The organism is Pseudomonas sp. E141, assembly GCF_052659885.1.
The window spans coordinates 2459317-2690002 of sequence record NZ_CP084024.1 but is presented as its reverse complement, the minus strand read 5'-3'; the positions used below and the strand labels follow the sequence as shown (position 1 = coordinate 2690002).

The following is a 230686-nucleotide window of genomic DNA, read 5'->3' as shown; positions in this document are numbered from 1 at the left end:
TCTACGTGCGCGGTCAGGTTGGCACTGATTTCAACGGCCAGTTGGTAGGCCTGGGCGATCCGCGTGCCCAGGCTGAACAGGCCATGCGCAACGTCAAGCAATTGCTGGAAGAGGCCGGCAGCGACCTGAGCCACATCGTCAAGACCACCACTTACCTGATCGACCCGCGCTATCGCGAGCCGGTGTACCAGGAGGTGGGCAAATGGCTCAAAGGGGTGTTTCCGATTTCCACCGGGCTGGTGGTCAGCGCCCTCGGCCAGCCGCAATGGCTAATGGAAATCGACGTGATCGCAGTGATCCCCGAATAAGGAGAGTGGAGCATGACTTTTTCCATTGTCGGGCGCTGCGCCGAGACGGGCCAGTTGGGCATCGCCATCAGTTCCTCGAGCATTGCCGTCGGCGCCCGTTGCCCCTGGTTGCGGGCTGGTGTCGGCGCGGTGTCGAGCCAGAACATCACGCTGCCGGCCCTGGGTCCGCAGATCCTCGACGAACTGGCCGGCGGCCTGGCCGCCCAAGAGGCTGTCGACCGCGCCCTGGCGCGCAATGGCTACAGCCAGTACCGCCAGGTGGCGGTGGTGGATGCCCACGGGCGCACGGCGATTTTCAGCGGCAGTCACGCCTTGGGCACCCATCGCGCGCTGGCCGGTGAGCAATGTGTGGCGGCCGGCAATCTGCTGGCCAGTATGGACGTGATCGACGCCATGGTTGCCGCATTCGAACACAGCGAAGGTTGCCTTGCCGCGCGCCTGCTGAGCGCGTTGCAGGCCGGGCAGAGCGCAGGTGGTGAAGCCGGAGCGGTGCATTCTGCGGCGCTGTCGGTGGTGGATGAACTCACCTGGCCGATCGTCGATTTGCGTGTCGACTGGGCCGAGGAAAACCCCATTGGTGAGCTGGAAAAACTGTGGCTGGCCTATCAACCGCAACTGCAGGACTACCTGACCCGCGCCCTCGATCCGACCCTGGCCCCCAGCTACGGAGTGCCGGGTGATGAGTGAGCTGCGCAGCCGCGCACTGCTCGCCAGCCTCGTGGGCTTTGCCACGGTCAGTCGCGAGTCGAACCTGGCGCTGATCGAGTTCGTGCGTGGCTACCTCCACGATCTGGGCGTGAGTTGCGAACTGATCTACAACCCCGAGCGGACCAAGGCCAACCTGTTGGCGAGCATCGGCCCAGCGGTGCCCGGTGGAGTCGTGCTGTCCGGTCATACCGATGTAGTGCCGGTGGACGGACAGCACTGGACGGTCGATCCGTTTTGCCTGAGCGAGGTCGGCGGCAAGCTGTACGGCCGGGGCACCGCCGACATGAAAGGCTATTTGGCTTCAGTGCTGGCGGCGGTGCCGATGTTCCTCGCCAGCCCGCTTCGCCGGCCCGTGCATCTGGCGTTCTCCTATGACGAAGAGGTCGGTTGCCTGGGCGTGCGCAGTCTGCTGCAAGTGCTGGCGCAACGCATTCCCCAGCCTGCGTTGTGCCTGATCGGCGAGCCCACCCAACTCCAACCGGTGTTGGGCCACAAGGGCAAGTTGGCGATGCGTTGCCATGTCAAAGGGGCGGCCTGTCATTCGGCCTATGCGCCCTACGGGGTGAACGCCATCGAGCAGGCAGTGCGCCTGATCGGTCGGTTGGGGGAGATCGGCGCGAATCTGGCCGAACCTTCACAGCACGATGCGCGCTTCGATCCGGCGTACTCCACGGTGCAGGTGGGCGTGATCCAGGGCGGTACCGCGTTGAACATCGTCCCGGCCGATTGCCGCTTCGATTTCGAAGTGCGCGCCTTGCCGGATTTCGCCCCAGAAGTCGTCGTCGAGCAATTGCGCGATTACGCCGAGCAGGCGTTGCTGCCGGCGATGCGGGCCGTGCAGGGCGACACCGCGATCCGGTTTGAACCACTGTCCGCCTACCCGGGCCTGGCAACCCGACCTGACAGCGCCGCTGCGCGTCTGGTGGCCGAGCTGTGCGGCAGTGATGCCTTCAGCACCGTGGCATTCGGCACCGAAGGCGGCCTGTTTGATCAGGCCGGAATCCCGGCGGTGGTCTGCGGCCCCGGCAGCATGGATCAGGGGCACAAAGCCGATGAATACGTGAGCGTTGAACAGATGGCGGCCTGCGACCGATTGATGGATCGCCTGGCGAGCCATCTCAGCGAACCCAACGACTTCTGAGACAAGGAATTTGCGGTGAACGATTTCAATGTTTGGAAAACCCGGGCCGCGCAACTGCGCCTGAAGGATAACGCCCTGATTGACGGCCTGCCTCGTGAGGCTGGCACTCTGGGCCGGATGATCATGGCCCCGGCGCTGGTAGCCAGCCATGCCGACATCAACGAACTGGTCGACAAGACCCGTATTGCTGTAGATCGCACCGCCCGCGCTTACGGTCGCCTCTGAGTCCCGTCGCCGGCTCGTGCGGGCGAGCCGGCCTTTCGAGGAACCGCTTCATGTCCAGATCCTTGCGTTGCAATATCGCGTGTGCCCTGGTGCTGCTGAGTAGCAGCGTCCTGGCCGCGCCACAGAGCCTCACCGTGATCTCCTTTGGTGGCGCCACCAAGCAGGCCCAGGACAAGGCCTACTTCCAACCCTTCAACGCCAGCGGTGCAGGAAGCATTGTCGCCGGCGAATACAATGGCGAGTTATCGAAGATCAAGGCCATGGTCGCGGCCGGCCACACCAGTTGGGATGTGGTCGAAGTCGAAAGCCCCGAGCTGTTGCGCGGTTGTGAGGAGGGCCTGTTCGAAAGGCTCGATCTGAGCGCCTTGGGTGATCCGGCGAATTTTGTGCCGGGAACACTCACCGAATGTGGCGTGGCCACGTATGTCTGGTCGATGGTCCTGGCCTATGACCAGAGCAAGTTGGCCAAGGCCCCCAAGTCCTGGGCGGATTTCTGGAACGTCACCGAATACCCGGGCAAGCGCGGGTTGCGCAAGGGAGCCAAGTACACCCTGGAAATTGCCTTGCTGGCCGACGGGGTCGAGGCGCAGGAGTTGTACAAGGTGCTCAACACCCCCGAAGGCGTGTCGCGGGCGTTCGCCAAGCTGGATCAGATCAAGCCGAACATCCAGTGGTGGGAGGCCGGTGCGCAACCGGCACAGTGGCTAGTGGCGGGGGACGTGGCGATGAGCGCTGCCTACAACGGTCGTATCGCTTCGGCGCAAAAGGAAGGCATGAAGCTGAGTATCGTCTGGCCGCAAAGCCTGTATGACCCGGAGTACTGGGCGGTGGTCAAGGGCACGCCGAACAAGGTTCTGGCCGAGCAATTCATTGCCTTTGCCAGCCAGCCGCAGGCGCAGAAGGTGTTCTCGGAAAACATCCCTTATGGGCCGGTGCATCGCAAGGCGCTGGCGTTGTTGCCTGGAGCGGTCCAGGAGCAGTTGCCTACCGCCGAGGCCAACCTGGCCGAAGCCCGGGCCGTGGATGCCGAATTCTGGGTTGACCATGGTGAGGAACTGGAGCAGCGCTTCAACGCCTGGGCCGCTCGCTAGTCACAACGTTCCATACGCCTTCAATGGCTGGCTCAGGCCAGCCATTGTTTGAACTGCTCTTTGCAGTAATCCACGAACAACTGCGCAGGTTTGGTCAAATGCGCGCGCTTGAGCCATCCTGCCACCAGGGCCGAACCGGTGACGTCCTCGGCGATGTTGACGCACACCACTTGCTGCCCATCGTAGGTGCAGGTGGAATGTGGCCGGGTTACCAGCAGCGCAAAGCCGAACGATTGCCCGACCATGCCGCGCACCATTTCGATCGAGGGTGAGCTGAAAACAATGTTCGGTGTCAGGCCCAACTCTTCGAATATGCTCACGAAATAGGTCCGGCTGGGTTGCACGTCCAACAGAATCATCGGCTCCAGCGCCAGATCGCGCAGGGACACCTGAGCCTGGCTGGCAAAGCGGTGCTCCGCCGGCAGCAGCGCGTAAGGTTGTTGCGGCGCCATCAGCGCCTCGGTCTCGATGGTGCCGTCGAGGTCGTGCTCATAAAAAATCGCCAGATCAAAACGGCCCCCCGTCAAACCTTGCACCAGTTCCTGTTGCTCGCCGTCCTGTAGACGGATCTCCACGCCGGGGTAACGCTGGCGAAAACCGGCGATCAATCGTGGCAAGTACAGGGGCGCGACAGTCTCGAAACAGCCAATGTCGATCTGACCGCTGACCACGTCGTTGTCGGCCAGCGCGTTCTGCTCGAACTCTCGCGCCATGCGCAGCAGTTCCTGGGCTTTGCGATAGAAGCGAGCGCCGCTGGGGGTTAGCGACACACCCTGGGCGTGGTGACGGATGAGCAACTGCACGCCGAAACTGTCTTCCAGCCCTTTGACGGCGGTCGCAATCGAGGGCTGGGCGATGTACAGCTTGCGGGAGGCTTCGGCGACGCTGCCACATTCGACGGTGGTGACGAAGTACTTCAGCTGACGCAAGGAATAGGACGCCAAGGCACACCTCGATCCGGATGATTTTTGCCTACCTTACCTTGTGCACAGAGGGCAGTGGGCGGGCATTGCGACGGATTTTACTGGGCAGTGACGATATTCAGGCTGGCTTGGGGACGAGCGCCTGAAAAAAACGCCTGCCCAAGCATCATCGGCAGGCGTCTGGGAAAGACCGGCGCAGAAAGGAGGGACTGGCCGGGGTCGGAAACGGACTCAGGCCACCGGGATCAACGGGTCGGCGGCGGCCAGGGCGGTCGTGCGATCAGCCGCAGGCGGATAGATCCACACGGTGTTGATCTGGGTCTTGAGCTCCTTGGCTTCCTGCCCGACCAACTTGAGCTGGCGATCCCAACCCTCGGTATACACCGCGCCCCAGGCACCCAGGTCCAGACAGGTCACGTACTTGGGTTGGCTGTAGGCCATCGGCGCGACGCCCAACAAGTCGGCCGCGACGTTGTTGCCGGCATAGCGGCCCAGGGCGATGGCGTGCTGGCAGGACATGGCCGCGTAGTTACCCAGGGTGTCGGTGGCGGCATAGGCCACGTCGCCGGTGGCAAATATGTCGTTCTGGCCCAGGACTTTCAGGTTGGCATCGACGTGCAGGCGACCCTGGCGATCGCGAGTGCCGGGTATCTGTTGGGTCAACGGACTGGCGCGGAACCCCACGGTCCAGATCACAGTATGGGACTCGATACGCTGGCCGCTCGACAGGGTGACGCCACCGGCATCCACCGATTCGACCGAGTCGTTGACGATCCACTCGATACCCAGATGCTCGGACGCTTGGACAATGGACGGACGAATGCCGTCGCCCAACGCTGCGCCGATCTGCGACCCGCGATCCACCACGATGACCCGGATGTTAGCGTCTTCACCCAGGACCGCGCGCAGGCGTGCCGGCATTTCGGTGGCGGTTTCGATCCCGGTAAAGCCTCCGCCGGCCACCACCACGGTGTTGCGGGCCGGGCTGTCCGGAAGATTTTTCAGGGACTTGATATGGGCTTCGAGGCGGGTTGCCTGTTCGATTTCATCAACGTCGAAGGCATGCTCGATCATGCCTTCAAGGTCTGGGCGGACCAGTTGGCTGCCCGCCGCGAGCACCAGGCGGTCGTAGCCCAGGCTGCCCTCGGTGCCGAACACATCCACGTAGCCAACCTGTTTGTTGTCGACATCGATACGGCTCGCCGAACCTTGTACGAATTTCACGCCCACCGCGTCGAACAGGCCACCCAGTGGGGCGGCCATGGTGTGGACGTCCGGCTCATAGAAACGAGGACGGATGCGCAGCTCAGCCTGGGGGGCCAGGACGCTGATCTGCACGTCATTACGATCGTGTTGGTCCAGCAGCCGGGCGGCGCTCAATGCGCTCCAGACCCCGCCGAAACCTGCGCCAACAACCAGAATATGTTGTTTCATGATGAGCTCCCGAAGACAAAATCGATACGTTGAATTGTTTAACTGTTTCAGCGTGACCGTGTCGCGAACTACTCCAAAAGCGCCTGGCTGCAATGAGTTGCCATCGAGCACATTCAATTTCAGTTCGCTGTAGGGAAGCTTATTGGCAGGGCCTGTGTTTAACACTTCTACATAAGGTCATCCGGCCTATGCCTGGGTAGGGGGGATCTATACAAAGGTATGAGGTCGCGACGATGGCGCGGCATCAGGAAGGCCGGCCAACTACCGATTCGATGCAGGCGATCAATTGAGCGCAGTCGAAGGGCTTCGGGAAAAACGCCACCGGCTCGGGCGCCCCGGCGCTGACACGGGGTGGCACGCCAGGGTATCCGCTAATGAAAATGATCGGGATATGAATGCCCAGGGTCGACAGTCGATCGTACATCTGAATACCGGTCATGCCAGGCATTTGAATATCCGATATCAGGCACGCTGTGTTTTCAAGTTCACAAGAAGATAAAAAGTCCAAGGCGCCCGCATATGTTGTAACCCGATATCCGTGGGAACGTAACAAGCCATCCAGTGCAATTCGAACTGACTCGTCATCATCAACAATTGAAATAGTTGCGGTATTGGACATGTCGATACCTGGGGTGATATCAGGTAGCCATAAAGGCGCCTGTATCACTGCAAGATACGCCGTCCAATAGTCCCGCCAAGTATACGTGTGTATGAACTTTCTACTGCTCGCCGCGCCATTCCAGCACCTGGGCCATGCGGACCAGATCGGCAAACGAGCCTGCGCACATTTTGCGCATGGCTTGGCCGCGGTGAATCTTGACCGTGATTTCGCTCAAGCCCAGTTCCCCGGCGATCTGCTTGTTCATCAGGCCTGACGCCGCCAGCGCCATGACCTGTTGCTCGCGCGGGGTCAATGTGGTGTAACGGTCAAGCACTTGCTGATGGCTGCGTTCGGCGTCGCGCCGCCGGCAGTCCTGTTGATGGGCGGCGGTCACGGCGTCGATCAGGTCTTGTTCGCGAAACGGCTTGGCGAGGAAATCCACGGCACCGGCCTTCATCGCCCGCACGGTCATGGCGATGTCACCGTGGCCGGTCATGAACACGATGGGCAGATGGACGTTGGCCGCGACCAGCGCCCGTTGGCACTCCAGGCCGCTGGTGCCTTGCAGCCGTACATCCAGAACCAGGCAACTGGGCAGGTCGGGCCTGGAATGGTTCATGAACTGTGCGACCGAATCGAACAGATGCACCTGCAGGCCGATGGAGCGCAGGAGGCTGCCGAGGGCTTCGCGCAGCGGTGCGTCGTCGTCAACGATATAAACGATGGGCTCGTTGCCGAGGACCGGTTTCGTGGGCTGCATGGCGTTCATTGCCCGCTCCCCGACACAGCGGTGCAAGTGAGCCGCGGCAGCGCGAACCTGAATGAGGTGCCTTGGCCGGCCTCGCTGGTCGCCCAGATCCTGCCGTCATGGAAGTCGATGATGGACCGGCAGATGGAAAGGCCCATGCCCAGACCGTTTTCCTTGGTGGTAAAAAACGCATTGAACAAGGACGGCAGGACCTCGGGGGCAATGCCGGTTCCGTGGTCAGTCACCTCCAGCAGCACTTCGTTATCCTCCATCCAGGTGCGTATGTGCAGGGTTCGTTCGTGTACCTTGACTGCGTCCATGGCGTGACAGGCATTGATAATCAGGTTGATGATCACTTGCTGCAGTTGCACCCGGTCTGCGCTGACCTGGCTGTCGGTCGCTGCCAGCTCCACCTTCGCCCGGACTTTATGATGAGCCAGTTGCTGCTGGACCAGGTTCAGGGTCTCGCGGACGATGTCGTCCAGCCGCTCGGGCTGGCGCACCGGGTCGCATTTGCGCGACAGCCTCTGATACCGCTGATGACCTCGCTGGCGCGACAGCCGTTGGCGACGATTCGGTCGAGGCAATCCAGGGCTTCCCCGAGATCGGGCTCCGGACGTTTGAGCCAGCGGCGGCAGGCCTCGCCACTGCTGGTGATGGCCGTCAGTGGCTGATTGACCTCGTGGGCGATGGACGCGGCCATTTCCCCCAGGGAGGTCAAGCGCGTGACGTGGGCCAATTGGCTCTGGGCGCGGAACAATGCGTCTTCGGCCTGCTTGCTGGCAGTGACGTCCATGAGCGCGCCCAAGTACTGGAAACGGCCATGCTGGACGAGCAGGGGGCTGGCGATCATGTGGATGTGCTTGATGCGCCCATCAGGCATCAGCAGGCGCAGCTTGACCTCGATCTGCGGTTCACCAGCGGCGGCCTGTTGGAAAACCCCGCGTGCCAACTCCAGGTCTTCAGGGTGAGTGCGCGCCAGCATCATCGACACCGTCGGTGTCTTGTTGGGCGAGTACTCGAAAATCCGTGCCGACTCCTGCGACCAGGTCAACGCTTGGCGATCGCCGCGAAAGCCCACGCTGCCGGTCTGGCTCAGGCGCTGGGCGCCGATCAGGTAAGCCTCGTTGTGCCGCAGGCTGTCGGAAGCCTGCTTGCTGCGCAGCGCCAGGAACGCAATGGCGGACAATGCGGTCAGGCAGCGAAAGAAACCGGTGGTCGATTCCCAGCGGTGATAGCCGCCGTTGTACAAGAACATCGCGGTGAGCAAGCCCATGCACATCAGCGCGACGGTGATCACCAGATTGATGGAGAACAGGTTGGCCGCCATCAATAACAAGGTGATGTACAGCAAGGTCGGCGCCAGGTCGGAATGGGTCTCGGAGTTGATGATGACAATCCCGCAAGCCACCACCAGGCCTACCAACCAGCCGAGGGCGTTGACCAGCGGATGGGTACTGATTCCCATCGACAGTCGCGGCCCCTTCTGGCATGGGGCGTATCGCAGGCTGTCATAGACGTTCTTGAGCATCGCGGAGGGTAGGGGCACGCTGGCAGACCTTTTGTTTTTACGTGGTCTCGCTCTGGGATGTCGGGGGCCAGAGCATCGGTTCGTATCTTAGAAGCGCCGCTTGGGCTGAGGTAGGACATAAAACCCTGAAATTCCGCCAGGCCGTGCCAATACTTTATTTGTGGCGAGGGGATTTATCCCCTCGCCACAAAGGCAGTGTTCGCCACAGGGCTTGGTATATACCGAAGTATCGATGATGTTGCCCAAAGGGTGGGGTGAGTGTCCCCACGTACAACAGACACTGGCTTGCCTCGGGGATTACGCTTTCAACACCTCGTCGCCGTAGGCCTTGATGGAGGGCGCAGGCGATGATCTTGTCCACTCCTGACTCAATGGCCTGGCGCCTGGGGCGACGACGATGATGAACAGAAATGACCTGCGTCGTGCTGACATCAATTTGCTGGTGGTCTTCGAAACCATGATGCACGAGCGAAACGTGACCCGCGTCAGCGAAAAGCTGTTCCTCGGCCAGCCAACGATCAGCAGTGCCCTGGCACGCCTGCGGTTGATGTTCGATGATCCCTTGTTCATCCGTTCGGGGCGGTTGATGGAACCGACCTCCCGGGCGCGGGAAATCTTCTCCAATCTATCACCGGCGCTGGACGGCATCGCCGCAGCCTTGAGCCGCTGCCAGGCGTTCGAGCCAGCCACCAGCGAGGCGACCTTCCATATCGGCCTTTGCGATGACGTCGAGTACGCACTGCTGCCGGAGTTGTTGCGGCGCCTGCGGGTCGAGGCACCGGGCACCACCTTGGTGGTGCGCCGGGCCGATCAATGGCAGGTGTCCCAGCTGTTGGCCAGCGGCGAGATATCCCTGGGCATCAGCCCGACCCTGGAGCTGCCGGCCAATGCCCGGCGCAAGACGCTGCGGCCGATTCGACCGATGCTGCTGCGCGCCGATTCGCAGCCCGGCGAACTGACCCTGGATGAATTCTGCCGTCGGCCCCATGCCGTCGTGTCGTCCATGGGCAATGTCATCGATGATTCGGACCGTGCGTTATGCCTGATGGGCCGACAGCGCCGGGTGGTGTTGACCGTGCCGCAGTTCAGCGCCTTGCCCGTGCTGTTGGCCGGGAGCGACATGATTGCTATCGTGCCGGATTACGTTGCCCTGGCGATGGCCGTGCTGGCTGGTATGCGGGCTCAAGCGGCCCCGATCTGTTTGCCCCAGCACGAGCTTTCCATGGTCTGGCGCGGTGCTTCGCACAATGATCCGGGGGAGCGTTGGCTGCGCTCCCGTTGCAGCGCACTCCTGGCTGAGCAGGGCGACTCGCAGGCGCGATCCTGGAAAGTGGCCTGACAGGCCAGTAGCGCAAGTTTCGCGCTTAACGGGAAAACCGGCTGCGATACTCGCGGGGGGAAATCGACAGGTGACGCTGAAATGTGTGACGCATTCGTTCCTCGTCACCGAAACCGCAGGCGCGGGCGATCTGGTCGATGTTGCGCTGAGAGTCTTCCAGCATTCGCCGCGCCGCCTCAAGGCGGAACATCTCGATGGCTTTGGCCGGGGTGCGGCCGGTCTGGCGTTTGTAGACCCGGGCAAAATTGCGCGGGCTCATCCTGGCCTCGCGGGCCAGTCGCTCGACGGTGAGGTTGTTGTCGTCCAGGTGTGCGCAAATCCACACGTGCAGTTCATCGAAGCCGGCGCTCTCCTGCATCTGCAATTGCAACAGTTGGCTGAACTGCGCCTGACCGCCGGGGCGTTTGAGAAACACCACCAGCTCACGGGCCACCTGCAGGGCCACGTCGCGACCGCAATCGGCTTCGACCAATGCCAAGGCCATGTCGATGCCCGCGCTGACACCGGCCGAGGTCCAGACGTTGTCCTGCTGGATGAAGATCGCATCAAGATCCACCTCAACCGACGGGAAACCACTCTTGAGCATCTCGCACATGGCCCAATGGGTGGCGGCCCGGCGTCCGTCCAGCAAGCCGGCCTGGGCCATGAGGAAAGTGCCGCTGCACACCGATGCGGTGCGCCTGGCCTGGACCGAGGCAATGCGCAGCCATTGCACCAGGTCGACACAGTCGATCATCGCCTGCCGAATGTCCGGTGCGCCGGGGACGATCAGCGTATCGATGAGCGTCCCGTCGAGCTCCCGCAGGGCACGGGTATCCACGACCAGGCCTTCGGCGCTTTGCATCAATCCGCCTGCCAGGCTGGCGGTGTGCATGGCGTAGCCGGGCAGGCCGCGTTCGGTCATGGCCTTGGTGGCGGCCCAGAACACTGTTTGGGCGCCGGTCAGGTCCAGCAAGCCCATCTGCGGATAGGCCAGGAATACCAGGGTGCGCGGTTGGGAAATGGACTCGGCGGCGAGGCCGACATCCAGGGTCATCTCGTTCATGATCGTTTCGCGCTGGGTGTTTGTCAGGGCCGGTGAAAGAGTCTATCCGTTTTCGGCACAATTGAACGAATGGCCTACCCAGCGGAATGGAACTTGCCTGAGCTTTGATCCATAAGCCCTGGAATCATCAAAGGTCGGGTCAATGAACAATGACAACATGGCGCAGCCAGCGGTCTCGTCGGAGGGACTGCCGATGCTGCCGATCAATCGGTTCCGCACCACAGACATCGACGAGCACGCCCGGAACATGGGCGGTTGGCAGGTTTGCTACGACCAGTTGACCCCCGGGCGCTTCGACGGCGAGTTGATCGAGTTCCGCTCGGAGTGGATGCAACTGGTGCGCGACCGCTCTAATCAGGCCCTGACCAAGCAAGGCACGGCTTGGGAGGGCGCCATCACCTTCAGCGTGCCGCTGAGTGCGGACGGGCCGGTCTTTTGCTCCGGGCACCCGATTGTCGAGCCCAGCCTGTTGGTCGCCCGTGGGCATAACTTGCCCGAGCTGCGCACGCCCCAACATCTGGATCTGCTCGGTGTCGCCATCGACGAGCAGGCGTTGGAGCATGTGCTGGAACGTCAAGGCAGCCGCTTTCGAATTACCGATCTTCCCAAGTGTTACCGTCTCGGCAACTCGACGCTGCCCGCCGAGCTTGCGGCGTTATTCGATGAGCTTGAAGGGGGCGAGCAGGGGCGTGACTCGTTGCTGGGTTACGAGTCGATTCGTCGTGGCCTGCGTGACACGGTGATGCTGCACATACTGGAACTGGTGGCACCGGACGAGGCACCGCCGCTCAATCCCACGGCGCGCAAGCGCATGGTCGACCGCGCCCGGGAGTACGCCTTGGCCCATGTCGATGAGCCGCTGTCGATCCTCGACCTGTGCAACCACATCGGGGCCAGCCGACGCAAACTGCAGTATTGCTTCCAGGAAACCCTGGGTATCAATCCGGTGGCCTATTTACGGGCGTTGCGCCTCAATGCCGTGCGTCGTGAACTGCGCAACGGGGATCAGGCTCTGGGCGTCCAGGAGGTGGCGGCACGCTGGGGCTTCTGGCACTTGAGCCGCTTTTCCAGCGATTATCGGGTGCTGTTCGGCGAGACACCTTCCCAAACCCTGCGTCGCACGCATCTGTGCTGAAAACGGATAACGGCTGACCAGCCGGCTCCCTAGGATGACCCCAACACCACAGGGTTGGAGGGGCATTCGATGAATCAAAATAAAAAAGCAAACGCCTGGCGCTGTACTTGGTTGACCTTGGGGCTGATCGGTATGGGGGGCGCTGCCCATGGCACCGAAAACGGTGCGCCGACCACGGCGGTCGGAGTCTATGATTTCGGCGCGGGCATGATGCCGCCGGCCACGCCCTTTGGCACCGTCGGCCTGCGCACCGCGTTCTATTCGGCCAACGTGCAGAAGGACCGCCACGGCAAGTCCGTGGACAACAATTTCTCCCTGGATGTGCTGTCCATCGGCGTCGCCTATATGCGCATGACCGATTACACCGTGTTGGGCGCCAAGTATGGCTTCGGCGCCGTCGTGCCGTTCTTCCAGATGGACGCTTCGGTGCAGGTGCAGACGCCAATCGGTCCGCTGGACCTTGAGGCCGATCCGTTTCGCATGGCCGACATCCAGTTGTTGCCGCTGATCCTGCAATGGACCCTCTCGCCCAACCTGTTCGTCAACACCCAGTTCCAGATCCAGGCACCGACCGGCAACTACGACAAGAACCGGCTGATTTCACCGGGGCTCAACCACTGGACCTTTTCGCCAATCCTCAACGCCACTTACATCTCCGACAGCGGCTTCGAAGTGTCTTCCAGTTTCGAAGTCGACATCAACACACGCAACCCGGCCACTGACTACAAGAGCGGCGTCGAGTACCGCCACGAATTCGCGGTGGGCCAACACGTCGGGCCCTGGACGGTGGGCGTGGGCGGGTATTACTACCGCCAGTTCAGCGATGACGATGCGCCAGGGCTGCAATCGGGCAATCGCGCCCGGGTGATGGCCGTCGGGCCGGCGGTGAGCTACTTCAAGCCCGGGATGCCGCCGGTATGGCTGCACGTCTACAAGGAGTTCGACGCGCGTAACCGTGCCGAGGGCTACACCACGGCACTGCGCATTTCTCACAGTTTCTAAAGGGGCTCCCATGAACCAATCAAGTTCCGTTTCAACGGCCGCAGCCCCGTCACGCCAGGCCACGGGTCGGCGTGAAGGGCTGGTGCTGATGCTCGGCAGCAGCCTGACCATCATGGGCTCAGTGATGGTCGCCCCCATCTTGCCCCGTTTGGGCGCCGAATTCGGTCCCATGGAGCCGCGGGCCGATCTGCTGGTGCCGCTGGCGATCACCGGGCCGGCCCTGACGATTGCCCTGTGCGCGCCGTTGGCCGGTTGGCTGGCGGACCGGGTCGGGCGCAAGGCGCTGCTGGTGATTGCCACGTTGCTCTACGCAGTGCTCGGCGCGCTGCCGGCGATGCTCGATAACCTGCCGGCGATTGTCGGCACCCGGCTGCTGTTCGGCTGCGCCGAGGCGGCGGTGATGACCTGTTGCGCGGCCCTCATTGCTGACTACTGGCACGGCGAAGAGCGCTTGCGCTACGTCAACCGGCAAGTGGTGACCATCGGCCTGGTGGGAGCGCTGTTTTTTGTGGTGGGTGGGGCGCTCGGGGAGCATTCGTGGCGCTCGCCGTTCCTTTTGTACCTGCTGCCATTGTTGCTGGTGCCCGCCATGATGAAGGTGCTGTGGGAGCCGTCGATGGCCAAGCGACCAAGGGCCGAGCAGCAAGCGGACGAATCGGGTCCGGCCAAGGTCGCGGTACGGTCGCTGGTGATCGGTTACCTGATGATTCTGGGCGGCATGGTGCTGACCTTCGTCGTGCCGATCCAGGCGCCGACGCTGTTGGTCAGCCTGGGCATCGCCTCCAGCACACTGATCGGCATGGCGGCAGGCTTGAGCCTGCTGGCGACCCTGGGCGGTTCGTTGATGTGGCCCTTGCTGCGCCGTCGCTTCGGGATCGCCGGTTGCAACGCGCTGTTGCTGAGTCTGATAGGGCTTGGGCTCTGGCTGCTGATGCGCGCCCAGAGCTACAACGCCGTGCTGGTGGCGGTCTTCATTCAGGGCCTGGGTTCCGGATTGCTGGTGCCCAACGTGATGGCTCCCGTGATGAATGCCTTGACCGCCAGCACCCGCGGCCGTGGCCTGGGTGGGTTCACCTCGTTTCTGTATATCGGCCAGTTCGTCAGTCCGCTGGTGGTGGCCTCTGTGGGCGCCTTCGCCAGCGATCTGCGCCAGTCGATCCAATGGCTGGCAGTCGCCAGTTTTGTCGCCGCGCTGCTGTGGATCGCTGTCGGTCTGCGTACTCGAGGCCATGGTCAGGCGACCACTCTCGGCTCCCGTCAATCGTCATGAAACAAGGAATCTGAAGCATGGGCATGCAAGACATCCACCACTTGATGGACAACGAAGACGCCAGCGCACTGGCCGAGTGGGTCAGGCGCGGCGAGATCCGCCCCGGCGAACTGCTGGAGGCGGCCATCGAACGTCTTGAACGGGTCGAACCGCAGCTCAACGCGGTGGCCGAGCGGTTATACGATTCGGCGCGGGAAGCGGCCGACACGCCTGAGGTCGGGCAAGGTCTGTTGGCGGGCGTGCCGACGTTGATCAAGGACCTGTTTTCGCCCGTTGCGGGGGCGGCAATGACCAACGGTTCACGCTCATTGGGCGATTTTCGCGCGGATTTCGAATCCGAAGTCGTCACCCGCTTGCGCCGTGCGGGCTGTCAGGTAATGGGCACCAGCACTTCACCGGAGTTTGGCACGTCGTACTCCACCGAATCTTCACGGTTTGGCGCCACCCGAAACCCTTGGAGCACCCGGCATAGCGCCGGTGGTTCCAGCGGTGGCGCGGCAGCGCTGGTGGCGGCCCGGGTCGTGCCGTTCGCCCACGGCAACGATGGCGGCGGGTCGTTGCGCGTGCCGGCCTCTTGCTGTGGCGTCTTCGGGTTCAAGCCAAGCCGCGGCCTGCTGCCGTCCGGGCCGATGATCGGCGAGGGTTGGGCGGGGATGGGCACGCCCCATGCGATCACCTTGTCGGTGCGCGACAGCGCCGCACTGTTGGACGCCACCGCCGGAATGGACCTGGGAGCGCCCTATGCCGCGCCGGTCCAGACGTTGCCCTATGTGACGGCGTTGCAGCGCGATCCGCAACCGTTGCGCATTGCCCTGGTGGAGCAACTCGGTCCCTGGCCAACATCGCCACAGAGCCTGAGGGCCGTAGGCGAGGCGGCGCGGTTGTGTGAGTCCCTCGGCCACCGTGTCGAACCAGTAAACCTGCCGGTGGTATTACCGGAGTTTCTCGATCAGGTCTTCACCATCATCGGCGCAAGCACTCGCCATTACGTTGACCTGCTGGGCCAGATGCGCGGGTTCGCGGTACAGGCCGAGGAGCTGGAGGTGCGCACCCGGATCATCCTGCGGGACAAGGGCAACGTCAGCGGCGCTCAGTACGCGGCTGCAGTGGAGTGGATTCATACCCTGGGTCGACAACTGGCGACGTTCATGCACGATTACGACCTGATCCTCACCCCGGTCCTGACCCGTGAACCGGTACCGATTGGCGAGCTGGACGTTGAGGACGTGTGCATGAGCCTCGATCAACTGCTGGAGCGTTACCACAGCTACTCGCCATTCACCGCGCTGTTCAATGCCAGCGGTCAGCCGGCGATGTCCGTGCCGTTGTCCTGGAGCAGCAACGGCCTGCCGATGGGCGCGCACTTCGCCGGTCGCTTTGGCGAAGAAAGCACCCTGCTGGCCCTGGCCGCGCAATTGGAACGCGCCCAGCCGTGGCGTGGCCGGGTGCCTGCGGTGAACGCCTGTCGTCGTTGAAGGCGGCGATGTCTCAATAAAGTGAAGCGGGCCGGTTCCAAGCACGGCACATCCAGCGTCGATGGAATGCCGATCACGATGCCTGATCAGGCCCGCTTCCCACCACTCTGCCGTGCCCCTCCCGAAAACGCTGATCAAAATCCTCCGCCAACTGCGCCAGGGTGATGCTGCCCAAACGCTTGAGCAGCAACGCCTGAGCCTCATCGAATGCATCCGTCAGCGCCGCATTCACCGCTTGTTCCACCAGGCACTGCGGGTGATCGGTGGACAGGCCGATGGCAAAAATCGACGTGCTACCCAAGGCCTGATGGATGTCGAGCAGGGTCATCTCCGTAAGGGATTTGCTCAGCGTCCAGCCGCCGCGATGGCCTTTCTCTGACGTGACATAGCCCTGTTCCTTGAGCAGCGCCATGGTCCGGCGCACCACCACTGGGTTGGTGCCGAGCATCTGCGCGATGGTGTCGGAGGTGGCGGATTGCTGGTGACGGTCCATGTGGATGAGTACATGAAGCATGCGGGACAGGCGCGTGTCGTTTCTCATGGTAACGGCGTTGTTCTGTGGTTGAGACGGGGTGGAGTATCGCCTGTAATTGCAAAAGTTACGAGATCGTTGACAGGCGCTTTTCAAGGAACTTACGATGTGTCGAGACTTTAGCGGTCCTTCGAAAACCACCCTTGGAGAAAGATCATGGGCTACGACGTCATCATTACAGGCGGCAGCTACGCGGGTATGTCGGCAGGACTTCAACTGGCACGGGCCCGGCGAAAGGTGCTGGTGATCGATGGGGGGCAACGCCGTAACCGGTTCGCCGCGACTTCCCACGGGTTTCTTGGCCAGGATGGCCGCGCACCCGCTGACATCGCCGAGGATGCCCGCGCCCAGCTCATGGCTTATCCGACGGTGGAGTGGGTGTCGGACACCGTGGTCCAGGCGCGCAAGGAGGAGGGCGGCTTCACCCTGGAAACCGCCCGTGGGCAACATTTCCAAGCCCAACGCCTGCTGCTGGCCACCGGAGTGGTCGATGATTTGCCGGCGGTGCAAGGCCTGGCTGAGCGCTGGGGCAAAAGCGTTTTCCACTGTCCTTACTGCCACGGCTATGAGTTGGACCAAGGGCCGATAGGCGTGCTGGCGACGTCGCCAATGTCGCTGCACCACGCCTTGATGCTTCCCGACTGGGGGCCGACGACGTTCTTCACCAATGGTGTATTCGAGCCCGACCCGGAGCAGCGGGCCAGCCTGGAACTACGTGGGGTGACGCTGGTAGCCGAACCGGTCGAACGCATTGACGGCGAACGGGCGAATGTGGTCCTGGAAGGGGGGCGTGTGGTTGCCATCGATGGTCTGTTCGTCTTGCCCCGTACCCGCGTGGGAGGTTCGTTGGCCGCCTCTCTGGGGTGTGAGTTCGAGGACGGCCCGCTCGGCGCCTTCATCCAGACTGACATGACCCGCGAAACCAGCGTGCCGGGAGTGTTTGCCTGTGGTGATGCGGCCATGCCGTTCGGCTCGGTGGCACTGTCGGTGGGCGATGGTGTGCGGGCGGGATCGGGCGTGCACCGATCGTTGATCTTCGGCACACACTGAAAACCCGCTTCCCGCGCTGCCCCCTAAACCTGTACCGCCCCGGTCGCCACGGCGAAGGCGAGCATCACCAGGCTGACGCCCCAGGCCCAGAAAAAGGTGTAGGCCATGTGTTTGCGCAACTCGACGCCGGACAACGCCAGGGCCAGGTACACGCTGGGCACCACCGGGCTGATGGAGAAACCGGTGTTTTCACCGATCAGCATGGCCCGGGCCACCGCTTCCAGGGGAACGCCCGCGGCGGCGGCCACATCCCTGATCACCGGCAACAGGGCAAAGTAGTAGGCGTCCGGCGAAAAGATCATCCCCAGGGGAACGCCAAAGAATCCGACGATCACATGCAGGTACTGAGCGGATCCGCCAGGCAGAAAGTCGATCAGCGCCAAGGCCATGCCGTCGGACATTTTTGCTCCGGACAGCACACCCAGCAACACGGCGGCGGCCATCATCACCAGCACCATTTGCAGGGCATCGGATGCGTGGGCCTTGAGACGTTCGGCCTGGGCATCCAGGGAAGGGAAGTTCAGCGGCAGGGCAATGCCCAATCCCACCATGAAACAGGCATAGAGCGGAAAGATACCGGTGAACAGGCAAGCCAGGATCGCGCCGGTCAGGGCCACGTTCAGCCAGTACCGCAGGTTGCGGGGCGAGAGGCCGAACTCACGACCTTCGGTGGACAGGCTGTCCAGATCGACGCTGGCGGCCGCTCCCAGTGACATTGGCCGGCGACGCTGGGCTCGCGAGCCCAGCACGGTGGCCACCAGCAACATGCAGACCAGCCCCACCAACTGCACCGGCAGCAAACCTAGCCAAAGCTCCGTGGCGTCCAGCCCGGAAACTGCGGCAGCCCGAGCGGTGGTGCCACCCCAAGGCACCATGTTGATGACCCCGGCGGTGGTGCCCACCAGGCACAACAGCATGGCCGGGCTCATGTTCAGACGCTTGTACAACGGCAACAGCGCCGGAATGGTCAGCAAAAATGTCGCGGCGCCCACCCCGTCCAGATGCACCACTGACGTCACCAGCACCGTGACCAGCGCCACAGCCAGCGGCTTGCCACCGGTACTGCGGATCAGCAGGTTGACCAGCGGGTCGAACAGCCCGCGATCACGCATGATCCCGAAGAACAGAATGGCAAACAGAAACAGCGCGGCGGTGGGCGCCACGGTGATCAGCCCGGCCTTGATGAACTCGCCGATCTGTCCGGGGTTGAAACCGGCCAGCAGGCAAGCGGCGACGGGGAGGGTGGTGAAGGCGACGACGGGGCTGATCCTGCGCAGCAATATCAGCCCGATGATGACCAGCATCATCAAAAAACCCAACGTTGTAATCATGGTGCAGCCTCTCTTTTTATTGTTGTCGACGGTACGGGCGCGTGAATCCTTCAGCCCTGTGGTTGGGGCAGGCGCAGGGACAGCAGCAGATAACTCAAACTCTTGCCGTGGCGATCAAGGCCGCAACTGAGGTTTACGCCGCCTTCCAGGGCGTCTTCGAGGACGAAATTCAGCGCATGCAGGTTCGGCAGTTCATAGCGATGCACCTTGGCAGGCCGGCGCGTGGCGAATTGTTCGGCGACTCGTTCGCAGGTCAGTTCGCGCAGCAACCATGGGTAGTGCGCCGGATCGAGGGGGAATACCGCAATGCTGAGGATATTGCCTTTGTCTCCGGCACGAGCGTGGGCGAAGTCGGCGAGGGTGACCAGGTTCATCAGTACCACTCCAGGGTCGTGTGGATTTCGCTGCGCGGCAGCAGGAAGCTGCGGGTGGTGACGGCTTCAGCGAGGTGCCGGCGCACGCCGCCACCGCCGGCCGGACCGTTGGTGTAAAGCGATTCCACCTCGGCCAACAGGGTCTGGACTGTTGCCTGGTCGGTATGGGTCAGGCCGACGCGCACACGCACATCATCGAGGGCCGGCGCCAGGGCCAGTCGTTGTTGCAGATAGCGGCCACCGTGGTCATTGAACAGACTGGCGACACCCGACAAATCGATCCAGGGCTGTACGCCTGGCGCCAATCGGTCAAAACGTTGCAGCAGAATTTCCCGGGCCAGGGCGGCACGGGCCACGGCACCGGGGCCGGCATAGGAAATTTCTGCTTCGCCGAACCAGAGCCCACGCACACCGGCCAGGCCCTTGAGCGTATCGGGGCGCGGATGGCCCAGCAGGCCGCTGATCTCAACGCGGTCTTCACCCAGGTCCCGGACGCGGGCCTTCCCCAGGTCCAGCACCACGTCCGGGGTCAGGTAGCGGCGCGGATCATGCACCTCGTAAAGCAATTGTTCCTTGACCGTTTGCTCGCTGACGCGGCCCCCGCAGCCCTGGGTTTTGCCGATGATCAAACGCCCATCCTCATGGATTTCGGCAATGGGGCAACCGAGGTTCGCCGGGGCCGGGATCTCTTTGATCCCAGGGTGGGCAAAGTACCCGCCGGTGACCTGGGTGCAGCACTCCAGCAAATGCCCGGTCGCGGTGGCGATGGCCATTTTCTGCCAATCGTCGGCGGCCCAGCCCAGCCCATGGCGAATCGCGCCCACCGCCAGCGAAGGGTCGGCCACTCGCCCGCACAGCACGATACCGGCACCTTCTTGCAGCGCCGTATGAATGCCGTCGGCACCGGTGTAGACGTTGACCGAAACCACGTCTGCCGGGTCCACGGGCAGCCATTGCTTGAAGCGCGGTGTGGTTTCTTCCAGCAGGTCATCGCCCAGTACGCAGGCAATTTTCAAACTCGGATAGCGTCCTGCCAGTGTTGCTCGCAGGCGCTGCGCGGCGGCTCTGGGATTGGCTGCCCCCCATTGGTAATGATGGGGATGCCGGCTTCGATACACACATCCAGCATCGGCTCGAGGAAATCGAACAGGCGAGAGGCATATCCGGCTTGAGGATCGAGGCCCCTGCGCAGTTGCGCTTCGGCCAGCGTCCGTTCGGCCAGCAGTTCCAGCATGATGTAGCGCTGGCCGTTTCGTTGCGCCAGGTCCTGGGCCAGGCGCAAGGCGGCGTCCGGGCGATCATTGGCGAAACCGGCGCCGCATCCGACGAGAATTGTTTTTGTCATGTCCGTTTCCACTGATGGGATGGCCCATAGTGGCGGGCATGGATTGTTCTGTGAATTTTAAAGGTAGAATCAATTGATCCATTATCTTTATAAGTGCGGCCATGAACGTTTCTTTCCGACAACTTCGTGCCTTTATCCTGATCGCTGAAACCTCAAGCTTCACGCGCACCGCTGAACAGCTTCACCTGTCCCAGCCAGCGCTGAGCTACAGCATTCGCAAACTGGAGGAGACCATGGGTTTGCAGTTGCTGGCGCGTAACACCCGCAGTGTCGAACTGACGCTGGCCGGCGAACACTTCCTGCCCCAGGCCAGGCGCATGCTCAGGGACATGGACGATGCCGTACGGGACGCCCGTGACACCCTCAGCCTGAGTCGTGGCTCCCTTCGCCTGGCGGCACTGCCCACGGCCGCCGCTTCGTTCCTGCCTGTGGTCATCGCGTCGTTCCAGCGCAAACACCCGGGTGTAAGGGTGAGCGTACTGGATGGTCGGGCCGGGGAGATCATGGGGTGGGTGCAGCGCGGTGAGGTGGACGCGGGTATTACCTCGTTACCCGACGACCTGTCCGGGCTGAGCTTCGTGCGCCTGTTGGATGACAATCTGGTGTTGCTGACCCACAAGGATCATCAGCGCGACAGTCTGGACGACTGGAAACGCAGGCCCTACATTGCCCTGACTCCCGACACGAGCATCCGGCCCTTGGCCGACGCAGCGTTGCGCTACCTGAATGTCGAGCCTGAGCCGGCCTGGGAGGTGGCGCACATGAGTACCGCCACTGCGCTTGTACGCGAAGGGTTGGGGTTTTCCCTGCTGCCGGCCAGTTGCACGGCGGTGTTCAACATTGGCGAGCAATGCGCGGTGATTGCCATCGACCAGCCCGGAAAGCGTTCGATCGGCCTGTTGCAACGCAAGCCAGTGGCCCAGTCGCCGTCGTTGAGCCAGTTCATGCAGCATTTGCGGCAGACGCTGCGTCAGCAATGACAGTTCCATGGTCATCGCGAGCAGGCTCGCTCCCACAGTGTGTAGAACCCTTGTGGGAGCGAGCCTGCTCGCGATGGCGGGATTGCCGTCAGTGCCAGGCGATCTGATCAAACGCTATTGGGTGCCAAACATCGCTGTCCAATAAATCCCTGCATCGCTCTTCGGGTCCACCGCATAGCCGGCGCCCAGTTCTTTGAACTGCGGGTTCATCAGATTGGCGCAATGACCGGGGCTTGCCAGCCAGCCGTCCACCACTTTGAGGGCCGTATCCTGTCCGGCGGCGATGTTCTCACCGATCAATTGGCCGAGGTAACCGGCCAACTCGGCGCGGTCGCCCGGCATGCGGCTGTCGCGATCCTTGTGGTCAAAGAAGTTGTTGTTGGCCATGGCCCGAGTGTGGTTCACGGCGGCCAGGGCCAACGTAGCGTTCCAGGCCAGCGGCGTCGTCGCCGTGAAGGCTTCGGTGCCGCAGCGGCGCGGTTGGGCACGCGCACTGTTGATCAGCTTCAGTAGCTTCTGACCTTCGGCTTGCCAGTCTCCCAGACGCGCCGACAATAGCGGGCGCGCCAACACGATGCGCCATTCGCGATCCAGGCGACTGACACCGATGTCGACAAACTGCGGGTCCAGCACCACCTGGCAGAAGCTTTCCTGCACGGCCTTCATCGCGGCTTGCGCGTCCCGTGGCCCGGACAGGCTGATGGCCTGTACGTTGACCATCGGGTAAGCCGTGCGGGCCAACGCCTGCTGCAGGTCACCAATGCCGTTGGCCGACAGGATCAGCCGCGAATCCATGGCCAGCGGCGGTAGCTCCAGAGAGGCCTGATCCGCACAACTTTGCGACTGACTGCGGTAAAGGTTGATGGACTCGACCAGTTGCGTCTCTTCGGTGGCCAGGACACTGGTGGCGAAGGCCAGCCCCAGCGACAGCCCGATAAGACGCATGACGGATGAAATGGCACGCATGTAAATCTCCCTTGAGCGGACGGCGCCTATGATGCGCAATTTTTGCCCGGCTGGGGCAACGGTATTCACGCTCTCTTGAAATCCCTTGCAACGGCACCGTTGGGTACCGTTTGGGACAATCCTCAAGTAGTGGGATCAATTTTCAGGCAAATAAGTCCATCTCCGTCGATTCAAGGGCAAAACTTGCGAATTATCAGCTCATCCAGTTCCCGCCATCGACGTTATAAGTCTGTGCTACCACATATTCGCTCTCCGCAGAGGCCAGGAATATCGCCATCCCCACCAGGTCCTGCGCGGTGCCCATCCGGCCATAGGGCACTTGCGCACCGACCTGACGCTTTTTCTCTCCCAGGGGCAGGTTTTCATGATGGGCGAACAGCGCATCCACGCCATCCCAGTGCTCACCCTCCACCACACCAGGGGCAATGGCGTTGACGTTGATTCGATGCTTGATCAAATCAAGGCCGGCCGACTGGGTCAGGCTGATCACCGCAGCCTTGGTGGCGCAATACACCGCCACCAGGGCTTCTCCACGCCGGCCGGCCTGGCTGGCCATGTTGATGATTTTGCCGCCATGCCCCTGGCGGATCATCTGCCGGGCGGCGGCCTGCAGCGTGAAGAGTGTGCCGGCGACATTGATGCAAAACAGCCGTTCGTAGCTTTGGCGCGTAATCTCCACGATAGGCGCCAGGTCGAAAAGCGCTGCGTTATTGACGAGGATATCGAGCTTGCCCGTCCGGGCCACGACCGCCTCGATGGCCTGGTCAATCGAAGCTTGTTCAGTGACGTCCATTTTGACCGCGTAGGCGCTGTCGCCCAGTTCGGCGGCGGTGGCTTGGGCGCTTCCAAGATCGATATCGGCAATCGCCACAGTAGCCCCTTCGTTGATATAGGCCTGGGCGAACGTCCTGCCAATACCACGGGCAGCACCGGTGACCAGCGCGCTTTTTCCTTCCAGTCGTTTCATGGGTTGTCCTGTCTCGAATGACAAAATAAACAGCAGGGGAGCGCGTCTCACCATCAATGACGTGCCGATTACAGCAGCGCCATTGGCGCCGGACAAACGCGGGAGGGATCATCGGCTGGTACTTTTTTAACGCCGTGACGTGTCCCTTGGCCGGGTTAAAAAAGTATCGGTGGACGATCAGGTCAGGGCTGGTGAACCGGTGCGCGCCGGGCGTAAGGTGCTGCCTACAGCGATAGAGACGCGCGACATGCCTGATCACTCAACGCCCCTGTTCGAGCAGCCACCCGCCGAACTTGAAGTCATCCTGCCTGAGCCCGAGCACAGTTTTCGCTGGTATGAGCACGACTATCCGTATCCGCTGGCGCGCTGGAACCACCATCCCGAATTCGAGATCCATCTCATTCGTCGGGGCAGCGGTAAATTGCTGGCGGGCGATTATATTGGTCCATTCGGCCCCGGCCACGTGGCGATGATCGGCCCAGGCTTGCCCCACGACTGGATGGGCGACCTGGCCCCGGGCGAGTACTTGGCTGGAAGGGACGTGGTGCTGCAATTCGATGGCGCAACGCTGTTGAGCCTGCGCCGGACGCTACCTGAACTCGGGGATTTACAGCCGCTGTTCGAAAGGGCACGACGAGGTCTGGTCTTCCGCGGCGACACCGCGGTGAACGCCGCAAGGCTGTTGGAGAGCATCGGCCCGGCCCAGGGACTCGGGCGACTGGCATTGTTTCTCCAACTGCTCAACACACTCAATCTCGCCCCGCAGGAGCAGGCCCAGTGCCTGGCCAGCCCTTGTTATGCACCCAGTCTGGATGCCCGCAGTTCCGAACGCATCCACAAGGCCTTTGAGTACCTGCAGACTGAACTCACGGGTGACCTGCGCCTGTCGGTGATTGCTCGGCAACTGGGCATGAGCGAGCCCGGTTTTTCGCGTTTCTTCAAACGCATCACCGGACACGGTTTCATTGATCTGATGCGCAAGCTCCGAGTCCAGCGAGCCTGCCGGTTGCTGTTGCACAGTGAAATGCCGGTGACCGATATCTGTTTTGAGGTGGGTTACAACAACCTGTCCAACTTCAATCGGCACTTTCGCATCGAGATGCACCAGACGCCCAGCGAGTATCGATCAGCTAGACCCTGAACTGCTTCAGCAACCCGTTCAATTGCTCACTCAGCGACTTGAGACGGGTACTCGCCAGGCTCGATTGTTCAGCCGCCAGGGCGGTGCTGTGGGAGAGGCCGGCGGCCTGGGTCACGTTCTGGTTGATGTCTTCCACCACATGGGCCTGTTGCAGCGTGGCGCTGGCGATGGAGGCGTTCAGGCTGTTGAGATTGCGCAGGGCCTGGCCGATGGCGTTGAGGCTGGCGCCTGCCAGCCCGGCTTGTTCAATGGTCAATTGCGAAGCACGGCTGCTGTCGCTGATGACTTTCACCGCCGCTTCGGAGTGGTTCTGCAAGCGTTCGATCATCGCCTGGATCTCGGCGGTGGACTTCTGCGTGCGCTGGGCCAGCAACCGCACTTCGTCAGCCACCACGGCAAAGCCTCGACCTTGTTCACCGGCGCGGGCCGCTTCGATCGCGGCGTTGAGGGCCAGCAGGTTGGTCTGCTCGGCAATGGAGCGGATCACCTCCAGCACACTGCCGATCTGGGTGCTTTCGCTGGCCAGGGTGCGAATCACTTCGACCGCCTGATCAATGGTCTGGGACAGTCGGTCAATCTGCTGCAAGCTGCCATCGATATTCACCTGGCCCTGCTGGGCCTGAGATTCGGCGTCGCGCATTTCGCTGGCGGCGTGTTCGGCATTCTTGGCGACGTCTTGCACGCCGTAGGTCACTTCGTTGATCGCGGTCGCCACCAGTTCCATCTGTTGCGATTGTTGCTGGCTGCGCTCCTGAGCTTGGGCGGCGTCGTTACCCAGGTCGTTGGACGATTGCCCCAGGGCCCTGGCCGAGTCCTGCAACTGGCTGACTACTTCGCGCAGTTTGGCGGTAAAGGCATTGAAATGCCGGGCCAGTTGCGTCACTTCATCCTGGCCGTGGGTGTCGAGGGTGCGGGTCAGGTCGCTTTCACCGCTGGCAATGTTGGCCATGGCATTGACCGTTTCCTGCAGCGGCCGAACGATGCTGCGCACGATCAGGGTCAGGAGCAGGCCCATGAGCAGGGTGATCGCCAGGCCGATCAGCGAAGCCTTGATCACTTGAGAGCGGAATTCGGCCTCCACGTCATCCACATACACGCCTGAACCGATGATCCAGCCCCACGGCTCGAACAGTTTGACATAAGAGGTTTTCGCCACCGGCGCCTCGGCGCCCGGTTTCGGCCAGAGGTAATCCACCATCCCGGCGCCCTTGGCCTTGGCAATGGCGACCATCTCGTTGAACAGCGCAAAACCATTCGGGTCGCGAATCGCCGAGAGGTTCTGGCCTTCGAGTTTTGGGTTGGTCGGGTGCATGACCATCACAGGGGTCAGGTCATTGATCCAGAAGTAGTCACTCTGGTCATAGCGCAAGCCGCGCACCGCGCTAAGGGCCTGCTTCTGCGCAGCCTCGCGAGTCAGGGTGCCAGCCGTTTCCAGACCATGGTAGTAGCTCAGCACGCCGCTGGCAGTCTGGACCACATGCTGGGTTTTCTGCACCTTGGCCTGATACAGGTCGGTGTGGATCTGCTTAAGCATGAACGCGCCTAACGTGAACAACATCACGATGGACACGACCAAGATGAGCCACAAGCGTCGGCTGATCGACACACTGCGCAAGCTATTCATACGCTGTCACTCCGGTTTCTTATTCTTGTCATCTGCGACCGCCTGAGTCTGGCGTCAGGCGGGTATGCCTTTGTGTCCTGAGTCATAACGCGGCAGCGTTATCAGGGCTTGTCTGATAGGATTTCGGCCCCGCGGCGCAAAACCTGAGCCTGTTCCGGTTTTTTCATTGGTTTTTTTGAGAAATCGCAGTCACCGTGCGCCTGCTGTTTACACCTGCATAACGCTTAAATTTTGATGAGACGTGCGCAAGCATAGTCTTTTGGGGGATGAATGGATTTGTGGACCGCCTTTCAGGCACTGATTCTTGGCGTGGTAGAAGGCTTGACGGAGTTCCTGCCGATCTCCAGTACGGGGCACCAGATCATTGTCGCGGACTTGCTCGAGTTCGGCGGCGAGCGCGCGATGGCGTTCAACATCATTATCCAGCTCGGGGCGATCCTGGCGGTGGTGTGGGAGTTTCGGCGCAAGATCTTCGACGTGGTACTGGGCTTGCGCACCCAGCCCAGCGCTCGCCGGTTTACGGCCAACCTGCTGATTGCCTTCATGCCCGCTGTGGTATTGGGCGTGTTGTTTGCAGACCTGATCCATGAATACCTGTTCAACCCGATCACGGTGGCCACGGCGTTGGTGCTGGGCGGTTTCGTGATGCTCTGGGCCGAGAAGCGCCAGCACACAGTGCACGCCGAAACGGTAGACGACATCACCTGGAAGGATGCGCTGAAAGTCGGCTTCGCCCAGTGCCTTGCGATGATTCCCGGCACCTCCCGCTCAGGCTCGACCATCATCGGTGGCTTGCTGTTCGGGCTGTCGCGCAAGACCGCGACCGAGTTTTCATTCTTCCTGGCGATGCCAACCATGGTCGGCGCAGCGGTCTACTCCGGCTATAAATATCGCGAGCTGTTTGTGCCGGCGGATTTTCCGGTGTTCGCCATCGGCTTCGTCACGGCGTTCATTTTCGCCATGATCGCGGTCAGGGGCTTGTTGCTGTTCATCGCCAGCCACAGTTACGCCGTATTTGCCTGGTACCGGATCGCTTTCGGCCTGTTGATCCTGGCCACCTGGCAATTCGGTTGGGTGGACTGGACGGCGGCCCAGCCATGAGCCGTCCAGGCCGTGAGCCGGGCCCAGCCGTGCAGAGTTTGCGGCTCAAGCTCGTGGTATTTGCGCTGGTGTGCGCCTTGCCGCTGCTCGGGTCACTTTTGCTCGGGTTGCGCGCGGTGTCCTGGGTGCCGCTGACGGCCTACGGGCTCGTCAGCGTGGTGGCGTTTCTGTTGTACTGGAGCGACAAGCGCAAGGCCCGCGCTGACGCCTGGCGCACCCCGGAAAACGTATTGCACGCCGTGGAGCTGGCCGGGGGCTGGCCCGGGGCGTTGTTGGCTCAGCAAGTGTTTCGCCACAAGACCCGCAAGGTGTCGTTTCAGGTGGTGTTCTGGTTCATCGTGTTGCTGCACCAGGTGTTCTGGATCGACCAGTTATTCCTGGGCAGTCATCTGCTGATGCTTTTCTGAGCTTCACGACAGCAGCAAACCCACCTGGGTGCGCTTGGGCAGCTTGCTCACCACCAGTTGGTGGGAGCGCTGCAGCAGGCCACGCAGTTCATCGGCGCCCAGCGGGTAGGGCGTCTGCATGATGACCCACTGAGCCCGCGCCAGATAGGGCGCCGGGTGGATCCCCGGGCGGTCGCAATGCCCCAGGAACAGATCCTTGTCCACCTTGAACGCCAGTGATTCGCCCCGCAGGTTCTGCAGGGCGAACATCTTGTTGCCGGCAATGGAAAATACCCGCACGCCGCCCCATTTGTAGTCCTCCCTGGCGCCCGGCAAACCCAGGCAGAACTGCGCGACATCCTCTTCGCTCAAGCTCATATTTTTCTATCTCCACAGCCATCGAATGCTTCTACCAAGTGGTCGATCCACGCGCGCACCGCTGGCAACATGCCGCGTCGATGCGGATAGACTGCCTGCAGCCAGCCGTCCGGCAGCGACCACTCGGGCAACAATTCCACCAGTGTGCCGTCCTGCAGTTCCTCCTCGCAATACATGCTCGGCAACAAGGTGAAACCCAGGCCGGCGAGGGCGCAGGCGCGGCGCACAATGAAGTCGTCGATGCCCAGCCGGGCTTCCAGGGCCAGTTCGACGGGCTCTGCGTTGGCCTTGAGCAGGCGCAGATGGACCAGGCGATCGGCGTCCAGCGCCCCGAGTATCGGCAGTTTCTTGAGATCCTCCGGGGTATTGATCTGCCGTCCTGCGACGAACGCTGGGCTGGCGACCATGATCAGCCGCGCCTGACGCAGCCGTCGCGTCATCAGCAGCGGGTCTTCGTCCCCCAGATCGCGCACGCGCAATGCCACGTCGATGCCTTCGCTCACCAGGTCTACCCGCCGATTGACCAGCATCATTTCCAGCTGCACTTGAGGGAATTTTTCCAGAAAGCTGGCGATCACCCCGCCCAGCATCTGATGAGCCAAACCCACCGGACTGGAAACCCGCAGGCGCCCGCGCGGCTCAGTGGACATGCTCGCCACGGCTTCATCGGCCATCTCGGCTTCCAGCAGCATGGCTTGGCAATGGCGCAGATAACGCTCGCCAACGGCCGTGAGCTTCAACTGGCGGGTGGTACGTTGCAGCAGTCGGGCGCCAAGGCGCTCTTCCAGTTCAGCGATACGCCGTGACAGCCGCGACTTGGGAATACCCAACAGGCGTCCGGCCGCGGCGAAACCACCGGCTTCGACCACTTTGGCGAAGTAGTACAGATCATTGAGGTCTTGCATATCGAGTTCTATTGTCCTGTCAGTGGAACGAACTATCGCATTAATACTGACTTATCGGCTATTGGCTTCATCGATAGGATTGTTCTCAATTGATCGCTTGGTCGCGATCCTCACTTGGAGAGCACTCATATGAAACTGTTGCACATCGACTCGAGCATCCTGGGCGACAATTCCGCGTCCCGCCAACTGAGCCGTGACGTGGTTGAGGCCTGGAAAGCTGCCGAAGCGGACGTCGTCGTGACCTACCGCGACCTGGCGGCCGATGCCATCAGCCACTTTTCCGCCCAGACCCTGATCGCCGCCGGCACCAGCGCTGAACTGCGCGACGCTGCCCAGAAGCACGAGACTGATCTCAGTGCCTCGACCATGGCCGAATTCCTGGCGGCGGACGCGGTGGTCATCGCAGCGCCGATGTATAACTTCACCATTCCGACTCAACTCAAGGCCTGGATCGACCGTATCGCCGTGGCCGGCCAAACCTTCCGCTACACCGAAGCCGGCCCCGAAGGCCTGTGTGGTGGCAAGAAACTGGTGATCGTTTCCACCTCTGGTGGCCTGCATGCCGGCCAGCCAAGCGGCGTGGCGCATGAGGAGTATCTGAAGGTCATGTTCGGTTTCCTCGGCATTACCGACATCGAGTTCGTTCGCGCCGAGGGCCTGGCTTACGGTGACGAAATGCGCAGCAAAGCCATAAGCGAAGCCAAGCTGCAGATCAGCGAGCAATTCGCCGCAGCTTAAAGACCGCGCAAAAAAACACCAGGCCTGGGCGAACCGGCCTGGTGGGTTTGCACAAGGTCGATCAATAAGCGGCTGTTTCGGTACGGCGCCGCAGCAGTAAAGTCAGCCCCAGTCCGATGATCGACAGCAGTGCCGCACTGAAAAAGATCGAGGAATACCCCAGATTCAACGCCACCGCGCCCATCAAGGGGCCGGCAATCGCCAGCGCCAGATCGAAGAACACCGCATAGGCGCTCAGTCCTGCGCCACGGCTGGTATTCGGTACTTGTTTGATGGCTTCCACACCCAACGCCGGATACACCAGCGACAGCCCGAAACCGGCCAGCCCCGCGCCAATCAGCGCGAACGCGGTAGAAGGCGCCAGCCATAGCAACACCAGCCCCAGGGTTTCTATACACATACAGGCAATGGCCGTCCTGAAGCCTCCGAAGCGGGCGATGCTGGAAATGAACAACAAGCGCGACAGGATGAAACAGACGCCAAACACCGTCAGGCACCAGGCTGCACCCGTCCAGCCGCGACTGACATAAAACAACGTGATGAAGGTGGTGAGCGTACCGTAGCCGATCGACGCCAGGCACAGGCTCGTCCCGTACGGTGCAATACGCCCGAACACCGCCCAAAAGGGCAGGCGCTCGCCACGAATGACCGGCACCGATGGCTTGTTGCGTATCAACAGCAGCGCCGCGCCGGCCAGCAGCGACAAGGCGATCCCCAGGCTGACAAAGCCCAGCTCACTGACCATTACCACTCCCAGCGGCGCGCCGATGGCAATGGCCCCATAAGACGCGATGCCGTTCCATGAGATCGAGCGGGCCGTGTGTTCGACCCCCACCTGGCCCATGCACCAACTGATGGTGCCCACGCCAATCAGGCCCTGAGCCACCCCGAGCAGCAAACGCCCGGCGATCAGGATCAACAGGCTCAGCAGTGGAAAGCTTTGCAGCAGCGTCGAAAGCAACGTCAGCAAACCACTGAGGACGATCCCGTACAGCCCATAAACGATCGCCCGCTTGGTGCCGATACTGTCCGACAGCCGCCCGGCCATGGGCCGACTGAGCAGCGTCGCCAGATACTGGGAGCCGATGGTCAGCCCGGCCACCACGGCACTGAAGCCCAACTGTTCGTGGACATAGCCCGGCAACACGGCAATCGGCAGGCCGATGCAGAGAAAGGCGATGAAGGTATAGAAGACGATGGAGATGATCTGCCAGGTGATCGACAGGGAACTGGGGGTGGATGGGTGTGTTGGCATGAGGCTCGTTCGCGGGCAGCGGTAAGAGGGGCTCATCATGGCGCGCGGCGGGAATAAAAGAAAGCAGGCTAACGGTTTGCCCGGGTGGTGATAGTGCCGACGCTATCGCGAGCAGGCTCGCTCCCACACTGGCCGCAGGGCTTGGAAGAACATCGGTTCCTTGTGGGAGCGAGCCTGCTCGCGATGACGGTAGGTCGGCCAATACCAAGTCGACTGAAACGGCCAAATCGCAAGCAAGCTGTGCTCCCACAAGCGGTTCTACCTTGAAAACAAAAAGCCCCGTCACAACGGACAGGGCTTTTCACTTGCAGCTTGAAGCTTACAACTCGACGCTGCTCTTAAATCAGCACACCCTGGCTGCGCAGGTAATCGTCATAGGTGCCGCTGAAGTCGATCACGCCATCGGCGCTCAACTCGATGATGCGGGTGGCCAGGGACGATACGAACTCACGGTCGTGGCTGACGAAGATCAGCGTGCCCGGGTAGTTTTCCAGCGCCAGGTTCAGCGCCTCGATGGATTCCATGTCCAAGTGGTTGGTCGGTTCGTCCATCACCAGCACGTTCGGCTTTTGCAGGATCAGCTTGCCGAACAGCATGCGACCCTGTTCACCACCGGAAATGACTTTGACCGACTTGAGGATCTCGTCGTTGGAAAACAGCATGCGGCCCAAGGTGCCACGAACCAGTTGTTCGCCGCCCTGGGTCCACTGGCCCATCCAGTCGAACAGGTTGACGTCGTCTTCGAAGTCGTGGGCGTGGTCCTGGGCGTAGTAACCCAGTTCCGCGGCGTCGGTCCATTTCACAGTACCGGCGTCCGGCTCCAGTTCATTGACCAGGGTGCGCAGCAACGTGGTCTTGCCGATGCCGTTCGGGCCAATGATCGCCACGCGCTCGCCGGCTTCGACGGTGAAGCTGAAGTCCTTGAACAACGGCTTGCCGTCAAACCCTTTGGCCATGCCTTCGACAATGACCGCCTGACGGTGCAGCTTCTTGGTCTGTTCGAAGCGAATGAACGGGCTGACACGGCTCGATGGCTTGACCTCGGCCAATTGGATCTTGTCGATCTGCTTGGCACGGGAGGTGGCTTGCTTGGCTTTCGAGGCGTTGGCCGAGAAGCGGCTGACGAACGATTGCAGTTCGGAAATCTGCGCTTTCTTCTTGGCGTTGTCCGACAGCAGTTGCTCGCGGGACTGGGTCGCCACGGTCATGTACTCGTCGTAGTTGCCCGGGAACAGGCGCAGCTCGCCGTAGTCCAGGTCCGCCATGTGGGTGCAGACACTGTTCAGGAAGTGACGGTCGTGGGAGATGATGATCATCAGGCTCGAACGCTGGGTCAGCACGTTTTCCAGCCAGCGGATGGTGTTGATATCCAGGTGGTTGGTCGGTTCGTCCAGCAGCAGCACTTCCGGGTCGGAGAACAACGCCTGGGCCAGCAGTACCCGCAGTTTCCAGCCGGGCGACACTTCGCTCATCGGGCCGAAATGCTGCTCGATGCCAATTCCCAGGCCCAGCAGCAGTTCACCGGCACGGGACTCGGCGGTGTAGCCGTCCATTTCGGCGAATTCGGTTTCCAGCTCGGCCACGGCCATGCCGTCTTCTTCGGTCATTTCCGGCAGCGAATAGATGCGGTCGCGCTCGGCCTTGACCTTCCACAACTCTTCGTGGCCCATGATCACGGTGTCGATCACGGTGAATTCTTCGTAGGCGAACTGGTCCTGGCGCAATTTACCCAGGCGCACGTTCGGCTCAAGCATGACCTGGCCGCCGGACGGCTCGAGGTCGCCGCCGAGGATCTTCATGAAGGTCGACTTGCCGCAACCGTTGGCGCCAATCAGACCGTAGCGGTTACCCGCGCCGAACTTGACAGAGACGTTTTCGAACAGTGGCTTGGCGCCGAACTGCATCGTGATGTTAGCTGTAGAGATCAAAGGTTTATCCTGCGGAACATTCAGAGTAGCTAAGGGTGCGGCAGTACCTGTTCAGTACCTGTTTGCGCAGGTCCCGACCGCGCGAAAGCTTCGCGGTCGCAAGCGCAAGGGTCCATCCGGCATAAGAGGACAGCAGCATACGGAGCGCTTGACCCAAATAGACGTACGCCGAAGCCGGAATCCGGTATCGGCCAAAAAGGGGGCGCGTAATGTTTGGCGGCAATTGTACTGATCTGGCCGCGTTAACGATAGGGTGTAACCCAGGCAAGACAGTTTTTCACAACGCAGGGATAACCTTTGGTTACGAGTTGTGGCTAAATTGCCGTCTCACTTACGCCATTCCCCACGCTGTTCGGCTGTGCGGGAAGTGGCAGCCTGTCCACTTTTGATGTGTGCGGATACTGTGAAACTCATCATTGCCGCGATCTATCTTCTCTCTATCGGTTATGTGCACCTGCGCGGGCGCGTTCGGCACAAGCTCGGACGCCAGTTGAGCGACCACTCGTCCTTCCTTGCGCCGATCAACTGCCTGCTTTACCTATGCTCGAAACTGCCCAACAAGCCTTTCCTGAACCCGGCGCAGTTTCCCGACCTGAGCCCGTTGCAGGCCCATTGGCAGGAGATCCGTGCCGAAGGCCTGAATTTGCTGCGAGCGGGGGAGATCAAGCGTTCCAACCAGTACGACGATGTGGGCTTCAATTCGTTCTTCAAGACCGGCTGGAAGCGTTTCTACCTGAAGTGGTACGCCGACAGTCATCCCTCGGCCATGAAGCTGTGTCCGCGCACCACTGAACTGGTGCAGAGCATCGGTTCAATCAAGGCGGCGATGTTCGCCGAACTGCCACCGGGCTCCAAGCTGGTTCGTCATCGCGACCCGTATGCCGGGTCCTACCGGTATCACCTGGGTCTGGAAACGCCCAACGATGCCGGCTGCTACATCAATGTCGATGGTGAGCATTACCATTGGCGTGATGGCGAGGCGGTGATATTCGACGAGACATTCATCCATTACGCCCAGAACACCACGCCACACAATCGCATCATTCTGTTTTGCGACGTGGAACGCCCCATGAGATTTCGCTGGGCCGGTGCCTTCAACCGCTGGTTCAGCCGCACCGTGATGGCGGCCGCCGGAGCGCCCAATGACGCCGGAGACAAAACCGGCGGCCTGAACCGGGCGTTTTCCAGGCTTTACAGGATTCGCCTGCAAGGCAAGGCGCTGAAGAAGCGCAACCGCAAGCTGTATTACTTGCAGAAGTGGGCGTTCTTCGGCGGTCTGCTGGCGGTCTTCATCTGGATATGAGCGGGTGACTCTCCGTACCTGCGTCATTCCCCAGGTTTTTGCGCATCCAGTTGCTCCCACATCCTGGCCGTGATTCGCTGGCGATGGTTGTACCCCTCCCAAGGATCGGCGCCCAGGTTTCTGGCCCGTTCTAGGGCCGTATAGATGTCCCACTGCTGGGCGTTACGCAGACCGTCAAGCTCGGCCCGGGCAATCGGCACGGATACCGGCAGACCTGGCCGAGCGCGCACGGAATAGGCGCTGACGGTGCTGGCGCCCCGGGCGTTACGCAGGTAGTCGACAAATATCTTCCCGACACGATTCTTCGGCCCCATGGTCGCGGTGATCCGCTGCGGCATCTGCCGGGTCATGAACAGGGAGATGGCCTTGGCGAAAGCCTTGGTAATGTCCCAGCCTTCACTGCGCGCCAGCGGCACGATGACATGCATGCCTTTGCCTCCGCTGGTCTTGAGGAAGGCCTGCAAACCCAGTTCGTCGAGCACCGAGAGGGTCAGGCGAGTCGCCTCGATCATCGCGCTCCAGGGCAGCGACGGGTCGGGGTCCAGATCAAGAACGAACAGGTCCGGCGTCTCGATCCGATCATGCGTGGCGGCCCATGTGTGCAACTCCACCGTGCCCATTTGGGCCGCGCTGACCAGCGACTGCACACTGTCGATTTCCATCAGCGCGGCATGCCCGGGATCCAGTCGCGGATCCAGCTGTTTGATGTGGGGAATGTCCAGGCGATCGGCGTGTTTCTGAAAGAACTGCTCTTCGCCGATTCCCTCTGGCGCCCTGAGCAGGGCAACCGGGCGCTGCTTCAGGTGCGGCAGAATCCAGGGAGCGATGTCCTCGTAGTACTGCGCCAGTTCGACTTTCTGCACGCCGCTGACACTGTCGATGACGCGCTCAGGGTGGGAAATCTCCAGCCCTGAGACCTGTACGCTACGGGCTTTGCCGCGAGGCGTGGTTTTGGCGGGCAGGGGTTTTATCGGAACTGGCTGCTGACGCACAACCTTGCTTGCCGGTATGTCGTTCTGTAGATCCAGGAACACCGCCTGGCGCACCAGGCCGTCGCGGGTCCAATCAGCGAACTCGACTTCACAGACCTCGGTTGGCTCTACCCAATGCACGCCGCGGCTTTGCGCGCTGCTGACCGGTGCGACCAGTGGCGAATCGTCCCGCTCCAGGCTACAGAGTTGCTCGTGCAGTTGTTTGAGCCGGGCTTGTGCGAACCCTGTGCCGACACGGCCGGCATACATCAATCCCTTGGGCCCGTTGACCGCCAGCAACAGTGCACCGAAACCATTGCGCCGACCTTTGGGGCGGGTGAAGCCGACGATCACGAACGGCTGGCGCAGACGGCACTTGAGTTTGATCCAGTCGGCGCTGCGGCGCGACACATAGGGGCTGCCCAGGCGTTTGCCGATCACGCCATCGAGTGCGAGGGCGTTGGCACTTTCAAAAATGTCGTGCTGGTTGGCGGAAAACGACTCGGAGAAGCGCAGGCGCTTGCTGGCATTGTTCTTCAGCGCCTTCTTGAGGGCTGCCCGGCGTTTTTCAACCGGCGCCTGGCGCAGGTCGACGCCATTTAGAAAAGGCGCATCAAACAGGACGTACACCAGGTCTACCGTGCGGCCGATCTCGAACGACTGTCGCAGGGCCGCAAAGTCAGAGTGGCCGTCGTCATCGAGCGAAACGAGGCCGCCGTCGAGCCAGCTGTCACCCAGATTCAGCTCAGACAACGCATCGGCGTGCAATTGCAGTCGGTCGGTCCAGTCCTGTTGATTGCGGCTGAGCAATCGCACTTGACCCGCTTCAATGCGGGCCATCAGGCGATAGCCATCGAACTGGACTTCATAACGCCATTCACCGGCCGGGGGCTGCTCAACGGGGGTGGCGCGTTGCGGCAACAAGCGCTCGGGAAGGGCACTGCTACCGGTCTGGCTCTGCCGGGTGCGCTTGCGGCTGTGCTTCTGCTCCGGCTCGGCACCGGACAAACGGGCGTATTCACTCTCGGCCTTGGCCATGACGGATTCCCTTGTATTGCTGGCGCCCGGGGATTAGCCCCGGGAGGCCTTGGTGGCTTTTTTCGCGGGAGCGGACTTGCTGGTCTTTGCGGGCTTTGCAGCGGTTTTTCCGGCAGGCTTTTCTGGCGCCTTGCCCTTACCGCCCAGGCTGCGCTTGAGCAGTTCGGTAAGGTCGATGACATCGGCGCTCTTGCGTTGCTCTTCACCCGGATCGGTTTCCACCGCCTCCAGACGGCCTTCTTTGGCCTTTTTCTCCACCAGTTCCATGATCTTGTCTTCGAAGCTGTCCCGATACTCTTGCGGTTCCCAATCGGCGCTCATGTCCTGCACCAGCCGCTTGGCCATTTCCAGCTCCCCCTTGGCCAGGGTTGGCTTGATGACTTCATCGCCCAGTTCCAGGATGTCGAGTTCGCGCACTTCGGCGGGCCAGCGCAGCATCACCAGCACCAGCGCAGACTCCAGCGGCATCAGCGCTGCCAGATGCTGGCGGGTATGCAGCACGACATGGGCCAGCGCCACCTTGTTGGTCTTGATCAGGGTTTCGCGCAGCAGGGCGTAGACCTTGCCGCCGCGTTTGTCTGGCGCCAGGAAGTAGGGCGTGTCGATGTTTTGCAGGGGAATTTTGTCGCTGTCGACGAAAGAAAAAATATCGATGGTCTGGGTGGACTTGGGGTGGGCGGAGCGAATCTCTTCTTCGCTGAGCAGAACGTACTGGCCTTTCTGGTATTGCACACCCTTGACGATATTTTCCTTGGTCACCTCCTTGCCGGTGACCTTGTTCACTCGCTTATAGCCAACCGGGTCCATGCTGCGCTTGTCCAGCCAGTCGAAATCCACCCCCTGGGAGGACGTGGCCGACACCAGCGCCACAGGAATGTGGACCAGTCCGAAGCTGATTGCGCCTTTCCAGATTGCCCGTGCCATGGAGGGGTTTCCTTGCCGATGAATGAGTCATTCAGGTGACCTTGCGGCGTTCGCAAAAGTTTCCATGGAGCGCCGGTTGACCCGCCCCGCATTGCCTTCGAGACGCTTGGTTACATCTTCGGACGGACATTTCCCTTAACAACGGCGAACCGGCGGCGTAGCGTGCTTTCGATATGCCTGAATCCAAGAGGTGCTCCGATGAACAGGCTGCTACTCACTCTCATGACGCTGTTGCTGACCACCGCCGCCCACTCGGCAACGCCCGACCGCGGGGCCATGGTCCTGGCCCAGAACCTGCCAGGTAACAACAATCCCTATAACAGCCCGATCCGCCGGGCCAATCCCAACAGCATGCAGGGCACCCGGCCGAACGTGCCGATGATCCATAACAACCCGACCGTTCCCGTTCCCCGGCGACCCACGCTGGAAAATGGCGGTATCGGCAACGGGTATCCCCGTTCCGGTCAGCCTGCCGGCTCGCCACGGCCTACCATCAAGCCCAATCCACCGCCGAGGGACACCTCAAACGACATTCGCTGAGTACCGAGCCCTGGCAGTCTTTATTCACACCACAGAAGGAAGTGTGCATGTTGCGTAAAACACTCCTGGCCGCATTCTGCGCCAGCGCTGTACTGACTCTCGCCACGCCGGCGTCTGCCGCGCAAACCCGGCAACTCAAGAGCGAGGAGGGCACGGTGGAGGTGACCACCGTGGTCAAGGGGCTCGAACATCCCTGGTCCGTGGCTTTCCTGCCTGATCAACAGGGCATGTTGGTGACAGAGCGAGCGGGCAACCTGCGTCGGGTCAGCCCGGATGGCCAGCTCTCGGCACCATTGAACGGCGTACCTGAGGTCTGGGCCAGAGGCCAGGGCGGTTTGCTGGACGTCGTGCTGTCGCCGGACTTCAAGCAGGACCGTACGGTCTACCTGTCTTACGCCGAGGCCGGCGATGACGGCAAGGCAGGCACCGCCGTGGGCCGTGGGCAATTGTCCGAAGACCTGCAGAGCCTGAAGAATTTCAATGTGATTTTCCGCCAGCAGCCCAAGCTTTCCACCGGGAACCACTTTGGGTCGCGCCTGGTGTTCGACCGGGACGGCTATCTGTTCATCACCCTGGGGGAAAACAACGAGCGGCCCACGGCCCAGGACCTGGATAAGCTCCAGGGCAAGATCGTGCGCATCTACCCCGACGGCAAGGTGCCGGACGATAACCCGTTTGTCGGTCAGGCAAACGTACGCCCCGAGATCTGGTCCTACGGCGTTCGCAACCCCCAAGGGGCGGCGCTCAATCCCTGGAACGGTACGTTGTGGGAGAACGAGCACGGCCCCAGGGGCGGCGATGAGCTGAATATCATCGAACGCAGCAAGAATTACGGCTGGCCGCTGGCGACTCACGGCATCAACTACTCTGGGGCGCCGATCCCGGAAGCCGGCGGCAAGACCGCCGAAGGCACGCTTGGCCCTTTTCATGTATGGGAAGTGTCACCCGGGCTGAGCGGCATGGCGTTCTATGACAGTGACCGCTTCAAGGCCTGGCAACACAGCGTGTTCATCGGTGCGCTGGTGTCCCGGAATCTGATCCGCCTGGAACTGGAGGGTGACAAGGTCGTGCACGAAGAACGCCTGCTGGGTGAGCTTGGCGAGCGCATCCGCGACGTGCGCCAGGGGCCGGATGGTTTCCTGTACGTACTGACAGATGATGACGATGGGGCGCTCTATAAAGTCGGGCTCAAGTGATTCGCAACAGTGCCCATTGACTTGCCAGCCAGCGGCAGGCTAATTTCCAGGCATGACCAGCACCGTATTGCGTAGCCAGCCAAGCATTATTACCGCCATTCCTTATTTGGCGGGCTAGCTGACGACTGCACCCAACCCGCCTCCGAGGCGGGTTTTTTCTTTCTGTCTCCGGAGTTTTGTCCAAACCAGGAGACCGCCATGCCTACCACCCGCCCCGAGCAAGCCCTGCTAGAACATTACGTCAAGAAGATCCTGGCCGCGCCGGTGTACGAACTGGCCGTACGCACGCCGTTGCAAGCGGCCACCGGACTGTCCGAAGCCTTGGGCAACCGGATCCTTCTCAAGCGTGAAGACCTGCAGCCGACTTTTTCTTTCAAGATCCGTGGCGCCTACAACAAACTGGTGCAACTGACCGCCGAGCAACGGGCTCGCGGTGTCATCACCGCTTCAGCGGGCAATCATGCCCAGGGCGTGGCGCTGGCCGCGCGGGAGCTGGGCATATCGGCCAGCATCGTCATGCCACTCACCACACCGCAGCTCAAGGTGCTGGGCGTGCGCAACCGGGGCGCCGAAGCAGTGCTGCACGGGGAGAGCTTTCCCTTTGCCTTGGAATACGCACTGGAGCTGGCCCGACAGACCGGACGAGAGTTCGTTTCGCCCTTCGATGATCCGGACGTGATCGCCGGGCAGGGCACCGTCGCCATGGAAATCCTGCGTCAACACCCAGGCAGCCTGGACGCGATTTTTGTCCCGGTCGGTGGCGGGGGGCTGATTGCCGGGGTCGCGGCCTACGTCAAGTACCTGCGCCCGGAGGTTCGCATTGTCGGGGTGGAGTCACAACATTCCGCCTGTCTCCAGGCGGCGCTGGCAGTCGGTGAACGGGTCAGTCTGGCGAGCGTGGGAACCTTTGCCGATGGCGTGGCTGTCGCACAAATAGGGGCCTACGGCTTCGACATCTGCCGTTTCTGCGTTGATGACGTGATCACCGTCACTGACGACCAATTGTGCGCAGCCATCCGAGACATCTATGACGATACCCGGTCGATAACCGAGCCCTCGGGCGCCTTGGCGGTCGCCGGCATCAAGCAGTACGTCGCCCAGACCGGCGCGCGAGGCCAAACACTGGTGGCAATCGATTCCGGCGCGAATATCAACTTCGATAGCCTGCGCCATGTGGCAGAGCGGGCTGGCGCCGAAGTCATTTGACGTTTTTTACGCGACGTCACACTTTTTTCGAAGCAGCCGACGGGTGCCCACTCACCCCTGCGCAATAGGGTCTAATCTAGCTTGCGACAGGATCACTGGCGATTGCAGTTTGCATGAGGAAAATCCCGCTTCCTTGCAATTTGCACGCGCGCTCTCACAGTCCTGGACGCTAAGTAGTTGATTTGGATCAATCGGGATTTTCTTTAAAGCAGGCATATTTTTTGCGGGATGATTAGGGAGTCGCTGCACGGGCTCATTAATTAGAAAACGCCAAGAACGAACGAACGGCACGGCATTCGTAGTCCCAGTCCGCAGGGAAGAACGGACGAAAATACCGCCGTCGTGAACATAAATTGGCCGCCTCAACAGGAGAGAGTCGCCATGTTTTTATCTGCCCTCGAAATGCGAAACATCATTGAAAGCAGCTTGCTGCCCAAGCGCTCGCAATGCACGTTGTCACCTGATTTGTCGATGACAATCAAGATCTATGACGATCATGAAACCGATCGTGTGGCATTGATCAAAACTGATATCGATGCCAATAAACTCAATGGCTGCCGGGCAATCAACGACCTGATCGCCGAGTTGCGCTCCGAACTCGACCAAAATCACCACACCGGTAATCACTTCCATCAGCAACACCGCATGACCGGGCGCTGATCACGGCCTTGTCTTCCCAGGAATCACGTCCGGGTTCGGTCATTGTCCGAACCCGGTGCCGTGCTTTTTCCCAAACAGCTCAATCCAATTGTTGCCGGTAAGGCAGATCCGGCCCGGTCCGGCCGCACGTCAGCGCAGCAGCGCGCATGGCAAAAGCAAGCATCTCGCTCACCTGCTCCCGGGTCAGGGTATGCAGGCCTTCCACCGAATCCAGTTGGTGCTCGGTCAGCCAGGTAATCAACGCCGCCTGGAAGGTGTCCCCTGCGCCCACGGTATCGGCGATCTGCACCGAACATGCCGGCATTGACCAGGAACCGTGCTGGCGGCTGAATACCGTCGCGCCTTGACTGCCACGGGTAAGGAACACCAATTGGCAACGGTGCTCCATCCAACGCTCGATGATGGTCTGTGGCGGTTGGTCGGGATAAAGAAGACTCAGGTCTTCGTCGCTGACTTTGATCAAATCGGCATATTCGACCAGCGTTGCGATTCGCGAGCGCCACAGTTCGGTGTCCGGTTGCGGGTTGAGTCGCACGTTCGGATCCAGGCTGACCAGGCGTTTACCGCTCTCGCGTCGCACCAAGGCCAGTAGGGTGTCGGCAATCGGCTGCACCACAAGAGAGAAAGAGCCGACATGCAGCCCCCGTACGTGCTCACCGAGCACCGGTAGGTGGTCCAGGCCCAGTTGCCGGTCCGCGCATCCTTCACCGCGAAAGCTATAGTGGGGCGAACCGTTGGCACCGACCGCCACCATTGCCAGGGTCGTAGGCGCGTCGAAGTCCAGTGCGTACTCGGTGCTGACACCTTCGGCAGCCAGGACCTGATGCAAGCGTCGGCCCAGGTAGTCCGTGGACAGCCCGCCAAGCAGTGCCGATTCCACGCCCAGGCGTCGCAACCCGACTGCCACGTTGAACGGCGAGCCGCCGGCGATGGCTTTGAAGTTGACCTGCGACGCCGGACCGCCCATCTCGTTTTCGCTGAAAAAATCAAACAGTGCTTCACCACATACCAAATACATAGTTCTTTTATCTCAAAGGGTTGCGATACGTTCTTGATAGTTGGCATAAGCTTTTTGCGATGCTGCGACCTGCTCGGTAATGGGCCGGGTTTCGCTGGCTGGGTCGAGCTTGACACAGCGCTCGCACAGATCGGCCAGGCTTTGCTGTGAGCCTGAATGGCACCACGCCGCCTGAATCGCCGCACCCAGGGCGGCCGCTTCGCTCTGTTCAGTGCAAATGACCGTGGTATCCATGATGTCGGCGACGATCTGCCGCCACACCGGGCTTTTCGAACCACCGCCGATCAAGCGGATGCTCTGGGCCTCGAGCCCGTTGGCGCGCAGCAGGTCCAGGCCATAGCGCAAACCGAAGGTGGTGCCTTCGACCACCGCCCGACACAGATTGGCCTGGGTCAGGTTGGTGGTGGTCAGCCCGAAAAGGCTGCCGGTGGCATGGGGCAGGGCGGGAACTCGCTCGCCGTTGAGAAACGGCAGCATGCACACACCTTCGGCGCCTATCGGAGCCCTTGCCACCAAGGCGTTGAAGGCGTCGATGTCCAGCTCCAGCAACTCGCGCATGGCTCCGGTGGCGTTGGTCAGGTTCATGGTGCAGATCAGCGGCAGCCAGCCGCCGCTGGATGAGCAGAAGGTTGCCACCGACGGCTGCGGACTGACCGCAGGTTCTGCGGCATAGGCGTAGACCGTGCCGGAGGAGCCCAGGCTCATGGTGATCACGCCTGGCTGGATGTTGCCGGTGCCGATAGCGCCCATCATGTTGTCGCCACCTCCGCTGGCCACCAGCGCGTCAGGATTGATGCCCAGGTGCGCGGCAACGGCCGGCAGGATCCGCCCGACCGGCTGATGGGCCTCGATCAGCTCCGGCAAAGCCGATTGCAGCCGGCCGCTGGGATCGATGTGCTCCAGCAAACGCGCGTCCCATTGACGGGTGCGTACGTTGAAATAGCCGGTGCCCGAGGCGTCGCCGTATTCGCTGCAATGGCGGCCGGTGAGCCAGTGATTGAGAAAGTCGTGGGGCAGCAGGACGCTGGCGATACGTTCGAAAACCTGGGGATGCTGCTCCCGCGTCCAGAGCAGTTTGGAAACCGTGTAGCCCGGCGCGATCACCACGCCGAGGCGTGCGAGGCTGCCGTCTTCACCCCCCAGGTAGGCCAAAAGCCGATCGTTTTCCGGCGTCGTCTCGGTGTCGCACCACAGCTTGGCCGGGCGCAAGACCTGGCCCTGGTCGTCAAGCAGCACCAAGCCGTGTTGCTGGCCGGACACGCCGATGCCGAGGATCGCCTGGCCATCGACCCCGGCGGCGGCCAGGGCTTGGTGAGTCGCCTGGGTGAATGCATCGAGCCATTGTTGGGTGTCTTGTTCACGGCGACCGTTGGCCCCGCTGATCATGCTGTGGGCAGCGGCACCCTGGCCGAGCACCTGGCCGCTGAGCGTATCCAGGATCAGTGCCTTGGTGCCTTGGGTGCCGCAGTCGATGCCCAGGAACAGTTGTTGGTTTGCCATAAAAATCCTTGGGTGAGTCAGATCGATATCTGCAAGAAGTCATCGGCCGGTAAACACAAAACCCCCGTGGCGAGGGAGCTTGCTCCCGCTGGGGCGCGAAGCAGCCCCATCAACCTGACAACTGGGTGTCTCAGGCCGATCCAAGGGGCTGCTGCGCAGCCCAGCGGGAGCAAGCTCCCTCGCCACAGAAGCGGATTGCGTGGGCAGTTTAGTCCCTGTTGGCCAACACCCGCTCAAGCGTCCGCGTGACCCCGTGTTCGCGCAAGCTGTTGCAGCACCACTCGAAGGCTGCCACGAACTCGGGCGAGTGGGGAATGGCCGTACCGAAAATCTCTTCGACCTCCAGCAGGCGCTGGGTCACCAACGCATCGTCGGCCACCAGCGCCTGGCAGAACGCCGCCCGCGGGTCCGGGATCGAATACGTCACGCCGTTCTCATCCACGCCCTTCAGGTACACGGCCCAGGCCGCCACCACCAGCGCCGCGCGACGGGTTTGGCCGCCGTCGGCAATCAAGCGGTTGATCGTCGGCACGGTGAATTTGGGAAACTTCGACGAGCCGTCCGAACACACCCGCTCCAACTGGTCGGCAATTGCCTGGTTGGAAAAACGCTCCACCAGCGTGTTCTTGTAGTCGGTCAGGTCGATCCCTGGCACGGGTGCCAGTTGCGGGGTCACGTCCAGGTCCATGTAGGCACGCATGTAACGCACGAACAGCGGGTCGTTCATGGTTTCGTGGACGAAGCGATAACCCTTGAGAAAACCCAGGTAGGTCAGCGCCAGGTGACTGCCGTTGAGCAACTTGATTTTCATTTCTTCATAGGGCGAGACGTCATCGGTGAACTGCACGCCGACCTTTTCCCAGGCCGGGCGACCGTTGACGAATTTGTCTTCCAGGACCCACTGCACGAAAGGCTCGCAGACCACCGGCCAGGCATCGTCGACCCCATGCTCGTCATGCAGTTGCAGCCGGTGGGCGACGCTGGTCATGGGCGTGATGCGGTCAACCATGGCGTTGGGGAAGCTCACGTGGCGATCGATCCATTGGCCCAGCTCGGCGTCGCGCAACGCGGCGAATGCCAGCAGCGCCTTGCGGGTCACGGCACCGTTGTGCGGCAGGTTATCGCAGGACATCAGGGTGAACGCCGGGGTGCCGGCGGCCCGGCGCCTGGCCAGGGCGGCACAGAGGAAACCGAAGACGGTTTTCGGCTCGTCAGGATGGGCCAGATCGTGCTGGATCTGCGGCAGGTGGGCCATGAACTCGCCGTTACTGTCGTCGATGCAATAGCCGCCCTCGGTGATGGTCAGCGAGACGATGCGGATTTGCGGGTCGGCCAGTTTGTCGATCAGGGCCTGGGCGCCGTCTTCGGCCAGCAGCATGTCATTGATGGCTCCGATCACCCGGATTTCGGTGTCGTCGGTGTCGCCCAGCTCGTACAGGGTAAACAGGTAGTCCTGGCTGGCCAGGTCATCCCGGGCGCGGCGATCTTCGGCCCGCAAGCCCACGCCGCAGATGGCCCAGTCCAGGTCGGTGCCGGTGTTCATCAGCGCATCAGTGTAGTAAGCCTGGTGCGCGCGGTGGAAGCCGCCGACGCCGATGTGGGCGATGCCCTGGCTGATCTCGCTCAAGGAATAAGCGGGCAGGGCGACCTCAGGGCTGAGGTTGTGCAGGTTCTGTCGATTGAGTTTCATCACAAATCTCGGTAATCAGGCGGCGATGCGCAGCGCACGGGTGACCGCCACGCCCTCGGCATCGAATAAGTGGCAGTGTTCAGCATCCAGGTGCAGGTTCAGTTGCTCACCGAAACGGCTCGCCAGGTCGCCGCGCACGCGCATGGTCAAGGCTTCACCGGAGGCGGTGACGACGTGACAGAAGGTGTCGCTGCCCAGACGTTCGCTGACATCGGCGGTGACTTGCAGCGTGCAATCGCCCGGTTGTGCGAGGTTCAAATGCTCCGGGCGAATCCCCAGGGTCACCGCGCCGCCGACGCTCAGGCTGGCCCCACTCATGGGCAGGCTGATCCGGGTGCCGGCGTCCAGCAGGACCTCACAACCCTGGTTATCCAGCCGTGTGACTTTTCCTTTGAGAAAGCCCATTTTTGGCGTACCGAGGAATCCGGCGACAAACAGGTTGGCCGGCTGGTGATACAGCTCCAGCGGCGAGCCGATCTGTTCGACGCGCCCGCTGTTGAGCACCACCACCTTGTCGGCCAGGGTCATGGCTTCGACCTGATCGTGGGTGACGTAGATCATCGTTGCCTGCAGCTCCTTGTGCAGGCGCGCCAGCTCCAGGCGCATCTGCACGCGCAGGGCGGCGTCGAGGTTGGACAGCGGCTCGTCGAACAGGAAAATCTTCGGGTTGCGCACGATGGCCCGGCCAATCGCCACACGCTGGCGCTGGCCGCCGGACAACTGTTTAGGTTTGCGCTCAAGCATCGGCCCCAATTCGAGGATGCGCGCCGCTTCGTTGACCTTTTTCTCGACCTCGGCCTTGGGCACGCCGGCCAGGTCCAGGGCGAAGGACATGTTCTTGCGCACACTCATGTGCGGGTACAGCGCGTAGGTCTGGAACACCATCGCCAGGTCGCGCTTGGCCGGACTGACTTCGGTGATGTCCCGGCCGTCCAGTTCGATGGTGCCGTCGCTGACTTCTTCCAGGCCGGCGATCAACCGCAGCAGCGTGGACTTGCCACAACCCGACGGGCCGACGAAGACCACGAACTCACGGTCGTTCACCTCAAGGTCGATGCCCTTGATGATGGAGAAACCTTCGAAGCCTTTTTGCAGATTCTTGATTTTCAGGTTGGCCATGATGGTGGGCCTCCACTTCTGATAATGGTGTAGGGCGCGTTATTTCACGGCGCCGAAGGACAAACCGCGTACCAGCTGTTTCTGGCTGATCCAGCCAAAAATCAGGATCGGTGCGCAGGCCAGGGTCGAGACGGCCGACAACTTGGCCCAGAACAAGCCTTCGGGGCTGGAGTAGGACGCGATCAGGGCCGTCAGCGGAGCGGCTTTGGACGAGGTGAGGTTCAGCGACCAGAACGCCTCGTTCCAGCACAGGATCAGCGACAGCAGTACGGTGGAGGCCAGGCCACCCTTGGCGATGGGCAACAGGACGCGAACCATTTCCTGCCACAGCGTGGCGCCATCCAGACGCGCGGCTTCAAGGATGTCGCGGGGAATGTCCTTGAAGTAGGTGTAAATCATCCAGACCACGATCGGCAGGTTGATCAGCGTGTAGATGATGATCAACGCAGTCCGCGTGTCCAGCAGGCCAAAGCTCTTGGCCAGCAGGTAGATCGGCATCAGCACGCCCACCGGTGGCAACATTTTGGTGGAGAGCATCCACAGCAACGTGCCCTTGGTGCGCTGGGTTTCATAGAACGCCATGGAGTAGGCCGCCGGCACCGCAATCAGCAGGCAAAGGGCGGTGGCGCTGAAGGAAATCACCACCGAGTTCCAGGCGAAGCTGAAGTAGTTGCTGCGCTCGTTGATGTGCAGGTAGTTCTCCAGCGTCGGCGTGAAGATGAACTGCGGCGGCGTGGCGAACGCGTCGATTTCGGTCTTGAAGCTGGTCAGCACCATCCAGAAGATCGGGAAGAAGATCAGGATCGCGATGGCCCAGGCCAGCGTACCCAGCAGCAGGCTTTGCAGGCGACGGGATTGTTGAAGTGTCATGGCTGCGGCCTCAGTTCTTGTCGGTGAGGTTTTTGCCGATCATCCGGACCAGGATGATGGCGGCGATATTGGCAATCACCACGGCAATCAAGCCGCCGGCCGAAGCCATGCCGACGTCGAACTGCACCAGCGCCTGGTTGTAGATCAGGTAGGCGAGGTTGGTCGAGGCATAGCCGGGGCCGCCGTTGGTGGTGGTGAAAATCTCGGCGAACACCGACAGCAGGAAAATGGTTTCAATCATCAGCACCACCGCAATCGGGCGCGCCAGATGGGGCAGGGTCAGATGCCAGAAAATCGCGATGGGCCCCGCGCCATCCAGGCGGGCGGCTTCTTTCTGTTCCTGATCGAGGGACTGCATGGCCGTCATCAGGATCAGGATCGCGAAGGGCAACCATTGCCAGGACACAATGATGATGATCGACAGCAGCGGGTAATGGGCCAGCCAGTCCACCGGCTGCGCGCCGAACAGTTTCCACACCGAGGCGAGAATTCCCGAGACCGGGTGGAAAATCAGGTTCTTCCAGATCAGCGCGCCCACCGTGGGCATGATGAAGAACGGTGAAATCAGCAATACCCGCACGATGCCCCGGCCGAAAAACTCGCTGGCCTCCAGCAGCGCACTGATCAACACCCCGAACACGATGCTGATCAGCAACACGCTGCCCACCAGCAGCAGGGTATTGGTGGCACCGGGTACGAAGCCCGAATCGGTCAGGAAGTAAGTGAAATTCTCCAGCCCGACAAATTCGTTCTCGCCGGGGTAAAGCAGGTTGTAGCGGATCAGCGAGAAGTAGACGGTCATGCCCAGTGGCACGATCATCCACAGCAGCAGCAACCCCACCGAGGGGCTGACCAGAAACCAGCCTGGATTGGCCAAGCGGTTTTTGCGAACCGGTGGGGCAATCTCGCTGTGTGCTTTGGCGGTTGTCGTTGAACTATTCATGGCATTGAACCGATTTTTGCGGGCCTATGAAGATCCACTGTGGGAGCGAGCTTGCTCGCGATAGCGTCGTGTCAGTCGCCCGTGATAGTGGCTGGGAGGCCCTCATCGCGAGCAAGCTCGCTCCCACAGGAACCGGGAGCGGGCCTCAATGAGTTGACTACTTGGGATACCCAGCGCGTTTCATCTCGCGTTCCGTAGTGGACTGCGCTGCGGTCAACGCCTGGTCCACGGTCTGCTGGCCGGTCAACGCGCCCGAAAAGAACTTGCCGACCTGGGTGCCGATGGCCTGGAACTCAGGAATGGTCACCAACTGGATACCGATATAGGGCACAGGCTTGAGAGTGGGGGCTTTCGGGTCAGCGACTTTCAACGACTCCAGGGTCACCTTGGCAAACGGCGCGGCCTTCATGTAGTCGTCGCTATAGGTCGAGGTACGTGTGCCTGGCGGTACGTTGGCAACGCCATCGGTCTTGGCGACCAATTGGCTGTATTCCTTGGACGTCGCCCACATGGTAAAGACCTTGGCCGCTTCCTTGGCTTTGGAACTGGCGGGGATGGCCAGCGACCAGGAGTACATCCACGAGGTGCCTTTGTCAGTCGTTTCATGGGGGGCGAAGGTGAATCCGACGTGATCGGCCACCTTGCTTTGGGTCTTATCGGTGACGAACGAACCGGCGACGCTGGCATCGACCCAGATCGCACATTTGCCGCTGTTGAACAGCGCCAGGTTCTCGTTGAAACCGTTGCTGGAAGCGCCCGGCGGGCCGGATTTCTTCATGTTGTCGACGTAGAAGTTCAGGGCATTCTTCCACTCGGGGCCATTGAACTGCGGCTGCCACTTCTCATCGAACCAGCGCGCGCCAAAACCGTTGGCCAGGGTCGTGATCAGCGCCATGTTTTCGCCCCAACCAGCCTTGCCTCGCAGACACAGGCCATATTGCTCCTTGGTCTTGTCAGTGAGTTTTTCCGCGAACTCACCGATCTGGGTCCAGGTCGGGTGTTCGGGCATGGTCAGCCCGGCGTCCTTGAACAGGTCGGTGCGGTAGTAGGTGATCGAGCTTTCGGCATAGAACGGCAGGGCGTAGAGCGTGCCCTTGACCGATAGGCCTTCACGCACGGACGGAAAAATATCATCCAGGGCATAACTGGCCGGCAAATCCTTCATCGGCTCCAGCCAACCCTTGGCCCCCCAGAGTGCGGCTTCGTACATGCCGATGGTCAGCACGTCGAACTGCCCGCCCTGGGTGGCGATGTCGGTGGTCAAGCGCTGGCGCAGGACGTTTTCTTCGAGCACCACCCAATTGAGCTTGATGTCCGGGTGCTCAGCCTCGAAGGTCTTCGAGAGCTTTTGCATGCGGATCATGTCGCTGTTGTTGACGGTGGCAATGGTGAGGGTCTGTGCGCCGAAACTGACGCTGCTGAGGGTCATGCAGGTGGAGACAAGCAGAGCTTTTACCGAAGGTTTCATCGCGCACTCCTTTTCCGCGCCCAAGGGCTGCGGAAGGACAGTTATTGTTTTTGTGTCTTCCGGATGAAGGGAAGAATGTGCGCTGATTACAGCCCTCTATCGCCGGCGAGACAAATCATCCGTCGCACTTGCGCTGATACTTTTTTGCACTGGATGGGATTTGGTCTCAGAAGGGGTTAGCTGTGGCGAGGGGATTTATCCCCGCTGTGTGGGAGCAAGGCTTGCCCGCGATGAGGATGACGCGGTCTTCCGGAGAACCGAGGCGCCTGCATCGCGAGCAAGCTTTGCTCCCACATAAATCCCGCCACAGGGATAATCCGGGATTGTCAGCCCTGGTTCTGTTCGGTCAACCGCTGCACCGCCAGCCGCCGGTAATGGGAAGGGGTCATGCCCTTGAGCTGCTGAAAGCGCCGGTTGAAGTTGGATATGTTGTTGAAGCCCGATTCAAAACACACGTCCGTCACCGGTTTGTCGCCGTCGGCCAACAACTCGCAGGACTTGCTGATACGCAGGCGATTGACGAACTCGATGAAACAGCGGCCGGTGGCTTGTTTGAAGACGCGGCTGAAGTACGTCGGTTTCATGCCCAGATGGTCGGCCACTTCTTCCAGGGACAGTTCCCGTGCGTAATGGGCAAAGATGTAATCCACCGCGCGGTTGGTACGGTCAACGCTGTGCTCATCCGCCGGTTGCGCCGCAGTGGCCCCGGAAAGCAACTGATAGTCATCGGTTGCGGCCAGCAGCTCCATCAGGATGAAAAAATGCCCCAGGCGACTCATGCCTTGGGAATCGGCGATGCGCTGCATCAGGATCATGGCCTGGCGGATAGTGCGCTTGCAGCGAAATTCGATGCCGTACTGGGCGCGCTCCAGCAACGGCGCGACGGTCTTGAGCTCGGCAAACACCTGATGGCCGCTCTCGAACAGCTCGTCGGTAAAATTCACCAGCATGTCACGCTTGGGCACCACTTCGTCCTCGGCGACCTGGCTGATCCAGTTGTGGGGCAGGTTGGGGCCGGTGAGAAACAGCGATTGCGGGTAAAAGTTGCCGATATAGTCACCGATGAATACCTTGCCGGAGCTGGCGACGATCAGGTGCAACTCGTATTCCTTATGGAAATGCCAGCGCACCAGCGGGCACGGGAAACCGTGCTGGCGATAGATGATGGACAGCCCGTTATGGTCGTCCATCAGCTCATAGGAAGGGTCGGTGACTCTTGCAGTTCGGGTCATGGCCTGGCGCTTTTATTGTTATTGCCGCTGGATAATGCCCCCTTCGCCGCACGGGTGCTACCCCGTAACGCTTCCCGCCTGACTGTTGCGGTTCTTCTCCTCAATCCACTGGGACATGTATTGAGTGCTCTTGTGCTGGTGATGACGCAACATGCTGCCGGTGAAGTTATCCCGGCGCCGTTGCTCAAGGTCGGCGCGACAGGCTTCGAGGCAATCAATCAGCGCCTGGGCGTGGACCTGTCGGCGGTAACGGTCCGCCAGCAGCGCCAGGCCGTGATCCCGGGCGCGGGTCCAAAGGCTCTGCTCGCGGTACAACTGCACGGCGGCGTGGGCGATATCTTCGGCGCTTTGGGCAATCGCTCCGGGCCAGGGCATTTCCCCGTGCATGGCTTCTGCGCCGATGGGTGTGGTGACATTGGGCGTGCCGCACAGCATGGCATCGATCAGCTTGCCCTTGATGCCGGCACCGAAACGCAACGGCGCCAGACAGACACGTGCCGCCGACATGACCTGCAGCGCGTCTTCGGCCCAGTTCATGATGTGAAACCCTTGGGCCGCGTTGTGCAGCGCCGCAGCCTTGGGCGGGGTGTAGGCGCCATACAGGTGCAGTTGCGCATCAGGCAGCTGTTGGCGGATCAATGGCCAAATGGCGTTTTTCATCCAGAGCACGGCGTCCCAGTTCGGCGCGTGGCGGAAATTGCCGATGCTGAGGAAATGCGCCCGGTCTTCGAACGGCACGCGTGCTTCGCTCGGCAGGTCCAGCATCAGTGGGCACCAATGCAAGAGGTTGCGGGGCAGTTTGAAGTGCTCTACCAGCAACTCGATCTCGACTTCGGACACCATCAGGCTCAGGTCGCACCGGTACAGGGCGGCGATTTCCCGCTTGGCCAGGTCGGTGCCGGCCATCAACTCGAACGCTTGAGGCAGGTCCTGCGCAAACAGATCGCTGAAATCCTGGGAAACGTCATCCTTCTTCAACCGATCCTTGAGCCGCTGATGCCGGGCGTGGCGCAGGCTTTGCAAATCGGACGTCTCCAGCACCCGAAGGGCGCCGGGGCAGTGTTTCTCGACCCGCCAGCCGAACTGTTCTTCCATCATGAACTGGTCGAACAACACGATATCCGGGGCCAGTTCAGCGATGAATGTATCGAAACTGCTGCTGTTGAGCTCGATCGGCACTTCGCCGATCCCCAGCGCGATCAGGTCGGCACGGTTCTCGCCAGGGCCCGCGGGACTGCTGAAGGTGATGTCCCAGCCTTGCCCAAGGAAGGCTTCGAGGATCTGCATGACGTGCCCGCTGGCAGCCGATGAACGCGGCTCGGGCCAGACATAGCCGATAACCAGGACCTTGGTGGCGGTGGGTTGACGCATGAGCGGGTGCTTCCTTGGAACGAATCGACGTGGGCGCTATCAGCGCGGGGCGCCGATAGTGACCAACAATTGCGTCAGGCTCAAGAAAGAATGCCGTTGACCTTGTCGCGCAACTGATCGATGGAAAAAGGCTTGCCAATCACCGCCATGCCTTCCGGCACATCGATGCTTTCGGCGTAACCGCTGGCAAACAGAATGGGTAGCTGAGGCCGAGCCGATCGGGCCTGCTTGGCCAGCTCGCGACCGTCCATCACCGGCAAGCCGACATCGGTCATCATCAGGGCGATGGGCTGCGCATCGTTACGCAGATACGCCAAGGCCTGTTCGCAGCCGTCCGCTTCCAGTACCTGGTATTCCAGCTCTTCCAGCACGTCGACAATCAACATACGTACGATGTCGTCGTCTTCGACTACCAGAATGGTCGGCTGGGTATCAGGAGCGGGGTTGTGCATGGTAGACATTCTCAGGGGATTGGGTTGGGGAGGTGTGCCAAAAAACGGCCTTATGCATGAGTAAGTAGCGAGGGGGCACAAGTTCCCTGGGTTGTACAAGAAAGGATCTATAGTACAAGAGCTGACAAGGATCGTCGCTTCCTCAGGCTTTTCGTGGAGTTTGCGCCTTTGCCCCGTCAGAATGTGGATCCAACCGGTATTTTTCGGCAAACTCCACGGTTTTCAACTGTCCACCAAGGCTTATTCCATGACTCCTTCGTCTTCGGTTGACGAGCAAAGTTTTCGCAAGCTCCTGAGCCGCAATATCAGCCTGCCACTGGGCATGGGCGCCCTCAGCGCGGTGTTTTTCATTGTGCTGATCACCTATCTGCTGTCGGTGATCCAATGGGTCGGGCATACCGATCGGGTGATCAATAATGCCAATGAAGCGCTCAAGCTGAGCGTGGATCTGGAAACCGGCATGCGCGGCTACCTCCTGACGGGCGACGAGCATTTCCTCGACCCCTATGAAGTGGCCAAACCGCGTATCGCCGTCGCCCTGGAGACATTGTTGGAATTGACAGCCGACAACCCGATCCAGACCGACCGCCTGCATAAAGTGCAAGCGCTCCAGGTGGAGTGGGCCAACTACGCGCAAAGCATGATCGACCTGCAACGCAGCAGTGGCGATTACCGGGGAGCGGTGAAGGCCGGGCGTGGCAAGCGCTTGACCGATGAAATACGCAAGACCTACGAGGATATCGTCGAATCCGAGCAGCAGCTGCGTGCCGAACGCAACGACCAGGTGCGCACCACCACCCTCTGGAGCATCGCTCTGTACCTGTTGTTCGTGGCCGCCGTCAGCGGCTTGCTGGCCTATGTCGGGCGCCGGGATCTGTTGGGGCTGTCCAACAATTACAGCGCCAGCCTGAAGGTCCAGCAGCAGAGTGCTTTGCATCTGGAAAAACAGGCCTGGCTGCGCAATGGCCAGACGCTACTGGCCGAGCAGGTTCTGGGGCAACTGACGTTGAACCTGCTGGGACGCAACATCCTGCAGTTCTGTGCCCAATACATGGGCGCTGTCGTGGCCGCACTGTATGCGCGGGAAGAAAGCGGCCTGCTCAGGCGCGTCGCCACCTACGGCATGTCCCGAGAGGATGAAGAGCAACAGCAACAGGTGATCGTTGTCGGCGAAGGCATCGCTGGCCAGGCGGTCCAACAGGCGCGACTCATCCGCCTGGATGACGTGCCCGACGACTACCTGAAAGTCAGTTCGGGGTTGGGCCAGGGGTTGCCCAACAGCGTACTGGTCATGCCCACCAGTGACGATGACCGGATCAACGGCGTTGTCGAACTGGGCTTCCTGCGACCTGTGACCGATCGCGATATCGAACTGCTGGAACTGGTGGCCGGCAATATTGGCACCTCCATCGAAGCGGCCCGTTACCGGCAGCGTTTGCAGGAAGTCCTCGCCGAAACCCAACAGTTGAACGAAGAACTGCAAGTTCAGCAGGAAGAACTCCGGACCGCCAACGAAGAGCTGGAAGAGCAGTCACGCATCCTCAAGGAGTCCCAGGCGCATCTGGAAGCCCAACAACAGGAACTGGAGCAGACCAACGAGCAACTGGCTGAACAACGCGATGCCATGGACCAGAAGAACAGCGAGCTGAACCTGGCGCAGATCCAGTTGCAGGAACGCGCCGAAGAGTTGCAGCGTTCGAGCAAATACAAGTCCGAGTTCCTGGCGAACATGTCCCATGAACTGCGTACACCGCTCAACAGCTCACTGATCCTGTCCAAACTGCTGGCGGAGAATCCGCAGCAGAACCTCAACGAGGAACAGGTGAAATTTGCCGAGTCGATCTATTCCGCCGGTAACGATCTGCTGAACCTGATCAATGACATTCTCGACATTTCCAAGGTCGAGGCCGGGAAACTGGAAGTGCGTCCGGAGAACACCGGCGTGACGCGCCTGGTGGAAGGCTTGCGTGACATGTTCATGCCCCTGGCGACGGAAAAAGGCCTGAGCTTCGAGGTGCAACTGCTGCCCGACGCCCCGGCCATGCTGTACACCGACCGTCAGCGCCTGGAACAGGTACTCAAGAACCTGCTGTCCAACGCCATCAAGTTCACCGAGAAAGGCACGGTATGCCTGACGGTGGCCGGCCAGGCCGGGGCGGGCATCGCGTTCATGGTGCGGGACTCAGGAATCGGCATCGCCGCCGATCAGCAACAAAGCATCTTTGAAGCCTTCCGCCAGGCCGATGGCACTACGAATCGCCGGTACGGTGGGACCGGTTTGGGCCTGTCGATTTCCCGTGACCTGGCCACCTTGCTCGGCGGCTCGATTTCTGTCTCCAGCGAACCGGGGCAGGGCAGTGTGTTTACGCTGGTATTGCCAGAACGCTATGTCGAGTCGGGTGAGCCGCTGGTAGAACCGGGGATATTCACTGCGACCACCACAATGGCGCCACCCGCGCCCCCTGAACCCGTCAGCGCTCCGCTGATCGCCCAGGTCGATGTGCCCGTCGCCCCCTTCGCCGATGACCGCGACAAGGCACCGTTCAACACCCGCTGCATTCTGGTGATCGAAGACGAGCCCAGCTTTGCCCGGATCCTGTTCGACCTGGCCCACGAACTCGGTTACCAATGCCTGGTGGCCCAAGGTGCCGATGAAGGCTTCGACCTGGCTTCGCAATTGAGCCCCGATGCAATCCTGCTGGACATGCGCCTGCCGGATCACTCCGGATTGACGGTGTTGCAGCGGCTCAAGGAGCAACCTGGAACCCGGCACATCCCGGTACACGTGATTTCCGTCGAGGATCGTGTAGAAGCCGCGATGCACATGGGCGCCGTCGGCTATGCGGTCAAGCCGACCTCTCGCGAAGAACTCAAGGAGGTATTCGCCCGCCTGGAAGCCAAGCTGACCCAGAAGGTCAAGCGGGTGCTGCTGGTGGAGGACGATGATTTGCAACGCGACAGCATCACCCGGCTGATCGGTGACGATGACATCGAGATCACCGCTGTCGGCCTGGCGCAGCAAGCCCTGGACCTGCTGCGAAGCAACGCCTACGACTGCATGATCATCGACCTGAAGCTGCCTGACATGCTGGGCAATGACCTGCTCAAGCGCATGTCCACCGAAGATATCTGCTCATTCCCGCCCGTGATCGTCTACACCGGACGCAACCTGACCCGCGATGAAGAAGCCGAACTGCGCAAGTATTCACGCTCGATCATCATCAAGGGCGCCCGTTCGCCGGAGCGGTTGCTGGACGAAGTGACACTTTTTCTGCACAAAGTCGAATCCCGGTTGTCCCATGAACGGCAGCGGATGCTCAGGACCGCCCGCAGCCGCGACAAGGTTTTCGAGGGCCGTAAAGTGCTGCTGGTGGACGATGATGTGCGCAACATTTTCGCCCTGACCAGTGCCCTGGAGGCCAAGGGGGCGATCGTCGTCATCGGCCGTAACGGCTATGAAGCGATCGAGCGTCTGAACGAAGTCGACGACATCGACCTGGTGCTGATGGATGTGATGATGCCGGAGATGGACGGTTTCGAGGCCACCGCGCTGATCCGCAAGGACCCGCGCTGGCGCAAGCTGCCCATCATTGCCGTGACGGCCAAGGCCATGAAGGATGATCAGGAGCGCTGCCTGGCGGCCGGTTCCAACGATTACCTGGCCAAGCCGATCGATCTGGATCGTCTGTTCTCGCTGATTCGCGTGTGGTTGCCGAATATGGAAAGAATTTAGTGGAACGTAACACTGACATTGAAATCCGTTTGTTGATCGACGCGATCTACCTCAAGTACAGCTACGATTTTCGGGACTATTCCGGCGCCTCCATCAAGCGCCGGGTCCAGCACGCGCTGAGCCAGTTCGAGTGCAAGACCATCTCGGCACTGCAGGAGCGCGTGTTGCACGACCCGGGCATGTTCATGCAACTGCTGCAACTGTTGACGATCCCTGTCAGTGAGATGTTTCGCGACCCGTCGCATTTCCTGGCGATCCGCGAAGAAGTGGTGCCGCTGCTCAAGACCTATCCTTCGATCAAGATCTGGATCGCCGGTTGCAGCACCGGGGAGGAGGTCTATTCCATGGCGATCCTGCTGCGCGAGGAAGGGCTGCTGGACCGCACGCTGATTTATGCCACCGACATCAATCCGCGGTCCCTGGAAAAAGCCAAGCAGGGCATTTTTTCGCTCGAGAACGTACGGGCCTACACCCAGAATTATCAGCGCGCGGGAGGGCGGCGATCATTTGCCGATTACTACACCGCCGCCTACGATTACGCGATGTTCGACAAAACCCTGCGCGAGAACGTGACCTTTGCCGATCACAGCCTGGCGACTGATAGCGTATTCTCAGAAACTCAGTTAATTTCATGTCGTAACGTCTTGATATATTTTAACAAAAAGCTGCAAGATCGCGCGTTCGGATTGTTCCATGAGTCCCTCTGTCACCGAGGTTTCCTGGTACTGGGCAGTAAAGAGACACTGGATTTTTCGTCTTTCGGCAAGCAATTCGAGCCGTTGGTCAAACAGGAACGGATCTATCGCAAGTTATGAATCAGACGATGCACAGATCCAGATCGCCCATTCAAGCCATTGTCGTCGGTGCATCCGCCGGCGGCGTCGAAGCGCTGCTCAAAGTCTTCGGGCAACTGCCAAAGGGCTTCGGTGTCCCCATTCTGGTCGTGTTGCATCTGCCCGATGAGCGTGACAGCCAGATGGCCCAGGTCTTCGGCCATCGTCTGGCGATACCGGTGCAGGAAGCTCAGGACAAGCAGAACATTCAACCGGGCACTTTGTATGTAGCCACACCCGGCTATCACCTGTCGGTCGAGGCCGACCGCAGTCTTTCGTTGAGCCTGGAGGAACCGGTGCACCATTCGCGGCCGTCGATAGATGTGCTGTTCGAATCCGCCGCCGACGCCTTCGGTCCGAACCTGCTGGCGGTAGTGCTGACCGGCGCCAACAACGACGGTGCCCAGGGCCTGGCCAAGGTCCGGGAGCTGGGTGGAATAACGGTGGTCCAGGACCCCGGCGAAGCCCAGGTTTCGACCATGCCCGAAGCAGCACTTGCCCTGCAAGAGCCCGACCATATCCTCACTTTGCAAGGCATCGGCCAATTGTTGGCCGCTCTGGAATGAACCACATGCCAAGAGATATTCAAGCCAAACTGCTGATCGTCGACGATCTGCCAGAAAATCTGTTGGCCCTGGAAGCGCTGATCAAACTCGACGGCCGCCAGGTTTTCAAAGCGCTGTCGGCCGATGAGGCGCTGTCCTTGCTGCTGCAACACGACTTTGCCCTGGCCATCATCGATGTACAGATGCCGGGAATGAACGGCTTTGAACTGGCCGAGCTGATGCGCGGCACGGAGAAGACCCGTAGCATTCCTATCATCTTTGTCAGCGCCGCCGGCCGTGAGCGCAACTATGCCTTCACCGGCTATGAAAGTGGCGCGGTGGACTTCCTGCACAAGCCGCTGGACAACCACGCCGTCAAAAGCAAGGTCAATGTGTTCGTCGAGCTGTATCGCCAGAGAAAGGCGATGAAGGAGCAGGTCATTGCATTGCAGGAGAGCCGCCGCGAGCAGGAGGCCTTGTTGCAGCAGTTGCAGGCTACTCGCAGCGAGCTGGAACAGGCGGTTCGCATGCGTGATGACTTCATGTCGATCGTTGCCCACGAGGTCCGTACGCCTCTCAACGGCCTGATTCTCGAGACGCAACTGCGCAAGATGCACCTGGCCCGGGACAACGCCGCCGCCTTCAGCCTGGATAAGGTGCAAGCGATGGTTGAACGCGACGAGCGCCAGATCAAGAGCCTGATCCGGCTGATCGAGGACATGCTCGACGTGTCGCGGATTCGTACTGGCAAATTGTCCATTCGGCCAAGCCGCTTCAACCTGACGACACTGGTTGAAAACCTGCTGCGCAACTTCCAGCCGCAGATCGCGGCGGCCGAATGCACATTGACGTGCTCGACCGAGCCGTCGGTGGAGGGACAATGGGATGAGTTTCGTATCGAACAAGTGGTGTCGAACCTGCTGACCAACGCCTTGCGCTACGGCGGGAAAAGCCCGATCGAGGTGCGCGTCTACAAAACGCCTGACCATGCTTGCGTCGAAGTCCAGGATCACGGTATCGGCATCAGCGAGGAAAACCAGCAGCGCATCTTCCAGCAGTTCGAGCGGGTGTCGTCCAAAGCCGTCGCATCCGGCCTGGGCCTGGGGTTATTCATCTCCGAGCAGATTGTGACCGCCCATGGCGGTACTATTACGGTCAATAGCCGCCTCAATGAAGGGGCGTTGTTTCGCGTCTGCCTGCCTTTGCAGAAAACGGTCCTGGCCAAAACCGTCGAACAGACGCAACCTCTGAGTGACCCTACGGTCGTATCAGCAGCTATTGATCGAACAAAGGCTTCTCATGAGTGAAGATGCGCAAGACGTTGTACTGATCGTCGAGGATGACCCGTCGATCCTGATGGTATTGTCGGCCTACCTGTCGGGCGAGGGGTATCGAGTGCTGCAGGCCGAAAACGGTGAGCAGGCGTTCGAGATCCTCGCCAGCAAGCCCCACCTGGACATGATGATCACCGACTTCCGCCTGCCCGGGGGTATCACCGGCGTGCAGATCGCTGAACCGGCGGTCCGGTTGCGACCCGACCTGAAAGTCATCTTTATCAGCGGTTATGCCCAGGAAGTGCGCGACACCGACAGCCCCATCACCCGCAAGGCGCCGATCCTGGGCAAACCGTTCGACCTGGATGTGCTGCAGGACATGATGCGGACGATGTTGTCCTAGGCCTGTAAAAGCAGGGTGCAGGGCGGGATTTTGTGGGAGCAGGCTTTGCTGCCACAAAATCCTTGATCACGGGCGCACGGTCGGCTGATATCCGGGCATTGCCTCAAACCTTGATCATCTCCCGCACCTTGGCCGTCAACAGGTCAAAGGTGAACGGTTTGGTGATCATCTGCATGCCCGGGTCCAGGAAGCCGCCGCGCACCGCTGCATGCTCAGCATAACCGGTGATGAACAGTACCCGCAGGTCCGGGCGGATATGCCGGCCGATTTCCGCCAGTTGCCTGCCGTTCATGCCTGGCAGGCCCACGTCACTGATCAGCAGATCGATGCGCTGGCTTGACTGAAGGATCGGCACCGCGCCGTCAGCATCGGCTGCCTCGACGAAGGCATAACCCAGCTCGCTCAGTACGGCGCTGACCAGCACCCGCACCGCCGGGTCGTCCTCGACGATCAGCACGGTCTCACCGTCTTGTGCGTACGGGGCGTGTTGTGTATCGACCCGTGGTTCGTGAACCTCTTCACCGACGAAACGCGGCAGATAGAGGCTCACGGTTGTGCCTTTGCCGACTTCACTGTCAATCGTCACGTGACCACGCGACTGCTTGCTGAACCCATAGATCATCGACAAGCCCAGCCCGGTGCCCTGGCCGATCGGCTTGGTGGTGAAAAACGGGTCGAACGCACGATTGATGACCGCTTCGGGCATTCCGCAACCGGAATCCTGCACACTCAGCACGACGTAATCGCCCGGCTCCAGGTTGGTATAAGCCTGGGTGAAGTCGGCATCCAGGTGTTGATTGAGCGTCTTGACCACCAGTTGCCCACCGTCGGGCATTGCGTCCCGAGCATTGAGTACCAGGTTGAGTAGGGCGCTTTCCAGTTGGTTTGGGTCGGCTTCGGCGATCCAGAGCTGGTCGTCCAGTTCCATGTCCAGCCGGATACTCTCGTTGAGGCTGCGCTGCAGCAGCTCGCCCATGGACAGCACCAGGGTATTCATCTGCACCGCTTTTGAGTCCAGCGATTGGCGGCGGGAGAAGGCCAGCAAACGATGCGTCAGGCCGGCTGCGCGATTGGCCGATGTCACCCCCAGGTCGATCAGGCTGTCCAGATCCTCGGTGCGGCCTCGGGCCAGGCGCCGGCGCAACAGTTCGAGGCTGCCGATGATCCCGGTGAGCATGTTGTTGAAGTCATGGGCGATCCCCCCCGTGAGTTGCCCGACCGCCTCCATTTTTTGCGACTGGCGCAAGGCCTCTTCGTTGTGGCGCAGTTGGGCCGTGCGTTCTTCCACTTGTTGCTCAAGGGTCTCAAGGGTGGTTTGCAGGCGCAGCTCGCTGTTGCTCAGGTCGATCAGCCGGTCTCGTGCTTCATATTGCCTGCGCCGGCCCCGCAGGGCGGTGGTGACCACGCTGACCAGGGTTATCGGGTGAAAAGGGCGCTCGAGGAACGTTACGTTGCCCAACTGAGTGCCGATACGCGCCGCCGGGTTCTGTTCCGGCCCGCCGTGGTGGGTCAACAATACGATTGGCAAATCCGACCAGGCCGGTTGCTCTTCTATATGTGACAACAGCGTTTCCAGCTCCGGCCCGACCAGGGCTTCGGAGGAAATCACCAACAGGCCGGCGCCGTGCTCCAGCTCTTCGCACAAGTGGCCCAGATGCTGGCAGATAAGGCCGCCGAAGCCGGCTTCGCGCAGGATCATCAGGGCGATCTGGCTGTCGCGCCCCAGCGGTGCGAGGATCAACGCCCGCTCCGACAGGGGCTCGACCAGCGTCACTGTTGATCATCCTTGAGCAACGGATTATCCGCTCCCATATAGTTCGGCACCCCACGCAATACCCCCTGGAATGCTTCCAGCGGCTCGCCGATGGTCATGCCCTCGCTGCTGATGCGGTATTCGCGAATAGTGGATTCATGGCTGCCGGTGCGTTTCTTGATGATGGAGATCGCTCGACGAACTTTGCCCAGCGCTTCGAAATAACGCAACAGAATCACCGTGTCGGCCAGGTAGGTAATGTCCACCGGGGCCTGCATATCGCCCACCAGACCGTGTTGCGCAACGGTCATGAAGGTCGCAGCGCCCCTGCGGTTCAGGTAGAGCAGCAGTTCATGTACGTGCAGCACCAAGGCGTTTTCTTCCGGCATGGCGGCCTGGTAGCCATTAATACTATCGATCACGACCGTCTTGATGTTGCCTTCATCGACGCAACGACGTACCCGATGGGAGAACTCGCCAGGAGACAGCTCGGCGGCGTCTACCTGTTCAATCACCAGGTTGCCGGTCCGTCTCAGTGCTTCCAGGTCGATGCCGACGTTTCTCATGCGCTCGAACAGCAAGCCCAATTCTTCATCGAAGATGAACAGCGCGGCTTTTTCGCCACGCTGCACGGCAGCCGCAGCGAAAATCATCGAAATCAGCGACTTGCCGGTACCGGCCGGACCCAGGATCAAAGTGCTGGAGCCTGTCTCGATGCCACCGCCGAGCAAGGCATCCACGCCATCGAGGCCGCTGGACAGTTGTTGGCGCAGGTATTGCCCGCGGTGTTCGGCGGCTACCAGGCGTGGGAAGACATGAATGCCGTCGCCCATGATGGTGAAGTCGTGAAAGCCGCCACGGTATTTCTGCCCGCGATACTTGACCACCCGAATGCGTCGCCGCTCGGCGCCATAATTGGGTGTCAGTTCTTCCAGGCGAATCACCCCATGGGCGACGCTGTGCACGGTCTTGTCCAGGGATTCGGTGGTCAGGTCATCAAGCAGCAGCACCGTGGCGTCGTAGCGCACAAAGTAATGCTTGATCGCCAGGATCTGCCGGCGATAGCGCAGTGAGCTTTGCGCCAGCAGGCGGATCTCCGACAGGCTGTCGAGCACCACCCGGGTCGGCTTGACCCGCTCGACCACCTCGAAAATCTGCCGGGTCGCTTCCCCCAGCTCCAGGTCCGAGGAGTACAGCAGGCTTTGCTGATGCTCGGCGTTGAGCAGGCTCTCAGGAGGGGTCAGCTCGAAGATATGCACGTTTTCGTCGATCGTCCAACCGTGGGACGCCGCGCCCTGGCGCAACTCACGCTCGGTTTCCGACAGGGTGATGTACAAGGAACGCTCGCCGGCCTGGGCACCGGCCAAGAGGAATTGCAACGCGACCGTGGTCTTGCCGGTCCCGGGTTCCCCTTCCAGCAGGAACACATGGCCGCGGGACAAGCCACCGGAAAGGATGTCATCCAGCCCTTCGATACCGGTGGCGGCTTTAGCGCTGATCAACTCGTTAGATGTAGACAAAAAAAGCCCTCTCATGACTAGGGAAGTGGGCAGCAGGCTGGAGTACGCCTGAAAATGAACTGCCTGAACACTTGACCTTTTGCCGTGATCACGGTTCCGCTTTCGTTGATAAAACGAGGTGTACTGCTCAATTTTCTGGCATCGGGGAAACGCCTACAGGCCTTGCTGCAGCGCCGGATCATCGGGGTTGAGTTGCTCCAGTTGCGCCAACAGGATCTGCACATTCTGCAACTGCCCGGACTCCTTCCAGTAGTTGATCAGCAGCACCCGCGCCCTGCGATCAGCCGGGTAGCGCTGGACGATTTCCTGTAACTGTTTCTGCGCCGCTTCCAGTTCCTGTTCGGCATACAAGGTGGTTGCCAGGTCATAACGGTAATGTCGGTTTTCGGGCTCAAGCTCCACGGCTTTTGCCAAACCAAGCAGCGCGTACTCCGCCTGGCCATGGTGCAGCAGCCACAGACCCAATGCATGTTGCAGATAAGCCGACTCCGGCTGGTTTTTCAACTGCTGGGCAAGCAACTGACGTGCAGCGTCGGCCTGGCCCTGTTTGTCCAGCACGTCGATCTGCATGACCAGCGCTGGCAGGTTGTCCGGTTGCAGGCGCAGGACTTGTTCCAGCGCCAACTGAGCCTTTTTCAGTTCAGCGTTATGCAGATGCAGCCGGGCCAGCTGATAGTGGGACTCGGCGGTTGGTGGACCGTCTTCAAGCATCTGCTCCCACATACCGATGACAAGCTGCATAGGCCCGAAGTACAAACCAAGCTCATCCGGCGATAGGCCCAGCAACGCGTTCACTGCGGCGAAGCGGACGCTTGGGTCTTGATCTTCGAGCAACGGCCCCAGCAACAGGCTGCGTTGGCCGGTTGGCACCAGCCCGCTGATGCTGCCGATGGCCGCTCGACGCACATCCGGCGACTCGCTGTGCAGGTCCGCGTCCGCCAGTTTCAGGGCTTGGGGGCTTGGGTAGTTCGGTAGCTCGGCGTGCAGCCATACCCGGCGCTTGGGCGACAGGTCCGGGCGACCCAATTGCTGATAGAGCATCCGCGCCGCCCCTGGCTGCCCATTGCGTGCGTGCTCAAGGGCTTCACTGTAGCCACGCTTGATTGCCTCGGGAATTTGCGGCGTGGTGCTGCGTAGCCACATTGCGACTAGACCGATTACCAACAGGACGGACAGGCTGAGCAACAGATAGCGGCGAGGCGAGGGCATGCAGGTAGTCCATAACCAGGAAGCGTGAAATGCCGCAAGCTTCGGTCAGGTGCGAGCTTGAGTCAAACCTTGAAAGAATCTGTAGATAACCCGGTGGGAGCGAGCCTGCTCGCGATAGCGGTATATCAGTTGGCATTTGAGTTGACTGACCCAGCGCCATCGCGAGCAGGCTCGCTCCCACCGGGCGTTTGCAGCAGGCAAAAAAAGCCCCGCGTCCAACATGGGAGGCGGGGCGAAAATTTGGTTGGTTGCGGCCAACCAAAGGAGCTCGGTTGAATGAGGTCGGTCAGTTGCTGGCTACGGTTTCCGGTTGCCAGCCACCGCCTAGGGCCTTGTAGATCGCGACAATGCCGCGATACAGGTCCACTTCGGCCTGGGCCTGAGTGTCCTCGGCGGCCAGGCGCTCACGTTGGGCATCCAACAGGACGAGGAAATCCTCGGTGCCTTCGCGATAGCGGACTTCAGCCAGATCAGCGGCGGCTCGGCTCGATTCGCTCTGCCGGATCAGCGAAATCAGGCGTTGTTGGCGCTTGCCGTAGTCGCTGAAGGCATTTTCCGATTCCTCCAGGGCCAGCAGCACTTGCTGTTCGTAGGTCGCCAAGGCGCCGTCCGCCTCAGCGTCGGCACCGCGCAGACGCGCCCGCACACTGCCCAAATCGAAGGCAGCCCAGGTGATGCTTGGCCCCAGCGCCCAGGCATTGGCCGCCGATGAGCCGATCTGCGAACCGCGCCCGGCGGTAAAGCCCAGGAAACCGCTGAGGCTGACCCGTGGGAACAGATCGGCCTTGGCCACGCCAATGCGCGCGGTGGCGGCAGCGAGTTGGCGCTCGGCGCTGAGAATGTCCGGGCGACGTTGCAACAGTTCACCCGGATCGCCAATCGGCAGGGCCTTGGCGATGGCCGGAAGCTGTTTGGGACTCAGGTCCACACTCAGTTTGTCCGGGCGCTCACCCAGCAAGGTAGCGATGCGGTTGCGCTGGCGTACCTGTTCGGCCTGCAACTGCGGCACGCTGGCTTCGACCGAGGCCAGGCGCGCATCGGCACGGACCACGTCGAGCTGATCGCCGACGCCGGCATCACGCAGGCTTTCGGTGATCTTGCGCGACGCCTGCTGGTTCTCGAGGTTTGCCAGGGCGATTTTTTCCCGCAGTTGGGCGCCGCGCAGTTGACCGTAGGCGTCCACCAGTTCGGCGATCATTGTCACCTGCAACTGGTAGAGATCGGCTTCGACCGCCTGCTGATCGGCATCGGTGGCTTCCAGGTTGCGCTGGATGCGTCCGAACAGATCCAGCTCCCAGGCCATGTCCAGGCCAAGGTCATAGCGTTCGGTGCTGACCCGGTCGGTGGTCTGCCCCGGAATCTGGCCTTTGCCCAGGTTGCTGCTGGCGCGGCTGGTGATGGTCGGCATGACGTCATTGCTGGCGTCGTCGCGTATCGCTCGGGCTGCTCGCAAACGGGCGAACGCCACGCGTAACTCGCGGTTGCCCTCCAGGGAACGGGTGACCAGCGCGTTGAGCGTCGGGTCTTCGAACTGCTGCCACCAGATCCCTTCGAAACGGGCACGGTCGAAATTCTTCTGGCCGGCGGCACCGTCGGTGGCGGTGGTGATGTTCGCCGCCTCCGTTTGCGGTGCCTTGTAGTCCGGGCCTACGGCGCAAGCACTCAAGGCCAGTACCAGCAGGCTCGGCACAAACACTTTCAAACTCATTGTTGCGCCTCCAGTTTCAACGCCCGGGCCGCTTTGCGGGCCTCGCTGCGCTCGACGAAGTTGCGGATCAGTACATAGAACACTGGCGTGAGCAGCAGACCGAAGAAGGTCACCCCGAGCATGCCCGAGAACACCGCGACACCCATGGCATGGCGCATTTCAGCACCTGCACCGCTGGAGAAGACCAACGGCACCACGCCCATGATGAACGCGAAGGAGGTCATCAGGATCGGCCGCAGACGCAGGCGGCAGGCCTCCAGCACCGCAGCCAGGGGGTTCATGCCCTCGAGCTGTTTATCCTTGGCGAACTCAACGATCAGAATGGCGTTCTTACAGGCAAGCCCCACCAGTACGATCAATCCGATCTGGGTAAAGATGTTGTTGTCGCCGCCGGAAAGAATTACCCCGGTAATGGCCGACAGCAGGGTCATCGGTACGATCAGGATCACCGCCAGCGGCAAGCTCCAGCTTTCGTACTGTGCCGCCAGCACCAGGAACGCCAGCAGGACACAGAGCGGGAACACGAACAGCGCGGTGTTGCCCGAGAGAATCTGCTGGTACGTCAGGTCGGTCCACTCGTAAGTCATGCCGTTGGGCAATTCGTCCTTGAGCAGTTTCTCGATGGCTTTTTCAGCCTGGCCGGAACTGTAGCCCGGGGCAGCGGCACCGTTGATTTCCGCAGTGATGAAGCCGTTGTAGTGCATTACGCGGTCAGGTCCCGAGGTGTCGCTGACCTTGATGAAGGTCGCCAGCGGGATCATCTCGCCACGGTTGTTGCGCACCTTGAGCTGGCCAATCTGGTCCGACTCCAGGCGGAACTGTTGCTCGGCCTGAACGTTGACCTGATAGGTGCGGCCAAAGCGGTTGAAGTCGTTGGCATACAGCGAGCCCAGGTAGATCTGCAGGGTGTCGAAGATGTCACTGACGGCCACGCCGTGGGTCTTGGCTTTTTCACGATCGATGGCGGCATCGACCTGCGGCACGTTCACCGTGTAGCTGGTGAACAGCCCGGCCAGTTCCGGCACGTTGTGGCTCTTGGTGATGATGTTCATGGTTTCTTTGTACAGCTCGTCGTAGCCCAGGTTGCCCCGGTCTTCGATTTGCAGACGGAAACCACCGATCGTGCCCAGGCCCTGTACCGGCGGCGGCGGGAAGATCGCCATGTAGGCTTCCTGGATTTCCGAGTACTGGCCGTTCAAGGCCCCGGCAATGGCCCCGGCAGACATGCTGGGGTCCTTGCGCTCGTCGAAGGGCTTGAGAGTGACGAACACGATGCCGGCGTTCGGACTATTGGTGAAGCCGTTGATCGACAGGCCAGGGAAGGCCACGGCGCTTTCGACGCCCGGCTGCTTGAGGGCCATGTCCGACATACGCTTGATCACGTCTTCGGTGCGGTCCAGGCTCGCGGCATCCGGCAGTTGGGCAAAGGCCACCAGGTATTGCTTGTCCTGGCCGGGTACGAAACCGGTCGGGGTGTTGGAGAACCCGAAGAACGTCAGCACCATCAGGCCTGCGTACACCAGCAGGGCGATGCCGCTGCTGCGGATCACGCGGCCAACTGTGCCCACGTAGCTGTGACTGGCACGGTCGAAGAAGCGGTTGAACGGACGGAACAGCCAGCCACCGAATATCTTGTCCAGGAACCTGGAAAAACGGTCCTTGGGCGCGTCATGACTCTTGAGCAGCACTGCGGCCAGGGCTGGCGACAGGGTCAGGGAGTTGAATGCCGAGATCACCGTGGAAATGGCAATGGTCAAGGCGAACTGCTTATAGAACTGCCCGGTCAAGCCACTGATGAACGCCGCCGGTACGAATACCGCGCACAACACCAATGCCGTGGCGATGATCGGCCCGGTCACTTCGCCCATGGCGCGTTTGGTGGCTTCCACCGGAGTCAGTCCCAAGCCGATGTTGCGTTCGACGTTCTCCACCACCACGATGGCGTCGTCCACCACGATACCGATTGCCAGGACCAGCCCGAACAGCGAGAGCGCGTTCAGCGAGAAGCCGAACAGATGCATCACGGCAAACGTACCGATCAGCGACACCGGCACGGCCACCAGCGGAATGATCGAGGCGCGCCAGGTCTGCAGGAACAGGATCACCACCAGTACCACGAGAATCAGCGCTTCGAAGAGGGTGTGAACCACCGCCTCGATGGAGCCGCGCACGAAGATCGTCGGGTCATAGACGATGCTGTAGTCCATCCCCGCAGGGAAGTTCTGCTTGAGTTCGTCCATCTTGGCGCGAACATCGTTGGAAATCTGGATGGCGTTGGAGCCGGGGCGCTGGAAGATCGGGATCGCCACCGCCGGCTGGTTGTCGAGCAATGAGCGCAGGGCGTATTGACTGGAGCCCAACTCCACTCGTGCGATGTCTTTGAGACGGGTGATTTCACCGTTCTCGCCGGAACGGATGATGATGTTTTCGAACTCTTCCTCATTCACCAGGCGTCCCTGGGTGTTGATCGAGAGCTGGAATGCCTGGGCATTGGGTGCCGGAGGCGCGCCCAGGGCACCGGCGGCGACCTGACGGTTCTGTTCGCGGATGGCGGTGACCACGTCGGTGGCGGTCAGGTTGCGCGAAGCAGTCTTGTTCGGATCAAGCCAGACCCGCAGGGAATAGTCCCCCATGCCGAATAGCTGCACATCACCCACACCGCCCAGGCGCGCCAGCTCATCCTTGATATTGAGCAGGGCATAGTTGGACAGGTAAAGCATGTCGTAGCGCTGGTCCGGCGAGGTCAAGTGCACAACCATGGTCAGGTCGGGCGATGCCTTATCCACCGTGATGCCGATCCGGGTGACTTCTTCCGGCAACTTGGGTTCAGTCCGCGTGACGCGGTTCTGCACCTGCACCTGGGCGTTGTCCAGGTCGGTGCCCAGCGCGAAGGTGATGGTCAGGGTGATCTTGCCATCGGCGGTGGATTGCGAGGACATGTACAGCATGTTCTCGACGCCGGTGATGGCTTGCTCCAGGGGCGCGGCTACGGTTTCGCCGATGACCTTGGGGTTGGCGCCCGGGAAGTTGGCGCGCACGACCACGGTCGGCGGCACGACTTCCGGGTATTCGCTGATCGGCAACTGGAACAGTGAGATGGCGCCGGCGATCAGGATCAGCAGCGAAAGCACCGCTGCGAAGATCGGCCGCGAAATGAAGAACTGGGAAAATTTCATCTTGAGTTCAGTCCCTTAACCGCGTGGGGTCGCTGCGGCCAGTTTGCCTGCCGATCCGGAAGCAGCCTTGGCAGGCGCGACTTGGGGCAGGTTGCTGGCTTCGAGCGCTTTTCGTTGTTGTGCCAGGGCGGCAATGGTTTCTTCGCTGGCCATCGGCACGGTTTCAGGCGTGACCGGTGTACCGGGGCGAGCGCGTTGCAGGCCCTTGACGATGATGGTGTCGTCCTTGCTCAAGCCGTTGCGCACGATGCGCAGGCCTTCGATCTTCGGTCCCAGCTCGACAGCGCGGTAGGCCGGCTTATTGTCGGCGTCCATCACCAACACGAATTTCTTGCCAAGGTCGGTGCCGACGGCTTCGTCGTTGATCAGCACGGCCGAGTAAGTGCCGCTGCCCACCAGTTTCAGCCGGGCATACAGCCCAGGGGTGTAGGCGCCATCCTTGTTGTCGAACACCGCGCGACCACGAATGGTACCGGTCTGTGGATTGACCTGGTTGTCGATGAAATTCATATGGCCCAGGTGCGGATTACCTTCCTCGTTGGACAGGCCCATGTAGACCGGAGTGGCCTGACCACGCTGGCCTTCGCGGGCGAGGCGGGTGTACTTGAGGAAGACGCGCTCGTCGGCATCGAAGTAGGCGTAGACCTTGTCGGTGGACACCACGCTGGTGAGCGGCGTGACATCGGCGGTCACCAGGTTGCCGGCGGTGATGTCCGCCCGGCTGACGCGACCGCTGATAGGCGAAGTGACCCGGGTGAAGCTCAGGTTCAGTTTGGCCAGGTCCAGTTGTGCCTGGATCGCCGCAGCGGCAGCGCGGGCTTCCTGGGCAGCACTGGTACGCGAATCTGCCAGCTCGGCGGAAATGGCATTGCTCAAGCGCAGGCGCTCGCCACGCTTGGCTTCGTTCTCGCTACGGGTAGCCGTGGCTCGGGCCTGGGCCAACTGGGCTTCGAGGCGACGCACTTCAGCCTGGAAGGGGCGCGGATCGATCTGGAACAACAGGTCGCCTTTCTTGACCAGAGCGCCTTCGGTGAACGCTACGTTATCGATCTGCCCTGAAACGCGGGGTCGGATCTCAACGGTTTCAGGTGCCTCGAGGCGCCCGGTGAATTCGTCCCACTCGTTGACCGGCTGCTCCAGCACCTTGGCCACACTGACTTTGGCCGCCGGCATGGAAGCCGCCGTATCTGGGGTCTTGCCGCATGCACTCATCACCAGCACCGCCATCAGTGCCAGGGGAAAGCGCAATTTTGAAAGTGAATATTCCATGGATAGCATCCGCCAAGAGTATTGAGATGGGCGGATGATGCGTGGGGAGGCGGTGAGGCACGAATCGAATGAAGCAAAGGTAACTATCATTCGGAATGATATAAGACATCGTCCAGCGCTCTAGCTGAGGGCTTTCGTTAGGCGGCTATCAATTGCGTTGATGTCCCTTCAGGTTGCCAGATGCACCGAATTACCTACGTGAAGAACGCTACTGCGGCAGATAGCGGTCATGGATGCGCTGGATTTCGCCGCTGGCGCGAAGGCTTTCAACGGCCGCCCGCAGCTTCTTGACCATTTTTGGGGAACACTGTCTGGAGCAGGCCAGATAGAGATCGGCACTGCTATTGACCGGGCTCATGAGCAGTTCGCGCTTGGACACCTTGGGCCAAATATACCGACTTTCAGGGACGCCGTTGAACCAGGCGTCGATACGTCCCATCAAGAGCATCTGGGCGGGGTTGTCGCCGATGGCCAGCGGGTAGATCTGCTCATCGCTGAACCCTTCGGTGCGCAGGATCTCCTGCTGCGCACTTCCCAGGCCGACGCCGATCTTGCGGTACGTTTGCCGGGCTTCGGCGAAACTGCTCACTTGCCGGTCGAGGGTGAAGAAGGCGCGTTCCATGGGCATGACCGAAGCGATCCAGGTAAAGCGATCCTCGCGTTCCGGCGTGCGCGACAGGGGCGCGATCAAGTGATTGCGCTGTTCGCTGACGTGCTTCTGTGAGCGGGCCCAGGGAAGGATATGGAACTGCACGGTATACCCGGCCTTGGTCATGGCCGCTACGGCAACATCGCCGACAATTCCGTGCCCCTTGGGGTCATCGACAAACGTCAACGGCGGCGCGTCCAGAATGTGCAGTTCAATCGTCAAAGGTGCGGCGTAGGCGCTACAGACAATCAGCGTCGGCAGCACCAGGCATAGGCGCGAGAGTGCTTTGGTACGGCCTTCCAATACGCGTTTGATCCGGCTCATGATCGATACTTCAGGCATTGAAAGTGATGCGCCATTCCAAACCCACGGCGCCAGAAACATCATCCTGCGATGTTCACCACGGCTTTTTTATTATTGCCTATCAACGCTGTCGGCCTGACTGCGTGTATCTGAAGGTATAGATCATTCGGTCGACAAAAGCTTTTTTACTCAGAACCGGTACTGGCTTGTTCGGCAATCAGTTGAGCCAAAGTCCGCACCGGTTCGGTGAGGCTTTGTCCCGACCGATGCACCAGTCCGATATCCCGATGGAAGGTGTGCTGACCAAGGTCCAGGGCTCTGACACCCGCCGGCCAGTCATGGGCCGATGTTTGCGGGACCAATGCCACTCCCACACCGTTTTCAACCAGCTTGATGATGGCCTCCAGTTCATCCAGTTCACACACCTCGCGCACGGTGAAATGCATTTGCCGCAGGAAACGATCCACCTGCCGGCCACCGAATGAAGCACGGTCATATCGAATGAATGGAAGGCTGGAAAGGAGTGTCGCCCAATCTTCCCCTGGCACTTCGCGGGCAACGATCAATCGATACGGCTCAAGTGTCAGGGTCGTCCAGCGCAGGTCGCTCTGAAGCGAGAAGGGCGGACGGATGATGGCCGCCATGTCGATTTCGCCAGCGTCCACCAGATTGACCAGCTCCATCGACAGCCCCGGCAACACCCGAGTACGGCACTGAGGGCATTGCTGATGGAACCTGGCCAAAGCGTCCGGCAAATAGGAACGCTGAACGGACGCAATGGCGCCGATGTTCACTAGGACATTGGTCGCAAGTTCGGCGGTGCCGCAGCCCAGGTTGTCGTAGAGGCGCAGCAACTCTTGTGCCTGCAAGAGCACTTGGTGGCCCTTGCGGTTGAGGTGCGCCGAGCGTCCTTTCCTGTCGAATATTTCGAAGCCAAGCTGCGCCTCCAGACGCTGGATTTGCGCGCTCACGGCGGCCTGTGTGAGGCCGATCCTGTTCCCGGCCGCAGCGAAAGTGCCTTCCCGTGCGACGGCGAGGAGCGTCTTGAGTTCTTTAATCATTCACAAATATTAATTGTGTTTCTAAGCAATATATATTGATTTTTCCGCCTGTAGCGCCGCTCTACGATGGCCTCACCCAAAAAGCACAAAAAAGGAGTCCTGATGAACCTCTCTCCCTTCCACTTGGCAATCCCGGTTTACGACCTCGCTGGCGCACGCACCTTTTATGGTGAAGTGTTTGGACTGCAAGAGGGGCGCTCCAGCGCCCAGTGGGTCGATTTCAACTTTTACGGCCACCAGTTGGTGATCCATGAGCAGCCAAAAACCGCGGCTCAGGAAAGCGTTCACAGCAACCCGGTGGACGGCCATGACGTACCTGTTCCTCATTTCGGCATTATTTTGGGCTGGGAGGAATGGGAAGCACTGGCCGAACGCTTGAAATCCTTCGGTACCCAGTTTGTGATTGAACCCTACATTCGCTTCAAGGGGCAGGTGGGTGAGCAGGCGACGATGTTCCTGTTCGACCCTTGCGGTAACGCGCTTGAATTCAAGGCGTTCAAGGATATGAGCCAGTTGTTCGCAAAGTAGTCCAAGCAAAGGTGGGCAGGCACAGAGGTGGGGCGACAAAGATGTAAGAACAGGCGATGGCGATCCTTTGAGGGTACCCTTCAGAACCGCACACACATGCCGATACAGCGCGCGTAGATCCTGATTGCGCAAGCGCTTCAGAGGGGGTCGCCCCAATACTCAAGGCGTATGTGCGCCTGTACCCACTAGGTTTTCGCAGGTCTGCCCATCAGCGGGCCTCAGGTAAGAATCATGTCAGCCCACCCCAGGACCGAGCTGGAAGGTGCCCTTGCCCTATGCAAAGGCAGTTTTCTTTGCGTCGGTTTTTTCAGTTTTTTCGTCAATTTGCTGATGCTGGTTCCATCGTTCTACATGTTGCAGGTGTATGACCGTGCAGTAGGAAGCGCCAGCCAGTCGACTCTATTGATGCTCACGCTGATCATGTTGCTGTTGATGATCACGATGGGCGGCCTGGAGTGGGTTCGTTCGCGGATTATGGTACGAATCAGTACTCGTCTGGACACGCTGCTGGGCCAGCGTCTGTTCGACGCCAGTTTCAAGCGGGCACTCAACACCAACGGCATGAATGCCACCGCCCAGCCGTTGAGCGACCTGAACGCCTTGCGCCAGTTTCTGACCGGTAACGGCTTGTTTGCCTTTTTCGATGCTCCGTGGATTCCGATCTACCTGGCGGTGATGTTCATTTTTCATCCCTGGTACGGGTGGATGGGGGTCGTGAGTGCGGTGATGCTAGGGGCGTTGGCTTTCATCAACGAGAAGCTCACTCATGCACCGTTGCAGGCGGCCAACCGCGAGCAGATCGCAGCTACCACCTTCACTAACAAGAGCCTGCGCAATGCCGAAGTGGTCGAATCCATGGGCATGCTTGCAAGTCTGCGTGAGCACTGGAACGGGCAAATCCATAAGGTCCTGACCTTGCAAAGCCTGGCCAGCGACCGCGCCGCGACCATGATGGCGATGTCCAGGACGTTCCGCCAGATTGTTCAGTCGCTGATGTTGGGCCTGGGCGCCTACTTGACGATCAATCATGAGATTTCGCCCGGGCTGATGATTGCCGGCTCCATTTTACTGGGGCGCGCCCTGGCGCCCATCGATCAGTTGATCGGCGTCTGGAAAGGCTTTCTTGGCGCACGCTCGCAATATGCCCGATTACACGAGTTGCTGGTCAAGATCGCCGCCGAGCCTGAGCGCATGTCGTTGCCCGCACCTGAAGGGGCGATTCGCGTCGAGGGGCTTTCAGTGAGGTCCCCGGACAATCGCAAGCCGATTATTCGCGGCGTGGACTTCCAGGTGGCCGCTGGTGAAGTGGTGGGGATCATTGGTCCCAGCGGCGCAGGAAAGTCGACCCTGGCCAGGGCGTTGCTGGGGATCTGGCCAAACCTGGCCGGAACCGTGCGCCTGGACGGTGCAGACATCAGCCAATGGCGCCGGGACGAACTGGGCCAGTACATCGGCTATTTGCCCCAGGACATAGAACTGTTCGAGGGCAGCATCAGCCAGAATATCTCACGCTTCGGCCCGGTGAATGCGCCTGCAGTGGTCGCCGCCGCGCGCATGGCCGGTGTACATGACCTGGTGCTGCAACTGCCCGATGGCTACGACACCTTGATTGGCGCCAATGGCGGTGGACTCTCTGGCGGCCAGCGGCAACGCATCGGGCTGGCCCGCGCCTTGTACGGCGAGCCGCGTCTGGTGGTACTTGACGAGCCGAACTCCAATCTGGATGACGCTGGAGAAAAAATGCTCGCCGAAGCGCTGCAGAAACTGCGGCAGAATCGGGCCACGGTGTTTGTCATTACCCATCGATCCGGGGTGCTGGCGCAGGTGGACAAATTGCTGGTTCTCAATCACGGCGAGCTGAGCCTGTTCGGGCCGCGCGACAAGGTCCTGGCACGGCTACAGGGCGCGACGCCGACGGCCCACCAGGCTGCCGCGGTTGAATCGTAGGGACGGATGAACAACGTTATGCAAGACACTAAGCACTCATCCGTCGATATGTCCGGGCTGCCAATCGATGACAAACCAGTACGGCGCATCGGCTATTTGATGCTGCTGGTCACCTTTGGCCTGTTTGGCGGCTGGGCTACCCTGGCTCCGCTCGACAGTGCTGCGCTCGCGCCGGGTGTGGTAACCGTCAAGAGCTATCGCAAGACCGTACAACATCTTGAGGGCGGCATTGTGCGCGAACTGCGCGTGCATGACGGTGACCTGGTGAAAGCCGGCGATGTGTTGTTGGTACTCGACAACACCCAGGCGCGTTCGGAAATGGAAGCCATGCGTAGCCAGTTGATCGCCGCGCTCGAACTCCAGGCCCGATTGGTGGCTGAACGTGATGCGCTGCCCGAGCCACCGCTCGTGCCTACGCTGGATCCCAATGATCCCCGAGTGCGCGAGGCTCGCGACAGTGAAGGGCGGATCTTCCAGACCCGACGGACCTCGTTGCTGGGCGAAATCGGCTTGCTGGAGAAGTCCATCGGACAAATCGAAGAACAGATCCGCGGATTCAAGGCCGTCATCGCCAGCAAACAGATGCTCGCCGCTTCCTATGAAGAAGAGATTGTCGACTTGCGTGCATTGCTCGCCGAAGGCTACGTGGACAAGCAGCGTCTGCGCGAGCAAGAGCGAAGTCTTTCTCGGCTGCAGGCCGAAATTGCTGAAAGCCGCTCCGAAAGCGCGCGAGCGCGGGTTCATATCGACGAGGCGCGGTTGAAGATACTGCAACTGAAAAAGACTTTTGCCACCGAGGTCGCAGGTCTGCTGGGCGATGCGCAGACCAAGGTCTATGAATTGCGCGAGCGGCTGGCCACCCTGCAGGACCGCGACCAACGCACCGATATCCTCGCGCCCGAGTCGGGAATGGTCATGGGTATGACCGTACACACGCTGGGCGCAGTGGTCAGTCCAGGCACTGCGCTGTTGGACATCGTCCCGGCCAACGAAGAACTGATTGTTGAAGCACAGCTGTCACCGATGGACATCGACCGTGTCGCACTGGGCAAACTGGCGGACATTCGCTTCAGTGCGTTCAAGAGCAGCACCACGCCAGTCATCGAAGGGCAACTGGTGCAGATATCAGCTGATCGCCTGATCAACAAGGACACCGGCGCCGCTTATTACCTGGCACGCGTGGCCCTGACCGACAAGGGGCGTCAGACCCTGGGCGATCTCACTCTGGTACCAGGAATGCCGGTCGAAGTGCTGATTAATACGGGCGCGCGGACGCTGTTGCAGTATTTGATGCAGCCGGCCAGCAATGCGTTTGCCCGTTCGTTGATCGAGGATTGACATGAAGCTTCTGATCGCGATGAGTCTGGCCCTCGTGCCGCTTGGCGCTCTCGCTGACGACAGCTCGGCGCTCCCTTACACAGATCTGTTGCAACTGCATCAGGAAGCCCAAGTGGCTGACCCGCGTATTTTACGGGCACAAGCGATGGTCCGTAGTGGTGAGGGCAGCGAGCGGGCGGCCTTTGGTCAACTGCTGCCACAGCTCAATGCCAGCGGCAGTGTTAACCGCAGTCGGCGCGACGACGATTTGAATCGTATCCAATACAACGGCAAACGCCTGGCGATGATGCTCAATCAGGTTATTTACGATCCGCAGGTCTGGCGCAGCTACCAAAAGTACATAGAGCTGGCCCGCCAGAGCGAGTACGAGTCCGATGACACTCAAGTGCAGGCCAGCATTGATTTGTCCGAGCGCTACTTCGCGGTTCTCGCGGCGGAGGACGAATTGGCCCTGGTACGCAGCGAGCTGGACGCGACCGAGCGCAACCTCAAACGGACCCACGCGCTGTATGCACGCAAAATGGCGATGGTGACTGATGTACTTGACCTTGAGGCGCGCGTGGATGCGCTCAGGGCGGATGAGATCGAAGCCAGCAACGAGGTTGAGGTGAGTCGTCAAGCCATGTCCGAACTGGTGGGGCGTGATATCCGTGAGCCGCTCAAACGCATGGCTGGCAATCCAGCCTTCAGTTTACCTGCGCAAGCGCAGGACCATTGGGTGCAGACGGCACTGGACAGTAACCCGGCACTGCTTGCCCGCGAGCACAGTATCCGCGCCGCCGAGGCCGCTATCGGTGAAGCCAGGGCGGGACATCTGCCACGGCTGGGGCTGAACTTGACCGCGCAACGCAGTGATATCGGCTATGAAGGTGCGTTGACACCCCGCTCGGACAATCTCGTCGCCTCCCTGGACTTGCAGGTGCCGCTCTATAGCGGCGGCTCCACCCGTGCCCGAGTATCAAGCTCCGAAAACGATAAGGAAGTCGCCGAGCAAGAGCTGGAAGCCTTGCGGCGTCAGGTCATCACGCAAACCCGAACGGCCTATCTCGGCGTGACAACCGGGCTCAGCCGAATCAAGGCAACACAACGCGCCTTGGAATCCGCCGAAAAATCACGGATAGGCACCGAGAAGGCCTTCGGATACGGCGTCAAGAATGCCGTCGATGTGCTGGACAGTATCAAGGAAGAGTTTCGCGCACGGCGCGACTTCAATCAGTCCCAATACAAGTTCGTGACCAGTTTGCTGGTGCTGCACCGCTGGAGCGGCAGATTGGGGGAGGAGGATATCCGCAGGGTCAACGAATGGCTCGTTGCACCGTCATCTCACTGAAGACAAAAATAGTGGCAAGATGATGTTAAATCCACTCTTTCTAATGCAAAATATCCCTCTGTAATGGCCGCATCCAGGAAAGGCCACAGACTGCCCAAGGAAGCTTTACATGCCCCATCCCGTTGGTTACTCGTTTGTTTCGTCCGCAAAGCTGACCGGCAATGCGCAAGTCAATAGCTTGCTTTATGGCACCTATTGGATGGGCAACTCGTGGAGCACCGGCACGTTTACCACGCCCCTGACGTATAGCTTCGTCACGGCGGACTCACGTTTCGCCATCAATTACAGCAGTGATAGTGAATATGAGTCCATCTATCTCCTGACGTCAGCGCAGCAAAACGCCATCGTCAGCGCGCTCGGCACCTGGAGTTCGGTCGCCAACCTCAAATTCACACGGGTCAGCGAGTCCTCCACCAACGTCGGTGATCTGCGCTTCGGCGGCTATCTGGATATGGACGAAGACACCGCTGCCTGGGGCTATTTTCCCGCTCACACACCCAGTGCCGGTGATGTCTGGATCGGGCCAGTGACGAACGACCCGACTCCGGTCAAAGGCACGTACGACTATCTGACTTTTATGCATGAGATCGGCCATGCTCTGGGCCTCAAGCACCCGTTCTCGCAAAGCCTGTCAAACCCCACGGTACTCGCACCTCAGTTCGATGATGTCCGCTATACCATCATGAGTTACGACAGTGCTTATTCCTATGAGCCAACCACGCCCATGCTGCTGGACATTGCCGCCATCCAGAGTCTCTATGGGGCCAACACTCAGTGGCAGACCGGCAACAACACATACAGTTGGGCGGCAGACCAATCGGTTTTCGAAACGATTTGGGACGCCGGCGGCAATGACACTATCGATGCCACCAATCAGCTCGCAGCGGTGCGCATCAATCTGAATGAAGGCCAGTTCAGCAAAATCGGGCAAGCGTTCATCGACCTAGACACCCAGGCGGCGTTCAACGACGGGCTGGCGATCGCCTATGGCGCAAAAATTGAAAACGCAGTCGGCTCGGCCAATGACGACACGCTCATTGGTAACGCACTAAACAACCTGCTGAATGGCCGTGCCGGCAAGGACTTGATGATCGGCGGGGCGGGTAACGATACTTACGTCGTCGACAACAGCGGTGACGTGGTTCAGGAAAGCAGTGCCCTCAATAGCGGAATCGACAGCGTTGTTTCATCAATCAACTACATTCTTGGCAGCAACCTTGAGAACCTGACACTGAACGGCACCGGCAACCTCAACGGTACCGGCAACGCGCTGAACAACCGCATCACCGGTAATGCTGGCGCCAACATCCTTTCAGGAGGCGCGGGCAGCGACACCCTGGATGGCGGCAGTGGTATCGACACGCTGATCGGTGGCACCGGCAACGACACCTACGTGGTCGATAACATCAGGGACCTGATCAGCGAAACCAGCACCCTGGCCAGCGAAGTGGATACGGTGCGCTCCTCGGTGAGCTGGACCCTGGGCAGCAATCTGGAAAACCTCACGCTGACCGGGTCAGCTTCACTCAATGGCACCGGCAACACGCTGGGCAACGTACTGGTTGGTAACGCCGGCAGCAACCTGCTGAACGGCGGCGGCGGGATCGACACGCTGATCGGTGGTACCGGCAATGACACCTACGTGGTCGACAACCTCAGGGACATTGTTCGTGAGACCAGCACCCTGGCCAGTGAAATCGATACGGTGCGCTCCTCGGTGAGCTGGACCCTGGGCGCTAATCTGGAAAACCTTGCCCTGACCGGCGCTGCTCACCTCAGCGGCACCGGTAATGCCCTGCGTAACGTCCTGACGGGTAATGCGGGCAATAACGTGCTCAACGCAGGAGCAGGCAACGACACACTGGACGGTGGCAGTGGTATCGACACGCTGATTGGTGGCACCGGCAATGACACCTACGTGGTCGACAACCTCAGGGACATCGTTCGTGAGACCAGCACTTTGGCCCGTGAAATCGATACGGTGCGCTCCTCGGTGAGCTGGTCTCTGGGGGCCAATCTGGAAAATCTCGCCCTGATCGGTACTGCCCACCTCAGTGGCTCCGGCAACGCCCTGAACAACGTGCTGATGGGCAACGTCGGCAACAATCTGCTGAACGGTGGCACTGGTATCGACACGCTGATCGGCGGCACCGGCAACGACACCTACGTGGTCGACAACCTCAGGGATGTCGTCCGCGAAACCAGCACGCTAGCTAGTGAAATCGATACCGTGCGCTCCTCGGTGAGCTGGACCCTGGGTGCCAATCTGGAAAACCTCGCCCTGATAGGCACTGCTCACCTCAGTGGCACCGGTAATGCCCTGCGTAACGTACTGACCGGCAATGCGGGCAATAACGTGCTCAACGCAGGCGCCGGCAACGACACCCTGAACGGGGGCAGCGGTATCGACACGCTGATCGGCGGCACCGGCCATGACACCTACGTGGTCGACAACCTCAGGGACATCGTCCGCGAAACCAGCACCCTGGCCAGCGAAATCGATACCGTACGCTCCTCGGTGAGCTGGACCCTGGGTGCCAACCTGGAAAACCTCACCCTGATCGGCAGTACCCACCTCAATGGCACCGGCAACACATTGGGTAACGTGCTGATTGGTAACGTCGGCAACAATGTGCTGAACGGTGGAGCAGGTAACGACACCCTGGACGGTGGCAGTGGTATCGACACGCTGATCGGTGGCACGGGCAAGGACACTTACGTGGTCGACAACCTCAGGGACATCGTCCGCGAAACCAGTACCACGGTTAGCGAGATCGATACCGTGCGCTCCTCGGTGAGTTGGAGCCTGGGTGCCAACCTGGAAAACCTGACCCTGACGGGCACTACCCACCTCAACGGTACTGGCAACGCCCTGGGCAACGTGCTGACCGGCAACACCGGCAACAACGTGCTGAACGGCGGAGCAGGCAACGATAAACTCAACGGCGGCGCAGGCAACGACACGCTGATCGGCGGCATTGGCAGTGACACGCTCACTGGCGGCACTGGAGCCGATCGATTTGTTTTCAGTGCGCTGAATGAACTGGGTAAGGGAAGCGCTCGCGACGTCATTACCGACTTCAGCAGCATCCTGGGCGATAAGATTGACCTGTCGAAACTGGATGCCAATACCCTGACCACGCCAATCAACGGGTTCAGCTTCATCGACTCGAACGACTTCACTGGCGCGGGACAACTGCGCTTCGTCGATCAGGTGCTTTACGGCAACATCAACGGCAATCTGGAGGCGGATTTCGAAATCCAGCTACTGGGCGTCAATACCTTCAGTGCCAACGATCTGATTGCTTGACAAAGCAGTCTCCGGACGCTTTGAGACAGCTCAGAGCGTGCCCAATACAGACTCGGCTTACAGCGACGCCCTGACTACCAATGGGCAATCTACTGGCTGGGCGCCCGACACCTCGAGGTTCTCGATCAAGTGCCGGGCAGCCCTGCGACCGATCTCGTAGTACGGCAGTTGGACCGTGGTCAGTGGCGGAATGAACAGCTCGGCGATGCCGATCATGTTGTCATAGCCGAGCACCGCAACATCGCCGGGAATCTTCAGGCCACGGCCCAACAACAACTGATAGGCACAGAAGGCGATACGGTCGTTGCCGCAGATCAGAATGTCGAACTGCGGACGCCCCTCGATGATGTGCCGGTCGAGAATGGCTGCGGTTTCACCGTAGGCATCGTGATCGGAAAGGTCGTATTGCAGGAGTGCTTCAGGCGCCAGCCCAAAGGCCTGGCAGGCACGTTGCAAACCTTCTTGTCGCAGGCTCCAGGCAAGGCTCTGTTTTGGCAGATTGATACATAGAGGGCGCCGATAGCCTTGGCTCAAGGCGTGATGCACCGCTCGATGCTGCCCCGTTTCATCGTCGGGCACATAGCTGACCAGGCGAGTGTCATCGGCCAGGCAGTTGGCGAGTACCAGTGGTTTGCTTTTCAGGCGCTCGGGGATGCTCACCTGGCGCAATCCCATGGCACTGAAGATCAACCCGTCGGGACGGTGCGACATCATCAGATCAATGTTCTGCTCGGTGGGCGGGTTGCTCAACAGGTTGAGGATAAACACATTCCAACCGGCTTGCTGCGCGGTCTGCTCGATGGACAGCAGCAGCTCGACTGCGAAAGGTGTGGTCGCGGTGTCCAGTGCGAACACACCGATGGTTCGCGCCTGGAGATTGTCCCCGCGCATCCTGCGCGCCGAAAGGCTCGGTACGAATTGCAGTTCGTCAATGGCGCGACGCACCCGCTGAAGGGTTTCGGGGCTCAGTTTTTCCGGATTGTTGAGCGCTCGAGAAACCGTCATCAGGGACACGCCGGCCAGCTGTGCAACGTCTTTCACTGAAGTCATGCGAGGTGCGGCCAGTCAGGTTGACGCCGAATCATGACACAGGCTCCGGGCTTGTCGCGACTCGAATGACATTGCTCATAGCCATGCGGAAGCCAGCGGCCATGCATTACCAATGGAGACGCGTCCGCCAGCCCCGCTTGCCAATAGTTTTACCCCCAGGCTGTCGGGCCGCGGATAGACGCGGCTGCTGAGGCTGAAGCGGCCGTCTTGCTCAAACACCTCGATGGACGAACGATCCAGAAACACCCGCAGGTGCAAGGACTTCTGGGCGTGGTCTATCGCCACGCTGCGCTGACCGCTCACCTGCGCGCCCGAACGACTGCGATCCAGTACCAGGCGCTGCAGCGAAGCGTCGTAATAGAGCAGGGTTTGTTCGTCGCCCTCGGCACTGCAACGCAAGGCGATACCCAGGTGACCTTCGGCGCAGCCGAGCAAATCCAGATGCACATGGAGCTCGAGCCTGTCGCCATTGACCTGTGGCACCCATTCGTAGCCCGGTCCAACCCACGCAGAGGTGTGCGGCAGCGGTGCCTTGCGTAAAGCGGTCAATTCCCGGGCCGGAAACACCCTGAGGCGGTCGGCATGCAACTGCAGTTCCCGGGGTAGGCCGAGCATGCCGCACCAGTGATGGGCCTGGCTCGGCATCGGACTTTCCCACATGTCGAGCCACGCCCACACCAGGCGCCGACCGTCAGCAGCCACCAGCGTTTGCGCAGCATAGAAGTCATGGCCGTTATCCAGCTCGATAAACGGGCCGCCGCTGAAGTGCCATTGGCTGTCGAGTTGCCCCACGCGATAACCGGTCTGGTACTTGTTGAGCCGCTCGTAACCCTCGGGGCGCATGCCCTGGGGGGAGTACAGCAGCACGTCGCGCCCATCGAGGCGAAACAGGTCCGGGCACTCCCACATATAGCCATCGCCCTCGTTGCCGCGGGCTACATAGTCAAGGAACTCCCAGGCGCGCAGATCGGTGGAGCGGTACAAGGGGAGTAAAGGCGTATCGCCCAGGCGTGCGCCGGCAATCAGGTACCAATAGTCGTTGTCCTTCCAGACCTTGGGATCACGAAAATGCATGATCGTGTCTTGCGGTGCGGTCTCGATGACGACACCCTGCTTGACGAACCGGATGCCGTCGACGCTGGTGGCAAGACACTGGACCTGGCGGATCTGGCGTTCGTCACCCACTTCCCCCAGCCAGGTGTGCCCGGTGTAGATCAACGCCAACGTGTCGCCACACACCACCGCACTGCCGGAAAAACACCCGTCGCGGTCAAAGTCATCGCCTGGCGCCAGTGCGATGGGCAGGTGCTGCCAATGGACCAGGTCAGCACTCTTGGCATGCCCCCAATACATCGGGCCCCATTTCGCGTCGAAGGGGTGATGTTGATAAAACACGTGATACTCGCCGCGAAAGTACACCACTCCGTTAGGGTCGTTCATCCAGCCTGCGGGCGGGGCAAGATGATAGTCGGGGCGATAGTCATCGGTGACGCGAGACAGGCCCGCGCTCAGCGCCTGTTGCGCAAGCTCAAGGGTCGCGGATATTGGAGCGTTCATGGGATTCACACACACGGTCATAGGGCGCCTGCTCGTACCGAGCGCTGGGCAATGTCATCCAACGGGGTTTCGAGGGATTGTGGGTGGCGCCTCAAGGCCGTGCCGTCGGCATCGAACAAGTGCAGATTATCGATCTCCACCTGCAGTTCGACCCGATCACCCACTCGCCACCCGGCGTGGACCTCACAGCGACAGATCATTGGCTCATCCTGACCGGTATCGAGGTGCACATAGGTTTCGCTGCCCAGGTATTCGACCCCGATCACGGCGATGCCGGCAGTGCCCTGTGCCGCCTTGAGTGCTACATGTTCCGGGCGAATCCCCAGGCTCAGTTGGCTGTTCGCCGCCAGGCTTGAGCTGTCAAAGGGCAGGGTGGTCCTGCCCAATACCAGGCTTTCAACCAGGCTGCTTGCGCCTGGCGTATGCAGGAACGCTGCAAGAAAGTTCATCCTTGGCGAGCCGAGGAAACCGGCGACAAAACGAGTCGCCGGGCGTTCGTAGAGTTCCCGCGGCGAGCCAACCTGCTCGATACGTCCGCCATTGAGCACGACAATCTTGTCGGCCAGGGTCATCGCCTCAACCTGATCGTGGGTCACGTAGATCATGGTCGTGCCCAGTCGGGCATGCAGCCTGGCGATTTCGTTGCGCATTTGCACCCGCAAAGAGGCGTCCAGATTGGACAGCGGCTCATCGAACAACAAGATGTCCGGTTCCCGTGCCATAGCCCTGCCCATGGCCACCCGCTGACGTTGGCCACCCGATAATTCCTTGGGTTTGCGTTGCAGCAGTTTGTCCAACTGCAGGATTTGCGCGGTTTTCAGCACGCGCTCGCGCAGGCTGGTCTTTTCGGTCTTGGCCAACTTGAGACCAAAACTGATGTTGTCGTAGACGCTCATGTGCGGGTAGAGGGCATAGGACTGAAACACCATGCCGACGCCACGCTCGCGCGGCTCCAGGTCATTGACCCGACGCCCGTCGATCAGCAGGTCGCCAGCGCAGATGGAATCCAGCCCGGCGATCAGTCGCAGCAGGGTGGATTTTCCGCAGCCCGAGGGGCCGACGAACACCACGAATTCACCGGCGGCGATTTCCAGGCTGACGTCGCGAAGAATGCGCATGCCGCCCAATTGTTTGTTCACGTTGTCTAGCTTCAACTTGATCACGATGCTGTTCCTTGTCTTTGTTGGGCATCAACCCTTTAACGCACCGGTAGTGAGACCGGAAACGATTCGGCGCTGGAAGATCAGCACCAGAATCACCAGTGGGACGGTGACCAGCACCGAAGCGGCCATCAACAGCCCCCAAGGCAATTCATGGGAGCTGCCGCCGGAAATCAGGGCGATGGCTACCGGCACCGTGCGCTGCGTGTCGGTGAGGGTGAAGGTCAGGGCAAACAGGAACTCGTTCCACGCAGCAATGAAAGCCAGCAGGCCGGTGGTGACTAGCGCAGGCCAGAGCAGCGGCAACAACACGCGGGTCAGGGTGACCCAGGGCGAAGCACCGTCCATGATCGCCGCCTCTTCCAGCTCATGGGGCAGTTGGCCCATGAACGTGGTCAGCACCCAGACGGTGAAGGGCAGGGTGAAGATCGTGTAGCTCAGGATCAGCGCCCAGGGCGTGTTGTACAGGCCCAGGGCACGGATCACCTCGAACAGCCCTGACAGCACCGCGACCTGGGGAAACATCGACACGCCCAGAACCATTATCAACACCGCGCCGCGTCCACGAAACTTCACCCGGCCCAAGGCATAGGCGGCGGTCAGGCTGAGGAACAGCGCCAGCCCGACCACACTCAGGGCAACCACCAGCGAGTTACCGATCGCCCGCAGGAACGAGGCCTGGTGGAGCACGGCGGCATAGTTGGAGAAGTCGGGGTTGTCGACCCAGTAGCTCACCTGGAACAAGGCACTGGACGGCTTCAGCGACGTCACGATGGCGTAGTAGAAAGGGAACACCGCATACAGCAGCAAAATCCCGATCAGGCACCAGAATCCGACGCGCAACAGCGCTTTTTTGAGTAGGCGCGGGCTCATGAGCGAACCTCCATTTGACGGCGTCCGAGGTACAGATAAATCATGGCGATGACTGCGACGACCAGAAACAGCAAGGTCGAGGCCGCGCTGCCGTAGCCGACGTCCTGGAACTCCATCAGATGCTGGCGGGCGTACACCGACATGCTCATGGTGCTCGACGAGTTGGAGGTCAGCACATAGATGACGTCAAACACCCGCAACGAATCGAGGATGCGGAAAATCGCCGCCACCAGCAGCGCAGGCATCAGCAGCGGCAGGGTGACTCGCCAGAACACCTTCAACGGGTGAATGCCATCGACGCGGGCGGCTTCGTAGCAATCGCCCGGCAACATCTGCAAGGCTGCCAGCATCAGCAGCGTGACGAACGGGACGGTCTTCCAGACGTCGACGATGATCACAGCCCACATCGACAGGTCCGCGTCTGCCGTCCAGGCCAGGGGCGCGTCAATCAGGCCGGCGCCCAGCATCAGATGATTGATGATGCCGAACTGGTCGTTGAGCATCCAAGACCAGATTTTCGCCGAGACAATGGTGGGGATCGCCCAGGGAATCAGAATCAATGCCCGCACCAAGGCGCGCCCGGTGAACTTGACGTTCAGCAGCAGCGCCACCAACAGCCCCAGCACCATTTCCAACCCCACTGAGACCACAGTGAAATGCAGGGTGTTGCGCACCGCGTTCCACCATTGTGGATCGACCAGGATGCCCGACCAACCGGTGCTGCTGTGCAGCAGATAATTGCTCAGGCCGATAAAACTTGCGTCACCGGTGTCCGCCAGGCTGGCGTCGGTCAGGCTGAACCAGAATGTACGCAGCAGCGGCCAGGCCGCCACCAGGGCCAGACACAGCAGCATCGGAGTCAGGAACAGCCAGGCGGCGCGAACCCGGCGGCGTTGTACCGGCGTTTCCAGAGCGGGCAGCAGCTCGTCACCGGACGCCAGGGTAGTGGAGACAGACATGGTGAATTTCCTTCCTTGTGGCTTACCAGTTCCGGCGCTTGATGCGTGTCAGTTCGCTTTCCAGCTCCGCCAGCGCCTGATCGACCGGCACCTCGCCGGCCAGCACGCCATGCACTTGATCGAAGAAGGCATTGGAGACACGTGGATAGCGATCGGCGGTAATCGAGGCGGGGCGCATGACCCCATCCTTGAGAATGCTGCGCAGTTGACTGTAATAAGGCATCGCCGCGAGCAGCTCGGGGTCTTGATAAAGTGACTCGATCACCGGGTTATAGGCGCCGACCAGGGCACGATGTTTCTGCTGCTGAGCACTGCTCAGGTAGCTCACCAGCTGCGCGGCAAGCTTTGGATTGGCGCTGTAACGCGACACCGCCAGGCCCCAGCCACCCAGGGTGGAGGCGTGGGTGCCGGTCTCGCCACCGCGGGGCAGGGGCGCCACGCCGACCTTGTCTTTTACGACACTGTCCGGGCTTTGTACCAGGGCCCAGACATACGGCCAGTTACGCATGAACAGCGCATTGCCCGACTGGAATACACCTCGTCCTTCTTCCTCGGTGTAGTTGAGTACGCCACGTGGGGAGATGTCTCCTACCCAGCTCTTGGCCAACGTCAGCGCGGTTCTTGCGGCCGGGCTATTGACCACGATATCGCCCTGTGGATTGACCAGCCCACCTTGCGGCTGGCTGCTGATCCACTCCAGTGCATTACACGTCAGACCTTCGTAGGCGCGGCCCTGAAAGACGTACCCCCAGGCATTGGCGTTCCCGGCGCTGCGCTCAGCCTGTTGGACTTCCCGGGCGGTTGCAGTCATTTGCTCCCAGGTCTGCGGCACCTGTTTGTGGTACTTCTCGAGCAAGTCCTTGCGGTAATACAGCAGCCCCGAATCGGTGAACCAGGGCATCGTCACCAGCCGGCCGTTCACCGTGGCGTTATCCACCTGGGCCTGGAAGTAGCCCTCGGTCGCGTTGGCAGGGAGCACCTCGCGCAGGTCCATCAGATGGTTGGCCAGCATCCCCGGCCACACCATATCGATTTGAATGATGTCGATGTCGCTGGATCGGGCGCTCAGGATTTGTTGGTAGAACGACAACCTTTCGGTGGCCGAGTTAGGCGTGGAAACCACTTCGACGCTGTTGCCGGTCTGCTTCGACCACGCTTCGACAGCCTCCTTGCACAGCTGCAATTCAGCACCCACCGCACCGCAGGAGATCGTCAGATTGGCGGCAGTCGAGAGGGATGGAAGCCCGACACAAAGGCCGAGCAGCGCAGCAGGAAGGAGCGACTTGAGCTGTTTCATAAAGCCCTCTTTATTTTTGTTTTTAGAAAAGTTAACGTTAACATCGCCAAATGTAGCAGCGTATTAGCGATGAGGCATCCTTTTTTTCACGGTTTTTGACAATTCAAAAGCCGAAGAAAAAAGACCATTGCGGGAACACAAAAATAAAAACAAAACAGGGAAATCCACATGCAGAAAGCATCAAGCTGGCTTCTCGCAGGCGTGCTCGGCACCGCGGCGGCCACCTCTCACGCTGCGACGCTGGAAGAACGCATGGCTGCGTTCGAGGCCCGTGCCAGCGCCGCGGAAAAACGCGCCGCGGCTGCCGAACAGCAAACCCAGGCCCTGGCCAGGGAACTGCAACAACTCAAACTCGCCGCTCCCGCGCTCCAACCGGTGGCATCCACTGCAAACGTTGCCACGCCGACGCTGGACACGCGGCTGGCAAAACTCGAAGCCCGGCAACAAAGCCTGGAAAAACAAGACAGTGGCGCATCCCTCACAGACGGATTCAGCTTCAAGGGGTACGCCCGCTCGGGGTTGCTGGTCAATGACGGTCTGGGTGGTGGTCGTGGCGGCCCTTATACCACCCCGGCCGGTTCCGTCGGCGGTGCCGTGGGGCGACTCGGGAACGAGGACGACACCTATATGCGGATCGACCTGACGAAAGAACAATACGCGCAGAACGGCACCCGCTCAAAATTCACCGTGTCCATTGCCGATGGCGTAGAAAGCTCCAACGACTGGACGGCCGATGAAAGCAACCTGAACGTGCGCCAGGTGTTTACCGAACTGGATCACATCGCGGCGTTCAAGGGGAACTCGGTGTTTGAGAATTCCACTCTCTGGGCAGGCAAGCGGTTTGACCGGGACAATTTCGATATCCACTGGTTGGACTCGGACGTCGTCTACCTGGCTGGCACCGGCGGTGGCATCTATGACGTGCAGATGAACAAAAACTGGCGCTCGAATTACTCGTTGATCGGGCGAAATTACGGGGAGTTCAGTGACGGCGGCGTCAATGCCGATGTTGAAAGCTACATCCTGACCTCCAACCAGTTCTTCGACTATGGGCAGTGGCAGTGGATGTTCAACGCCATTGGCGCTAAAGAAAACGACATCGGCACCCGCAACAATGAGGCGGGCCTGACACCTGCGGACTCCGGCCTGCACAGCATGGTGGCCAATCACCAGAAGAACTTTTTCGGCAGGGAAGGCTTCTTCAAAACGGCGTTGCTCTATGGGCAAGGCCTGGGGGCAGAGGTCAAGAACATCGGCTCGGACGGCGAACTGATCGACGACGCCCGTGCTTTGCGTCTGGCGCTCTATGGTGAGACGCCCATCGCCCCCGGCTGGCGCATCGGTCCCAGTTTACTGGCCGAACAGAGCAAGGACCGGTACGTCAAGGGCGACGACTACCGCTGGATGACACTGAACGTGCGCCTGGCCAATGAAATCAACAGCAATTTCGAGATGGCGTACGAGATGAGCTGGCAAACCATGGACCTCGATCCCAAGGGCTACATGGAACGCAATGCAGTCGACGGCAACTTCTGGAAGTTCACGGTCGCCCCGACCTTCAAACCTGATTTTGGAGACCTTCTCACACGCCCCGAACTGCGCGTGTTCGCCAGCGTCATGAACTGGTCCTCGGATCTGGACAGATACAGCGCCTCCGATTCCTTCGGCAAGTCTGACTTCAACGCAGGCGGCGTGTGGCAATACGGCATACAGATGGAAACCTGGTTCTAAATGGGAGGGCATCTTCTTCACAAGCAGAGGATGCCGCTCAACCCTCCATCAGCGCCAACCGGATGCAATTCATGCGATGCTTTGCTCCGGAGCGAATGCTGGATGCAGACATCCGTATGTCGCTGCAGCTCGATGCTCAAAAGGCACACTGACCAGTTTGCCTGATGCATCTACAAGCGGGGGCGGATTACCCGCTTATCCGAACCGGAGAAAAACAATGACATTCAAGGCTTTGCTCACCACCAAACCCGGCGATGCAATCGCGACACACCTGGTCGACTTCAAGGACGAGGATCTGATGCCAGGCGACGTGACCGTAGTGATCGAGTACTCGACCGTCAACTACAAGGATGCCTTGGCCCTGAGCGGCCGTTCGCCGGTCATTCGCCAGTTTCCGTTGATCCCAGGCATTGATTTCGCCGGTATCGTCGAGACCTCCAGCAATCCCGGTTTCGCGGCCGGCGACCGGGTGCTGGTCAATGGTTGGGGGCTGAGCCAGACCCACCATGGTGGCTTCGCGCAGAAAGCGCGGGTGAGTGGTGACTGGCTGGTGAAGGTCCCAGAGGCATTTTCAACCCAGCAAGCCATGGCCATCGGCACTGCGGGCTACACGGCAATGCTCAGCGTGCTGGCGTTGGAGCATGGCGGCCTGAGCCCCGAGCGCGGCGATATCCTGGTGACTGGCGCCAGCGGCGGTGCCGGCTCGGTGGCGATTGCGCTGTTGTCGGGCCTGGGGTATCGCGTGATCGCCTCGACCGGGCGGCAAGAGGAAGCCGACTACCTGCACGAGCTCGGCGCGACACAGGTCATCGATCGCCAGACCCTCTCCGAGGCAGGTGCCCCGGTTGGCAAGGAGCGCTGGGCGGGCGTTGTCGATTCTGTCGGTAGTCATACCCTGGTCAATGCATTGGCTCAGACCCAATACCGGGGAGTTGTCGCCGCCTTCGGCTTGGCCCAGGGGGCAGATCTGCCAGGGTCGGTGCTGCCGTTCATCCTGCGTAACGTAACCCTGGCCGGTATCGATTCTGTCAATGCTCCCCAGAGTGCCCGCGTGCAAGCATGGTCACGACTGGCGCGTGACCTTGACGTGGACAAGCTTGCCCGCACCACCCAAGTTGTGGGCCTGGCGGAAGTTCCGGCAATCGCCGGTCGGGTGCTGGAAGGGAAGGTTCGCGGGCGCACCGTCGTAGATGTGAACGCATGATTCTTTCAACGAGCCGATTCCCATGAAGGCATGTCGCGGCCAGGCTTGTGCTGGCCCCGACGACAAAATCGAATACGAACTTGGAGAATATGCACAGAGACTCTTTATTTTTAAGTCGGAGGGCTGAGCGAAGGAAGTTTTCTTGCGCCTGCTGCAGAGTTTAACCAGAGCAGAATTGCGGCGAGAGAGGCGGCTAGCACCAGCGTAAGCCACATGATGACCAGCAGGGTGAATGTGACGGTATTGTTTAACTCACGGAAAATGCCGAAGGCAAAAGCGGTGTACCAAGACACACCCGAAACTGCACCGGATGCGAGAAATAAGGCAGCTCTGCTGCGGGAGACGCCAAAGAGCAGGGGGCGACTCAAGTCGCGTAGTGCTTCTGGCAACACAAACGCGTGGATGATTATTCCATTGATGGTCAGGACGATCACCACAATGACCTTCGCCCAGAGTTTAGGGTTTTCCAACTTTTCCGGCGACTCCATCGCGTAAAGGGCCAGGAAACCAAGGCCTGAAAGCCACAGGAGGCATAGTCCAGTAGTGACCGCGTCGCTGATGAAGTGAAAGGTGCGTCCGATTTCAACGGGGAGGCTACCCCTACGCATCCACCGCAAAATCCAGAGGTCTAGCATCGTCGCTCCGCCGAGACCGAAGCACATACCGAGCAGGTGTATACCTACAAGGAGTGTCAGAACGTTTAGCTGTGGGAGTGGATCAGGCAAGGGAACGCTAAGCGCAAGTGTGTCCGCGAGTAAGTGTCCACTGCTGGAGAGTGCAAGCAGGCCGCCGAAAAACATAAGAGACGTTCGTATCTTCATTTATTACGACCTCAGGCTAGTGTTCTTATCCAGCAGGTAGCACGGGCTTGGACTCTCCTCAGGAAGGAACCGGTGCTTGAGCATCGATCAAGCTCTGGCTCTTGAGCTCCTCCCAAAAGGCTGCCGGAATACCGACCTTCATCGCTTGTACATTGGAAACTATCTGCCCCGGCGAACGCGCACCCGGAATGATTGCGGACACTTGCGGATGTGCCGCGGCGAACTGCAGGGCGGCAGTATGAATGTCGATGCCATGTCGGCTGGCAACCGCCATGATCCGCGCGCGTTTTTCTACCGCTCCGGCAGGTAGATCCAGGCTGAAGTTATATCGGCTGCGCCCTCCCAGAAATCCATCATTAAGGGGGGTTCCAACCACGACACTGGTGCCCTTGCTGCTCAATGCCGGAAAGGTGTTGCGCAACGCATCGCTGTGGTCGAGGAGGGAATACTGGCAGGCAAGCAATACGATGTCGGGTGTCGGGTCATCACTGGCCAGTGCCTGAACCACGGCGTTCGGTGTATTGACTCCGAAGCCCCATGCCTTGATGAGCCCTTCATCACGCATCTTTTCAAGCTCGACCATCGCCCCAGTGCGCGCTATTCGATACGCCGCTTCCCATCCACCTTCCAGCTCGGTGTTATCGGGCGAGATGTCATGGATAAAGACGATATCGATACGGGGTAACCCCAGACGCTGCAGGCTGTCTTCCACGGAGCGGCGCGTGCCTGCTGCGGTGTAGTCATATCGATAGTTGAAGGGCGCCGGCGACTTCCAGATAGCATGGTCCGCACGTAGGCCACCAGCGGCCGTCAATACGCGGCCGACCTTGGTAGAGACCACATAATCGTCTGGATTTTTGTCGTGCAGGAAGCGGCCTAGACGATATTCACTCAAGCCAAACCCGTAGAACGGCGACGTGTCGTAAAGCCTTACACCGGCACCCCAAGCAGCCTGTAGAACCAAAGCCGCCTGCTCGTCGCTGATTGGCGCAAAGATATTGCCAATCTGCGTCCCGCCCATACCAAAGCGTTGAGGCGTCATGTATCTCATGGCAAGCGAGGGCAAATTGAGGGGCAGGTCTGTGCGCACAAGCCGCCCTTGCGTAGGCATCACGCTTCCGCGTTCTGTCAGCGAAGAGGGCGCTGGGGCTGTAGCCAGCGAACTTGCGACACTCGATGCTGGCAGCAAAGCGGCTGCAACAGCACCCGCCGCCGAATAGGTAAGAAAATCTCGTCTGTCCATCCAGCATTCCTTTCACGACTGAGGGTTCACGGGCTCATCGAAGCCAGCATTCGTAATAGAAATTAGAACAACGAGGGTCGGCCGGGTGACCCTAATGCGCCGTATCTTTTGCACAATCCTGCCGATGCACTTGTGCTGGTCACGCACTCTCAGCAAACTCGAACATTCCGTAAACAGGGGCGCATGTGATGACGAGCGGTTCTTTCTCGCAGTTCGGTTTCGGCCATGTGCATTCGCCAAGCGTGCACGAACCCGCTCAGCCCAACGAACGCCTCCAGGCACTCAGGCGGCTTATCGAAAAAGTCACTCTGCAGATTGGGTTGAACGAGGTTTGCACAACGTCGATTCCAGGCTTGGCCTTTTATCGAGTGGCCGAACTAGGTACGCCCAAGTACTGCATTTATGAGCCTTGCGTGGCCATCATTCTGCAGGGCGCAAAGGAGATCGCGTTCGGCGAGCAAGCCTGTGAGTTTGAGCAAGGGGCGTTTTTTGTCACTTCGGTCGATATACCCACACTGGCTCGCGTTACCGCGGCTACCGAGCAAATCCCTTATTTATCAATTGTGTTGAAGCTCGATTTTGCCATGCTCAACGAGGTGATCCTGACCCTGGAACCGCCAAAGCAGGAAATGACTACTGAGGCGCGGGGCTTCGTATCCGGTGTGGCGACGAGTGAGATGCTCGATGCGTTCGCTCGACTCTCCACGCTGATCGACCGGCCGCTTGAAGCAGGCTTGATGTCCGGCCTTATCAAGCGGGAAATATACGGTAGGCTGCTGCTCAGTGAGGCGGGGAATTTGTTGCGCAGCGTCACTCGCGAGGGTTACAGAGACAAGGGCATCGTGAGAGCCATTGAATGGCTAAAATATCACTACGACAAGCCGCTGCACGTAGCCGACCTCGCCGAACGATCAGGAATGGCCAGCTCTACCCTGCATCACCGGTTTCGCAAGCTGACAGGCACCAGCCCCATCCAGTATCAAAAATCGTTACGACTGCAAGCCGCGCGCAGCCTGATGTTGACCGATAGGCTCGATGTGAACACGGCCGCCTTGCGGGTCGGCTATGAAAGTGTCGCTCAATTCAGTCGCGAATATGCCCGGCGTTTCGGAGCTCCACCCTCGAGAGACATCAAGCACGCACGGGAGAATGGTGGGCGGCTCGACTAATTAAGCGACCCAATCACCAACTTGATCAGGCGGTTGCAGATAAACCTAGAGTCAATTAGGCACTTAATGTGGCGTTGGTAGGCTTACCTGCGCAGCCTCGTCAAACTTCAACCGGGCCGCTTCAACTTCAGGCAATTTGTCGAGCGTCCATTTATGCAATTCGCGAAATGGCTGCTGCAGTGTTCGACCCAGTTGGGTGATCTCATACTGGACTGCCACGGGCGAGAACGAAATGACCTTGCGCGAGACGAGACCATTTCGTTCCAGCCGCCGCAGGCACTGTGTCAGTGCCTTCTGAGTGACGCCCTCCAGGCGACGCTTGATGGCATTAAAACGGTGCGGGCCATCATCCAGCACCGCCAGAACCATCATTGACCACTTATCTGCGATCTGGTCGAACAGCGCCCGGCTTGGGCACTCCGACGAAAAACATTGCGGCTTTAATTCCAGCATCGAAGTTTCCTCATATATACCTAGGCGACTCTAGGTGCCTAATTGACATTTAGTTTACAAAATATACTTATATGGCTTCCAAAAGCAAACGGAGTCCATCCAATGTCAAACCTTGATACCAGCATTTTATTCCGCCCTTTTTCCATCCGATCGCTTGAACTGAAAAACCGGATTGTCATGTCGCCGATGACCAGACAATTTTCGCCGGAGGGCATCCCCGGTGACGGGAGCGCTGCCTACTACCGGCGGCGGGCCGAGGGGCGGGTCGGGTTGATCTTGTCAGAAGGGACCGTCGTTGATCGTCCCGCTTCACGTAACGGTTCCGGCATTCCTTTTTTCCACGGTGAAGCAGCGTTAGCTGGATGGAAGAACGTGATTGATTCTGTTCACAACGCGGGTGGCCGTATGGGGCCGCAACTCTGGCACACCGGTGCTGTGCGTGACGTCAGCGGCTGGGAGCCTGATGCGCCGGTTGAAAGCCCATCAGGCCTCGATTCGCCAAACGACCCGCGCGGTGTGGCAATGAGCGAAGAGGATATTGCGGACACGGTTGCTGCTTTTGCCAAGGCAGCGGCGGATGCCAAACGCCTGGGTTTCGACACAGTCGAGATCCATGGGGCTCATGGTTATTTGATCGATCAGTTCTTCTGGGCCGGCACCAATCAGCGCACCGATCGTTATGGCGGACTGACGATCAAAGAGCGCTCGCGCTTTGCCGCTGAGATTGTGTCTGCCGTTCGTCATGCCGTTGGGCCCGAATTCCCTATCATCATGCGCGTCAGCCAGTGGAAACAGCAGGACTTTGGAGTGCGCCTCGCCGAGACCCCAGCATTAATGGAAGCGTGGCTGCTACCGTTGGTTGAGGCAGGTGTTGATGTTCTGCACTGTTCGCAGCGACGTTTCTGGGATCCTGAGTTTCCCGAAATTGATGGTGAGAACGGGCTGAACTGCGCGGGCTGGGCGAAGAAAGTCACTGGAGCGACAACCATTAGCGTTGGGTCGGTCGGGCTGGACAATGACGTTACTCACGCATTCGCCGGCCAGGGCTCAACCCCTGCGAGCCTGGATCGGCTCGTCGAGCGTATGGAGCGCGAAGAGTTTGATCTGATCGCCGTAGGACGTGTTCTGCTGAGTGACAAGGATTGGGTCGCCAAAGTGGAAAATGGCGATTACGCGGAGCTGAAAGGCTTCAATCCGGCGTCTTTAGCCGAATTGGTTTGAGCCTTACAGCGGAGTGGAGAGTGTGATGCCACACAGGTTTTAGTCTGAAGAAATCAGAGCTCTAGCCTAGGACTTTTCGAGGTCGAGAGCGTAATCCGTTGTTGAGTGCGCCATGACTGTTTCAACGACTGAAGCTGTTAAGGCCACTCAACACCTGTGTAAATAGGACCGCGTTGCGGTGCAGTCGTATTAAACGTTTTTCGAAACTCGGTGGAGTTCTGTTACAGGCTTTCCGGATCCCCGAAGAACATCTGAATCCGCGAACGCAACCAGCGCTCACCCGGGTCGTTGTCCTGGGAGCCGCGCCAGGCCATGTGCAGTTCGAAGCTGCGCACCGGAATCGGTGGGTCTTCGGCGCGAACGCCGCCAGCGGCGGTCAGTGCGTCGGCGGTGTAGTCGGGCACGATGGCGATAATGTCAGTGCCCGCCAGCAACGTGCTCAGGCCATTGAACTGCGGCACGGCCAATACCACGTGACGCTTGCGGTCCAGTTTCTCCAGCTCTTCATCGATGAAACCGCTCAGGTCCCCGGCGAAGGACACCAGCGCATGGGGCCGGGCACAGAATTCGTCCAGGGTCAGCCGGCCCGGCGCGGTGTCGGCCCGCAGCACTTTGGGCATGCTGCGCCGCAAGACTTTACGCTTGGCGTTGGCCGGCAGATCCTCGGTGTAGCTGACTCCGATGGAGATTTCACCGGACGCCAGCAAGCCCGGCATCAGAATGTAATTGACCCGGCGCACGACCAGGACAATCCCCGGAGCTTCGGCCCGCAGACGTTTGAGCAGCATCGGCAACAGCGCGAACTCGGCGTCGTCCGACAGGCCGATGCGGAACACCGAGGTGCTGGTGGCCGGGTCGAACTCCGCCGCGCGGCTGACCGCCGTGGAGATCGAATCCAAGGCTGGGGAGAGCAGGGCGAAGATTTCGACCGCTCGGGCCGACGGTTCCATGCTGCGACCGGTGCGCACGAACAGTGGGTCATCAAACAGGTTGCGCAGGCGTGACAGCGCGGCACTGATGGCCGGCTGGCCGAGGAACAGCTTCTCGGCGGCTCGGGTCACACTGCGTTCATGCATCAATGTTTCGAACACGATCAACAGGTTCAGGTCGACACGACGCAGGTCATTACGATTCATCTGGGGTCCTGGCAGATTCAGCAAGCTTGACGTGAGCGGCCATATGAGAACAATGACCGGCATGAATCTTACGGGGAAAGACTGGTACTCTGCACCGGCTAATTGCTTTTTCTTAGGGATAGGCCCTACAAGACTGGGTTCATTTTCTTGCTGCGGAATCAATGACAGGCATGTCGACTATTAATAGCCACTGATGGTCTTGGGTACAAAGCCCGGATAGAGTTCATGGCATTAGAGGTTACTTTGACGAGGTTTGCGATGTCCCGCACGATCCGTTTTCACAAGTTTGGTGGTGCCGAGGTGCTCAAATGCGAAGAGCATGCGGCGGCTCTTCCTGCGCCAGGAGAAGTGCAGGTCCGTGTCGAAGCGATCGGCATCAGCTGGTATGACACCCTGTGGCGCCAGAATCTGGCGTCGTCCCAGGCGCGCCTGCCGTCGGGCCTTGGTCATGAAATGGCCGGGGTGGTGACGGCTGTCGGAGACGGTGTCGACGACCTGGCTGTAGGCGACAAAGTGGCCAGTTTCCCTGCCGAGAGCCCTAACGATTACCCGGTGTACGGTGAGATCATCGTGTTGCCGCGTACCGCGCTGACCCGTTATCCCGACGTGCTCACCCCGATCGAAGCCGCTGTGCACTACACGCCACTGCTGATCGCCTATTTCGCCTACGTGGACCTGGCACGGGTCAAGCCGGGGCAGTTTGCCCTGGTCACTGATGCCAGTCATTGCGCCGGACCATCCTTCGTGCAACTGGGCAAGGCCTTGGGTGTACGGGTGATCGCGGCCACCAAGACCGCTGATGAGCGTGAGTACCTGCTGTCGCTCGGCGCCGAAAAAGTCATCGTCACCGAAGAGCAGGACTTGCTGATGCAAATCAACAAGCTCACTGATAACCGTGGCGTCGATGTGGTGTTCGATGGCCTCGGCGGGCCGCAAATGTCGCTGCTCGGTGATGTGCTGGCGCCGCGGGGCAGTCTGGTGCTGTATGGCTTGCAAGGCGGCAACCAGACGCCGTTCCCGGCCTGTGCGGCGTTCCAGAAGAACATTCAGTTCTTTGTGCACTGCATCGGCAATTTTACCGGCAAGCCGGAACTGGGCATCATCCAGGACCAGGTGGCATTGCAGCGGGCGCTGCGTGATATCAATCAACTGACCGCCGATCGCGTGCTGTTGCCGCTCAAGACCCGGGTGTTTCCATTCTCCGAGTTTGTCGAAGCCCACCGTTACATGGGCGAATGCCCCTGCCGTGAACGCGTCGCCCTTCAGGTAGTCGATCCCGCCTGATTCCTCCCCCGCGCAAGAGTCAGCATGGCGACTCTTGCGCTGCCTTCGGCCTGAACCTGCTTTCCTTCCTTTCTTCTGCCATTGCCGCTCCGTTCGGCAATGACGCCCTGGTGCGCGGCAATCACGCCTTCGCCTGGGCGGTCCAGTTCACTCAACACCCAAAAAGCGTTTAATCCCCAGAGAACTGAACTGGTTTTTGCCCTCAATCTGTATCTTCTAATCGTTATTTAAGTCCTGATAATTGAACGCTGATTTCCATCTCAAGGAAGAAGTCGTGGCGCAGTACAAGTTTCTAGATAATCGTCATCCTTCGGGCAAAGGTGCATCAAGCGTTAATTGTTTTAACGCCATCAATCGACTGTGGGAAAAACTGACTGGGGCAGGGGGACAATTGAAGTTAGGCATGTTCTTTGTTTTTCGTACTCATTGTCTGAAGGATGCTGTCGGAATCTTCCTAGGACGCAGGGCGGAATCGCTGAAACCCAATGCCTCAGCGGCTTGCAGACACGTACCGAGGCGAAGCGGGCGAACTCCCCAGCTTATGTATCAAATAATTACGACAAGCAAAGCTTGAGCGTATTACCAATACTCTTTGCAGTACTAGAACAACCTTCCCGATCAACCCGTCGCCCGGACACGCTATGCCAGTGCGACGCCGATATTTGAATTTCCAGGTATATGGCTATGAGTTCAATTCATGAGCAGGCAATGAATCACGTGTATCAACAGATATTGCAGCGACTGTTAGGTTTTTATTCCCGCGCGGAACGGACGGCGTTGCAGCTTTTGATCCAGCGTTTAATTGTCGCCGCTGGCGGCATCGACCGGATCGGCGACTATCGTGTGTTGACGGTCCAGAACGGCAGCCGGGACAGTTTTTATGTCCTGACCGCCTTGCGGGCCGCACAGTTGAGCATCGCCGGCAGGCATCCGGTGACCTTCGACTTGCGTGTCGCCACGCCACGCCTGAGCGAAACCACCCAGGCGACCCTGGAAAACATCCACCGCTGTTACAGCGCGCTGTTCGTCTACGACGACCCCCGGGTGGAACTGCTGATGGCGGATAACCGCGAGGTGGTGCCGTTCAATCACAAGCAGCCATTGTCGGCGGCCGGGCATGAGGCCAATCGCATGGACACGCTGGTTCTGGGCCACCTTCGCTCGATCGACAGCCCCTTGGAAGTAGGCGATCACGGCTACCTCGCGATGGCGGAGTTCTATCGGCATATGGCTCGCTGGGAGCGCGGCGTGGACTCGTTAGTCAGCAGTGATACGCCTCGCGAGCAAAAACAGTTCATGTCGGGCCTTCGACGTGCCGCCCGCAAGGTCGGCCTGGCGACTGACCCGTCCAGCGGTTTCGACAGTCTCTTCGCGCAACTCGATACCTTGGGCGCTAATCCCTACCTGGGCTTCTATGGTCAGGACCACGAGGGCGCGTGGAAACCCGAGGGGCATTTCGAGGCGTGTCGGCGCGTGAGTCACATCGGTATCGACGACCTGATCGTCGACAGTTCGCAAGAAACCAACTGGCCGCTGTTCAGTGAATTCCTTCGGGTGCGGACCGATGAACTCGTCGCATCGGCGCCGGAAAACGAATACCTGAGCCCACTGCTCTCAGCTCACCTGCATGGCCTGCAGGCCTGTTATCTGCAGGGGCGCAGCTATGAGGCAGGTTATGGCGACTATGTACAACGGGCGATCATGATCATGCATCGCAAGCAGTTGCCCGAGCACGTCTGCGAGCAGGCACGCATGCTGTTCGGCCCACCCACGGCCATCCCCGAGCGGCGCGCCCAGGCCGCCAGCGACGCGCACAAGACCCTGGGGCTCAACGAAACGCAACTGGTGTGCATGTTGTTCGCGCCCTTCGTGGAGCAAGGCGCTGGCCTGGAGCACTTCCTGCGCTGCTGTCATCCCGGCATGCTGGTGGCGATGCCCGATCTGCACAAGGCCATGCAGGGCGCGGCCATCGCCGATCAGGTGGCGCAATGGATGGTCGACGTCAGTGGCCTGTCCATCGATATGCTCGGCAAGCTGTATCGGGCGAGTATCACGCCGCCGGAGCAGGAGCAGGCATCGGGGATGGATGCGCAGCAACCTGTCGATGACATTGACATTGAAGAAGCCGGGCAGGGCGACGATGCCATGCGCGAACGTGCGGCACGGCATTGAGGGGCAGGATTTGACGGATTCATTCGCCACGTCGCCCGGCCCAACCCCATGAAAGGTTGCCGGGAAACAGACTTCGCGTATCAGGCGGTTTATCGTTACCTCACCACCCTGATCAACGAACTGGGCGCCGACGCCCGAGTGCGTTTGCCGTCGTTACGGCAACTGGCCGAGCGCCTGAACGTGTCGATCTCTACCATCCAGTACGCTTATTCGTTGCTGGAGAAGGAAGGGCGGGTCTATTCGGTCGCCAAATCCGGTTATTACGCGTTGCCAGTACCCTGCGTCGCGACGCTGGGCGGCGGTGATGATTTGCTCGAGACCCTGTATGTCAATGCACGACGACCGGGAATGCTGGTACTCAGCGCTGACGAGCCTGCGTCGATGCAACCGCTGGACAGCCCGCTGTTGTTACTGGAGCGTGAGCTGCTGCGTCAGTATCCGCGCTCTTCACAAATGCCCTCGCAGCCTTGGGGCGAGCTGGAACTGCGCACCGCGCTGGCGGCTCGCTACACGTCTTCGCCGGCCCGGTGCTGGAACGCCGACGATGTTTATATCGGCGCTGATCTGCGCGGTGTATTGGAGATTCTGATCGCCGTGTTGGCGCTCAAGGGCGCCACGGTGCTGATCGAATCACCCTGCGACTGGACCGTCCTGCGCTTGCTGCAGGCGGCCGATATCGACGTGATCGAACTGCCACTGCTGGCGGATGGGGAGATCGATGTCGAGCAACTGGAACAATTGCTGACGAGTAAAGCGGTACGCCTGGTCATCCTGTCCTCGGTCCTGAATATGCCCAGGGGCACGCTCGTTCCTGAAAACAACCGTCGCGCCGTCGCGCGCTTGCTGGATCTGCACGGCACATGGGTGCTGGAGAACGACAGCTATACAGACCTGGCGTTCGAAGCCGGGGTGACGCCCTTTCGAGACTTGCTCGACCCGGACCGGCTGATCGTCTATTCCACTTTCGAAAAAACCATCGGCCCCGAGGCCCCCTACGGCTATGTGTTGTCGCGACAGCTGACGCTGGAGTTGCAGCGACATTTCCTGCTACGCGCGTTTCGTCTGTCACCGATTCGCCAGAAGGCCATTGCCCGTTTGTACAGCAACGGACGGATCGATCAGCACTTGCTGGTGCTGCGACGATTGTTGCGTGAAGGTGCGCTATCGACAACGCAAATGCTGCGCGAGCGGCTGGGGGACAGCCTGCAATGGCTGGAGCCCCAAGGGGGCGCAACGATCTGGACCCGATCTTCGCGACGCGTCGATCTGCGACGGGTGTTCCAGCGGCTGCTTGCGCAACGAATCGTCATTGCGCCGGGGGAACTGTTCAGTTTGCAAGGGCTGTACGCACAACATCTGCGCCTGACCCACGCCTTGAGCGGTTCACACGATCTGGATACTGCACTCTGTGCGCTGGCCGATGCCTTGAGACTTGAGCAATCGTAATGGAGGGCGATGGATCGAACCCATCGCGCCACGGTCGAACTGTCAGTAAACTGCATCCATTTTATCGAGCCACTCCATTCAGAGGTTTTGCATGACAGTCAGTCCATTTGCGGGCAAGCCGGCACCGGCAGAGTTGTTGATCGATATCCCGCGACTGGTGACGGCCTATTACACCGGCCAACCCGACGCCTCGGTTTCGACCCAACGGGTGGCTTTCGGCACCTCCGGTCACCGTGGCAGTTCCTTCGACCTGGGGTTCAACGAATGGCATGTGCTGGCTATCAGCCAAGCGATCTGCTTGTACCGTGAAGCCCAGGGCATCAACGGCCCCTTGTTCCTGGGGATCGATACCCATGCGCTGTCTACCCCGGCAGGCGCCAGCGCGCTGGAGGTATTCGCTGCCAACGGGGTCACCGTGATGATCGCCGAGGCAGATGAATACACGCCCACGCCGGCGATCTCCCACGCCATTCTTTGCTACAACCGTGGGCGCACCACCGGTCTGGCGGACGGCATCGTCATCACCCCGTCCCACAATCCGCCGCAGAGTGGTGGCTACAAGTACAACCCCACCAACGGCGGCCCGGCCGATACCCATATCACCAAATGGATCGAAGCCAAGGCCAACGAGCTGCTGGCAAGCCAGTTGGCCGGCGTTAAGCGCATCAGCTATGAGCAGGCCCTGAAGGCCGACACCACTCACCGTCACGACTACGTCAACACCTACGTGGCGGACCTGATCAATGTCATCGACTTCGATGCCATTCGCGCTGCCGGCTTGCGCCTGGGCGTGGACCCGCTGGGCGGAGCGGGGGTGCGCTACTGGCCCGCCATTGCCGAGCATTACCGCCTGGACCTGGACGTGGTCAACACCCAGGTGGATTCCACCTTCCGCTTCATGACCGTCGACTGGGACGGACAGATCCGCATGGACCCGTCCTCCAGCCATGCCATGCAGGGGTTGATTGGCCTCAAAGAGCGTTTCGATGTGGCCTTCGCCTGCGACCCGGACCATGATCGCCACGGCATCGTGACGCCGTCCGGCGGTTTGCTGGCGCCGAACAACTATCTGGCGGTGTCCATCGACTACCTGTTCCAGAACCGGCCACAGTGGCGCGCCGATGCCGCCGTGGGCAAGACGGTGGTCAGCAGTGGTCTGATCGATCGCGTGGCCCAGCGCCTGGGGCGGCGTCTGTATGAAGTGCCGGTAGGCTTCAAGTGGTTTGCCGACGGCTTGTTCGACGGTTCCTTGGGCTTTGGTGGCGAAGAAAGCGCCGGCGCCTCGTTCCTGCGCAAGGACGGCGGTGTGTGGAGTACCGACAAGGACGGCCTGATCCCGGCGTTGCTGGCGGCCGAAATGACCGCGCGCACCGGTCGCGACCCAAGCCAGGCCTACCGTGCCCTGACCGATGAACTGGGTGAGCCGTTCTCCGTGCGCGTCGATGCCAAGGCCAGCCCGCAACAAAAGGCGCTGCTGAGCAAGCTGGCACCGGAGCAGGTTGCCTCCACTGAGTTGGCCGGGGAGACCATCCAGAACATCCTCAGCCATGCACCGGGCAATGACCAGGCCATTGGCGGCCTGAAGGTCATGACTGAAAACGGCTGGTTCGCCGCGCGGCCATCAGGCACTGAAGACATCTACAAGATCTACGCCGAAAGCTTCATCGGTGATGAGCACCTCAAGCAATTGGTGGTCGAGGCGCAGGCATTGGTCGATGGAGCCATTTCCAGTCAGTGATTCAAAACCCATCGCGAGCAGGCTCGCCCCACCTTGGCGCTACGGTGCACGCCGACCTCTGTGGGAGCGAGCCTGCTTAAGGTGGGTCGGGCGACACTGATGGCCATGTGCGACAGCACTTTCACTTCATCGCCTAAATCCATGACTTAAAAGCTTTTGAGTGGAATCCGCTGGCAAATACAGACACCATAGCCGCCATGGTTCTGAACACCGGAGTCCCCCAGCGTGTCGCAACACACTCCCGATCTTCCCCCCGAACTTCTGCCCCTGGCCCAGATGCCTTTGCTCAAGCGCCTGGCCGCGCGTTTTCTGGGTCATGGCCTGACGCGACTTCGAGCCCAGCATCGGGCTTCCTGGCTACACGGCCAGGCCGATGGCTTTCGCAGCGGGCATAGCGCCGGTTTTGACTACGGCTATAAGGAAGGCAAGGCCGATGGACTGGAAGAGGGCCGGCAAGTCCTGCTGATCCGAGATTTCCGAAGCACTGAGCACCCGGCACCGAAAGTCGATGAGCTGTTGTTCGATGACTGGCGCCTGCCGCTGACCGCCGAACTCAAGAAGCGCATCAAGGCCGATGTTGCCCGATTGCTTCCCGCTCACGCCCAGCCGAGCGCCGCGCAGTGGAAAATGATCCTGAGCGATACGCCGTCTACCTCGGTCGTCGCGGGCGCAGGCGCCGGGAAATCCACGACCCTGGTGCTACGCCTTGTGCTGCTGTCCCACTACCTGGGTTTTGAGTTGGATTCGATGACCGTGGTGACCTTCACGCGGGAATCGCGCAAGGACTTCATTCACAAGCTCATTGAAGTTTTTGCCCTGTGGGGGCGGACAATCAGCCTCAAGGAAGCTCGCGATCTGGTGCGGACCTTCCATTCACGCATCTTGCCCATGGTGCGCAGTCTGCCCGGGTTTGAGCGGCTCCAGGCGTTTGAAACCCTGAGCCATCGTAACGAAACGGCTGATGATGACGCCCAGGGCAATCCCTTTGAGCTGCGCATCAACGATGCTCAGCGCCAACGACTCAATGCCTGCTATCACGGTCTTTATCAACGCGATGAGCGTTTTCGCGAACTGATCAAACCGATGTCCCGACACGCCTTGCAGCTCAGGGAGCTGGAACGCGACCATCCCGATGTGCAGAAACGGGTGGCCGTGACCGAACTGGCCGCCCAGCGCGATGAAGAGTTGTGCGATGCGATCGAAGACCTGTGGTTTCGCGCCGGTGCCTGGCCGATCAAGGGCATCGAGCCAAAGCGTCAGGCCTTCCAGATCAACGGTGCGACGTTTCATTGCCACGGCTACGTTCCAACTCTGGACGCCTGGGTGATGCTGGGTTTCGACCCGCGGGAAGATGCCCGGCTCAGCCGGCCCGGCGCCAAGCTGAGTATCCGCGCAGAGTGGGCGGTAAAGCGTACCCTGTTTCAAGCTTTCTGCTCTAAGCCATTGATATGGATAGATAGTTATGAGGCGTCAAAGCGTGTACTGAGCGTGTTGGCCGGGGATGCCAGCGCAGGCCCTGGGTTCGATTACAAGGTAAAAGGCGAACTGGCTTCGGCACCGTTGCTGGATTGTTTCGTCGCGGCGGCCGGCTTTATCGAGAACCTGGGTCTGGACGTCCCGGACGCCGTGGGCCGGATGTGTTTTGCCCAGGATGACCCGGATCGTTATTTCTTTGAGGCCCTGAGTCGCTACTGGCGAGCATTTGAAGACCACCTGCTGGACCAGTCGCCGCCCGTCATGACCTATAACCGAATGTTCGCGTTGTTCAGTGAGCACTCCCCAGAGAACTTCAAGCTGCTGAGCGATGCGACATTGCGTCCTCTGTCACACCTGATGATCGACGAGTTTCAGGATGTCTCGCCGCAGATTGTTTCCTGGCTTCGCGCCAGCCTGCGGGAAGTGCGCAGCCGCGGCCCTGCCATGCATGTCGGCCGGGGCGCCCAGCGTTCCTCCTTGCTGTGCGTGGGTGATGACTGGCAATCGATCTACGGCTGGCGCGGCAGTTCACCCAGTTATTTCATGGCGTTCAACAAACAGTTTCCTTCACCGGCAAACACCCGGATCATGCTCACCGATAACTACCGCAGCCACCAGCACATCATTGACGCCGCCGAACACGTGGTGCGTGCGGCTGCGGCGATTCCCGGCAAAAAGGCCAAGGCCAGCGGCACGCCTCGAACCTTGAGCCCGGTCAATGTGTTGGACAGAGACGACGAAGGCTTGGCCAAGCGCCTGGACGAGCACTACCGCAAGGGCGATTCAATCTTGATGCTCTATCGAAAAAGCAGCGATAAGCTATTGATTGAACAGCATATTCAATCAACAGTTAATGTGGATTCTAGCTTGCCGTACCCGGCAAGACGCCTCCGGCAGATGACCTACCATAGCGCCAAGGGGCTTCAGGCCGACGCGGTGTTTTTGCTCGGTGACTGCCAGCACTCCACCAGTTCCCCCTACAAGAATCAGGTCTACCGAATGGCCGGGCTTGGCCAGGAGGGCGATGCCGAGCCGTACGACACGGCACAGAAAGACGAGATTCTGCGCCTGGCCTATGTCGGCATTACCCGGGCGGTGCAGCATTGCTATTGGTATGTCGATGGGCAGGACACCCAAGTTAACAAGGCGCCCAAGGCGTCGGATCGGATAGGGACCGGCAAACCGTTCTTTGTCGATCATCGCCGCGCCCGCAGTTGAGAACTTCGGGGCACGAACAAAACTGTCAGGCAAAAAGAAGCCCACTGCTGTGGGCTTCATTTTTTCAGGAGGCAAATCGTCGCAAGCCAACTGGTGGCACGAAAGCTTCCAGCTCGGCTTCCACCGCTTCGATTATTCGCTCCACGTCAGGGGCGTTCATCACTGTCGCGCAGGGGATGCCCGCAATCGCGATCATAGTCTCGCCGCTGGCACGGTCAAACAGCCGGGCGACCATACTGCCCGGTGCGTCCATGCTGGCCTCGAATCCCATGGGATGAAAATGCCAGCGCATCAACTGGCAGGCGTTGGGAAACGTAACCTTGCTGAAAGATCCTCTATTCATCTGTTGCCCACCTTCTTCATCAAGCGCTTCCGTTTGCTCATAGTCAGGAAGGAAGAGCCATCATGGCTCTACCAGTGAGAACTAAAAATAGCACCTGAAAATGAATGTCATGTGGCTTTTTTCAGGTCGTTTGGCGATTGGTTCACTTTTTTTGATCTGCATCACGACTTATGTCGTTTTGATCCTGGCCTCACTTTCTTTGGGCAAAGATGTCATCACGCCCATCCAGAGGCTCTGGTTCACGGCATTTCAAGACAACGACCCAAGCCAGCAACATCAAAGACGTGGCAACGATGAAGGTGAGATGCAAGCCATTTACCACCGCTTCGGGAGCTGCCTGGGCGATACCATTCGTCGGTACAGAGAGCGCAAACACCGCACCGAGCGCCGATGCTCCGGTAAAGAAACCCAGATTACGCGACAGATTGAGCAGCCCTGAGATGACGCCGCGCTTGCCCGCGGGCACGTCCGCCATCACCGTTGTGTTGTTGGCCGTCTGGAACAGCGCATAGCCAAGGGTCGTTACCGCGATAGCGGCGACATAGCCGCCCACACCGAGGGTCGGTGACATCAACGACAGCATCAGGCAGCCGAGAATCATGATCAGCAGCCCGACGAGTCGCACGGGGCGCACGCCAAAGCGGTCCACCAGGCGCCCGGCAGGCACCCCCGTCAGTGCAGCGACCGACGGTCCTGCCGCCAACACCAACCCCACCAGCGCGGCAGGCAGCCCAAGGGCGACGGATAGATAAAAAGGCCCCACCAGCAGCGTCGCCATCATGACCGTTGCCACCAGAGCACTGGTCACCAGCCCGGCAACCAGCCGCTGGTCCTCCAGCAACGCCAAGGGGATCAATGGCCACGCGACCCGCCGCTGGGCCAGGACAAACAGGCCGCCACCCAGGATCGCTATCAGCAACAGCGCAATATTCGGCCAGCCGAAGTCACCACAGCCCAACGTCGTGGCGAGGGCATAGGCGCCAAGCGTTATCGCCAATAGCAGCGTACCCAGGGTGTCGAAGCGGGGGCGCGCGACCGATCCCTCCGGTTGCCGAGCCGGCAGTGAACGCCAGGCCAGTCCGAACGCCAGCAGTCCAAGCGGAACGTTAATCAAAAATAGCGCCTGCCAACCGAAACCGCTGATAAGTGCACCTCCCAGAGAGGGGCCAAGGGCGGTGCCCACCGCAGATAGGGTGCCCAACAGCCCCATCGCGCTACCGGTCTTTTCCTTGCTAACGGTTTCACCCACCAGGGCCAAAGTCAGCGTCATCATGATCGCCGCTCCAAGGCCCTGTAACGCCCGACCAGCGACCAACAGCCAAAGCGAGGGCGCCATGCCGCAAAGCGCCGACGCGAGGGTGAACAGCACGATCCCGGCCAATAGCAACCTGCCACGCCCGAGCAAATCGCCCAATTTTCCGAGACTGACAATCAGCGTGGTAATCGCCAGTAAATAGGCGAGAACCACCCACTGAACCTGCTGGAAGGAGGCCTCGAACCCATGGGCCAGCGTCGGCAAACCGACCGTCACCACGCTGGCGCCCAAGGAGGCCAGCAAGGTCGACAGTGACAGGCTGGCCAAGGCCCAGCGCGGTGAAAAGACCCGTTGGGTGGCCGTCGCGCTCGACAGGCTGGATTGGGTATTGGCTGGTTTCATCATGTCCCCTGACTCTGACGCTCTGAAAATGGAGCTGTCAGAACGGTACGCCCGGGCATAACATGGCGGAAGACGCATGGATTGCACTTTATAACTGCATACAGCGCCACCTATTCCAACCCAGGACTGCGCCATGTCCACACCCGACCTCAATCTGCTGATTACCCTTGATGTCTTGCTGGCGGAAGGCAGCGTGGCCCGAGCCGCTCGGCGACTGCGACTCAGCCCCTCGGCCATGAGCCGGGCGCTGGCGCGGTTGCGCGAAACCACGGGTGATCCGCTGCTGGTGCGGGCTGGGCGTGGCCTGGTGCCCACACCCCGCGCCTTGGCGTTACGCGAGCAGGTCAGCCAACTGGTGCAGGATGCCCAAGCGGCGCTGCGGCCGTCCCAGGTGCCGGATCTGCGCCGGCTGAGCCGCACCTTCACGCTGCGCACACGGGAAGGGTTTGTTGAAAACTTCGCCATCGATTTGATTGCCCGTATCAGCGAACAGGCGCCCGGTGTACGCCTGCATTTCCTGGACAAGGCCGACAAGGACAGTACGGCGTTGCGAGAGGGCACCGTGGACCTGGAAACGGCCGTCGTGGACAAGGACACCAGCCCGGAGCTACGAACCCAGGCGTTGTTCACTGATCGCCTCATTGGCGTAGTGCGCGCGGGTCACCCGCTAAGCCAGGCCGAGGTGTGTGCCGTCGGTTATGCAGCGGGCGAGCACATCGGCGTTTCCTTGCGGGGCCTGGACCACAGTGCCCTCGATCAGGCCTTGCAGTCCTTGAACCTGACACGGCAGATCGCGATCACCGTCCCGGGCTTCTCCACTGCGCTGGGCCTTGCCCGGTCCAGCGACCTGATCGCCAGCGTGCCTGAGCGCTATACCACCCGCCTGCGTGCCGGCATGCACAGCTTTGCGCTGCCGTTTGCGGTGCCCACATTCACGATTTCCATGCTTTGGCACCCCCGAATGGATGCTGATCCTGTGCACCGCTGGTTTCGTGGTTGTCTGCGGGAAGTGTGTTCAGGCAAAACCATAGATATCTAGCCGCCATTAATTAGTAGCGTTTCGCTGGCACTTAGTTGCTAGAAGTGCGACGTGATTGGCAAATAGGTGGTTAACCTCATTTAATATTTAAATAGAGTTTTGTCCTACAATCTTTAATGTCGCCCGCGAAATACCTGTACTAACGGGGCGCCGTGTATCTTTTGCCGTTGTTGAAGGCGTGAGTGTGTAAAAGGGTCAAAAAAATTCGCTGGACGTTTGATTTCCAATTGTGTCAGTTTTCTTGCGTCCTCAATTGGGCGAGTGATAGGACGCTCTCGCCAGAGATTGTTCTATCTGACAAAAACTGTTCCATTGCAAACAAGGAAGTGTGTTTATGTCGAAAGTCAAAACCAGCGCTATTGATTCTGCCGAACAAATGCTCTGGGCGCCGCAGTCACTGGCGGCGGCCAGCAGTGCATTCAATCAGATCAATAGTTTCAGCCACCAATACGATCGGGGTGGCAACCTGACCGTCAATGGCAAACCGTCGTACTCGGTGGACGAAGCTGCCACCCAGTTGCTGCGCGACGGTGCGGCTTACCAGGACCGGGACGCCAGCGGCAAGATTGAGTTGACCTACACGTTCCTGACCTCTGCCTCCTCGAGCACCATGAACAAGCACGGCATCAGCGGTTTCAGCCAGTTCAGCGCGCAACAGAAAGGCCAAGCGGTCCTGGCCATGCAGTCCTGGGCGGACGTGGCCAATGTCACGTTCACTGAAAGGGCCAGCGGTGGCGACGGCCACATGACCTTCGGCAACTACAGCAGCGGCCAGGACGGCGCCGCGGCATTTGCCTATCTGCCGGGCACGGGCGCCGGTTATGACGGAACCTCCTGGTACCTGATCAACAGCCGCTACACCCAGAACAAGAATCCGGAACTGAACAATTATGGCCGCCAGACCCTGACCCATGAAATCGGTCACAGCCTGGGCCTGGCGCATCCTGGCGACTATAACGCCGGTGAAGGCAGCCCGACCTACGATGACGCCACCTACGGTCAGGACACCCGTGGCTACAGCCTCATGAGTTACTGGAGTGAAACCAACACCAGCCAGGACTTCAGCAAGGGCGGCGTCGAAGCCTATGCCTCGGGTCCGCTGATGGATGACATTGCGGCCATTCAGAAGCTCTACGGTGCCAACACCAGCACCCGGACCGGCGACTCGACCTACGGCTTCAACTCCAACACCGGTCGCGACTTCTACAGCGCATCCTCGTCTTCGGACAAAGTGGTGTTCTCGGTATGGGACGCCGGCGGCCGCGATACCCTGGATTTTTCAGGCTTCACGCAGAACCAGAAGATCAACCTCAATGGCGCCTCGTTTTCCGACGTTGGCGGCATGGTGGGTAACGTTTCCATCGCTCAGGGGGTGACCATCGAGAATGCCATTGGCGGCTCGGGCAGTGACTTGCTCATCGGCAACTCCGTGGCCAACGAACTCAAGGGCGGCGCCGGCAACGACATCCTCTGGGGCGCGGGCGGTGCCGACAAACTGTGGGGCGGTTCGGGCTCGGACACCTTCGTGTTCGCCGCCAGTTCTGACTCACGACCAGGTGCGGTCGATCAGATCCTCGACTTTGTCAGCGGCCTGGACAAGATCGATCTGACCGGCATCACCCAGGGCGCGGGCCTGCACTTCGTGAATGCCTTCACCGGTGCGGCGGGTGATGCGGTGCTGTCGACATCGGGTGGCAACAGCCTGCTGTCGGTGGACTTCTCCGGGCACGGCGTGGCTGACTTCCTGGTCAGTACCGTCGGCCAGGCGGCTGTCTCGGATATCGTGGCCTGATGTCCCCGATCCCGTGGGAGCGGCCAGCGCTCTTGCGGGATCCTTCAGGATTGAACAGATGTGCAGAAATCCCCAGCCCCAAGGCGTCCAGGCAAGTGCCTGGTTACTCGCTACGCTGATGATGTTTACCGGAGAAGCCGCCATGGCGCGCAGCCTGTTGTTAGCAGAACCTTCCCAGTTGGCCGGTCAGTGGCAGGCTGTTCTGTCGGGGCCGCAGGAGCCTGCGCAAACCCCGCCGTCCAGCATTTGCCTTATCGAGCTCAGGGCAGATCAAACCCTGGTCGGGCAAACCGCCTGCCTGGGACAGTGGCTGGGCGATGAGCCGGTCCATTGGTTCACCGAACCAGACGGTCTGTCACTGATTGGCAAACAGAACAGCCGGATTCACTTGCAACTGCGTCAAGAGCAACACTATCAAGTCACTTTGAAATCAGGTCGGGTAGTGACGCTCGAACGGAGTCCGCCCCAAACCACTCCTTAACACGTGAGTACAGTTTGCGAATGCCCCAGGCACGCTTGTTTAAACAGGCGTGCAGCGCACCGCGGCCGGATGTAAATCATTTAAAGATTGGCAAGTTGAATAACCTGGCAAAGCCAACAGCAAGGATATCTTCATGAACATGACAAGGCGCGCTGCGACGGTGCCGCTGTTTAGAGCGCTGGGCGACTATAAAAATATTCTGATCAGCGTCGGTTGTTTTACCGCACTGATTAATGTCCTGATGTTGGCGCCTTCGATTTATATGCTCCAAGTGTATGACCGGGGCCTGTCATCACAAAACGAAACCACGCTGTGGATGTTGTCGTTGATGGTGGTGGGCTTCTTCGTATTTATCGGACTGCTGGAAATGGTGCGCAGCTTCATTGTCATCCGTATCGGCAGCCAGCTAGAAAGACGCTTGAACCTTCAGGTGTACAAGGCCGCGTTCGAGCGCAACCTGCGCCAGGGCGAGGGCAACGCCGGGCAGTCGCTGGGTGACCTTACCCACATCCGCCAGTTCGTCACCGGACCTGCGCTGTTCGCATTCTTCGACGCCCCGTGGTTTCCCGTGTATTTGCTGGTGATCTATCTGTTCAACGTGTGGCTCGGCGTGTTCGCCAGCGTTGGCACCTTGCTGCTCATCGGCCTGGCCTGTCTCAACGAAGCCATGACCAAAAAACCGCTGGGGCAGGCCAGTGTCTACTCGCAACAATCCAGCCAACTGGCGACCAGCCACTTGCACAACGCCGAGACCATTCAGGCCATGGGCATGCTCGGCGCATTGCGCGGGCGCTGGTTTGCCGTGCATTCGCGCTTTCTCGGCCTGCAAAACCAGGCCAGTGATACCGGCGCGGTGCTCAGTTCCCTGAGCAAAACCCTGCGCCTGTGTCTGCAATCGCTGGTGCTGGGGTTGGGTGCGCTGCTGGTGATCAAGGGCGACATGACCGCCGGAATGATGATTGCCGGCTCGATCCTGATGGGCCGGGTGCTAAGCCCCATCGACCAGTTGATCGCCGTGTGGAAGCAATGGAGCGGGGCCAAACTGGCCTATCGCCGTCTCGATGCGCTGTTGCAGGCTTACCCAGCCCAAGACGAGGCGATGACATTGCCGTCGCCCAAGGGCCAGGTGACCTTCGAACAGGTCAGCGCCGGCCCGCCGGGGCAGCGCAACGCGACACTGCATCAGCTCGGTTTCAGCCTGAGCGCCGGGGAAGTGCTCGGGGTGTTGGGGGCGTCGGGGTCTGGCAAATCGACTCTGGCCCGTGTGTTGGTGGGGGTGTGGCCTACGTTCGGAGGCACAGTGCGGCTCGACGGGGCCGACATCCATCGCTGGAACCGCGACCAACTCGGCCCGCACATCGGTTATCTGCCCCAGGACATTGAGCTGTTCAGCGGCAGCATTGCCGAGAACATTGCCCGTTTCCGCCAGGCCGATCCGCAAAAGGTCGTCGCCGCCGCGCAACAGGCCGGCGTGCATGAACTGATCCTGCGCATGCCCCAAGGCTACGACACCGTGCTGGGAGAGGATGGCAGCGGTTTGTCCGGCGGCCAGAAACAGCGCGTCGCCCTGGCCCGGGCAATGTATGACCAACCGAGCCTGGTGGTGCTCGATGAACCCAATTCCAATCTCGACACGGTCGGTGAAGCGGCACTGGCCGGCGCGATCGCGCAGATGAAAGCCCAGGGCACCACGGTCGTGCTGGTGACCCATCGCTCCTCGGCGCTGGCTCAGGCCGACAAGCTGCTGGTGCTCAATGAAGGCCACCTACAGGCGTTCGGTCCTAGCCAGGAGGTGCTGCGGGCATTGTCCGGCCAGCCGCCATCGCAACGCGACAAACCCCAGGCAGCCCCCAACGGACTAAGCATGAGTCGCCAGTATTCGGCTGCCAGCAAACCCAGCGGCGCATGAGCAAGGATCGCGACATGAATCTGCAACACTCTCAAGACCTCGAACATCCCGAGCGCGATGCCCGTTTCTTCACCCGCCTGGGGTGGGCACTGGCGCTCATTGGCGCTGGCAGTTTTTTCACCTGGGCCAGCCTGGCGCCGCTGGACCAAGGTATTGCGGTGCAAGGCACCGTGGTGGTGTCCGGCAAGCGCAAGGCCGTGCAATCGATGAGCAGCGGGGTGATCAGCCGGATCCTGGTGCGTGAAGGCGAGGCAGTGAAACAGGGCCAGCCGCTGTTCCGCCTGGACCAGACTCAGACAGCCGCCGATGTGCAAGCACTGCAGGCCCAGTACCGCATGGCCTGGGCTAGCCTGGCACGTTGGCAAAGCGAGCGGGACAACCTCCCACAGGTCAGCTTTCCGGCCGAACTGAGCCACGACCCCGACCCGCGCCTGGCGCTGGTGCTCGAAGGCCAGCGACAGTTGTTCAGCAGCCGCCGCGAAGCGGTGGCCCGGGAGCAGGCCGCGTTGCGCGCCAATATCGAAGGTGCCACGGCGCAACTGGCGGGCATGCGCCGGGCTCGCAATGACCTCAATGCCCAGGCCCAGTCCCTGCGCCAGCAGCTCAGCAACCTGCAACCGTTGGCAGACAACGGCTACATCCCGCGCAACCGCCTGCTCGATTACCAACGGCAACTGTCGCAAGTGCAGCAGGAACTGGCGCAGAACAGTGGCGAAAGCGGCCGGGTGGAGCAGGGCATCGTCGAGTCCCGCCTCACGCTTGAGCAACACAATGAGGAATACCAGAAGGAGGTGCGCAGTCAGTTGGCCGAAGCGCAGCTCAAGAGCGAAACCCTGCAACAGCAACTCAAGTCTGCCGCGTTCGAGCTGCAACACAGCGAGATCCTCGCCACCGCCGACGGCATCGCCGTGAACCTGGGCGTACACACCGAAGGCGCCGTGGTCCGTCAAGGCGATACCTTGCTGGAAATCGTGCCCCAAGGCACGCGACTGGAAGTGGAAGGGCGCCTGCCGGTCAACCTGATCGACAAGGTGGGCACCCATTTGCCAGTGGACATCCTCTTCACCGCATTCAACCAGAACCGCACGCCGAGGGTGCCGGGGGAGGTCAGCCTGATTTCCGCCGACCAGATGATCGATGACAAGACCGCCGAACCGTATTACGTCCTGCGCAGCAGCGTCAGCGAAGTGGCGATGGAAAAACTCAACGGACTGGTGATCAAGCCCGGAATGCCGGCGCAAATGTTCGTGCGCACCGGCGAGCGCTCGCTCATGAACTACCTGTTCAAACCGCTGCTCGACCGAGCCGGCTCCGCGTTGACCGAAGAATGAGGATGTTCGGGGGTATGAAGGGACGTTACTGGCTCGCCGCGCTGGCGGCGGTTATCTGCAACAGTGCCTGGGCCATGGGCCCATTCGAGTTCTATGAACAAGCCCTGCGCAATGACCCGGCCTACCTGGGCGCGATCAAGGAGCGCGATGCCGGCCTGGAGAACCGCGCCATTGGCCGCGCCGGGCTGCTGCCGCACCTGGGCTACAGCTACAACAAGGGCCGCAACCAGTCCAAGGTTACCTACCTCAACGACCGCGGCGCCAGCCAGCATGACGACCGCAACTACAGCAGCTATGGCTCCAGCCTGACCCTGCAACAACCGCTGTTGGACTACGAGGCCTACGCCGCCTATCGCAAAGGCGTGGCCCAGGCGCTGTTTGCCGACGAAAACTTTCGTGGCAAGAGCCAGGAATTGCTGGTGCGGGTGTTGAGCGCCTACACCCAGGCGTTGTTCGCCCAGGATCAGATCGACATTGCCCAGGCCAGGAAAAAGGCTTTCGAACAGCAGTTTCATCAGAACGAGCACCTGTTTGCCCAAGGCGAAGGTACGCGCACCGACATCCTTGAAGCCGAGTCGCGCTATGAGTTGGCGATTGCCGAAGAGATCGAGGCCCGCAACGAGCAGGACGCATCCTTGCGCGAACTTGGCTCGTTGATTGGCGTCCCGACCCTGAACATCGGCGACCTGGCGCCCCTGAGCGAAACGTTCCAGACCTTCACCCTACAACCGGCCAGTTTCCAGACATGGCACGAATTGGCCGTGAGCAACAACCCGACCCTGGCATCCCAGCGCCAGGCCGTGGACGTAGCGCGCTACGAAGTCGAACGCAACCGTGCCGGACACCTGCCCAAGGTCAGCGCCTACGCGACGATGCGCCAGAACGAGTCGGAAAGCGGCAACACCTACAACCAGCGCTACGACACCAACACCATTGGACTTGAGATCAGCGTGCCGTTGTACGCCGGTGGCGGGGTCTCGGCGTCGACTCGTCAGGCCAGTCGCAACATGGAGCGGGCCGAATATGAACTGGACGCCAAAACCCGGGAAACCCTGATCGAGCTGCGCCGACAGTTCAGCGCCTGCCTGTCGGGGGTGAACAAATTGCGGGCATACCGCAAAGCACTCAGCGCCGCCGAGGCGTTGGTGGTATCGACCCGGCAAAGCATCCTCGGCGGCGAACGGGTCAACCTCGATGCCCTGAACGCCGAAGAACAGCTCTACACCACCCGACGCGACCTGGCTCAGGCCCGTTATGACTACCTCATGGCCTGGACAAAGTTGCACTACTACGCCGGCACCTTGGGCGCGCAAGACCTGGCCCAGGTGGATGAGGCATTTGTGGCCCCGGCGCTGACGCAATGACGGGCAGTGCCCAAGAACTTCGCCTGTATCGACAACCTTTCCAACAACAAAAAAAGAGGTCATCACGATGGGTATCTACGACTACCAAAACCTCGGCACCACCGAGTCCAAGGCGCTGGTCAGCGATGCAATGGCGATCATGCTGTATTCCTACCACAATCTGGACCACGGCTTTGCCGCCGGCTACCAGCAGAACGGCTTCGGCGCGGGGCTGCCCGCCACGCTGGTGACGGCGCTGCTGGGCAGCACCGATTCACAAGGGGTGATCCCCGGTGTGCCGTGGAATCCCGACTCGGAGCAGCTCGCCCTCGAGGCGGTGCAGAAGGCCGGCTGGACCCCGATCAGCGCATCGCAACTGGGCTACACCGGCAAGGTGGATGAGCGTGGAACGTTTTTTGGTGAGAAGGCCGGCTACACCACCGCGCAGGTGGAAATTCTCGGCAAGTACGACGCCGATGGGCAACTGACGCAAATCGGGGTGTCGTTTCGTGGCACCAGCGGCCCACGGGAGACGCTGATCAGCGACTCCATTGGTGACGTCATCAGCGATCTGATGGCGGCTTTCGGCCCCCTGGACTACGCGAAAAACTACGTCGGCCAAGCTTTTGGCAACTTGCTCGGGGACGTCGCGGCGTTCGCCCAGGCCCACGGTCTGACAGGCCAGGACGTGCTGGTCAGTGGCCACAGCCTCGGTGGGCTGGCGGTCAACAGCCTGGCGGACTTGAGCACCAGCCAATGGTCGGGGTTCTACAGCAGCGCCAATTACATCGCCTACGCCTCGCCAACCCAAAGCAGCACCGACAAAGTGCTGAACATCGGTTATGAAAACGACCCGGTGTTCCGGGCCCTGGACGGCTCCACGTTCACCTCCGCGTCGGTGGGCGTGCATGATGCTCCGCAGGAGTCAGCCACCAACAACATCGTCAGCTTCAACGACCACTATGCCTCGGCGGCCTGGAACGTGTTGCCGTTTTCCATCCTCAACATTCCCACCTGGATATCCCACCTGCCCACCGGTTACGGCGATGGCATGGGCCGGATCCTCGATTCGGCGTTCTACGACCTCACCGAGAAAGACTCCACCATCATCGTCGCCAACCTGTCGGATCCCGCACGCAGCAATACGTGGGTCCAGGACCTCAATCGCAACGCTGAAACCCACACCGGAAGCACGTTCATCATCGGCAGCGAGCGTGATGACCTGATCCAGGGCGGGCAGGGCAATGACTATCTGGAGGGGCGCGCCGGCAACGACACCTTTCGCGACGAGGGTGGGTACAACGTGATATTGGGCGGGCAGGGCAGCAACACCCTGCAGCTGCAGTCCTCGGTGAAAGATGCAAGCTTTGTCCAGGACGGCGCCGGGACCTTGTACGTGCGCGATGCCCAGGGTGCAATCAGCATGACCCGAGACATCGACACGCTCGTCAGCAAAGAGCCCGGTTTGTTCTGGGGCCTGCTCAAAGACGAGGTGAGCCACAGTGTCACGGCCAACGGCTTGGTGGCGGGGGGCAAGCTGACGGCGTATGCATCGTCGACCGCAGGCACCTCGGCAGACGACACCTTGACCGCGCGATCATCGGGGGACTGGCTGTTCGGCCATGACGGCAACGACGTGCTGTTGGGCGGTACGGGTAACGACACCTTTGTCGGCGGTTCGGGCAATGACTGGCTGCAATCGGGCGGCGGCTCTGACACGTTCGTTTTCAATGGCGCGTTCGGCCACGACCAGATCAGCGGTTATGATGCCGGCGACACACTGGTGTTCCTTGGCGTGCAGGGCGCCGGGGAAGGTTTCGACTACCGCCAGCACCTGTCTCAGGTCGGCAGTGACACGCTGCTTGAGGTCGGTGACAGTTCCGTGACCCTGGTGGGGGTCAATCCGGGCCAGGTAGGAGGCGAATTTGTGTTCGCCTGATCCAAGGTTGTTTTGAGTACGTGGTGCCGAGGTGATGCGTGTGTCCCCTCGGCACAAGAGGGAGTGAAGCAGTGAGCAGTAAACAAGCCTCAATCATCGGCCTGATGTGGGGACTGGCCTCGGCTGGCGCCTTGGCCGAATTGCCGGATCAATCGATTCTGACCCGCTACGGCGTCACCTCGGAGCAATTGCCCGCCGCCCAGGCAGGCGCCCCTGTCGAGGCGACGTCGCCCCGACCGCGCTTCGACGTGCAGGCAGAAAAGCCCTGGGTATCGGTGAGTCTCGGGGAAGTGAACAAACCGGCCACGACCGGAAACATCAGCATCGATCACGCCACTGAACAGGAATACAACCGCTGCCTGCGATTGAGGGATCAGATGATGCGGCGAAAAGGTGGGCTGATCAGTTGCCAAGAGGGTAGTCCGACACCCGGGATGGACATCGGATTGAGCCGATGACATGAGATCAGGCCCTCTCCGGGGGAGAGGGCCTCAATAAACTCAGTCTTCCTTGCGTACTGTCGCCACTTCATCGGCGCGAACCCGCACTTTCTTGCCGGAAATGTCTTCGAATTCGTAGAAGCCGTCGGCGGTACGGGTGTTAGGGGCATCCTTGGTCAAATACTGGGTACCGTTCTGCAGGGTCACCACCGTGGGTGACGAGCAGCCGGCCAGAGCCAGGAACGCAGCGGCGACCAGGGGCAGACCCAGAATCCTGATGTTCATATCCGTAACCTCTCAATCAAAAAGACGCCGTTCAGTTGATTAGAACGCGCCATCACTGTAGTTAACCGCCATTGGTCTCGCTTGCCGTAGGAAAGTTCATCGCCGACTGCAGGATTTCCCTCCTGAATGCGGGCGACCGCTCATCTTTTGCAGTTGCCTGGGCCCGCCGCAGCTGATATCTGTACGCATAACCAGTATTCCAGCAGGCATGGCACCTCTTTCCGTGACAAATAACCCCCTCGACGACCCTTTCTACTACCTGAACAACTTTCAGCAGGTGCTCGCCTGGTTGGCAACGCGCTATGCCGATGTGCTCAGCCCTGAGGAGCAACGCTTCATCGACGAGTTCGCCAGCTTGCCCCGTGCGTCCCAGGGATTGCTGGTGCGCATGGTGATGCGCAAGGGGCTGCATTTTCGCCAGAGCAAGCTGCATTACCCTGAGATCGGTGATATTGGCAGCGCCATCGAGCCGTTGCTGGCGCGGGGGTGGGTCGAGGATCAAGCGCCTCTTGACCTTGGCGAGCTGTTCGAGGTGCTGCTCAAACAGGAAATCATCCTGTGCCTGGGTCACCTGATCGAACACCCCAAGGCGACAAAGAGCCAGTGGCTGGAGTCCTTGCAGGATCATTTCAATCAACCACAGCCTTTTCGCAGCTGGTGCCCGTTGCTGGAAGACCGACTCTTCAGCCTGACGATCATGAACCTCTGCGATCGGTTGCGGTTGCTGTTTTTCGGCAATCTCTATCAGGACTGGTCGGAGTTCGTGCTGGCGGACCTGGGCATCTTCACCTATGAAACCGTCGAGTTCAGTGCCCAATCCCGTGGCCTGCGCAGCCGCCAGGATGTGGATGCCTGCCTCTTCCTGCACGAATGTCAGCAGCGTTTCGAAGCCGGCGAGCCTCTTGAAGAGATCGTTGCCCAAGCCCATGCCCTGAGCCTGGACAATCCGTGGCTGGAGCGACGCCGAGGCAAGCTGCTGTTCCAGATCGGCCAGCACGCTGAGCGTATCGGCGATTTCACCCTGGCCTTGCGCATTTATCAGGATTGCAACTACCCCGGCGCACGGCTGCGGATGATTCGGGTGCTGGAGCGCATCGGCGAGTACGCCCAGGCCCTTGAATGGGGTGAAGCGGCCGCACAATCGCCGCAAAGCGCCGCCGAAACCCAGGCGCTGCTCAGGATCCTGCCCCGGCTGCGCCGCAAGCTGGGCGGGCCGCCGGTGCCGCGGCCCCTGGCGCGCAAGGTAGAGCGGCTGGACCTGCACCTGCCTCGTGTCGATCCGGCCTTGTCGGTGGAGTATCACGTGCAGGCCCATCTGCACGATGAAACCGCGCCGGTGCACTACGTGGAGAACAGCCTGATCAATTCGCTGTTTGGCCTGCTGTGCTGGCCGGTGATTTTTGCGCCGTTGCCGGGGGCGTTTTTCCACCCGTTCCAGCGCGGGCCGGTGGACCTGCTCAACGAAGACTTTCACGACCGGCGCGCCGAGCTGTTCGCGGCCTGTTTCGCGCAGCTCGACGATGGCCGCTACCGGGACACCATTGTCCGTCGTTACACCGAAAAATGGGGCGTGCAGTCGCCTTTCGTGTTCTGGGGCGCGCTGTCCGAAGAGTTGCTCCATCAGGCCCTCGACTGCCTGCCTGCCGAACACCTCAAGCACTGGTTCAGCCGCCTGCTGCTGGATATCAAGGCCAACCGCGCCGGCATGCCGGACCTGATCCAGTTCTGGCCGCAGCACAAGACCTACCGCATGATCGAAGTCAAAGGCCCCGGCGACCGCCTGCAAGACAATCAACTGCGCTGGCTGGAGTTCTGTCACGAACACCAGATGCCCGTCGCCGTCTGCTATGTGCAGTGGGTGGAGCAGGGCGCATGACCCAGGAACCTGGCTACAGCATCGCCGTTCGGGCACTGTGCGAGTTCACCGCCAAGACCGGCGACCTGGACCTGCGCTTCACGCCGTCACCCACGGCCATGGAAGGGATCGTCGGCCATCGCACCGTGGCCTCGCGGCGTAGCGAGGGTTACCAGGCCGAAGTGATTCTGGAGGGCCGCTACCAGACGCTCAAAATCAAAGGCCGGGCGGATGGCTACGACCCGGCCTGCAACCGCATCGAAGAAGTGAAGACCTACCGGGGCGACCTGGACAAGCAACCGGCCAATCATCGCCAGTTGCATTGGGCCCAGGCGAAAATCTACGGCTGGCTGATGTGCCAGAAGTTGCAACTGCCGCGGATCGACGTGGCGCTGGTCTACTTCGACATCGTCAGCGAAAAGGAAACCTGCCTCACGCAAAGCTTTGAAGCGGCGCAGCTTGAGGTTTTCTTTGAACAACAGTGCGCGCTGTTCCTCGCCTGGGCCGAACAGGAGATGGCTCACCGACAGGCGCGCAACCTCGGCGCTCAGACGCTGGCATTTCCTCACGCCGGCTTCAGGACCGGGCAACGCCACCTGGCTGAGTCGGTGTTCAAGGCCATCAGCACCGGCCGCTGCCTGATGGCCCAGGCGCCCACCGGCATTGGCAAAACCGTTGGCACCTTGTTTCCGATGCTCAAGGCGCTGGCGCCACAGCGACTGGACAAGGTGTTCTTCCTCACGGCCAAGACCCCAGGGCGCAAACTGGCGCTGGATGCGGCCCGAGTGATTACCCAAAGCGCGCCCTCGATGCCGTTGCGGGTGCTGGAGATGATCGCCCGGGACAAAGCCTGCGAGCACCCGGACAAGGCCTGCCATGGCGAAGCCTGCCCATTGGCCCGCGGGTTCTACGATCGGCTGCCGCACGCCCGTGCGGCGGCGAGCCAGATCACGCTGCTCGATCAGGCGGCGTTGCGCGATATTGCTCTGGCCCATGATATCTGCCCGTACTACCTGAGCCAGGAAATGGCCCGCTGGGCAGACGTGGTGGTCGCTGACTACAACTATTACTTTGACTTCAGCGCCTTGCTCTTTGGTCTGGCCCAGGCCAATGGCTGGACCGTCGCGACCCTGGTGGACGAAGCCCACAATCTGGTGGAGCGAGGGCGGCAGATGTACAGCGCGACCCTCGATCAATCCGCTTTGGCGGCAGTGCGCAAAACCGCGCCCGAGACGTTGAAGAAGGCCTTGCAGCGGGTCAATCGCCAGTGGAACGCGCTGCATGAGCCCCAGGTTGCGGTCTATCAGGCGTATGAAAAACCACCGGAGAAACTGCTCCAGGCCCTGTCGCTGTGCACCACGGCTATCAGCGATTACCTCAATGACCATCCCCAGGGCCTGGATAGCGGTTTACAGGCGTTCTACTTCGATGCCTTGCAGTTTGCCCGGGTGGCGGAGTCCTTTGATGAGCACTTTCTGTTCGACATACACAAGCGTGAATACGGCCGCCAGCGAAGCGCATCGACCCTGTGCCTGCGCAATGTAGTACCGGCCGCTTTCCTGCGACCCAGGCTGACGGCGGCCCGCAGCAGCGTGCTGTTTTCCGCCACCCTGAGCCCCCGGCATTATTATGCTGACCTGTTGGGCACCCCGACGGACACGGTCTGGATCGACGTGGAGTCGCCATTCCAGGCGCAACAGCTTGATGTACAGGTTGTCAGCCGGATCTCCACCCGCTTTGCCCACCGCCAGGCATCCCTGGAACCTATCGTCGCGTTGATGGCCCGTCAGTTCAGCGAGCGCCCGGGCAATTACCTGGCCTTCTTCAGCAGTTTTGACTACTTGCAGCAAGTGGCCGGACTGTTTGCCGAGCGCCATCCGCAGATTGCCACCTGGTCGCAATCACGCGGCATGGGCGAAGCACCCCGGCAGGCGTTCCTTGAACGATTCATGGAACACAGCCAGGGGATTGGGTTTGCGGTGTTGGGCGGTGCATTCGGGGAGGGCATCGATTTACCGGGTTCGCGCCTGATCGGGGCGTTCATCGCGACCCTGGGGCTGGCGCAGTTCAACCCGGTCAACGAGCAGATGAAGCTGCGCATGGCGGCTATTTTCGGCGATGGCTACGACTACACCTACCTGTATCCCGGCCTGCAAAAAGTGGTGCAGGCTGCGGGGCGTGTCATTCGTACACAGCAGGATCGTGGGATGGTGATGTTGATCGACGATCGATTTGCTGAGGCGAGGGTGCAGCACTTGTTGCCGCGTTGGTGGTCAGTTAGTCAAGAGCAGCACAACTGCTGTGGAAGTGAGCTTGCTTCCACAAAGGATCTGTGGTGAATCTCATATCGCGACCAAGCTGCTGATTCCCACGGATTTAATCACTATTTCCGATGCCGCACTTGCTCCATACTTCGCAAAAAATCCTTCTGGATGCCTTGGCCAAAAAAGATGCTCGAAGACGCCCCCAAGACCGCACTCATCAATCAGGAACAGCGTTTTCGCCTGCTCATCGACGCCGTGGTCGACTACGCCATCTACATGACCGACCCCTCCGGCATCATCACCAGTTGGAACTCCGGTGCCAGGCGTTTCAAAGGCTATGAAGAATCCGAGATCCTAGGCCAGCACTTCTCACGCTTCTACACTGACCAGGATCGCGCCGACGGTCTTCCGCAACGGGCGCTGGACACGGCCTTGCGCGAGGGGCGTTTCGAAGGCGAGGGCTGGCGGGTGCGCAAGGATGGAACGTTGTTCTGGTCCCATGTCGTCATTGACCCGATCATCGATAGCCAGAGCGGCGACTTGCTTGGCTTTGCCAAGATCACCCGGGACCTGACCGATCGCAAGATGGCCGAGGAAACCCTCAAGCAAAGCGAACAGCAGTTTCGCCTGTTGGTGCAAAGCGTCACCGATTACGCCATCTACATGCTCGATCCAGACGGCCAAGTGACCAACTGGAACCTGGGCGCGCAACGGATCAAGGGCTATCTTCCGGCGGAAGCCATCGGTCGGCATTTTTCGATGTTCTATACCCCTGAGGACCGTGAGGCCGGTGAGCCTCAGCGTGCCTTGAGCATCGCCGCCAGTGAAGGGCGCTTTGAAAAAAGGGGCTGGCGGTTACGCAAGGATGGCACCCGCTTCATGGCTCACGTGGTCATTGACGCGATTCGCAGCGACACGGGGGCGCTACTGGGTTTTGCCAAGATCACCCGCGACATCACCGATGCCACCCGAGCACAACAAGCCTTGGAACAGGCTCGCGAAGCGCTGTTCCAGTCGCAGAAACTGCAAGCCATCGGCCAGCTCACCGGTGGCATCGCCCATGACTTCAATAACCTGCTGACGGTGATCCTCGGCAACCTGGAAATTGTGCGCAAGCGCATGCCCAGCGATCCGAAACTCATCCAATTGCTGGATAACGCCACCCAGGGCGCGCTGCGCGGTGTTTCGCTGACGCAACGGATGCTCGCGTTCGCCCGCAGACAGAAACTGTCCTCCGAATCGATCGAGCTGTCGGCGCTGGTGCAGGGCATCAGTGGTTTATTGCAAAGCTCCATCGGCCCTTCGATCCACATTCAGACCGACTTTGCCCAGGCGCTTTCGCCGGTGATGGCCGATGTCAACCAACTGGAACTGGCCATCCTGAACCTGGCGACCAACGCTCGGGATGCCATGCCGCAGGGGGGGCGGATCCTGATCTCGGCCCAGGAACGCTCCGATACCGAGGCCGGCAAGGACGCGCCGATGGCACCCGGGCGATACATTTGCCTGTCCATCACCGACGAGGGCGAGGGCATGGACGAGGCGACGCTGGCTTCGGCCGTGGACCCGTTTTTCACCACCAAAGGGGTAGGCAAGGGCACTGGCCTGGGCCTGTCCATGGTGCATGGCTTGGCCGAGCAATTGGGTGGCCGCCTGATACTCAAGAGCCGCAAAGGCGAGGGCACTACCGCTGAGCTGTGGTTGCCGATAGCCGACAACTCCGCGCCAGACAAAGTGCCGGCCCAGGCCACGACAACACCCTCGGTGAACGAGCTACGGGTGTTGGTCGTGGACGATGACAGCCTGGTACTGACCAGCACCCGGCTGCTGATCGAAGACCTGGGCCACCGCGTGCTTTGCGCCCCATCGGCGGCTCAGGCGCTACAGATGTATGAGCTCAATCCGGACATCGACCTGGTGATCACCGACATGGCCATGCCGCAGATGGATGGTGCGCAATTGGCGAAACTGTTGCGTGATCGTCATCCGACCTTGCCCATCATCCTGGCCACCGGCTACGCCGAACGCCTGGAAGGGTTCGCCACGCAACTGCCGCGCCTGACCAAGCCGTTCAAGCAGATTGACCTGGTGCAGGTCATTGGGCAGGCGATGAAGTAACTTCAGGCATGGCGTTGCCAGAGGTTCATTCAGTATTTTTCCTGAACCCTCGCAAGTTCATCGCACACAGGCAGAACTGCAGCACGATCAACGCATAGGCGTCTGAATGCAGCCCCCAGATGACCCATAGAATATTGCTCGCGATAAAACAACTGAACCCGGCCACCCGCCGTCGGGGCTGACGTGAGCCGATCAGCCAGGCGGCCAGCACCGTCACCACCATCGCCGGCCATTGCACCCATCCAAGATAATCCACAGAGCCCTCCTAAAGCTTTCGGTGATCTAGAGACCGTGACGATCGGTGAGCGTTTCGTTGAGCCCGGGTCGCACCTCTGGTCCGGTGGCCGGAACTTGCCTGTCCCTCATTTCTTCTAACAAGTCCCAAACCCACACCCGAGGCGCAGCCTGCGCAATGCCCAGAATACTCACCAGCCATACCCCGGATGAAGAACTGACGGAACACAATGCCAAGCTGTTCGGCTCGCCCAAGGAACGCCTGGATTTTTATCGCCGGGAGATCCAGTACGAAACCAGCATCCTGGCCAATCGAACCGATGCGTACCTGGCCGCCCAATCCTTCCTGGTGATCGCCTTTGCCTCATGCATGGCCAACCTGAACCCGGAGTGGGGCAAGTTGTTCACATTGATCGTCCCGCCGTTCCTGGCTCTGCTGGGCTTCCTGAGCTCGCTCAACGCCTGGCCAGGAATTCGCGCCGCTTACGAGATCATCGATCATTGGCATTTCAAACAAAGCGAGTTGCTGCGTGCAGAGCCGTTGATGGGACTGGCCTACGACGAATCCCCGCTATTCAGCGAGCAGGAATCGACTCACAAGGGCTATCGCAAGTCCTTGCTGTTTTCGGTGCGTACGCCATGGATCTTTGCCGCGTTCTGGGTCTTGCTGGGGGCGTACTCGGTTTATATCCAGGTGAGTGATCCAGGGGGCTGAAGCCTTAACTCGATTTTTTGTGGCGCTCATACCAGGCCAGTATGGGTTGGGTACTCAAGCCATGGACTAAAATGCTCAGGGCCACCACCGACAGCGTGATATTGATGCACAACTGGACCATCTCTGGCTGTAAATCATGGTTCACCGCATAGAACAGATAAAACAGACTGCCGATGCCACGTATGCCGAACCAGCCAATCAGCAGCCGTTGTGGCGTGTCCAGCAGCCGTCCCCAAGGCATCACCAGCAAGCTCAACGGGCGAATCACGGCAAACAGCAGGCCACCGATGACCAAGGCCCGCCAGTCCCAATGAGTGGCAAGCGCCACCCCCAACAGCGTCACCAGAAACACTTCCATGGAACGCTCCACCAGACTGCCGAAGGCGAGCATGTCGCTCATCATGACCCCCGCAGCCACCTGACCCTCTTCCATAGTCTCGGCGTCACCCCGGACCGCGTCCCGGGGGGTGACCGCTTCGTGTCCCACGACCGGTTGCACCAGGTGTTCTGCCGGGAGTGAGTGTTCATCCGTCGATTGCACCTCGGCCTGGCGCAGGCCCAGGCCAGCGGCGAACACCGAAAGAAAGCCATAACCCTGGAGGGCTTCGGCCACGACGTAGGCCAGGGCAATCAGCGCCAGGGCCAGGTAATCGTTGGGCGAGAGGGTGCTGTCGGCGTTCTTGATGCGCATCGACAGGGTCAACCAGCCGATACCGCGGCCCATCCAGTAACCGGTGAGCAAACCTACCGGCACTGCCCACAGCACATCCTGCAGCATCCAGTCACCGAGAAAGCCAAGGTCGTCCTCGCGCAGCAACAACAAGCCCAGAATCACAAAGGGGAAGGCCGTGCCGTCGTTCAAGCCGGCTTCCCCCGACAGGCCAAACCGTACCTGGTCATCATCCCGGGCATCGTTGACCTGCACCAACGCCGCGAGCACCGGATCGGTTGGCGCCAGGATTGCGCCAATCAACAACGACACGCCCCAACCGAGACCAAACAGGTAATGCAGGGTCAAGGTCAGGCCCGCGATGGTCAGGATCATCACCGGGCCGGCCAGTGTGTAGGCCACTCGCCAACTACGGTCCTTGAGGGGCAAGCGTAACTTGAGGCCGCTGACGAACAGCGAAAACACTACCGCGACTTCGGTGAGGTGCTCCATCCAAGCCGAGGAATCGGCAATGTCCAGCCTCAACAACTCCAGGCCCGCCGGCCCGATGGCAACGCCCAAACCCAGGCATATCGCCGAGGTGGTTACCGGCATCCAGCGCAGGTAGGAGGACGACAGGGCCAAGGTCAGCAATACGGCGCCGAGCACCGCTACCCATACTGTGAAAATCATTGCTGCTCCTTGGATAGCTCGTAGGCATAGCTCGCAGGCACAGCCCCGAGTGAAACAGACACCGTCAAGCCAGTATCCGGCTCCTGTCGTTCATTCGAGGGTCTGAGCCAAGCGCCGGTTCCGTCGAAGCGATACGGCTCCGTTTATCCGGAGGACTTTCATCTCAAGGGAATTTTTCGTCATTCCCGGCGCTCTGCCAAAGTAGAGACGTGTTGATTCAGCGTCCTGCCGAGAACCCAAGAGGCCCTTATGACTGCGCTGACACCCCTCCAATCCCGGCCTGCCACCGTGCATTCATTCATGGATGCCGGGAGCGTGCGCCAATGCTATGAACGGCTGCTCCATGGCCCTGACGATGCTGACAAGCAAGCCGTCGCCCAGGCCTTCCTTCAGCAATGCGTGGGGCAGGCCGCGGCACTGCCCCTGGAACTGCCCGACACCCCCACGGCTCTGCAAACCTGGGTCGAGCAACACAGTGCCGGTGTAGCCCGCCAGTACGCCGAGTATCTGGAGCGGCGCAAAAACGCCGGTCCACGAGAGTTTTTCACTTGCAAAGCGCACGCCTTGTATTTCCTGCAGGCGGTGGCGCCCACCAAACTGGTGGACGGCGCGTGGCTGTATGGCGTGCTCAAGCATTGGCACGACCACCGTTTCGAAGGGCTGCTGAGCACTTATCTGGAAGAGTTGGGCGACGGCAATCCCTCGCAAAACCATGTGGTGATATACCGCAAGCTGCTCGCCGAACACGACCTGTCGGACGCGCCAGACATTGAAGACGAGCGCTACCTGCAAGGTGCTGTGCAATTGGCCCTGGGCTATGGCGGCGATGAATACCTGCCTGAAGTGATCGGCTACAACCTGGGTTACGAACAACTGCCCCTGCACCTGTTGATCAGCGCTTATGAGCTGACTGAGCTGGACATCGACCCTTACTACTTCACCCTCCACGTGACGATTGACAACGCGAGCACCGGTCATGCCCACAAGGCCATCCAATCGCTGCTGCAACTGATGCCGATGGAGGCGGATCGCGAAGCGTTCTGGCACCGGGTCACCCTGGGTTATCGCCTCAATGATCTAGGCCAAGGCAGCCGAACCATCATCGAGTCATTCGACCTGTATCGCGAAGTGCTGGACATGCTCGAACGCAAACGTCCGTTCGGCCAACACATGCATTCCGATTACTGCAAGTTCGAAGGCAAGACCGTCAATCAATGGCTGGCAGCGCCTGGACAACTGGAAGGCTTCCTGACGGCGCTGCAAAACAAAGGCTGGATCAAACGTCATGAGGATCCGCAGAACAGCCGGTTCTGGACGCTGATCGAAGGGGCGGGCGCGGCCATGTTCGGGGTGTTCAGCCCCTATGAAAAACAGTTGCTGCACGACTGGATCGCCGGTGACTGGACGCAGGAGGGCGCCAAAAAAAGCCCGCGCCGCGCCCACGGTGCAGCGTGCGAGCCGCAGATGCCGATCGAGGACCCCGATGTACAGAGCCTGCAACAGACCCTGCGAGGCCAGACGCCCGATGCGCAGATGCAGACCCTGATGCCGTGGCTCTCGGCGCGCTGCCACAGCCATCCGGCCGGACTGCTGGCGACTCGTCGCTTCATCGAACTCAAATCCGCGCTGCGCTAGGAGCCCGCATGAATCAGGAAGAACGCCTATCCGAAACTGACCTGGCGCTATTGCAATTGGGCCGACGCCTGCAAGCCGACGGCTATCGCTTCATTACCCCGACACCCCTGACCCACGAACGCGTCAACCAACGACCTGGCAATGAACGCTCCAGGACCCTGAGGGATGTGTTCGGCTGGTCGCGCCCGTTTGCCCCGGGGCTGATCAGCGCCGATGAGCAGCGCCAGTTGCAGGAAGCCGAGGTGCTGCAAGCGCGCGACGGCCTGTTGCATAGCCGCGTGCGCTGGTCGAGCCTGGACGGCCTGCTGTTCGCTCATTCGCAATTTCCCACCCAAGCCAACGACGCGGTGTTTTTCGGCCCCGACAGCTATCGTTTCGCCCAACTGATCCATACTTATCTGCAACAGAACTTCACGGCAATACATCGGGCCGTGGACATCGGCTGTGGCGCCGGTGTCGGGGCGCTGGTCATTGCCCGCGCCCGGCGCGAGGCACAGGTGCTGGCCGTGGATATCAATCCGATGGCCCTGCGCCTGAGCGCGGTCAACGCGGCGCTGGCCGAGGTGTCCAACGTCGAGATCGCCCGAAGCGATGTACTCCAGGATGTGGAGGGCGACTTCGACCTGATCGTCGCCAATCCGCCGTACATGGCCGACCCCAGCGAACGGGCCTACCGCCATGGCGGTGGCGCACTGGGCGCCGGGCTGTCGCTGCGCATTGTCGAACAGGCCCTGCCACGGCTCACGCCCGGTGGCTCGCTGGTGCTCTACACCGGCGTGGCGATGGTCGATGGGCGTGATCCGTTTCTCGAGGCGCTTGAGCCTTGGCGCGACTCGCCGAACTTCGGCTGGACTTACAAGGAATTGGACCCGGACGTGTTTGGTGAAGAACTGCTCACCCCGGGTTACCAGGACGTAGAAAGGATCGCCGTGGTGGCGTTGGTTGTAACCCGCATCGGCGCGGGTATCGGAGGGATTATCGATGAACAGGCGACTGAAGTTCGGCATTGAAGAGGAGTATTTCATCACCGATCTGCAAACCCGTTGTATGCCGGATCAACCCTCCGCAGAGGTTGTCACGGCGTGCCAGGCGCTACTGGGCAAGCATTTCGCCCATGAAATGTTCCAGTGTCAGATCGAGATGGCGTCGCCTATTTTCCGCAACTTGCCCGAGGCGGCCGATTACCTGGCCCAGGTCCGCACAGGCCTGACCCAGCGCCTGGCCGCCCATGGCCTGGGCCTGCTCAGCGCCGGCTCGCATCCCATGGCGACCCAGGGTCTGCAGCCCACCGACGAACTGCACTTTCAGCAGTTGTTCGACGATTACCAGCGGGTGGCCCGACGGAGCGTGCTTTCGGGCCTGCATGTGCACGTGGAGGTGCCGGCCCATAAGGACCGTGTCCGGGTCATGAACGAGGTGCTGCCCTGGCTGCCGATGTTCCTGGCGCTGAGTGCTTCGTCGCCGTTCTGGAACGGTGCCTACAGCGGGTTCAGCAGCTACCGTCAGGTCGCTTGCGATGAATGGCCGCGCATGGGCGTGCCGGAATTCTTCGAGGATGAGTCGGCGTTTGCCGGCTACGTGGACATGCTCATGCGCACCGGATCCATTCGCCAGCCCAGCGATTGCTGGTGGGTGATGCGGCCTTCGTCGCGTTATCCCACGCTGGAGCTGCGAATCTGCGATGCCTGTCCGCGTGTTGAAGATGTCCTGTGCCTGGTCTCGCTGTTTCGGTTGATGGTGGCCCATGCCATTGCACTACCCAAGCCCGGCGCGCACTTCAGCCTGACCTCCCACTGGATCCTCAAGGAAAATCGCTGGCGGGCCAAGCGTCATGGAATCCTGGCCGAGTTCATCCTGGAGGGGCAGGAGCAGCCGATGATGATCGGGGAGTGGATCACGCTGGCGGAGCAGACCTTCGGCGAGACTGCCGCCGCACTGGGCGTTGAGGATGTGTTCAAGCAGGCACGTCGTATCGTCCAGGAAGGCACCAGTTCCGATCGGCAAATCGTGCTCTACGAACAAGGGCTGCTGCTGGGCGACTCCACCGAGCACGCCTTGAGCAGGGTGGTCGATCAACTGTTGGCGGAAACTGCCGGGATGCCCGTGGCCGACCCGTCGCTGTTGCAAGTGGCAGGTGGTCCATGAGCAGCAAGACCCTGGAGGATTACAACCGGATGCGTGACTTCGACGCCACCCCGGAGCCGGCGGCCAAGCGTTCACGCAAATCGGCGAAAACCGCCCATGCCTTGCAGTTCTGCATTCAGAAGCACGACGCTTCACGGCTGCATTATGACTTCCGGCTGGAGCTGGACGGTGCGCTCAAGAGCTGGGCGGTGCCCAAGGGGCCGTCCCTGGACCCCAAGGTCAAGCGCCTGGCGGTGCATGTCGAAGACCATCCGCTGGATTACGCGACCTTCGAAGGCAGCATTCCCGAAGGCCATTATGGCGCTGGCGACGTCATTGTCTGGGATCGAGGCGTGTGGATTCCCCAGGGCGATGCCCATGAGGCCTATGAAAAAGGCCGGCTCAAGTTCGAGCTGCAAGGGGAAAAACTCAGTGGCCTGTGGAACCTGGTGCGCACCCACATGCCCGGCAAGCAGGAGCAGTGGTTCCTGATCAAGCACCAGGACGCAGCGGCACGTCCCGAAAGCGAGTACGACGTGGTCCAGGCCGAGCCGGACAGCGTGCTCAGCGAGCGCACCCTTGTACCCAAGCGCCGTGGCAAGGCTGCCGCCCAGGTCAAGGCTGTCCAGCAACCGAAAAAAGCCGCCACGCCCAAACCGTCAAAAAAAGCCTCAACCACAACCCTCAGCGGCGCGGTGGCCGGGGCGATTCCCAAGACGCTCAAACCGGAATTGGCCACGTTGGTAGAGCGAGCGCCTGAAGGCGAATGGCTCTATGAAATCAAGTTCGACGGTTACCGCGTCATGGCCCGCATTGAAAACGACGATGTCAGGCTGATCACCCGCAACGGCCATGACTGGACCCACAAGCTGCCCAAGCAGGCCGAAGCGCTGGCCGGATTAGGGCTGGAGTCCGCCTGGCTGGACGGTGAGATGGTGGTGGCCAACGAGCACGGCGTACCGGATTTCCAGGCCCTGCAAAACGCTTTCGACGCCGGCAGCAGCAACAAGATTGCCTACTACTTGTTCGACCTGCCTTACCTCAATGGCATGGACCTGCGCGAAGTGCCCGTGCAAGAGCGGCGGGCCGCGTTGGCGGCAGTGCTTGCGAGCAACAAGAATCCGCTGTTGCGCTTCTCCGATGCCTTCGAAGAAACCCCTGAAGCCTTGCTCAACAGTGCTTGCCAAATGCAGATGGAAGGACTGATCGGCAAACGCATGGGCAGTGCCTACGTTTCCCGGCGCAGCAACGACTGGATCAAGCTCAAGTGCAAGAATCGCCAGGAGTTCGTCGTAGTCGGTTTCAGCGAACCCAAGGGCGCCCGCAACGGCTTCGGCGCCTTGTTGCTGGGGCTGCACGATGCCGACAGCGGGCAACTGCGCTATGCCGGCAAGGTCGGCACAGGGTTCAACGAGCAAACACTCACAAGCATTCACCAGCAATTGTTGCCCCTGGAAAGAAAAAAGGCTGCGGTGGTCAACCCACCCACCGGATACGAGGCCAAAGGAGTGCATTGGCTGGAACCGACGTTACTGGCTGAAGTGGCGTTTGCCGAGATGACCAAGGAAGGCTCGGTGCGCCATGCCGTGTTTCATGGTTTGCGCAACGATAAACCGGCCAAGGCGATCACCCAGGAGCTGGCCAAACCCGTGAAAAAGACTGCGGAAAAAACCAAAGCCAAAACCAAAACCAAAACCAAAACCAAAACCACTCAGGCGCCAGCCATGGACGGTAAGGTGCGCATCACCCACCCTGAGCGAGTCATCGATCCCAGCAGCGGTACGACCAAGCTGCAACTGGCCGAGTACTACGCCAGCGTCGCCGAGTTCATCCTGCCGGAACTGGCCGACCGCCCGGTGGCACTGGTCAGGGCACCGGATGGCATTGCCGGTGAGTTGTTTTTCCAGAAAAACGCCGAGCGCCTGGCGATCCCTGGCATCACCAGCCTGGACAAATCATTGACCGGGCAGCCGGTGATGATCATCAACAATCCCGAAGCGTTGATCGGCGCGGTGCAAATGAGCACGGTGGAGTTGCACACCTGGAATGCCACGTCGGTGAACCTGGACAAGCCTGATCGCTTTGTTCTCGATCTTGACCCGGATCCGGCCCTGCCTTGGAAAAGCATGGTGGAAGCGACGCATCTGACCTTGTCGGTACTCGATGAACTAGGGCTCAAGGCGTTTCTCAAGACCAGCGGCGGCAAGGGCATCCACATTGTCGTGCCCTTGACCCGCAAGTTGGGTTGGGACGAGGTCAAGGGCTTCAGTCATGCGATTGTCAGCCACATGGCCAAGCTGTTGCCGGATCGCTTCTCGGCGGTCTCCGGGCCAAAGAACCGGGTAGGGCGGATCTTCATCGACTATCTGCGTAACGGCCTGGGCGCCACCACCATCTGCGCCTATGCCGCCCGTACCCGTGAAGGGTTGCCGGTGTCGGTGCCGATCTTTCGCGAGGAAGTGGCCGAACTCAAAGGCGCAAACCTGTGGAACGTGCACAACGTCCATGAGCGTTTGGCGCAAGTGGGTCACGAGCCTTGGGCGGGCCTGAAGAAGACCCGCCAAAGCATCACCGCTGACATGCGTCGACGCATTGGTATGAAAAAGACCGATAAATAGCTGGGTTCGATGCCTCCCGGACTCATCCACTTACCGGAACGCGCAGATATTCCGGCTGCAGGACGTTGAACCACAGCAGAATCATTTCCACCAGAATGGTTACCAGTACCAAGAGTCCTACGCCCCATACGCTGGCCGAGTACAACAGACCTTGTTCCTTCTTGAGGTTCATGAACTTGGGCAGACCAATAAACAGCAAAAAGGTCGAGTAGGCCGACGCCATTGCCAGCGCAACCACCGCCAGCCAGCGGTTGGGATAGAGCCCGAAAATCCCGGCCAGGAAGTAAGGCGTGGCGGTGTAGGCGGCAAAACCAATGCACTGGTTGACCGTCGGGCGGGCATCGAAGGTGCGCGACATCCAGCGGATGAACAGCCCCATGAGCATCACGCCGGCCACGATGGTCAGGTACAGCAGCACACTCAGTTGAAGTGCGCTGGCAGTGCTGAGCCGTACCGTTTCGTTTTCAGCCAGGCTCCAACCGGTCCAAGTGGTCCCAATGAACAGACACACCACGGGAATCAGGGCGAGTAATAACAGGTGAGCCAGATAGTGGCGCGGGTGAGCTTGTTCCTGTTCGCGGATGTCTTTCCAGGCAAACTCGGGGTGGGTGAACAGTTTGACGAAAGGGGCGGACATGACGACCTCCTGATCATTACAGCCTCTGGTGAGGCCCATACGGATTTGAGGTACAGGATCGGTCGGGGGTTCATTTATTTGGAGTGCCCGAGGAGGGCGTGATCAGAGGGAATGAATCAATACGGCCGGGGTCAATCCATCAGCATCCCTGAAGGACTGTACGCCATGACCATTGCTTGCTCCCTGGTTGATTACTTGCGTGAACACGAACTGCGCCTGACGACGGCCGAGTCCTGTACCGCCGGCAAGATCGTCACCTTGCTGGCCGAAGTGCCGGGCAGCGGTTCGCTGATTGAAAGCGGTTACGTGGTGTATTCCCCGGAGGCTAAACAACGATTGCTGGGGGTCAACCCCTGCACCATCGACACCTTCAATCTCACCAGCCGTGAGGTGGCCGAGGAAATGGCCCTCGGTGCCCTGCGCGACGCCAATGCCAACGTCGCCGTGGCCACCACCGGCATTCTCGGGCCGGATGACATGGACGGCATTCCGGCCGGCACCGTCTGTTTTGCCTGGGCGTTCGATTTGGGCGGCGAGCTGGCGCTGTTCAGTCGCCTGGAAAGATTTTTCGGGACTCGCAACCAGGTCCAACTGTGGGCCGCCGAACATGCGCTCGTGCAGTTGCGGCACTTTCATCAACGCGCGCTGGCGGGTGAGCGCAGATAGGGGATCACCATGACCCACCCCACTGATCCCGAGGAATTGCGCAGCCGCCAGTTCCCGGTCCGCGAAGACATGGCCTACCAGCTCAAGGTCTGGCGTTTCGAGCGGGTGGGTTGGTACGTGTTGGTATTGCTGGTGATCCTGACGCTGCTTGGATTGTTCTCTCGTGGCCCGTTGAGCACCCGAGATGTACACAGCGCAGATGGCCGACTCGGCGTCGAGTACGAGATGTTCCACCGCAACGGTTCTACCAACCCCATGGTCATCCATCTGATGGGGCAGCCCAATGCCGTGCTGGAGGTGGAACTGGTCGGCCAGTGGCTGGAGGGTTTCGAGGTGCAAACCCTCCAGCCCCAGCCCGTGCGCTCGGCGAGTGCGGAGCGGGGCCTGAAGCTGTGGGTCCAGGCGGATGCCAAGGGAGAGGCCAGCCTTTATCTGTCACTGCTGGGCGATGGGCTGGGGCTCTATCACAGCCGTATCGACACGCCCGATGGCGCCACGATCAGGTTCAATCAATTCATTTTTCCCTAGGTGACGTATGGACTCTGTGCTGCGGGCTGCCGCGATCTATGTGGCGTTGCTGGTACTGTTCAAGATCGCCGGGCGACGCTCCCTGGCAGAAATCACCACGTTTGATTTTGTCCTGCTGATGATCATCGGCGAGGCCACCCAGCAGGCGTTGCTGGGGGATGATTTCTCGTTGACCAATTCGTTGATGGTGATCGTGACGCTGATTGCCATCGATGTGGGCCTGTCGCTGCTCAAGCAACGCTCCCAATGGGTCTCGCAACTGATTGACGGCGGCCCGACCATTATTGTGGAGGATGGGCGAATACTGAAGGCGCGCCTGCGCCATGCCCGCTTGATAGAAGAAGACATCATGGAAGCGGCACGGTCGAGTCAAGGAATCGAGACACTGGAACAGATCAAGTTCGCGATTATCGAACGTAACGGCAAGATTTCGGTGATTGCCAAGGAGCCGTGAGGCCCTTCACATGATTCATGGCGAGGGCTACATCCCCTCGCCACAACAACTGCGTAACACTGCTTGATTCACAGGATCGGCTTGCCGCCCGTAATCCCATACCGGGAACCGGAAATGTAGCTCGCCTCATCCGAAGCCAGCAGTACATAGATCGGCGCCACTTCCACCGGCTGGCCAGGACGGCCAAGGGGCGTCTGGGAGCCGAAGTTCTGTACTTCTTCCTCAGGCATGGTGGCGACAATCAAAGGTGTCCAGATCGGCCCTGGCGCCACGCTGTTCACCCGGATGCCCTTGGGTCCGAGCATCTGCGCCAGACCGCCGGTGAAGTTGGCGATGGCGCCTTTGGTGGTGGCGTAGGCGAGCAGAGTCGGCTTGGGCATGTCGGAGTTGACCGAACTGGTGTTGATGATCGAGCCACCCGCCTTCATATGCGGGACGGCGGCCTGGCAGATCCTGAACATCGAGGTGATGTTGATATCAAACGTGCGCACCCACTCTTCGTCGGGGATGTCTTCCAGGTTTTCGTGGGTCATCTGGAATGCGGCGTTGTTGACCAGAATGTCGATATGCCCGAAACGGGCGACGGTTTCGTCGACGATCTTGCGGCATTGGGCCTTGTCCGCCAGATCGCCGGGCAGCAACAGGCATTGGCGGCCGGCCTGTTCTACCCAGCGGGCGGTCTCCCTGGCGTCTTCATGCTCGTCCAGGTAGGAAATGGCCACGTCAGCGCCCTCACGGGCGAAGGCAATCGCCACGGCACGACCGATGCCGCTGTCGGCGCCCGTGATCAAGGCGATCTTGCTTTCCAGGCGTCCAGAACCGGTGTAGCTCTGTTCTCCGCAGTCTGGATACGGGTCCATCTTGCGTTGAGTGCCGGGCACCGGTTGGCTTTGTTTTGGGAACGGCGGGGTAGGGTAGTCAGTCATGACATTCTCCATGCTGGATGTGTAGTCGATGGAGGGTGGACTGTGGGCCTTCAGGCAGAGTTCGCTCGGATTCCGGGGCCGAGCGATGAGCGTGGTCCGAGCCCTTTTGCCAATCGCGAATCAACATCGGCTAATGTTGGACGAATGCAGATAAGGAGCCGGACAGATGTTCAGTCACATACAGATTGGCGCGCGGGACCTGCCAGCAATGGTCGCGTTTTATGATGCTGTGCTGGGCTGCCTGGGGTTGGTACGCCTGCCCAGCGAAAACGACTCGGGCCCGCCGGGAGAAGGCTGGCATCAACCCGGCAAGCGTTGGCCCCAGGTGTTCGTGCAATTACCGTTCAATGGTTTGCCCGCGACCTGGGGCAATGGCATGCAAGTGAGTTTTGCCGCCGATTCACCGCACACCGTGCAGGCCGCCTGGGCGCAGGCCATCGCCCTGGGCGGCACCGACGAAGGCCCGCCGGGCCCGCGGCCCCAGTATTCGGAAGGGTATTTCGGGGCCTATTGCCGCGATCCGGAGGGGAACAAGTTGTGCTTTGTTTATGCGCCGGATATGGATGAATAAAACGCGGATCCATTGTGGCGAGGGAGCTTGCTCCCGCTGGGGCGCGCAGCGGCCCCATCAACTGGACAACCCGGTGTGTCAGGCAGGCCGGAGGGGACTGCTGCGCAGTCCAGCGGGAGCAAGCTCCCTCGCCACAGAGGATCTTCGTCGTCAGGGAGATCAGCCCCTGGCCTTCAAGCTTCGCTCCATCCGCGCAATCCCTTCCTCCAGCAGCGCCCGTGGGCAGCCGAAGTTCAAGCGCACGAACTGCCCGGCATCGTCACCGAAATCCAGTCCGGCACTCAGGCCTACCTTGGCTTGCTTCAGGAAAAAGCCCTGCGGGTCGTCCAGCCCCAATCCCGAGCAATCCAGCCAGGCCAGGTAAGTGCCCTGGGGCACGGTCATGGTGATGCCCGGCAGGCGGGTCTTTACGGCGTCGACCAGATAGTCGCGGTTGGCTTGCAGGTAAGCCTTCAATTCTTCCAGCCACGGGCCAGCTTCGCTGTAGGCCGCGCGGGTCGCTTCAAGGCCCAGGGCGTTGACGCTGTCGACCATGCCGGCCCGGGCACTGTTAACCCGCTCGCGGACCTTGGCGTTCTGGATGATGGCGAATGAAGTTTTCAGCCCGGCAATGTTGTAGGCCTTGCTGGCCGACATCAGGGTGATGGTGCGCTCGGCAATCTCCGGGCTGAGGGTGGCGGTGGGGATGTGCACACGACCGTCGAAGCACAGCTCGGCATGGATTTCGTCAGAGATGATCCAGGCATCCTGCTCCAGGCAGATATCCGCCACGGCCTTGAGTTCTCCCCGGGCAAACACCTTGCCCAACGGGTTGTGAGGGTTGCTCAGCAACAGCGCACCGCCACCCTGCAACGCGTCACGCAACGCGGCCAGGGGTGTGTGGAACTCGCCGTTGAGCGGGTTGAACGGCAGTTCAACCTTGTTCAGTTGCCAGTGAGCAGGGGCATTGCGCAGCGGCGGGTAATTGGGCACCTGTACCACAACGTTCTGCACAGGCTCCACCAAGGCGTGCAGCGCCATGTTGAAGCCTGGTTCGACACCCGGCAGGAAGACGATCTGCTGAGGCTCGACGCGCCAGGCGTACTTGTTCCAGAGGTCCGCAACGATGGCGGCGCGCAGCGAGTCCTGGGCCACGCTGTAGCCGAGCATGGGGTGTTCGAGGCGTTTGTGCAGTGCGTCGATGACCACCGGCGGAGCAGGGAAGTCCATATCAGCCACCCACATGGGCAACACGTCAGCGGGGTAGCGACTCCACTTGGTGCTACCGGTACCGTGGCGCTCCAATACCGTGTCGAAATCGAAAGTCATGGGGGTTCCATCAGGTCTGGGAATGAGATGGCGAACATCATAAAGCAAAGATCAGTGAAAAAAGGAAGATGGCGTAGTGCCACTAACCAGGAGGAATCGGCTACAGTTCGATTCCGACACGCCGATAAGGCTTGAAGCCAGCATTGGTAACGGACCCTCCAAGCCCCCCGAAAAGGACAGCCCCCATGACATCGCCCGTGCGCTTTAACGATCACTACCGTAAAGCTGATCGCATCATGCTGGGGCTACTCTGGCTCACTTTTGTCTACTCCCTGTGCCTGGCCTTCCTGCACTCCACCTTCAGCCAGGCGCTGCTGATAGGGGCGACGACCTGTCTGCTGACCACCGTGCTTTATCGCGGCCTGGGCGGCACCCGGGCCATGCGCTGTGTCATCGCCGTGGCGCTGATGGTCATGGCCGCCTTGCACATCAACCAGACCCGTGGCGTGATCGAGTTCCACTTCGGGATTTTCGTACTGTTGGCGGTGCTGACGTTCTACCGTGACTGGCTGCCGATCATCGTGGCCGCCGCCACTATCGCTATTCACCACGTCGGTTTTCACTGGCTTCAGCACCAGGGTTATCCGGTGTTCGTCATGGCCAACCATGGCGGCTGGACCATGATTTTCATCCACGCCTTCTACGTGGTGGTGGAAAGCGTGATCCTGATTTACCTGGCGAACCAGAGCCTGGCCGATGCCACGGAAAACCAGGATGTGCTCGACAAAGTGCTGGCCGCCGCTATGCAGTTGAGCAGTGACACCCAGACCCAGCGCAACCGGGGGGACAAAGTCTCTTCGTCCGAGCGTTTCGATCATTTCCTGCAGCAGATCACCAACCTGGTAGACGGCGTGGTGCGCGATACCCGCAACCTTTCGGACTTGGGTCAGGACCTTTCTCAAGTCGGCCAGACACTGGAGCACGGCGCCAGGCATCAGCTCAATGAAGTGGCACAGATGAGCGGCGCGATTGGCCATCTGGTCCAGGCCATGGACAGCATTGCCGGGCATGTCGGCCAGACGGTACAACGGGCCGGCCAAGCCAGTGAACAGGTCAGCCGCGGACGCAGCACCGTTGACCAGAGCCGCGAGGAGATTGTCGAGTTGGCCGGTCGCCTCAACCTGACCAACGAAACCGTGCAAGGCCTGGCCGAGCAGGCGCAACAGATCGGCCAGGTGCTGGACGTCATTAACAGCATCGCCGAACAAACCAACCTGCTGGCCCTCAACGCCGCCATCGAGGCCGCCCGGGCCGGGGAGCAGGGACGCGGTTTTGCGGTAGTAGCGGACGAAGTCCGGACCCTGTCGCAAAAGACCTCGACGTCCACCACGGAAATCCAGCAGATCATCGCCAAGCTGCAACAGGGCAGCCGTCAGGCAGCCCTCGCCATGCAAGACAGCCAGGAAGGGGTACAACGCTGCGTATCGGCCAGCCAACTCGCCTCGCAACTGCTGCATGCAGTGGTAGAGGACATCGCAGCGATCAACCACTTCAACGGCCTGATCGCCAGCACCACCCAGGAACAGTCCGAGGCCTCGAAGGGCATCAATGAGCGCTTGCAAAGCGTCCAGGCCGTCGCTGAGCGCAACGCCGATAACATCGGCATTCTGACTCGGAGCAGCCAGTGCCTGCCACCGTTGGCCGAACGCTTGGCGGTGTTGGGGCAGGCGTTTCATCGTAAAGGTGAGGCGGTTTGAGGTCTTTCACGCCGGGCCTTTTCAGTCCATGCCCGGTAAAGAAGGCTGGCGATTGACGGCAAAACGCACCTCACCTAGCATGATGCCATCATTTTGATATCTTTTTTAGTTTGGAGAAAAGTGTGCGGTTTAGAGCGCTTACGATTGGTTTTGTATTGATACTGGCCGGGTGTACCAACATTAAAGTCGAACCGGTGGAGCGCCAATATCAAATTTCGAAGATTTGTATTGAAGAGAATCCAAAAGTCGTCGTTGGCGACTTTGTCGATGGCTTGCAACTCCTCTTACGCAAGCACCATATCGAGAGCCAGCTCTACACCAGATCTGTGCCGAGCACCTGCGAGTACCGTTTGACCTATACCGCGATTCGCTCGTGGGATTTTTCTGCCTACCTGTCCGATGCCAGTATTTCTCTTTATAAGGGCAATCAAAAAATCGGCTTTGCGCACTATCATCTGACGGGGGAGGGAGGATTCGATCCGTCTAAAATGGCAACGGTCGAGGAAAAAATGGAGCCGGTAATCAATCAGTTATTGGGGCAGAACAAATGAGCGCGACAATAAAAAAAATAACAGGGCTGGTGCTCCTGCTCCTATTGACCGGCTGCGGCCATACAACTTCCAACCAACCCTATTTCGACCCTCCGTCGCCACCTCAAGGTAAGGCGCTCGTTTATCTGGCGCGGACGCATGTCATTCAAGGCAGCTTTTATGACAGCATATTCAGCATTAATGACAGCGCGGTAGTGGGCCTCAATGAACGGACCTATTCCTGGGTCTTCGTGAGCCCCGGCCAGCACAAGATAGCTGCTGGACAGAACAACCATCCCCGAAACGTATTCCTGAACCTGCAGATTGAAGAGGGTAACGAGTATTTCGTTGAATACACTCAGGAACACATGGTTGAGCTTATTCGGGCTCGGAATACGCAGGAAGGAAAAGCAATGGTAAGGGGTTACTCGTACATCCCCGTACGATAGTGAATCTGGAGATACACTCCATCACGTCATCTTGAACGGCAGCTCACGCATCGGCTTGCCCGTCAGGCTGGCAATGGCATTGGCAAAAGCCGGAGCCAACGCCGGCAGGCCGGGCTCGCCCATCCCGGTGGGTGGTTCGGCGCTTGGCACGATGTGCACGGCAAACTCCGGCATGTCGGTAATGCGTGGAACGCTGAAGTCAGCAAAGTTGCTCTGCTGCACGACGCCGTCTTTCAAGGTGATGGCGCCGCCCGGCAGGCACATCGACAATCCCATCAGCGCTGCGCCTTGCACCTGAGCTTCAACACTGCGCGGGTTGACCACCAGGTTGCAGTGCACACCCGCAGTCACTTGGTGCAGCACCGGACGGCCACTCTGCACCGACGCCTCAACGACATAAGCCACCACCGAACTGAACGACTCGTGCACCGCCACGCCCCAGGCATGGCCAGCCGGTAGCGGGCGTTTGCCATATTCGCTCTTGTCCACCGCCAATTGCAGCGCTGCGCGATGGCGCGGGCTTTGATCGGCGAACAGCTTCATCCGATAGGCCACCGGATCCTGCTTGGTTGTACGGGCGATCTCATCGATCAAGGTTTCCATCACAAAAGCCGTATGGGTGGAGCCTACGCTGCGCCACCAGAGGATGGGGACGTTGACTTTCGGGTGATGGACCGTCAGGCGCATCGGCAGCGGATAAGGATCACGCATACCTTCCGTGGCGGTGGGGTCGATGCCGTTCTTCACTTGGCCACCAAACACGGTGCCGGTAAGAATGGATTGCCCGACCAGGGCGTGATCCCAGGCCAGTACCTTGCCGGCGTCGTCAAAACCGATGCGCGCGCGATGCAGGTGCATGGGGCGATAGTAGCCGCCCTTGATGTCGTCTTCCCGGCTCCAGAGCGTGCGCACAGGCGCGTCAAGCCCCTCAGCGCGGGCGGCTTTGGCCACTTCGCAAGCCAGCACGACAAAGTCGCTGGTGGGCACGCCGCGCCGGCCAAAACCACCGCCGGCCGTCTGCACGTTCAGCTGGATTTGCTCGGGCTTGAGATTCAGTACCTTGGCGGCCGCCGCACTGTCGCCGCCGGGAAACTGCGTGCCGACCCACAGTTCGGCGCGTTCTTCGCCGAGCTGGACAGTACAGTTCAACGGCTCCATGGGGGCGTGGGCGAGGTAGGGGAATACGAACTCAGCTTCCAGTTGATGCGGCGCGGTTGCCAGCGGCGTCATGTCGGCATCGAAGCGCAGTGGGCCGGGCTGGCCGGCCAGCTCCCGGTACTGGAGCAATTGTTTTTCGCTGTCCACCTTTTCGACCGACGCCAGGTCCCACTCCAGCTTCAAGGCATCGCGCGCGAGCTTCGCCTGCCAGTAGCTATCGGCGACTACCGCGACACCTTCGGCGCCGCCGTCCAACGGCACGCGCAATACCGCTTTCACGCCCCGGGTGGCGCGTGCCGCGCTGTCATCCAACGAAGCGATTCTGGCACCGAACACCGGCGGGTGCGCGACCACGGCAGTGAGTTGCCCTGGCAGATGCATATCGATGCCGAAGTCCTGCTGGCCGCTGCTCTTGGCCTTGGCATCGATGCGCGTGGTGGCATGGCCAATGATGCGAAAGTCCTTGGGGTCCTTGAGTGTCACCTTTTCCGGCACAGGCAGCGCCATAGCGGCCTCGGCCAATTCGCCGTAGCTTGCCTTACGGCCCGCCGGGCCGAGCACCATGCCGGCTTGGGTGCTCAGGCTGGCCACGTCCACGTTCCAGCGTGCTGCCGCCGCCGAGAGCAGCATGGCACGAGCACGGGCGCCAAGTTCGCGGTACTGGGTATAGCTGTTCTTGATCGAATTGGAGCCGCCAGTGAGGTGTATACCAAAGATGGGATCCTGATAAGCAGCATCACCGCTGCCGTTGCGGGCTCGCACCAGACTCCAGTCGGCATCGAGCTCTTCGGCAAGAATCATCGGCAGGCTGGTTTGCACGCCCTGGCCGAATTCCAACCGGTTGATCGTCACGGTGACTTCGCCGTTGGGCGCGATCTGTACGAATGCCGAAGGTTGCTGATTCGGCTTGAGTGGTACTGCGGCGTCGCCGTTGGCCTCTTGCGCCAAGGCAAGATGAGGAAAAGCGCCCAAGGCCAGACCGCCGATGCCGACAATCTTGAGGAAACTGCGGCGGGGAAGGGTGGTAGGGCCGTCAGCCTGATCGCGCTCAAGCATGTGCTGTAAAGTGCGGGGAATCTCGTCTGGAAAAATCTCGTTCAACATGGCGAACTCCGGTCAGGCAAGGGTTTTGGCGGCATCTGCCACGGCAGCGCGGATGCGCGCGTAAGTGCCACAGCGGCAAATGTTGCCGGCCATCGCCGAGTCGATTTCGGCCGCCGTAGGCTGCTTGCCCTTGGGCTGGGCTTTGAGAAACGCTGTCGCGCTCATGATCTGGCCGCTCTGACAGTAGCCGCACTGCGCCACGTCGTGTTTGACCCAAGCCTCATGCACGGCGGTGCCGACCGGGTCACTGCCATCTGTGGCCGCCTCGATGGTGGTGATCTTCTTGCCTTGGGCGGCGGCGATTGGCGTCACGCACGAACGAATGGCCTGACCATCCAGGTGAACGGTGCAGGCGCCACACAGGGCTGCACCACAACCAAATTTGGTGCCGGTCATGCCCAGCGCATCGCGCAGGGTCCAGAGAATCGGGGTGCCTGGGTCTACGTCGACCGTATACTCACGGCCATTGATGTTGAGGGCGCTCATAGCGATTCCAGCTCCAGAAGGTTTGACTCTGGATAACTATAGGAAGCAATTCTGGGGGCTGGTTGCATAATCCGCGCGGATGATTGCCCAATCGTGCGAATCTGCCGACGTTGGGCAAGCGCTGAATAAAGAGCCAGGAGCGTTTCACGCGAGTTCGACGCCCTGGCCCTGAATTGCGCTGGATGCTTACATCAAGGGAATGCTGTAACTCACGATCAGGCGATTCTGGTCCTGGTCGCGAGCCACTTCGCTTCGGGACATCGCGTTGCGCCAGCCAAAACCCAGGTTCTTCAGCGTACCGCTCTGGATCACATAGTCCAGGGAGATATCGCGCTCCCACTCACTGGCGTCCTGACCGCTGGCGGTCTGGATATTGTCGCCCTTGAGGTACATCACCGACGCCTTCAATCCCGGCACGCCAAGCGCGGCGAAGTCGTAGGCATACTGGGCGAACGCCGTGCGCTCACCCGCCTGGATGAACGTCTGAATAGTGCGGTCGGTGTAGAGATAAAGGCTGGCGCCGGCTTCGCCTTTACCCACCAAGCCACCCTGGTTGAGTTGGGCAAAGTTGCTGTCTTCGGAAACGCTTTGATAACCCGCGGTAATGGCATGGCCGCCCAGCGAGTAAATGAACGCCGCACTCCAGGTATCGTTGTCGATTTCCCCGCTGCCGTCCTTGGTGTAGCCGCCCAGTTTGTAACCACTGGCGCGACCGGCGGCGCTGCTGTTCTTGCCATCGGACGTGGTCTTGAAGTAGCGCAAGTCGGTTTTCAGCGAGCCGTATTCGCCCAGCGGCAATACATGCAACAAACCGGCGAAGTGCTGTTGGTAATAGTCTTCGAGATTGGCGTAGTAATACTGTGCAGTCAGGTCCTTGGTCAGTTTGTAGTCGCCACCGGCAAAGGTGAATTTATTGCTTTCCTGGCTGCCGCCCGCAACGGCCAGCCCGGCGCGGTCACTCGATGCACGCCCGGTGGCGTGTTCCAGTTGGCCGGCGGTGAACGTCAGGTTGTCGATTTCATTGCTGGTGACTTGGCCACCTTCGAAAGTTTGCGGCAACAGACGGCCATCGTTGGACACCAGGATCGGCAGTTTCGGTTGCAAGGTGCCGTAACGCAGTTCGGTCTTGGAGACGCGCATCTTCGCCGTTGCGCCGAGACGAGCCCATTGGTCGGCAGCCTTGTCACCGTCGTTGGGAAACATCGAGCTGCCAACATGGCGACCCGCGCCGCTGTCGAGTTTCAAACCCAGCAGGCCGATGGCATCCAGACCAAACCCCACAGTGCCGTCGGTAAACCCGGACTGATAATTGAGCATGAAGGCCTGTCCCCATTCCTCAGTCTTCGAGGGCGCGGCGGTACCGTCACGGTTATCGTTGTTGAAGTAGAAATTGCGCAAGTTCAAGTTGGCTTTACTGTCGCTGACAAAATCAGCAGACGCCAACGGGCTCAAGACAATACACACGCCGCCGGTTAATAAACTCAGTACGTTGAATAGAGCTTTCATCAGGACGAACTCCAGCGCGGAACCTTTGTTCCGGGCACAGTGAAAAGGCAGCAGGAAGCCCTCGGCCGATCACATGATTGGCCGATGCGTTCAATAACTCGTTAGAAAATCTTCAATGAATAGAGTGGGGTAGGGATTAAATCTCCAAAGCAGGTCATCAGTGAAAGTCCCTGGGTTATCAGTCGATCAATCCATGAGCGTCATAAAACGGATACGGTCCGGGATACTCGCCAAACACGCCGTTATGGGTCACCAGTGCCTGCCCATGCCAGTGATGCAGCAGATACCCCGGCGGTTCCAGATTGAAATGCGCGGGAGCGGTTGGCTGTAGATCCAGGACGATCTGATGTGAGGTACCGGGGCACACGCAACTCAGGCTGCCGCCGAAACGCCGTTGCATCGACCGATGCAAATGCCCGCACAGCAAGCGCTCCACCTGCGGGTGTCGGGCAATGACCTGCTCCAGTGCCGCCGCGTTGATGAAGGGTTCACGGTCCATATGGCCAATCCCGCTTACAAACGGCGGGTGATGCAGCACCAATAGCGTCGGCGCATCGGGACGACAGGCCAGTTGTTCATCGAGCCAGCGCAACTGGCTGTCCAGGAGCTGACCGCCATGGGCACCGGGAATGGTGGTGTCCAGGCCAATAAGGCGTAGCGGATGCTCCTCCACCACCCAGTCCAGGGGGGCGTCAGCCCGTATCGGTAGGTAGCTGTGGTCGGCAAATGCCGCCCGCAAATGCTCGCGATTGTCATGGTTACCAGGCACCAGGTAGCAAGGCATGTGCAGGCGCGCCAGCTCAGGGTGCAGCGCGGCATATTCATCAGGGCGACCGAAGTCCACCAGGTCGCCACTGACCACCACGATGTCGGGACGCGGCACCTGGGTGTTCAAATGATCCACCGCACGACGCAATGCAGCGAGGGTATCGACAACGCCGTAAGTCAGTTTTTGTCCGGCTTTAAGGTGCAGATCGCTGATCTGCGCGATGAGAAACGGATGATTCAAAATAAGCCCTCTGCAAACACAAAGATCACGATGACAGGGTGAACAGCACTTGTGGCTCGACGGCCAGGGCAATCAGGGCACCGGGGGCATGGATAGCGCTATCGGTGCTGTCCACCAGCAAAGGCTGAGTCGCACCCACATCCACCAGCAGACGGCTTTGAGCCCCCTGGAAAAACTGGCCCACCAGACGCCCGTGCAGATGGCCCTCACTGTCCATCACCCGCAAATGCTCGGGGCGGCAATAGACAGTGGCGGGTAGGTCGGCGCCATTCCATGGCAACTCACCGCCACTGACCTTCAAGCCATGGGGCGTGTGCTCGATCACCGAAAAAGCATTGAGATTGCCGACAAAACGGGCGACGAACGCGTTGGCAGGTTGCTGATAGATGTCCCGCGGGCTAGCCAGTTGCGCGACGCGGCCATGCTCCATGACCAGGATGCGATCCCCCAGCGCCATGGCTTCACCCTGATCGTGGGTGACGAACACGGCGGTAATGCCCAAACCGCGTAGCAACTGGGCCAATTCGCTGCGCAGGCGTTCACGTAATTGCGCATCCAGTGCCGCCAACGGTTCGTCGAGCAGCAATACCCGGGGCCTGGGTGCCAGGGCGCGGGCGAGGGCGACTCGTTGGCGCTGACCGCCGGACAACTCGTGGATACTGCGCTTGCCGTGATCCTGCAAGCCGACAAGTTCCAGCAACTCCAAACAGCGCTTGTTACGCTCGGCGGGTGACACACCGCGAACTTTCAGGCCGTAAACAATGTTGCCGGCCACATCCAGATTGGGAAACAGCGCATAGTTCTGGAACACCATGCCCACGTCGCGACGTTCGATGGGGAGGCGGGTGACGTCGCTGTCGCCAAAAAATACCTGGCCCACGTCCGGACGCTCCAGACCCGCGATCAGGCGCAGGGTGGTGGTTTTACCGCAACCGGACGGGCCGAGGATCGCCAGGGTTTCTCCAGCCTCAATGGTCAGGTCCAGGTCATGTACGGCAACGGTGCCGTCAGAGAACGCCTTGCGACAACCCTTCAGGCGAATAGTGGTTCCGCTCATCGATTTGCTCCACGGGAAAGGCGCGCGCTGATGGCCTGCAATGCAACAAGCAGCGGCACAATCATCAACAGGAATATAAGGGTGTAGGCGCTGGCGACTTCCAGCCTGGCCGAGGCATAGCTGTCGGCCAGGCCCACCGGCAAGGTTTTGGTCATCGGGGTATGGAGCATCCAGGTCAGGTTGAACTCACCCAACGACAGGGTGACGACCATCAAGACCCCGGCGAGAATCCCCGCCCGACAGTTGGGCACCACCACGCTGAAGAAGCGCCGGACCGGCCCGGCACCCAGGCTCGCGGCGGCTTCTTCCAGGATCGGCAGGTGCTGGCGTTGCATCACCGCCATCACCGGGCGCACCAGAAATGGCAGAGTGAACAGCACGTGGCCGACGAGAATGAATAACCAACTGCTGCGAAACCCGCCGAACTGACCATAGGTGAGCAGCAATGCCAAGGCACTGGCCAGACCGGGCATCGCCACCGGCAACACCATCAGTTCCTCGAACGCGCGGCTAAAGCGGTTGTTCATCCGTACCAGGGCGTAAGCCGCCGGCACACCCACCACACAGACACACAGCGCACAGGCGGCGGCCAGTTGCAGGGACAGCCAGACCGTCGGCGAATACGCCTGCCAGACCTGCAGCAGCCAGTCGAACGTCAGGCCGCTGGACAGCCCTTGGAAGTAATTGCGCGTCAGCCCGGCGAGCAGTGACATCACCACAGGCACCAACATGAAAGCGCACACCAGCAAGGTAAACACCAGTTGCCCGACAAACAGCGTTGAGCGTTTCACAAGACTGTCCTCGAATCTTTGGCCAGCCGCCGGGCCAGCAACAGAACCACCCAGGTCACCAGCCCCAACACCACCGACAGCGCAGCGGCCACGGCGAAATTGGCGTAATTGGTAAACACGTTGTAGATCGCCACCGGCGTCACGTTGAGCCGGGTACCCAGGGTGAAGGCGGTACCGAACGCGCCCATGGAGGTGGCAAAGCAAATCGCCCCGCAGGAGACCAATGCCGGCGCCAGGCCAGGAACAATGACATCACAGAGCACACGCCAATGACTGGCCCCCAGTGAACGAGCGGCCTCTTCCAGGCTGCGATCCAGGCTTTCACAGGCAGCCATCACCGTAAGAATCACCCGCGGAATCGAGAAGTACAGGTAGCCGATGCACAACCCCATCAACGAGTAGGCAAAAATCCAGCGCTCACCCACCAGGCCGAGACCCAGGGTGGCGAACAAGCCTTGGCGGCCGGCCAGCAGGATCACCAGAAAACCAACGACCACGCCGGGAAATGCCAGCGGGAAGGTCAACAAGGCGACAAGTACCGAACGGCCGAAGAAACGTTGGCGACTGAGAAAAAAACCACTGAAGCCGCCCACTAACAACGCCGCGAGGGTCGTTGCCAGTGCCAGCAGGCAGGTCTGCGCCAGACTGCCCAGGTATTGCGCGCTGCTCAGCACCTGCCAATAGCCGCTGTCGCTGCCATCGCGACTTTGCCCACCGAGCAAGACCAGGTGCGCCAGCGGCAACAACCAGAAGGCGAACAGCACCGCCGCCGCGGGCGCAAGCGCCCAGGCAGCGGTCGGCCGCAAGCGCGGCACCATGGCCCAGCCCGACCGTACGTCTCGGGCTTTTACTGCCGAGACGGTCACTTACTTGACCTCGCTCAGATAACGTGCGGAAAAGGCTTCCTGCGCCGCGGCCATCTGCTCGTAGTTGACCACACCGGCCCGGGCGTAATCGCTGTCGGGCAGGAACTGCGCGGCGACATCGGCAGGCATTTTCATTGCCCGCACCGGTCGCAGGTACGCCTTGGCCCAGAGCGCCTGGCCTTGCTCGGACAAAACGAAATCCAGGACCTTCTCGGCGTTGGCCCGATGGGGGGCGTTGTCGACGATGCTCATCACGTAAGGCACGCTGATGCTGCCTTCCTTGGGAATCACAAAGGCAACGTTGGCCTTGTCTTTGTAACGAGCCCGATAGGCGTTGAAGTCGTAGTCCACCAGAATCGGCAACTCCCCGGACAGCACCCGCGCATAAGCCGTCTGCTTGGGCACGATCGGTGAGTTTTTCGCCAGCTTTTTGAAGTAGTCGATGGCTGGGGCGAAGTTATCCAGATTGCCGCCCATGGCCTGGTTGATCGCTACCGCCGAGACGTACCCAACGAAAGCACTGGACGGGTCAAGGTAGCCGACCATGCCTTTGTACTCAGGCTTGAGCAGGTCGGCCCAGCTTTGCGGCACGGGCAGACCGCCCAGCGCATCGACGTTGACCATGATGCCCAGGGTGCCGGAGTGAATGGCAAACCAGTGTCCCTCGGGGTCCTTCAAACCCGCCGGGATCTGCTCCCAACCCTTGGGTTTATACGTGCCGACCACCTCGGCTTTTTGCGCCTGCAAACCGAACGTCACGCCGTAATACACCACGTCCGCCACCGGCGCGGCCTTCTCGGCGACCAGTTGCGCCAATGCCTGTCCAGAGTTCTTGTTGTCCAGCGGAACCTGCACGCCAGTGGTATCGGCAATCGCCTTGAGCTGCGTGCCCCAGTCGGCCCATTCTGGTGGACAGTTGTAGCAAATCGCCGTTTCGCCGGCATGAGCCAAGGTGGCCGCACCGCATAACAGCAGTGTCGCCAGGGTTTTACGCAAGTGGAACATCAAGCGTCTCCTCGTAGGGTTGAGTACTTTCGCCCGGCCGGATATGACAAGGCAGGCAATGGGAAACCGGGGTGGCGCCAGCGATCTGCGCCAACAATTGATCAATCACGGTGCAGGCCAGTGCCTCGATGGGCTGAACAACACTGCACAGCGTCGGATGCATCTGGGTGCCGAGGGCGATGCCGTCAAAACCGATGACCGAGAGTTGCCGAGGCACTTGCCAGCCGTTGCGGCGCAGTTCGGCGATCAAGCTGATGGCCAGCAAATCGTTGGAACAAACCAGCGCACTGAGCGCCTGGGGGCCATGCAATAACGGCTCGATAGCGGCGAAGTCAGCCTGGGTATGGGCGGGCATTTCAATCACCGGCAGGCTGGCGAGACCGGCTCCATGCATTGCCTCGCAATAACCGGCATAACGCAGGCGAGCACGGTCCGATTGCAGGGCAGGGCCGGCGACCATGCCAATCCGAGTGTGCCCGGCGTCCAGCAGATAACGGGTGGCGAGCGCCATGCCGGCGCGGTTGTCCACCGACACCGCGCTGTAATCCGGATTACCCGGCTGGTGATAAGCCAGCACAAAAGGCGTGTCCTCGCTGTCCAGGCTTTGCAGCACCCGGTTGCTCTCGGCGTCGGTTACCGTGAGGACCAGCCCATCGACACGCTGTCGCAGCAACTCCTCGACGACCGCGCTTTCGCGCTCGCTGCTGTAATCGGTGGTTGCCAACAACAGGTTGTAACCATGCACGCGTGCAGCACGCTCCATCGCCTGAAACTGTTCGGCGAACACCGGATTGAGCAGGTTGGGCACCACGACACCGATCAGCTTGGTCACTTGCAGGCGCAGTTGGCGACCAAGACGGTTGGGCCGAAACCCCAGTTGGCGCGCTGCGGCGAAGACCTGTTCACGGGTAGCCGGACGGACCACTTCAGGGGAGGCAAAGGCTCGCGCCGCGGTTGCCCGCGAAACCCCTGCCAGCCGTGCAACTTCTTTCAAATCAGTCATTGTCACTCGCTTGAGATCGATCTCATTGGCGAGGACAGTACTCAGGATGTATGGCGTTTCGACGACGCAGTGATGACGATTTGATGTCAGTTGCTGCTATCTATCGTTGAGGGTCTGCTGCAAACCCATACTGCCGGGCGGACCACACCACCGCCAACGTCAGCAGCAAGAGCGCGACCAGCACAGGCGCAAACGCAACGACACCCAGATGATCGAGCAGGATGCCCCCCACGATCCCGCCGCCGGCAATGGCGACGTTCCAGGCCGTGACCAGCATCGACTGGGCGAGATCCGCCGCGTCTCCGGCCGTCTTGGCAATTGCCGTTTGGAACAACGTCCCGGCCCCGCCAAAAGCGACTCCCCAGGCCGCCACGGCGGTGTAGATCGCAGCAAGGCTGTCGCTCATGGCGCCCAGTGTCAGGGCCGAGATGGCGAAAAGTGCCGTGCTGGCAAGGGTCAATGCCCGTAGATGGCGATCGATCAGCACGCCGACGACCCAGATGCCCAGCAACGAGGCGCCCCCGAAGACCAGCAGCACCAGGTCGATCCGCTCGCCCAGGCCTGCCGCCATCAGGAACGGGGCGATATAGGTAAAGAGAATGTTGTGCGCCAGAACAAAGGCCAGCACCACACACAGCACCGAGCGAACGCCTGGCAGGATGAAGACCTGGCGCAAGGCAAGGCGTTTGTCGGTGGTTTGCCCGGGAAAGTCAGGCACTTTGAGTCGCACCCAGACCATCAAGGCGACGGCGAACAAACTCATGATGGCGAAGCTCATCCGCCAGCCGATCAAATTACCGAGCAAAGTGCCGGCCGGTACGCCCAAGGATAACGCCAAGGGTGCGCCGACCATGGCAATTGCAATCGCCCGACCTTTCTGGCTCTCGGGCACCATGCGGGCGGCATAACCGGCCAATAAGGCCCAGAGCAGCCCGGCCGATACGCCACCCAGCAAGCGGGCAACGATCGTCAAGCCGTAATGGGACGAAAACGTTGTGACCGTATTGGCCACGGCAAAACCGGCAATCGCCAGCAGCAAGAGCGACCGGCGCCGCATGCCTTGGGTCGCGGCCGTCAAGGGAATGGCCGCCAGCAAGGACCCTATCGCATAGACCGTGACCAACTGGCCGGCGAGGGCTTCGGAGATCGCCAGCCCTTCGCTGATCTGGGAGAGAAGGCCGGCGGGCAAGGCTTCGGTGAGAATGGTCACGAACGCCGCCAACGCGAGGGCGAACAGTGAACCGATGGGGAGCGGCGCAGCGTCTTGAACGACCTCGGCATCGGCGTCGATATGGGTATTGGCAATCGTCATGTGTCACCTGCTTGGCGCGCTTCTGACGCGCCGGATGGCGGCGTCAATCGCAGATTGATAAGTGTCGACTACGGTAAGTGCCGCTCTTTGGCGAGACAAGAATGCTAGAGTGCGCAACACATCGGAAAAAATGTCCGCAATGGGAGCCTGGCGTGGAATCACTGAGCGGGATTGATTTTTTTGTTCGCGCGGCCGAAACCCGCAGCTTTTCAGAGGCGGGCAGGGCGCTTGGCATTTCGTCTTCGGCGGTGGGTAAAAGCGTGGCCCGGCTCGAGGAAAGGCTGGGGGTGCGGCTGTTTCATCGCAGCACGCGCAGTATCACGCTGACGGCAGAAGGGACGCTTTTCCTCGAGCGTTGCCGACGCATTCTCTGCGAAGTCGAAGCGGCCGAACTGGAACTGTCGGAAACCCGCAAAGCGCCGCGGGGCAAATTGCGCGTGAGCTTGCCTCTGGTTGCAGATTTGGTCATGCCGACGCTGATGGCTTTCATGCGCCGCTACCCCAGTATCGAATTGGACCTGGATTTCTCCGACAGGCTGGTGGACATCATTGAGGAAGGTTTTGATGCCGTCATTCGGACCGGAGAGCCAAACGACTCCCGGCTGATGTCCCGCCCGTTAGGCGCGTTCAAGCTCGTCGTGGTCGGTTCGCCCCGGTACTTCGCCGAACACGGCACACCGCAGGTGCCGGCGGATCTGCTGCGCCATGCCTGCCTGCTATACAAATTCCCCAGCACTGGCAGGCTGCAGGTCTGGCCGGTGAACGGGCAAGGGCAGTCCGATCTCAACCTGCCGACCACCCTGGTCTGCAACACCACCGAGGCGTTGCTGTACGTCGTGCGCGATGCATTGGGGATTGCCTGCGTACCGGATTTCACCGTGCGCGATGCCATCGTCGCCGGTGAGCTGGTTACCGTCCTCGACGAGTTCAATCGGCATCAGAGCACCTTCCGCATGCTCTGGCCCTCAAGCAAGCACCTGGCGCCGAAACTGCGGGTGTTCATTGATTTCATGAGCAGCGAATTGTTCAAGTGACTCACGGGGATATGTCCCAACCCTGTAGGAGCCTGTTCAGATCAAGGGGCCTTGTTCTCGACCAAACAGTTTCCACCATCCACCACGATGACTTCGCCAGTGAGGTAGCTCGCCTCTGAAGACGCCAGGAAAGCAACCACTGCAGCCACCTCTTCGGGACGTCCGGCCCGGCCCATCGGCGTGTAACCTGCCGCCTTGGCTTCCTCGGCTGTGGTCGACCCTGTGGTGATCCAGCCGGGAGCGACGCTGTTTACAGTGATCCCTTGCTGGGCGACTTCAAGCGCCAGGCTCATGCTCATTCCTACCATCGCGGCCTTTGCGGCGCTGTAAGCCGCTTCACCGGGGTTACTGCAGCGGGTGCCGGTAGTGGAACTGATGTTTACGATGCGCCCGTAACGGCGCGCCCGCATGCCGGGCAGAACGGCCTGTGTAAGCAGAAAAGCCGTGGTCAGATTTCGCGCCAGGGTAAGGTTCCAGGTGTGCAGATCCATGGTTTCCAAGTCGGAAAAAAACTCCGGGCTTCCTTGCATGGCCATGCCCGCGTTGTTGACCAGAATATCGATCTGCCCCCAGAGTGACTCTGCCCATGGGATAAACTCACGCACCTGATGCTCATCGGTAAGATCGATGGCCCGCCCTTGGACTTCGAATCCTTCGGCACGCAGTTCTGCGACCCGATCATTGATTCGCGCACTGCTGGCGGTGACGATCAGTCTGGCACCTGCAGTCCCCAGTCTGCGCGCGATGGCCATGCCGATCCCAATCTCACTTCCAACCCCGCTGACAAGGGCCACAGGGTTCTGTCCGGTTGCGTTTGGCATGGTGTCTCCAGAGGGGTGTAAGTAATGATCAGGAGTCGGAGCCTGATTTGCGTTTGAGCTATATAACCACCCTGATCAACGCCCGAACACCCCCGTCCTCCCCAACAACTGCTGTTGCCGCCAGGCCGGTGCGCTGGTGGGAAAAAGCACTTCGTTTGGTCGAAAACGGGCGACACCGCAGGCGGCAGCGATGCGCTGGCGTTGCTGGCCGTGGGCAAGGGCCTGCCGAAAACTGGCTTCGCTCTGCCTTTGTCCCAGCACATAACCGACGCCCGCCTGGAAATCGCCGCCATGGGCCTGCCACCAAGCGGTGATGAGCTGCGGGTCGGGCCAGGGTAGATTTTCGTCGGGGTCCATAGCCACGTTGGTGTCTTGCGGGTCATCGTTCGGGCCGGCGTCGAAATCGGGCAGGTCCTGCAACTCCAGATCAAGCAACGCCAGGTCAGCGCCGGTGATCAGGCTGAAGGCTTCACCGGCGACCCGGGCATAGGGCAGGTCGCTCATTTGCTGGATCAACCACGGTACACAGACCGGGTCGCCCAGCAGCCCAAGGGCCTGGATGCCGATGCGCCGGTCCCTGGGATCCTGTACCAACTGGCGTATCCAGGCGATGCTGGGCTCGCGTTCCTGCCAGGCCAGCAATACGCAGAGCGCGCGATACTGGAACTGGCCCGGTTGCCCGGCGAATTGTCGCAATGGCTCCAGGGCTTGCGCGTCGCCCATCTGTGCGGTGGCCCAATTGGCCCAGAAGCGCGTGGCGGCATCTTCATGCTGGCGGTGGGTACGAATCGCCGGGAGCAGGTCACGCCGGCGCAGCTCGCTCGCCGTGCGGGCGGCACGTGCCAGCACGCTGGGGTCGGCGTGGGACAGTTCGGCCAGCAGGGTAGGGCCGGGATCATGGCGATGCATCCCGCAGGCCGCCAGGCCGAGGCGGTGAAACAACGGCTCAGGGGAGGCGAACATGCGCTCGATCCAGGGCGATATACGCTCCCAGTCGAGCCACCCCAGGGCCATCAGATAACCGCGCTCCGTTTCTGACGCGCTTCGCAAATGATCGCTGAGTCGCGACAACATCTTCGCATCGGCCGCCTCGAAGGCCAGCAACACACTGGCGAACGTCTCGCCGACGGCGTGCGGACCGAGCTGGGCCAGCAGGATTTCCAGGCCCGTTGAGCCGGCGATGCGCAGGCCATCGAGATGGGCATCGATGCGCTCGTCCAGTTTGCTGAGATCATCAAGGTCGTAGTGGGGGGCGCGCACGGCGTGATCGTGCAGGAGGATGAGGAAGCAAGCTTCTTCGGCATGTTGCTCGATCATTGAGGAGATGGGGAGCATGACGTCTCTGTCTTGTTACGGCACCAGGTTTCCGAAGAAGTAACGTTTACCGACTTCGAACTGCAGGGGAGAGGCCATGTATCGGTCCAGGACAGCGGCCGCATTCAGCGGTTGAAAGTCGCCATTTTTCCCATAGAAACTGGAGCAGTCGACGCCGGAATACACCTCGAATTTTCGCCTCCAGATGAGAAAGTTGCTCCAGTCGATCCATTCATCAGTGCCTGAAGGAACCAGGGACTTTCTCATGACCCAGACTTGTTTGTTCATGTCGACGGGCATGCCACCGGAGATCGAGCAGCGATCGCTGCCATAAGCGTTCTGCAGTTCGCTCAGTCGTGAATCGACAGCCGCTTTGTATTCGATTTCGTTCAAGCCACTGTCAAAGAACTCGGGTTCGTTTTCGATGGGGTCAAGAAGATTGCTTAAATTGGCTTCCACGGCGGCTCGGTCGGCCCGACGGGCAAACGTGCGCCATGCCTCAACCATGAAAGGTATCAGCCACAGCACACCAGACCACTGCGCTGCCAGGCACGCCTCGATACGCAGGTAGGTGGGGCCTTCGAGTATGAGCTCGGCAAGGAAATCCAGGTCGGTGTCGAGTCCTGCATCAGCGGTCAGACCGAGGCAAGCCGATACCAGCGTTGGATCGCAATCAGGGTCCACTATCCATTTGCGCAGTTGGGATACATGGCTGTAATCGCCATGCTTGGCTTGCTCCAGAATCGCAGCAAGTGCCATCCACGGGTCGTCTTTCTTCCAGCCGTCAGGCGACATTACTTCTGCCGGAGCGCAGCCGCAGTAGTGATAGCCACGCCCCTTCCAATAGAAGCTGTCTTGAAGAAAACCGGGTCTTTGAGTGTGCTTGTAATTAGAGGTTTTCATCATTCAGGCCTTGGAAAACTATTGATGCGTGTCTCTTGAAGTGAACTGAGCTCTCCTTCGAGCTTCTCACACTTCTTGCCAGTCGGGGCGAGATTCCCTTGCCCGGCCGGACAACCTCCGGCCGCCTTGGGGACTCTATGCGCCACCGGTTCTCCCTGACCCACTTCGGTTTTCCAACGCATATAGCCTGGCCTGTTAATCGCCCAATCATTTTCAATGTTGGCTTTCTCTCGTTTGCTCGTTACGTAGTACTTATTGCATCCGCTCGGTTGCTTTCCGGCAGGTGGCAACAAGTGCCTGCACTTGGGGTTTGCCCGGACTTTGGCGAGGACGGCGGCGTTCTGAGGATTTTGTGCGGTGCCGTAGAATTCGTCTTCCGTCATGTACTCCCCGTTCGCTTGAGCCTTGGAGTGCGCCGCGCCGCCACAACATTCACATTTGTGTTTGCCTGGCACCTTGGCGTCTTGTTGCACCGGACTGTATTTGGCGGTGTTGACCATGGGGACGACCGCATTCGCTGCGGGACTGGCATGATTCGATGTGGTGAGGTCGGTATGTCGGTCTACGTTCTGGCCTTCGAAAAGAACATCCATTGACCATGAAACAAAATAGGTCTTACCGGTGATGACGTGAGTGATGACACCGGCACCCTGGCTTCTTGTGGCGGCTTCATCGCCCAGTGGGGAGGTTTTATAGAAGGAGCGATTTTTTAACATGATCTCCTTGTTTTCGATCTTGACGGTCTTGCTGCCTTTCTTCATGTCCTTGGAAAACGAGGTGTCCGGATAGGGCACCGGGATGGGTCCTGCGGGAGGCGGTGGTGGCGTCAGGCAGACATCCGGGAATGCCGCGATGACCTTGCCGCCACCCGCTTTGCATGCAATCTCATCGCCATTTGCATAAACGTCGCAGCTCATAGGGGCCCCTGGGGTCGACTGAGGTCGCGCACGACGGCGGCGGCGCGTGCACCGGCCAGGGCACTGCTCAGACAGATCGCGGTGGTTCCCGGTGCATAGCCTTTGCGAAACGCCTGGTCGGCGAGTATCAACTGGACGATTCCAGCAATGGCCCCGGTGTCACCCATGGCCTCTGCCCAATGCCACAGTGGCTGATCCTCTTTTCGGACGGTCCGAAAAAGCCGGGCCTCCATCAGCGGAAGTTCCTTGAAGCCGTATTGCTCGCCCGTGACATCGGACAGGCGCAGATCAATTTCATGCAAACCCAGTCTGGCCTGTGCGAGCGCCGTGCGGGCGGCGTCGGTCAGCCCGCCTGCTCGCAGGGGTTTGTTCGACAAAAGCGGTGCCTCTTCTTGCCCGAATCCCAGGCCTGAGATTTCCAAGCAGGTGCCAGGTTGCCGATAGGCCTGAATCAAGATGGCCGCGGCCCCTTCGCCAGGAAACAAGCCGTCATTGTGAGTGGCCGTTTTCAGCCGGCGATGCTGGTCCAGCCATTGCAGCGTCAAGGCGCTGAGCAGCGAGTCGACACCCGCCACCACGCAGGCAGGCGCACGGGTTTCTTGCATCAATCGACTGGCTTCATGAAGGGCATGCATGCCGGCAACCTGGCCGGAGGGGATGACCCTGGAGTGGGTTGGGTGGAACTGTATGCCCAACTTGGAAGATGCGTCGTGTATGACGGTCTGGGCTATTCCCCTGATATCGATTCCGGGGCGCTCCGGTTCAGCCAGGCACAGGAGAAAGGGCACTTCTGTCCAATCCAGCTTCGGCGCACCCTGTATCAACTCCACCAGTGCATGCAGCATGAGCCCGGACATACGCGATGCTGCCGGCAGCGCCAGGTCGAGACTGGACACCGTCGCGCCGATGATGGGTTCGCAAGCGTTGTCAAAAAACGGCAGCTCCTGGAGCGCTGACAGTCCGGCGCGCTTGGCAGCACAGGCACTGGCGACGCATAGGCCCACAGGGCAAGCCATGCCCATGCTGGTGATGAAAAGGGCCGGCGTCATAACGCCTCTTCTGCGGGAGGATAAGCTTCCTTAGTCCACGCGATGAGTTGAGCCAATGACTTGAAGTGTTGCTTTCCTCGCATGCGTTCTTCGTTGGCCTTGGCCTGTTCGAACTGATCGGCGCTTTGCCCGACGATGACCTTGGCCACTTCCTTGATGTTGCGCCCGAGCGGCGCAGAAGCTCGCCATGTCAGGAGCAGCCGATTCGCGTCCGGCTCCAGAATCACGGTGTCGACAACGGCTGCCGTTTCCCGCGTGCTGTCATCGTGAAAAACCAGGAGCACCGGCAGTTTCAAGTTTGTCGGAAGCCTGAATGCCGTCCGGCCTTTATCGTTGAGATTGAGCAGCGCAACTTCTTCGCCACCTTGCGGGTAGTCAATTTGCTGATCCTCTGGTGCGCACTGGAAATAACGCAGGTCAAAATCTTCCGGCAGAAATGGAAACTGATGATCAAGCCACGCCTGATCATAAGTGCCGGCCCATCGGATCCGCTGTTGCCAGGCTCGACCGATCGGGCCGAATGCCATCGGTTTGTAATTCCCATCGGGCGTGGTGACGGGCCTGTCCAGTTCTTCGGTATTGGGCAGCGGCAGACCATTTATCCGGGCAGTGTTTGCACTTGGGTAAAATCCGACCCCTACAGGGTTCCAGGGGTACCACTGATGTTGAGTGGCGTCGGCATGCGTGCGGTCCACCCCGCCAAAAGCCTGGGCATAGGAAACAGGCATTCTTGTGAAGGGAACAGGCCTGGTTGTCGAGTGTGAGAGGGCGCCCTCCACATAGACTCGTGCCCCCACGACTTTGAATGCTTTTACCAGCGTCCCGACTTTCAGGGCTACGTTCAGCTCTGTTACCGGCTCTCCATTGGGTGCGTAGCAGTGTCCATTGAGCAGGACATCGCAGCGTGGCTTGTGCAGTGCAAAATCGTTTTCGTATAACGCAGCTGATTCGCCCGGTTCCCCTGGGAACACATCAGCCATGATCAGCGGAGCCTGTTGTTCCAGCAGGCGAGGTTCATGTCCAGGATGATCAGCAATGCCGTAGGTTCCTTTCGCCACCACGACCAGCCATTCACGGCCGGTTTTATCGGTTGAGGTGGTAAAGCCGCCGACGAGGCGGGTCTTGTTTATCAATTCCATGGCGTCACTGCCTCAGTTGATCTGTACCGAGCCGCCCTTGATCCGGTTCACTCCAGATGATCGGCTCGAGAGGTAGGCGCCTCGGATCAGTACCTTGCCTTCACGGGTAAGAGTGATGCTGGCCTTGCCGCAACGCAGGACGATTTCCCGTTCTGCGGTGAACTCCAAACGCTCGCCGTCCAGGTTCGCGACGGCGCGGGGCGTGGTTTGCGGCAGGCGCTGGATGCGACCGATCACCAGCGGCCGGGCCGGGTCGCCGGCCTCGAACATCAGCGCGACCTGGGCGCCGATGTCTTCGCGACTGAGCGGTGTGGTGGTGCGCGCGGCGAGCCCCGCGTCATCGGGGCAACCGGGAAAAGCCACCACTGGAGCGTCGGCCAGGGGCACATCCAGCAGCACACCAATCACGACGCCCTCCACGCGCACGGGCGTGGAGGAGGGGGCGAGGTGGTATTCGACGGTCATAGCGCACACTCCATGGCTAGTTCTGCAGAATCTTCTGGCCTTTGACGACAACGTTCCTGTTGGCCTTGATGTTGATGGCGCCGGAGCCGTCGATGGTGATGTTCTTGCCGCTGATCACGATGGTGCCGTCCTTCTTCATGGTGATGCTGGCCGCGCCCGTCGTCAGGCTGATGGAGTCGCCGGCGTTGAGGACAAAGTTCTTGCCAACGTCCAGGCTGTCGTTCTGCTTGATGTCGGTGGTGCGGTTGCGTGCGACGTCGCGGGATTCGTTCTGGCCGATCTGGGTACTCTGGTTGCCATTGATCTCGATACCTTCGTTGCCTTTGACCGTTTCGTTGCGGTTGCCGATGATGCCGATGGTCTCGTTACCGCCCACGTCCTCGGTGCGGTTGCTGACGATGGTGATGCTTTCGTTGGCACCGACCTTTTCCGTGCGGTCCGCACCTATGGTGATGGTCTCGTTGCTGCCCACCTTTTCGGTGCGGTTGGCGCCGATGGTTATTTTCTCGTCGCTGCCCACATCTTCGGTGCGGTTCACGCCGATGGAGATGGTTTCGTTGTTGCCGACGGTTTCCTTGCGGTCGACGCCGATCTTGATGGTTTCGTTGTTGTCCACGGTCTCAGTGCGGTCGTGTTTGACGTGCACGGTTTCGTCGTTGTCGATGGTCTTGCTGCGGTCGTGGCCGACCCAATGGGTCTCGTCGTTCTCGACCTCGATGTCCTGATTCTTCTCGGCGTGGATAAACAGTTGTTCCGCGCCTTTCTTGTCCTCCATGCGGATCTCATTGAAGTTGGCCTGTGAGCCGTCCTTGCTTGAACGACTTTTCACGCCACTCTGAGTGGCATTGGCTGGCAGCTTGTAGGGCACGGTCTGTTCGACGTTGTAGACGCGACCGGTGATGATCGGCCGGTCGGGGTCGCCTTCGAGGAAGCTGACGATCACTTCCTGACCGATCCGCGGGATCTGCACCGCCCCCCAGTTTTTGCCAGCCCAGGCTTGGGACACGCGAATCCAGCAGGAGCTGTTTTCGTTGGATTGGTCATGGCGATCCCAGTGGAAATGCACCTTGACCCGGCCATACTGGTCGGTCCAGATCTCCTCGCCACTGGGGCCAACCACCACGGCGGTCTGTGGCCCGCGGACAATGGGCATGGGCGTCAGAGGGAGAGGGCGGAAGGCTTGGCTGGCATCCATGCAGTCCAGCTCGCTGACGAACTGTTCGGCTAAATCTGACTGTCCGCTTTCATAGACTTCCTGACGGATCTGATAGCGCGCGACCACCACCAGGTATTCGCGATTCTGGTCCGCACGGTCGTAACCCGTCAGTGTGAACAAATGACCGGAGCCCAACCCGCGGGCCCGGCCGCGCAACTGCACGCGCTCGAACTGGCTGTGAATAGCTTCGATGCGGGTGCGTGCGTAGTGATCGCCATCGTTGCTCTGCAGGTATTCACCGGGGTAGTCATACAGCGGATGGTCACCGTTGCTGTGGTTGCGTACCACGCTGGAGCGCACCTCAAGGCTGGCGCGCGGGCGCAGGAAGTCATAGTCGTTCAGCGCCAGCGAACCCGGCTGGACTTCCCGCGCCAGTTGCCAGTCATAGAAATGATCGCGTTCGCGCATCTGCCGATCGGGCGGATAGAAGGGCACCGAGTCGTAGTCCGCTGGCGTGGAGTGAGCACCATAGGCGTCGGCCAGCACCAGGACATGACGCTCCTTTTCATGGCGGAAGTAGTAATAGATGCCTTCCTGTTCCATCAGCCGACTGACGAAATCGAAGCTGCTTTCGCGGTACTGAACGCAGTATTCCCACTCACGGTAGCTGGCGCTGAGGCTGTCTTCAAAATCAGAGAAACCGAGGTCGCGAAACACCTGCTTGATGATGTCCGGCACGGTCTTGTTCTGGAAAATCCGACAGTCCGAGGTCCGCGTGAGCAGCCAGAACCATGGCCGCAAACTGACGCGGTAACCCGCGAACTGGCCGTGACCGGTCAGTTGCCGGCAGCTGCTGATAATGCCGTGGAAATAGCGTTTGCCGCCGTTGTACAACTCCAGGGTCAAACCCATCGGTTTGCCCAGCAACTGATCGAACTTGATCGCCCGGTCTTCGGAGGTAAGGTCCAATTCGTAGTGAAACAACCGCCCCAACTCTTCGCTGCCATCCATGCTCTGCAACAACAGGACATCGCCACCGAGAGGACTGTCGACCTGTACCAGACGGTTGTTTTGGGTGATTGCCATCTACGGCTTCCTTGGCTCGTGTTCGGGCATCCGTTCGCCGTAAGGAAGGCAGCGGCGTATCAGCAATACCGGCCAATGACGGCCCCTCAGATGTTCAAGATAGGTGACCGGTGGTCGCTGATTTAGGTTATTTGGTTATAGTTTTTATTCTAAAACCGCACCAACGGTGATAATCACCAGCAACTAAGGCTCCAGACAGGAGGAGGGGCCCGACGGCAAGGGGCGGGCGATTATCGTGTGTTTGCCACAGTGGAATGTTCTTGAGCCCCGGCCTCCAGCACCTGCACCATCACCTCGGATTGCCAGGCGAAGTACGGGTTGTAGGTCAACCGTGCATGGACTTTACCGGGCTCACGATAACCCCAGTCCGAATACCAGACAGGGCCACCTGCCTGGCATTGTTGGTAAGCCGTGTCGCTCTGGCCGTTCCAGCACAGACGCTGGTTACCCTGGCGACCATATTGCGGATTATCGGGGGAGAACAGCACGCCCATATGGGAAAACTGACTGATCTGCTCGGCCGGCAACTGGTCGCTGCGCACCAACAGGCGCGGACTTTGCAATTCGTTGGCGAGGTTGCCATACCAGATCATCCGCGACCCCGGGTTGGGGAAACGCCGATTGAAGGCGTCCCGTACAAACTCCACATCCACCACCGAGTCATGGGCCGCGCTGACCACCAGCACCGGGCGGTCGAACGCCTGCGATGCCAGCTTGCTGCGCACGGCCGTACTGCTCAGGTAAAACTGGGCGAAGCCATTGGTTGGCACGTTCTGGTAGCGCAGCGACGTCTGCTGCGGGGCCGCGCTGGTCGGCTGCCGTAGCCATGGTTTGACCTTCGCCAGCCACGGCAACACCCAATCAAACCCAACATTGGACTTGAACGCCGGGGAAAACAGCAGCAGCCCAGCGATCGACTGATCGTCCATGGCGTACGCCACAACCAGGTTGGCACCGGTGGAGAAACCACCCAGGTAAACGTGGCCGACATCCTTGCGTAGCAGCGTCACCTGTTGCTCCACGGTTCGACGCCAATCATTGATGTCAACGTCGAGCATATCGGCCGGCCGAGTGCCGTGGCCGGGCAGCAGCACGGTGCGTACCCGATATCCCTGGCTGGCCAGCTGTGTCGCGACATCTACGAATGAGCCGGGCGAATCGCCAAGGCCGTGAACCAGAAGAACGCCTCTACCATTGGGCTGCGCGGGTACCCATTCACGGGGAGCGTTCCAGGCCAGCTCCAAGGTGTGGTCGGGATTCTGAAACTGCCGATTACGCTCAATCTGCGCCAGGGTTTGCAGGCGGTAGTCGCCAAAGCTGACCGGCGCCGGCTGGGCGACCTCAACCGGAGCGCGCGCGCAGCCGGCAAGGCCGATCATCAAGAGCGCGTAGAGTGCTTTCATTGGGGTTTCCATATGTTCATGTTGATGTCCTATCGAGGGCGATAGATGTACCACGTGGGCGGTGTCATCGACATATCGTTCTTTCGAGCAACGGGTTTCTGAACGGCAGGTGGCTGGTATGGGCGCCTGGGGCGTTGCGGATTGCATTGCACAGGGTTCGGACGAGTTACTTTAGATGGGGGAGCTGACGCGAGGGTGACTGGTGGCTGACAGGAACATGTCAAATGCCACTCTGCTCGAACTGATTGACCCTGCTGAGATAACTTCCTGTTCGGCTCACCGCGCTATGTGCAAACTGCATGAGACAAATTTTTCTGGAGGTTCTTGGAACGTCGCGAGCCTTTGGAATGACACTCTTCCTAACCAATTAAAAACATTGAGTATTTAGTCTTTCCATCATTGACGACCTAACATAGGACGCGTTGATTTATAAGAATTGTGGATCATCAACTTAACAGGCTTTAGCAGATAGGATCCGCGCTTGAAATTTTGCATCTTGACAAACTCCGAATCAGCCACTATCTATTGACTGACGATATTGCTGTAGAAAGCATTCTATTCTTGAAAACTGTTTCAAGCCCTTTACAAATGTCATGAGTTGATATCGCTATCGAAACTCAAGAACGTATCCGCAGCGTTTCGTGCTATGAGCCGGATAGCTTTTTTAGCGTTGCAAGTATTTGCATAAGGAGAGCGCTATGAGTGATTTCAAGTTTGGTCCGGAGTCCCTGAAAGAACTAAAGAATCTACACCAAGATTTGGTTGCTGTGGTCAAGAAGTCACTGATTTACTCAGTACAGGATTTTTCGGTACACGATGGGATTCGGTCTCTGGAGGAACAGAAACAACTTTTTGCCAAAGGTGCGACCAAGACACTTGATTCTCGTCATATCACTGGGCACGCAATTGATTTGGTTCCCTATATCAACGGCAAGCTAAGGTGGGAGTGGCCTCCTATTTTTTTAATCGCTGAAGCGGTCAGAATGGCGGCAAAGGAACTGAACGTGCCGCTACGATGGGGCGGCGCATGGGATGTGGATTTCACTCATTCCGATATGGCGCCTGAAGATTTGATGGCGGACTATAGCACGCGGATCAAAAGACAAGGTAAACGACCATTTTTAGATGGGCCTCATTTTGAACTGAAAAAATCACAGTACCCATGACCCTGCCACCAATACGTTCATTGTATTGACGTGGTGTGAATAGAGGGTTGGCAACAAACTATCCTGCCTAGAATTATGTCGTTGGGCGTAACATTTATTAGAAGGAGCTTTCCCATGTCAGAAAGCATGACGTTTGATACGCCCATCACTCCGGATATTATTGGTGTCACTGATTTAAATCCGGAAATGATTAAACAGTTGACGGCTCGATTAAAAGACGCCTCAAGTCTTCATAATGTATGGGCTGATCCCATATTATTCAATGGAGGTACCATTTTAGTATTGCTATTGACAACGCTGGCAACGCTGTTGCCTACATCAGCTTATGGGTGGGCGGCACCGTTATGTTCTGCGTTGGCAGGGCTATTTGTTGCGATGGAGCGCGCGCTCGGGTTTGGCGCACGCTGGCGTTATCATCGTGAGATGCGTTTTTCCTACGAGTCGATAATCGACATGTTGGATTTTTTCCCAGCCATTCCCCTCAGTGAACGTCCCAAATACATTCGAGATATCTTTGCTGCATTATACGCAGCCCGATCACGTGAGTCGGCGATTCCAAATGCAGGGACTAACTCAGCTCCAACTTGAGTTTCTTTCTAATACATTTTTACGCCTTTAGTTTTTTATATTACAGAATTTTTACATACTATACACGGAGGCTCTATGGTGCAGTTAGTATTTGTACATGGTGTCGCAACTCGGGATACACCTGAGTATAAGAATTTGGTAAAAACCCGAGAGATGCTCTTTCGCGAGCTGCTATTTCCAAATAAAACGGTAACATTTCATTCGCCGATGTGGGGCCATTTCGTACCTGAAGTCCCATCAGAAGTGTTCAAAACCAATGTTAAAAAGACGGGTACCTTCTCTTTGAACATTGAGGCGCTTCCAAGCATGGGAGGTGGCCTGATAGGTAGTGGTAAAGGCGGGGGGAATGTTGACATCTCCGTTGGCGCTATTGGTAAGCAGGATCCGATCGCTGCACTTGACGCAATTTGCTCTCAGATCGCGGATCAGGCGGCAGCACAGAATCGAGCGTTGAAGCCTGACGAGATACAGGTGTTTCGTGTTGCAGCTGAACTCATAACCTCGAATAAAGCCTCTGTTTTGTTCGATGGAAATGCGACTCCTCAATCCATCACCGCTCAGTTCAACGCGAATGCGCCTAAATCGTTAGGTATTGGCAGTTTCATCGGTGATGCAGTGACAGCGGTCACTGATCGAGTTCGCAATGCAGCCTCGACGCTCGGATTCAATGCAGTCAGAGGAAACCTCACTCCTGCCATTGGTTTGTTTATAAGTGACGTATTCGTCTATCTAAAAGACGGTTATGCGCGTAAAAATATTCAGAAAATCGTCGCAGAGTCCTTAATAAAGGCTCATCAGCAAGCGAAGGAGAACAACGGCCCACTCGTGGTCGTAGGCCACAGCATGGGAGGGGTAATTCTCGTCGATATGCTCAATGATCCTGCAGCAGTAGGCCTTCCCGATGACCTTTCTGTGGATGCACTTCTAACGGTTGGTTCGCAGCCCGGCTTCTTCGCTGCTCTTGATCTTATTGCCCAAAATTTACCAACCCAATTGGCCCGCCAGAGAGCTGATTGCGTCCGCCAATGGATGAATGTTTTCGATCCGATCGATCCGCTAGCCTTTCGTTCCGATATGATTTTCAAGGATGTCATCGACCTTGAATTCAATTCCGTAGCAGGGATCTCGGAAGCGCATTCAAAATACTTCCAGCGCCCACAATTTTACGCTCGGGCGCGTAAGCGCTTGCAGGAACTCAACGTTCTATGAGGACGAATTGATGACATTGCTGATTGATCGTCCCCTTGCAGGTCCTAAAACCCACGCGTTTGTCATTGGCGTGGGTGACTATCCTTACGCTAAAGAAAACGAGGGGGTTCAGGCAAACCTTCGAGGCGTTAATAACCTCCCCAGTGCAGCGGATAGCGCAAAGCTGATGTGTGATTGGTTGATTGAAAATCAAGAAATACTTACCGCTCCCCTTGCCACATTGGAGGTTCTGATTTCAGACCCTCAAGACACTGCAGGCCGATACTCATGGAACCGCGGTCCGGTGGATAGGGCTACTGAAGTGAACGTTCTGGAACGAGGGGAGGCTTGGTTCAACCGGGTAACTGCCGAACCAGGTGATATTGCTTTTTTCTACTGTTGCGGCCACGGCGCGTCGCATTTGCAACAGCCGGTTTTATTCCTTGAGAATCTGAACCAGAACGCGATCAACGTCTGGAAGCACATCGATCTAGGTTCGCTCGCCAATTCACTGAGAAAAAACCAATCTATATCTGCCGCTTTTATGTTTTCTGACACCTGCGGTGAATATTTGCCGGGTTTCGAGCTCGGCAGGGCTCAGGACTGCCGTTTTTATCCTGATCCAAACCTCTTTGCGGTCAGCCGCAATCAAGTATCTTTACTATGCGCTGCGGCTGAAGGCATGCTGGCCTACGAGGGATGTTCGGTTGAGGACGAGACCTTAAAATTTGGCCGTTTCACTCAAACGTTAATCAAAGGCTTGAGTGGCTCCTCTGCGCGATGGCTTCAAAATCGTTGGGGTGTAATACCTCACCATCTGCTCATGGATCTCAAATCCCTACGGCGTGTGTTCTTCAATCACTGGGATGAGAATTTACCATTCGAACCTTACCAGGCGGTGATGCCATCTGAACTGACGCCCATCGTTTTCCCGCAACAGTTCGAACTGCCCATCGTGGTCATGACTGATCCGCCTGAGAGGATGGCGCATTTCAATTTTGTTATCAGTCAGCAGAATGATCCCACACTACCGTCGTTGAAGTGTCGAGATGCTGGCGACCCAAGTGCATGGTTCACGACGGTTCCACCTAGTTGCAATGCGCTGTATGCCATTGCAGTGGATGGTACCGATTACTACCCAGCTCTTTTTCAGCCGAATGCGCCGTTGTTTGATCAGAGGGTCATCGTGCGATGAAAACAAGCCTGCATCTAGAAGCTCCCAATGACTTGTCTGTTGGAACTGTCCGTATCGAAGGAAGGGGGCAGGAGATTGCCGATTGGGTGGCCACTCCCAACAATCGGACATTTGAGCAGGATAATGTTGAGCCTGGCCTCTATTCATGCGTGATCACCCCGGCAGGTGTGCCTCCTCAATCCGTGTTTTTTGAAGTCCGCGAGGGTGTTGCTAACACGGTTATCCTACCGTCTTTCTCAGCATTGTCATCATCGGGCGGCAATACTAACTTTCTCGACGTGGAAACACGGCAAGCGACCGAGGAGTTTATATTCCCGACGATTGAACGAAGCGTTGCTGAGTTTAGACAGCAGGAAAATACGACCTTTGAATCCATTACTAATGAGAGATCCCCTAACGTCGGCCACAGAAAAATCAACATGTCTGGGGAGAGAAAACGTATCTCGATCGGGCTGTCAGAAGAAAACCGTAAGCGAGAATCTTTCGATCTTTTCAAAGGACAGCCGACCTTAGAGCTCTATGCGGGACGGTTGGAAATTGAGTTACCTACTGACTTGGGTCGTGATCCTTGGGCGGGCTATCGGGTAAGGATGTCAGTTGCGATTGAGAAAGCGCGAGTCGAAAGATGTCTTCTTCCGATGTATCGGGGAGGTACAAAAATCACCGTTGCTGCGCCGCCTTTTTCACCGGCTGATCTGGAGTTTGTGATCATGCCGACTGATCCCAAAGTGCGAGCACTGGTACGCGCTTTGGACGCAGGGTCTTCTGCTGAAGTGGCTGCCATTCGCGATGATGTGATTGGGAATGTTGATCCTGCAACCTTACTCCTCAAAGGCGCTGATCCTTGGGCCGCGCTCCTGGTCGGGCTAATCTCAATTCGCTTTCCAGAGCATTTTCCGCAAATTGGACTGGCGTGGGCTGACAAACTTGTAGAGCAGGTGGGATGGTCCTTTGATGCACATGTTATCCGGGCGAGTTATACCCTTACGGCGGCCGGAACGACTGAAAGTGGAAATCAAAATATCGAGAGTATTCAGGGTGCCGCTATCGGTGAAGCCATTGCCTCTCTTGCAAAAGCACAGATGGCGGGATCACCGTACTACAACTCCACAAACAATCTGTTTTCAGAGCTCACAATAGGCATCTCTGACTATTTGAAGAAGAAAGAAGGGAGTCGTGATCTGGAAGTGGTCAAGAGGTTTGATCGTATTCTGACGCGCTGGCATCGCGAGCTACCACTCCAACGCGGGGCGGGAGCGACGTTCACCTGGTTCGCTCGTGATCTTGATGCCCTAAAAAGTCTCAAAATTCTTGTGCCAAAACGAAGCTCGTCTGGAATGCTGCGCCATCGAGACTCTCTGGTCATATTTGAAGGACAGGTGAGCGCCGGTCAGATTGCGATCTATGGCGGTAAATCCAATGCATATAGCGGTATGCATGAGAACTACAATTCCAATGCGGTAGCAAAAGATGGATATCTCGAAATGCCGGCACTCCGTCGTGCCCCAGGACCTGCCGATGATCCCAATCGAGGTCGGTTTGGCGGGCATGCCAGTCATAGCGGTTATCGATTGAGCGCTACATTTGAACCGACGGAGAGCCGAAACTGGGTCACCATCAATCTGAGCCTGGAAGCTGATCGTTCGCGCACAGTTCAGTTAGGTGATTTTGCGTGGTTTGTGCTTCATCCTACTTTTTCTCCCTCGTCAATGAAGGTGACGTTCCAGGGTAGTCGCGCGACACTGCGTCTTCGTGCTTGGGGGGGGTTTACAGTTGGCGTATGGATGCCGAAAGCTGGTATCGAGCTTGAATGTAATCTCGCCGAGATTGAAGGTGCGCCACACATCATAAGAACGCTGTGATACGCCCGACATTCTTAACGGGTTGTTGCCGCAGCCAATGGGTCGGCTGGGTGGCTGTCTTAGCCCGCAAAGGAGTTGCCACTGGCGTAGTGGGACTCCTCGGCAACTAGCAGCAGGATGCCAATAAATTTTACCAAACGAGGGGTTAATGTGAGTGAAGTTGCTGCAATAAGGAATTTAGTAATGCAGTCGGCGAGAACATTGGAGGCGGCAGTTAAGTATCACTGGCCAGTGGTCAATCCTGAGCAGAATGGACTTCAGGAGTCGAATCTGACGATTCATTTCGCGGCTCGCGCGTTGCAGGAAGGTTTACACGTTTACCCCGAGGCCTCGAATCACAACACAGTCGAGGGGCATAGTCGCGTTGATTTGCTAGTAAAGGGCTGTCTTGCAGGCACTGAGCTCACTATTTTGGTTGAGTCCAAAAAACTGTTCTCAGCGGGCAAGGCCGCGGAGATGCATGCGGACTACGGGAAAATGTGCAAGTTCGTATCCACGAGAACTCAAGACGCAAACCTAGAACAGGAAATATACTCCCTGAGATTCGGGCTTCTACTCGCCGTTACCGGCAGCATTCATAACAAAGATTGGTGGATTGAACCCTATCCATATGATGGGAAGTCTTGGGACGCGTTGGCCGGAATACTGACCCAGGCGTGCGGTAAGGGGAGCTACGAAATAGCAGGATTGTATCCGCAACACATTCTTTACGCGGTATTCCAACTATGAAGCTTGCGTAGGAGGAGTGTTTGTCAGACCGAGATTGAGGATGTGCGCCAATCAGCTGAACCGGCTACCAAGGCAATTAGCCGCCACCACTAACCCATAGCTCATCCCTAATCCATTGATGCAGCAAGAGCACGAGCGCAGATTTCAATAACCGGTAGCTTTCATGGCACAAAAGCTCTCGTTTCATGAAACGAGAGCTTTATTTTATTCTTAATAATCAACAGTATAATTCAGTCTTCAAATAATGTTTGAAATTTGAAACATTGCTGCTAAACCTTGATGCAAGGTCTGGGGATTGGAGCAGCATATGTTCTACGCAGGGGCAGTGGGCATACAGCGCAGCGATGGGGGCATGTGCCTTATCAGCAGTTTGACAGGTCAGGATGGCAGGGTACGGTTAGTACGCCTGGCGACGGGCGCTGTGAGGACGGCCAAGGCTGAAGACATCCTGCCCCTACAGCCCCGGCAATTCCTTGTGCGGTTCAATAATCACATGCTAGAGATGGTATCAACACATAGTTCGGAATCGAAGCCCCCCTTAGCAGAGAAGCCCATTCCAGTGTCAACCATTGAACTCATCAAGCACTACTTTGAAATCGTCAGGCGCGATCCATCACATAACCATGAATGCTGCTTTCTACAAGAGTTCATTATATCAAGCGTTTGGCACTATGAAATGGCCCTGCCTATGACAAGTAGGGTAATTATGGTCACTAAGATTCAAAATATCTTTGGATATATTGGTATGAGTTGCCCAAGCAAATCACTTCTATATTATCGCTTTGTAAACCTTAAGCGCTCAATGGTCGTAAGCGCTCGATAGTCGCAAGCTTATCTTTGGGGGTTACTGTGGAGTTTGACCAGAACACTCCGGTTTTCATTGAAAGCGTACCTGGCAAAGTCTTCAGCATCAGGGACTATGATGCGACCACTAATCTGGTTTCCGTCCAGTCAATCGATTTGGCTGAAACGCACAGCGTACCTGTAAGCGAGATAGTGCCTTTTGACTCCGGAGTCGCGACGTCGGTTTTTGAAGCATCTCTGCAACTGCGTAAACAACAGGATCTCATCAGCAGCGAGGACGAAACCCGCATTGCAAACGAATACGATAGCGATGAAGTTAGCGAAGCCCAAAAAATAACTTCAATAATAGTTAAATTTCAGGCCAAGAAGATCGACTTGGAAACTGCCTTGGCTGAGGCAGGAATGGCATTTAGCACTTTCAAAAAACGGCGGAAGCTCTACAATGAGGATCCCCGGTGGCAATCCCAGTTACCCCGAAAGTCCGGGCGGCGCCTAGGCGAGGGGGGTATAAGTCCTGAAGTCGAAATTATAATAGCAGAAGCGTTTGACTCTCATTACACTGGCTACGGCGCAAACTACCAGCTTGTCTACGACGAAGTCGTGACACGTTGTGACGAAAAAGGCTTGGAGCTACCATCCCAGACTACTATGTGGCGCAGGCTCAGCGCGATCTCAGAAAAAATAAAAGTAAAGTCACAACTGGGCCCAGATATAGCAAATAAAAGATTTAGCGCTTTCCCAGCTATCGATCACATAAGTCCGATGAAATGGCTTCATGTCGATCATACGCCGACAGATATAGTCTTGGTGCATGAGGATACAAGAGAACCCCTAGGCAGAGCATGGTTGACTGTTGTCAGTAATCCATTCTTTAACGCAGTAATGGGTTTTTCCATAAGCTATAATACTCCAAATCGAGCGAGCGTCGCGGCGGCTATCCACCATGCAATGATGCCCAAGGCCAGGTTCATGGCTGAGCTCGGGCTCTCTAATTATAGTTGGCCTATGTACGGCACTGGAGAAGGTTACATCGTTGATGGCGGCTCAGACCTCAATGCAAAAACCATTCGCAAGGCTTTTGACCTTTACGGCATACGCCATGTGCGGCGGAAAAGAACTCAGTCAGGTGGCGCCGTGGAGAATGATCAGGGAGTGATCAATCGCTTTTGCCTCCAAACATTGGCTGGTAGTACTGGCTCTGCGCCCCTTAAAAGTCCAGATTTCGATCCTGAAACAGCAGCACGGTATTCAATCAAAGAAATTACTAAGATAGTTGCCATCGACATTTGTAAAAATCACAATACTGGCGGCGAGGGTGGACTAACCTCTAATATGAGGTGGGACAAGATATACGGTCTTCATGACGGCGTTCTAAAATTACCGCCGATCATGAATGACCCCCTTGGGTTTATGATTGAGATGCTACCTTCAAGTAGGGTTAAGGTTCGGCCTGCCGGAATTGTAACTAGAGGTATTCCTTATGAACACGGGCCTTACTTTAACAAGATCGGAAACATGGTGTCCGTAAAGATAGACATTAATAATTTGCATAGGATATGGGTGAAGCATGATGGGAAGTGGAAGCCTTTGCGTACCCTTAGGCCCTCTAAAACGCCAAGAACACTCCTGGAATACAAGATCCAACAAAAGCAGGGCCTCCAGCGTGGGCAGCTTACGCAAGAAGGGATGGCTCTCCACAGAGAGTTCAACAAGGCAACAGGCCGAGATAAGGAGACTACCCGCTCGACATTAAGGGCTCAGGAGAGTGCTGCGCAGGCTGAATGGGTTGGCCCTTTCAAGGATATGGGTGGAGACGGCGCACCTACTGGCTCACAGGAGGGTGTTACTCCATCCTCCAAAACCGCGACAACCGCTTCCCCATCCTCCAGGCGCGTCGTGAGAGCTTTCACTGGAGACGACGACTTATGATCCAGCTAAGCCCGGGCACACGTAAGCTTCTTGACCTTCCACCCTCTGAGCGTGCGTTGATGTGTGCTCGTGACATCTGGGTCAACTACCCTGCGGCAGGCGTCGCCATAAATATGGTGAAGCATCTTGCCTCCTTCCCTAGGCGCGCATCGAATCCAGGCCTTGCATTGATTGGAAGTCCAGGCGTTGGAAAAAGCTATTTGGCCCAGCGTTGGGAGAAGGAGAGCTTCAAGCCCGGGTCTGGGTGGCAAGGCAGGGTGCTTTATATCGATATGAGCGAAGAAACATCAAAATTGTCATCTGACGTAGAAATAAGAATGCTTCAAGTTATTGGCATGCTTTACAGGGGACAACCCTTCAGCTCTAGCCATCAGGACTATCTTTCGGCTATCCGGGCTGTGAAAGCTCTAAATATTCGCGTGGTGGTTTTTGATGAGATCCGGGATCTACAAGAAAGGCTAACCAAAACCAATGTTAAAAAGTGCCTTTCAGCATTGAAAGGTTTTTCAGGCAGGAATTGGCAGTTGAATGTGGTCGTGGTGGGCGTATCCCTCTTGTCAGAAATGCTGGATGGAGATGATCAGCTCGGTACGCGGTATGCGCTTAGGAAAATGGAGCTGCCCGATTGGAGCTATGGAGCCCAGCCGGATGGCTCGATAGATTTAACGTCAGAGATCTTTCAAGCCATGCTCTTGGGTGTCATGTGTTACATGCCGTTGAAGGGCCAGTCCGATGTAGAGAGCCACGAGTTCCTCAGCATGTTGCAGCAACTCGCAGCCACAAAACACTCCGAAACAAACGGGCGAGGCGTGTGCCCGTTGCGTTCAGTAATGGATCTTGTGACAGAGTCCTGCATGCAGGCCATTTGGTCGGGCGAGGAACGGATAGACGCCAAAAGCCTCCTGCGCACCAAGGAGCGAATGCTTGGCAATTTCGACGCTGACGAATACATCGAGCAGTATTCTCGACGCAATCCGGCCTGAGCTAATCATTATGGACTCCGCTACCGTTTCCGCTATGGCTGGAGAGTTTTGGATCAACACCAGCCCATCGCAATTGATTTTCGAGCAGTGTCTGTCCCAGGCCACCGTAGCCAGCCTGACCGAGGTTGAGAGTCCCTTGGTGGTGTGTATCGCTGGCATGACGGGATCTGGATTGTCGGGTGTTGGACGGCAGCTCGGGGTAAGGCTGCGTGGGTCACATCGCACACTAGTACTCGATCAGCCTCTGATGACTGGTAGTCAGTACCTCCTAGGCAAGGTCATCTATTCAATGCGGTTGTCACTCAGTACGGTCGTTGAGCCGATACTGCACTTGCCCCTGAACTACGAGGAAGCGCTCAGGTTGAGACGCTATCATGCCCTCATCGTTGAAGACGCTCAGGATCTCTTGCATGGGACGAAGTCGGCCGTCCGGTCTAATCTTGGAGCGCTGGCCTACGTCCTGCGCATGGGGCACTTCAAGATCGTTTTTTTGACGGCCGACCCGGCCGCTATCGGGCAGTACTCCGATTATCTACTGTCCGCTGACATAAGGGTTGAGGTGCTTGAGCTACCTGCATTCGATCTTGATGAAAACTTTGAGAGCTTCGTTGATGCCGTCTGTGCCCGAGTTGGGGATGCCTCTGCGCCCTACAGCGGTCGATACTCAGATGTGCATGAGCTGACGGGCGGCAAAATGGGAAGCGTTGTCCGGTTACTACGGGAAGGCTGCGTATGAGAGGCCGGAGCGCCCACCGTGCTACCAATGTGGGGGCCGAGCCTTTTCAATTTGGTGGTCTCATCAAACCCGTATACGACGAGACCCTTTCCTCATGGCTGGTAAGGGTTGCCTTGAGCGAATCTGTATTGCCTCCTTGGGTTGTCACCGCTCTGGACATGATTACCGCTTCAAAACATGAATTTGACGATCCTGACCAGCTCTATTTGCATGAGCGTCTAACGGCGGAGATGCCTCCAGGGGTTCGGAGCGTCATACAGAGTTCTTTCCACATATCCGAGGCGCTCCATGTGCCGTACGCCGCGAGCCATGCCTATTGCCACGTGTGCCTGCAGAGCGACATAGCTGCGGGAAGGGCGCCGTCCTGGCGTCGAGCCTGGCGACTGAAAGGGCGTGCACTCTGCCATGCGCACCCGCGGCCTGTTTTGCTGAGCCGATTGAATTCAGCGAAGTACGACATCGCAAAAAAACCATGGGCTGCGTTCAGTGAATATGTAGAAAGCCCCGCGCCTCGACTGAAAACCAGCTATGTCCTTACCTATTTCACAAAAGAGCTGATTGGCACCGTTGATGGCAAGCTCAACGCGTTACTCAAGCGTGTTGAAAATTGGTATATCGGGTCGGTGCTAAAGCGAGATGTGGAAGAGCTATCCCCTGAGGCAGCCAATTTTCTACTTGTCCTATGGATGCATTACTTGGGCTCACGAAATGACGGCTGCGGGGTGGCAATCAACTTGGCATTCAATAGTAGGCGTGGGCATCCTGTTGCACGCACCACTGCCAAAGACCCGTTAAGTACAATCTACACTGCGAGCCCGCGCGCACTAGCTGTTGGTTATTGGCTTCTAGGCATGTCGTACGACGTCATTACCTTAGAAGAGGCGAAATTTATACGAAGGGCTCTGTACAGTAACTCAATGTTTTTTCCTATTGATAGACATGAATTGGCTGCGTATAGTCGGAGCGCACTATCCTCCGAATCTGTGAGGCCTGTGCTCAAAGCCATTCGTAAAAGTTTAGCTGGCGACGGTCGCGTTCAAATTGCTTGGCTAGGGCTTCCCCGGTGGTTGGCCTGGAACTTTAAAGACTAACAAAACTTAGCCATGAGCCTTAACCATGAAAAAGATCGAGCATGGTATCACAGCAGGCTGATCACATCTGTTGTTAATCAACCCTCCCTACGTACATGGCACGGGGAGGGGCGTGGGACGCTTGGAGCACTGAAGTTTTCTCGCTTGTTGAGCTCGCTTACGCAGACCAGTTTGGCTAGTGATGGGACTGTGGGCCACCAGAGCCCTGTCCAACTTTAACCTCTGCAGGGTGACACCCCGCCTCAGTCCCTGCCGATTTTGAGCGATACTCAGGGTATTGATACGAGCCCGCACCAATGTTAAGTACGATATATGGATTTATTTAAGTGATTGAATGACAAGCACAAACAAGAAGGAATTGCTTTTTTCGTTAGCTAAACCGGATTTTACGAATGCGTCGTCAACAAATCCAGAGCGGAGGTGTGGAGTACTTTTCCGATATATTGGACTTTCTTCCATCTAGGCATAGCTCAGTAATAGCCTATGCCTATCATCATAGGTAGCCAAATCCCGGGGTCTGATACTGCAGGATTTTTTAACGTGAAAAGTTTTCATGCGTCGGGTAAAGAGCTGCAGGGCGCGTCATCCAGGTCAGCTACCACGATGACGGGTAGCGAACCTAACCGCCAAAATCAACCAAGTGAACTCCACATTTGTTCGTAACTATCTGATTAATATGACCTAGACAGGAGCACTTTGGCAGATGTAGGCGAGCATGGTGTAAGTGTGATCACTCTGTCAGACCCTCACCAGGCCCGCATTGCAAACTCGGCCAGGGTTACCACCAAAGCCGCCTTCGGCTACACTCTTCATAGGGTATCTATCAGCTGAGTAGGGATTTGGCCTATGAACCGGCGCCACACACTGGTCGAATATCGACAAGTCGAACACCGTCTTACGATGGCGTTGAGGGCCTTGAAAGCGGTGCAAGGGCAAGCTGATTACCAGCTAGATCTTCAATTCCATGCGGAGCTGACTGCTTTGATGGATAGCTTTGACTTGCATAAAGACGACGTAGTGCAGCTGTTGCTTGCTCGTGATCATGCGGGCCAGGCCAGTATGGAGTTCCTAACCATGCTGGCTGGCCATCAGGGCAATGGACGTCATGGGGTCACAGCAAGTGAGGAAACCCTATTTGAGCAAGAAGCTACCAGCACTGTGTGAAAACCTAACTGCAGACTTTGCAGCAAGGACACTATTGGGTAATTATAATGGCAGCAAATCAAGCTATAGCGAAAGTAACAGGCGTACTCTCGGCCAGTGCAAATGTTGCACCCGACTATGAAGTGCTCAAACCGTTAATTGATGATCTCCAAGATCCTGAGGTTGCAAAATCTTTGGAGTTTCTCAGGCGCTTAGAAATTATAGCGGCAAAATATCAGTTCTCAATTAAGGATATTATCCTTTTGCTTGATCCATCACAGGCTGAGAAACTTCAATCCGCCCCTGGCGGCAGAGGTTTCGAAGAGTCGGCTAAGCCTAAATCAATTCGACCTCTTAAGATTTATATCAATCCTCATACCGGGCAACGAATTGAGACGCGTGGCGCCAATCACTCTGTATTGAAAAGTTGGAAGCTGGAGTATGGCGCTCAGGAGGTTAGTAGCTGGGCGCGGTGATTTTTTAGTGCAAGTGGCCAGGTTGGATATATTTACGGAGTGACTCAATCGGTCGTGTACTGCAAAGCCTTTGATAACGTATCAGGCGCTCTGTGCCTCATGCTGATGTCATTCACAAGAAGTCAGATATGTACTGGCACCCACCGAAACCGACCCCGAGCGGCCCTATATTGTGCCGGATCTGTGTGGCATACCCACACATTAGCCAAGGCGGTTGAATTCGTTACGAGCAGCCCTACGAAAGTCGGGCGCCTACACTGATAGCCATCCAAGAAAAAGTCCTGTAGTTGTTGGTCTTGTTGCTTGCTCGCCGTTTAGCCAGGAATTAACACGGCTTACCTCCTGATTTTTGTCTTGATGACCGTAGGTGTCGATCAGAGTCTGGATCAATCCATTTTCTTCAAGTGGTTACTGACAGTCTGACGAGCAACCCCCAGGCGCCTGGCTACCTCAGCCTGACTCAGTCCCTGATCCATGAGCTCTCTGATCCGCAGACGGAGTGCTTCTGCAGCAGCAGTGACCGGATGGGAGGTCTCAACGGGCTGGGAAGGAATTTCGCTGGTAAGCAAACCATTAGCTCCCAAATCGCCCGCAAGGTGGTCAAGCACCTGTTGCGGGGTCTGGCCTCGCTCAGCAGCGTAAGCCAGTAGCAAGAGAGTTAGAGGATCGACCTCCAGCGCTTCGGCAAGGGAATGACTAACGTCGAGCGTCACTGAGCGTGTACCCGCTTCCAGCCGGCTGATGTAAGAGCGATCGGTAGCCTGGCCCAACGCCTGCTGAGAGGTCTCTCGTCGTGTGCGTAGGAATTTCAGGGCAGAAGCGTAAGCAGTTCGGAGCGACATAAGCGTTTCCGTGGAAACGGAACGATATGCTGAATTTGCTTTGTCATACGCAAATGCCTATAGTCACATAGATTGACGAGGTGTGCGCTGCCCGCCGGCGCGCGCCCATCCGAGCAGATGTTCCCAATATACGCATAAACCGAATTTCAGTTCGGACATGCGATGAGTCGGGTTTCAACTCTGCAAGCCACACCCCTGCAGCAAGGCCAAAATCACCAGTTCATGAAAGTCCTCATCTACTCAGATTTGCATAACGAATTCGCCCGCTTCATACCCCCAGATGTGTCGGCGGATTTGGTGGTACTAGCCGGCGACATCGATCTGCAAGCGCGTGGTGTTTTGTGGGCAAACGAGACCTTCAGAGCTCCAGTCGTGTACTGCGCTGGGAACCATGAGTGCTACAAAGGGCATATCGATCGAACAATCGAGAAGATGCGTGCTGCGGCGGCCCCCCACGTCCATGTAATGGAGAACGAGGTTTTGACCTTGGGAAACGTGAGGTTCTTGGTAGGCACGTCGTGGACAGACTTTTCGAGCACAGGGGACGTTGTCGCTGCGTCGACGACATGCGCCAAGGGGATGAATGACTTCCGGATGATCAGGGCCGACTCGAATTATCGTCGCCTGCGGCCGGCCGACCTTATTGCCAAGAACCACGCCACTCAGGAGTTTCTTAGCCTGGAGTTGAGTCGGCCATTCGCGGGGAAAACATTTGTCGTCACTCACCATGCCCCATTGGCTGAGGTGGCGGGCGATGAGCACGATGGGCATGTCAGCGCCGCGTACTACAACAGGTGGCACTCTCTGGTGGAGCAGGCCGACTTCTGGGCGTTCGGCCATACCCATTTCTCCGTCGACACTGTCCTGGGTGGGTGCCGTCTGATATCAAATCAGCGTGGGTATCCTTCGGAAAGCTGTGGATTTGACCCATACAAAATTATCGAAATTGACTGAGGAATGGAGAACAGCGTGAGTGCCTGTGAATTGATCGAACTCCCAACGAGGGTTGTATGGGCGAGCGCCATAGGTTGGGGCGTGACCGTCGATGGGTATTTAGTAGACGCAGCGCGGGTGGGGGATCGCTACGCAGCCACTGTCTACGGAGACCAGTCAGGAACTATTAGCGATGGCATGACTGTCGTCACTCCTTCGGTTCGCGCTGTCGAGCAGCGCAGCGGCTTCACGCTAGTGCGTAGCCGGAGCGGTGATGATCACTATGTCATCGTCACTGAACTCCTGGAACGTGATGCTGGAGACGCTTGAAGCCACTGTGCTGCAGCACCAGCGCGGGGCAGGGGCAAGATTCACGAGGCAGGCTGGCTGATTAGTTGTATCGGTATCTGAACTCTGGTGATTGGCATTCTATGTCAAGAACGAGGTGGCGCACCTGCCTGCCTCCAAATTTTTATATGTCCAACTCCAGCAGATAACGTTTCACAAATATTTAAGGAAAGGTATGTCGGAACTCAAAAAAATTACAGTTGTTGTCAAGAATTTCAATCTGAAAGCGAGCGGAGATATTGACGCGCTTTTTACAATGGTGCGATGCGAAGATGAGGAAAGAAATACTCACTACTTCAAAGAGGTTGTGATGCTGAACTACCTCAAAAGACATGGCGCGATGATTACTGATACCCCCCGAACTTGGTTCTTCAAGCATCTAGGAAAAAAATCAATCGTGCTTGTGGCATTTGAAAAGGGCAATGGGAAGGTTGAGTACGACCTTGATCATATGCGACTCGTTGCCAAATCGACCTTCCTGAAGGGCATTGTGTACGGGTTGGCGGCAGTACCCGCAGGTGTGATTGTTGGCACAGCCACGTACGGTATTGGTTTGCTGCTTATTCCTGTGTTCCTTTTTTACAGCTACAGGAATATTTTCAAACTCCCGAAAATGCTGCGCCGTAAGGCCTTGATCAGTGATTTAGCATCTCATGGTGTTGTCGTGCAGTGATGACGAGTGCATCCCCCAGGACGTGGTAGCCCAAAGAGCCGGCCTCGCACCACACTCCGCGTGACCAGGAACCTCTGGTGCTCCCTTAATCCTGGCTTTGCCCTTAGTCCTCTTGGAAAGGCTTTATCTTTGACGAAGCGTGGCTTCGTGTATTGACAATACGATCCTCATGTACACCCGCCGTAATCGAAACGTGGCCGATGCTGTTTGCCCAAGGCCGCGCCTGGAGAACCAGACTCAGGCGATGACCTGGTTCCCGTCCCAACGTGTTTTACTCCGAACGGGCAGGGGTAGATCACTTCGTCATATTTGTTAGGTGGGCTTTAGGTGGTGAACTCGATGGGCCTCTCGTTGCCCGAGTTCACCACCTTTATTACTGGGAGCAGAAACCGGTCTCAGCGTCGATCGGGTCGCGGGCCAACCAGAAAAACCAAGGAGCATATACACTGTTCAGTGGCCCTCAGTCGTTGATGAACTCTTCAAATTTCCGGCGGAGTGTGTGCCCGGGATATTTGGAGATACGCTCACTTCCGACCAGATAAGAGGCGATGGTCTTTGGCTTTCTTCCCAGCTCGCGCGCGGCCAAAGCAGAGACGGCACCAATCAATATTCCCGTGCAAATTCTCCAAGGCTCGTAGGGGTCACCGGAGCCGAAGGTTGGCAGGGCAATCATCGTGGCTGCCACTGGGATTCCGACTGAGAAGATGCTGCAGATATCGTCGGTGCGAAGGAATCCAATCGAATCCCTATAGTCAGCTTTAGCGCGCTCAAAGCGTTTAACGAAATCACCGACGATGTACTGAGCATGGCTTTTGCTGTTGCACGTTGAGATTTCAGCCTTCAACAGCTTCAGTTCGTTCTGAAACTGCGCCCTGACCTCGACATGCTCCTCGCGAAACCTCAAAAGCTTGTCGATATTCACGTGTGCCAGGCTGCGCGGCAGAAGGTCATTGATAGCCATGTTTGCGAGGTATGCTTTGGCGTCATCGTCGTAAACGGCCTCGGTGAAACACCCTTCGTTGGCGAAGTAGGTACCGACAGCCCAGCAGTCCGACGAATCTGTTATAAGCTGCAGTGAGCGCCGTTCCGCCACTGACGTTGCAAGGTAGAACATGTAACCGCCGGCTAGGTCGTCTGGCACCTCTAGAAAGCCATCCGCGCTCAAGCGCTGGGTCAGACTTTCAAACAATGGCAATAGTTTGGCTTCGATCTTGTCCGGATTTATCCGCGTGAATGATTCGGACGAACATCCTGCGGGCCAGACCAGTGGGCTCGTCGTGCGGGCTCGAAGGTGATAGAAATCCAGGAAGCGATGGGCCGCTCTGTGCTTCTCGATCGGTTCGAGCGTCAGGTCGACTACAGCCCCAGCTTGCAAGGCCTCCCGTACCTCCGCGTCATCCTGTGGCGCATATCCTGTGGGGACTATGCGATGGATACCATCCCAAACCAGCAGCGACCGCTTCAGCGCCTCCGTATCCTGAAATTCAATTGATGGATAATGCAGGGCGCGTGTCATGGGGGACGTCCTTGTACGTTCAGAGAAAATGGTCTTTGGGCTACAGCCAAATGATAGATCACCCCAGCAGAGAAGCACGTTGGCACATCCTTGAACTACAGCCACTAAAACGCAAGATCATATATCTGCAGTTAAAACCTCAGCCCAGGCTAAAGTCACAGCCCCAGCGATAATCGAGGTAGGCACTAGCATTCCTCAGAGCCACTTGCTCAGACTAACCTGTCGCGCCGGTAGGCGCCGGAGACTGCGTAGAGGAGGGTATCAAGCTCTGCAGTGGTCGCAAACCGGGCTTCAAATTCCCCTGTTTCACCAGCGAACACGTACTCCGCACACTGGCAATCGTCTTCACCCTCGCCGCAGTTTATGCAAGTGGGGTTGCAAGCGTTGATCACGGCATCTATCGGGTCGTCATCGATCCCGGTATACGCTCCGAGTTCCATGTCTTCCATACCGCCTCGGGCGAACTCCGCGACTGCCTCCTCGTCTTCGAAGTGCCAGGCGCATAGTGCTTCCAAGACCGGAAGGAGCACGACTCGGACGTAGTCAAATCGAAATCCGTCCAGAAGGCAAAGGATCCTGCCTTCGTCCTCGACTAAGCATTCGAAGCTAACTTGGCCGTACTGCCGAATTAAGTCCTGATACCGCTTCGGCTCAATGCGTATATGTTTCATGGCGTTGTTGACTGCATCCACCAGCGTCATCTTTCCGCCCAGGATCCGAGCACCAGCAACTGCGTATTCAGCGTCAAAAACCTGGATTAGAGCTCCCCGGCCCTCCTTTAAACCGAGCGCGCGCCGGATAGCGATGATGTAATCGATAGCGTGTGCGGCGCACAGATTGGCTCCGATAACCTGGTGCAGCTTCAGGCTGCGGCTACCAGAGTTGCTCCTGAGCTCTTCAAAAACGGGGAGGAGGAGTGTGTCCAAGTATTTAAGATAATCGGCGCAGGCGCTCTTGCAGGTCTCTGAAAGTTCGTGATCCAGGCTGTCGGTCGCGGTGCTTCTGCTCATCGAGTGCTTATGCTCAGCTACGGGAGGTTGGTCATTATGATTGTACACCGGGGCCCTAGGATGGGAGTGGGGGGCCGTGTGCCTGTAACCCGTGCCTGGGCGAGGTAAGTCTTCTAGCGGGCATTTGGCTTTTTGTTAGCGAGAAGGGACGTTTCGGGAAACCCTGGCGCTCTGCCCAAAACTTGCTCGGTGGTTTTAGCCTGAGAGATTATCCACTTGTGACGCTGGCCCACATCAGCGTGGTCAGGTTCATCTCCATCCCGTCTTCCATCCTCTTACGAGATCAATCCAACGATCCTGCTTGGTACTCCGCCCTCGACTACTCCAGTGCCGTTTGAACGGCGAATCCTGCGGAACTCTGTGCCATCTTTTTTCTCGTTTCGCAAACCCTTAGGCTGTTCCGACAGACAAGGAGAATTGCTATGTCCCCACTGGCCACTGCGCTCATGAGTTCCCGGATCGAACATTCGATGTCCAGATTCAGGGCCGCAGAATGCGCAGGCGTGAGTGAACGAACCTGGAGATATTACGAGCAGGGTCAGCGCTCACCGCACAAAAGCGTAGTACGAAATTTTTTTGACCGATCGGGGATTTCGATGCCCTCGAACATCGCCAAGCTGCTGAAGGTTGCGCGATCAGCCCGCGTGCTGAGCATTACATCTCTCAAGGGAGGGGTCGGTAAGTCGCCCATTACCGTTGATGTAGCAGCATGTTTGGTGGAGCGAGGAAGCAACGTCGCAATCATTACGCACGACTGTTGTTATGAGGATGACGCTTCAAATGGGAAGCACCCCAAGGCCCATTCACTGGCTGCCGGTGTCGACTTCTTTGGCTATACAGACGTGTTTTTTAGCGTGGCCGAAAAAGGCAGTTTCACCAAGCGACTGCGACACATCGTGGATCATGGATCACCCATGGATCGCAGCGGACTGGAGTTCGAAATGGGTGGAACGCTGGGTTCAATGGTCGAAAGGATCGCATCCTCCAGAATGTTCAAGGACATCAAGGCTGACTATGACTATGTCCTGCTTGACCTCAATCTCAAGGTCGACCTCATTCGGGCCCATTCAGACCTGGTTGTGATCATCATCGACAGCGCCTGCCATCAATCAGTGGATAGCGCCCAGCGATTGAATTTGCGATTGCTTACAAGCAAGGGCAGACGCCGTACACCGAGATGCTTTGGGTTAGTCACGCGCAATGATGTAGGTGGCAGAAGCCAAGAATTGGAGGAGTTTTGTGGAGGCTTGGAAATTTCTCCTGCACTTGCAGAAGGGCTGGAAGCAAGGCGGCTCAGCTCCAGTAAATTCCGGGAACATATTCTCAAGGACATCAAGTCCCTGCCTTTGACTCGCCTGATGACTCACTTGACCAATGCTCATGAAGTCGTGATCGACAAATACAACAATGACCAACCATTCATGGAGGGTTTTTCCTACTTCGATTCCGTCCTGGATATCTCCCCCGATTCGCATGCGGCGGACGAGATACGTCGGTTGGCGACAGAGCTCGTTGATTATCGGTTATAGCCATGCGTACGCCTGCAGATCGGCAGCTTGAGATTGATAGGGCTGTTAACCGACCCGCAGGGCACTGTGATTGATCACAACCGCTGTGATCTGGCCGAAACTCACGATGTCGGGCTGCTCCGCCTTCAACCCACTCTGTTATCGATCAGGGTGGCTCATTAGGGTCGGTGTTTAATTTTGGGCCGTTGGGGTCGGATCTTTTTTAGGGTATGAATGACGATCTCACATGCTCACGAGCAATTGTTCGCTCGCGATCAATCGTCGTAACGGAGGAAGGTTTGAGTAAGGAATACGTTTGGGGCCCTTCGTTTTTCGGCCGGATACTGTCGATGTCAGCACCATGGTCACTGCGTCTTGCAAACGGTCTTTTTGAGCTGGATGTCCATGGCGAGCGCATTGTCATTCGATCCCACGAAGTCTCCAGTATGCAGGCGACAAGAGGTCTGTTCTCGGGTCGAGTGAGCTATCCGGGCGGCACCGTAGGCGGGTTACCGAAAGCTTCAGTTTCGGGGCTCAACGCCGTCATAGACGATGTCACCAAGGCCCACGAGCGACTGCGCGAGGAGACGCTGCGTGAAGCCGAAAAACGCACACTGGCGCGGTACGAACGCTTTCGAACCGCCTACGTGCAGATTCAAGACTGGCTTGGGGAAGCTGCTCGTATCTTCAATGATGCGATGGCCCAGCGGCGATGGGTGACTCATGAACAGGAGATGGGTTTGCAGGCAACCAGGCCAAGATTGGGAATACCTGAAACAGATTTGAATGAGCTACTTCAAGACCATGACTTGAGGGTTGCTCTGAGCATTCGCCTTGAAGATATCGAGCGCGTGATTACTTTGTGGCGAGCGGACTGGAGCGTTAAGTGGCGCGAGTTCAACAAAGAACACACCAAACGAGAACTCGTTGCTTGTGAAGCGCTCCTGTCAAAGGTCGAAAAGCGGCCTCTGAACGATGAGCAGGCGCGGGCGGTGATCTGCTTTGATAATCGCGTTCTGGTAGCGGCCTCAGCGGGCTCCGGCAAGACCTCGACCATGGTTGCCAAAGCAGCGTACGCGATTGATCGAGGTTTCTTTCAGCCAAAAGAAATCGTCATGCTGGCCTTCAACAAGGATGCTGCCAAAGAGCTGGCGGAGCGCGCTGAGCAGTCGTTCAAGCGGCTGAAGATGGATGGTGTCACGGTACGCGCCAAGACGTTCCACCGGCTCGGCCTCGCCATCATTGGCTATGCAACCAAAAAGAAACCACGAGTTCCTGAGTGGGTTGTAAAAGAGCCGTTGGCATTTAAGAAGCTGGAGGAATTGGTCGATCATCTCAAGGACAACTCGGTGGCATTCCGCAGTCGCTGGGATCTGTTCCGCTTGGTCTTCGGTCGGGATCTTCCCGACTTTAAATCCATGAAAGCACCTCCAAAAGCCGGGACAAAAGCTGGCCGGCTCAAGCCGATCCAAGGTGATCCGGTGAAGAGCCTGGAGGAGTGCATGATTGCGAACTGGCTCCACTATAACGGTGTCGAGTACGTCTATGAGCGCCCCTACGAGCATGATACTGCTACTGCGACTCACAGCCAGTACCATCCTGACTTTTACTACCCAAAGATCGGCCTGTATCACGAGCATTTTGCTTTGGACGAGCAGGGGCAACCACCGGAGCACTTCGAGGGGTATCTGCAAGACGCGCTATGGAAGCGCGCGCTGCACCGTGAGCGAGGCACCCATCTGATCGAAACAACATCGCACCAAATCCGACAGAACACGTGGGTTGAACATCTCACCCACGAACTCACCAGCCGGGGGATTGAGCTCGACCCAAACCCTGATCGTCCTGTTCCTCCAGACCGCCAGCCGCCGCTATCCACCACTAAGCTGATTGGTCTCATCCGCACCTTCATCGCCCATGTCAAAAGTAACTGCCTGACGGAAGATGAGTTGCTCAAGCGGGTCGATGAGCTTCCTATGGGGTTGTTCAAACATCGCTACAAGATGTTCCTGGACATATTCTGGCCGGTTATGGACGCGTGGAACAAGGCGCTCAAGAATGATGGAGGTCTCGATTTCGAGGACATGTTGGTGCAGGCCGCCGAGCATGTGGAGCAGGGCAGATGCGTACCGAACTTCCGACTGGTCATGGCCGATGAGTTTCAAGATGCATCAAAAGCGAGAGCGCGCCTTTGTCGGGCGCTGGTGAGCGTCCCGGGTCGCCACTTCTTTGCTGTCGGCGACGACTGGCAATCTATCAACAGATTCGCCGGCGCTGATGTGTCTGTGATGACTGAGTTCAGGGAGTACTTCGGATCTGGCCAGTTGTTAAAGCTGGAGCAGACCTTCAGGTGCCCCCAGGCTTTGTGTGACGTATCCAGCCGCTTCGTGAGTAGAAACCCGGTGCAGCTGACTAAGACGGTGTACTCGAAGACTCCCGCTGTGGGGCCTGCGCTTAGGGCGGTAATGGTGCCGGATGCAGATAGTATTGATCACGGCATCAACAGCTTCCTGGAAGGCCTTGTAGCTGGGCTGAAAAATGGCACGATCCCTAAAGCAGCTGACCGGTTGATCAAGGTCTGCATTCTCGGAAGGTACAACAAAGAGATCAAATTCGTCCCCGGCAACTGGAAGGTGCGCTTCGGTCAATTTATTGAAGTGTCATTCTTAAGCGTACATCGCTCCAAGGGTACCGAGGCTGACTACGTGATCTTGCCATCGATGGTGAGCATGAAGCGTGGCCGCAGCTTCCCCAGCACCATGACTGACGACCCAGTCCTTGGTCTCGTCATGCCCAATGGGGACTCTTATCCGTTCGCAGAAGAGCGCCGCCTCTTTTACGTTGCGTTGACCCGGGCTAGACGTACAGTGGTGATGTACACCGTTGCGAGCAAGGTTTCGATTTTCATAAAGGAACTGGCGATCGACAGTGCGCTTCAGGTTGAGGACGTACACGGAGCTCCGGTAAGGCTCCATCCATGCCCCCGTTGCTGCGTCGGCGACTTGGTCGTGCAGGAGAGCAAGAACGGCCCGTTCGTTCGATGCACCAACTTCCCGGAGTGCGATTACAAGCCCCCAAAGAAAAAGCCTGTGAAGAAAGCGCGGTATACAGGCAATCGATACGGCAAAAAGAGGTTCCGCGTGTAGCGAGACTCAAAACCAGGAGGTTGAGGGCAGGGCGCCTCGGGATCGTAGTAGCGCCTGAGACGCTTTGGGGCATGCTTTTCAGCCTTCAACCTCCAGCCGTAACGTGTCAATGAGCTCCCGCAGTCCCGGAGGCATCTGCCGACGCCCAAGGTAGTAAATGTGAAAAGCGGGCTCGATGGGCGCCCAGTCGGGCAAGACCACCTGAAGCTCACCTCGCTCCAGGTGGTCGCGCACTCGATGCTCCAGGCAGTAAGTGGTGCCGCAGTGCGCCAGTGCCATCTCTATGCCGAAAGTTGTCTCGTTGGCGCAGAGCTGACCGGGTGCATCAATGACTCGGTGATCACCGTCTTTTTCGAAATCCCACCGATAAATAACCCCATTCCCGGTACGAATCTGAATGCAGCTTTGATCCTTGAGATCTTCCGGTACCTGGATACTCGGTCGGGCATTCAAGTACTTGGGGGATGCCACCGCAACCCATCGAAGCTCTTCGCTGATTCTGACAGCGATAAAGTCCTCAGGAATGGTGTTGCCAAAACGGATGCTTGCGTCGAACCCGGCCGAGACAATGTCGACCAGCTTGACATCGACTGCGCCCTCAACAGAAACATCGGGGTACGCCTCCAAGAATCACGATGTCGTTGATGGTCAATTGTGCCGGCTGATCAAGAGCGTGAGCCACCGCGTCTGCAGCCTGCTCTGGGGAGATGGCAATCTCGTTGAGCGTTTGTGCAGCCTCGCGCCCCTTCGCGTCGCTCACCTTAAGCACCTACCCCATAGAAGATTGGGATGGGCGTGCCATACTATTGCCATGCTACGCAGGGGGAGCTGCAAAGATCTCTCTAAATCATGGCGCCTAATAATTCGCGCTTGGTCAGTTAGGAGTCAGACATGAGCGATAAAGCCCATCCTTTCCCCTTTGATGCGCAAGCAGAAATCGTCATGAAGACGTTCATGCAAGCCACAGGAGAAAAACTCAACCGGGCACAAAGACAGGTCAGTGGGGGAGATAACGTTCAGCGATTCAGTCACGGTGGTTCGTGGCAGTCGCACCACAGTTACGATCCTGATCGCGTCGACCAGATGCAGACGATCGAGCACGAAACAAGATTGCGTTTTGAGGACATCATGGGGGGCCGGCTAGACGTCATTGAACGCACGGCTGATGAAATATCCAGCAGCATGGCCGACAGCTACGCCGAGGCGTTCTACAAGATGCTCTCCGATACCTGCGAAGAGCACGGAAATATAATCGATGGTTCCGCGTCCAGCCTTGGCGAACAGATGCTCAAGGCTATCGAAACAGTCGAATACTCGGTTGATCAAGATGGTCAGGTATTGCTTCCAGAGTTTCGCATGCATCCCAGCCTCGCGAAGCGCCTTCACACAGATCCCTCGCTGCATGAGCCAGAATTGCTTGCCAGGGTCGAGGAGGTGAAGAACGTCAAAATCACCCAGGCGTTGGCAGCGGAAGCCGCGCGAAAATCTAAATTTCGTAGTAGGGGGCAGTGATGGGCGCCAGGGTTTTGCTGTGCATCGGTTGTGACAATTACCAATCTCCATCGCTCAGCCAATTGTCCGGGGCCGAGCGTGACGCGCTCTCCATCCATTCTGCACTCTCGATAGGGCCATTGAGCCGTATCCAGTCAGAGGACGCGTACTTGCTACGCTCTCCAGTCAAGAGTCAGTTGGATGCAATGCTGCTTGAGATTCAGGACAAGTACGATGAAATCGACAGCTTCACGCTATTTTTCGCCGGGCATGGCGGTGAGGCCAACGACAGCTATTTTCTCTGCCTCAGCGACACCCGTGCAGATCGTCTCTCCACCACGGGTTTTGCGCTCAGTCGACTCTTCGAATACTTCAACGAACTCAAAGCTGCCCACTGCAATGTGATCATTGATGCGTGCCACGCCGGTGGCATGGTGTCCAACCTCGGTATCTTGCTCAAGCCTGAAGTGATTGGTAAGGCCAAGACATTTGGCGTGTCGTTTTTTGTATCGTCAGCGGCAGATCAGTACGCCAGCGAAACCAGTCAAGGCGGCTGTGGAACCCTTGCACTGCTCAAAGTGTTGAGCGGCGAGATCGATACCGGGTCGCGAGCGGGCATGCTCGATTTGCTGGATATTGGCCGACCAGCTGCACAGTTCGTGTCGGAGCATACACGGGAAGGACAAATGCCATCCGTATGGGGCGTCAACCTATATGGTCATATGCCCCTGTTCGGCAATCCGCATGCTTCTGACAATCCGGCGTCCTCTTTGTTGGGGATCACAGGCATCTCACCCGCGTCCTCGGCCGGACAAGCCATCAGTGCTCATTCCGCCGAGCTGTACAAGCTGATGTTTGCCCCGGAACATGAACTCACCGCCGAAAAGCTTTTTCCTGTCCTTTCCACGTGCGTTGATCGCTTGGCCGACATACCCAACGCAGCCGGCGTGTTTATCGGCGGCATCTGGCAATCACTGGAGAAGGGTGCAGGGCGCCACACCAATAGCTTTTCTCGGGTCGAACTGAGCGCAACGTGCGCAGCGCTGCTCCTTCCGTCGTCCCAGAAGGACAATGCCTCACGCGATTGCATTCTGGGACTCGCTCAAGAGATCGTAACAGAGGTTGAGTACCGGCTGTGGGACATCGCCAATGGTCTTCTAGAAAACCCTTGTTCGCTGTCCCGGCATGGCATCCCCGATCTGTTCTACCTCCCGCAGCGCATTTCTCGGATTTTAGGCTGGGCAGGCGCAGCTGTGCACTTGGCTCGGGAGCTTGGTGTCAGTGACGCTAATCTCAGAGAGGCTCTGGAGCAAATGAGTGGCCCACTGGTGGAGCACTACGCTAGCGCCTGTGCGGGCATGAGCGAAGACGAAGCACCGTACTGGGCCGCGTTCCTTACGGCCATTAAAACGGATGACGCGAATGGCCTTGGCGAATTGGTCGTCAGTACGCTGATTAACGCGCTCGTTGAGCACGAGGGTCGACTTGCGCAGCCGTTGCTGTCGGCAGAAAACGTTTTCGGCTATCTCAAAGCGCGCGCCGACAAAGACCCCGCCGAGTTGAAGCGTTTGAGCAGCTCACCCTCGGAGACCCTGGCGCTTGTCCTGCTCATCAGCCGCCGTCATTCCCTTGAAGAAGAGCTGGATTACAACCTGGCAAGCCTCGATCACGCACACCTCAACATTTTCCTTCCGCAAAGCTACCTGGAGTTCAGCCAGCCATTCGTTCGTAACGGTATCAATCACGTCTTCCAGGTCGGTCAGAAGGTATGGACGGTGGCCGATGTCGTTCAGCGCTGGGAGGAAGCATGCAGGCCCCAAATGCTTCAGGATACATCGCTGCAAAACCCAGCAACGCGGATCGGTGCCATCTGCACATCACTGATCTTCCCCGATCGAGTGCCATGGTTTTTGCTCAGCAACTGATGACCTCGAACGCAGCTAGGGCTTCTGAGTTCGGTCAACCGGGTGCTGAGCAGTAATTGCCTGTTCAGTCACCCAGATCAGGCCTCACGATTCTGCGTATGGCGTCAAGCTGCAGACTTACCTCGTGCAAGCGTGAGCTGATACTGTCCAGGAGCACATCGGTCACTTCGAAGTATTTGCCTTGACTGTCCTTGCGGCGATGGAGGATCTGCTCACCCTCAGGATTGGTGATGGGGTAGGCATGGACAATGTCTGAGCGTTCGGCGTTCATCGTCTGAAAGAAGTCAGCTACCAATTGTCCAGGTGCGACGACATCGGGGTAGGACAGAGCCAATTTCTCCACAGCCTTTCGAAAGGCGTTAAGCAAACCTCGGCCCATCTGTTCCTCAAGCTTCGTCCGGTTCAAAGTGGGATCAAGGTGGCAGGTAACCTCGGCCATGAAACTGGCGATCGAGGCGAAACCGTACAAGGCAATACCCAAACGAAATAGGTAGGCATTGCTACGAGGTAAGGCAACGCGGGCAAGGCTTTTAATAGCCTCCAATTCTGCATCAGTGCTCCTGATGTGCGCATTCCTAGCCGTCTCCAGTAGACGGCAATTGGCTGATCATTCAGCGATGCATCATGCGCGCTTTTTCGGGAGCCTAGGTGATTCCGTAATGGCTACTCTGTAAATGACAACCGTGCAACAACTATGCACAGGTCGCAGCCTGGGACGCTTGCTAAACGTCCTTGAACCAGAGAATACATTGCCAGACTCCAACACCAATCCCGATCAGCGCGCCAACGAGGGCAATCGCTTTAGCTGATCGGCCTTCGAAAATACGGTCTAGCGCAACGCCGAAACCCCTTGAAGCGGTTCTAAGTTTTCCGGTTACCATTTTCCGGATGGTGGAGTTCAGAAACCCTACCTTCGACAATGTTGAGTTGTGCATCCTGATGAACTCCTTGTTCTCGAAGGCCTGGATCTCCTCTTTGCCCTCAAGGAAATGCCGGGGAATGCCACCGTTGAGCTCCATCAGGGACTTCATTTTGGGGTGGTGCGCGTAACCAGAGCCGTAGCGGTCGGCCAGTAGCTCATTCAAATTCAGCCGGCGCTCCACGGGAATGACGGAAGCATCCCTTCCGCCTAATGCTCGGTACCGATGCTCAAGGTGTTCGAATCCGTAGGTAAGGTTTCGCATATTCCAGTGCACCCAGTACTTGTCGCGCCTGTCACGGACGAACTGATAAAAACCGGTTAGCAACTGGAGCTCTACCGCGTCGAAATTCCCGAGAACGTCTTCCCGCCCGATTCGAAGCTCTTCAGCAATGGAATGCGTGGAGAAACTAACGGCCTGACCGGTAGCGTAATGCGTAATGGCAATGGAGGTGATGCGGGGGGAGAGGCCTTCGTTATCGTCGTACAGGCTCTGGCAAGAGTAGTGAATGGTGTAGAAAATCTGAGGGGCCTTCTTGACCTCTCGAATGAATGCGCCGCTATCCGTAATGCTCATTGACTCTACTCGCGGTCAGTCGTGCGTCGAGGCAGATTACTCAACGCTTCCGCGCCGATGATGGAGCGGAAATCTATTCCCTGCAATAACGATGCTTCAGCGTGGCACGCCGGCGACAGGGTGGACTGAAGTCACTCCAAGTCGCCATAAATCACTACTTGCCGTCCAAAGCCTCGGTTCGCAGATCCGCACCACTGGCGCCCGTAGTAAGCTTGGAGCCTGACCCTAAATCGGGGGACATCATGACGGTCAAAGCAGTGATTTTGGATGCGTTCGGAACAATCCTTTACAGCCAGGCATCGGTTCAACCTTATCGCCTGTTATTCAAAGAGGGGCTTCACCAAGGAAGACGCCCCACGCCAAATGATGCCCGTCTCGTAATGACGCTGGATTGCGGCCTTGAGGGCGCGGCGGAGCACCTAGGCATCCATCTGTCCGCCGGCCGTCTGGCTGAAATCCAGGAAGTGCTGGATACCGATTTGGCAAGCATGGAACCCTTTGCGGATGCCTTGGCGGGCATCGAGTTGCTGCAGAAACATAGCGTGGCCATCGCCGTGTGCTCCAACCTCGCTCAGCCCTATGGTGCGGTCGTAAGTAGCCTGTTCCCTCACCTTGATGTCTACGCCTACAGCTATCAATTGGGCATCCTCAAGCCCGAGCCTCAGATGTACAACTGGACGCGTGATCAACTGAGTGCTAACCCGAGTGGCGCGTTCGGATCTGGCGAAGTGGTGCACATGATCGGGGACTCCATCCGATGTGATCGTGATGGCCCAACGGCCGTGGGCATCACGGGCCACTACCTTGATCGTAGAGGAGGCGGGCAAATGACCAGCTTGCTGCAGTTCGCGCAGTTGGTCACGGAGACCAACCGCACTTAGCTGTCGTAATATCAAGCGTCTAGTGCCGTAAATACCCACTGGTGGACTGAAGTACAAGCTGTCGGCCCATGAGCCTGCACATCCCTGTGATCAGTCGGGCTTCCAGCCCCTTTCAGGTCATCGTTTTTTGTCGGCAGACGGTAGGGGCAAGGCGAGAATTTACTGGCCTTTCTGTGAATTTAGGCGCCTGCCACTGCCTTCCTCCAGAGCGGAAAGCGTAGACCCACCGCTTTATTGTCGGGCACCACAAAGGCTAGGCTGTACCTAGCCCGCGTAATTGCCACGTACAGCTTGTTCTGTGCGGTTTCTGCCTTTACAGGGAATGGCGTGTTGCCATCCAAAACGAAATGCATTTGGCTGTCCGTCGGAACGACTAATGCACGATCAAAACCCAATCCTTTGCTGGCGCCAAAGTTATAACAGCGGGCATGCGCAGGAATATATTGCTTGCCCGACGCCACGTTCCAACGCAGCACCATAGGATCATAGGCAGCAATGTAATCTCTGACGTCCGATTGCTTGACGATGAAGGCGCCATGGTGATGAATGAATGCGGGTGGGATATCTACGACCGCAGACTTGGTTGCCTGGTAGGCTCCTCTATGCACTTCATCAGCGATGTCGCAGATAGATTGCAGGCTTCGCCAGTTGAGGACGAGTGCTTCCTCGGTAAAGCCCATGGCTTTGAATGCTGCAATTTTTTCATCCGATGTCTGAGGTGCCTTGTGACCAAACGTGGTCTCGTAGACGGTCTGACGAAAGTCTCCTACGCAAGTGATGGGAGACTTCATGGCTTTATTCAGGCCCTTGAGGACTTCGTAATCCCATCCAACCAAATCCTGAACTTCATCGAAGTAGACTTGGCTATAGATTTCCCCTAGACGACTTGCCGCCGCATTCTTGGTGGCTTTCATCAGTCTAGTCGCCAGTTTCGCCAAAAATCCTGTATGCGCCTTGGTATGGCACAGCGTTAAAAAGTGGTTTGGATTGAAGCTTTTGTCATCAAACTGCTCTTTCCTGCCGGGCAGCGTGAATTTAGTCTTCGGCTTTAGGTGAGGGTTGCTTTCATTGAAAAATATCCCGTCAATCCGTTGCTCAAAAAAAGCCTGCTGATACGGCCTTACTAGGTCTTCCAGGTAGAACGAAAACAGTCCCTTCACTACGAATCGACTGCTGTGCTGGCCGAACTCCACCAGGAATCGATGCCGGAGTTCCTGCTGATTACTTGTCGTGTAGGTCACCACTAGCACCTTGCCGCCGCGTTTGATCTCGGCAATTGCTTCGGTGATGATTTTATGGGTCTTTCCCGACCCTGCACCCGCCATGCACAGTATGTTAGGCAAAGTGAAGCACCTCATCGAGGAAGGCGGGGTGTTTGAAAGCGTCCGCTGTCTCGAATAATCTTATCGCAGAGTCAACCTTCTTTTTTCCCTTCCCATCGCCGTCAGCACTTCTAAACCACTCAGTGATGAAAGCGGTTTTTGCAGCAAACGTGGGCTCTGCCTTCAGCAGATTGTAGGTTTTGGTCGAAAGCACGATCTTTGCAAAGTCCACTAATTCTTTTTCTGACTTGGAATTAGCTGAGATCATCGCAGGTTCCAGTGAAAACTCATTGTTATCCTTGGATGAAATCAGCTGAATGTTCTTATGCGCATCATATTCCTTTCGCGCTGCTACGACGTTCTTGTCATAATCACCATCATTATCACGCAGAACGTTAACCGCTGTGCCGATCTCTTTACCGATTTCAATAAAAGTGTTAAAGCCAACGCCGCGCACTACAATGATGTCGATGCCATCTTGCTCCGGCAACCGATTGTGATGTTTATCTTTATAGATTCGTTTGAGCACCAACTCATCAGACGGCCCCTCTACCAATACCACCTTCTTGGAAAGCGCGACGCGTAGGGTGTCGTAACCAGGTAGACGCTTGAGTGTCTTGACGACGTCTTTATCCAAAAGATGTAGCCGTTTGTACGAGTCATGAAGGAGGCATATCTTGTCGATACTGAGCTTGTTAAGCACGTATGAACTGTGGGTGGTCAGAAACAGTTGCTTGCCGTCACGTTGATCCTCAATGTCTTGGACGAGTCGGCTCAGCTCCACGTGCGACAGGTGATTTTCTGGCTCCTCCATCATCACCAGATCAATGTCTTTCGACTTGTTGTGGAGGGCTAGTTTTATCTGCACCTTGCTCTGCTCGCCTTTACCAATCATGTGGAAAGGCACGGTGTCCACCTCAAGCTGCAGTCCATTCTGCAGGGCGCCCGACGGCATGGTGTTAGCCGCGATCGTCAGCTTCTTGTCTGTGATCTTATTGTCGGAGTCCAGATCCTTGTTTACCGTTTTGACTTCATCAGTTTCATTAAATTTTTGAAGGGTTTCACGATAGTTCAGACTTAACCGGTATTCTTCGTCTTTTTTAAGTGCAGTGCTCAACACATTGGAAATGTACTGGTTTTTTCCGAAGGTAGGATGGATGCGCGTCGGATCAATGTACAAAGCTCTGAACTGCTTGCTCATCGGCTTGATGACGTTCCAGGCGAAATCCATCCACTCAATTTTATAAAACTCCACCGGGATGCTGGTCATCGGTGCCCCTGCCGCCATGTACTCACGATAAGCATCGGCAAAATCCGGATCGAAACTTGCAATGACTTGTACGCCCTGTGCATCTTTGTGCAAGCTGTTGTTGGTGCCTCTGTAATCAGGCACATTCTTCATGTAAGCCTCAATCACAAGGACAGGCAGGTCTGCAGGAGTCCTCGGCGAGCGCAGGAAGGCCGCGACGGCATCACTATTGAACAGGTCAGGAGAAAATTCACTGGCAAATGGTCGGCTGCGGTATTGGAAGTTTAAGACAATCTCCATGGCTTCCAAGATTGTGCTCTTGCCAGCGTTGTTATCACCGACAAAAATATTGACATCGTCATTGAAGTCAAATGTCTGATCTTTGAATTTTTTAAAGTTTACGAGACGAAGCGATTCCACAAGCACTTTTCAATTCCTTCTGAGATGAGCTGGTAAGCTGGCCCAAGGCCACTTCAGTAGGAACGCTAACCCCGAGGCATAGGGGTTGTCCAGCGCGTAGATGCATGGGTAGGTGCCTGTGTAGAACGCTCTGCAGGTTTACGAAAGAGGGCGTTACGCCTAACGAGCTCTGCTCGCGCGCTGTGCCGGGAAGGGTCAGGCATTCTCCTGTCACTTGTGACGAGTTCACACAGGCTCCTAGCACGCGTTTGCGTGATACAGAAGACTAGTTGGCCGCAGCCATGGTTTTGCGGACAGTTACAAGACCGGGGGCGGAAAACTAGTCGTCAGTCAGCCGCTTGGAGCCAGAGCGTACGGCCAAGCCTCCAAAGGATACGCTTGAATCCACATACCGCAGGGCGGATTTCATGTCCTTCCACCCGACATAGCCCATTAGCGCCTTGATGTCCCAGCCATTCGCCGACGCCCAAGTCGCAAATCCCCGGCGCATCGAGTGGCTGGTGTAGAGCGCCTCGGGCAGACCAGCTTCCTTGAAGATACGGCGCAAGAGTGGGATCAGGCTGTGGGGCTGAATGGCTTTGCCTGAAAGGTTGCCCCAGCGGTCGATACGCTGGAACACCGGCCCCTTGGTGAGTCCGGCAACAGTAATCCAATTGATGTACGCCTCGACAGGGCAGAGCTTTGTCAGCGCCGGCGTTTGAAAGGTCTGGCCTTCATGAGCGCGGTCACCCTTGGTGTAGGGCAAGTAAAAGCTGATGACCTCACCACTTGAGGCCTCTGTATTTTCAACAGTCAGCCTGGCGAGCTCGTCGCCACGAAATCCTCTCCAAAATCCGATAAGTACCATTGCGATCGAACGGCGGTGGCGCACGAGCGATTTGTAGTCGCCACGTGCCAGAGCGGCCGCCGCTTCACTTTCCAGCCACTCAATCGCCTGCTCCATGTGCCTGATCAATAGCGGGGCGGCCTGCTTGACCCTGGTGGGGTGCACAACCCTGATGCCTTTGATCATTTGGCGCACATTTGGAGATTTCGTCGGATCGGGAAAGCCCTGGGTGATATGCCACTGCGCCAACGCCGCCAAGCGTTGCTTGAGGGTGTTGAGTGAGAGCTTGTCGGCGTACTCCGCCAGGTAGCGAACGATACCTTCTCCCGTCGTGGGGAGATAGCTACCCCACGTGACCTCGAAATGCTCAATGGCCGCCCGATAGCTCTTGCGCGTGTTTTCCCGTGTGCCCGCCTGTAGGTAACGATTTGCCTTGTCCATCTTTCTTGACCTTGAAATCGCGTGTCTTTGGGCCCTGACCGGGCGACAAGGACGGCCAATGGGCCAGATCCACCATCTAGAAGCCATAAGGCTTTATTATTTGATCATAGAAATACGAATTTTGTGACTGTATTTTCAGGTATCTGTAATATGTAAATATGTAATACGTAGCGCACTACGAAATTGTAGGAGACGGCATGGCACGCGGCGGTATAAACAAGGCAATCGTCCAAATAGCGCGAGATGCGCTGATCGCTCGGGGTGTCAATCCCAGCCTCAACGCCGTGCGCGTCGAGCTTGGAAATACTGGCTCGATGACGACCATTGCCCGGTATTTAAGTGAACTCGGAAAAGGGGAGTCGCGCCCGAAGGAGCGCCGCGAACACTTGAGTGATCAACTCACCGGGCTTGTCAGCCAGTTGCTGGATCGAATTCTGGAAGAAGGTGCCGAAGAAGTATCTGGGGCGCGAGCCGAGCTCGAAAAACACCGAGCATCAGTGAATGAGCAGCTCGCGCAGGCTCAGGCTGCTTTGGTCGATCTACAGCGCCGGCACGATAGCCTTCAGGCCGCTTTAGACGTCCAGGCGAGCGAATTGAGTACGAGCCAAGGCAGTTTGCAGTCTGAGCTCACTCGCAACGCACGCCTGAGCCAGAGCTGCGCCGACCTTGAAGTTCGGGTACATGAGAAAGATGAGTGCATTCGCTCGCTCGAAGAAAAGCACTTGCATGCTCGTGAAGCACTTGAGCACTACCGCACAGCCGTGAAGGATCAGCGCGAACAAGAACAGCGCCGACATGAAAGCCAGCTTCAGCAGATCCAAGTGGAGCATCGTCAATTGCAGCAGACGCTTTCATTGAAACAAGACGAGCTCAGCCGCCTGAATCGGGACAACGAGCGCCTGCTGACCGACTCCCGCCAACAGGCCAAGGTCATGGCCACCCAAGACGACACCATCGCGCGGCTCACTGGAGAGATCAACGCATTGGCCATCGCGTCAGCTAGAGAGGAGGGGGCCAAAGAGCAGCTTATCGATCAGCTTGCCCGATCCCGCGAAGAGTCCACCTCCCTACGTGAATCCGTCAGCCAGGCCGATGCACGAGCCAAGAGTGCGCAGGTACTGCTGGAGACGACTCGGAGCGAGGTGAAACAGCTGCGACACGAACTGAAGCAACAACATGAAAACAATCCATCACGGAGTGACCGAGCAGATGATCAGCGCCAAGAGTGATTTGCATCGGGATGAATCACGCGTTGCTGGATTTCGGGATGCCCTCCAGCGGCTGAGGGAATATGCGATTGCGGGACATCTGCAGATATCAGGAAAGCGATGCTCTGCTGAGCTGTTTTCGAAGAGAGGGGCTGCTTCAAGCTTGCGCGGGAGTTAAGTCAACAATCACTTCGCGAGGGTGAAAGCGGGGCGCGCATGAGTGTCAGCGCATGGATTATTCCTATTTTTACATAGAATCAATGGGCAGGCACTCGTAAGTAATGGTTGCGGGGCATTGTAGTTTGGAGGCCGCGATGTCTCTTGAAAGCGTAAGGGTCAGTCAGTATCTGGACATTCCCGGATCTCCCCCCAACCTAGCGATACTCTGCTTGATGTGCCCAGCGTTCTCACCAATCTTTTCAAGCGCGACACGCGCGTTCTCACAAGCCTCAGATGACCCGCGCTGCTCCTCCAAAAGGACGAGTTCCATCAATGCGGCTTCGATCGCCAGTTGGTTTTCGTACAGCCTAGCCAGTACGTCAGGAAGGGAATACTGCTCGGCCATGGCTCAACTCCATTCGGATAAAGAACATAGCATAGCAGCGGGCTACTCGGGGGGGGAATGGTCAGTGGATGAGGGCGCAGTCAAGAAAGGAAAAGCTCAGCTCGAACGATGCCAGTGACGGTGCACTGTAGTCTTCGCCATCCCCAGCTTCCTTGCAATTTCAGCCTGCGAAAGGCGTTCATCTTTAAGTGCCCGGACAGTCTCTCGTGCCAAAAAGATCAGGGTGAGTATCCGTACCGGCATGTTCAATCCAGAGGAAGCGAAGTACGTCAATGGGTAGAACTGCCGTACCCCACGGATGACGTGCGTTTGATGACAAAGGCTGTGGTAGAAGCGGTGGATCGAGTGTTTCGCCCAGGCTTCAAGTACAGCAAAGCCGAGGTGCTCCTGGTTAACTTATGCCAAAAGGGCGAGTATACCGAGGATCTTTTTTCAACCTCACAGCCGCAAGCGTGTGAGAAGGTGATGGGCGTGTTGGATGCCATCAAGGCCAGATGTTCGCGGCTGATGGATCGGGTCGCACTTCTGGACGTCGCTTGGCATGAGCACCTTTGTATGGCTCAGCCCAAGTCGGGTTTGATATGCGAATAAAAATGCCCTGCAAGTAAAAGCGTGCAGGGCATTTCTCGTTCCCAGGTACTCATTGCTTAAGAGTACAAATTCAAGTGTGCATGTCCAGATTAGGGTACTACTACGACCTATCCCAAAAGCCTTTCTTGATGGTCAGAGAGCACTCGCGATTGGCTGGGCCGCCATGAATGTAAGCCCTAGACAGTCCTTGGTTGAAGGTTTCGCAGCCAATTTCAATCTGCACGCAGCCACTGCAGGAATTGCCGACATCCGTGCATATGGGGTCGAACGCGCAGTTGAAGGCGAACATGCTGGCGTCATCAAACCAAGGCAGGAGATAGTGCTGGAACAACGTCAGCAACCCGCCGGCGGTATAATTCTGGACGGACGACACATACAGGATGACCGACAAATCCATGGGTATCAGGTATTCCTGAATACTCTTGGAGTCATACCCAGTATGGCGGCGCGCAGTGAGCATGAGCGCATGGCTGATCGAATGTAGCAGGTTGAAAGGGGCACCTTCTTCGGGATTGCGCGCCGGGATTTCCCTCGCTGCTCTGCCAGGATGCATAGCCAGGACGTGGTAGTGGCTCAACAGGTACGCATGACTGCGGGCTTTGTCATTGAGTACCTCTTCATCAGGCGATTCGAGGTACGCCAAATCGATACACCAACGAAGCACCTTGCGAGGATCCAGTCGGATCCATAGAGCCTCTGTTTTCGCCGACATCGCGTAGATGGACGTTTTGCCTTTCATGCCCTCATCGACACGATCAGCAAAGGCGTTGAGCACTACAGGCGGAGCGTCAGGGTTGATTGAAGGGGCGCTTCTTTCCCGTGTGTACCCCAGCGTGGCCAAGACAACTCGAAGGTCAGGGATGTGCGTGATCGAATCGATCCCATAGCGTTCCTGTACACTCTGCCACTGACCGGCAAGCACGTCTTTTTGTGCGATATCTGTGGTTTCTTCGATCTCCTGCTCGATCGTTCTGCCCTGGACATCGTGGGGCAAGAAAACGGCTTCGAGCGTGCGCCGATTGCTGACCAGTTCGATTAGGGTGCTGGGTTCTGGAATCAAATTGCGTATGGCACTGAAACAGCCGGTTGATGTCGCGAGCTTTGCCTCAATCGTGGCTACCTCTTTTCGCGTTGAATCAAGCATCTGGGCCAAATCTTCGTCATCCTCGGCCATTACTTCATATTTCGCGATGCTGAGTCTTTTTCTCTCCAACTGCGTGCGCAGGGCGGCCTGATCGTTTGCATCGCTAATATTTGCTGAGAGCAACATGGAAAGTTTTTTTTCCAGCTCACGGCCAGACATCTTTTTCAGCAAAGCGAGCGCTATACCTTCGGCAACGTCTTGAGCCATGCCCTCGGCGCTTTCGTTTGATCCTTGCAAGCACTGCAAGAGGCTGGCAATCAGCTTGCCCCTGTCTTCGCTCAGCGCGATGTACTGGGTACTCTGGGCGTAGAAAGACTCACCGCTGGTGAGTGGTGTTCCACGCTTTTGAATTTCGGCACCAAACAAACCACTGCACGCGGGGCACTCGTCCTGATATGAGCCCGACAGCTTATCGCCGGTTTCCACATCAAAAAACGATGAGTGGAAAAACGAACCGGCATCTCGGTAGCCGATGCTGGTGGATCGACGAGCGGGGTGCGGAATGTGGACGGGGCTTGCGTAACCGCACCGATGCACCGAAACGTAAGGAAGCTGGATCATTTCTCCCGAGCAACCTCTGCGCTTGCAAGGGATGAAGCTCCTGCCATTGTGCTCTCTGATCCGGGACTGCATTTTGGAAAGCGTCCGGTCATCTGGCTCGCGGGCGTCGTAAAAATCAAGCACTTTGCAACGCCTGCAGGTGAGAATCAGTGGTGCAGGGGAGACAAAAATTTCAGATGGAGATTGGATTTCCAGACGCTTCTTTTCTGCGGCGGTCAAAAAAGTTGGGTCGACCTCGCCACCGGCGCTTTCCCAGTCATGTACGAATGTCAGGACAGCTTCGCGCAACTGTTGCTTATCAACCCCTTCCAGCGCTGACCCACTATTGTTGAGAATACCCATGACGCGACCGTACGCTTGGTTGCGAAGGCGCATGTAGGCTCCAGGGAGGAAGGCTTCCCTGAAAAGGCGGCTGCGACTCACATATTCCTTGTCCATTTTTCCTTCCTCACCTGGCTATTGCCATGAATACTTGATCAGCCGCACTGTTGACTGGCTTGATCACAATCTGGTTTTCGATGTCGCGAAACGAGCGAAATGGGGCATACCCGAAGATGTCACCCAGTGCTTCGCTCAACGTCTGTTCGTTCTTGCTTCCCGGCCACCGCTCTAATTCAAAAAACGCGTTGTCGACACGGGTCATCAATGCGGTGTCAAACCCGGCGATCACTCGCGAGTCAAACGTATTGCTCAGCGCTGCCGGGATGCGCAGCGCATTGATCACGACAGTTTTGATTTCTGCTGCAGCGGCCTTTCCCATGTCGCTTCGCAGTAGCGTGACAAGGTCGGTCACCCTGTGGCTCAGGTCGCCTCCCCATCTTTGCTGCGGGGCCCAGTTGAGCAGTACTGCCGACATGACCCCGGGTAGCGTGCGGTCGATGATGTTAGGAGCGAATCTGTTGATCGGAACCGAGTCAACCAGGCGATCAAGGAACGTGTGGTAGTCGCCAAAGTTCATGAAAACACCAGACTCAAACAGCTGATGTGATGAAAGCACGCAGAGCACGATGCCCGGATGAACGCGGCCACTTCGAGCGGAGGCCTGGATGTATTCCGCCGTCGATTTTGGCCAGCCAGCGACGATCATGAAGTTTAATTCCGCGATGTCGACTCCGTGCGACACAACGCTGGTGGCAATGATGTGTCGGCAGGTGTCATCAGCATCCTTGGTTTCGACATGACGAATTGCGTCTAGGATCATGTCCAGGCGGGTTTCGCCATCCAGCAACCGAGCTTTACGCTCCAAATTGGTCTTGCTGTTGACCTCCTCCATGTACCGCATGATTTCGGTGATGCTGCGTTTGCTGTTGGCATACACCAGGTCGGTGTTCAGGTTTTTCTCGATGTAACGAAGGGCATCCTGATTCTGGCCATTGGTTATGCCGATTGCCTTGAGCAGTTGTGCATCACCGTTTGCAAGCTTGCCTCGCCAGTCATCTACCTGATCCAGGAAGCGAGAACTGGCTTCCGCCACCGCTTTCATGGCAACACGGCCACGACCGATGGGGAGAATCCCTGCAAACCAGCGACGAATCAGGTGTGAGCCTGTCTCGTCATCCTTCGCTTTGCGAGCATAGAAGGACTCGCCCTGGTTGACGCCGGGGGCAGGGAAGCGAACGGCGTTGCGCAGGTACAGGTGATGGATGTGGTCTTCGAAATCCTTGATGGTGGCTGTTGCCGAGAGCACTTTGGGCGCACGCCCGCCGTGACTGATCTGCAGGGTGCTGAGCAAGGTCTCGTAATGAGCGTCAAAGTTGCCAAGGGATTCGCGAAGCAAGTGCAGCTCATCCTGAACCAGCAGCGAGAAACCTGGGTCTTTCATGGGGGAGGTGGGCACCACTCTGACCACGCTAGTGCGGGTATTGTTACCGCAGTCGAGGGCCTCCCATTTCTCGCTTCGTTGCTCGATGCGACGATGTTCACATTTGGATCTTTGAGAGAAACCGTGCTCAGGGCAGAAGTAACGCGCCCCGCCAAAGAAGTTCACAAAACGATGGTTATGGCCTATGACGGCGAGCTTATCCACTGTGCCCACAAGCACAGAAGGCAGATACCGGTAGCATTCTTCGTCTGAGACGTAGATACCAATCTCCCCCTGGATACCCTGTCCATGTTCTCCTGGATCGGCTTCGCAGTTCGACCAGCATCCGGGGTTGCTACAGACATGCTTGATCCGCGCGCGAGCCATATCGGTCGCAACGCTGATGGAGCCGGCGGTTCCGCAATAAGGGCAATCGGAGATGAACTGGTAGGACTTAAGGCGCTCGTCGCTGAAAGATGGCAGGAAGCCTTTCTGGACGTCTTCGCCATAAGTGCTGCTGACCCGGTTTGGCGTGCCTTCACCTGTGTAATAGCCAATCGTGAATGGCCATCCGCCAAGACACTCACGGTGACGCAGGATGTTGGTCTGGGCGAGCACGAAGGAAAGCCGCTGGAATTGCTGAACGGACAACATCCGCAATGGAAATCTGAGCCAGGCAGTCGTGCCGTAATCGCGTCCCTTAAGCCGACCATAGAGCAACGCCATGCTGATGATACCGAGGTACGCCTCGGTCTTGCCGCCGCCCGTGGCGAACCATAGTACGTCTGCTGTTTCCATGCTGCCTCGGAGTTCAGCCGAGGTGGCATGCCGTTCGTAGATCGATCGTATCTGCGAGAGAATGAAACCGAGTTGGAACAAGTGCCATCCGGTAAACCTTTTCCCCTGAATCTTGATGGCGGCGCCCATTGCTTCGTTCATCCATTGGAAACATTGACGCAGGTCGTCATGTTTGCGCAGAAGCTCAACACCGTCGCGGATCCGGCTGGTTTCCTCCTGAAAGGCATTGCGGTCAGCAATAGCAACATCCTTATCTGCCATCAGCCCTGCTGATTCCAATGCACTGATACGACTTGCCCATTCGCCGAGGTAGCTCTCTTGCGTTTTCAGCAAGCTGTCGCAAACCAGGAGTGGATCGCGGGCAAGCATTTCATAGCTCGGGGCTGAGTCCATTCCAACTTCGGCAGGCGATGGAGCATCAACCCGGGGCTGAGCGTAGGTAGGCATTCCATCCGTCATGAACAGCTTATTTTCTACCTCAACGACCGCGCAGCTGATGCCGTAGCCAGGAAGGCCGTCATTATCGCGGTAGCGGTATTCTTCCGGCTGCAGACGATGGGGCACCTTATAGTTCTCGCCAGCAACGAGTTTGGTGACCAGGCGGGCATCCAATAGGTATGGGGAGTCGACGCCAAAGACTCGGGCATGCTCGGTGGTCGTCTGGTTTTCCAGAAACACTTCTAGCAGGAAGCTACCTTGAGCGTTCGTACCGAATGCTGATGGGGTAGGGCGAAGGCGTGCACGCAGGTTTATCGCATAGTTGAGGAGCGTATTTTGGTCGCTGACGATCTGCTCATGAACGGTGCGGTTGAGGCTCGTCTGATCGGCCAGAGCAGTGTCGCTCCAGTTGTAACCGAATTTCGCGTTGCCATTCGCATTCGTGTGACAGCGCCGCATGACCCGAGGATCGCTAACCCATCGTTGCTGTTCCGCCTTCAGCACAGCTTCGATCGCAGCTTTTCCTGAGACCCACTCGTTGGGCTTGTGGGAGTCAAGATCAAGCATGATAGATGAGAAACACACCGTGTAGCGCTTGTACGCTATGGGCAGAACTTGGCCTCTTTTTGGTGAACCGGCATCAAGCACCAGGTTTTCTTCCACGCTGCGTAAGTCAGGAATGTAGCGATGCACGACATCGAATTGACCGCTTAGCTCACATTTGATCCAACCTTCCTTATCGGGAGAGACCAAGAGCACGATGCCAATTGAGTTTGGAGGTTGCGGGCCTGTATAGGCGGGGTCGGGCGCTGCGCCCAGGCAGCCAACCAGGCTGATGCGGTTGGGTTCGATGCCGTCATACAGTTTGCCGTCTTGTGGCAGTACATCCACGTCCTTGTCACTCAGTCGCAGGCGCATCTCTTCAAGAAATGCAGCCGTCAGGCCCATTTCTTCTCGGTAGTTGAGAGCCATGGTTCGTCCTTAAGATTGTGTGGTTTCCAGATGTTTGCCGGCGTGATGGATGACGAGAACCTTATCATCTGCATCCCAGTCGAAGTGAATACGCAATGTGCGTGACGGATCGCGGGCGTTCCCCAGGCAGAAGTGCCTGTTCATGTTCGCGGGCTTACCCTTGTATTTGCGGTTGTCTGCGTACATACCCATTGTCACTGGGGACATTTTGGGTTCGAAGTCGATGCTCTCCAGCTTAAAGTGCTCAAGCACCTCATGGAGTCGACCCGCTTTCTCACTGTAGTGGTCGTATAACTTTGTGGCCATCAGTGAAAGGCAAGCCCGGAATTTTCCATGGTCACGGTACACCGAGTCGCGCAGGGACTTGAGAGCCGGAGTGGTCATGTGGATACGCCCAGGATGTGTGTCCGCAACCCCATTGACGATGTCGATCAAGCCCTCCTCTTTTGACGAAATGACCTGCTTGGTGGCCGTCCGGATCGACTTCACCACCGATACTTCGATCATGTCGTCGAAGGCCCATCCGTCCATCGTCAACTGGCCTATCTCGACGGTGGTAGCACCTGCAGCTCTTTCCAGGATGGCTCGGCGAAGCTGGTTGCCAATCTGCTGATGAGCGATTCGTACCTGCTCGATGGCATTGGCTACGTAGAGTGCCGCTCTCTCGGGATTTTTGGCACCGGAAAGACGAGCAAACACGGTGACCGCCGCTCGGTCACGGGGGCCATATACCTTGTGACGATACCAGTTGCCCACCGTCGCATCGCACACACTCACCTTTTCCTTGCGCAACTGGGTTTGCACCTGGGCCACCGTCAGTTGTGCGGAGACGGTATCGACCATCGTTCTCCAGCGGTTGGCGGCTCTGAGGAACTGCTGCATGCCCTCTGAAAGAGCCACCATCTCGAAGAGCTTTTCTTGAGTGGCGATACGCTCGTCAGTGTGTCGGAGCAGGATGATCTGATCACCTTCAGTCAGTTCATCGGCAGGCGTTGGGTGAATTTCTTCCTCTCGAAGCACGAGCACTGGACGGGTCTTGCTCCAGGGCAGCTCTGCCTTCGCCTCTTCGAGGCAGATCCAGACAAGATCCTGAACCAAGGACTCGCCGCTCTGCACAGAGGCCATAGGTTCGACGGGCTGCTCCATCAGCAGATCGAGCCAATTATTGAACTCCATTGCCAGCGGAATAGAGACCGCACGTTCTTTTGCCGGATACAGACTGCAATCGGGGAGGGTGAACGTTTCCAGGGCCAAGGACGGCTGCAGCGTATCGATATCGTCGCATCGACGATCATTCCAGCCGAGCTGCCAGTGAGTCAGCTTGTCACCATCGATACGGCTTTGAACGCCATGCTTAGACCACCATAAATGAAGCATGCGCTCTACGAAGGGCCTCTCATATTCGTAGGCTGGGATAGTCAGACGGCGACATGGGGTAGCTAACCAGTGCTGCCGATTAGGCCATAGCATTCCTACGATGACGACTTCTTCGACTACCCCAGAGAACTGTCGATAGGCTTTCACGCCATCCATCGCGGTGATTTGAATGGTCTCGTTCCAGCCTTCGTCGAGTTCATTGTCGAACCAATGTTCCAAGGCTGCTACTTCATGGGGGCTGCCACACAGCACCAACGTATCAGTCTTGTTCGCGCATGAATCCTTAAGGTGTTTTAGCAGCCATCTAGCCTTGCCTGTGATGGACTGCATAAGCAATTGGTGCCAGTCCCTTAACTGCTGAATCAGGTTGCGTGAAGCCACATCTGACTCCCCGAACAGGCAGCTTCCTTTGTCGGCAATTTGCAGCCATCGCTCCAAGCAACGAATAGGGAAAAGACCCGGGCGAGTCGCTGCCTGTAATGTCGTCTCCAAGTAGGGAAGGGGGAGGCACAACTCGTTGAGGCTGCGAAAAACCTTGCCGATGATGGCCAAGCGTTCCTTCAGCACGAAATCCTTTCGATCCAGCTCGCGTCGTAAATCGAAGAACCGATCAGCGATCAGTCCCAGCTCTGAGTTGGCCCTTCGATCCTGGATCACCGTCAGTTTGAACCGGGAGTCGGATCCTGCAGGTGAAGTCAACAAAGCTGTATCGCCAAGTCGCATCACCCATAGATGGCTACGAGTTCCGTTCGAGCGGATCCTGTCCAGAGATTCGCTGTCACCCAGCGAGAGCAACGTGATTCGAGGTACCTCAGGGAAACTCTCTGACAGTGCGCTATCCACGGCAGCGAAGTTTTCATTTCCTCCAAGCGTACCATCTATGACGAGAACGAAAGGCTTGCTTGCTTTGCTGATCGCTTCAACCAGCTCCATTACGTCCGTGGAGCCATCCACAACTAGCGTTTGGGAGGCGGATGCCTTGTTGCGCTTGAGGTCAGACGCTCGCAGTACGCGAGTACGCAAGGCCTTTACACGCGAGAGATCGTGGAAACCGTTACGGGGCCGGGAGATAAATACGATGTCCGGACACTGCTCCATGTTGCCCGGATTGAGCCAAGGCGAACGTATCCCCCCTTGCAGTGAATCCAGCCGGATCCGTTGCAGATATACCATCAGTCGGGTGATACCTTCCCCACCCATCAATGGCAGCGCAATCGCCACTGACTGACCGTATTTCAGAGCCCGTCCCGCCACCGCGAAACTTGTGCATTCGGCTACATCAGGAGCGGTCAAATTGATTGATGACCACGCTTCTGAGTTGGGGTGGAGTAGTTCACTAGCGGGAACTGCTCCCCACGCACCCTGCATCACCTGCACCCAGCCAGATTGACCTGTTGTTTGCTGGGTCATGATTAGGCCTTGGCCTCTTGAGGCGCCCTGCTGAGCAGGGCAGCCTTAATGCTTTCAGGAATGCGATAGAAATTTTTCTTAGCCACTCTGCAAGGAACGATGAGGCGCAAGCGGGTCAACCAACGAAGTGCCTGCTGTGGATCGACATCCCCATAGTCATCCATGAGCTGCAACTCAATATCTTCTTCATCGAAGCGCTCTTGCTCACACAGCGCGCTCAGCACTTGCCGCCCCCAGCTCACAGCGGTTACGCCGGTCTTTCCGAGGAACTCTTCCATGCTCTTGGGCTTGGCTTGAAGCACAGATGTGTAGGCCGCACCGAAGCCGCTCACCTTGACTACATCGGATTTCTTTTTCTTGGCAGCCAACAGCCTGTCCAAGGAGAAGTACCATCCCTGGCTATAGCTTTCCAAGGTGTTGGTCGATGTTGAAGTGTTCTCAAGGTTTAGCTTGTTCAGCAGGTGCGCCATTGCGGTCTTCTTCCAGACATCCAAGGCGATGAAGGGCTGCATGGTTTCTCGGCCTTGGGTGAGCTGAGGATTAGATTCCCACTGCCACAGGGCTCGCGGCGACATGAGGAAAATGACCCGAACGCGGTTGCGTTTGGCGTTGGTGTTCAGTCGTGCTTCGTGTGCAACGTCAAGCAGATCCAACGTCAGACTGATCGGTTGTTCACCTGTAATCTCAACGAAGAACATGATGTTCTTGCGAAGCGACTGAACACCAATGACACTCTCGACCAACAGCTTCTTGAACTCACTGGCTGAGCCGAGATCGGTGTCTCTTTTGTGAGCTGGAACGTAGCGGCCAGAGCTCTGGTTGGTGGTCAGGACAGGCTCCTCTTCCCCAATTGCCAGGAGAGACTCAAGCATCCACTGAGGATCCAGCCCCAAGGCCTCCGACCCTGTGATGATGCCGACGGAGTAGTTTGAAGAGCGCGCCTCAATGGCACCAAATGTAGGCTTTTCACGCACCTCTTCGCTGATGAGCAATTTCTCGTCTCGCAGCGTAAGCGGGGATGGGCGTGTAGCGTTAACCGGATATGCGTGCGCGGACAATGGGTCGTTCTCATTGATCGCATCTACTGCAGCCAGCAGTTTGTCTTCGATGTTCTGTTGGCCGCCCACCAAGTTCATGATATTGGTATTGCGCAGAGCGTATTCCTTGCCGCCCTCGGTGCGCCGCATGTACTGAAGTACGCCTAGGCCGCACAGCTCATCCAGAAACGCTTCAAACTGCGCATCGGTCATCGGCTCGAAGATATGCGGAGCCCACTCCTGGACAATGAGTTTCGCACGGCTGGGAGAGAAGCTGCTGGTGCTTTGCGAGATCAGGCTGTAGGCAATCAACTTGTAACGCAGGTCAAGGTTCAGCGTGATGTCAAAGCGGTCGCAGATGAGCTGTCGAATGTTCGGATCCTTTCGAATCTGCTCGATGTCTTCAGCGGTGATGGTGACCGATCCCACGCGACGGTTGTGACGTGCATTCAGGGTCTGGATCAGTTCATGGCAGACAATGTGAATCAGGCCGGGATGGCGGTTTGTTTCGACAAGAATCCTGTTCATGAGCAAGGGAGACTCGAACTCATAACCCAAATGCCCCAGTGGTTCGCGAATGAGCTGAAGCGCTTCTGCAGGGCTCATGATCGAGACCTGAATAGCACTGCCGAGCTGGTGCAGCGGGTAGTTCGGGGCGTCAGCGAACCGGCGTACGTTCTCCAGACCCGCAATTACGACCTTGAACCGGCCATTGCTGTTGTTCACTAAGCCACTGAGCTCACGGAAAATGCGGAAGCCGTTCGCAGCATCAAGTCCCAGAATCGGATCAATTTCGTCGAGACAAACCATAAGCGCATCTGGGTTGTCTTTGGAAAAATAATCCCGCAGCTCATCGACCATCCCATCAGCGTCTGAGGGGGGCGAATTTTTGACCAAACCGCTCGTGACGGCAGCGTGGTGAATCATCTGCCAAACCCGATTCCGGTGTTTTTCGAGCTCATTGCCAGAAAGGTTGGCGCGATCCAGGTCTCCATCCATTTGGTACAAGAAGGCATGGTGACGAAGCTCAGGGTTGTGGAACAAACGCCGTGTTTCGTTGAGCAGCGTTGTTTTACCCAGTTGTCTGCCACCAAAGATCATGGCTGCACCGTTACGCATGGTGGTCAGCGATTTAATGTCTTTCTGGCGCCCATAGCGCATTTCCGGTGGCGCCGGCTGCATCTGGTTGCCGGTGTACGGGTTACTGAACGTCCATGGCAAGCTTAGTTGCAGGAAGGTCTTGAGCCGTTGGTGATCCGGTACGTTGAGACCAGCCAACATGGTCATCAGGACGGGATCGACATGGAGTAGCGCATGTTTCTGCTGTTTTGAAAACTTGGCCAACTCGTTGCGCTCATCGTTCGAAAGCTCTTTTGCCGATATCAACACCGTACGTTCGTGCAGGAACTGGGTCTGCTCGGTCAGCAGTGTGCGAAGCTCAGTGAGCGTCCACTCGCCGTTGGCAATCAATACGTTGAGGGCCTGCTCTTCAGATTTTTGGTTGAAGAACACGATCCCACGCCCCGTATCATGCCGTCTCACGTTCAAGGTGAGGTGGGCAATGTGGCTTCGCGAGGAGAAGGCGGTACGCTGCGAGGTCGCATTACTAAAGAAGGGTGTCGCGGCCTCAAGACCTAAGGCATATAGAATGCGTACCAGCTCTTCGTAGGTTGCTTTGTCCAATGACTTGACGCGGCGGCGCAGGCTGATCAGATCCTCGATGGCCAGTTTGTAGTAGGCAGGCAAGGTGTCCAAAGACAAACCTTTCAAGCTTGCGCTGGAAACATGGCGGATCACTTCACGAGGATTGCGATTCTGACTCAGCATTGAATGGAGCTGTGGTTCAAGCAGGAGAAAGCGCTTGAGCAGCTCAGTACCAGATTCGGTCTCGCTTTGCAGCGCCTCGCCTTTGTCCAACGAGTGCTTGAGATGTTCAAGCATCTCCTCGGCGACGGTCGTGTCATGTGTATTGAGCGCCGAGCGGATCTGTTCCTGCCACACTGCGGGTACCCAATCCACCCCGCGATCAACCAAAGCTTGGTTAACGAGTGAATCCAGGGATGCCTCAAGCTCCTGCTTCTTGGTCGTGAACTTGGTTACGATGCTTGACTCAAGGGTGTCTAAGCTGTGGTGAATCTCGCCAATGTCATCCAGCGCCTTGAGGCTTTTGAGTTGATCCTGAAGGTGCTCAAGCTCGCCACGCAGTTGGTAATGTCGTTCATCGTCGATCAGCGAGGCGATGTTCGCGTTATCCAGCAACCCCCTTATCTGATCGCTTCGCAGGTTGCATTGGCGAACATCTTCCAAGAACGAGCGCTTGATCGCTTCGATGTTCTCCGCCATTGAGCCCTTGTGGACGTCTTCATGGTTGAGGGTCAGAAGCAGTGCATGACGGAAGTTCTTACGTTCCAGCGCTTGATCGGCAAGTTCCAGATCGCTGACGCCCTTTTCAAGCAGGCTCGTCAAAAGGGCCAATTGATGATGAGGATTGTCGTCTGGCGAGGTGGCCAGCCATTCCGAAGGCCACTGAAGCCAGCCATTGATTCGGGAGATCTCCCAAATCGTTTCTTCATGTCGCTCTGCCACTTTGTTGATACGTTGGAGTACACTGATGGCGAGTAGTAAGCCGGCTTGCTGCTCTGGATCTTCGGTGTTCTGGAGGCGCTGCTCTAGGTGCGCGGACGCCGCAGTAAGCATCGTAAGGAAGCGTGGGGCGAACTTACTGACTTCGCTGGTGCGTCGACCCAGCAGGCTATGCCCTTCGACCCACCGATCGGCGACGTCAACGATCTCGTCAATTGACCTTAGGAACCAATTTTTAGCGTTGCCTTCGATCTGCGGAGCGGAGGTGCTTTCGTTCATCATCTTGTGAATTTCAGCCGTCATCAGCCGAGACTGCTCATCCTTGTCTCGATACAGATCGGCAAACGCACGCACGTCGTCTATCCGTGAAGCATCGTCTCTGGTGATACTCTTGTAGGTGAGATCAAAGTCTTCACGTGCCAAACATTCCTTCATGGCTTTGCGAGCCGGAGCCCATCCGGTCTGTTTGTTCAAAATACGGTCTTGCCACTCAACAAGACGGGCGGCGAGTTTGTCACGCGCCTCTTTGTCGTTGCTTGTGGGTTGCTCACGCAGGGTATCCACATCCAGACGAGTATTGTGGCTGGAGAAACTGACCACTTCTTCGATCAACCGGGACACCGGGCCATCGAAGTTGCCGAGGACAGAGCCGAGCAAGCGTGGCGCGTTGGTCATCATTCCGAAGAACAACGTGGGCTGAAGTGTAGCGGCGAACACCAGGTAGGGAACAACACGTCCACCTGGGCGTCGATAAATCCAGCTTTCAATGATCTCCGAGGACAGCTGATGCAGGTTCTGCTGAACCCGGGTTACGGTCGCAGAGTCACCACGCCAAACGTGCATGCCATGGTATGCCGCCTGAACCAGTGGCAGCGACAACAGATCACCCGCAAGGCCCATTCGACCTGCAATTTCCAGCGTCTTGCTGGCCAGTGGAAGCTGCCCGCGTTTCAACCAAAGCAATGCGATGTTTTCTACTGCAATCGCGGGAACGACATCCATCGTCTGCTGACAATGCTCCAGCCGCTCTAGGGTTTCCCTTGGCTTGTTGAAGAATCGAGAGACATTGACTTCATCTTCCGACGCTTCCTGCATAGTTGACTCATCAGCTACATCGTTCTCGATACTGGTGAGAGTCGGATCTGAAGCTGCGTCTTGTCTCTCAACCGGATCAACAAAATTGACGGAGGGCTCAAGCGCTATGTTGATTTCAGGCTCGGGAAGAGATGCTGGCTCTGAGGCAGCCTCGGGAGCAGCCATTTGTTGTGGCTCGTCAGCGGTCGGAGGCTCTTCATCGCCTGCGTCAGCTTCATCCGCGCCTAAACCAACCACAGAGGCCGGCGATATATCACCAACAGGGGTTTTACTTTGTGTACCAAGAGGATTGGGAAGGGGCGGAGTAGCCAGATCAGCAGATGACGTTCGTGACCAGGCCGTAAAGGCAGCCTTGGTGGAGGGGTGATAAGCGTCCGGTGTCAGATCAATTTCTTGCCCGTCTGCCGAGAGTGAATCAAGCCGGTACCCGGGTGGCAGCAACAGGTCACATCCTTGCTGCTCCACCTCTTGGTGCAGCCTATTGCTCTTGACGCGAGACTCTTCTGCCTCGGTAATGCTGCTGCGCAATTCACCTTTTTCACGAAAATTGGCAACCTTGAGTTTCTCGTTGAAACCAGCCAAGTCGTTCTCGATTTGGACGCACTGCGCTTGAGCTTGCTCAAGACGGGTCTTGAGTTCTACCGATTCTACTTCACGCTCGTCGGTCAAATCAGCCAAGAAAGTTTCCGGTACCTCATCCTGCAAACGCTCGTTGAAGAACTCCAGCCAGGCCGTTTTAAAGGCCATTAGAAACTCTTCGTCATCGAAATTCTGCAGTGACAGCTCACGACCAATTTTGATCAGAACGTCGATGCACTCGCCAAGTATTTTGCGAACCGTATCATCGCTGAGTGAGTATTCCTCCTTCAGACGAGGAAGGTTTGAGGAGATCAGCGCCTCGATTTGCTCGGCATAGTGAAGGTTGCCTGAATCAGTTTTTGCCTGCTCGGCTAACTGAAACAGCTCAGCATAGAGGGCATACAGACTCAAGGGTGCGGCGGGGGGTATTGATGCAGTCGGCGGCTCGACGGGTGTCGCTGTCTGACCTGGCTGCTCTACCGAGTCTATCACGCCAACCCGTCTGGCCTTCCTCTCGTCCTCCAGCATCGTGGAGTAGTACCCCATCAGCTCAGGTTGGCACGTCAAGAAAATACCCAGTAGCTCGTGGCCGAAAGGCGTGGCCATGGCATAGACGCCATCTGCCAGCGTTCGACGCTCTTCGTTGTCGAGCTCGTTCCAGCTCGCCAATCGATCGAACAGGATCCCCACCATTCCACCTAACTGATCGACGTACGTGCGACTCTTAATGAAGTCCTTTAGTCCGGTTTCCCAGTTCTTCCCGCTATCAACCCAATCAAGCCGTTTTTCGAGCATGGTGCTCAAAGTGTCTTGGTCTTCCTGAGTCAGCTCACCGAAACGCTGCGCCGCTGCGCCTTTGAGTTCGTGCCAGGTCGGGTCTATGTCGTTCATGACAACTCGTTCCCAGCTGCGGTATCCGTCAATTCTTTTCGACTTTTTGAGCAAGCGCTGCTGGAGGTTGAACAAGTCCTTGAGTAGGAGCTTCAGACGACCAATGGAGGTCTTTTGAAAGTCCATTACTCGAAATCCGGGTTTCACGTTCGCCTGCTCGATCCGGCGAAGAGATCTGGACATGCCGATCATCCGTTCCAGCACGGAAGTATCGAGCACACCAGTTTCGGGACATAACATGGTGCGGTCTGGAAAACCGACCCCATCGGCAGAAAATTGCTCAATAAGGGATTGGTCGACGAAATCGATGCAAATCAGATTTGGCATTTGATATCCATATCAGACTAGGTGGGGAAAGCTCGCCAGAGCAAACCTCTCTCCAAACGGGTAAAACATCCCATCGGAAGGAGGCATTCCACGCCGCCTGCGCGGCAGTTGAATGACGAAGCGTAGTAGCCCAAAGCTACTACACCAGGGATTTTCCGGCTAGCCAGACAGTGGGCCATTCGTCCGTGAAATTTCGAGAGCCGTGATTTATCCCTGAGTTTATCCCTGAGTCATTAGACACTAGAAGAGCGCCTTTCGCCGAGCTCAGCCACCGTGACCGGCAGAGACCGGCCAAGCGGTTATTTTCAGCAGACATGAACAGCCAATGCTGGAGGGATGAACCTGAGAGCTAGAGACGATTTAATCGAGAGGTTGGCTAAACTCTCCGGTGATACGCCAAGTGGTGCTTTCGTGCTCCTCGAATGTCCCTCCCAATTCGAATGATCCTTTGGTCAGACTCGCGATGAGTTTGGCGTTCACGCCAAAATCATCCGAATAACTAATTGTTAGATCGAAGTCCTCAAGTCCGCAGTCGATTCGATCTCTGGCAATTTGCTGCCACACGGGCTCGTGAGGAAACCACACAAGATTATCGGGGATTTTTGGCGCGTCGTGCCCCTTCAACGTGGCCACAAACAGAAGGCGTTCATCGGCCTTATTTGAGGATGAAAAGCCTGCCGAACCTTGCGCGTTTGCCTCGGGTACGCTCGCTGAAAAATCAACACCAAAGCCACGCGCCCATCCTTTTTCGTGCTCGACTCTTATTTTTTTGGCGCCTAAGGATGTAAGCAGGCGAATGGCCTCGGCGAATTTATGTTCGAAGGCTTTTCGATGAAAACTGGCGACTGGATAGTAAAGGGTCGAGGAGGAGGGGTGCCGGACGTAAACCAGTTTTCGTCTTGGATGTCCTGGGGGGAAGGAGAATAAGGCCGATGCCTCTGTCGTAATTATTGCGATTTCGTCAGGTACAGATTGAATCGTGTTCGCTACGTTTTCCGCTGCCCGGAATGCTAAAGCGTTTGCCCAATTCCATGGATACTTCTCATTGAAGAGCATTTCTCGGGTTTCGCGTAGGCTGCGTGCTACCGAGCCTTCCCGGCCTTGCTCCCCGTCTTCAGAAACGACGATTAACTGGTGATTGAGATCCGTCTTCATATACAAGGGCCATCCATAAGGGGTATCAATCAATTCATGATGCATTAGCACGCTTAGCGTGCGCCAGCAGTTCTGCTGCAAGTAATTGGAGGCAGCTATGGTTACGGTTTCGCTTTCGACAGACTTTACGGCGTCCGAAGGGAAGAAGCCCTGACTTAGCTTGGTTTGTATTGCCTGTGTGATCCCCAGCGACAAAGACAACCTCACGACGCCAGGCGTCATCGAGGTACGAGTGAAAGCAGACGTAGCTACGCAATCATCCGAATCCCGGCGTGAGCGTTACGGGCTGGTTTTCGGAATGTTTGCGGCTGATTTGGGTGGTTATTTGGCGGCCACACGCCAAGGTATCGCGGCGGGTCTGACCGCTGCAGTCCTTCCTTCGCTACGCAACTGCCGGACTGATCATGCTTGCCTGGCTCTTGCGCCATCAGCCTCAGCGTTTTGCCGGGATAAGCTGGGTTAAGGGGGGCCGTTCTTGCGCTCCTGGCATGCCCGCCCTTCGTACTGGTGAGTGCATCTGGGTGCTGGACACCACGACGGGAGAGCCGTTGGAAAAGAGTTTCGGGCTTGCGCATTTCGATGAGTTGGCTCATCTTGAGGCATGGGCCAAAACTCACCCAACTCACTTGGCAATCTTCGGTGGCTTTATGCGGTACGTGCGAACACTGGAGTTCCAGATCGCACTGCGTTTGTACCATGAGGTGTCAGTGATCTCTGCCGATGCCCAGTGTTTCGAGTACATCAACTGCCACCCCGGCAGTGGGATGCTGGGATCATGATGTTTGGCTTCAAAAGGCTTCACCTCACTGCAGTGCAGTAGTAGCTACCGCTTTTATACCCATTGGAAGTGAACGCACGAGCCACCGGTACGATCAACGTCCGGAATCGTTAGCTTTGCGCTGATGCCAGATGCACAGGTATCAGTTATTTTTTCTGGTGTTTGGTAAAGTCAGCTGATGTGTTTCCAAATATCACTAATCAAGGACGATCTGACCCAGATTATCCTAGGCTTGCTAAGAAAATCAGACCTTGTTCAAGAGGGAGCGAAAATGTCTGTAAGTTTAAATCTTGTGATCTACAAGCAAGAGAATGGAGTTCTAATCGAGGAAGGTCTCAAAACGGTGCGATGTGAAGAGATATCACAGTCGCTTCTGGAGGTTATTGCGAACTCATTCCCTACAAAAGAGACTACGGTCTATTTTGACAGGGAACTAGAGGAAAGCTTTGATATTCAATACTTCGACAATTCAGATGTAGCCAGCATCATTAAGTTCCTACATGAGTTGTTTCATAAGCTCTTGAGCCATGAAAATAAAACACTCAACTCTATTGATATTAAGGTAAGTGAGCAACCGGACGATACCGAAGAACTAGTCACCTGTATTTTACCTAACCAAAGCGAGCCAGATCCGACTGGACGGTCGATTACTCGATTTCGCATCTTGACTGGGATAATTGGTGTTTTTTCAGACAAACAAAATATGCTTGCCGATGAGGCTGGCGCTTTCATAAAGATAGGGTGAGCTTTATGTCCTCCACAGAAAGTGAAGAAACCCCTAAAGCTGCCGAAAGCACCACAAGCCAGGCGGTCGCACCTCAAAAATCAACTTCTACCGGTGAAATTGCTAGAAAGGCTGAGCACAGATATCTTTCCGCTTTAGCGATATACGCTGGGAATACCAGTAGTTTAGAGATAACTCGCCCAACCATCACAAATTGCCCGATGGGGGGCACGATCTCAATGTCAGAGGCACTACCGATGAGGTTAAAGATCTTGTAAGCAATTTGACCCAGACCCCTTTTGAAGAGTTGAGTTTTCTAGATGGCAGCGCTGTAGACGGGAATCTCAAAGTCAGGATCGATGTGAAAAGTGGAAAAACAATTTCTGGCGATACGATTGACAATCATGTTTCGAACTCAACAAGAAGCCCTGACTGTCAAGTGAATCTGCTAGCCTTGACGAACCCAAACTATCAGATAACCAAGGAGGCGCATAAAAAGCTGGATGTTCAAAAGCCACTTTTCCAAGAAATCGGAACGCTAATTGGTATCGCTCCACTTGAAGGCTTAGAGCGAATAGAGGACATAAACAAATCCCAGGAAGCAACTACGAATAGCGATGAGAGCGCTCCAGGCGGCAATAAGACACTATAAAATTTACTGTGGTCGTGATGTTTTCAGCGATGAATCCCTTGAGTGGTGGTGGTCGATTGGCCAACGTGAGGGTGAAGCGCGATTCCTCGCTGATGAAGTTATACGAGCGTTGTTGCCCCGGGGCTGATAGCGGTTTCTAAGAAGTCCCCTAAAAACTGATATCAGCCCCGAGTTTTCTTTCAGGTCTGTTTAGTACCGCCAAAGAAACTGCTGGATTCGCTCCCCGCTTTGATCGCAAAAAAAGTCTTTTGCAGCGGCATTTTTCACCACAATCCCACTAACCATGAAAATCCCGATCGGCTGCTTCCTGAGCAAGCTGCATCTCATGGGTTACCACCAGCATGGTCATTCCCGCATCGGCTAGATTTCGCATGACCATGAGCACTTCATCGCAACTCCGGGTCAAGTGCCGACGTAGGCTCGTCAAAGAAAATCACCTCCGGATCCAGCGACAAGCCACGCGCAATGGCCACGCGTTGCATTTGTCCGCCTGATAGCCGTGCCGGGTAAACGCGACATCCAATGCCATGTTTCTTGTCAAACCTCCTGTAATCCTTTTGATGGCCCCAAACGCTACAGCGTCCGACATCAAGGGCTTGATGTGCTGAAAGCGCTCTGGCACGCCCTCGTCCGACATCGCCGTGGCCGAATCCTCGCACACAATCTGGAGCAGGGCGATCCTAAAGATGGCGAACTGAAATCACTTTTCTTGTGCCAAACTCCTAACCCGTTCATCGGAAAAATCCATACGATAGGTTGGCCATATATTTAAACCACTACATATTGGGCTAAATTGTAATTTACAGCCTACATGTGGTGTTCTGCCATGAACGAAGCTTCAATCGAGAAAGCAGCAACTGACCTGCTCATGCAGATTTACCGTGATCGCCGGTACCTTTGGCCAGATCAAGATATTCCGCCGATGATGATGCGCAGCCCCCGGATCGCTGCCATGGTCTGCGGTTACGACTATCATGAGCATCCCTCCTTGGGAGACGCCCAGTTCAACCGGCACAACACCGGTACTCGTATCGCGGGCCTGATTGACCGTCAATCGAACAAGATCGCAGTCGCGACTGAGTTTGGTGACAAAGTCCAGCTCTTCACCGGCGCGCATGAGATCGGCCATCTTGTGCTTCACGAAGGAACTGTCATGCACCGCGACCGCGCTTTTGACGGCAGTCCTCTGCAAACACCACGTGCACCCGCAGAGCGACAAGCCGATCGCTTCGCGGCCTGCTTCCTCATGCCTCAAAAGCTGGTGAGGGAACGGTTCGAATTCATGTTCTGCTGCAAGGGGCAATTGCGCTTCAGCGACGTGATTGCCTATCACCTCGACCCCAACAATCCAGATCGGCTCCTCTACGCCCCAAAAGAGGCGGGAGAACGTGAGCTGGCGCTGGCGCGATGCACCCGCTTCAACAACCAGAACCTGGTATCACTTGCCCAGCAATTCGGCGTCTCGGATTCGGCAATGGCCATCCGCCTCAAGGAACTGGAGTTGGTGCGATGGCCATAAAGCGGGAAGGGGGCACAGCATATGTCCCGTTATGCCCAGTTCCCAGCCTCTAAAGAGCAGTGTGTAAATCCCTTTTTAACACCGTTAACCACTGTGGTTTACAGTGCAAAAAATGGGTTTACACCTTCTCCAGGTCGTGGCACTGCGGATTGATCTTGCCTCACCAGGTTACTCCTGTATGACCACACGCCGACATGGCGCAAACCGGCGTTTTATCCATCGTTTCTGATGAATCGGGTCAGTGGGCCTAGGTGTGCAGCTGTCTTAACCACCGTACTCGCAGCCTCAGCAGCACTTTTCAATCCGCCAAGGTACTGACAGGTCGTTGTGCACCCATCCAAGCAACGGCATCTCTTTACGGCGATTGCAAGCGGAGCGCGCAGGCGTGAGGATGGACGCCCGAAGGGCCGTGTTGAGGCCTGGTGCCCGAAACACGGTTCACGAAAGCCGTCCCCGTAGGGCCACGCGCAACGCATCCATTAGAATGCCAAGAGCAGTTCTCACCCAGGCACAGGCTTTCGGCTGTACCTGGGCGACGCTTCCGCTTCATTCCACCTCTCCAACGACGTCGAAGGGGCGGCGCTTGAGCACTCCGACTTAATCAAGCCCAAGCAATGGGTCACACACTCAACGCCTTATGGAGGTTCTCTTGCAGTCTATTGAGGTCGCTTCATGGAAAGTGGCTTGATACTCTTATGAAATGAGCGCTCAGGTATGAGGCTGACCAGCCCAGAGATCATGGATCTCCTTCTGAGCGCAACCCCAGCGTGATTGACGTCTGGCCAGGCTCACACGGTGATGGCGAATTCGATGGTGCGGAGGGGTTGTGCAAAATTTCGATCTTGTGTGGCAAAAAGCTGAAACGGTGTTCGGCGGCAAAGCCAGAGCAGCTGTGTGGCTGTCGACGCCCAGGAACCTCTTCGATGGCATGACACCGCTGGAGTTTGTGAAAGATCAGGAAAGCTTAGATCGGGTTATTGAGGTGCTGATGCAGATCGATCATGGATATGTCGGCTGACGCAGATGTATTGCTTGAAACGCCCCTCCATCCAAATGCGCTCAAATTCCAAAGGAGTAGGAGATGAGCATTTTCAGCTGGCTGTTCAACAGGCCCAAAGCCGTCAAATCCGCTACCGCAGTAAAGCACCAGCCTGCTCGGGCTCAATCATTGGACGATAAGCAAGAGCTTCAGGCCGCTCCTCAGATCCGACGAGATAAGCTTTTTCTCAGAGTCGAATCGCTTGAATTCTACGGCATCTATCAGCTTTCCCAATCCAAGAAGTGGGCGATCGCCTGGCGAGACTCTGATCCGTCAGCGGGTCGGGGAGGTCACAGAGAGTCCGGCTTAGGGGCCTACGTGCTTGCAGATGTGAGCAGCGGTACCGTTGCCTGCCATGGGAGTATGCCTAGGCCAAACAATGGCCACGTGTGTGACGCTGGCGTGTTTTGCCTGGAAGATTGGCATTTTGGTAGCACTCTGTCTGGGACGTTCAGCGTTTTCGATCCCAGCGGTTCTGTGATCTTAGCTAAAGAGCTGACGGCAAATATTCTCACCAGCGGTATTTCTAGGCACGGGAAATATGCATTCTGCGCCACCGCCAACAGCCCAACCGATCATGGCAACAAGGTGTTCTTGTTTGACCTGGTCAATCGGGTCGAAATGTACAATGTCACTCCGAAGGCCGGATGGCCTGATAGCTACGAAGTGGACGAGAGCACCGGCGAACTCATGGCGCTGTTCAAGGACATGGGCAGCTTCCGGTACGACATTCATGGCCAATTCGTGGATACTGATCAGCTCGGCGATGCCAACCTCAACTCCTCCCGTTACGACCGCATCATCCTCGCTGCAGAAAAGATTTTGGGGGAGGGCGACCTGACAGACGAGCGCACCCAGGAAGTCCTGACCGCTGTACAGCGTGCCCGCTCGCTCGGTGCAGATGAAAACCCTGCCTGGAAGCCAACAGCGCTCAAAGTCCAAGGGCTTGCACACGAGCAGTTGAGCCAGTACGCCGAAGCAGTCCAGGTCTACGAAGAGGCGCTGGCTTTGAATCCAAAAATCGGCGTTAAGCGCAGGCTGACGTCGGTGAGTAAGCGGATCAAGGCTGAGTAGCAGTGGCCACCACCCATTCTTACACCCATTTACACCCATTCCGGGTTGAGGATCGCTTGGCGCAGCTCACCCGCCCCCTGCGAAATCAGGCTGTAACGCGCCGCTGCTTTAACGTCCCGATGGCTCATGTCTGGGAAGGCTAGGAGGCGGGGCTTTTAGCCCCAGTCGCGCATGACTACGGCATGCAGTGATTGATCGAGCTCCTGGACGTGAGAATGGTGCAGACGTTAAGGGTTGCGCTCAGGAAGCAAGCCCATCCCTGCACAGTGATCGCCAAGGCACATAGCGAGTAGGCGCACTGCTTGACACGATGCTCGAACGCAGCGCCGTTCGGCCTTATTGTCGATTCTTGTTATGGGAGAGGGTGGATGGATCAATGTTCAGGTAACGCAGGTAACGATCAAAACCTGACGCAAATAGAGTGACAGTTGCATCCATCCGAGGGCAAGCGTCCGGTTCAGACGACTAATATTCAGTTAAAGAGTGGAATTACGCCTGATCATAGTTAAATTGATCCTCCTGAATTTGGATTCGCTCCTCGAAACCAGAGGGTCGGGGCTCTGGTTTGCCGCATCCCCGAGGAACGTCCTGAACCCAGCGAGATGCTTGGCCAAACTGAAGGCGGACAATCCAGCGGAGGGTCTTCTCCGCTGCGGAAATAAAGGATGCTGAGGTAGCGGTTCAGAAGCGTCAATGCCTAGATAAAGCAGATAATCCTCAAAATAATGGCCAAATTTCGGGCTGAGCTCCACGCTCGGGGCTGAAGAGCCAGGCCTACGCCATTCCCAGCGGCCAAGTCCATTCTTGACGAAGTAAGCAAGACCGCCACGGGCTTGAGGAGTCTCAGTTACCTCATCAATTGACATCTTCGCATACCTAGCGAAAGCCATGTACATGAGGACTTCCCGTGGGTTTAGCCCCCTGGGCTCAGCTTCAGCCACACGGTTAAAAACCCACTGCATTTCATGATCGCTGAGCGCATCTTTACCCAAGGCCGACGTCATCGAGGCGGCGACTTCCACCACAGTGAAACTTTTGCCCTTTGGAGCGCACGTCCATGAATGAAGATTGCAAAAATGGAAGAAGCCTACTGCCCAATTATAATTTCGCCGAATCATATGCAGGGTACTGGCCGGAGTAACGCCCTTGGTGCTGTCCAGTTTGAGCTGGTACGGCCGCCATCTCTGATTTGGCTCCCATTCGCTGAATGGCAATAACGAGCTTTCGACAAAGCGTGGACAGGCCTTTGCACCGATCCAGTTCACCGGCGGATGGAGTCTGAAGCGGAGATACTCGATAAATTGCTCGTCAGTCCAATCACGCAAAGATATGCCCTGGAGGAAGCTCCAGTTGAGCATGGACTCAAGATGATGAGTCGCAACATTGAAGTCCTTTTGGGGATGATTCCAGGAAGGCGCGATGGCGCGTATATACCAGGAGCCAAGGCGAGTCATAGAGAAAGGCTCGCAGTCGGCGCCGAAACCTTTCAGATAAGCCAAGGCGTAACGGTTTTCAGGGAAAGACTCCGTATACGGATCCCAAAGATGGTATGGCGGAAAAATTGGGCATGGGATAGCCGGTTCAGCCATGCAACCCTCGATGAGCTAAAATGAGTGGCTCGACGTGTGAGGCCGTCATCAAGGTTTAGCCCATTCTGCGGATGATTCAAATGTTGGCTGCTGGAAGATGTGCGAGGAGTTTTGTTTACGCGACGTGGACAGGCACACGATAGGGTAAGCTCGGGATTTGTGAAACCGGGCTCAATATCTAGGATGAGGATTGGGAGCTAATGCGTTGATAGGGTTGAAGCTCTGGGTTTCTGAAAACGAGGCTATAGGTTGGTGGAGGCGGCTAGCAATTCCGAGCAAACACTTCTACACACTCTGTTTAACATAATATACATTACACGTAACAACGTATGTCGCTACTAGCCGGACTATCCAGCAGATTTTCCACCAGACGCTTCCCCTCACCATCACCCACAAGCATCACTGAAAACCAATTCACCGCGCACCAATCCCTTGGCGAGCGTCATCACGGCAACCACCAAACTACCAGCGCGTGCGCAACGTCATGCCCATGCTGCGCGGGTCGCCGGTAAGCACTCCGTAATCACCTGCACCAAGCCGAGGGTAAACCGCGGTGATGTAGTTCTCGTCGAACAGATTGCGCGCCCACAGTTCGGCTTCCCAACGCCTGTTGCTGTGGCGCAGTCCAAGACGCAGGTTGGTCAGTCCATAGGATGGCTGGTAGCTGCCCTGGCCACCTTCGAGCGTGCCGTAGTAACCGCTGCGGAATTTGTAGTCCAGGGCGCTGAACAGCTCCAGGCCATGCTCCAGTGGGTAGCGATAGTCGATTCCGGCGTTGGCGTTCCACTCTGGAGCGTTGAACACCCGTTGACCTCCCAAATCGCACGACCACTGCGCGCTGGTTGGCGAGCACGGCGCGTTGGGGAAATCCCGGTAGCGCGCGTCACTCCAGGCGATCCCCAGCCTCAGGTCAACCCGTTCGCTGGCACGTAGCTGCGCGTCCAGTTCGATCCCGCGCAGGCGCACTTTGCCGACATTGATCAGGTTGTCGCGGATCGGCGGCGAGAACTGGTCCGCCGGCGCACGGTTGGTCAATGCCTGGTAGTCGTCGACATCGGCCTGGTACACAGCCAGATCGAGCACGCCTCGTTCGTTCCAGAAGCTGCGCTTGAGGCCCACCTCGACCGAAGTGACCCGCTCCGCATCGAATGTCGATGAGACATTGGGGCCGATTACGTCGAGATTGATTCCACCGGCCTTATAACCGCGTGACCAACTGGCATAGCCGAGCAGGTCATCGGCAAACTGGTAGCTGAACGTCAATTGTCCGGAAAGATTGCTCTCCTCGATCGCATCACGTCGGTAGTACTCGCCGCCGAGTGCGACGCTGCGCAGCAACGGGCCCGCCAACTGCGAGATCAGGTCAGGGCCCAGTGGCGCCAACCCCGAAACGCTGCGCGACAACCAGCCCTGCTTGCGCTCGCGGGTGTAACGCAGCCCTGGCGTGATCGCCAGGCGGTCCGTGGCATGCCAGGTGAGTTGACCGAACACGGCGCGGCTGTCAGTGCGTTGCTGACCGTCGAAGTCCTGCTGCGCGCCATCGAGCAATGACGGGGCAATCATTCCGGGCGTAATGCCCAGCCAGTCGATTTCCGGGCGATCCCCCAGAAAATAAGCGGCCGCGTCCTCGCCGAAACGCACGCCCACCTCGCGGTTCAACTTCTGCCGCAAATAATAAAGGCCCACCACGTAGTCGAAGTGTTCGTTGGGCGAATCGGCCAGGCGCAACTCCTGGCTGAATTGATGGTGATCGAGTTTCACGGCGGCGTTTTCGGCGACCGACAGCGGCATGCCATCGCCGTCCTGGTCCGCATCATAGGTCCAGTCGCGGTAACCGCTGATGCTGGTCAGCGTGGCGCCGCTGTCGAGCAGCCAGTTCAACTCCAACGTAGTGCCGGTCTGCAGCGTCTTCACCGTGTTCGGTTCGTCTTGCTGCACGCGACGCGCATAAGGATCTATCGGCAGTTGGCGGTAGCCAACGAAGACGGCTCGATCGATGCTCGTCTGGCTGTAGTTGCTGGCCGCAAAGACATTGCCCTGCTCGTCCTGCCAACCATACTCACCGATCAGTCGCGCGCTGAACGTTTCACTCGGCGTCCACAATAGCTGGCCCCGTAGGCCCTGGCGGTTCTGGTCACCCAGGTGGCTGCCGTCGTAAGTGTTCTCTATGAGCCCATCGCGCTCTACGTCGTAGCCGGTCAGGCGCCCTGCCAATACACCATCGATCAGCGTGCCTGAAACCGTACCGCGGTACTGACGCAGGCCATCACTGCCGACCGAGACCTCGCCATTGCCTTGCGGCTCGAAGGTGGGCGCGCGGCTGCTGATGTTGATCGCACCCGCCGTGGTGTTCTTGCCATATAAGGTGCCCTGCGGCCCCCGCAACACCTCGACCCGCTCGATATCGACCAGGTCGACCAGCGACATGCCCTGGCGCCCGAGGTAAACCCCATCGAGAAACACCCCGACACTGCCGTCCAGGCCATCGTTGTAGGAGCTCGAACCGAGTCCGCGAATACCGTAGCTGGCGTAACGCGCACTGGGCACGGCCACCAACAGACTCGGCACGCGCTGCTGCAGGTCCTCGGTACGGTAGATGCCGGCATCGTTCAATTGCTCGCCATTGAGCACGTTCATGGCAATCGGCACGGCCTGCACGCGCTCCTCGCGGTGGCGGGCAGTGACCTTCACCTCGTCGAGTACCAAGACCGAAGGCCGGCCAGGCTCCGCCTGTTCAGCACCAGGATCCTGATCATCGGCCTGGGCCCCACTCAGATAGAACCAACATACAACATGAAGCAGGCATCCATAGCGCACTCGGGGCTCGATCATCCTGGACACAGCAAACCTCTGATAGCGAACTGACATATAGCCGCTGCGAGGCTACATCATTCAGACTATGGAAAAAATCGTAAACGCTCGGGACAATCCATCCCCAGGGGGGCGGTAACAGCCAAGAACTGTTTGCATCGCGCGTTTGAGCTTGTAGGATCCGCGCATTGTGACTGGATGGCCGAGATTCACCAGGGCCAAAAACGACCGTTATCACACTCATTCGTCTACCCTCACAAAGCGCCATGCGGTTGTTCGCGAGTGCCTGGCGCTTCAATATTCCTGCGTTAACGTACCGGAGATTTTCCATGCTCAAGCGTTCCCTGGCATTGGCCGTCGGCTTGACCCTGTCTTTCAGCGCCTTGCTGGCCCAGGCCGCCGACACCCTGAAAGTCAGCGCGATTCCCGATGAAGCCCCTACCGAATTGCTGCGTAAGTTCAAGCCCTTGGGCGCTTATCTGGAACAACAGACCGGCATGAAAGTCGAGTTCATTCCCGTAAGCGACTACCCGGCGGTGGTCGAGGCGCTGGCGACCGACCGCATCGACCTGGCCTGGCTGGGTGGTTTCACGTTCGTGCAAGCACGCTTGAAAACCGGTAATGCGATCCCGCTAGTGCAGCGCGAGCAGGACGCCCAATTCACCAGTAAATTCATCACCGCCGACCCTGCGGTCAAATCCCTCGCCGACCTCAAGGGCAAGACCTTTGCATTCGGTTCAGTGTCTTCCACCTCTGGCAGCCTGATGCCGCGATATTTCATGCTCCAGGACGGCATCAAGCCGGAAAGCTACTTCAGCCGCGTAGGTTACTCGGGCGCCCATGACGCCACCGTCGCCTGGGTCCAGGCCGGCAAAGTGGACGCTGGAGTACTGAACGCCAGCGTCTGGGAAAAACTGGTCGCCGCCGGCAAGGTCGACACCACCAAGGTCAAGGTGTTTGCCACCACCCCGGCCTACTTCGACTACAACTGGACGGTGCGCGGAACGCTCGACCCGGCGCTGGCAGCCAAGATCAAGGCAGCCTTCCTGGCACTCGACCCGGCAAATCCGAAGGACAAGGAAATCCTCGATCTGCAGGCTGCCAGCCGCTTCATCGAAACCAAGCCTGAGAACTACAAGGGCATCGAGGAAGCCGCACGCGCCGCCGAATTGCTCAAATGACATTACATCTGACCCAGGTCAGCCTTACCCACGCCAACGGTGTCCAGGCGCTACGTGGCGTGGAGCTGCACATCGGTGCCGGCGAACAGGTCGCCATCATCGGTCCGTCCGGCGCGGGTAAATCGAGCCTGCTCAATCTGCTGGGCACGGCCCTACGACCGGGTCAGGGCGAAATGCAGGTGCTCGGTGAAACGGCCTGGCAGTTATCTGCCCGCCAACGACAGCGCCTGCGCGCGCGCATCGGCTTGATCCACCAAGCGCCGCCCCTGCCACCGCGCCAGCGCGTAATCACTGCGGTGCTGGCCGGCAAACTGGGTCAGTGGGGCATGGGCAAGAGCCTGCTGAACCTGCTGCACCCGCTGGATGTTCCCGGCGCACGGGCGGCATTGGCCAGGCTGGATCTGAGCGACAAGCTGTTCGCGCAATGCCAGCAACTCTCCGGCGGCCAGTTACAACGCGTTGGGATTGCTCGGGTGCTGTATCAGGCGCCCGAGGTGTTGCTGGCCGATGAACCTGTTTCGGCCATGGATCCGGTGCTGGCCGAGCACACCCTTTCAGTGCTCTGTCGCCATGCCCGGGAGCACAACGTCACCCTGGTCGCCAGCCTGCATGCGGTGGACCTGGCCCTGGCGCACTTTTCGCGGATCATCGGCCTGCGTGACGGACAGATCCTGTTCGATCTGCCGACCGATGCCGTCGACCGTGAGCGGCTCGACAAACTCTACGCCAATGAGCAGTTGCAACCCTCGCCCCCACCGCCCTCCCCCTTGAGTGTGCAGATCCCGCGATGCTGACACGCGATACCCGAGACCCCGCCAGCGGCCCTCGCCTACTGCTCTGCCTGTTGGCGCTTGTCCTGCTGTGGCCGGGCATCCACTTCAGCGAGCTGGACCTTGGCGTGCTGGTGACGAGCGACAGTCAAAGCGAGATGGGCCGGTTTGTCTCGGCCTTCTGGCCACCGGCCCATGGCGAAGCGTTCATTGAGCTGCTATTGCAAGCCACCTTGCAGACCTTGGCCATTGCCACGGCGGGCATGGCTTTGGCATTGCTGTTCGCCGTCCCCGCCAGCCTTCTGGCCAGCCGTGCGCTTTCGCTGTCTGCGGCCTCCCGGGGTGGCCAACCGGGCTATTGGGGGCAACTGCTGCGCTGGCCGGTACGCGGTCTGCTGATCTTCCTGCGCAGCGTGCCGGAAATCGTCTGGGCCCTGCTCTTCGTCCGCGCCGTCGGTCTGGGGCCGACTGCCGGGGTGCTGGCCATCGCCATTACCTACAGCGGCATGTTGGGCAAGGTCTACGCGGAAATCTACGAGTCGGTCGACCAGCGTCCGGCACATGCGCTGTTGCAGGCTGGCAGCGGCCGACTGACAGCCTTCTGCTACGGGATCCTGCCCAATGTCGCGGCGGAGCTGCTGTCCTACACGGTGTATCGCTGGGAGTGCGCCATCCGCGCCTCGGTGGTGATGGGCTTCGTCGGTGCCGGTGGCCTGGGCCAACAAATGGACCTGTCGTTGCGCATGTTCGCCGGCGGTGAAGTGGCGAGCATGCTGTTGACGTTCCTCGTCCTGGTCCTGCTGGCCGATCAACTCAGTCGCCTGCTGCGCTGGAGGCTGGCATGAACCGCCTGTTCAACGCGATATTGCTCCTGTGCATCGGTGCAGCCGTCGTCGCCTCGTTCGCCTATCTGGGCATCGACCTCGGCCAGCTTGGCGACGGCGACAACCTGAACCGGATGGGCGCTTATGCCCAGCGTTTTCTCAGCCCGGACCTGAGCCCGAGCCATCTGAAAGCAATCGGCCACGGTGCCCTGGAAACCATCGCCATGTCCGCCCTTGGCACCCTGCTCGCCGCGGTGTTCGGCCTGGTCCTGGCCCTCCCCGCCGCCGGGCGCTTCGGTTGGCCGATGCAAAGCACCTCGCGCTTGGTACTCAACGCCTTGCGCGCGGTTCCTGAACTGGTGTGGGCGGCGCTGATGGTCTTGGCTGCTGGGCTGGGCCCCAATGCCGGCACCCTGGCATTGGCGCTGCACACCACCGGCGTGCTCGGCCGGCTGTTCGCCGAAGCGCTGGAAAACACCCCACCCGAACCGGCCGAAGCCATTCGCCTGCAAGGCGGCAATGCCGTGTGGGCGTTCTGTTACGGCACCCTGCCCAACCTGATGCCGCAGCTGTTGGCCTACATCCTGTACCGCTGGGAAAACAACATCCGCATGGCCAGCGTGCTGGGCTTCGTCGGCGCCGGCGGATTGGGGCAAATGCTCTATGTCAGCCTCAGCCTGTTCCAGGAGGCGCAGGCCAGCACGGTGATTCTGGCGATGCTGCTGCTGGTCCTCGCGGTCGACTCGCTGAGCAGTTGGAGTCGTCAACGCTGGGTCAAGGCCTGAAAACTGCCGCGTAGCGGCGAGTTTGACAGCACACGTTCAGACCAGGGTGGCTCCCCTCCCTTGCCCACGGGTTGACCGCAACCGCTGCAGCCTGTCAGCGAACTGAAATATCCCCGACTTATTCTGCTGATGCGCGCATTGCGGCGATGTGCGGGTTGTACGTGCCTGCCCGTTCGGAAGTCATCCAGGGAGTCCGCCATGAAAATCAGTGTATTCGGTAGTGGTTACGTGGGATTGGTGCAAGCGGCGGTGTTGGCCGAGGTGGGCCATGACGTGGTGTGCATGGACATAGACGAACAGAAAGTCGAAAGCTTGCGCCAGGGCCAGGTGAGTATTTTCGAACCCGGTCTGGCCGCGCTGGTGCGTGAGGGCCTGGAGGCCGGACGCCTGCATTTCACCCACGATGACCAGCTTGCCGTGCAGCACGGCCAGGTGCTGTTCATCGCCGTGGGTACGCCTTCCAGGGAAGATGGCTCGGCCGATTTGAGTCAGGTCCTGGCCGTTGGTGAGGCGGTGGCTCGTTACCGCGAACAACCAGTCCTTGTCGTGGAGAAATCCACTGTACCGGTGGGCACCGGCGACGCCCTGCGGGCGCACATCGACAAATGCCTGCTCAAGGCCGGCCGTTTGTTGCAGTTCGATATCGTGTCCAACCCCGAGTTTCTCAAGGAAGGCTCGGCAGTGGCCGATTGTCGCCGCCCGGATCGCATCGTGATCGGCTGCGAACGCGATGAAGTGCGCGACACCATGCGCGACTTGTACGCGCCCTTCAATCGCAACCACGACCGGATCCTGTTCATGGACCTGCGCAGCGCCGAGCTGACCAAGTACGCAGCCAACGGGATGCTGGCGACGAAGATCAGCTTCATCAACCAGATCGCGGAGCTGGCGGAACACCTGGGTGCTGACATCGAAGCCGTGCGCCTGGGCATCGGCGCGGACTCGCGCATCGGTTATCACTTCATTTACCCGGGTTGCGGCTACGGTGGCTCGTGTTTTCCCAAGGACATGCGCGCGCTGATCCACACGGCCGAGCAAGCCCACTGCTCCAGCGATCTGTTGCAAGCGGTGGAAACCATCAACCAACGGCAGAAGCACAAGC

185 protein-coding genes and 4 pseudogenes (2 of these 189 running past the window's edge) are annotated in these 230686 nt (G+C 58.4%); 96 read left to right on the top strand and 93 right to left on the bottom strand.

Annotated features, from left to right (window positions below):
* The 5 genes and pseudogenes from GKKCFE_RS12025 to GKKCFE_RS12005 form a co-directional block, all read left to right on the top strand.
* Positions 1–308, top strand: partial view of a RidA family protein gene (locus GKKCFE_RS12025; protein WP_003201555.1) — the 3' portion only. 103 nt of this gene lie to the left of the window's left edge; 308 of the gene's 411 nt are visible here — the last part of the coding sequence; its start codon lies off the left edge, out of view; it ends in the stop codon at positions 306–308.
* A gap of 12 nt (positions 309–320) precedes the next feature.
* A complete protein-coding gene (locus GKKCFE_RS12020) occupies positions 321–995 on the top strand; it encodes a DUF1028 domain-containing protein (RefSeq protein ID WP_339487947.1) in 675 nt (224 codons plus the stop codon).
* Positions 988–2157 carry an acetylornithine deacetylase gene (gene argE / locus GKKCFE_RS12015; protein ID WP_076384553.1) on the top strand — a complete coding sequence of 390 codons (1170 nt, stop codon included), beginning with the start codon at positions 988–990 and terminating at the stop codon, positions 2155–2157. Before GKKCFE_RS12020 ends, argE begins: the two co-directional genes overlap by 8 nt.
* 102 nt (positions 2158–2259) lie before the next feature.
* A pseudogene (locus tag GKKCFE_RS12010) lies at positions 2260–2382 on the top strand (hypothetical protein); the annotation flags it as partial.
* A gap of 50 nt (positions 2383–2432) precedes the next feature.
* Positions 2433–3473 carry an ABC transporter substrate-binding protein gene (locus GKKCFE_RS12005; protein ID WP_139050023.1) on the top strand — a complete coding sequence of 347 codons (1041 nt, stop codon included), beginning with the start codon at positions 2433–2435 and terminating at the stop codon, positions 3471–3473.
* Positions 3474–3505: 32 nt separating this feature from the next.
* On the opposite strand, the gene GKKCFE_RS12000 is transcribed toward GKKCFE_RS12005, so the two are convergent.
* From GKKCFE_RS12000 to GKKCFE_RS11980, 5 genes and pseudogenes are all read right to left on the bottom strand, one after another.
* Positions 3506–4417 (bottom strand): LysR substrate-binding domain-containing protein, encoded by a 912-nt coding sequence (locus tag GKKCFE_RS12000; RefSeq protein ID WP_076384559.1) that lies wholly within the window; start codon positions 4415–4417, stop codon positions 3506–3508.
* Positions 4418–4627: 210 nt separating this feature from the next.
* Positions 4628–5830 carry an NAD(P)/FAD-dependent oxidoreductase gene (locus tag GKKCFE_RS11995; protein WP_339487944.1) on the bottom strand — a complete coding sequence of 401 codons (1203 nt, stop codon included), beginning with the start codon at positions 5828–5830 and terminating at the stop codon, positions 4628–4630.
* A gap of 244 nt (positions 5831–6074) precedes the next feature.
* Positions 6075–6449 (bottom strand): response regulator transcription factor, encoded by a 375-nt coding sequence (locus GKKCFE_RS11990; RefSeq protein ID WP_139050024.1) that lies wholly within the window; start codon positions 6447–6449, stop codon positions 6075–6077.
* A gap of 100 nt (positions 6450–6549) precedes the next feature.
* Positions 6550–7200: a response regulator transcription factor gene (locus tag GKKCFE_RS11985; protein ID WP_047229141.1), complete on the bottom strand. Its 651-nt coding sequence runs from the start codon at positions 7198–7200 to the stop codon at positions 6550–6552.
* Positions 7197–8647: pseudogene (locus tag GKKCFE_RS11980) on the bottom strand (sensor histidine kinase). Before GKKCFE_RS11980 ends, GKKCFE_RS11985 begins: the two are co-directional and overlap by 4 nt.
* Before the next feature lie 460 nt (positions 8648–9107).
* Here GKKCFE_RS11980 and GKKCFE_RS11975 point away from each other — a divergent pair.
* Positions 9108–10049: a LysR substrate-binding domain-containing protein gene (locus GKKCFE_RS11975; protein WP_107322446.1), complete on the top strand. Its 942-nt coding sequence runs from the start codon at positions 9108–9110 to the stop codon at positions 10047–10049.
* A gap of 25 nt (positions 10050–10074) precedes the next feature.
* Here GKKCFE_RS11975 and GKKCFE_RS11970 read toward each other — a convergent pair whose 3' ends face one another.
* Positions 10075–11085, bottom strand: coding sequence for a GlxA family transcriptional regulator (locus GKKCFE_RS11970; protein WP_047229184.1), 1011 nt, complete (start codon positions 11083–11085; stop codon positions 10075–10077).
* Positions 11086–11236: 151 nt separating this feature from the next.
* On the opposite strand from GKKCFE_RS11970, the gene GKKCFE_RS11965 reads away from it, so the two are divergent.
* From GKKCFE_RS11965 to GKKCFE_RS11950, 4 genes are all read left to right on the top strand, one after another.
* The gene (locus GKKCFE_RS11965; protein WP_076384565.1) at positions 11237–12229 is read left to right on the top strand and encodes a helix-turn-helix domain-containing protein; all 993 of its coding nucleotides are present in this window, start codon (positions 11237–11239) and stop codon (positions 12227–12229) included.
* Positions 12230–12298: 69 nt separating this feature from the next.
* Positions 12299–13231, top strand: coding sequence for a SphA family protein (locus GKKCFE_RS11960; protein WP_339487932.1), 933 nt, complete (start codon positions 12299–12301; stop codon positions 13229–13231).
* 10 nt (positions 13232–13241) lie between these two features.
* Positions 13242–14501, top strand: coding sequence for an MFS transporter (locus GKKCFE_RS11955; protein WP_339487929.1), 1260 nt, complete (start codon positions 13242–13244; stop codon positions 14499–14501).
* 17 nt (positions 14502–14518) lie between these two features.
* Positions 14519–15976 carry an amidase gene (locus tag GKKCFE_RS11950; protein WP_339487926.1) on the top strand — a complete coding sequence of 486 codons (1458 nt, stop codon included), beginning with the start codon at positions 14519–14521 and terminating at the stop codon, positions 15974–15976.
* A gap of 73 nt (positions 15977–16049) precedes the next feature.
* On the opposite strand, the gene GKKCFE_RS11945 is transcribed toward GKKCFE_RS11950, so the two are convergent.
* Positions 16050–16517: an Rrf2 family transcriptional regulator gene (locus GKKCFE_RS11945; RefSeq protein ID WP_339487923.1), complete on the bottom strand. Its 468-nt coding sequence runs from the start codon at positions 16515–16517 to the stop codon at positions 16050–16052.
* Between the two features lie 147 nt (positions 16518–16664).
* Between GKKCFE_RS11945 and GKKCFE_RS11940 the strand changes: the two genes are divergently transcribed.
* Positions 16665–17558, top strand: coding sequence for an NAD(P)/FAD-dependent oxidoreductase (locus GKKCFE_RS11940; protein WP_139050029.1), 894 nt, complete (start codon positions 16665–16667; stop codon positions 17556–17558).
* Between the two features lie 23 nt (positions 17559–17581).
* Here GKKCFE_RS11940 and GKKCFE_RS11935 read toward each other — a convergent pair whose 3' ends face one another.
* The 3 genes and pseudogenes from GKKCFE_RS11935 to GKKCFE_RS11925 form a co-directional block, all read right to left on the bottom strand.
* On the bottom strand, positions 17582–18889 hold the full coding sequence (locus GKKCFE_RS11935; RefSeq protein WP_047229134.1) for a CitMHS family transporter: 1308 nt from the start codon (positions 18887–18889) through the stop codon (positions 17582–17584).
* A gap of 50 nt (positions 18890–18939) precedes the next feature.
* Positions 18940–19263 (bottom strand): AtuA-related protein, encoded by a 324-nt coding sequence (locus GKKCFE_RS11930; protein WP_171061361.1) that lies wholly within the window; start codon positions 19261–19263, stop codon positions 18940–18942.
* Positions 19263–20608, bottom strand: a pseudogene (locus GKKCFE_RS11925) (acyclic terpene utilization AtuA family protein). Before GKKCFE_RS11925 ends, GKKCFE_RS11930 begins: the two are co-directional and overlap by 1 nt.
* A 101-nt stretch (positions 20609–20709) precedes the next feature.
* Here GKKCFE_RS11925 and GKKCFE_RS11920 point away from each other — a divergent pair.
* Positions 20710–21588: a LysR family transcriptional regulator gene (locus tag GKKCFE_RS11920; protein WP_047229131.1), complete on the top strand. Its 879-nt coding sequence runs from the start codon at positions 20710–20712 to the stop codon at positions 21586–21588.
* 114 nt (positions 21589–21702) lie between these two features.
* On the opposite strand, the gene GKKCFE_RS11915 is transcribed toward GKKCFE_RS11920, so the two are convergent.
* Positions 21703–22554: a CAP domain-containing protein gene (locus tag GKKCFE_RS11915; protein WP_047229130.1), complete on the bottom strand. Its 852-nt coding sequence runs from the start codon at positions 22552–22554 to the stop codon at positions 21703–21705.
* Between the two features lie 193 nt (positions 22555–22747).
* A complete protein-coding gene (locus GKKCFE_RS11910) occupies positions 22748–23521 on the bottom strand; it encodes an L-iditol 2-dehydrogenase (protein ID WP_047229129.1) in 774 nt (257 codons plus the stop codon).
* Positions 23522–23768: 247 nt separating this feature from the next.
* Between GKKCFE_RS11910 and GKKCFE_RS11905 the strand changes: the two genes are divergently transcribed.
* Positions 23769–24662: an AraC family transcriptional regulator gene (locus GKKCFE_RS11905; RefSeq protein WP_139050033.1), complete on the top strand. Its 894-nt coding sequence runs from the start codon at positions 23769–23771 to the stop codon at positions 24660–24662.
* On the opposite strand, the gene GKKCFE_RS11900 is transcribed toward GKKCFE_RS11905, so the two are convergent.
* On the bottom strand, positions 24652–26286 hold the full coding sequence (locus GKKCFE_RS11900; RefSeq protein ID WP_310662593.1) for a methyl-accepting chemotaxis protein: 1635 nt from the start codon (positions 26284–26286) through the stop codon (positions 24652–24654). The genes GKKCFE_RS11905 and GKKCFE_RS11900 overlap by 11 nt on opposite strands.
* Before the next feature lie 270 nt (positions 26287–26556).
* Here GKKCFE_RS11900 and GKKCFE_RS11895 point away from each other — a divergent pair, with 270 nt between their 5' ends.
* Positions 26557–27387, top strand: coding sequence for an undecaprenyl-diphosphate phosphatase (locus GKKCFE_RS11895; RefSeq protein ID WP_092398075.1), 831 nt, complete (start codon positions 26557–26559; stop codon positions 27385–27387).
* Positions 27384–27794 (top strand): DUF1294 domain-containing protein, encoded by a 411-nt coding sequence (locus tag GKKCFE_RS11890; RefSeq protein WP_047229125.1) that lies wholly within the window; start codon positions 27384–27386, stop codon positions 27792–27794. The genes GKKCFE_RS11895 and GKKCFE_RS11890 overlap by 4 nt, the downstream gene beginning before the upstream one ends.
* Positions 27795–27797: 3 nt before the next feature.
* Here the strand turns inward: GKKCFE_RS11890 and GKKCFE_RS11885 are convergent, their stop codons facing one another.
* Positions 27798–28151, bottom strand: a complete 354-nt coding sequence (locus GKKCFE_RS11885) for an MmcQ/YjbR family DNA-binding protein (RefSeq protein ID WP_047229124.1) — start codon at positions 28149–28151, stop codon at positions 27798–27800.
* A complete protein-coding gene (locus GKKCFE_RS11880) occupies positions 28148–29056 on the bottom strand; it encodes a LysR substrate-binding domain-containing protein (protein ID WP_047229123.1) in 909 nt (302 codons plus the stop codon). The genes GKKCFE_RS11885 and GKKCFE_RS11880 overlap by 4 nt, the downstream gene beginning before the upstream one ends.
* A 129-nt stretch (positions 29057–29185) precedes the next feature.
* Here GKKCFE_RS11880 and GKKCFE_RS11875 point away from each other — a divergent pair, with 129 nt between their 5' ends.
* Positions 29186–29794, top strand: a complete 609-nt coding sequence (locus tag GKKCFE_RS11875) for an FMN-dependent NADH-azoreductase (protein ID WP_047229122.1) — start codon at positions 29186–29188, stop codon at positions 29792–29794.
* 61 nt (positions 29795–29855) lie between these two features.
* On the opposite strand, the gene GKKCFE_RS11870 is transcribed toward GKKCFE_RS11875, so the two are convergent.
* Together GKKCFE_RS11870 and GKKCFE_RS11865 are read right to left on the bottom strand one after the other, a co-directional pair.
* Positions 29856–31049: an MFS transporter gene (locus tag GKKCFE_RS11870; protein WP_047229121.1), complete on the bottom strand. Its 1194-nt coding sequence runs from the start codon at positions 31047–31049 to the stop codon at positions 29856–29858.
* Between the two features lie 338 nt (positions 31050–31387).
* Complete coding sequence (locus GKKCFE_RS11865; RefSeq protein WP_076384583.1) at positions 31388–32977, bottom strand: ABC-F family ATPase; 1590 nt, start codon at positions 32975–32977, stop codon at positions 31388–31390.
* 403 nt (positions 32978–33380) lie between these two features.
* Between GKKCFE_RS11865 and lpxO the strand changes: the two genes are divergently transcribed.
* Positions 33381–34280 (top strand): lipid A hydroxylase LpxO, encoded by a 900-nt coding sequence (lpxO, locus tag GKKCFE_RS11860; protein WP_445577891.1) that lies wholly within the window; start codon positions 33381–33383, stop codon positions 34278–34280.
* A gap of 23 nt (positions 34281–34303) precedes the next feature.
* On the opposite strand, the gene ligD (GKKCFE_RS11855) is transcribed toward lpxO, so the two are convergent.
* The gene (gene ligD, locus GKKCFE_RS11855) at positions 34304–36289 is read right to left on the bottom strand and encodes a DNA ligase D (RefSeq protein ID WP_445577890.1); all 1986 of its coding nucleotides are present in this window, start codon (positions 36287–36289) and stop codon (positions 34304–34306) included.
* Between the two features lie 33 nt (positions 36290–36322).
* On the bottom strand, positions 36323–37213 hold the full coding sequence (ku, locus tag GKKCFE_RS11850; RefSeq protein WP_076384587.1) for a non-homologous end joining protein Ku: 891 nt from the start codon (positions 37211–37213) through the stop codon (positions 36323–36325).
* Between the two features lie 198 nt (positions 37214–37411).
* Here ku and GKKCFE_RS11845 point away from each other — a divergent pair, with 198 nt between their 5' ends.
* From GKKCFE_RS11845 to GKKCFE_RS11830, 4 genes are all read left to right on the top strand, one after another.
* Positions 37412–37753, top strand: a complete 342-nt coding sequence (locus GKKCFE_RS11845) for a hypothetical protein (RefSeq protein WP_160892361.1) — start codon at positions 37412–37414, stop codon at positions 37751–37753.
* Between the two features lie 47 nt (positions 37754–37800).
* Complete coding sequence (locus GKKCFE_RS11840) at positions 37801–38949, top strand: PQQ-dependent sugar dehydrogenase (RefSeq protein WP_107322458.1); 1149 nt, start codon at positions 37801–37803, stop codon at positions 38947–38949.
* A gap of 198 nt (positions 38950–39147) precedes the next feature.
* The gene (gene ilvA, locus GKKCFE_RS11835) at positions 39148–40155 is read left to right on the top strand and encodes a threonine ammonia-lyase, biosynthetic (protein ID WP_080962918.1); all 1008 of its coding nucleotides are present in this window, start codon (positions 39148–39150) and stop codon (positions 40153–40155) included.
* Positions 40156–40536: 381 nt separating this feature from the next.
* A complete protein-coding gene (locus tag GKKCFE_RS11830) occupies positions 40537–40815 on the top strand; it encodes a DUF1652 domain-containing protein (RefSeq protein WP_047229116.1) in 279 nt (92 codons plus the stop codon).
* A gap of 79 nt (positions 40816–40894) precedes the next feature.
* Here GKKCFE_RS11830 and GKKCFE_RS11825 read toward each other — a convergent pair whose 3' ends face one another.
* The 10 genes from GKKCFE_RS11825 to GKKCFE_RS11780 form a co-directional block, all read right to left on the bottom strand.
* Entirely contained in the window at positions 40895–41833 is a 939-nt protein-coding gene (locus GKKCFE_RS11825) for a carbohydrate kinase family protein (RefSeq protein WP_445577889.1), read from the bottom strand.
* Between the two features lie 12 nt (positions 41834–41845).
* Positions 41846–43333 carry a xylulokinase gene (gene xylB / locus GKKCFE_RS11820; RefSeq protein ID WP_188250842.1) on the bottom strand — a complete coding sequence of 496 codons (1488 nt, stop codon included), beginning with the start codon at positions 43331–43333 and terminating at the stop codon, positions 41846–41848.
* A 208-nt stretch (positions 43334–43541) separates the two neighbouring features.
* The gene (locus GKKCFE_RS11815) at positions 43542–45023 is read right to left on the bottom strand and encodes a mannitol dehydrogenase family protein (RefSeq protein ID WP_445577888.1); all 1482 of its coding nucleotides are present in this window, start codon (positions 45021–45023) and stop codon (positions 43542–43544) included.
* A gap of 15 nt (positions 45024–45038) precedes the next feature.
* A complete protein-coding gene (locus tag GKKCFE_RS11810; protein ID WP_173406939.1) occupies positions 45039–46142 on the bottom strand; it encodes an ABC transporter ATP-binding protein in 1104 nt (367 codons plus the stop codon).
* Positions 46143–46181: 39 nt separating this feature from the next.
* Positions 46182–47012 (bottom strand): carbohydrate ABC transporter permease, encoded by an 831-nt coding sequence (locus tag GKKCFE_RS11805; RefSeq protein WP_047229111.1) that lies wholly within the window; start codon positions 47010–47012, stop codon positions 46182–46184.
* A gap of 10 nt (positions 47013–47022) precedes the next feature.
* Positions 47023–47955, bottom strand: a complete 933-nt coding sequence (locus tag GKKCFE_RS11800; RefSeq protein WP_139050046.1) for a carbohydrate ABC transporter permease — start codon at positions 47953–47955, stop codon at positions 47023–47025.
* A 157-nt stretch (positions 47956–48112) separates the two neighbouring features.
* A complete protein-coding gene (locus GKKCFE_RS11795; protein ID WP_047229109.1) occupies positions 48113–49423 on the bottom strand; it encodes an ABC transporter substrate-binding protein in 1311 nt (436 codons plus the stop codon).
* Between the two features lie 326 nt (positions 49424–49749).
* Positions 49750–50655 (bottom strand): AraC family transcriptional regulator, encoded by a 906-nt coding sequence (locus GKKCFE_RS11790; RefSeq protein ID WP_047229108.1) that lies wholly within the window; start codon positions 50653–50655, stop codon positions 49750–49752.
* Between the two features lie 57 nt (positions 50656–50712).
* A complete protein-coding gene (locus tag GKKCFE_RS11785) occupies positions 50713–52026 on the bottom strand; it encodes a glycosyltransferase (protein ID WP_445577887.1) in 1314 nt (437 codons plus the stop codon).
* Positions 52027–52106: 80 nt separating this feature from the next.
* Positions 52107–52412 carry a response regulator gene (locus GKKCFE_RS11780; RefSeq protein WP_370695194.1) on the bottom strand — a complete coding sequence of 102 codons (306 nt, stop codon included), beginning with the start codon at positions 52410–52412 and terminating at the stop codon, positions 52107–52109.
* 313 nt (positions 52413–52725) lie between these two features.
* Here GKKCFE_RS11780 and GKKCFE_RS11775 point away from each other — a divergent pair, with 313 nt between their 5' ends.
* Genes GKKCFE_RS11775 through GKKCFE_RS11755 form a run of 5 tightly spaced genes read left to right on the top strand, consistent with a single transcriptional unit; the run spans position 52726 to position 59266 of the window.
* A complete protein-coding gene (locus GKKCFE_RS11775) occupies positions 52726–56211 on the top strand; it encodes a response regulator (RefSeq protein WP_316913206.1) in 3486 nt (1161 codons plus the stop codon).
* Positions 56211–57026 (top strand): CheR family methyltransferase, encoded by an 816-nt coding sequence (locus GKKCFE_RS11770; protein ID WP_047229105.1) that lies wholly within the window; start codon positions 56211–56213, stop codon positions 57024–57026. Before GKKCFE_RS11775 ends, GKKCFE_RS11770 begins: the two co-directional genes overlap by 1 nt.
* Entirely contained in the window at positions 57023–57610 is a 588-nt protein-coding gene (locus GKKCFE_RS11765) for a chemotaxis protein CheB (RefSeq protein WP_047229104.1), read from the top strand. Before GKKCFE_RS11770 ends, GKKCFE_RS11765 begins: the two co-directional genes overlap by 4 nt.
* Positions 57611–57615: 5 nt before the next feature.
* On the top strand, positions 57616–58896 hold the full coding sequence (locus tag GKKCFE_RS11760) for a hybrid sensor histidine kinase/response regulator (protein ID WP_047229103.1): 1281 nt from the start codon (positions 57616–57618) through the stop codon (positions 58894–58896).
* Complete coding sequence (locus tag GKKCFE_RS11755) at positions 58889–59266, top strand: response regulator (protein ID WP_047229102.1); 378 nt, start codon at positions 58889–58891, stop codon at positions 59264–59266. Before GKKCFE_RS11760 ends, GKKCFE_RS11755 begins: the two co-directional genes overlap by 8 nt.
* Before the next feature lie 103 nt (positions 59267–59369).
* On the opposite strand, the gene GKKCFE_RS11750 is transcribed toward GKKCFE_RS11755, so the two are convergent.
* From GKKCFE_RS11750 to GKKCFE_RS11715, 8 genes are all read right to left on the bottom strand, one after another.
* Positions 59370–61040 carry an ATP-binding protein gene (locus tag GKKCFE_RS11750; RefSeq protein WP_339487840.1) on the bottom strand — a complete coding sequence of 557 codons (1671 nt, stop codon included), beginning with the start codon at positions 61038–61040 and terminating at the stop codon, positions 59370–59372.
* Positions 61037–62539 carry an ATPase domain-containing protein gene (locus GKKCFE_RS11745; RefSeq protein ID WP_160892396.1) on the bottom strand — a complete coding sequence of 501 codons (1503 nt, stop codon included), beginning with the start codon at positions 62537–62539 and terminating at the stop codon, positions 61037–61039. Before GKKCFE_RS11745 ends, GKKCFE_RS11750 begins: the two co-directional genes overlap by 4 nt.
* 153 nt (positions 62540–62692) lie before the next feature.
* On the bottom strand, positions 62693–63748 hold the full coding sequence (locus tag GKKCFE_RS11740; RefSeq protein WP_076384605.1) for a HEAT repeat domain-containing protein: 1056 nt from the start codon (positions 63746–63748) through the stop codon (positions 62693–62695).
* A gap of 286 nt (positions 63749–64034) precedes the next feature.
* Positions 64035–65456, bottom strand: coding sequence for an efflux transporter outer membrane subunit (locus GKKCFE_RS11735; RefSeq protein WP_076384607.1), 1422 nt, complete (start codon positions 65454–65456; stop codon positions 64035–64037).
* Positions 65453–68632, bottom strand: coding sequence for an efflux RND transporter permease subunit (locus tag GKKCFE_RS11730; RefSeq protein WP_139050054.1), 3180 nt, complete (start codon positions 68630–68632; stop codon positions 65453–65455). Before GKKCFE_RS11730 ends, GKKCFE_RS11735 begins: the two co-directional genes overlap by 4 nt.
* 15 nt (positions 68633–68647) lie before the next feature.
* Positions 68648–69901: a multidrug efflux RND transporter periplasmic adaptor subunit MexE gene (mexE, locus tag GKKCFE_RS11725; protein ID WP_188250851.1), complete on the bottom strand. Its 1254-nt coding sequence runs from the start codon at positions 69899–69901 to the stop codon at positions 68648–68650.
* Between the two features lie 208 nt (positions 69902–70109).
* Entirely contained in the window at positions 70110–70874 is a 765-nt protein-coding gene (locus tag GKKCFE_RS11720) for a substrate-binding periplasmic protein (RefSeq protein ID WP_339488855.1), read from the bottom strand.
* Between the two features lie 164 nt (positions 70875–71038).
* On the bottom strand, positions 71039–71914 hold the full coding sequence (locus GKKCFE_RS11715) for a LysR family transcriptional regulator (protein WP_047229095.1): 876 nt from the start codon (positions 71912–71914) through the stop codon (positions 71039–71041).
* A gap of 102 nt (positions 71915–72016) precedes the next feature.
* Between GKKCFE_RS11715 and GKKCFE_RS11710 the strand changes: the two genes are divergently transcribed.
* From GKKCFE_RS11710 to GKKCFE_RS11690, 5 genes are all read left to right on the top strand, one after another.
* Positions 72017–72442 (top strand): VOC family protein, encoded by a 426-nt coding sequence (locus GKKCFE_RS11710; protein WP_188250853.1) that lies wholly within the window; start codon positions 72017–72019, stop codon positions 72440–72442.
* Between the two features lie 231 nt (positions 72443–72673).
* The gene (locus tag GKKCFE_RS11705) at positions 72674–74389 is read left to right on the top strand and encodes a type I secretion system permease/ATPase (RefSeq protein ID WP_445577886.1); all 1716 of its coding nucleotides are present in this window, start codon (positions 72674–72676) and stop codon (positions 74387–74389) included.
* A gap of 18 nt (positions 74390–74407) precedes the next feature.
* Positions 74408–75727, top strand: coding sequence for an HlyD family type I secretion periplasmic adaptor subunit (locus GKKCFE_RS11700; protein ID WP_445577885.1), 1320 nt, complete (start codon positions 74408–74410; stop codon positions 75725–75727).
* Between the two features lies 1 nt (position 75728).
* Complete coding sequence (locus tag GKKCFE_RS11695) at positions 75729–77057, top strand: TolC family outer membrane protein (RefSeq protein ID WP_445577884.1); 1329 nt, start codon at positions 75729–75731, stop codon at positions 77055–77057.
* 109 nt (positions 77058–77166) lie between these two features.
* A complete protein-coding gene (locus GKKCFE_RS11690; RefSeq protein ID WP_445577883.1) occupies positions 77167–80367 on the top strand; it encodes a M10 family metallopeptidase C-terminal domain-containing protein in 3201 nt (1066 codons plus the stop codon).
* 57 nt (positions 80368–80424) lie between these two features.
* On the opposite strand, the gene GKKCFE_RS11685 is transcribed toward GKKCFE_RS11690, so the two are convergent.
* The 6 genes from GKKCFE_RS11685 to GKKCFE_RS11660 all read right to left on the bottom strand — a co-directional run bounded on the left by GKKCFE_RS11685 (position 80425) and on the right by GKKCFE_RS11660 (position 87263).
* The gene (locus tag GKKCFE_RS11685) at positions 80425–81417 is read right to left on the bottom strand and encodes a LacI family DNA-binding transcriptional regulator (protein ID WP_445577882.1); all 993 of its coding nucleotides are present in this window, start codon (positions 81415–81417) and stop codon (positions 80425–80427) included.
* A 75-nt stretch (positions 81418–81492) separates the two neighbouring features.
* Entirely contained in the window at positions 81493–82995 is a 1503-nt protein-coding gene (locus tag GKKCFE_RS11680) for a glycoside hydrolase family 32 protein (RefSeq protein ID WP_439124950.1), read from the bottom strand.
* A complete protein-coding gene (locus GKKCFE_RS11675; RefSeq protein WP_107322464.1) occupies positions 82992–84137 on the bottom strand; it encodes an ABC transporter ATP-binding protein in 1146 nt (381 codons plus the stop codon). The genes GKKCFE_RS11680 and GKKCFE_RS11675 overlap by 4 nt, the downstream gene beginning before the upstream one ends.
* A 27-nt stretch (positions 84138–84164) precedes the next feature.
* Positions 84165–85007 (bottom strand): carbohydrate ABC transporter permease, encoded by an 843-nt coding sequence (locus GKKCFE_RS11670; protein WP_445577881.1) that lies wholly within the window; start codon positions 85005–85007, stop codon positions 84165–84167.
* The gene (locus tag GKKCFE_RS11665; RefSeq protein WP_139050078.1) at positions 85004–85966 is read right to left on the bottom strand and encodes a carbohydrate ABC transporter permease; all 963 of its coding nucleotides are present in this window, start codon (positions 85964–85966) and stop codon (positions 85004–85006) included. Before GKKCFE_RS11665 ends, GKKCFE_RS11670 begins: the two co-directional genes overlap by 4 nt.
* Positions 85967–85988: 22 nt before the next feature.
* Positions 85989–87263, bottom strand: a complete 1275-nt coding sequence (locus tag GKKCFE_RS11660) for an ABC transporter substrate-binding protein (protein ID WP_107322466.1) — start codon at positions 87261–87263, stop codon at positions 85989–85991.
* Positions 87264–87431: 168 nt separating this feature from the next.
* Here GKKCFE_RS11660 and GKKCFE_RS11655 point away from each other — a divergent pair, with 168 nt between their 5' ends.
* Positions 87432–88994, top strand: a complete 1563-nt coding sequence (locus GKKCFE_RS11655; protein ID WP_445577880.1) for a carbohydrate porin — start codon at positions 87432–87434, stop codon at positions 88992–88994.
* A gap of 217 nt (positions 88995–89211) precedes the next feature.
* On the top strand, positions 89212–90198 hold the full coding sequence (gene acuI / locus GKKCFE_RS11650) for an acrylyl-CoA reductase (NADPH) (protein ID WP_417692423.1): 987 nt from the start codon (positions 89212–89214) through the stop codon (positions 90196–90198).
* A gap of 110 nt (positions 90199–90308) precedes the next feature.
* On the opposite strand, the gene GKKCFE_RS11645 is transcribed toward acuI, so the two are convergent.
* The gene (locus GKKCFE_RS11645) at positions 90309–90833 is read right to left on the bottom strand and encodes a hypothetical protein (RefSeq protein ID WP_445577879.1); all 525 of its coding nucleotides are present in this window, start codon (positions 90831–90833) and stop codon (positions 90309–90311) included.
* A gap of 244 nt (positions 90834–91077) precedes the next feature.
* Positions 91078–92262, bottom strand: a complete 1185-nt coding sequence (locus tag GKKCFE_RS11640; protein WP_445577878.1) for an aldo/keto reductase — start codon at positions 92260–92262, stop codon at positions 91078–91080.
* A gap of 188 nt (positions 92263–92450) precedes the next feature.
* Here GKKCFE_RS11640 and GKKCFE_RS11635 point away from each other — a divergent pair, with 188 nt between their 5' ends.
* The gene (locus GKKCFE_RS11635; protein ID WP_445577877.1) at positions 92451–93431 is read left to right on the top strand and encodes an AraC family transcriptional regulator N-terminal domain-containing protein; all 981 of its coding nucleotides are present in this window, start codon (positions 92451–92453) and stop codon (positions 93429–93431) included.
* Between the two features lie 63 nt (positions 93432–93494).
* Here the strand turns inward: GKKCFE_RS11635 and GKKCFE_RS11630 are convergent, their stop codons facing one another.
* Positions 93495–93884, bottom strand: coding sequence for a winged helix-turn-helix transcriptional regulator (locus GKKCFE_RS11630; RefSeq protein WP_445577876.1), 390 nt, complete (start codon positions 93882–93884; stop codon positions 93495–93497).
* A gap of 102 nt (positions 93885–93986) precedes the next feature.
* Between GKKCFE_RS11630 and GKKCFE_RS11625 the strand changes: the two genes are divergently transcribed.
* Entirely contained in the window at positions 93987–95105 is a 1119-nt protein-coding gene (locus GKKCFE_RS11625; RefSeq protein ID WP_288910847.1) for an NADH:flavin oxidoreductase, read from the top strand.
* Positions 95106–95326: 221 nt separating this feature from the next.
* Here GKKCFE_RS11625 and GKKCFE_RS11620 read toward each other — a convergent pair whose 3' ends face one another.
* Positions 95327–96241: a LysR family transcriptional regulator gene (locus GKKCFE_RS11620; protein ID WP_160892762.1), complete on the bottom strand. Its 915-nt coding sequence runs from the start codon at positions 96239–96241 to the stop codon at positions 95327–95329.
* Positions 96242–96499: 258 nt separating this feature from the next.
* Here GKKCFE_RS11620 and GKKCFE_RS11615 point away from each other — a divergent pair, with 258 nt between their 5' ends.
* From GKKCFE_RS11615 to GKKCFE_RS11595, 5 genes are all read left to right on the top strand, one after another.
* The gene (locus GKKCFE_RS11615) at positions 96500–97525 is read left to right on the top strand and encodes a zinc-dependent alcohol dehydrogenase family protein (RefSeq protein WP_047226435.1); all 1026 of its coding nucleotides are present in this window, start codon (positions 96500–96502) and stop codon (positions 97523–97525) included.
* Between the two features lie 684 nt (positions 97526–98209).
* Complete coding sequence (locus tag GKKCFE_RS11610) at positions 98210–99697, top strand: hypothetical protein (protein WP_445577875.1); 1488 nt, start codon at positions 98210–98212, stop codon at positions 99695–99697.
* 48 nt (positions 99698–99745) lie between these two features.
* Positions 99746–101143, top strand: a complete 1398-nt coding sequence (locus GKKCFE_RS11605; protein ID WP_445577874.1) for an aminotransferase-like domain-containing protein — start codon at positions 99746–99748, stop codon at positions 101141–101143.
* A 91-nt stretch (positions 101144–101234) separates the two neighbouring features.
* The gene (pgm, locus tag GKKCFE_RS11600) at positions 101235–102881 is read left to right on the top strand and encodes a phosphoglucomutase (alpha-D-glucose-1,6-bisphosphate-dependent) (protein ID WP_445577873.1); all 1647 of its coding nucleotides are present in this window, start codon (positions 101235–101237) and stop codon (positions 102879–102881) included.
* Between the two features lie 225 nt (positions 102882–103106).
* Positions 103107–105575: a UvrD-helicase domain-containing protein gene (locus GKKCFE_RS11595; RefSeq protein WP_445577872.1), complete on the top strand. Its 2469-nt coding sequence runs from the start codon at positions 103107–103109 to the stop codon at positions 105573–105575.
* Positions 105576–105639: 64 nt separating this feature from the next.
* On the opposite strand, the gene GKKCFE_RS11590 is transcribed toward GKKCFE_RS11595, so the two are convergent.
* Together GKKCFE_RS11590 and GKKCFE_RS11585 are read right to left on the bottom strand one after the other, a co-directional pair.
* Entirely contained in the window at positions 105640–105918 is a 279-nt protein-coding gene (locus tag GKKCFE_RS11590) for a DUF1652 domain-containing protein (protein WP_047226440.1), read from the bottom strand.
* Between the two features lie 190 nt (positions 105919–106108).
* Positions 106109–107575: an MFS transporter gene (locus tag GKKCFE_RS11585; protein WP_445577871.1), complete on the bottom strand. Its 1467-nt coding sequence runs from the start codon at positions 107573–107575 to the stop codon at positions 106109–106111.
* Between the two features lie 133 nt (positions 107576–107708).
* Between GKKCFE_RS11585 and GKKCFE_RS11580 the strand changes: the two genes are divergently transcribed.
* The 8 genes from GKKCFE_RS11580 (at position 107709) to GKKCFE_RS11545 (ending at position 117867) form a co-directional block, all read left to right on the top strand.
* A complete protein-coding gene (locus GKKCFE_RS11580; RefSeq protein ID WP_310662577.1) occupies positions 107709–108614 on the top strand; it encodes a LysR family transcriptional regulator in 906 nt (301 codons plus the stop codon).
* A 334-nt stretch (positions 108615–108948) separates the two neighbouring features.
* Positions 108949–110406, top strand: a complete 1458-nt coding sequence (locus GKKCFE_RS11575) for a serralysin family metalloprotease (protein ID WP_076384645.1) — start codon at positions 108949–108951, stop codon at positions 110404–110406.
* A gap of 58 nt (positions 110407–110464) precedes the next feature.
* Complete coding sequence (locus GKKCFE_RS11570; RefSeq protein WP_445577870.1) at positions 110465–110887, top strand: AprI/Inh family metalloprotease inhibitor; 423 nt, start codon at positions 110465–110467, stop codon at positions 110885–110887.
* A 133-nt stretch (positions 110888–111020) separates the two neighbouring features.
* Positions 111021–112796 (top strand): type I secretion system permease/ATPase, encoded by a 1776-nt coding sequence (locus tag GKKCFE_RS11565; RefSeq protein WP_339487797.1) that lies wholly within the window; start codon positions 111021–111023, stop codon positions 112794–112796.
* Positions 112793–114127 carry an HlyD family type I secretion periplasmic adaptor subunit gene (locus tag GKKCFE_RS11560; RefSeq protein ID WP_139050300.1) on the top strand — a complete coding sequence of 445 codons (1335 nt, stop codon included), beginning with the start codon at positions 112793–112795 and terminating at the stop codon, positions 114125–114127. Before GKKCFE_RS11565 ends, GKKCFE_RS11560 begins: the two co-directional genes overlap by 4 nt.
* A 14-nt stretch (positions 114128–114141) precedes the next feature.
* The gene (locus tag GKKCFE_RS11555; protein WP_445577869.1) at positions 114142–115491 is read left to right on the top strand and encodes a TolC family outer membrane protein; all 1350 of its coding nucleotides are present in this window, start codon (positions 114142–114144) and stop codon (positions 115489–115491) included.
* 67 nt (positions 115492–115558) lie between these two features.
* The gene (locus GKKCFE_RS11550; protein WP_445577868.1) at positions 115559–117409 is read left to right on the top strand and encodes a polyurethane esterase; all 1851 of its coding nucleotides are present in this window, start codon (positions 115559–115561) and stop codon (positions 117407–117409) included.
* 71 nt (positions 117410–117480) lie between these two features.
* Positions 117481–117867, top strand: a complete 387-nt coding sequence (locus GKKCFE_RS11545; protein WP_445577867.1) for a hypothetical protein — start codon at positions 117481–117483, stop codon at positions 117865–117867.
* 42 nt (positions 117868–117909) lie between these two features.
* Here the strand turns inward: GKKCFE_RS11545 and GKKCFE_RS11540 are convergent, their stop codons facing one another.
* Positions 117910–118134 carry a YgdI/YgdR family lipoprotein gene (locus tag GKKCFE_RS11540; protein WP_047226447.1) on the bottom strand — a complete coding sequence of 75 codons (225 nt, stop codon included), beginning with the start codon at positions 118132–118134 and terminating at the stop codon, positions 117910–117912.
* Positions 118135–118342: 208 nt separating this feature from the next.
* On the opposite strand from GKKCFE_RS11540, the gene GKKCFE_RS11535 reads away from it, so the two are divergent.
* From GKKCFE_RS11535 to GKKCFE_RS11525, 3 genes are all read left to right on the top strand, one after another.
* Positions 118343–120010, top strand: coding sequence for a VRR-NUC domain-containing protein (locus tag GKKCFE_RS11535; protein ID WP_445577866.1), 1668 nt, complete (start codon positions 118343–118345; stop codon positions 120008–120010).
* The gene (locus GKKCFE_RS11530) at positions 120007–122328 is read left to right on the top strand and encodes an ATP-dependent DNA helicase (protein WP_445577865.1); all 2322 of its coding nucleotides are present in this window, start codon (positions 120007–120009) and stop codon (positions 122326–122328) included. Before GKKCFE_RS11535 ends, GKKCFE_RS11530 begins: the two co-directional genes overlap by 4 nt.
* A gap of 111 nt (positions 122329–122439) precedes the next feature.
* Entirely contained in the window at positions 122440–124371 is a 1932-nt protein-coding gene (locus GKKCFE_RS11525) for a hybrid sensor histidine kinase/response regulator (protein ID WP_188250868.1), read from the top strand.
* Positions 124372–124396: 25 nt separating this feature from the next.
* Here GKKCFE_RS11525 and GKKCFE_RS11520 read toward each other — a convergent pair whose 3' ends face one another.
* Positions 124397–124627 carry a hypothetical protein gene (locus GKKCFE_RS11520; protein WP_047226450.1) on the bottom strand — a complete coding sequence of 77 codons (231 nt, stop codon included), beginning with the start codon at positions 124625–124627 and terminating at the stop codon, positions 124397–124399.
* A 156-nt stretch (positions 124628–124783) separates the two neighbouring features.
* Here GKKCFE_RS11520 and GKKCFE_RS11515 point away from each other — a divergent pair, with 156 nt between their 5' ends.
* The gene (locus GKKCFE_RS11515; protein WP_076384659.1) at positions 124784–125320 is read left to right on the top strand and encodes a hypothetical protein; all 537 of its coding nucleotides are present in this window, start codon (positions 124784–124786) and stop codon (positions 125318–125320) included.
* 4 nt (positions 125321–125324) lie between these two features.
* On the opposite strand, the gene GKKCFE_RS11510 is transcribed toward GKKCFE_RS11515, so the two are convergent.
* Positions 125325–126662, bottom strand: a complete 1338-nt coding sequence (locus GKKCFE_RS11510) for a cation:proton antiporter (RefSeq protein WP_445577864.1) — start codon at positions 126660–126662, stop codon at positions 125325–125327.
* Positions 126663–126911: 249 nt separating this feature from the next.
* Here GKKCFE_RS11510 and GKKCFE_RS11505 point away from each other — a divergent pair, with 249 nt between their 5' ends.
* From GKKCFE_RS11505 to ligD (GKKCFE_RS11490), 4 genes are read left to right on the top strand one after another with little or no spacing between them, the layout of a single operon-like run.
* On the top strand, positions 126912–128297 hold the full coding sequence (locus GKKCFE_RS11505; RefSeq protein WP_107322476.1) for an iron-containing redox enzyme family protein: 1386 nt from the start codon (positions 126912–126914) through the stop codon (positions 128295–128297).
* An 8-nt stretch (positions 128298–128305) separates the two neighbouring features.
* Positions 128306–129307: a methyltransferase gene (locus GKKCFE_RS11500; protein WP_445577863.1), complete on the top strand. Its 1002-nt coding sequence runs from the start codon at positions 128306–128308 to the stop codon at positions 129305–129307.
* The gene (locus GKKCFE_RS11495) at positions 129279–130442 is read left to right on the top strand and encodes a carboxylate-amine ligase (protein WP_047226455.1); all 1164 of its coding nucleotides are present in this window, start codon (positions 129279–129281) and stop codon (positions 130440–130442) included. The genes GKKCFE_RS11500 and GKKCFE_RS11495 overlap by 29 nt, the downstream gene beginning before the upstream one ends.
* The gene (ligD, locus tag GKKCFE_RS11490; protein WP_445577862.1) at positions 130439–133039 is read left to right on the top strand and encodes a DNA ligase D; all 2601 of its coding nucleotides are present in this window, start codon (positions 130439–130441) and stop codon (positions 133037–133039) included. The genes GKKCFE_RS11495 and ligD (GKKCFE_RS11490) overlap by 4 nt, the downstream gene beginning before the upstream one ends.
* A 22-nt stretch (positions 133040–133061) precedes the next feature.
* Here ligD (GKKCFE_RS11490) and GKKCFE_RS11485 read toward each other — a convergent pair whose 3' ends face one another.
* Positions 133062–133676: a Yip1 family protein gene (locus GKKCFE_RS11485; RefSeq protein ID WP_445577861.1), complete on the bottom strand. Its 615-nt coding sequence runs from the start codon at positions 133674–133676 to the stop codon at positions 133062–133064.
* A gap of 165 nt (positions 133677–133841) precedes the next feature.
* On the opposite strand from GKKCFE_RS11485, the gene GKKCFE_RS11480 reads away from it, so the two are divergent.
* Genes GKKCFE_RS11480 through GKKCFE_RS11470 form a run of 3 tightly spaced genes read left to right on the top strand, consistent with a single transcriptional unit; the run spans position 133842 to position 135324 of the window.
* Positions 133842–134342 carry a CinA family protein gene (locus GKKCFE_RS11480; RefSeq protein WP_445577860.1) on the top strand — a complete coding sequence of 167 codons (501 nt, stop codon included), beginning with the start codon at positions 133842–133844 and terminating at the stop codon, positions 134340–134342.
* 9 nt (positions 134343–134351) lie between these two features.
* Positions 134352–134870 (top strand): hypothetical protein, encoded by a 519-nt coding sequence (locus GKKCFE_RS11475; RefSeq protein WP_445577859.1) that lies wholly within the window; start codon positions 134352–134354, stop codon positions 134868–134870.
* A gap of 7 nt (positions 134871–134877) precedes the next feature.
* Positions 134878–135324 (top strand): DUF421 domain-containing protein, encoded by a 447-nt coding sequence (locus GKKCFE_RS11470; RefSeq protein ID WP_047226459.1) that lies wholly within the window; start codon positions 134878–134880, stop codon positions 135322–135324.
* A gap of 68 nt (positions 135325–135392) precedes the next feature.
* Here GKKCFE_RS11470 and GKKCFE_RS11465 read toward each other — a convergent pair whose 3' ends face one another.
* Positions 135393–136250, bottom strand: a complete 858-nt coding sequence (locus GKKCFE_RS11465; RefSeq protein WP_047226460.1) for an SDR family oxidoreductase — start codon at positions 136248–136250, stop codon at positions 135393–135395.
* Positions 136251–136416: 166 nt separating this feature from the next.
* Here GKKCFE_RS11465 and GKKCFE_RS11460 point away from each other — a divergent pair, with 166 nt between their 5' ends.
* Positions 136417–136821, top strand: a complete 405-nt coding sequence (locus tag GKKCFE_RS11460) for a VOC family protein (RefSeq protein WP_139050310.1) — start codon at positions 136417–136419, stop codon at positions 136819–136821.
* Between the two features lie 159 nt (positions 136822–136980).
* On the opposite strand, the gene GKKCFE_RS11455 is transcribed toward GKKCFE_RS11460, so the two are convergent.
* A complete protein-coding gene (locus GKKCFE_RS11455; RefSeq protein ID WP_445577858.1) occupies positions 136981–138129 on the bottom strand; it encodes a MalY/PatB family protein in 1149 nt (382 codons plus the stop codon).
* Between the two features lie 185 nt (positions 138130–138314).
* On the opposite strand from GKKCFE_RS11455, the gene GKKCFE_RS11450 reads away from it, so the two are divergent.
* The 3 genes from GKKCFE_RS11450 (at position 138315) to GKKCFE_RS11440 (ending at position 140805) form a co-directional block, all read left to right on the top strand.
* Positions 138315–139826 carry a methyl-accepting chemotaxis protein gene (locus tag GKKCFE_RS11450; RefSeq protein ID WP_139050312.1) on the top strand — a complete coding sequence of 504 codons (1512 nt, stop codon included), beginning with the start codon at positions 138315–138317 and terminating at the stop codon, positions 139824–139826.
* Between the two features lie 122 nt (positions 139827–139948).
* Positions 139949–140377, top strand: a complete 429-nt coding sequence (locus tag GKKCFE_RS11445) for an Sbal_3080 family lipoprotein (protein ID WP_047226464.1) — start codon at positions 139949–139951, stop codon at positions 140375–140377.
* The gene (locus GKKCFE_RS11440; RefSeq protein ID WP_223194328.1) at positions 140374–140805 is read left to right on the top strand and encodes a DUF2846 domain-containing protein; all 432 of its coding nucleotides are present in this window, start codon (positions 140374–140376) and stop codon (positions 140803–140805) included. Before GKKCFE_RS11445 ends, GKKCFE_RS11440 begins: the two co-directional genes overlap by 4 nt.
* Before the next feature lie 21 nt (positions 140806–140826).
* Here GKKCFE_RS11440 and GKKCFE_RS11435 read toward each other — a convergent pair whose 3' ends face one another.
* From GKKCFE_RS11435 to GKKCFE_RS11390, 10 genes are all read right to left on the bottom strand, one after another.
* Complete coding sequence (locus tag GKKCFE_RS11435; RefSeq protein ID WP_188250874.1) at positions 140827–143067, bottom strand: xanthine dehydrogenase family protein molybdopterin-binding subunit; 2241 nt, start codon at positions 143065–143067, stop codon at positions 140827–140829.
* A 12-nt stretch (positions 143068–143079) separates the two neighbouring features.
* The gene (locus GKKCFE_RS11430) at positions 143080–143553 is read right to left on the bottom strand and encodes a (2Fe-2S)-binding protein (RefSeq protein ID WP_047226466.1); all 474 of its coding nucleotides are present in this window, start codon (positions 143551–143553) and stop codon (positions 143080–143082) included.
* Positions 143554–143739: 186 nt separating this feature from the next.
* Positions 143740–145059: an OprD family porin gene (locus tag GKKCFE_RS11425; protein ID WP_076384677.1), complete on the bottom strand. Its 1320-nt coding sequence runs from the start codon at positions 145057–145059 to the stop codon at positions 143740–143742.
* A 178-nt stretch (positions 145060–145237) separates the two neighbouring features.
* Positions 145238–146068: a phosphodiesterase gene (locus GKKCFE_RS11420; protein WP_047226468.1), complete on the bottom strand. Its 831-nt coding sequence runs from the start codon at positions 146066–146068 to the stop codon at positions 145238–145240.
* 25 nt (positions 146069–146093) lie between these two features.
* Positions 146094–147125, bottom strand: a complete 1032-nt coding sequence (locus GKKCFE_RS11415; RefSeq protein WP_274090447.1) for an ABC transporter ATP-binding protein — start codon at positions 147123–147125, stop codon at positions 146094–146096.
* Positions 147122–147916, bottom strand: a complete 795-nt coding sequence (locus tag GKKCFE_RS11410; protein ID WP_047226470.1) for an ABC transporter permease — start codon at positions 147914–147916, stop codon at positions 147122–147124. The genes GKKCFE_RS11415 and GKKCFE_RS11410 overlap by 4 nt, the downstream gene beginning before the upstream one ends.
* The gene (locus GKKCFE_RS11405) at positions 147913–148734 is read right to left on the bottom strand and encodes an ABC transporter permease (protein ID WP_445578035.1); all 822 of its coding nucleotides are present in this window, start codon (positions 148732–148734) and stop codon (positions 147913–147915) included. The genes GKKCFE_RS11410 and GKKCFE_RS11405 overlap by 4 nt, the downstream gene beginning before the upstream one ends.
* Before the next feature lie 48 nt (positions 148735–148782).
* Positions 148783–149787, bottom strand: a complete 1005-nt coding sequence (locus GKKCFE_RS11400; protein WP_047226472.1) for an ABC transporter substrate-binding protein — start codon at positions 149785–149787, stop codon at positions 148783–148785.
* Positions 149771–150790: a LacI family DNA-binding transcriptional regulator gene (locus GKKCFE_RS11395; RefSeq protein ID WP_047226473.1), complete on the bottom strand. Its 1020-nt coding sequence runs from the start codon at positions 150788–150790 to the stop codon at positions 149771–149773. Before GKKCFE_RS11395 ends, GKKCFE_RS11400 begins: the two co-directional genes overlap by 17 nt.
* A 100-nt stretch (positions 150791–150890) precedes the next feature.
* The gene (locus GKKCFE_RS11390; RefSeq protein WP_160892716.1) at positions 150891–152102 is read right to left on the bottom strand and encodes an MFS transporter; all 1212 of its coding nucleotides are present in this window, start codon (positions 152100–152102) and stop codon (positions 150891–150893) included.
* A gap of 152 nt (positions 152103–152254) precedes the next feature.
* Between GKKCFE_RS11390 and GKKCFE_RS11385 the strand changes: the two genes are divergently transcribed.
* A complete protein-coding gene (locus GKKCFE_RS11385) occupies positions 152255–153136 on the top strand; it encodes a LysR family transcriptional regulator (RefSeq protein WP_439125859.1) in 882 nt (293 codons plus the stop codon).
* A gap of 41 nt (positions 153137–153177) precedes the next feature.
* Here GKKCFE_RS11385 and GKKCFE_RS11380 read toward each other — a convergent pair whose 3' ends face one another.
* The 9 genes from GKKCFE_RS11380 to GKKCFE_RS11340 form a co-directional block, all read right to left on the bottom strand.
* Positions 153178–153957 carry an SDR family NAD(P)-dependent oxidoreductase gene (locus GKKCFE_RS11380; RefSeq protein WP_417692523.1) on the bottom strand — a complete coding sequence of 260 codons (780 nt, stop codon included), beginning with the start codon at positions 153955–153957 and terminating at the stop codon, positions 153178–153180.
* Between the two features lie 75 nt (positions 153958–154032).
* Positions 154033–155292, bottom strand: coding sequence for a TIGR02270 family protein (locus GKKCFE_RS11375; protein WP_445577857.1), 1260 nt, complete (start codon positions 155290–155292; stop codon positions 154033–154035).
* 15 nt (positions 155293–155307) lie between these two features.
* Complete coding sequence (locus tag GKKCFE_RS11370; protein WP_171061378.1) at positions 155308–156174, bottom strand: hypothetical protein; 867 nt, start codon at positions 156172–156174, stop codon at positions 155308–155310.
* Positions 156174–157091, bottom strand: coding sequence for a DUF4150 domain-containing protein (locus tag GKKCFE_RS11365; protein ID WP_139050321.1), 918 nt, complete (start codon positions 157089–157091; stop codon positions 156174–156176). Before GKKCFE_RS11365 ends, GKKCFE_RS11370 begins: the two co-directional genes overlap by 1 nt.
* Positions 157088–158140, bottom strand: coding sequence for a beta-ketoacyl synthase N-terminal-like domain-containing protein (locus GKKCFE_RS11360; RefSeq protein WP_047226480.1), 1053 nt, complete (start codon positions 158138–158140; stop codon positions 157088–157090). The genes GKKCFE_RS11365 and GKKCFE_RS11360 overlap by 4 nt, the downstream gene beginning before the upstream one ends.
* Positions 158137–159279 (bottom strand): DUF2169 family type VI secretion system accessory protein, encoded by a 1143-nt coding sequence (locus GKKCFE_RS11355; RefSeq protein ID WP_047226481.1) that lies wholly within the window; start codon positions 159277–159279, stop codon positions 158137–158139. Before GKKCFE_RS11355 ends, GKKCFE_RS11360 begins: the two co-directional genes overlap by 4 nt.
* A 12-nt stretch (positions 159280–159291) precedes the next feature.
* A complete protein-coding gene (locus GKKCFE_RS11350) occupies positions 159292–159744 on the bottom strand; it encodes a DUF6484 domain-containing protein (protein ID WP_047226482.1) in 453 nt (150 codons plus the stop codon).
* A 16-nt stretch (positions 159745–159760) separates the two neighbouring features.
* Positions 159761–161986, bottom strand: coding sequence for a type VI secretion system Vgr family protein (locus tag GKKCFE_RS11345; RefSeq protein WP_445577856.1), 2226 nt, complete (start codon positions 161984–161986; stop codon positions 159761–159763).
* A gap of 230 nt (positions 161987–162216) precedes the next feature.
* Positions 162217–163365 (bottom strand): alpha/beta hydrolase, encoded by a 1149-nt coding sequence (locus GKKCFE_RS11340; protein ID WP_076386648.1) that lies wholly within the window; start codon positions 163363–163365, stop codon positions 162217–162219.
* A gap of 722 nt (positions 163366–164087) precedes the next feature.
* Here GKKCFE_RS11340 and GKKCFE_RS11335 point away from each other — a divergent pair.
* The 12 genes from GKKCFE_RS11335 (at position 164088) to GKKCFE_RS11280 (ending at position 177279) form a co-directional block, all read left to right on the top strand.
* The gene (locus GKKCFE_RS11335; protein ID WP_445577855.1) at positions 164088–164555 is read left to right on the top strand and encodes a M15 family metallopeptidase; all 468 of its coding nucleotides are present in this window, start codon (positions 164088–164090) and stop codon (positions 164553–164555) included.
* A 114-nt stretch (positions 164556–164669) separates the two neighbouring features.
* Complete coding sequence (locus GKKCFE_RS11330) at positions 164670–165143, top strand: hypothetical protein (RefSeq protein WP_445577854.1); 474 nt, start codon at positions 164670–164672, stop codon at positions 165141–165143.
* A 75-nt stretch (positions 165144–165218) separates the two neighbouring features.
* Positions 165219–166352, top strand: coding sequence for a hypothetical protein (locus GKKCFE_RS11325; RefSeq protein WP_445577853.1), 1134 nt, complete (start codon positions 165219–165221; stop codon positions 166350–166352).
* Between the two features lie 10 nt (positions 166353–166362).
* Complete coding sequence (locus GKKCFE_RS11320; RefSeq protein ID WP_445577852.1) at positions 166363–167526, top strand: hypothetical protein; 1164 nt, start codon at positions 166363–166365, stop codon at positions 167524–167526.
* Positions 167523–169388: a pYEATS domain-containing protein gene (locus GKKCFE_RS11315; protein WP_445577851.1), complete on the top strand. Its 1866-nt coding sequence runs from the start codon at positions 167523–167525 to the stop codon at positions 169386–169388. The genes GKKCFE_RS11320 and GKKCFE_RS11315 overlap by 4 nt, the downstream gene beginning before the upstream one ends.
* A gap of 150 nt (positions 169389–169538) precedes the next feature.
* A complete protein-coding gene (locus GKKCFE_RS11310) occupies positions 169539–170117 on the top strand; it encodes a hypothetical protein (protein ID WP_445577850.1) in 579 nt (192 codons plus the stop codon).
* An 849-nt stretch (positions 170118–170966) separates the two neighbouring features.
* Positions 170967–172850: a Mu transposase C-terminal domain-containing protein gene (locus GKKCFE_RS11305; RefSeq protein ID WP_341637494.1), complete on the top strand. Its 1884-nt coding sequence runs from the start codon at positions 170967–170969 to the stop codon at positions 172848–172850.
* On the top strand, positions 172847–173833 hold the full coding sequence (locus tag GKKCFE_RS11300; protein ID WP_133337723.1) for a TniB family NTP-binding protein: 987 nt from the start codon (positions 172847–172849) through the stop codon (positions 173831–173833). The genes GKKCFE_RS11305 and GKKCFE_RS11300 overlap by 4 nt, the downstream gene beginning before the upstream one ends.
* Positions 173775–174569 (top strand): hypothetical protein, encoded by a 795-nt coding sequence (locus GKKCFE_RS11295; protein ID WP_445577849.1) that lies wholly within the window; start codon positions 173775–173777, stop codon positions 174567–174569. Before GKKCFE_RS11300 ends, GKKCFE_RS11295 begins: the two co-directional genes overlap by 59 nt.
* Before the next feature lie 113 nt (positions 174570–174682).
* Positions 174683–175660, top strand: coding sequence for a hypothetical protein (locus GKKCFE_RS11290; protein WP_445577848.1), 978 nt, complete (start codon positions 174683–174685; stop codon positions 175658–175660).
* Positions 175661–176506: 846 nt separating this feature from the next.
* Positions 176507–176824, top strand: coding sequence for a hypothetical protein (locus tag GKKCFE_RS11285; RefSeq protein WP_341637497.1), 318 nt, complete (start codon positions 176507–176509; stop codon positions 176822–176824).
* 47 nt (positions 176825–176871) lie between these two features.
* Complete coding sequence (locus GKKCFE_RS11280; protein ID WP_133337731.1) at positions 176872–177279, top strand: histone-like nucleoid-structuring protein, MvaT/MvaU family; 408 nt, start codon at positions 176872–176874, stop codon at positions 177277–177279.
* Between the two features lie 386 nt (positions 177280–177665).
* On the opposite strand, the gene GKKCFE_RS11275 is transcribed toward GKKCFE_RS11280, so the two are convergent.
* Positions 177666–178121 carry a helix-turn-helix domain-containing protein gene (locus GKKCFE_RS11275; RefSeq protein ID WP_133337733.1) on the bottom strand — a complete coding sequence of 152 codons (456 nt, stop codon included), beginning with the start codon at positions 178119–178121 and terminating at the stop codon, positions 177666–177668.
* A 222-nt stretch (positions 178122–178343) separates the two neighbouring features.
* On the opposite strand from GKKCFE_RS11275, the gene GKKCFE_RS11270 reads away from it, so the two are divergent.
* Both GKKCFE_RS11270 and GKKCFE_RS11265 read left to right on the top strand, forming a co-directional pair.
* Positions 178344–179075: a metallophosphoesterase gene (locus GKKCFE_RS11270; RefSeq protein WP_341637498.1), complete on the top strand. Its 732-nt coding sequence runs from the start codon at positions 178344–178346 to the stop codon at positions 179073–179075.
* Positions 179076–179577: 502 nt separating this feature from the next.
* Entirely contained in the window at positions 179578–180075 is a 498-nt protein-coding gene (locus tag GKKCFE_RS11265) for a hypothetical protein (RefSeq protein ID WP_341637499.1), read from the top strand.
* Positions 180076–180535: 460 nt separating this feature from the next.
* On the opposite strand, the gene GKKCFE_RS11260 is transcribed toward GKKCFE_RS11265, so the two are convergent.
* Both GKKCFE_RS11260 and GKKCFE_RS11255 read right to left on the bottom strand, forming a co-directional pair.
* Entirely contained in the window at positions 180536–181591 is a 1056-nt protein-coding gene (locus GKKCFE_RS11260) for a hypothetical protein (RefSeq protein WP_341637500.1), read from the bottom strand.
* A 209-nt stretch (positions 181592–181800) separates the two neighbouring features.
* Complete coding sequence (locus GKKCFE_RS11255; protein ID WP_133337743.1) at positions 181801–182601, bottom strand: hypothetical protein; 801 nt, start codon at positions 182599–182601, stop codon at positions 181801–181803.
* Positions 182602–183023: 422 nt separating this feature from the next.
* Here GKKCFE_RS11255 and GKKCFE_RS11250 point away from each other — a divergent pair, with 422 nt between their 5' ends.
* Positions 183024–184130, top strand: a complete 1107-nt coding sequence (locus GKKCFE_RS11250) for an AAA family ATPase (protein ID WP_341637501.1) — start codon at positions 183024–183026, stop codon at positions 184128–184130.
* A gap of 278 nt (positions 184131–184408) precedes the next feature.
* Positions 184409–187255, top strand: coding sequence for a UvrD-helicase domain-containing protein (locus GKKCFE_RS11245; RefSeq protein WP_445577847.1), 2847 nt, complete (start codon positions 184409–184411; stop codon positions 187253–187255).
* A 78-nt stretch (positions 187256–187333) separates the two neighbouring features.
* On the opposite strand, the gene GKKCFE_RS11240 is transcribed toward GKKCFE_RS11245, so the two are convergent.
* Positions 187334–187882 (bottom strand): LysR substrate-binding domain-containing protein, encoded by a 549-nt coding sequence (locus GKKCFE_RS11240; protein ID WP_341637503.1) that lies wholly within the window; start codon positions 187880–187882, stop codon positions 187334–187336.
* Between the two features lie 264 nt (positions 187883–188146).
* Between GKKCFE_RS11240 and GKKCFE_RS11235 the strand changes: the two genes are divergently transcribed.
* Positions 188147–188767, top strand: a complete 621-nt coding sequence (locus tag GKKCFE_RS11235) for a hypothetical protein (RefSeq protein ID WP_445577846.1) — start codon at positions 188147–188149, stop codon at positions 188765–188767.
* Positions 188767–190671 carry a caspase family protein gene (locus GKKCFE_RS11230; RefSeq protein WP_445577845.1) on the top strand — a complete coding sequence of 635 codons (1905 nt, stop codon included), beginning with the start codon at positions 188767–188769 and terminating at the stop codon, positions 190669–190671. Before GKKCFE_RS11235 ends, GKKCFE_RS11230 begins: the two co-directional genes overlap by 1 nt.
* Before the next feature lie 64 nt (positions 190672–190735).
* Here GKKCFE_RS11230 and GKKCFE_RS11225 read toward each other — a convergent pair whose 3' ends face one another.
* Both GKKCFE_RS11225 and GKKCFE_RS11220 read right to left on the bottom strand, forming a co-directional pair.
* On the bottom strand, positions 190736–191215 hold the full coding sequence (locus tag GKKCFE_RS11225) for a hypothetical protein (RefSeq protein WP_445577844.1): 480 nt from the start codon (positions 191213–191215) through the stop codon (positions 190736–190738).
* A gap of 178 nt (positions 191216–191393) precedes the next feature.
* Entirely contained in the window at positions 191394–192167 is a 774-nt protein-coding gene (locus tag GKKCFE_RS11220; protein ID WP_341637507.1) for a hypothetical protein, read from the bottom strand.
* Between the two features lie 242 nt (positions 192168–192409).
* On the opposite strand from GKKCFE_RS11220, the gene GKKCFE_RS11215 reads away from it, so the two are divergent.
* Positions 192410–193048, top strand: coding sequence for an HAD family hydrolase (locus GKKCFE_RS11215; RefSeq protein ID WP_133337751.1), 639 nt, complete (start codon positions 192410–192412; stop codon positions 193046–193048).
* A 179-nt stretch (positions 193049–193227) separates the two neighbouring features.
* Here GKKCFE_RS11215 and GKKCFE_RS11210 read toward each other — a convergent pair whose 3' ends face one another.
* From GKKCFE_RS11210 to GKKCFE_RS11200, 3 genes are all read right to left on the bottom strand, one after another.
* Positions 193228–194391 (bottom strand): UvrD-helicase domain-containing protein, encoded by a 1164-nt coding sequence (locus tag GKKCFE_RS11210; protein WP_445577843.1) that lies wholly within the window; start codon positions 194389–194391, stop codon positions 193228–193230.
* Positions 194384–196045, bottom strand: coding sequence for an ATP-dependent nuclease (locus GKKCFE_RS11205; protein WP_341637509.1), 1662 nt, complete (start codon positions 196043–196045; stop codon positions 194384–194386). Before GKKCFE_RS11205 ends, GKKCFE_RS11210 begins: the two co-directional genes overlap by 8 nt.
* Before the next feature lie 313 nt (positions 196046–196358).
* Positions 196359–197306, bottom strand: a complete 948-nt coding sequence (locus GKKCFE_RS11200) for a tyrosine-type recombinase/integrase (RefSeq protein ID WP_341637510.1) — start codon at positions 197304–197306, stop codon at positions 196359–196361.
* 197 nt (positions 197307–197503) lie between these two features.
* Here GKKCFE_RS11200 and GKKCFE_RS11195 point away from each other — a divergent pair, with 197 nt between their 5' ends.
* Entirely contained in the window at positions 197504–198535 is a 1032-nt protein-coding gene (locus tag GKKCFE_RS11195; RefSeq protein WP_341637511.1) for a DNA-binding protein, read from the top strand.
* Positions 198536–198854: 319 nt separating this feature from the next.
* On the opposite strand, the gene GKKCFE_RS11190 is transcribed toward GKKCFE_RS11195, so the two are convergent.
* Both GKKCFE_RS11190 and GKKCFE_RS11185 read right to left on the bottom strand, forming a co-directional pair.
* The gene (locus GKKCFE_RS11190) at positions 198855–199079 is read right to left on the bottom strand and encodes a hypothetical protein (protein ID WP_133337761.1); all 225 of its coding nucleotides are present in this window, start codon (positions 199077–199079) and stop codon (positions 198855–198857) included.
* Positions 199080–199175: 96 nt separating this feature from the next.
* On the bottom strand, positions 199176–199322 hold the full coding sequence (locus GKKCFE_RS11185) for a winged helix-turn-helix transcriptional regulator (protein ID WP_254433249.1): 147 nt from the start codon (positions 199320–199322) through the stop codon (positions 199176–199178).
* Here GKKCFE_RS11185 and GKKCFE_RS11180 point away from each other — a divergent pair.
* Positions 199282–199583, top strand: a pseudogene (locus GKKCFE_RS11180) (DinB/UmuC family translesion DNA polymerase); the annotation flags it as partial. The gene GKKCFE_RS11185 and the pseudogene GKKCFE_RS11180 sit on opposite strands and share 41 nt — an antisense overlap.
* 187 nt (positions 199584–199770) lie before the next feature.
* On the opposite strand, the gene GKKCFE_RS11175 reads toward GKKCFE_RS11180, so the two are convergent.
* The 5 genes from GKKCFE_RS11175 to GKKCFE_RS11155 form a co-directional block, all read right to left on the bottom strand.
* Complete coding sequence (locus GKKCFE_RS11175; protein WP_341637512.1) at positions 199771–201813, bottom strand: hypothetical protein; 2043 nt, start codon at positions 201811–201813, stop codon at positions 199771–199773.
* A gap of 10 nt (positions 201814–201823) precedes the next feature.
* Positions 201824–205384 (bottom strand): helicase-related protein, encoded by a 3561-nt coding sequence (locus GKKCFE_RS11170; protein ID WP_445577842.1) that lies wholly within the window; start codon positions 205382–205384, stop codon positions 201824–201826.
* Between the two features lie 9 nt (positions 205385–205393).
* Positions 205394–208171: a DISARM anti-phage system protein DrmE domain-containing protein gene (locus GKKCFE_RS11165; RefSeq protein WP_445577841.1), complete on the bottom strand. Its 2778-nt coding sequence runs from the start codon at positions 208169–208171 to the stop codon at positions 205394–205396.
* Positions 208172–208173: 2 nt separating this feature from the next.
* Positions 208174–214683, bottom strand: coding sequence for a hypothetical protein (locus tag GKKCFE_RS11160; protein WP_341637515.1), 6510 nt, complete (start codon positions 214681–214683; stop codon positions 208174–208176).
* Between the two features lie 360 nt (positions 214684–215043).
* Entirely contained in the window at positions 215044–216039 is a 996-nt protein-coding gene (locus GKKCFE_RS11155; protein WP_341637516.1) for a hypothetical protein, read from the bottom strand.
* 203 nt (positions 216040–216242) lie between these two features.
* On the opposite strand from GKKCFE_RS11155, the gene GKKCFE_RS11150 reads away from it, so the two are divergent.
* The 3 genes from GKKCFE_RS11150 to GKKCFE_RS11140 all read left to right on the top strand — a co-directional run bounded on the left by GKKCFE_RS11150 (position 216243) and on the right by GKKCFE_RS11140 (position 217992).
* On the top strand, positions 216243–216617 hold the full coding sequence (locus GKKCFE_RS11150; RefSeq protein WP_341637517.1) for a phenylacetaldoxime dehydratase family protein: 375 nt from the start codon (positions 216243–216245) through the stop codon (positions 216615–216617).
* 270 nt (positions 216618–216887) lie between these two features.
* A complete protein-coding gene (locus GKKCFE_RS11145; protein WP_341637518.1) occupies positions 216888–217361 on the top strand; it encodes a hypothetical protein in 474 nt (157 codons plus the stop codon).
* 262 nt (positions 217362–217623) lie between these two features.
* Positions 217624–217992: a hypothetical protein gene (locus GKKCFE_RS11140; protein ID WP_445577840.1), complete on the top strand. Its 369-nt coding sequence runs from the start codon at positions 217624–217626 to the stop codon at positions 217990–217992.
* 386 nt (positions 217993–218378) lie between these two features.
* Here the strand turns inward: GKKCFE_RS11140 and GKKCFE_RS11135 are convergent, their stop codons facing one another.
* The gene (locus GKKCFE_RS11135; protein ID WP_133337773.1) at positions 218379–218474 is read right to left on the bottom strand and encodes a hypothetical protein; all 96 of its coding nucleotides are present in this window, start codon (positions 218472–218474) and stop codon (positions 218379–218381) included.
* A gap of 344 nt (positions 218475–218818) precedes the next feature.
* Here GKKCFE_RS11135 and GKKCFE_RS11130 point away from each other — a divergent pair, with 344 nt between their 5' ends.
* From GKKCFE_RS11130 to GKKCFE_RS11120, 3 genes are all read left to right on the top strand, one after another.
* Entirely contained in the window at positions 218819–219511 is a 693-nt protein-coding gene (locus GKKCFE_RS11130) for an ImmA/IrrE family metallo-endopeptidase (protein WP_065880517.1), read from the top strand.
* A gap of 826 nt (positions 219512–220337) precedes the next feature.
* Complete coding sequence (locus GKKCFE_RS11125) at positions 220338–220529, top strand: MbcA/ParS/Xre antitoxin family protein (RefSeq protein ID WP_065880518.1); 192 nt, start codon at positions 220338–220340, stop codon at positions 220527–220529.
* Positions 220530–220592: 63 nt separating this feature from the next.
* Positions 220593–221624, top strand: coding sequence for a tetratricopeptide repeat protein (locus GKKCFE_RS11120; RefSeq protein ID WP_445577839.1), 1032 nt, complete (start codon positions 220593–220595; stop codon positions 221622–221624).
* A 476-nt stretch (positions 221625–222100) separates the two neighbouring features.
* Here the strand turns inward: GKKCFE_RS11120 and GKKCFE_RS11115 are convergent, their stop codons facing one another.
* Together GKKCFE_RS11115 and GKKCFE_RS11110 are read right to left on the bottom strand one after the other, a co-directional pair.
* Positions 222101–223213 carry a hypothetical protein gene (locus GKKCFE_RS11115; RefSeq protein ID WP_341637522.1) on the bottom strand — a complete coding sequence of 371 codons (1113 nt, stop codon included), beginning with the start codon at positions 223211–223213 and terminating at the stop codon, positions 222101–222103.
* A gap of 462 nt (positions 223214–223675) precedes the next feature.
* The gene (locus tag GKKCFE_RS11110; protein ID WP_445577838.1) at positions 223676–225919 is read right to left on the bottom strand and encodes a TonB-dependent receptor; all 2244 of its coding nucleotides are present in this window, start codon (positions 225917–225919) and stop codon (positions 223676–223678) included.
* A 434-nt stretch (positions 225920–226353) separates the two neighbouring features.
* Between GKKCFE_RS11110 and GKKCFE_RS11105 the strand changes: the two genes are divergently transcribed.
* From GKKCFE_RS11105 to GKKCFE_RS11085, 5 genes are all read left to right on the top strand, one after another.
* On the top strand, positions 226354–227205 hold the full coding sequence (locus tag GKKCFE_RS11105; RefSeq protein WP_047226486.1) for a putative selenate ABC transporter substrate-binding protein: 852 nt from the start codon (positions 226354–226356) through the stop codon (positions 227203–227205).
* Positions 227202–227999 (top strand): phosphonate ABC transporter ATP-binding protein, encoded by a 798-nt coding sequence (locus tag GKKCFE_RS11100; protein ID WP_339487712.1) that lies wholly within the window; start codon positions 227202–227204, stop codon positions 227997–227999. Before GKKCFE_RS11105 ends, GKKCFE_RS11100 begins: the two co-directional genes overlap by 4 nt.
* Positions 227993–228820: a PhnE/PtxC family ABC transporter permease gene (locus tag GKKCFE_RS11095; RefSeq protein WP_047226488.1), complete on the top strand. Its 828-nt coding sequence runs from the start codon at positions 227993–227995 to the stop codon at positions 228818–228820. Before GKKCFE_RS11100 ends, GKKCFE_RS11095 begins: the two co-directional genes overlap by 7 nt.
* Positions 228817–229584 carry a phosphonate ABC transporter, permease protein PhnE gene (phnE, locus tag GKKCFE_RS11090; RefSeq protein ID WP_047226489.1) on the top strand — a complete coding sequence of 256 codons (768 nt, stop codon included), beginning with the start codon at positions 228817–228819 and terminating at the stop codon, positions 229582–229584. Before GKKCFE_RS11095 ends, phnE begins: the two co-directional genes overlap by 4 nt.
* Positions 229585–229782: 198 nt before the next feature.
* Positions 229783–230686 carry the 5' portion of a UDP-glucose dehydrogenase family protein gene (locus GKKCFE_RS11085; protein WP_316913179.1) on the top strand. It continues 476 nt past the right edge of the window, so the window shows 904 of its 1380 coding nt (coding positions 1–904); its start codon is at positions 229783–229785; its stop codon lies beyond the right edge, outside the window.

Coding starts and splice junctions, on each gene's coding strand:
- GKKCFE_RS11160 (WP_341637515.1), bottom strand. CDS start 214,683: ATGCCAAATCTGATTTGCATCGATTTCGTCGACCAATCCCTTATTGAG.
- GKKCFE_RS11375 (WP_445577857.1), bottom strand. CDS start 155,292: ATGCTCCCCATCTCCTCAATGATCGAGCAACATGCCGAAGAAGCTTGC.
- GKKCFE_RS11710 (WP_188250853.1), top strand. CDS start 72,017: ATGAACCTCTCTCCCTTCCACTTGGCAATCCCGGTTTACGACCTCGCT.
- GKKCFE_RS11985 (WP_047229141.1), bottom strand. CDS start 7,200: ATGAACGCCATGCAGCCCACGAAACCGGTCCTCGGCAACGAGCCCATC.
- GKKCFE_RS11185 (WP_254433249.1), bottom strand. CDS start 199,322: ATGCCGGTACGGATACTCACCCTGATCTTTTTGGCACGAGAGACTGTC.
- GKKCFE_RS11740 (WP_076384605.1), bottom strand. CDS start 63,748: ATGCCCTCGCCTCGCCGCTATCTGTTGCTCAGCCTGTCCGTCCTGTTG.
- GKKCFE_RS11755 (WP_047229102.1), top strand. CDS start 58,889: ATGAGTGAAGATGCGCAAGACGTTGTACTGATCGTCGAGGATGACCCG.
- GKKCFE_RS11515 (WP_076384659.1), top strand. CDS start 124,784: ATGCCCAGAATACTCACCAGCCATACCCCGGATGAAGAACTGACGGAA.
- GKKCFE_RS11200 (WP_341637510.1), bottom strand. CDS start 197,306: ATGGACAAGGCAAATCGTTACCTACAGGCGGGCACACGGGAAAACACG.
- GKKCFE_RS11810 (WP_173406939.1), bottom strand. CDS start 46,142: ATGGCCAACCTGAAAATCAAGAATCTGCAAAAAGGCTTCGAAGGTTTC.
- GKKCFE_RS11195 (WP_341637511.1), top strand. CDS start 197,504: ATGGCACGCGGCGGTATAAACAAGGCAATCGTCCAAATAGCGCGAGAT.
- GKKCFE_RS11105 (WP_047226486.1), top strand. CDS start 226,354: ATGCTCAAGCGTTCCCTGGCATTGGCCGTCGGCTTGACCCTGTCTTTC.
- GKKCFE_RS11705 (WP_445577886.1), top strand. CDS start 72,674: ATGTCAGCCCACCCCAGGACCGAGCTGGAAGGTGCCCTTGCCCTATGC.
- GKKCFE_RS11605 (WP_445577874.1), top strand. CDS start 99,746: ATGAAAGGTTGCCGGGAAACAGACTTCGCGTATCAGGCGGTTTATCGT.
- GKKCFE_RS11960 (WP_339487932.1), top strand. CDS start 12,299: ATGAATCAAAATAAAAAAGCAAACGCCTGGCGCTGTACTTGGTTGACC.
- GKKCFE_RS11480 (WP_445577860.1), top strand. CDS start 133,842: ATGACCATTGCTTGCTCCCTGGTTGATTACTTGCGTGAACACGAACTG.
- GKKCFE_RS11370 (WP_171061378.1), bottom strand. CDS start 156,174: ATGAAAACCTCTAATTACAAGCACACTCAAAGACCCGGTTTTCTTCAA.
- GKKCFE_RS11550 (WP_445577868.1), top strand. CDS start 115,559: ATGGGTATCTACGACTACCAAAACCTCGGCACCACCGAGTCCAAGGCG.
- GKKCFE_RS11365 (WP_139050321.1), bottom strand. CDS start 157,091: ATGAGCTGCGACGTTTATGCAAATGGCGATGAGATTGCATGCAAAGCG.
- GKKCFE_RS11930 (WP_171061361.1), bottom strand. CDS start 19,263: ATGAACCTGGTCACCCTCGCCGACTTCGCCCACGCTCGTGCCGGAGAC.
- GKKCFE_RS11785 (WP_445577887.1), bottom strand. CDS start 52,026: ATGCGTCAACCCACCGCCACCAAGGTCCTGGTTATCGGCTATGTCTGG.
- GKKCFE_RS11355 (WP_047226481.1), bottom strand. CDS start 159,279: ATGGAATTGATAAACAAGACCCGCCTCGTCGGCGGCTTTACCACCTCA.
- GKKCFE_RS11825 (WP_445577889.1), bottom strand. CDS start 41,833: ATGTATTTGGTATGTGGTGAAGCACTGTTTGATTTTTTCAGCGAAAAC.
- GKKCFE_RS11095 (WP_047226488.1), top strand. CDS start 227,993: ATGCTGACACGCGATACCCGAGACCCCGCCAGCGGCCCTCGCCTACTG.
- argE (WP_076384553.1), top strand. CDS start 988: ATGAGTGAGCTGCGCAGCCGCGCACTGCTCGCCAGCCTCGTGGGCTTT.
- GKKCFE_RS11840 (WP_107322458.1), top strand. CDS start 37,801: ATGTTGCGTAAAACACTCCTGGCCGCATTCTGCGCCAGCGCTGTACTG.
- GKKCFE_RS11135 (WP_133337773.1), bottom strand. CDS start 218,474: ATGCAACGCGTGGCCATTGCGCGTGGCTTGTCGCTGGATCCGGAGGTG.
- GKKCFE_RS11635 (WP_445577877.1), top strand. CDS start 92,451: ATGACGAGCGGTTCTTTCTCGCAGTTCGGTTTCGGCCATGTGCATTCG.
- GKKCFE_RS11350 (WP_047226482.1), bottom strand. CDS start 159,744: ATGACCGTCGAATACCACCTCGCCCCCTCCTCCACGCCCGTGCGCGTG.
- GKKCFE_RS11335 (WP_445577855.1), top strand. CDS start 164,088: ATGAGTGATTTCAAGTTTGGTCCGGAGTCCCTGAAAGAACTAAAGAAT.
- GKKCFE_RS11560 (WP_139050300.1), top strand. CDS start 112,793: ATGAGCAAGGATCGCGACATGAATCTGCAACACTCTCAAGACCTCGAA.
- GKKCFE_RS12005 (WP_139050023.1), top strand. CDS start 2,433: ATGTCCAGATCCTTGCGTTGCAATATCGCGTGTGCCCTGGTGCTGCTG.
- GKKCFE_RS11885 (WP_047229124.1), bottom strand. CDS start 28,151: ATGAGCTTGAGCGAAGAGGATGTCGCGCAGTTCTGCCTGGGTTTGCCG.
- GKKCFE_RS11235 (WP_445577846.1), top strand. CDS start 188,147: ATGAGCGATAAAGCCCATCCTTTCCCCTTTGATGCGCAAGCAGAAATC.
- GKKCFE_RS11815 (WP_445577888.1), bottom strand. CDS start 45,023: ATGAAACTCAATCGACAGAACCTGCACAACCTCAGCCCTGAGGTCGCC.
- GKKCFE_RS11170 (WP_445577842.1), bottom strand. CDS start 205,384: ATGGCTCTCAACTACCGAGAAGAAATGGGCCTGACGGCTGCATTTCTT.
- GKKCFE_RS11795 (WP_047229109.1), bottom strand. CDS start 49,423: ATGAAACCTTCGGTAAAAGCTCTGCTTGTCTCCACCTGCATGACCCTC.
- GKKCFE_RS11720 (WP_339488855.1), bottom strand. CDS start 70,874: ATGAGCCGGATCAAACGCGTATTGGAAGGCCGTACCAAAGCACTCTCG.
- GKKCFE_RS11315 (WP_445577851.1), top strand. CDS start 167,523: ATGAAAACAAGCCTGCATCTAGAAGCTCCCAATGACTTGTCTGTTGGA.
- GKKCFE_RS11150 (WP_341637517.1), top strand. CDS start 216,243: ATGCTTGCCTGGCTCTTGCGCCATCAGCCTCAGCGTTTTGCCGGGATA.
- GKKCFE_RS11450 (WP_139050312.1), top strand. CDS start 138,315: ATGACATCGCCCGTGCGCTTTAACGATCACTACCGTAAAGCTGATCGC.
- GKKCFE_RS11190 (WP_133337761.1), bottom strand. CDS start 199,079: ATGGCCGAGCAGTATTCCCTTCCTGACGTACTGGCTAGGCTGTACGAA.
- GKKCFE_RS11500 (WP_445577863.1), top strand. CDS start 128,306: ATGAATCAGGAAGAACGCCTATCCGAAACTGACCTGGCGCTATTGCAA.
- GKKCFE_RS11995 (WP_339487944.1), bottom strand. CDS start 5,830: ATGAAACAACATATTCTGGTTGTTGGCGCAGGTTTCGGCGGGGTCTGG.
- GKKCFE_RS11870 (WP_047229121.1), bottom strand. CDS start 31,049: ATGCCAACACACCCATCCACCCCCAGTTCCCTGTCGATCACCTGGCAG.
- GKKCFE_RS11945 (WP_339487923.1), bottom strand. CDS start 16,517: ATGAGAAACGACACGCGCCTGTCCCGCATGCTTCATGTACTCATCCAC.
- GKKCFE_RS11220 (WP_341637507.1), bottom strand. CDS start 192,167: ATGAGCATTACGGATAGCGGCGCATTCATTCGAGAGGTCAAGAAGGCC.
- GKKCFE_RS11665 (WP_139050078.1), bottom strand. CDS start 85,966: ATGTCTGTCTCCACTACCCTGGCGTCCGGTGACGAGCTGCTGCCCGCT.
- GKKCFE_RS11130 (WP_065880517.1), top strand. CDS start 218,819: ATGAACGAAGCTTCAATCGAGAAAGCAGCAACTGACCTGCTCATGCAG.
- GKKCFE_RS11625 (WP_288910847.1), top strand. CDS start 93,987: ATGTCAAACCTTGATACCAGCATTTTATTCCGCCCTTTTTCCATCCGA.
- GKKCFE_RS11540 (WP_047226447.1), bottom strand. CDS start 118,134: ATGAACATCAGGATTCTGGGTCTGCCCCTGGTCGCCGCTGCGTTCCTG.
- GKKCFE_RS11555 (WP_445577869.1), top strand. CDS start 114,142: ATGAAGGGACGTTACTGGCTCGCCGCGCTGGCGGCGGTTATCTGCAAC.
- GKKCFE_RS11475 (WP_445577859.1), top strand. CDS start 134,352: ATGACCCACCCCACTGATCCCGAGGAATTGCGCAGCCGCCAGTTCCCG.
- GKKCFE_RS11915 (WP_047229130.1), bottom strand. CDS start 22,554: ATGCGTGCCATTTCATCCGTCATGCGTCTTATCGGGCTGTCGCTGGGG.
- ligD (WP_445577862.1), top strand. CDS start 130,439: ATGAGCAGCAAGACCCTGGAGGATTACAACCGGATGCGTGACTTCGAC.
- GKKCFE_RS11255 (WP_133337743.1), bottom strand. CDS start 182,601: ATGAGCAGAAGCACCGCGACCGACAGCCTGGATCACGAACTTTCAGAG.
- GKKCFE_RS11970 (WP_047229184.1), bottom strand. CDS start 11,085: ATGACCCTGGATGTCGGCCTCGCCGCCGAGTCCATTTCCCAACCGCGC.
- GKKCFE_RS11485 (WP_445577861.1), bottom strand. CDS start 133,676: ATGTCCGCCCCTTTCGTCAAACTGTTCACCCACCCCGAGTTTGCCTGG.
- GKKCFE_RS11270 (WP_341637498.1), top strand. CDS start 178,344: ATGAAAGTCCTCATCTACTCAGATTTGCATAACGAATTCGCCCGCTTC.
- ilvA (WP_080962918.1), top strand. CDS start 39,148: ATGCCTACCACCCGCCCCGAGCAAGCCCTGCTAGAACATTACGTCAAG.
- GKKCFE_RS11680 (WP_439124950.1), bottom strand. CDS start 82,995: ATGACCGTGTGTGTGAATCCCATGAACGCTCCAATATCCGCGACCCTT.
- GKKCFE_RS11900 (WP_310662593.1), bottom strand. CDS start 26,286: ATGAATAGCTTGCGCAGTGTGTCGATCAGCCGACGCTTGTGGCTCATC.
- GKKCFE_RS11830 (WP_047229116.1), top strand. CDS start 40,537: ATGTTTTTATCTGCCCTCGAAATGCGAAACATCATTGAAAGCAGCTTG.
- GKKCFE_RS11685 (WP_445577882.1), bottom strand. CDS start 81,417: ATGACTTCAGTGAAAGACGTTGCACAGCTGGCCGGCGTGTCCCTGATG.
- GKKCFE_RS11880 (WP_047229123.1), bottom strand. CDS start 29,056: ATGCAAGACCTCAATGATCTGTACTACTTCGCCAAAGTGGTCGAAGCC.
- GKKCFE_RS11215 (WP_133337751.1), top strand. CDS start 192,410: ATGACGGTCAAAGCAGTGATTTTGGATGCGTTCGGAACAATCCTTTAC.
- GKKCFE_RS11590 (WP_047226440.1), bottom strand. CDS start 105,918: ATGAATAGAGGATCTTTCAGCAAGGTTACGTTTCCCAACGCCTGCCAG.
- GKKCFE_RS11940 (WP_139050029.1), top strand. CDS start 16,665: ATGGGCTACGACGTCATCATTACAGGCGGCAGCTACGCGGGTATGTCG.
- GKKCFE_RS11435 (WP_188250874.1), bottom strand. CDS start 143,067: ATGTTGAACGAGATTTTTCCAGACGAGATTCCCCGCACTTTACAGCAC.
- GKKCFE_RS11460 (WP_139050310.1), top strand. CDS start 136,417: ATGTTCAGTCACATACAGATTGGCGCGCGGGACCTGCCAGCAATGGTC.
- xylB (WP_188250842.1), bottom strand. CDS start 43,333: ATGGCAAACCAACAACTGTTCCTGGGCATCGACTGCGGCACCCAAGGC.
- GKKCFE_RS11580 (WP_310662577.1), top strand. CDS start 107,709: ATGTCCACACCCGACCTCAATCTGCTGATTACCCTTGATGTCTTGCTG.
- GKKCFE_RS11615 (WP_047226435.1), top strand. CDS start 96,500: ATGTCCCGCACGATCCGTTTTCACAAGTTTGGTGGTGCCGAGGTGCTC.
- GKKCFE_RS11890 (WP_047229125.1), top strand. CDS start 27,384: ATGAGCCGTCCAGGCCGTGAGCCGGGCCCAGCCGTGCAGAGTTTGCGG.
- GKKCFE_RS11975 (WP_107322446.1), top strand. CDS start 9,108: ATGATGAACAGAAATGACCTGCGTCGTGCTGACATCAATTTGCTGGTG.
- GKKCFE_RS11800 (WP_139050046.1), bottom strand. CDS start 47,955: ATGAATAGTTCAACGACAACCGCCAAAGCACACAGCGAGATTGCCCCA.
- GKKCFE_RS11115 (WP_341637522.1), bottom strand. CDS start 223,213: ATGGCTGAACCGGCTATCCCATGCCCAATTTTTCCGCCATACCATCTT.
- GKKCFE_RS11895 (WP_092398075.1), top strand. CDS start 26,557: ATGGATTTGTGGACCGCCTTTCAGGCACTGATTCTTGGCGTGGTAGAA.
- GKKCFE_RS11570 (WP_445577870.1), top strand. CDS start 110,465: ATGTGCAGAAATCCCCAGCCCCAAGGCGTCCAGGCAAGTGCCTGGTTA.
- GKKCFE_RS11920 (WP_047229131.1), top strand. CDS start 20,710: ATGAACGTTTCTTTCCGACAACTTCGTGCCTTTATCCTGATCGCTGAA.
- GKKCFE_RS11425 (WP_076384677.1), bottom strand. CDS start 145,059: ATGAAAGCTCTATTCAACGTACTGAGTTTATTAACCGGCGGCGTGTGT.
- GKKCFE_RS11905 (WP_139050033.1), top strand. CDS start 23,769: ATGCCTGATCACTCAACGCCCCTGTTCGAGCAGCCACCCGCCGAACTT.
- GKKCFE_RS11510 (WP_445577864.1), bottom strand. CDS start 126,662: ATGATTTTCACAGTATGGGTAGCGGTGCTCGGCGCCGTATTGCTGACC.
- GKKCFE_RS11760 (WP_047229103.1), top strand. CDS start 57,616: ATGCCAAGAGATATTCAAGCCAAACTGCTGATCGTCGACGATCTGCCA.
- GKKCFE_RS11280 (WP_133337731.1), top strand. CDS start 176,872: ATGGCAGCAAATCAAGCTATAGCGAAAGTAACAGGCGTACTCTCGGCC.
- GKKCFE_RS11695 (WP_445577884.1), top strand. CDS start 75,729: ATGAAGCTTCTGATCGCGATGAGTCTGGCCCTCGTGCCGCTTGGCGCT.
- GKKCFE_RS11535 (WP_445577866.1), top strand. CDS start 118,343: ATGGCACCTCTTTCCGTGACAAATAACCCCCTCGACGACCCTTTCTAC.
- GKKCFE_RS11805 (WP_047229111.1), bottom strand. CDS start 47,012: ATGACACTTCAACAATCCCGTCGCCTGCAAAGCCTGCTGCTGGGTACG.
- GKKCFE_RS11325 (WP_445577853.1), top strand. CDS start 165,219: ATGGTGCAGTTAGTATTTGTACATGGTGTCGCAACTCGGGATACACCT.
- GKKCFE_RS11780 (WP_370695194.1), bottom strand. CDS start 52,412: ATGTTGATTGTCGACGTGCTGGAAGAGCTGGAATACCAGGTACTGGAA.
- mexE (WP_188250851.1), bottom strand. CDS start 69,901: ATGGAATATTCACTTTCAAAATTGCGCTTTCCCCTGGCACTGATGGCG.
- GKKCFE_RS11330 (WP_445577854.1), top strand. CDS start 164,670: ATGTCAGAAAGCATGACGTTTGATACGCCCATCACTCCGGATATTATT.
- GKKCFE_RS11645 (WP_445577879.1), bottom strand. CDS start 90,833: ATGCTAGACCTCTGGATTTTGCGGTGGATGCGTAGGGGTAGCCTCCCC.
- GKKCFE_RS11505 (WP_107322476.1), top strand. CDS start 126,912: ATGACTGCGCTGACACCCCTCCAATCCCGGCCTGCCACCGTGCATTCA.
- GKKCFE_RS11120 (WP_445577839.1), top strand. CDS start 220,593: ATGAGCATTTTCAGCTGGCTGTTCAACAGGCCCAAAGCCGTCAAATCC.
- GKKCFE_RS11700 (WP_445577885.1), top strand. CDS start 74,408: ATGCAAGACACTAAGCACTCATCCGTCGATATGTCCGGGCTGCCAATC.
- GKKCFE_RS11380 (WP_417692523.1), bottom strand. CDS start 153,957: ATGCCAAACGCAACCGGACAGAACCCTGTGGCCCTTGTCAGCGGGGTT.
- GKKCFE_RS11360 (WP_047226480.1), bottom strand. CDS start 158,140: ATGACGCCGGCCCTTTTCATCACCAGCATGGGCATGGCTTGCCCTGTG.
- GKKCFE_RS11530 (WP_445577865.1), top strand. CDS start 120,007: ATGACCCAGGAACCTGGCTACAGCATCGCCGTTCGGGCACTGTGCGAG.
- GKKCFE_RS11585 (WP_445577871.1), bottom strand. CDS start 107,575: ATGAAACCAGCCAATACCCAATCCAGCCTGTCGAGCGCGACGGCCACC.
- GKKCFE_RS11395 (WP_047226473.1), bottom strand. CDS start 150,790: ATGACTGATTTGAAAGAAGTTGCACGGCTGGCAGGGGTTTCGCGGGCA.
- GKKCFE_RS11285 (WP_341637497.1), top strand. CDS start 176,507: ATGAACCGGCGCCACACACTGGTCGAATATCGACAAGTCGAACACCGT.
- GKKCFE_RS11265 (WP_341637499.1), top strand. CDS start 179,578: ATGTCGGAACTCAAAAAAATTACAGTTGTTGTCAAGAATTTCAATCTG.
- GKKCFE_RS11565 (WP_339487797.1), top strand. CDS start 111,021: ATGAACATGACAAGGCGCGCTGCGACGGTGCCGCTGTTTAGAGCGCTG.
- GKKCFE_RS11415 (WP_274090447.1), bottom strand. CDS start 147,125: ATGAGCGGAACCACTATTCGCCTGAAGGGTTGTCGCAAGGCGTTCTCT.
- GKKCFE_RS11260 (WP_341637500.1), bottom strand. CDS start 181,591: ATGACACGCGCCCTGCATTATCCATCAATTGAATTTCAGGATACGGAG.
- GKKCFE_RS11670 (WP_445577881.1), bottom strand. CDS start 85,007: ATGAGCCCGCGCCTACTCAAAAAAGCGCTGTTGCGCGTCGGATTCTGG.
- GKKCFE_RS11400 (WP_047226472.1), bottom strand. CDS start 149,787: ATGTTCCACTTGCGTAAAACCCTGGCGACACTGCTGTTATGCGGTGCG.
- GKKCFE_RS11610 (WP_445577875.1), top strand. CDS start 98,210: ATGAGTTCAATTCATGAGCAGGCAATGAATCACGTGTATCAACAGATA.
- GKKCFE_RS11955 (WP_339487929.1), top strand. CDS start 13,242: ATGAACCAATCAAGTTCCGTTTCAACGGCCGCAGCCCCGTCACGCCAG.
- GKKCFE_RS11765 (WP_047229104.1), top strand. CDS start 57,023: ATGAATCAGACGATGCACAGATCCAGATCGCCCATTCAAGCCATTGTC.
- GKKCFE_RS11935 (WP_047229134.1), bottom strand. CDS start 18,889: ATGATTACAACGTTGGGTTTTTTGATGATGCTGGTCATCATCGGGCTG.
- GKKCFE_RS11145 (WP_341637518.1), top strand. CDS start 216,888: ATGTCTGTAAGTTTAAATCTTGTGATCTACAAGCAAGAGAATGGAGTT.
- GKKCFE_RS11525 (WP_188250868.1), top strand. CDS start 122,440: ATGCTCGAAGACGCCCCCAAGACCGCACTCATCAATCAGGAACAGCGT.
- GKKCFE_RS11965 (WP_076384565.1), top strand. CDS start 11,237: ATGAACAATGACAACATGGCGCAGCCAGCGGTCTCGTCGGAGGGACTG.
- phnE (WP_047226489.1), top strand. CDS start 228,817: ATGAACCGCCTGTTCAACGCGATATTGCTCCTGTGCATCGGTGCAGCC.
- GKKCFE_RS11405 (WP_445578035.1), bottom strand. CDS start 148,734: ATGGTGCCGCGCTTGCGGCCGACCGCTGCCTGGGCGCTTGCGCCCGCG.
- GKKCFE_RS11345 (WP_445577856.1), bottom strand. CDS start 161,986: ATGGCAATCACCCAAAACAACCGTCTGGTACAGGTCGACAGTCCTCTC.
- GKKCFE_RS11910 (WP_047229129.1), bottom strand. CDS start 23,521: ATGAAACGACTGGAAGGAAAAAGCGCGCTGGTCACCGGTGCTGCCCGT.
- GKKCFE_RS11230 (WP_445577845.1), top strand. CDS start 188,767: ATGGGCGCCAGGGTTTTGCTGTGCATCGGTTGTGACAATTACCAATCT.
- GKKCFE_RS11465 (WP_047226460.1), bottom strand. CDS start 136,250: ATGACTGACTACCCTACCCCGCCGTTCCCAAAACAAAGCCAACCGGTG.
- ligD (WP_445577890.1), bottom strand. CDS start 36,289: ATGGCCAAGGCCGAGAGTGAATACGCCCGTTTGTCCGGTGCCGAGCCG.
- GKKCFE_RS11950 (WP_339487926.1), top strand. CDS start 14,519: ATGGGCATGCAAGACATCCACCACTTGATGGACAACGAAGACGCCAGC.
- GKKCFE_RS11730 (WP_139050054.1), bottom strand. CDS start 68,632: ATGAAATTTTCCCAGTTCTTCATTTCGCGGCCGATCTTCGCAGCGGTG.
- GKKCFE_RS12020 (WP_339487947.1), top strand. CDS start 321: ATGACTTTTTCCATTGTCGGGCGCTGCGCCGAGACGGGCCAGTTGGGC.
- GKKCFE_RS11470 (WP_047226459.1), top strand. CDS start 134,878: ATGGACTCTGTGCTGCGGGCTGCCGCGATCTATGTGGCGTTGCTGGTA.
- GKKCFE_RS11715 (WP_047229095.1), bottom strand. CDS start 71,914: ATGATTAAAGAACTCAAGACGCTCCTCGCCGTCGCACGGGAAGGCACT.
- GKKCFE_RS11430 (WP_047226466.1), bottom strand. CDS start 143,553: ATGAGCGCCCTCAACATCAATGGCCGTGAGTATACGGTCGACGTAGAC.
- acuI (WP_417692423.1), top strand. CDS start 89,212: ATGACATTCAAGGCTTTGCTCACCACCAAACCCGGCGATGCAATCGCG.
- GKKCFE_RS11735 (WP_076384607.1), bottom strand. CDS start 65,456: ATGAGTTTGAAAGTGTTTGTGCCGAGCCTGCTGGTACTGGCCTTGAGT.
- GKKCFE_RS11340 (WP_076386648.1), bottom strand. CDS start 163,365: ATGATCGGCCTTGCCGGCTGCGCGCGCGCTCCGGTTGAGGTCGCCCAG.
- GKKCFE_RS11495 (WP_047226455.1), top strand. CDS start 129,279: ATGAACAGGCGACTGAAGTTCGGCATTGAAGAGGAGTATTTCATCACC.
- GKKCFE_RS11990 (WP_139050024.1), bottom strand. CDS start 6,449: ATGTCCAATACCGCAACTATTTCAATTGTTGATGATGACGAGTCAGTT.
- ku (WP_076384587.1), bottom strand. CDS start 37,213: ATGGCACGGGCAATCTGGAAAGGCGCAATCAGCTTCGGACTGGTCCAC.
- GKKCFE_RS11655 (WP_445577880.1), top strand. CDS start 87,432: ATGCAGAAAGCATCAAGCTGGCTTCTCGCAGGCGTGCTCGGCACCGCG.
- pgm (WP_445577873.1), top strand. CDS start 101,235: ATGACAGTCAGTCCATTTGCGGGCAAGCCGGCACCGGCAGAGTTGTTG.
- GKKCFE_RS11575 (WP_076384645.1), top strand. CDS start 108,949: ATGTCGAAAGTCAAAACCAGCGCTATTGATTCTGCCGAACAAATGCTC.
- GKKCFE_RS11775 (WP_316913206.1), top strand. CDS start 52,726: ATGACTCCTTCGTCTTCGGTTGACGAGCAAAGTTTTCGCAAGCTCCTG.
- GKKCFE_RS11690 (WP_445577883.1), top strand. CDS start 77,167: ATGCCCCATCCCGTTGGTTACTCGTTTGTTTCGTCCGCAAAGCTGACC.
- GKKCFE_RS11275 (WP_133337733.1), bottom strand. CDS start 178,121: ATGTCGCTCCGAACTGCTTACGCTTCTGCCCTGAAATTCCTACGCACA.
- GKKCFE_RS11250 (WP_341637501.1), top strand. CDS start 183,024: ATGTCCCCACTGGCCACTGCGCTCATGAGTTCCCGGATCGAACATTCG.
- GKKCFE_RS11440 (WP_223194328.1), top strand. CDS start 140,374: ATGAGCGCGACAATAAAAAAAATAACAGGGCTGGTGCTCCTGCTCCTA.
- GKKCFE_RS11320 (WP_445577852.1), top strand. CDS start 166,363: ATGACATTGCTGATTGATCGTCCCCTTGCAGGTCCTAAAACCCACGCG.
- GKKCFE_RS11630 (WP_445577876.1), bottom strand. CDS start 93,884: ATGCTGGAATTAAAGCCGCAATGTTTTTCGTCGGAGTGCCCAAGCCGG.
- GKKCFE_RS11165 (WP_445577841.1), bottom strand. CDS start 208,171: ATGACCCAGCAAACAACAGGTCAATCTGGCTGGGTGCAGGTGATGCAG.
- GKKCFE_RS11790 (WP_047229108.1), bottom strand. CDS start 50,655: ATGACCCGAACTGCAAGAGTCACCGACCCTTCCTATGAGCTGATGGAC.
- GKKCFE_RS11640 (WP_445577878.1), bottom strand. CDS start 92,262: ATGGACAGACGAGATTTTCTTACCTATTCGGCGGCGGGTGCTGTTGCA.
- GKKCFE_RS11100 (WP_339487712.1), top strand. CDS start 227,202: ATGACATTACATCTGACCCAGGTCAGCCTTACCCACGCCAACGGTGTC.
- GKKCFE_RS11875 (WP_047229122.1), top strand. CDS start 29,186: ATGAAACTGTTGCACATCGACTCGAGCATCCTGGGCGACAATTCCGCG.
- GKKCFE_RS11660 (WP_107322466.1), bottom strand. CDS start 87,263: ATGAAACAGCTCAAGTCGCTCCTTCCTGCTGCGCTGCTCGGCCTTTGT.
- GKKCFE_RS11390 (WP_160892716.1), bottom strand. CDS start 152,102: ATGACGATTGCCAATACCCATATCGACGCCGATGCCGAGGTCGTTCAA.
- GKKCFE_RS11845 (WP_160892361.1), top strand. CDS start 37,412: ATGAACAGGCTGCTACTCACTCTCATGACGCTGTTGCTGACCACCGCC.
- GKKCFE_RS11300 (WP_133337723.1), top strand. CDS start 172,847: ATGATCCAGCTAAGCCCGGGCACACGTAAGCTTCTTGACCTTCCACCC.
- GKKCFE_RS11175 (WP_341637512.1), bottom strand. CDS start 201,813: ATGGACAAGGAATATGTGAGTCGCAGCCGCCTTTTCAGGGAAGCCTTC.
- GKKCFE_RS11455 (WP_445577858.1), bottom strand. CDS start 138,129: ATGACTTTCGATTTCGACACGGTATTGGAGCGCCACGGTACCGGTAGC.
- GKKCFE_RS11620 (WP_160892762.1), bottom strand. CDS start 96,241: ATGAATCGTAATGACCTGCGTCGTGTCGACCTGAACCTGTTGATCGTG.